The sequence below is a fragment of the Salmonella sp. 5800 genome, from assembly GCF_046558195.1.
Lineage (GTDB): Bacteria > Pseudomonadota > Gammaproteobacteria > Enterobacterales > Enterobacteriaceae > Salmonella > Salmonella enterica.
Genome location: NZ_JBGDOX010000008.1, coordinates 57672 through 223929, shown reverse-complemented (window position 1 = coordinate 223929; position 166258 = coordinate 57672). Strand labels below are relative to the sequence as shown.

Here is a 166258-nt window from a genome sequence, read left to right as displayed (position 1 = left end):
TTCTCCATCTGGCTCTGCACCGACGGCAGCGCCAGCGCTAATGCCTCTTTAATGGCGTGCACGTCCGGCGCGCAGTTGAGCTTCGCGGCAATCACCGCCAGCTGCCCGGCGTCGTGGTGCGCCAGCAGGCTTTCCAGCGCGGTCAGCGCCATGCCCGCTTCCGGGATGTTGGAGAGCAGCCCGCCGAAGCCAATCGGCAGCAGCAGCAGCGGCTCGAACTTCTTCGCGATGGCCAGCCACAGCAGCAGCAGGCTCACCAGCAGCATGATGGCCTGGCCGGCGCCGAGGTGCATCAGGCCCATCCCCTGAATCAGGGCGTTCAGACTTTCCATTTCCGCTCCTCGTCCTTACGCCAGCGTCATCAGGGTGTCGCCCACGGAAACCGCGTCGCCGGACTTCACCGCAATACCGCGTACCGTCCCGGCCTGCGCGGCGCGGATTTCGGTTTCCATCTTCATGGCTTCCAGAATCAGCAGCACGTCGCCTTCCGCCACCGTCTGGCCCTCGGCGGCAATCACCTTCCAGATGTTGCCCGCCAGCGGGGCGGTGACCGGGGTGCCGGCGCCTGCCGGGGCGGCAGCCTGAACCGGTGCGGAAGACGGGGTGGCAGCAGTGAGCTGGCTGATATCGCCGCCGTCGCTGACCTTCACCACAAAGGCCTTGCCTTCCACTTCCACGGTGTAGATACCGGAGGCGGCAGGTTTTGCCGGGGCTGCGGCAGGCTGCGCGGCTTCCGCCTGCGGCAGTGGCTCAAACGCCGCCGGGTTGTGGCGGTTCTCAAGGAATTTGAGGCCGATTTGCGGGAACAGCGCCACGGTGAGCACGTCGTCGATGGCGTTTCCCGCCAGAGTAATGCCCTTCTCCTGCGCCTGGCGCCTGACGTCCGCTTCCAGTTCAGCCAGCTCCGGCTTCAGCAGGTCCGCCGGGCGGCAGGTCACCGGAGCGCCCCCTTCCAGCACGCGGGCCTGTAGCGCGGCGTTGACCGGCACCGGAGTGTGGCCGTATTCGCCTTTCAGAATGCCGGCGGTCTCTTTGGCGATGGTTTTGTAGCGTTCGCCGGTCAGGACGTTGAGCACCGCCTGGGTGCCGACAATCTGCGAGGTCGGGGTCACCAGCGGGATAAAGCCGAGGTCCTCGCGCACGCGGGGGATTTCCGCCAGCACCTGGTCGAGTTTGTCCGCCGCGTTCTGCTGCTTCAGCTGGCTTTCGAGGTTAGTGAGCATTCCGCCCGGCACCTGCGCCACCAGAATGCGGCTGTCGTAGCCTTTCAGCTGGCCTTCAAAGGCGTGGTATTTTTTGCGCACCTCGCGGAAGTACGCCGCGATGCTTTCCAGCTTCAGGATATCCAGCCCGGTGTCATATTTTGTGCCGGCAAGCGTGGCGACCAGCGCCTCGGTGGCCGGGTGGCCGTAGGTGGCGCTCATGGAGGAAATCGCCGTGTCCACGCCGTCAACGCCCGCCTCGATAGCCTTCAGCAGGGCCATCTCCGCCATCCCGGTGGTGGCGTGACAGTGCAGGTGCAGGCGCACCTCAAAACGTTTTTTGATTTCACTGACCAGCTCAAAGGCGGCCATCGGCGTGAGAATGCCGGACATATCCTTGATGGCAATCGAGTCAACACCGGTTTCCAGCAGTTGTTCGGTTAAGTCCAGCCAGGTCTGCAGCGTGTGTGCCGGGCTGGTGGTGTACGAGAGCGTGCCCTGGGCGTGGGCGCCGTGGCTGCGCACCGCCTGCAGGGCGGCTTTCATATTGCGCGGGTCGTTCATGGCATCGAAGACGCGGAACACGTCCATGCCGTTTTTCACCGCGCGTTCGACGAAGCGCTCCACCACGTCATCGGCGTAGTGGCGGTAGCCGAGCAGGTTCTGGCCGCGCAGCAACATCTGCAGGGGGGTTTTGGGCATGGCTTTTTTGAGTTCGCGCAGGCGCAGCCAAGGGTCTTCGCCGAGAAAGCGGATACAGGCGTCAAAGGTGGCGCCGCCCCAGCACTCCAGCGACCCGTAGCCCACGTCGTCGAGCTGAGCGGCAATCGGCAGCATATCGTCAAGGCGCAGGCGGGTGGCGAACAGAGACTGGTGGGCGTCACGCAGGACGACGTCGGTAATGGCAATAGTCATGGATCCCTCCGGGAATTAAGCGTTAAGTCGGTGATGGTGAATGGCGGCGGCAATCACCGGCTTTAAGCGGGTGAAGTCGTCCACGACGGGAACGGCGCGCGGTGCGGGCGCGGCGACGGGTTCCGGGAAGAAGCGAGTAATCACGGCAGACATGCCGCGAATGGCAAAGATGAGCAGGAACAGAAAGCTCAGTACGAACCCCATCCCTAAAAACATCAGGGTGAAACCTTCACCCAGTAGTACAGCTTCATTCATGAATCATTTTCCATAATGAGAGGCACGACGGTGGCCTTGACGACAACCTTCCTGGTGAATCCGGCTAAGGAGTAGAGTGGATTTCCCTTGGCCACCTCTGGCTTTGGCCTCTACTTTTCTCCAGGTCATTTGCGGCAAAGACACCGCCGTGCGTTTTTTTACACCATCATGCTGAACACGATGCTGGCGATAACCAGCACAATACCGCCGCCCAGACGAGAGGAAATTTGTGCATATGAAATGAGATTCATACGGTTACAGGCGGAGAGCACTTCCAGATCGCCGGAGCCGCCGCGGTTGGCCATACAAAGACCCGCAGTAATGGATGATTCAATCGGGTAGAAGCCAATCAACCAGCCCCCGATAGCTGCGCCAACGACTGCGCCGACCACGATGATCGCGGCGATAACGACGTTCGCGAACGTCAGGGCATCGATGATCTCTTGCAGATCGGTGTAGCAAACACCTACACCTACCATCAGCACCCACAGCAGTTGTTTGGAGAAGAAGTCAGAAAGACGTTTCGCCCCGGCTTTAATCTCCGGTGAGCAAAGACCTGATGCGTTCAGCGCAGCAACAATCAGAACCATCCAGGCGAAGTAGTGAATAGAGACGCCGCCGATGCTTGGCAGAATTTTCTTGGCAACAACATAGGCCAGCAGGAAGCAAGTGGTGGATAACACCATGCCAACCGCCGTTTCACGATGGGTAATCTGACCGGCCTTTTCATCATCTTCGGTTTTGAAGGAAGCCTTACGAACCAACTCACCTTCACCGCTAAGCCAGGTGTATTTTTTGCCTATCATATCGAGGAGGGCGGCGAAAATAATGGCGAAGATGTTTGCGATGGTCAGAATGGCGATAGCCGTTGAGTAGTACTCTTCGCGAGAACGTCCGGTAACCGAGTGATAAATTTCAGACAGAGGCACGGCGCCCGCGCCGTTACCACCGCCCATAATCGGCAGAACGTACAGCATCATGATACGGTCGACCGGGATACCGAAGCACAGACCAATGACGATACCGAAAAGGGACGCGCCGACAATCCCGGCGAGGATGGTTGGGATATAGCCCAGCAGTGATTTTAATAGCAGCTTACGGTTTACCGACAGGATAGCGCCTGTGATCAACACCGCGATAAACAGGTTAAGGAAGTTGCTTTTATCCATTACGTTGCTGATCGCATCAATTTCTTTCTGCGTAAATATGCCAGCATAGACAAAATAAGCTGCAACCAGAAATATCATAACCGGTGCGCCGCCAATATATTTATTGAAGATCGGTAAACGTTTGCCGATTTCACCAAAAATGGCCCCCATCACAAACATAAGGGCAAAACCACCGACTAAGTCAGTAGGTATAGCATTATAAAAATGAGAAAGTAATAAAGTAATTAATGCAAAAGCATAAAGCGGTAGCGGCATACCAAAGATTTTGAATCTGAGTAAATCGCTAGCCCCCTTTCTCTCCGTAGCCGAAGCCTGGGTCATGTTGGTCATAAACATTTTCCTGTGTATTGATGGGTAACAAGACCTGCGCATACTAATAAATTCAATGAACCGTGAGATGTGACTATCTTCACTGAATGGTTGTGTTTTTAATTAATTTAATTGTTTTTATTAACTCTGATTAATTAAGGAAATAAAAACTATAAAGGTCATAAAGGCAGCGGGGAAAGTGTGATGTCTATTCCAGACGAATAATATAAACACTGGCGAAATATGCGACGTTATTTGCTGACGGATGCAGAATAGAGTGAATCTAATATTTAAACGCATTTATTTGCAAAAGGATGTATTGCGTCGCGAGTCGGTCGCCATGTTTCTGGAGGGCGTGGGACTCGCCCTGGAAGATGATTGTGAAATCGCGGTATGCGCATATTGGCAGGGTGAGATAGTTGGATGCGGCTCGCTGGCCGGAAACGTACTGAAATGCATCGCCGTTTCCCCGGTTTTACAAGGGGAAGGGCTCAGCCTCAAACTGCTGACTGAGCTGCTTACATTGGCCTACGAGTTAAACCGCAGCGAGCTTTTCCTGTTCACTAAGCCGCAAAATCGGTTGCTGTTTTCTGGCGCGGGGTTTTGGCCCATTGCGCAGGCAGGTGAGCTGGCGGTGTTAATGGAGAACAGCAGTGAACGGTTAGCGCGCTTTTGTCGCCAACTGGCGCTTTATCGTCAACCGGGAAAAACGATCGGCGCCATCGTCATGAACGCCAATCCGTTTACATTGGGCCACCGTTATCTGGTGGAGCAAGCGGCTGCGGCCTGTGACTGGTTGCATCTGTTTGTAGTCAAAGAAGATGCTTCATTTTTTTCCTATACCGACCGTTGGGCGCTGATCGAACAAGGAATCGCGGGCATTGACAACGTCACGTTGCATTCCGGCTCCGCTTATATGATCTCGCGTGCGACGTTTCCCGGCTATTTCCTCAAAGAAAAAGGGGTTGTGGACGACTGCCATTGCCAGATCGATCTGCAACTCTTCCGTGAACATCTGGCTCCAGCGCTGGGGATTACCCATCGTTTTGTCGGCAGTGAGCCGTTTTGTCCTCTGACCTGTGCCTATAACCAGCGGATGCACGACATTTTACACGATCCGAAGCGCAGCGGCCCGGTTATTGAGGTCGTCGAGCTGGCGCGGGTGGAGAAAAACGGCACGGCTATTTCCGCCTCTCGCGTCAGAAAACTGTATAGCGAACGTAATTGGCCGGCAATAAGCGCGCTGGTGCCTGCTGGCACCCTGGCATATCTGCAGCGGCATGCCGCCAGACACACTGAAACCATATGACGTAACACCGTTAACAAGGAACATAACTAATGAAAATCATTAAAGATGCCCTGGCAGGCACGCTGGAATCCAGCGATGTGATGATCAGGATTGGTCCATCCAGCGAGCCAGGAATTCGGCTGGAGCTAGAGAGTCTGGTGAAGCAGCAGTTTGGCGCGGCGATTGAGCAGGTGGTTCGGGAAACGCTGGCGAAGCTGGGCGTTGAACGCGCGCTGGTTAGCGTCGATGACAAAGGCGCGCTGGAGTGTATTTTACGCGCCCGAGTGCAGGCGGCGGCGTTACGCGCTGCAGAACAAACGGAAATTCAATGGAGTGCGTTATGAGACCTCGTCGCAGTATGTTGTTTATTCCCGGCGCAAATGCGGCCATGTTGAGCACCTCGTTTGTCTACGGTGCGGACGCGGTGATGTTCGACTTAGAAGACGCCGTAGCATTACGTGAGAAAGATACCGCCCGTCTTTTAGTCCATCACGCGCTTCAACATCCGTTCTATCAGGATGTTGAAAAAGTGGTGCGCATTAATCCACTGAACACGCCGTTCGGTCTGGCCGATCTTGAGGCCGTCGTGCGTGGTGGCGCGGATATCGTGCGTCTGCCGAAAACCGACAGCAAAAACGATGTGCTGGAGCTGGAAGCGCAGGTCGAACGGATCGAACGTGAATGTGGACGTGAGGTCGGCAGTACCAGGCTGATGGCGGCGATCGAATCAGCGAAAGGCGTGGTCAATGCCGTCGATATCGCCACCTCCAGCCCGCGCATGGTGGCAATTGCGCTGGCGGCATTTGATTACGTGATGGATATGGGCACCAGCCGGGGCGATGGCACCGAGCTGTTCTACGCCCGCTGCGCAGTGCTGCATGCGGCGCGCGTTGCGGGTATTGCCGCCTATGATGTCGTTTGGTCGGATATCAATAATGAAGAAGGCTTCCTGAAGGAAGTGCAGTTGGCGAAAGGGCTTGGTTTTAACGGTAAGTCCTTAGTGAACCCACGTCAGATTGAGCTGTTACATCAGGCTTATTCTCCGACACGTAAAGAAGTTGAGCATGCGTATGAGGTGATTGCCGCCGCTGAAGAGGCTGAGTCTCGCGGTCTGGGCGTCGTTTCACTCAACGGCAAAATGATTGACGGCCCGATTATCGACCACGCGCGCAAAGTGGTGGCGCTGTCGGCTTCCGGTATTCGTGATTAAGGAAGGAACCATGAAAGAGACTGTAACCATGCTCAACCAGCAATATGTCGTACCGGAAGGATTACAGCCCTACCAGGGGGTAACAGCGAACAGCCCGTGGCTTGCCAGTGAAACGGAAAAGCGTCGGCGTAAAATTTGTGACTCGCTTGAAGAGGCTATCCGTCGTTCCGGGCTTAAAAATGGCATGACGATATCCTTCCACCATGCGTTTCGTGGTGGCGACAAAGTTGTCAATATGGTGATGGCGAAGCTGGCGGAAATGGGATTCCGCGATCTGACGCTTGCCTCCAGCTCATTAATTGATGCCCACTGGCCGCTTATCGAACACATTAAAAATGGCGTGGTGCGGCAGATTTATACCTCCGGGCTGCGCGGCAAGTTAGGGGAAGAGATCTCCGCTGGCCTGATGGAAAACCCGGTACAGATCCACTCTCACGGCGGCCGCGTAAAACTGATTCAGAGCGGTGAGCTGAATATTGATGTCGCTTTCCTCGGCGTGCCGTGCTGCGACGAATTTGGTAATGCGAACGGCTTTAGCGGCAAGTCACGCTGCGGCTCTTTGGGGTATGCGCAGGTTGATGCGCAGTACGCTAAATGCGTGGTGCTCCTGACTGAAGAGTGGGTCGAATTCCCCAATTATCCGGCCAGTATCGCGCAGGATCAGGTTGATTTGATCGTACAGGTGGACGAAGTTGGGGATCCGGAAAAAATCACCGCGGGCGCGATTCGTCTGTCCAGCAACCCGCGTGAACTGTTGATCGCCCGGCAGGCGGCCAATGTGATCGAACACTCAGGTTATTTTTGTGACGGTTTCTCGCTGCAAACCGGCACCGGTGGCGCTTCTCTGGCGGTCACCCGTTTCCTGGAAGACAAAATGCGTCGCCACAACATTACGGCGAGTTTTGGCCTGGGCGGGATCACCGGCACCATGGTGGATCTGCATGAGAAAGGGTTGATCAAAGCGCTGCTGGATACGCAATCATTCGATGGCGATGCAGCCCGTTCGCTGGCGCAGAATCCACATCATATTGAAATCTCAACCAATCAATACGCGAACCCCGCCTCTAAAGGCGCGGCATGCGAACGCCTGAATGTGGTGATGCTGAGCGCACTGGAAATTGACGTGAATTTCAACGTTAACGTGATGACCGGTTCAAACGGCGTACTGCGTGGCGCATCGGGCGGCCATAGCGATACGGCAGCAGGGGCCGATCTCACCATTATTACCGCACCGCTGGTCCGTGGCCGAATCCCATGCGTGGTGGAAAAAGTGCTGACTACCGTCACGCCTGGGGCAAGTGTTGATGTGCTGGTTACCGACCATGGTATTGCGGTGAACCCTGCGCGTCAGGATCTGCTTGATAACCTGCGTGCTGCAGGTGTGGCGCTGATGACCATCGAACAACTGCAACAGCGCGCCGAGCAACTGACCGGTAAACCGCAGCCGATTGAGTTTACCGATCGGGTGGTGGCTGTGGTGCGTTATCGCGACGGTTCAGTGATTGACGTGATTCGCCAGGTTAAAGGCTGATGAAGGGCACAGACCTGCTGTACCAGGGCCAGGCAGTTACGCTGGAGGAGATGCTACAAGCGCGCGATAAACGTGCCGCCAGGCAGCGTCAGGCGTTGAACTGCTATCGGCTACCGTTGATTTCCCTCACGCTGGTTGCACCGGGCGCCGTTAAAAACTCAGCGGTCTGGCGGCGTGTCGCCGATTACGCAATTGCCGAAATACTGGCGCTTTGCGAACAGAAGGAGTGGGTCAACGTCTGGGAAATGCAGGTAAATGAACGCAGCGGCCCGGAATGGATGGCAGCGGTCTGTGCGCCGGCAATGGCGTTGAAACAGCACATGTCGACACTAGAGATGAGCCATCCGTTAGGGCGGCTTTGGGACATTGACATTATTGATAGCGACGGTAAGTCGCTATCACGCCGTGAACTCGGGCATCCTGCCCGGCCATGTTTGATATGCCAGCAGGATGCTCATCTCTGTGCCCGGGGCAAGCATCACACCCTTGACCTTTTGTTGGATGAAATTGCACGAAGGATTGAATGTTATGAGCGTGAGCGTTGTGACTGAACGGCGTACGCCAGCGTACTCATCGCTGGCGGCTGGCGATCTTAACGGGTTGGTTGCAAGAGCGCTGCTGACGGAAGTCAGGCTGACACCAAAACCCGGTCTGGTCGATATTCGTAATTCGGGAGCGCATAGGGATATGGATCTGGCGGTATTTGAACGTAGCACTACCGCCATTGCTCCGTGGATGGAAAAGTTTTTTATCATGGGCAACAACACGGCGGCGCTGGCGGCAGAAAATGTCCTGGTGATGCTGCGTCCGCTGGGGATGGCCTGTGAGAACGATATGCTACAGGCGACCAATGGTGTGAATACCCATCGCGGGGCGATTTTCGCTTTTGGCCTGCTGAGCGCAGCGATTGGCCGACTTCTCGCGCGGGGAGAACCGTTGGAGCAAAATCGTATCTGCGACCAGGTTGCCCGCCTGAGTCGGAATATTGTTGCCCACGAGCTCTCAGCAAAAAAAGCGGGAAAACTGACAAAGAGTGAAACCCATTTCCAGTGCTATGGCCTGTCGGGCGCGCGGGGAGAAGCGGAAAGCGGTTTTCGAACCGTCAGAACGCAGGCTTTGCCGGTGTTTAACCGGGTCGTGCAGGAGCATGACGATACCCATCTTGCCCTGCTGCAAACATTGTTGCATCTGATGGCGTGGAATGATGATACCAATCTGGTGTCACGGGGAAGCCTGGAAGGGCTTTACTACGTGCAGCAGCAGGCACAAAAATTGTTGTGGCAAGGGGGCGTATTGGTTGAGGGGGGCATTGAAGCGATGCAGTCCCTCGATGATGAACTCATCCTGCGTAACTTAAGCCCTGGCGGTAGCGCGGATTTACTGGCAGTGACCTGGTTTTTAAGTCATTTTCCTGCCGGTTCCCTCTATCCTGAGTAAGTTTCTCTTCTTTCATTCTCTCCAGCAATGATTCATCCTGCGGGATGAATCATGTCTTTTACTGATATCGCTCCCTGTTTATCATTAATTTCTAATTATCGGCGATTTTAGATGGCGGCCTCCGGGCGCGCTGGTTACTCTGAAAACGGTTTACGCAATTTTTACAAAAGAGAATAGCTATGCATGAAGCACAGATCCGCGTTGCGATTGTCGGCGCCGGTGGCCGCATGGGACGGCAGTTAATCCAGGCCGCCATGGCGATGGAAGGTGTTCAGCTGGGTGCCGCGCTGGAGCGCGAAGGCTCTTCATTGCTGGGTAGCGATGCGGGCGAACTGGCAGGCGTGGGGAAAACGGACGTCATCATTCAAAGCGATCTGGCGTCGGTCAAAGATGATTTCGATGTTCTGGTCGATTTTACCCGTCCTGAAGGCACACTGGCGCATCTGGCATTCTGCCGTAAACATGGTAAAGGGATGGTGATTGGTACTACCGGCTTTGACGACGCCGGTAAACAGGCCATTCGCGAGGCGTCGCAAGAGATTGCGATCGTTTTCGCCGCAAACTTTAGCGTCGGCGTTAACGTCATGCTCAAGCTGCTGGAGAAAGCCGCGAAGGTAATGGGCGACTACACCGATATTGAAATTATTGAAGCGCACCACCGCCATAAAGTGGATGCACCGTCGGGTACGGCGCTGGCAATGGGCGAGGCAATCGCCGGGGCGCTGGATAAAGATCTGAAGGACTGCGCGGTCTACTCGCGTGAAGGTTATACCGGCGAGCGCGTACCGGGAACGATTGGCTTTGCAACCGTTCGGGCGGGCGACATCGTCGGCGAACATACCGCGATGTTTGCCGATATTGGCGAGCGCGTAGAGATTACGCATAAAGCTTCCAGCCGCATGACGTTTGCAAATGGCGCGTTGCGATCGGCATTATGGCTAAAAACGAAGAAAAATGGGCTATTTGACATGCGGGATGTGCTGGGACTGGATGTACTATAACGACTAAATACCTTCGTGATGTGGTTGTGGTAATCAAGATTAATTGATTACAAAGGGCAATATATTATTGCCCTTTTGTTTTTTGCCCCCCGGTTATTCGGTCAGATAAATAACGCCTTTCACCATTCATGTTTCGACAGTTTCTTCGCCCACGATATGTTCTGCCGTTGTTTTCGCGTTAAGAATAGTCAGTTTAAAGACATCCGGGCCAACGGCATCCATTTGCGTGACGTAATTGCCATTACGATAAATGCGGTTAATTAGTCCTTCAGGCGCATCGGTACGGGCCATTACGTTCAACGGGAAAAATACTGCCTGAACTGATGTTAGTCATATTCAGCCGCAGTGGCTTACCGTATGCAAAAGGCACCTCGACCAGACTGATAAGACTGATATCCATCGTGGGGTTAGCGCTGTTCCTCGGGGGCGTTTTATCTCTTTTGTTTCAATAGGTTAGCTTTTTTATGCTGTAGTGAGGCTGGTTGTGGTCCAATCGTATGCGCTAGTCTTAAAGAAAAAGAAGCTGGATCTTCATATCGCGATTGTAATTGTTATTACATTGTCTTAATTTGCTGTTTTTGTTGATTTTATAATGCATTTGATTTGTTTTTTTATATTTTTAACATATTGATTTTTAAAATGTTTTTGTTGTTAATTTGCTTAATTTTGAATTTTTATGCATTTAATGGTGTTGATGACTATTAAATGAATTTTTATCGTTGTTTTTTGTTGTTTTAATGTGAAATTTGACCATTTGGTCCACTTTTTATCGTTCCAGTCAGCTTTTTTCGAACTCAAGGAAGCGCAAGCGTTTTCTATCGTCACTTAGTTGATCTTTTTGACTCTTAAACAGAATAACTTCCTTATAATGTGCAAAATAACATAAAAAATACCCTCTTTAAGTTGACTTTTATCCGGCTTAACTTCAGAATGCCGCCGTTTGCCAGAAATCCACGGGTAAGCAAATTTGCATTGCTTCATACTGACTGAATGAATTAATATGCAAATAAAGTGAGTGAATATTCTCTGGAGGGTGTTTTGATTAAGTCAGCGCTATTGGTTCTGGAAGACGGAACCCAGTTTCACGGTCGGGCCATTGGGGCAACGGGTTCGGCGGTTGGGGAAGTCGTTTTCAATACTTCAATGACCGGTTATCAAGAAATCCTCACTGATCCTTCCTATTCCCGCCAAATCGTCACTCTTACTTATCCCCATATTGGTAATGTCGGCACCAATGAAGCCGATGAAGAATCTTCTCAGATTCATGCGCAAGGTTTAGTGATTCGCGATCTGCCGTTGATTGCCAGCAACTTCCGTAACACAGAAGACCTCTCTTCTTACCTCAAACGGCATAACATTGTGGCAATTGCTGATATCGATACCCGCAAGCTGACGCGTCTGCTGCGTGAGAAAGGTGCACAGAACGGCTGTATCATTGCAGGCGATAGCCCGGATGCGAAGCTGGCGCTGGAAAAAGCGAAAGCATTTCCTGGACTGAACGGTATGGATCTGGCGAAAGAAGTGACCACGGCGGAAACCTACCGCTGGACGCAGGGGAGCTGGACGCTGAAAGACGGTTTACCGGAAGCGAAATCTGAGGATGACCTGCCGTTCCACGTGGTGGCCTACGATTTTGGCGCCAAGCGCAACATCCTGCGTATGCTGGTGGATCGCGGCTGCCGCCTGACGGTGGTGCCAGCGCAGACCTCTGCTGAAGAGGTGCTGAAAATGAACCCGGACGGCATCTTCCTGTCGAACGGCCCTGGCGACCCGGCCCCGTGCGACTACGCCATCGAGGCGATTAAGAAATTCCTCCAGACCGACATTCCGCTATTTGGCATCTGCCTCGGCCATCAGCTGCTGGCGCTGGCGAGCGGTGCGAAGACCGTTAAGATGAAGTTCGGCCATCACGGCGGCAACCATCCGGTAAAAGATATGGACCGAAACGTGGTGATGATTACCGCGCAGAATCACGGCTTTGCGGTGGATGAAGACTCGCTGCCAGCCAACCTGCGCGTGACCCACAAGTCGCTGTTCGACGGCACCCTGCAGGGCATTCACCGTACCGATAAACCGGCGTTCAGCTTCCAGGGCCACCCGGAAGCCAGCCCCGGCCCGCACGATGCTGCACCGCTGTTCGACCACTTTATCGAGCTTATTGAGCAATACCGTCAGTCCGCGAAATAATCAGGAGTAATAAGAGCCATGCCAAAACGTACAGATATAAAAAGCATCCTGATTCTGGGCGCGGGCCCGATTGTTATCGGTCAGGCGTGTGAGTTTGACTACTCCGGCGCTCAGGCGTGTAAAGCGCTGCGCGAAGAGGGTTACCGCGTCATTCTGGTGAACTCCAACCCGGCCACCATCATGACCGACCCGGAAATGGCCGATGCCACCTACATCGAGCCGATTCACTGGGAAGTGGTGCGCAAAATCATTGAAAAAGAGCGTCCGGATGCGGTGCTGCCGACCATGGGCGGCCAGACAGCGCTGAACTGCGCGCTGGAGCTGGAGCGGCAGGGCGTGCTCGAAGAGTTCGGCGTCACCATGATTGGCGCCACCGCCGACGCCATTGATAAAGCCGAAGACCGTCGTCGCTTCGATATCGCGATGAAGAAAATTGGTCTCGACACCGCGCGTTCCGGTATCGCGCACACCATGGAAGAAGCGCTGGCGGTTGCCGCTGACGTGGGCTTCCCGTGCATCATCCGGCCTAGCTTTACCATGGGCGGCACCGGCGGCGGTATCGCTTACAACCGTGAAGAGTTCGAAGAAATCTGCGAACGCGGTCTGGACCTCTCGCCAACCAACGAGCTGCTGATTGATGAATCGCTGATCGGCTGGAAAGAGTACGAGATGGAAGTGGTGCGTGATAAAAACGACAACTGCATCATCGTCTGCTCCATCGAAAACTTCGATGCGATGGGCATCCATACCGGCGACTCCATCACCGTGGCCCCGGCACAGACGCTGACCGACAAAGAATATCAAATCATGCGTAACGCCTCGATGGCGGTACTGCGTGAAATCGGCGTCGAAACCGGCGGTTCTAACGTCCAGTTCGCAGTGAACCCGAAAAACGGTCGTCTGATCGTTATCGAAATGAACCCGCGCGTCTCCCGCTCCTCGGCGCTGGCGTCGAAAGCCACCGGTTTCCCGATTGCCAAAGTGGCGGCCAAACTGGCGGTGGGTTATACCCTCGACGAGCTGATGAACGATATCACCGGTGGGCGTACTCCGGCCTCCTTCGAGCCGTCCATCGACTATGTGGTTACTAAAATTCCGCGCTTTAACTTCGAGAAATTCGCCGGTGCTAATGACCGTCTGACCACCCAGATGAAATCGGTCGGGGAAGTGATGGCGATTGGTCGCACCCAGCAGGAATCCCTGCAGAAAGCGCTGCGCGGCCTGGAAGTGGGCGCCACCGGCTTCGACCCGAAAGTCAGCCTCGACGACCCGGAAGCGCTGACCAAAATCCGCCGCGAGCTGAAAGATGCGGGTGCAGATCGTATCTGGTACATCGCCGATGCTTTCCGCGCAGGCTTGTCTGTGGATGGCGTGTTCAACCTGACCAACATTGACCGCTGGTTCCTGGTGCAAATTGAAGAGCTGGTGCGTCTGGAAGAGAAAGTCGCTGAAGTCGGGATTACTGGTCTCAACGCCGACTTCCTGCGTCAGCTCAAGCGTAAAGGTTTTGCCGATGCGCGTCTGGCGAAACTGGCGGGCGTGCGTGAAGCGGAAATCCGCAAGCTGCGTGACCAGTATGACCTGCATCCGGTCTACAAGCGTGTGGATACCTGCGCGGCGGAATTCGCCACCGATACCGCCTACATGTACTCCACTTATGAAGATGAGTGCGAAGCGAACCCGTCCGTTGATCGCGACAAAATCATGGTCCTCGGCGGTGGCCCGAACCGTATCGGCCAGGGTATCGAATTTGACTACTGCTGCGTACATGCCTCGCTGGCGCTGCGCGAAGACGGTTACGAAACCATTATGGTCAACTGTAACCCGGAAACCGTCTCCACCGACTACGACACCTCCGACCGCCTGTACTTCGAGCCGGTGACGCTGGAAGACGTACTGGAAATCGTGCGTATCGAGAAGCCGAAAGGCGTTATCGTGCAGTACGGCGGCCAGACCCCACTGAAGCTGGCGCGCGCGCTGGAAGCGGCAGGCGTGCCGGTTATCGGCACCAGCCCGGACGCCATCGACCGCGCGGAAGACCGCGAGCGCTTCCAGCACGCGGTTGACCGTCTGAAACTGAAGCAACCGGCCAACGCCACCGTCACCGCCATTGAACAAGCGGTTGAGAAGGCGAAAGAGATCGGCTACCCGCTGGTGGTGCGTCCTTCTTACGTGCTGGGCGGCCGGGCGATGGAAATTGTCTATGACGAAGCCGATCTGCGTCGCTACTTCCAGACCGCGGTCAGCGTCTCTAACGATGCGCCGGTGCTGCTGGACCGCTTCCTTGATGACGCGGTTGAAGTGGACGTGGACGCTATCTGCGACGGCGAAATGGTGCTGATTGGCGGCATCATGGAACACATCGAGCAGGCTGGCGTACACTCCGGCGACTCCGCCTGTTCCCTGCCGGCCTACACGCTGAGCCAGGAAATTCAGGACGTGATGCGCCAGCAGGTGCAGAAGCTGGCTTTCGAGTTGCAGGTGCGCGGCCTGATGAACGTACAGTTTGCGGTCAAGGACAACGAAGTCTACCTGATTGAGGTCAACCCGCGCGCGGCGCGTACCGTACCGTTTGTCTCCAAAGCCACCGGCGTACCGCTGGCGAAAGTGGCGGCGCGCGTGATGGCCGGTAAATCGCTGACCGAGCAGGGCGTGACCCAAGAAATTATCCCGCCGTACTACTCGGTGAAAGAAGTGGTGCTGCCGTTCAACAAATTCCCCGGCGTTGACCCGCTGTTAGGGCCAGAAATGCGCTCCACCGGGGAAGTGATGGGCGTGGGCCGTACCTTCGCGGAAGCGTTCGCCAAGGCACAATTGGGCAGTAGCTCCACCATGAAGAAACAGGGCCGTGCGCTGCTCTCCGTTCGCGAAGGCGACAAAGAGCGCGTGGTGGATCTCGCCGCTAAGCTGCTGAAACAGGGCTTTGAGCTGGATGCCACCCACGGTACGGCGATTGTGCTGGGTGAAGCTGGTATCAACCCGCGTCTGGTGAACAAGGTGCACGAAGGTCGTCCGCACATTCAGGACCGCATCAAGAATGGCGAATACACCTATATCATCAATACCACCGCAGGCCGCCGCGCGATTGAAGACTCCAGGGTGATTCGTCGTAGCGCGCTGCAGTATAAAGTGCATTATGACACCACGCTGAACGGCGGTTTTGCCACGACGATGGCGCTCAATGCCGATGCCACTGAGAAGGTAACCTCGGTGCAGGAAATGCACGCGCAGATCAAAAAGTCGTAAACAAAGGGTTCGGTGGATATTGCTCTAACCGGACCTGTAATATAATTCTGAAAGGGTTTCTGTAAAGAAACCCTTTTTTTATCTTGCGTAAGGTCATTCCTGGAGAAGTCCGTTTCCGTAACCACATTTTCTATGTAATAAGCACGATATTGCTCACACTAATCAATATTTAAGTCGCATACTATCTTTCATATCCACAATTTTAATATGGCTTAGTTTTTATTAGTTTGGACAGGCCGTAGCCAGATTTTTAATTTGTGAAATGGTGTGCTTATGTGTGAAAAATATGTTGAAAGACCGCTTTATTTGTTAATTGCTGACTGGATGATGGCAGAGAACCGATGGATCACGGCCAGGGAGATTTCCCGTCAATTTGATATTGAACACTGCAAAGCAATTAATACGCTCTCCTATATTCTGTCAGAAGTGGGGGAAATTGTTTGTGAAGTGAAGATGATCCCTAACCAGATTGCAGGACGAGGCTGCCAGTGCCAGCGTCTGGTGAAAGTCGTGAGTATCGACTCTCATCTCTATCGCCGATTGAATCATAATTTGCAGGAAAGAAAAGTGAGCGTGGCGAAAGCGCCGCGGCTGTCTGCCGTTCCCCCCACAGAGCTAAACCGTGAGCAGAAATGGCAGATGATGCTCTCCAAGAGTATGCGTCGCTAATTGTCTGTTTACCTGCTGGCGGGGTAAACGGTAATTGACGCGTAGGCCGGATAAGCGTGAGCGCATCCGGCATCAATTACTGTGCTGATTTTGGCTTCACGTCCGTCGTGCCTTTCAGGCGCGGTCGGTTTTCTTCGACCTGCGTTAACGGCTTCGTTTCAGATAACCCCGTTCGACAACGGATCGCAAGATCCTGATATTCTTTGGTATTGAGGCGTTTCCAGTGCAGCTCCTGGTCCGTAACCTGGCGTAGTACGCGCACCGGTGAACCCACCAGCAGTTGCCTTGCCTCACCCTGAAATCCGGCTTTGATAAAACTCATGGCGGCGACAATGCTCTCTTCGCCAATCACTGCGCCGTCCATAATGACGCTGTTCATGCCGACCAGGGCGTCCCGTCCCACCACGCAGCCATGTAGAATAGCGCCGTGGCCGATATGGCCGTTTTCATGCACGATGGTATCGGTATCGCAGTAGCCATGCATAATGCAGCCATCCTGCAGATTAGAGCCGGCCTCCAGGATCAGGCGACCATAATCCCCACGCAATGACGCGAGTGGGCCAATATAAACACCGGCGCCCACGATGACATCGCCAATCAGCACGGCGCTGGGATGGACAAACGCGTCCGGATGCACCACCGGGATCAGTCCTTCAAAGGCGTAATAGCTCATAGTTGTACCTTGGTTTTTTTTTGCCGGATGGCGGCGTAAACACCTTATCCGGCCTACGGTTGCGCATGTGCTGTAGGCCGGATAAGCGAAGCGCCATCCGGCATAGTCACATTAACGACCCTTCCACACCGGATCGCGTTTTTCGGCAAATGCCTGCGGTCCTTCGAGCGCATCTTCTGAATGCAGTACCGACGGATAATGCTTCAGTACGCCGCTGCGGATGTAGCGGTAGCCTTCTTCTACCGGCATTTCGCTGGTCGCGCGATAAATCTCTTTCAGCGCCGCGATAGCCAGCGGGGCGCTATTGACCAGTTGTTGCGCCAGTTCGCGCGCGCTATCCATCAGTTCGCTCTGGCTGACAACGCGGTTCACGATCCCCCAACGCAGCGCTTCTTCGGCGCTCATTCGTCTGCCGGTCATTACCATTTCGTTGACGATAGCCGGTGGCAGCAGCTTAGGCAGACGCAATACGCCGCCGCTGTCAGGCACGATGCCGAGCTTTGCTTCCGGCAGCGCGAAGCTGGCGTTTTCGGCGCAGACAATAAAGTCCGCCGCCAGCGCCAGCTCAAAACCGCCGCCAAACGCGTAGCCGTTCACCGCGGCGATAACCGGCTTATCGAGGTCAAATATTTCGGTTAAACCAGCAAAGCCGCCGGGACCAAAATCGGCATCCGGCGCTTCACCTTCCGCTGCCGCTTTTAAGTCCCAGCCAGCAGAAAAGAATTTCTCACCGCCGCCGGTAATGATTGCTACGCGTAATTCCGGATCGTCACGGAAATTAAGAAAAGCTTCACCCATTGCAAAGCTGGTTTTGGCGTCAATGGCATTCGCTTTAGGTCGGTCGAGGGTAATTTCCAGGATCGGGCCGTTACGGGTCAGATGTAATGACTCACTCATAGTTCATCTCCAGATAAATAGTTTCCCGGCGGGAGGGATTCCTGCCGGAAGGTTTATTTCAGATTTTTTTTGATTATTTTTCCTGAACAGTTGCGCGGCAGGTCAGTTCTGATCTCCATAAAAGAGGGAACCTTGAATTTCGCCATATTGTTTTCGCAGAAGCTGAAAAACTCGGCCTCGCTTAATGTTTCACCTTCATTAAGGACGATAAACGCTTTAATGGCTTCATCACGGATCGCATCTTTAATACCGACCACCACAATGTCCTGAATTTTCGGATGTGCAGAAATAATATTTTCCAGCTCGACGCAGGAGACATTTTCCCCGCCGCGTTTAATCATGTTGCAGCGTCTGTCGACAAAATAGAAATAGCCATCCTCATCCTGGTAGCCCGAATCACCGGTATGTAACCAGCCCTCTGGCTCCAGCGCCCTGGCGGTTGCCTCCGGCTGCATGTAATACTCTTTGAAGATAGTCTTGCCGGGGATGCCTTTAATACAGATTTCGCCAATTTCTCCGGCGGGCAGCGGGCGATTTTGATCGTCGCGAATTTCAGCTTCATAGCTAAAACCCACGCGACCAATGGAAGGCCAGCGCCGTTTGTCTCCGGGACGGTCGCCAATAATTCCGACAATGGTTTCAGTCATACCATAAGAGGTCAGCAGCCTGACGCCAAAGCGTTCGGTAAAGGCGTCTTTTTCCTGCGCGGATAGATTGAGATAGAACATCACTTCGCGCAGATGATGCTGCCTGTCCGTTGGCGCGGCGGGCTGGACCATCAGCGTGCGGATCATCATCGGAATGCACTCGGTCACCGTCGCCTGATATTTACGTACCTGATCCCAGAAGGCCCTGGCGCTGTACTTCTCCAGGAGCACAAAGGTGCTGCCGGCGGAAAAGGCTGGCATTGCGGCGGTACACTGGCAGTCGATATGAAAAGCGGGCATCACCGTCATGTACACGTCATCATCGCGCAGGGCGATTTGCCAGGCAGAGTAGTAGCCTGCAAAACGCAGATTATAGTGGGTAATCACCACCCCTTTTGGACGCGAGGTGGTACCGGAGGTAAACAGAATTTCCGCCGTATCGTCAGTGGATAACGCGGGCGTATAGCACAGCGTGGCCGACTGACGTGCTTGCAGTTGGGAAAAGTGGCTCACGCCATCGTCAGCCGGAAGCTGCTCGCCAATCAGACAGATATGATTAAGCGGAGTGCTATTGTCCTGGCGTATTTCACGGTACATAGGATAAAACTGGGCGCTGGTAACCAGCAGACTCACCTGGCTGTTTTGCAGGATCCAGGCGCTTTCTTCGCCCAGTAAGCGGGCATTAATCGGCACCATAATGGCGCCGATTTTTGCCAGTCCAAACCAGCAAAAGATGAATTCCGGACAGTTATCCAGATGCAGCGCGACCCTATCACCCTTGCGGATCCCTAAGGAGTAAAAAAGGTTCGCCGTGCGGTTAATCTCTTCATTGAGCGAAGCATAGCTAAACTGCCGAACGATTCCCTCACAGGATTCGAAAATTAACGCCGTTTTATCTCCATACACCCCGGCCAGGTCGTCCCACATCTGACGTAAGTTTTGTCCGCCAACGATATCCATATTGCTTTATCCACTGAAATCAGGCGTGAGCGCTAACCGGAAAACCGATTAGCGCATCGCGTTTAATCCTCAACTTTGGCCAGGCCTTTGCCGACCAGTTCCTTAATATCTGCTTCGCTATAACCAATGTTTTTCAGAATGGCGGCGGTATCCATGCCGTGTGACGGCATGCCACGCCAGATTTTCCCCGGGTTGTTTTTAAATTTCGGCATGATGTTCGGCCCTTTACAGGTGCGACCGTCCATTGTTTGCCACTGAGTAATCGATTCGCGGGCAACGTACTGCGGATTACCTTCCAGTTCTGGAATGGTTAGCACCTTCGCACAGGCGATATTCAGCTCAGCAAAGCGCGCCTGAACGTCGGCGATAGTGTGTGTTGCCAGCCAGGCGTCCAGTTTCTCTTCGACGAGCGGGCCGTAAGGGCATTCCACGCGATGGATGAGCTGCGTGCCTTCCGGAACTTCCGGCGTACCGAGAATGTGCGCCAGGCCAATATCTTTAAAACACTCGTTGATTTGCGTGATGCCGACCAACTCCATGACGATGTAACCATCGGCGCATTTATACAGGCCGCAACCGGCGTAGTAGGGGTCTTTCCCTTTCGTCATACGTGGACAGATTTCGCCGCCGTTGAAGTAGTCCATCATGAAGTACTGACCCATGCGCAGCATCACTTCGTACATGGCGATATCGATGCTTTCACCTTTACCCGTTTCGCGTACTTTGTGCAGGGCTGCCAGCGCGGCTGTCGTCGCGGTCATCCCGGAGAAGTAATCGGCGGTATACGGGAAGGCTGGCATCGGTTGGTCAACGTCGCCGTTTTGGATCAGATAACCACTGAATGCCTGCGCGATGGTGTTATACGCCGGAAGATTGGTGTACTCCTCGGTACCATACTGGCCGAAGCCGGAAAGGTGGGCAATGACCAGTTTCGGGTTATGTTCCCACAGCACTTCATCAGTAATACCACGGCGGGCAAAGGCCGGGCCTTTACTGGCTTCAATGAAAATATCGGTGGTTTCCATCAGTTTCAGAAACGCTTCCCGACCTTCATCTTTGAAAATATTCAGCGACAGGGCGTGCAGGTTGCGGCGTGAGAGCTGCGGGTAGTTAGGCTGTACGCGAATGGTATCGGCCCATGCGACGTTTTCAATCCAGATAACCTCGGCGCCCCATTCGGCGAACATCTGTCCGGCGAATGGACCGGCGATTTCGATTCCTGAAAAAACAACGCGTACCCCAGCAAGCGGGCCAAAGGTTGGCATTGGTAAATGATTCATCATTTTTCTCCTGGCATTTTTTGCGGTATGTAGGCCGGATAAGCACAGCGCCATCCGGCATGATTGCCTGATGGCGACGCCCCGCGTCTTATCAGGCCTACAAGGGATCGATTAGCGGTATTGCTTAAGTACCGCACGACCCAACGTCAGGATCTGCATTTCGTCAGAACCACCAGAAACACGGTCAACGCGCAGGTCACGCCAGAAACGCGTGATGCGGTGGTTGCCCGCGATACCAACACCTCCCAGTACCTGCATGGCGGTGTCTACCACTTCAAACGCGGCGTTGGCGCAGAAGTATTTGCACATTGCCGCGTCGCCGGAGGTAATGGTGCCGTTATCCGCTTTCCACGCGGCTTCCAGCAGCATATTTTTCATGGAGTTCAGTTTGATCGCCATATGCGCAAACTTCTCCTGAATCAGCTGGAAACGGCCAATAGCTTCACCAAACTGCACGCGCTGATTCGCGTAACGCGCAGCGTCTTCAAAAGCGCACATTGCGGTACCGTAGTTGGTCAGCGCGACGAGGAAGCGTTCATGGTCAAACTCTTCTTTCACGCGGTTGAAGCCGTTACCTTCCCGACCGAACATGTCTTTCTCGTCCAGTTCAACGTCGTCAAAGGTGATTTCACAGCAGCTATCCATGCGCAGACCGAGTTTCTCCAGTTTGTTGACCTTGATACCTGCTTTGCTCATGTCCACAAACCACTCGGTGTAAACCGGTTTATCCGGCGATGCACCGTCTCTCGCCATGACCACGATGTACGGGGTATAGGCGCTACTGGTGATAAAGCACTTACTGCCATTGAGATAAACCTTACCATTTTTGCGCGTATAAGTGGTTTTCAGACTACCAACATCCGATCCCGCTCCTGGTTCGGTGATAGCAGAGTTCCACATCTGCTTACCGGTGCCCCGGAAGGCCATGATTTTATCAATTTGCTCCTGAGTCCCTTCACGCAGGAAAGTGTTAAAACCTCCTGGCAATTGGTACAACACGTAAGTTGGCGCGCCAAGACGTCCCAGCTCCATCCAGACGGCGGCGACGGTAACAAAACCCGCTTCCAGACCGCCGTGTTCCTCCGGGATCAGCAGGCTATCAATACCCATATCCGCCAGCGCTTTTACAAAACGCTCAGGGTAGACGCTGTCACGATCGCACTCGGCAAAATAAGCTTCCCAGTTCTCACTGGCCATCAGTTCGCGAATACCGGCGACAAACAGCTCCTGTTCGTCATTTAAGTTGAAATCCATCTTTCAGCCTCTTGATCAATTGGGTTAATAAGAATTACTTGTCTTTCCAGTGCACTTTGGCGTCTTTAATAAAGGACAGCGTCACCATAATGTTGACGAAGAACAGCGGACATCCTCCGGCGATAATCGCGGTCTGAATCGGCTTCAACCCACCCAGCGCCAGCAGAACGATACCGATGATGCCGACCAGCACTGACCAGCCGATACGCACTAACAGAGGCGGCTCTTCACCATCGCGAACTTCACGACAGGTCGACATCGCCAGGGTGTAAGAGCAGGCGTTAATCAGCGTGACGGTGGCAATAAAGCAGAGGATGAAGAAGCCCCACATGGTGGCGGTGCTGAGCGGCAAGGCGGCCCAGGTTTCGATAATGGCGCGCGCCACGCCGTGTTGTTCAATCAACTGCGGAATGTTGAGGATGTTTTTATCCATCAGCAGCAGCGTGTTGCTGCCCAGCACTGTCCACAGGATCCAGGTAGACGCGGTCAGACCCATCACCATCCCGAAGCACAGTTCACGTACGGTACGACCACGGGAAATACGGGCCAGGAAGATACTCATCTGGATGGCGTAAATAACCCACCACGCCCAGTAGAAAACGGTCCAGCCCTGCGGGAAGCCGCCTTTACCGATGGCGTCGGTATAGAACAGCATCCGTGGCAGGTGCATTAACAGCATCCCGACGGAGTCGGTGAAGTAGTTCATGATGAAGCTGGCGCCGCTGACGATAAACACCCAGCCGAGCATCAGGAAGCTCAGGTAACTACGCACATCGCTGGCGATTCTGACCCCTTTTTGCAGGCCGCAGGCCACGCAAATCGCGTTCAGAATGATCCAGCAGGTAATGATGATGGCATCCAATTGCAGCGTATGCGGAATACCGAACAGCCATTGCATACACTCGGTGACCAGCGGGGTAGCCAGACCGAGGCTGGTGCCCATCGCGAAGATCAGCGCCACCAGGTAGAAGTTATCGACGATGGTACCGAACAACCCTTTCGCATGCTTTTCACCGACGAGCGGTACTAGCGTGGAGCTGGGGCGGATGACATCCATCTTGCGTACAAAGAAGAAGTAGGCGAAGGCCACGGAAAGGAAGCTATAGGTTGCCCACGGTAGCGGCCCCCAGTGGAACAGGCTGTACGCCAGACCTATCTCTTTCGCGCCGGTGGAATTGGGTTCCAGGCCGAACGGCGGGGTGGAGATATAGTAGTAGATCTCAATAGAGCCCCAGAACAGAACCGCAGCGGATGTACAGGAGGCGAACATCATGAAAATCCAGCTGGCGGTGCTAAACTCCGGTTTTTCGTCACCTAATCTCTTTTTGGCATAGGGGCCAAAAACCAGCCAGAACCAGCCGAAGAGCATGACGACCATATACCATTCAAATGCCCAACCCCAGACGTTGGTGACATAACTGAATACCGCATTAATAACGACGTTAGCGGCATCAAGATCTCTGACTGTTAGCCAGCAAAGTATCCCGACAATTATTAATGGCGGAAAAAAAACCTTCGGTTCAATTCCCGATTTTTTCTTTTCATTTTTCATAAGTGAATTCCAGTGTGAAAACGAAATTTATTTAGCGTGCCAGTCCATGAACGTTTGTTTATTTATTATTAATGATTTGTTGATAAGTTTTTAACCTCTGGGACGCCTCAATGAGTAACTCATGATGGGTATTCACTTCGGGTGATTCTGTTATCTTCGTCACACTTTTTTGCGTTGATTATTTTGTGTCTAAATTTTGATTTTTTCTTTATTTATCAATTTGTTGGTTGTGGTTTTTTAACTTTTTTAAGTATCTGGCGTTCAATATTGTTGAGCCAGCAAACAATATTGAAAATTTTCATATTTGGCATATTTCTTTCAATATTGGTGAGGTGCGTAACACTATTGAAAGTTACGAATATCAATGTGTGACATTTTCAATATTGGTGATTAAGGTTTTATTTCCGAATTAAAGAGCGTGATATCTGTATTTAACACCGCCGATATAAATACGTTTCCTTCATGATTTCTGGAGATGCAATGAAGATAATTACTTGCTACAAATGCGTACCTGATGAGCAGGATATTGCGATTAATAATGCTGACGGAACACTCGATTTCAGCAAAGCGGATAGCAAAATCAGCCAATATGATCTGAATGCAATTGAAGCTGCTTGCCAGTTAAAACAGCAGTTGGGAGACGCTCAGGTTGTCGCCATGAGCGTTGGCGGCAAAGCGCTGACTAATGCAAAAGGGCGCAAAGATGTCCTCTCTCGTGGCCCTGATGAACTGATTGTGGTCATTGACGATCAATTTGAGCAGGCGCTGCCGCAACACACCGCTACCGCGCTGGCCGCTGCCGCGCAAAAATCAGGTTTCGATCTACTTATCTGCGGCGACGGTTCTTCCGATCTTTATGCTCAGCAGGTTGGTTTGCTGGTGGGCGAAGCGCTGAACATTCCGGCGATTAACGGCGTGAGTAAAATCCTCTCTCTTACCGACAGCACATTGACGGTAGAACGCGAACTGGAAGATGAAGTTGAAACGCTGAGCATCCCGCTCCCGGCGGTGATCGCGGTTTCCACCGACATTAACACCCCACAAATCCCTTCGATGAAAGCCATTCTTGGCGCGGCGAAAAAACCGGTTCAGGTCTGGTCGCCTGCGGATATCGGGCTGAACAGCGTACCCGCGTATTCCGCACAACAGGTTGCCGCACCGAAGCAGCGCGAGCGTCAGCGTGTGGTGATTGAAGGTGACGGTGAAGAACAAATCGCCGCGTTTGTCGAGAATCTGCGCAAAATCATTTAATTATCAGGGGATGTTATGAACAAATTTTCCAGTGTCTGGGTATTCAGCGATACCCCTTCTCGTCTGCCCGAACTGATGAGTGGCGCGCAGGCTGTAGGTGAAAAAGTTAACGCGTTCGTACTGAACGAAGCGGACAGCGCGACAGCATGTCATTTGGGCGCGGATCATGTCTGGCTGCTCAGCGGCAAACCAGAAGACCGCATGATCGAAGACTACGCTGCTGCGATGGCTGAGACTATTCGTCAGCATAGCGAGGGCGGCGCGGTGCTGCTGCCGAATACGCGTCGGGGCAAGCTGTTGGCGGCAAAGCTGGGCTATCGCTTGTCGGCTGCGGTTTCCAACGATGCCAGCGAAGTCGCCCTGCAGGATGGAAAAGCGGCGGTTAAACATATGGTCTACGGCGGTCTGGCGATAGGGGCAGAAACCATCGCTTCGCCGTTTGCCGTGATCACACTCAGCAGCGGAACGTTTGACGCACAACAACCGGATGCTTCCCGCAGCGGCGAGATGCATACCGTGCAGTGGCAGGCTCCGGCCATTACCGTGACCCGCACCGCAACTCAGACGCGTCAGAGCAACAGCGTTGACCTCGACAAAGCGCGTCTGGTGGTCAGCGTGGGACGCGGCATCGGCAGCAAAGAGAATATCTCGCTGGCCGAAGCGCTGTGCCAGACGATTGGCGCCGAGCTGGCCTGTTCCCGCCCGGTGGCGGAAAACGAGAAGTGGATGGAGCACGAGCGCTACGTCGGTATCTCCAACCTGATGCTTAAACCTGAACTGTATCTGGCGGTGGGGATCTCCGGGCAGATCCAACATATGGTCGGCGCCAACGGCGCGCAGACGATTTTCGCCATCAACAAAGATAAAAACGCGCCAATCTTCCAGTATGCGGATTTTGGCATCGTTGGCGATGCGCTGAAGATCCTGCCTGCGCTGACGGCTGCCTTAGCGCGATAAACCATTTCGGGCAGGATACGAAGGTATCCTGCCGCTGACAGGAGTACGTATGTCCGAAGATATCTTTGATGCCATCATCGTGGGTGCAGGTCTGGCCGGTTCGGTTGCGGCGCTGGTGCTTGCTCGCGAAGGTGCACAGGTGCTGGTTATCGAGCGCGGCAATTCTGCTGGCGCGAAGAATGTCACCGGTGGACGTTTGTATGCACATAGCCTGGAACGCATCATTCCCGGCTTTGCGGATCAGGCCCCCATTGAACGCATGATCACCCACGAAAAACTCGCCTTTATGACCGACAACGGGGCGATGACTATCGACTACTGCAATGGTGAAGATGCTTCAGCGTCGCAGGTTTCCTATTCCGTCTTACGCAGTAAATTTGACGCCTGGCTGATGGAGCAGGCCGAAGAGGCGGGGGCGCAACTGATCACCGGTATTCGCGTGGATAACGTCGTTCAGCGTGATGGCAAAGTCGTGGGCGTGGAAGCCGATGGCGATATTCTGGAAGCCAAAGTCGTAATCCTCGCCGATGGGGTGAATTCTCTGCTGGCTGAAAAGCTGGGCATGGCAAAGCGTGTTGAGGCATCGCATGTTGCTGTCGGCGTGAAGGAACTGATCGAATTGCCGAAGTCGGTCATTGAAGATCGTTTCCAGTTACAGGGCAACGAAGGTGCCGCCTGTCTGTTTGCCGGGGCGCCAACCGATGGTCTGATGGGCGGTGGCTTCCTGTATACGAATGAAACAACCCTTTCCCTGGGGCTGGTCTGCGGTCTTCATCATCTGAAAGACGCGAAAAAATCGGTCCCGCAAATGCTGGAAGATTTCAAACAGCATCCGGCCGTTGCGCCGCTGATCGCCGGTGGCAAGCTGGTGGAATATGCCGCGCACGTTGTACCCGAGGCGGGAATGAATATGCAGCCTGAACTGGTGGGCGATGGCGTACTGATTGCCGGGGATGCTGCCGGCATGTGTATGAACCTCGGCTTTACCATCCGGGGTATGGATCTCGCCATATCCGCAGGCGAAGCGGCGGCGAAGACGGTGCTTTCGGCGATGAAGCGTGACGATTTTAGCAAGCAGTCGTTGGGTGAATACCGTCAGCATCTGGACGAAGGTCCGATGCGCGATATGCGCATGTATCAGAAACTGCCGGCTTTTCTTGATAATCCCCGCATGTTTACCGCTTATCCCGAAATGGCGGTCAATATCGCGCGCGACCTGTTCACCGTGGATGGCTCCGCTCCGGTGCCAATGCATAAAAAAATCCTGCGCCATGCGAAGAAAGTGGGCTTCATCAACCTGATGAAAGATGGCCTGAAAGGAGTGACCGTATTATGACATCTCCCGTTAATGTGGACGTCAAACTGGGCGTCAATAAGTTCAATGTGGATGAAGACAGTCCGCACATCATTCTCAAAACCGATCCTGATAAACAGGCGCTGGAGGTGCTGATTAAGGCCTGTCCGGCGGGACTGTATAAAAAGCAGGACGACGGCAGTGTTCGTTTTGATTACGCCGGGTGCCTGGAGTGCGGAACGTGCCGGATCCTCGGCCTTGATACGGCGCTGGAAAAATGGGAATACCCGCGCGGGACGTTTGGCGTGGAGTTCCGCTACGGCTAATAAGTACGAAGTTGTGCCCCCGTAGGCCGGATAAGATGCGGTAGCGTCGCCATCCGGCAATCATGTGGCGCCAATGCCGGATGGCGGCGGAAACGCCTTATCCGGCCTACAGATGCGCTTTGCCCGTGTTGAAACAGGACATCACCATGCAGCAGCCCAGGAACTTTGATGACCTTAAATTCTCCTCCATTCATCGCAGAATTATGCTGTGGGGAAGCGGCGGCCCGTTCCTTGATGGCTACGTGCTGGTGATCATTGGCGTGGCGCTGGAACAACTGACGCCGCTATTGCACCTTGATGCTGAATGGATTGGCGCGCTCGGCGCGGCTACGCTTGCCGGACTGTTTATCGGCACCTCGTTGTTTGGCTATATTTGCGATAAAGTCGGGCGGCGTAAAATGTTCCTGCTTGATATTATCGCTATCGGCGTTATCTCCGTGGCGACCATGTTTGTTTCCACGCCGCTTGAATTACTGGTGATGCGCGTTTTAATTGGCATTGTTATCGGCGCGGATTACCCTATCGCTACTTCCATGATTACGGAGTTTTCCAACACCCGCCAGCGCGCGTTCTCCATCGGTTTTATCGCCGCGATGTGGTACGTCGGCGCGACCTGCGCCAACCTGGTGGGCTACTGGCTGTATGACATGGAAGGCGGCTGGCGTTGGATGCTTGGCAGCGCCTTTATCCCGTGCTTAATCATTTTGATTGGCCGCTTTGACCTGCCGGAATCGCCACGCTGGCTATTGCGAAAAGGACGGGTAAAAGAGTGCGAACAAATGATGATCAAACTGTTCGGCGAACCGGTCTGCTTTGACGATGAGCCGCCGCAGGAGACCCGCTTCCTGCAACTGTTTAATCGCCGTCATTTCCCGTTTGTACTGTTCGTTGCGGCTATCTGGACCTGTCAGGTAATCCCGATGTTCGCTATCTATACCTTTGGGCCGCAGATCGTCGGGTTACTCGGCTGGGAGCAGGGGCGCAACGCGGCGCTCGGCAATGTGGTGATTAGCCTCTTTTTTATGCTGGGCTGTATACCGGCGATGTTCTGGCTAAACAGTATTGGCCGTCGCCCTCTGCTTATTGGCAGCTTCGCCATGATGACTATCGCGCTGGCGCTGCTGGGGCTGGTGTCAAATCTGGGCATCATACTGGTCGTGGTGGCGTTTGCGGTATACGCCTTCTTTTCCGGCGGGCCGGGCATACTGCAATGGCTTTATCCTAATGAACTCTTCCCGACGGATATTCGCGCTTCGGCCGTGGGGGTCATCATGTCATTAAGCCGCATCGGAACCATTGTTTCCACCTGGGCATTACCGATTTTCATTACTCGTTACGGTATTAATAACGTCATGCTGATTGGCGCGTTGATTTCGTTAGTCGGGCTTGGCGTATCGGTGATGTTTGCCCCGGAAACCCGCGGCTTGACGCTAACACAGACCGGAAACATGACTTTGCGCGGAACGCCATCGGATAACCCTCGTTAAGAGTGTTCTGCATTTCTCCCTGCTTTTCGCCAATAACGCTACAGTTAACAGTCACATGCTAAAACAACTGAAAAGCAGGGAGAACACCATGCAAAAACGTCTTATGACCGCACTGTTTACCGCAGCAACACTATTCACCGTCGCAGGATGCTCTTCTAACCAGGCGGTTGAAACCACGGATGGCAAAACTATTGTCACCGACGGGAAACCCGAGGTCGATAACGATACCGGTATGGTGTCTTACAAAAACGCCGCCACCGGGAAAACCGAACAGATTAACCGCGATCAGCTGAAAAATATGAGCGAGCTGGATAATTAATTCAATTTTTTCTGGTTAGCCGCTCAATAATATTCTCTCTTTATGCGCATCCATTTATTCCCATGCGAATAAACGGATGCCTGAGCAGGCAGGGACGCCGGAAAACGTCGAAATACGTTCGCCCGTGTTCCCGCTTTCCCCACCGCGCTGTCCGCTTACATGAGGTTACACTCATCGACATTTCTCTGAACAGCGGCTCAACATTTCCCGGAAAAAAACATATCGCAGGGCATTTATCCTTATGATTAGGTATAAATGATGAGGTATAAGGAACAGGAGTCTGTAATGAAACTGAAACTAATACCTTTTTATTTGCTCGCGCTATTTTCTGCCGCCTCCGGGGCTACGGAGATAAACGCCTGCAAAGACCTGATCGGAACATGGAAAACCACGGCAGATAACCCGCCTTATACCATGACAATATTGCCGCCAGTAGAAGGCTGCGGGGAAAAATGTGTGAAACTGAACGTGCAGTATGAACTTGACGTGACTCACCGCAACGCGCTTTATTGCCATGAGGGACAAGAGGGAGTAAAAGGGCAGGGACCCATGGTGATAGCATTTGAAGGGGCGTATGGTGGACACGCTATTGGAACCTATAACCGACAGCTGCAATTACTGTGGGCTGGCGTAATACCGAAAAATAAAAAGGGGAAATGGATAACGAAAATGGAAAGTTACTGGTTCAGGCAGGTAAAAGCGCACTAAACATCATCTTAAAACAGCCCGCAAAACCGTCTTATTCACGAAGGGCTTACTGCCTGCGCGCATACATTCTACCGACTTGCCTGCCCCGGATGAACTGTTGATAAAAAAGAGGGCCAGCATCTGTTTCCAGACGGCCCTGAGTGGATTGTGACGTAACATGGCACCTTGCTGGCGCTCTCTTATTATTTCATGCCGGTGCCCTCGTTATGGCGCAATCAGAGCTTTATTTCGTCGCATCGTTATAAACTTCGGCAACGGCTTCAAAATTCGGACCATGCTCACGTGCAGCGATAATATGATAATATTTTCCGCCTTTCGCATCGGCTAATTCTGACAGTTTTTCGCGTAGATCAGAGGGTGAGGAAATCTGCCCGCCACTCTGGGACACATTTATGGTGCCGACCTTAACCAGTTTGAAGTGGCTGATTTCTTGTTTAGAGACCTGTTCTGCCGCAAGTGTGCTGAATGAAGCAACCGTTGCCAGTAATGCGGCGGCAATAATGCGTTTTTTCATAGTTCTGTTCCTGTTGCATTGATGATAAGGTTTGTGCAATATCAGTAATCCGTAACGAAATTATTTATCCCCTTCATACTTCAGGTTGCTTATGGGTTGGCTACGGATTACTCGGCCCACCCATGGGCCTCGCCCTGACGGGCCGTCGCACGCGACGTTCAAATCTGCTCCCGGCAAATTTGTCGCTCACCTCAGTCACATAATTATCTATGCTCCTGGGGACTCACTCCCTTGCCGCCTTTAAGCAACTCGAATTATTTTGGGTAATAACCTCGGTTGATTATCTGAAAATAGCCTTATTTGGTGTGACCGTCTTATATCTTGTTATAGTCACCTCTTTATGTTGTTGTCAATGTAAAATAATACACTGCCAGCTAAAAAGAAACTTAACCCCCTGTAAATAATAGTTTTTATATTATTTCTTTTAATGGCGTAATTTTTATTGAATCACGCGGCAATACGCTAGTTTTATTCATAAGCAACATAACAGAATTGAGTTATGTTTTAATTTCCCAGAGTGATATTACCGGTTGTATGTCTATGGTTGCGCGGCCTGTTACTGATAGTGTTTCTTTCGGGGCGATTTTATTGTAGCGGCATAGGGTAATCACCGTAGCTGAAGGGAAAAGGCACGAACACAGCACTATAGAGTATGTTTAATAATGTATTTTTTTATGAAGTAATGTCTGCAGTTGTATCTCTAAAATAAAAACAATGAACTTTTCATCTAAATAATTTTTCAGTGAATTATGGTTATTTATTAATATATTTCTAATTTGAAATACAAATCAATTTATAACACATATTCTTACCCGGAAGGCATTGATACATATCCACGCTTCCTCGTACAGTAATAAATGAATATGTGATAAAGTTACTGACTACAGGTATAATAATATGAGTAATAAAAAAAATCTGTCCGCAGAAGAGACGGATCTTACGCGTAGGAAACTGTTAACCAGCGCCGGTATTCTTGCCGCCGGCGGTATGCTATCCGGCGCGGTAAAGGCTGATGAAAAATGCGCCGTCAAGGCGAAACCGGCGTGGGATAAACCGTTTACCGGCGAAATCCCGGAAAAATTGCCAGAAGGATATAATATTCTGTTAGTCGTGACTGACCAGGAGCGTTTTTTTCCTACGTTTCCTTTCCCGGTACCCGGCAGAGAGCGGCTCATGAAAACGGGGGTGACATTCTGTAATCATCAGAATACCAGTAATGTCTGTACGCCTTCCCGCTCCGTATTGTATACCGGCTTACATATGCCCCAGACAAAGATGTTCGATAATCTGGGATTACCCTGGATGCCTTATGACCTTGACCCCGCTCTTGGAACCACAGGCCATATGATGCGGGAACTGGGATACTATACGGCCTATAAAGGTAAGTGGCATCTTACAGAAAAACTGGAGAAGCCTTTGCCTGACGAAAAAGATGAGGATATTGATGTCGGGGATATTCCTGAACCAGAATTACATAAAATTATGGAAAAATATGGTTTTGCTGACTATCACGGCATCGGCGATATTATAGGCCATAGTAAAGGCGGCTATTTTTATGATTCAACCACCACGGCTCAGACTATAAATTGGTTAAGATGCAAGGGGCAGCCCTTGAATGACCAACACAAGCCCTGGTTCTTGGCCGTTAACCTCGTTAATCCTCATGACGTCATGTTTATTGATACCGATAAAGAGGGAGAAAAGGTACAGTGGCGTGGCGAGTTGGATCAGGATGATAATACCCTGGCGCCCACGCAGCCACCGGAAAACGAACTTTATCAGGCAAGCTGGCCGAACTATCCGCTGCCGACAAACAGGCATCAATCATTCAATGAGCAGGGAAGACCGCCGGCGCATCTTGAATACCAGACGGCGCGCGCTGCGCTGGAAGGGCAGTTTCCTGATGAAGATCGTCGTTGGCGTAAACTGCTTGACTACTATTTCAACTGTATCCGCGATTGTGATACTCACCTTGACCGGATATTAAATGAACTTGATGCCCTCAAGTTAACTGATAAAACGATTGTTGTATTTACTGCCGATCATGGCGAATTAGGCGGAAGCCATCAGATGCACGGTAAAGGCGCTTCCGTTTATAAAGAACAGATCCATGTACCGATGATTATTTCCCACCCGGCGTACCCCGGTAATAAGAAATGTCAGGCGTTGACCTGTCATCTTGATATCGCGCCGACATTAGTTGGGCTGACCGGTTTGCCGGAAGAAAAACAGCACCAGGCGTTAGGCAACCGCAAAGGCGTTAATTTTAGCGGATTGCTAAAAAACCCGGAAGGCGTTGCGGTTAATGCGGTGAGAAATGCCAGCTTATATTGCTATGGCATGATCTTGTATACCGATGCCCATTATCTCCACCGCGTTATCGCGCTACAAAGAGATAAACAAAAAACGGTGGCGCAAATCAAGCAGGAAATATCCCATTTGCATCCTGATTTCAGCCATCGTTCAGGGACGCGGATGATTAACGATGGCCGTTATAAGTTTGCACGCTATTTCTCGCTAAGGGAGCATAATACGCCGGAAACCTGGGAGGATCTTATTAAGTACAACGATCTTGAACTTTACGATCTTAAAAATGATCCCGATGAGAACCATAACCTTGCTGCTGATAAACAGAAATATCAGGATCTCATTCTTACGATGAATGAAAAACTGAATAAAATTATCAAGGACGAAATTGGCGTGGATGACGGCAGTTTTATGCCGGATGCGGCCCATGAGCCGTGGGATCTTACTATTGAGCAATTTAACCGCATGGCGAAAGATTAAGTGCCTGACCCATTAGGCTATTTTATTCGCCATTTTGGGACCGGGCAGTGCTCAAAATCCTCACGTACTACGTGTACGCTCCGGTTTCTGCGCGCTGGTCGGCCCCAAACTGGCTTCAACAATTACGCCTACTGGGCCAGGCTCTAAGTGTCTGACCCATTAGGTTAATTTATGCGTCGGCGATCTGGCATCCAGCGTGTCTGGAGGTTCAGATGCTGTAGGCGCTGCGCTTATTGGGCCTGTGTTATCATGTAATGGATTGATATTACAGTCATTACAGGCAAATTTAGCGCAGCGCCGCCCGGTAAGAAGGCCTTAAACCGATTGGTCAGCGATTTAAGGCTACTATCATCACCGACCTTTCCACACCGGATCGCGCTTTTCCGCAAACGCCTGCGGCCCTTCGAGGGCATCTTCGGGGAGCAGGATGGCGTCAACTCCTGGCTGGCGTTAATTCAATTTTTTCTGATTAGCCGCTCAATAATATTCACTATTAGCCTGGCGAATTTGTCACTACACTTTGTAATAAAAAACAGATCATCACAGGCTAATCATGATCCTCATTATTTATGCGCATCCGTATCCGCATCATTCTCATGCGAATAAGCGGATGCTTGAACAGGCAGGGACGCTGGAAAACGTCGAAATACGTTCGCTTTATCACCTCTATCCCGATTTCAATATTGACGTTGCCGCCGAGCAGGAGGCGCTGTCGCGCGCGAGTCTTATCGTCTGGCAGCATCCGATGCAGTGGTACAGCGTCCCTCCTTTACTCAAATTATGGATGGATAAAGTCCTCACCCACGGCTGGGCTTACGGTCATGGCGGTACGGCATTGCATGGTAAACATCTGCTGTGGGCGGTAACGACCGGCGGTGGTGAAAACCACTTTGCTATCGGCTCCCATCCCGGATTTGACGTCCTTTCTCAGCCGCTACAGGCGACGGCGCTCTATTGCGGCCTCAAATGGCTGCCGCCGTTTGCCATGCACTGCACGTTCATTTGCGATGACGACACCTTACAGGCGCAGGCGCGTCAGTATAAACAGCGTTTACTGGCATGGCAGGAGGTGAATCATGGATAGCCATACTCTACTGCAGGCGCTGATCTATCTTGGTTCGGCGGCGTTGATTGTGCCGATTGCGGTACGTTTGGGCTTAGGATCGGTGCTGGGGTATCTGATTGCGGGTTGCATTATCGGCCCCTGGGGGCTACGGCTGGTGACGGACGCCGAATCTATTCTGCATTTTGCGGAAATCGGCGTCGTGCTGATGTTGTTTGTTATTGGGCTTGAGCTGGACCCGCAACGGTTATGGAAGCTGCGTGCCTCGGTATTTGGCGGCGGCGCGTTACAGATGGTGGTCTGCGGCGGACTGATTGGTCTGTTCTGTATGTTTCTTGGCCTGCGTTGGCAGGTGGCGGAACTGATTGGCATGACGCTGGCGCTTTCGTCCACGGCTATCGCCATGCAGGCAATGAATGAGCGTAACCTGACCGTTTCACAAGTAGGACGTAGCGCATTCGCAGTGCTCTTGTTCCAGGATATCGCGGCGATCCCGCTGGTGGCGATGATTCCGCTGCTGGCCGCCAGCGGCGCATCCACCACGCTTGGCGCGTTTGCGCTATCGGCGTTGAAAGTCGCAGGCGCGTTGGCGCTGGTGGTGTTGCTGGGACGCTACGTTACGCGCCCGGCGCTGCGCTTTGTCGCGCGTTCTGGTTTGCGGGAAGTGTTCAGCGCCGTGGCGCTATTTCTGGTGTTTGGTTTCGGCCTGTTGCTGGAAGAGGTTGGGCTGTCAATGGCGATGGGCGCGTTCCTGGCGGGCGTTCTGCTGGCGAGTTCGGAATATCGTCATGCGCTGGAAAGCGATATTGAACCCTTTAAGGGGTTGCTGCTGGGGCTGTTCTTTATTGGCGTCGGCATGTCGATTGATTTCGGCACGCTGGTGGAGAATCCGCTGCGCATTCTGCTGTTGTTGGCCGGTTTTCTGGCAATCAAAATCGTCATGCTGTGGCTGGTCGCGAGGCCGCTGGGCGTACCGGCAAAACAGCGTCGCTGGTTTGCCGTCTTATTAGGCCAGGGAAGTGAGTTTGCGTTTGTGGTTTTTGGCGCGGCGCAAATGGCGGATGTACTTGAGCCGGAATGGGCAAAAGCGCTGACGCTGGCGGTCGCGCTGTCGATGGCGGCTACGCCGATTTTTCTGGTGCTGCTGACTCGCATGGAGAAGACCGCGACGGGTGAAGCGCGCGAGGCGGATGAAATCGACGAAGAGCAGCCGCGGGTTATTGTGGCCGGGTTTGGACGATTTGGGCAGATAGCCGGGCGTCTGCTGCTGTCGAGCGGGGTGAAGATGGTGGTGCTCGATCACGACCCCGATCATATCGAAACGCTGCGTAAATTCGGCATGAAGGTTTTTTATGGCGACGCGACGCGTATGGATTTGCTGGAATCTGCCGGAGCGGCGAAGGCGGAGGTATTGATTAACGCCATTGACGATCCGCAAACCAATTTGCAACTGAGTGAACTGGTGAAGTCGCATTTCCCGCATCTGCAGATTATCGCCCGCGCCCGTGATGTCGATCATTACATTCGCCTGCGCCAGGCTGGTGTGGCGATGCCCGAACGTGAAACCTTCGAAGGCGCGCTCAAAAGCGGGCGACAGGCGCTGGAGGCGCTGGGGCTGGGGCGTTATGAAGCCCGCGAGCGCGCGGATCTGTTCCGCCATTTTAATACCCGGATGGTGGAAGAGATGGCGAAAGGGGAAAACGATCCGTTATCTCGCGCCGCCGCCTATAAACGTACCAGCGCGATGTTGAGCGAAATTATTACCGAGGACCGGGAGCATCTGTCGTTGATTCAGCGCCACGGCTGGCAGGGAACGGCTGAGGGCAAACATTCCGGGGAGGTCGCCGATGAACCCGAGGTCAAACCGTCAATCTAAAGTAAAAAATGTGATGTTCTGCAAACTTTACTGCTAATTGGCTGTTTTTGAACTACTGTAATGCTGGCGCTCCACATCAAATGAGTGGCGTCGCCAGCAGAACGAAAAATTTTCGTGCTCATCCTCTTTTCGTCAGTCGACGAAAGATTGCGCTTTACGTATAGTGGCGGCAATTTTTTTTGTATCAGGAAATAATTAATGATCAGTCTGATTGCGGCGTTAGCGGTGGATCGCGTCATCGGTATGGAAAACGCCATGCCGTGGAACCTGCCTGCCGATCTCGCCTGGTTTAAACGTAACACGTTAAATAAACCTGTCGTCATGGGACGTCACACCTGGGAGTCCATCGGACGCCCCTTACCGGGACGTAAAAATATTGTTATCAGCAGCCAGCCGGGCACCGACGATCGCGTGCAGTGGGTGAAGTCTGTCGATGAGGCGATTGCCGCTTGCGGCGATGCGCCGGAAATTATGGTCATTGGCGGCGGGCGCGTGTACGAGCAGTTCTTGCCAAAGGCGCAGAAGCTTTATCTGACGCATATTGATGCGGAAGTCGAAGGCGATACCCATTTTCCGGATTATGAACCGGATGACTGGGAATCGGTATTCAGTGAGTTTCACGATGCCGACGCGCAGAATTCTCACAGCTATTGTTTCGAGATTCTGGAACGTCGTTAATACTGTAGTGCCGGATGGCGGCGAAACGCCTTATCCGGCCTACTCTTGAGCCGGATGTAGGCCTGATAAGCGTAGCGCCATCAGGCATAAACCTATCAGGCGTTGACCGCTTCGCCTTCGCCCATATCCATCTGGCGGTTTGACGGCTGCACAAAATACTGTTTATCTTCCCAGCGTAAACAGGTCAACTCCCCGCCCCAGCAGCAGCCGGTATCCAGCGCGTAAATACCTTCCGGCGTCCCTTTCCCTTCCAGCGACGCCCAGTGCCCGAACGCAATACTGTAAGCCTCGCTCACCGGCCCCGGAATGGCGAACCACGGCTTCAGCGGCGCAGGGGCATTTTCCGGCGACGCTTTGCTGTACATATCCAGTTGACCGTTAGGAAAGCAGTAACGCATACGGGTAAAGGCATTAGTAATAAAGCGTAGCCGCGCCAGACCGCTTAACTCCGGCGACCAGTTATTCGGCATATCGCCATACATCGCGTCGAGGAAAAAGGGGTACGAGTCGCTCGACAGCACCGCTTCAACATCGCGGGCGCACTCTTTTGCCGTCTGCAAATCCCACTGCGGGGTAATACCCGCATGCGCCATGACCAGCTTTTTCTCTTCATCTACCTGCAACAGTGGCTGACGGCGTAACCAATTCAACAGCTCATCGGCGTCCGGCGCTTCAAGAAGCGGGGTCAGCCGGTCTTTAGGTTTGTTGCGGCTAATCCCGGCGAATACGGCCAACAGGTGTAAATCGTGATTCCCCAGCACCAAACGCACGCTATTGCCAAGTGATTTGACGTAGCGTAACACGTCCAGCGAACCAGGACCGCGGGCGACCAAATCGCCAGTCAGCCACAGAGTGTCTGTGTCTGGCGTAAATTCCACTTGCTGTAATAAGGCGATCAGTTCGTCGTAGCAACCGTGAACGTCGCCGATGAGATAAGTTGCCATTGTTATAATTTTAGTGAATGAGTGTAGGGACGGCGAGTCGAAACACGGGAATGTCGATGGTAAAGGCGTCGCCATTTTCATCGATCATTTCGTAATGACCCTGCATGGTGCCCAGCGGCGTTTCAATTACCGCGCCGCTGGTGTACTGATACTCTTCGCCAGGCGCAATGCGCGGCTGGACGCCAACCACACCTTCGCCCTGAACTTCGGTTTCACGGCCATGACCATTGGTAATCAGCCAGTAGCGGCCCAATAGCTGCACTGGCGCCCGGCCCAGATTGCGGATGGTTACGGTATAGGCAAAAACGTAACGTTCATCGTCAGGTGAGGATTGCGCCTCAATGTAGACGCTTTGCACCTGAATACACACTCTGGGCGAATTGATCATGTTTAACTCTCCTTCAAAGGCGCGTTTTCCGACAGATAATTGGCCATCTGGCAGTACTGCGCGACAGAGATATTTTCCGCGCGCATTGCCGGGTCAATACCCATTTCCGTCAACGTCTCAACGCTAAAAAGGTTGCCGAGACTGTTACGGATCGTTTTACGGCGCTGGTTAAAGGCCTCGGTGGTAATACGGCTCAACACGCGAATATCTTTAACCGGGTAAGGCATTGTTGCGTGTGGAACCAGACGCACCACGGCGGAGTCCACTTTGGGCGGCGGCGTGAAGGCGGATGGCGGCACTTCAAGCACCGGGATCACCTGACAGTAATATTGCGCCATCACGCTTAAACGACCATACGCTTTGCTGTTCGGCCCTGCAACCAGACGATTTACCACTTCTTTTTGCAACATAAAGTGCATGTCGGCAATGGCATCAGTATAGCTAAAGAGATGGAACATCAGCGGGGTGGAGATATTATAGGGCAGATTGCCGAACACACGCAGCGGTTGGCCCAACTGCGCAGACAGTTCGCCAAAGTTCATGGTCATGGCGTCCTGCTGATAAATAGTCAGCTTCGGCCCTAAGAACGGATGGGTTTGCAAACGCGCCGCCAGATCGCGGTCAAGTTCAATGACCGTGAGCTTATCCAGTCGTTCGCCGACCGGCTCCGTCAGCGCCGCCAGACCGGGGCCGATTTCAACCATCGCCTGGCCTTTTTGCGGATTAATAGCAGAAACAATACTGTCGATCACAAACCGATCGTTGAGAAAGTTTTGCCCGAAGCGTTTACGGGCTAAATGGCCCTGATGGACTCGATTATTCATTGGGTATTAACAATCATTTTGATGGCGAGATTAAGCGCCGTAATAAAACTGCCGACATCCGCTTTTCCACGACCTGCCAGTTCAAGCGCGGTGCCGTGGTCAACGGAGGTTCGAATAAAAGGTAGGCCGAGCGTAATATTCACTCCCCGACCGAATCCCTGGTATTTTAGCACGGGCAGGCCCTGATCGTGGTACATCGCCAGCACCGCGTCGGCATTATCGAGATATTTGGGCTGAAACAGCGTATCAGCAGGTAGCGGCCCGTTGAGTTTCATTCCCTGCGCCCGCAGCTCGTCGAGCACCGGAATGATGGTGTCTATCTCTTCCGTGCCCATATGACCGCCTTCGCCCGCGTGCGGATTCAGGCCACAGACAAGAATGCGCGGTTCGGCAATACCAAATTTGGTCCGCAAATCGTGATGCAAAATAGCAATCACTTCGTGCAAAAGCGCAGGGGTGATGGCGTCTGCAATCGCCCGTAGCGGCAGATGCGTGGTCGCCAGCGCCACGCGAAGTTCTTCGGTTGCCAGCATCATCACGACTTTTTTCGCCTGCGAACGCTCTTCGAAAAACTCGGTATGACCGGTAAACGGAATGCCTGCGTCGTTAATAACGCCTTTGTGCACGGGGCCTGTGATCAGCGCGGCAAATTCACCGTTCAGACAGCCATCACACGCTCGCGCCAGCGTCTCTACCACGTAGGGGCCATTTTCTACCGTCAACTGACCGGGGATGGCAGGCGCGCGCAGCGAGACCGGCAATAGGGTCAGCGTTCCCGCGGGCTGCGGCGCAGCGGGGACATCAGGCGAGTAAGGGAGAAGCGAGAGGGGCAGGCCGAGCATGGCGGCCCGCTCCGTCAGGAGCGCGCCGTCCGCACAGACGACCAGTTCAATCGGCCACGCGCGTTGCGCCAGTTGGACGACAAGATCGGGGCCAATCCCGGCGGGTTCGCCGGGAGTGATAACAACGCGTTGCGCACTGCTCATTAGTTACTCAAAATCTTAACGTAAGCGCTGGCGCGCTGTTCTTGCATCCAGGTCGCCGCTTCTTCTGAGAATTTACGGTTCATCAGCATACGATAAGCGCGATCTTTCTGCGCCGCATCGGTTTTGTCTACCTTACGCGTATCCAGCAATTCGATCAGATGCCAGCCGAAAGAGGAGTGTACCGGCGCGCTTATTTGGCCTTTATGCAGCTTCGTCAGCGCGTCGCGGAACGCCGGATCGAAAATATCTGGCGTAGCCCAACCCAAATCACCGCCCTGGTTAGCGGAGCCCGGGTCCTGAGAGTACTCTTTCGCCGCAGCGGCAAATGTGGTTTTACCACTCTTAATGTCAGCCGCGATTTCTTCCAGCTTCAGGCGCGCCTGCTGATCGTTCATGATCGGCGACGGCTTAAGCAGAATGTGACGAGCGTGAACTTCGGTCACGGAGATACTCTGGCTCTGACCGCGCAGGTCGTTTACTTTCAGAATGTGGAAGCCGACGCCGGAGCGAATCGGGCCGACAATGTCGCCTTTCTTCGCGGTGCTCAGCGCCTGGGCGAAAATCCCCGGCAGCTCCTGGATACGGCCCCAGCCCATCTGACCGCCTTTTAGCGCCTGCTGGTCGGCAGAGTAGGTAATCGCCAGTTTGCCGAAATCTGCGCCGTTACGCGCTTCTTCAACAATGCTTTCCGCCTGGCGCTGTGCGTCGTTAACCTGCTCGGAGGTTGGGTTTTCCGGCAGAGCAATCAGGATATGGCTCAGGTTCAGCTCGGTGCTGGCGTCGTTTTGGGTGCCAATCTGTTTTGCCAGCGCGTCAACTTCTTGCGGCAAAACGGTGATACGGCGACGAACCTCGTTGTTGCGCACTTCAGAGATAATCATCTCTTTACGAATCTGGTTACGGTAGGTTGAATAGTTCAGCCCATCGTAAGCCAGACGGCTGCGCATCTGATCCATCGTCATATTGTTTTGTTTGGCGATGTTGGCGATGGCCTGATCCAACTGCTCATCCGTGATCTTCACCCCCATCTTCTGACCCATCTGCAGGATAATTTGATCCATAATCAAACGTTCCAGGATCTGGTGACGCAGCGTGGCGTCGTCCGGAAGCTGCTGACCTGCCTGACCCGCGTTGAGTTTGACTGATTGCATTAAGCCATCAACGTCGCTTTCCAGCACGACGCCATTATTGACGACGGCTGCGACTTTATCGACTACCTGGGGGGCAGCGAAACTGGTATTCGCGATCATGGCGATACCGAGAAGCAGCGTTTTCCAGTTCTTCATACTTTTTCCATTTCAATTAACCGCAATGCGGATTACGTTGTAAATCAATCAGATTACATAGAGCTTTGGTACGGCAGAATGTTCGAACGCAACATTTCTTGCGTGCCGAGGCCGTAGTTAGAGCTCAAACCGCGCAGCTCAATGTTGAAGCCAATCGCGTTATCATAAATCGCGTGTTGTTTATCGTTATCCCAACCGTTCAGCTTACGTTCGTATCCGACGCGGATCGCATAGCAGCAAGAGTTGTACTGCAAGCCGAGCATCTGGTCTGCAGGTTTGCTCGAATTGGTATCGAAGTAGTACGCGCCGACAATCGACCAGCGATCGGCAATCGGCCAACTTGCCACCGCGCCCACCTGGTTGATGCCGTTTTTATACTGCTCTGCCGTGGAATAATACGAAGGCAACGTAGCCTGAATATATTCCGGGCTGGCATAGCGGTAGTTCAACTGTACCAGACGATCCTGATCCCGACGGTATTCGAGGCTGCTGCTGCTGGTAGCGACGCTATCCAGACGGGTATCGTACTGCACTCCGCTACGCAGCCCCCAGCGTTCTGAAATACGCCAGTAAGTGTCGCCTGCCCAAACCAGCGAACCGGTTTTGTCGTCATTCTCCCATTTAATGTTGTCATCGCCGGTGCGAGACTCCGTGAAATAGTAGATTTGACCAACAGAAACGTTAAAACGTTCAACGGCGGCATCATCATAAATGCGTGTTGTGACGCCGGTCGTGACCTGGTTGGCGGAAGCAATACGGTCGAGACCGCCATAAGTGCGGTCGCGGAACAGGCCGTTATAGTCGGATTGCAGCAAAGAAGAATCGTAGTTATAGATGCCGCTCTGGTCGCGGTACGGCACATACAGGTACTGCACGCGTGGTTCCAGCGTCTGGGTATACCCCGGCGCCAGCATCGCCATATCGCGTTCGAAGATGAGCTTACCGTCGACTTTAAACTGCGGCATGACGCGGTTAACCGAATCTTCCAGCTTATTTTTATTGTTTGGATCGCTGTTATAGCTGTCCAGATTCGTTTGCTGATAGTGCGTCGCCATCAGCTTCGCTTCGGTGTTCAGGCTGCCCCAGCGGTTGGAGAGCGGCAAATTAATGGTTGGCTCCAGGTGGACGCGGGTCGCTTCCGGCATGTTGTCTTTGGTGTTAACAAAGTGCACCGCCTGGCCGTAAATCCGGGTATCAAACGGCCCGAGATCGTTATGGTAGTAGTTAACGTCTAACTGCGGCTCCGCAGAGTAGCTGCTGGTGTTTTGATCGTTAAAGACCTGGAATTGTTTGGTCGACACCGTAGCGTCAAAGTTTTGTACGGCGTAGCCGACGCTGAATTTCTGCGTTGCGTAGCCGTCGGTACTGGAACCGTACTTACTGTCGAAATCATTAAAGTAGCTGGAGTCGCTGACTTTGGTGTAATCGACGTTAAAACGCCACACCTGATCCATCACGCCTGAGTGCTGCCAGTAGAATAACCAGCGGTGCTTATCGCCCTCTTTGGGATGATCGTCCTCGTAGACTTTATCAGAAGGCAGATAATCTAATTCCATCAACCCGGCGCCTGCCTGCGTGAGATAACGGAATTCGTTCTCCCACATAATATTGCCGCGGCGGTGCATATAGTGCGGGGTGATGGTGGCGTCCATATTGGGCGCGATGTTCCAGTAATACGGTAAGTAGAACTCGAAATAGTTCTTGGTCGTGTATTTCGCGTTCGGGATCAGGAAACCTGAGCGACGTTTGTCACCGACGGGTAGCTGTAAATAGGGGCTATAAAAGATCGGAACCGGACCTACTTTAAACCGGGCGTTCCAGATCTCCGCAACCTGTTCTTCACGGTCATGGATGACTTCACTCCCCACCACGCTCCAGGTATCGGAGCCAGGCAGACAGGAGGTAAAGCTGCCGTTTTCCAGAATGGTATAACGGTTTTCGCCGCGCTGCTTCATGAGATCGGCTTTACCGCGCCCCTGACGGCCCACCATCTGGTAATCGCCTTCCCAGACGTTCGTGTCTTTGGTGTTCAGGTTCGCCCAGCCCTTCGGCCCTTTAAGGATGACCTGATTGTCATCATAATGCACATTACCCAGCGCATCGACGGTGCGTACAGGTTCCGGCTGACCTTCCGCCTGCTTCTGATGAAGCTGCACTTCATCCGCTTGCAGGCGGCTATTCCCCTGCATAATGTCCACGTTGCCGGTAAAAACGGCATCGTCCGGGTAGTTACCTTTAGCGTTATCGGCATTGATAGTAACCGGCAGATCGTTGGTATCGCCTTTTACCAGAGGACGATCGTAGCTCGGCACGCCCAACATACACTGTGAGGCGAGATCGGCTGCCAGCCCCTGATGACTATAAAGGGCGCTGGCGATCATGGTGGCCAGAAGAGTGGGAATACGTTTTTTCATACGTTGTATTTATTGTTCCATCATCGGTAGCGTTGCGCGTGACAAACGGTCACAGCCTAACTTACTCATCTTCGCTGCGCCAGTGTTAATCCTGCCGTTTAGCGTCTGTGGTGTTAGGCACGGCATTGAATGACAGGTATGATAATGCAAATTATAGGCGATGTCCCACAATTGACCGTAGCCTTCATTCGCAGAAAAGCACCTTATTTTGTGGGAGATAGCCTCACCGATAGCGTAACGTTTTGGGGAGTCTATGCAGTACTGGGGAAAGATAATTGGCGTCGCCGTAGCCCTGATGATGGGCGGCGGCTTTTGGGGCGTGGTCCTGGGTCTGCTGGTGGGCCATATGTTCGACAAAGCCCGCAGCCGAAAAATGGCGTGGTTTGCCAACCAGCGGGAACGGCAGGCGCTGTTTTTTGCCACCACCTTTGAGGTGATGGGCCACTTAACCAAATCAAAAGGACGGGTGACGGAAGCGGATATTCATATCGCCAGTCAGTTGATGGATCGTATGAATTTACACGGCGATTCACGTACTGCCGCGCAGAACGCCTTTCGGGTCGGAAAAGCGGATAATTACCCATTACGTGAAAAGATGCGGCAGTTTCGTAGCGTCTGCTTCGGGCGTTTTGATCTGATCCGGATGTTTCTGGAAATTCAGATCCAGGCGGCGTTTGCCGATGGCTCGCTACATCCTAATGAGCGGGAAGTGCTGTATGTGATTGCGGAAGAGTTAGGTATTTCCCGCGTACAGTTCGATCAGTTTCTGCGCATGATGCAGGGCGGCGCGCAGTTTGGCGGCGGTTATCATCAACAGTCCGGCGGCGGCTGGCAGCAGGCGCAGCGCGGCCCGACGCTGGAAGATGCCTGTAATGTGCTGGGGGTTAAAACCACCGACGATGCAACCACCATTAAACGCGCTTATCGCAAACTGATGAGCGAGCATCATCCGGACAAACTGGTCGCGAAAGGTTTACCGCCGGAAATGATGGAAATGGCGAAGCAAAAAGCGCAGGAAATTCAGAAAGCGTATGAGCTAATCAAAGAACAGAAAGGCTTCAAGTGATTGAATTGCCGGATGCGGCTAGCGCCTTATCCGGCCTACGTTAATGAATGTAGGCCGGATAGGCGAAGCGCCCCGGCATAAATTGGCTCTGAATTTAAAAATCTGCCGGGACTTTAAACGTCATGCTGGTGCCGTAAGCGGGATGGGTAATGGTCAGCATTTCGGCGTGTAACTGCAAACGCGGCGCCAGCGACAACGCTTCCGGCGAAGCGTAAAACCGATCGCCTAAAATCGGGTGGCCTAACGCCAGCATATGCACACGAAGCTGATGCGAACGCCCGGTGATCGGTTTGAGCACCACGCGGGCGGTATTATCCGCCGCAAACTCCACCACGTTATATTCCGTTTGCGCCGGTTTGCCGGTTTCATAACACACTTTCTGCTTTGGCCGGTTCGGCCAGTCGCAGATAAGCGGTAAGTCAACCAGTCCTTCCGCCGGGGAGGGATGCCCCCATACGCGCGCCACATACTGCTTTTTCGGCTCACGTTCGCGGAACTGGCGTTTTAGCTCCCGTTCCGCGGCTTTGGTCAGCGCCACTACAATTACGCCGCTGGTGGCCATATCCAGACGATGCACCGATTCTGCCTGCGGGTAGTCGCGCTGGATACGCGTCATAATGCTGTCTTTGTGCGCTTCCAGACGCCCCGGCACGGACAACAGGCCGCTGGGCTTATTGACCACCATAATGTGCTCATCCTGATACAGGATAACCAGCCAGGGTTCCTGCGGCGGATTGTAGTTTCCCATCCCCATGTACGGCTCCGTTATTGGTGCGTGACGACGATAAGACGCAGCGCGTCCAGACGCCAGCCTGCCTGATTCAGGCTTTCCAGCACCTGCTGACGGTTGCTGTCGATAGCGGCAAGTTCGTCGTCGCGAATGTTCGGGTTGACGGCGCGCAGCGCTTCCAGACGCGACAGTTCCCCGGACAGTTTTTCATCCGCCTCGCGACGCGCGTTATCAATCAGCGCTCTGGCGGACTTTTCAATCTGCGTCTCGCCCAGTTGCAAAATGGCATGGACGTCCTGTTGCACGGCGTTCACCAGTTTGCTGCCGGTGTGGCGATTCACGGCGCTGAGCTGGCGGTTGAAGGTTTCAAACTCGACCTGGGCGGCCAGATTGTTGCCGTTTTTATCTAACAGCATACGTACCGGCGTCGGCGGCAGGAAGCGGTTCAGTTGTAGCTGTTTCGGCGCCTGCGCTTCCACGACGTAAACCAGTTCGACCAGCAGCGTGCCGACGGGCAGCGCTTTATTTTTCAACAGCGAAATGGTGCTGCTGCCGGTGTCGCCGGAGAGGATCAGATCCAGTCCGTTACGGATGAGCGGATGTTCCCAGGTAATAAACTGCGCATCTTCGCGAGACAGGGCTACGTCACGTTCAAACGTGATAGTACAGCCGTCTTCCGGCAGGCCGGGGAAATCCGGCACCAACATGTGGTCGGACGGCGTCAGCACGATCAGGTTGTCGCCGCGATCGTCCTGGTTAATGCCGACGATATCGAACAGGTTCATGGCGAACGCGATCAGGTTGGTGTCGTCGTCCTGTTCTTCAATGCTTTGTGCGAGCTGTTGGGCTTTTTCTCCGCCGTTGGAGTGGATCTCCAGCAGGCGGTCGCGGCCCTGTTCTAACTGGGCTTTTAGCGCTTCATGTTGCTCGCGGCAGGATTTGATCAGATCGTCAAACCCGTCGGTTTCTTCAGGCGCGGCCAGATAGTTAATCAGACTGGCGTAGGCTGAATCATAAATCGCGCGACCGGTCGGGCAGGTGTGCTCAAAGGCGTCCAGCCCTTCGTGATACCAGCGAACCAGCACCGACTGGGCGGTTTTTTCCAGGTACGGGACGTGGATCTGGATATCATGCGCCTGGCCGATACGATCCAGACGACCAATACGCTGTTCCAGCAGATCCGGGTTAAACGGCAAGTCGAACATCACCAGATTGCTGGCAAACTGGAAGTTACGTCCTTCGGAGCCGATTTCGGAACATAACAGCACCTGCGCGCCGGTATCTTCTTCGGCGAACCAGGCGGCGGCGCGGTCGCGTTCGATAATCGACATGCCCTCATGGAACACGGCGGCGCGGATGCCTTCGCGTTCGCGCAGCACCTGCTCCAGCTGTAACGCGGTGGTCGCTTTGGCGCAGATCACCAGCACTTTTTGCGAACGATGGCTGGTCAGATAGCCCATTAGCCACTCAACGCGTGGGTCGAAGTTCCACCAGGTGCCGGTATCGCCTTCGAACTCCTGATAAATTTGTTCCGGATAGAGCATATCGCGGGCGCGATCTTCCGCGCTTTTACGCGCGCCCATAATGCCGGAGACCTTAATGGCGGTCTGATACTGGGTCGGCAGCGGCAGTTTTACCGTATGCAGTTCACGTTTCGGGAACCCCTTGACGCCGTTACGGGTGTTGCGGAACAGAACGCGGCTGGTGCCGTGGCGATCCATCAGCATCGACACCAGCTCATCACGGGCGGCCTGCGCATCGTCGCGATCGCTATTAGCGGCCTGCAACAGCGGTTCAATATCCTGTTCGCCGATCAGATCGCCCAGCCTGTTCAGTTCGTCGTTGCTGAGTTTATTGCCCGCCAGCAGCATGGCCACCGCATCGGCGACAGGGCGGTAGTTTTTCTGTTCTTCGACAAACTGTTCGAAATCGTGGAAACGGTTCGGATCCAGCAGGCGCAGACGGGCGAAATGGCTTTCCATCCCCAGCTGTTCTGGCGTGGCGGTCAGCAGCAGCACGCCCGGTACGCGTTCAGCTAACTGTTCGATGGCCATATATTCACGGCTCGGCGCATCGGTACTCCACACCAGATGATGCGCTTCGTCGACCACCAGCAGATCCCACTCGGCGTCGCACAAATGTTCCAGACGCTGCTTATTACGGCGGGCGAAATCCAGCGAGCAGATCACCAGTTGTTCGGTTTCAAACGGGTTATACGCGTCGTGCTGCGCTTCGGTATAGCGTTCGTCATCGAACAGCGCGAAGCGCAGGTTGAAACGGCGCAGCATTTCTACCAGCCACTGGTGTTGCAGGGTTTCCGGAACGATGATCAATACGCGTTCCGCCGCGCCGGATAATAACTGTTGATGCAGAATCATCCCGGCTTCAATGGTTTTACCTAAGCCCACTTCATCCGCCAGCAGTACGCGCGGCGCGTGGCGGCGACCCACATCATGAGCGATATTAAGCTGATGCGGGATCAGGTTGGTCCGCTGGCCGCGCAGGCCGCTGTATGGCATCCGGTACTGCTCGCTCTGAAATTTACGGGCGCGATAGCGCAGCGCGAACCGATCCATTCGATCGATTTGACCGGCGAACAGACGATCCTGGGGCTTACTGAAAACCAACTTGCTGTCGAGCAGAACCTCGCGCAACGTCACATTGGTCTCTTCGGTATCCAGGCGGGTGCCGACATAAACAAGCAGGCCATTTTCTTCTTTTACTTCATCGATATGTAGCTGCCAGCCTTCATGGCTTGTAATCGTATCGCCAGGGTTGAACATGACGCGGGTCACGGGAGAATCACTGCGCGCATACAGGCGGTTTTCCCCCGTGGACGGGAAAAGTAAGGTGACGGTTCGCGCATCCATCGCAACAACGGTTCCAAGTCCCAGCTCGCTTTCTGTATCGCTGATCCAGCGTTGACCAAGTGTAAAAGGCATATGTGTTCGGCTCTATATCTTTAATTGCAGGCATTACTCGCCATTCCCAGGCGACAGCACTGGATAATTGCGAGTATACGACCCCGCTACCAGGCTAATGTGGTAGTGGCGTTAATTAGGTCCAGGAATGGAAAGGGCGCTATGGTACTGGAAGGCGGCGCTTTCGTCACGCGTCAAAATAGCCCCAGTTGCCCGGTCAGTAGTGTAGCAAAATTATCTTCAACGAAGGGAAGAATTCCTTCCGCCACGGGTTGTAGCTGGCGGGTAAGATAGTGTTCGTAATCCAGCGGCGACTGCTGGTAATCCACGGGCTCGGGGCCGTTAACAGTCCAGACATATTTTATGGCGCCGCGATTCTGATACTGCGCCGGACGACCCTGCTTCAGGTTTTGTTCATCCGCCAGCCGGGCGGCGCGAACGTGCGGCGGGATGTTACGTTGGTACTCATGTAAAGGGCGACGCAGACGCTTACGATAAACCAGCTGCGCGTCCAGTTCGCCCGCCATCAGTTTATCGATAGTCTCACGCACATAGTCTTGATAAGGTTCATTGCGAAAAACACGCAGATACAGCTCCTGTTGAAAGCGCTGCGCCAGCGGCGTCCAGTCGGTCCGCACCGTTTCCAGACCTTTAAATACCATGCGCTGGCTGTCGCCTTCCTGAATCAGGCCCGCGTAGCGTTTTTTACTGCCAGTATCCGCGCCGCGGATGGTCGGCATCAGAAAACGGCAAAAGTGGGTTTCAAACTCCAGTTCCAGCGCGCTGGTCAAATTTTGCTGTTGTAACGTCTGCGCCCACCATTCGTTCACGTGACGCACCAGCCTGTGCCCGATTTCCGCCGCATCGGCTTCTGAATGCGCGCGCCGGAGCCAGACGAAAGTGGAATCGGTATCGCCATAGATCACGTCATAACCCTGCGCCTCAATCAGCGCTTTGGTCTGGCGCATAATCGCATGGCCGCGCATGGTGATTGACGACGCCAGACGGGGATCGAAAAAGCGACAGGCCGTGGTGCCGAGTACGCCATAAAAGGCGTTCATAATGATTTTAAGCGCCTGCGAGAGCGGTTTATTACCCTGACGTTTGGCTTCATCGCGCCCGTGCCAGATTTGGCTAACAATTTCCGGCAGGCAGTGCTTTTCTCGTGAAAACCAGGCGTCAAGGAAACCTTCGGTACTGTGTTCCGGATCCGGCTGCGCCATGCCTTCGACCAGCCCGACGGGATCAATCAAAAACGTGCGGATAATCGACGGGTACAGGCTTTTATAATCCAGCACCAGTACTGAATCGTATAATCCGGGTTGTGAATCCATTACGTAGCCGCCGGGACTTGCCAGCGGCGGCACTTCGCCGAGATTGGGCGCGACATAGCCGGCGCGGTGCATTCGCGGAAAGTAAAGATGCCCGAATGCGGCGACCGAACCGCCGTGGCGATCGACCGGCAGGCCGTTGATCGTCGCGCGTTCCAGCAAAAACGGCATGATCTCGGTTTTATGGAAAATGCGCGTGACCAGCTCGCAGTCTTTCAGGTTGTAGGTGGCGAGGGCGGGTTTATCCTGGGCAAAGCGGCGATCGATCTCATCCATACGATCCCAGGGATTATCAATGGATTTTCCTTCGCCGAGCAGTTCCTGCGAGACGGCTTCCAGCGAAAAAGACGAAAAATTCCAGAACGCGGATTTAAGCGCGTCGATACCATCGATAATGACTCGCCCTCTGGCCTGGGCGAAAAAAACGCCGTTTTTGAAGCCATGTTCGCGCCACTCCAGTTCGCTATTGTCTCGCCCCAGCCGTAAAGGGATACGGTAGCGTTCGGCATGTTTTTGCAGCATACGCAGGTCGAACTGCACCACGTTCCAGCCGATGATGACGTCGGGATCATGTTCGGCAAACCAGGCGTTGAGTTTTTCCAGCAACTGCGGGCGGCTGGCGACATACACAAGCTCGAAGTCCAGTTGGCGGTCATCGCCATTCGCCGGACCCAGCATATAAACGGTACGCTGGCCGCAGCCTTCCAGACCAATGCAATACAGTTCGCCGTGTCGCGTGGTTTCGATATCCAGCGAGACCCATTTTAGCGGCGGTCGATAGTCGGGGTGGGGTTTAAGACGCGCATTGCGGATAACGCCGTTGCGCATCTCGCCGTCTACCCAAACGGGCGACGTAATAAAACGCTCCATCAGGTAACGTTCCGGCGGGCGTACATCCGCTTCATAAACGGTGACGCCGTTTTCGCGTAGCAGTTTCTCCATCCGCATAAGCTGGCGGTGAGTACGGCAATACAGACCGGATACCGGCTGACGATGAAAGTCTCGCAGCTGGAGCGGCGTCAGGCGATAGTCTTTTTCCGCCTGTAGCAGCGAGGCGGCGCGGGAGGTCTGGCTGGTCGGAATAAACGCCACGGATTCCTGCGGTGCCAGCGTCGCCTGCACAGGGCCGTTGTCTGTCGCCAGCCAGAAAGAGACCTCCGTTCCTTGCGGCGTATCCCGCCAGTGCCGGGTTAAAATGAAACCTGCCTGCGCCACGATGATTACCTGTCTAAAAAATTCACGCTAATTATAACCTGTTTTAGGGGGTGATACTGTTATTTTGTACAGGCATATAACGTAAAAGCCGATATCCGCTGTAATAAAAAGTTTCTCGCAGTAAGAAGCGGGTTTGCGCCCACCAGGATTTATAGCGGGTGGATCGCGTGGGTGATGAGCGGCTATCGATACCATTATCCTGAGCGATAGTTTTCAGACGCAGCATATGCAGCGGATCGCTGACAAGTAACGCTGTGCGCCATTGTTGTTGCCGCTGTATCTGTTTTGCGTAACGAATATTTTCGCGCGTCACGGTAGAGCGCTCTTCAATAAAAATCGCCTTAGCCGGAATGCCTTTTTCCAGAACGTATTGACGGGCTATCGCCGCGTCGGAAACCGTTGCGCCAGCGCCGTAGCCGCCGGTTAATACCAACGCGCGGACAATGTGTTGTTGGTAAAGCCAGATGGCATGATCCAGTCTGGCCTGAAAAACGGGAGAAGGCGTTTTTCCGCTAACGCCTGCTCCTGCGACAATCGCGCAGTCAGCTACGCGCGTCTGGTCTTGCTGACTGAACTGATAAATAGCGATAGCGTTATTGATAAACACCGTGGCCATAATGAGAATTATGCCTGCCGCGATTCTGGTGATGTAGCGATATTTCATGAATGAGTTCGTTCCCCGTGACGGGTGTAATGAATATTTTAACGATAAAAGAACTTTTAGCGTCAGATATTTTTGCTGACGTATATTTATCAATATAATGATGCCGGTATATACAGCAGATATAATTATCCTATAACTGCTAATTTTGAATCATGTTTATTTACCATTTTTACCCATGTATTAGCTGTTTTGTGTCAAGTCTGTTTTCATACATTAAGTATTTTTCAGAAAGGCGCTTGTTCGAATCTGTTACTTATTTCTCGGATTAACAAAAAAGCGATATTTTTTGTTTGTTTTACTTAATGAAAAGTGTAACAATTTCATTTGGAACATCCGCACCGTCAGGTAGAAATATAATATTCCAATTGGCCGCTATGGTTAAATAAAAATGGATTACAGTGCGAATTCGTCGGGAACTCTCTGCATAATTTAATTTTTATTTTAGAATATAATTTTATTTTGACTTTCGGGTGCGGGTGTTTTTATCAAAATTTGTGGTATTCGGGAATGATCTTTTATGAATGTGAGTATGCAGGCGCGTCTGGTAGGGAGCGACCGTTATCTTTTCGTCAATACTCAACGCGCTAACCCTTCCATAAAAACCGTGAGTCGATTTTTTGAGTATAAAACATGGACAGAACAAATTTGGCGTACCGAGATTATTGAAAACGGCAATGCTTTTTTTCACTGGCAAGGACACGACAGAAAAAACGGACATCGGGATACCATTATTAACTATCTGTTAAATGGGCAACGCTGGCAGTCAACAATCGAAGATTATATTTTCTTCCATGCGCTGGAAGGAAAAGCGTGGCAGGGACATTATGATAATATTATTGAATATGTGAGTTCTGATCATTACGTCTATCAAAGCGCATTTGCTGAATATATCACCGACCAGACTCATCAACGCGCCCCCCATGGGACGCGTTTTTAGAGGCATTACTGCCCGTAATAGGCTTTTGCGCCGTGTTTGCGTAAATAGTGTTTATCCAGCAGGGATTGCTGCATGTCGGGCAACTGCGGCGCAAGCTGGCGGCAGAAGATCCCCATATAGGCCACTTCTTCCAGCACGATGGCGTTATGCACGGCATCCTCGGCATTTTTACCCCAGGCAAACGGGCCGTGCGAATGGACAAGCACGCCGGGCATTTGAGCAGCGTCAATACCTTGTTTTTCAAAGGTTTCAACAATGACATTGCCCGTTTCCCATTCATACTCGCCATTAATTTCCGCCTCGGTCATTTTGCGAGTGCAGGGAATCGTACCGTAGAAATAGTCGGCATGGGTGGTTCCCGTCGCCGGAATCGGCTGACCCGCCTGCGCCCAGATAGTCGCGTGGCGCGAATGGGTGTGTACGATGCCGCCGATAGTCGGAAATGCCTGGTACAACAGACGGTGGGTTGGCGTATCGGACGACGGTTTCTTATGACCTTCAACGACTTCACCGCTCTCCAGGCTGACCACCACCATATCGTCAGCGGTCATGACGCTATAATCGACGCCGGACGGCTTAATCACCAGTACGCCGCGTTCGCGATCGACGGCGCTAACGTTACCCCAGGTGAGGGTGACCAGGTTGTGTTTTGGCAGCGCCAGATTGGCTTCCAGTACCTGGCGTTTGAGATCTTCTAACATTGTTTTCTCCCTGCCGGATGGCGCTTCGCTTATCCGGCCTACGAGCGACGGTGTGCCGGATGGCGACATAAATGCCTTATTCGGCCTACAGGACCGTAGGCCCGGTAAACGCAGTGCCACCGGGCAATCCGTTTCACCAATTAACGTTTGAACCCGTAATACACCTCGTTCCAGCGCAGCGCGTCCTTAAAGGTCGGCAGACGGGTATCGTTATCAATCACCGCGATTTCGATATCGTGTATTTCTGCGAACTGGCGCATATCGTTCAGATCCAGCGCGTGGCTGAAGACGGTATGGTGCGCGCCGCCAGCCAGAATCCACGCTTCGGAGGCGGTCGGCAGATCCGGCTGCGCCTTCCACAGCGCGTTAGCTACCGGCAGTTTCGGCAGGGAGTGCGGCGTTTTTACGGTGTCAATGCAGTTGACCAGCAGGCGATAACGATCGCCGAGGTCGATCAGGCTGGCGACGATCGCCGGGCCGGTTTGGGTATTGAAAATCAAACGCGCCGGATCTTCCTTGCCGCCAATGCCGAGGTGCTGGACGTCGAGGATCGGTTTCTCTTCCACCGCGATGGACGGACACACTTCCAGCATGTGCGAGCCGAGCACCAGATCGTTGCCTTTCTCGAAGTGGTAGGTGTAATCCTCCATAAATGAGGTGCCGCCCTGCAGACCGGTTGACATCACTTTCATAATGCGAAGCAGAGCGGCGGTTTTCCAGTCGCCTTCGCCCGCAAAGCCGTAGCCCTGTTGCATAAGACGCTGTACGGCCAGACCCGGGAGTTGTTTCAGGCCGTGCAAATCTTCAAATGTCGTCGTAAAGGCGTGGAATCCGCCCTGTTCCAGGAAACGCTTCATACCGAGTTCAATGCGCGCCGCTTCCCGCACGTTCTGGCGTTTATCGCCGTGGATCTGGGTGGCGGGCGTCAGGGTATAGCTGCTTTCATACTCGTCAATCAGAGCGTTGATATCGCCGTCGCCGATAGAATTCACCACCTGCACCAGATCGCCGACCGCCCAGGTATTGACCGAAAAGCCAAATTTGATTTGCGCGGCCACTTTATCACCGTCAGTCACTGCGACTTCACGCATATTGTCGCCGAAGCGGCAGACTTTTAGCTGGCGGGTATCCTGTTTAGAGACCGCCTGGCGCATCCAGGCGCCGATACGCGTATGGGCCTCTTTATCCTGCCAGTGACCAGTGACGACCGCGTGCTGCTGGCGCATCCGCGTGCCGATAAAACCGAACTCGCGGCCGCCGTGCGCAGTCTGGTTCAGGTTCATAAAGTCCATATCGATGCTGTCCCACGGCAGGGCGGCGTTAAATTGGGTATGGAATTGCAGTAGTGGTTTGTTAAGAATACTCAGCCCGTTGATCCACATTTTGGCCGGGGAGAAGGTGTGCAGCCAGACCACCAGCCCCGCGCAGCGATCGTCATAATTGGCGTCACGACAAATGGCGGTAATCTCATCCGGCGAGGTGCCCAGCGGTTTTAATACCAGTTTACATGGCAGTTTGGCTTCGGTATTCAGCGCGTTGACCACATGCTCGGCATGTTGGGTGACCTGACGCAGGGTTTCTGCGCCATACAAATGCTGGCTGCCAATCACAAACCATACTTCATAATTATCAAAAATCGTCATTGTCGTGTCCTTAATGAGTCAGGATTGCCTGATTGGCCGGGGTCGTTGGCGCCGGCGCGGCAGTCGGAAGATAATGTTGTTCTGCGCTTAGCGCCCACTGCTGGTAGCGGCGGTAAAGCTGTTCGAGGCGTTGCGCCTGTTCAGGGCGGGGACGCAGAGTGCGTTCTACCGCGCTTGCCATGCTTTGCTGGGCGGCAGGAATATCGGCATGGACTTTCGCAGCGACGGCGGCAAAGATAGCGGCGCCTAATGCGCAACACTGGTCGGAAGCGACGATCTGCAACGGACGATTCAGTACGTCGCAGCAGACCTGCATAATGACCTGATTTTTACGGGCGATGCCGCCAAGCGCCATCACGTTATTGACCGCGATACCCTGATCGGTAAAACACTCCTGAATGGCGCGCGCGCCGAAGGCGGTCGAAGCGACCAGACCGCCAAACAGCGCTGGCGCGTCGGTGGCGAGATTGAGATCGGTAATGACGCCTTTCAGACGCTGATTAGCGTTTGGCGTGCGGCGACCGTTAAACCAGTCGAGCACCACCGGCAGGTGATCCAGGGACGGATTTTTCGCCCAGGCGTTGGTGAGCGCTGGCAGTAGCTGCTTCTGGCTGGCGTTAATCTGGGTTTTCAGTTCCGGGTGCTGCGCGGCAAGTTGTTCCAGCGGCCAGCTCAACACGCGGCTAAACCAGGCGTAGATATCGCCGAAAGCGGATTGCCCCGCTTCCAGACCGATAAAGTTCGGCACCACGCTGCCGTCAACCTGACCGCAAATGCCTTTCACGGCGCGATCCCCGACGCTCTGTTTATCCGCAATCAGAATGTCGCAGGTAGACGTGCCGATGACTTTTACCAGCGTATTGGGCTGCGCGCCCGCGCCGACCGCGCCCATATGACAGTCGAACGCGCCGCCGGAAATCACTACGCTTTCCGGCAAGCCGAGGCGCTGCGCCCATTCGACGCACAGGGTGCCCACGGGCAGATCGGCGGTGAAGGTTTCGCTAAATAACGGGTAACGCAGATGACGGTTAATGCACGGATCGAGTTCATCAAAGAAGCTCGCGGGCGGCAGACCGCCCCAGCTTTCATGCCACAGCGTTTTGTGCCCGGCGCTGCAGCGGCCACGGCGGATATCCTGCGGGCGAGTGGTGCCGGAAAGCAGCGCCGGCACCCAGTCGCACAGTTCAATCCACGAGACGGCGGCCTGCGCGACGGCGCTATCCTGACGGGTGACGTGCAGAATCTTCGCCCAGAACCATTCGCTGGAGTAAATGCCGCCAATATAGCGGGAGTAGTCGACCTTGCCTGGCTTATGGCACAGACGAGTGATTTCGTCGGCCTCTTCCACGGCGGTGTGATCTTTCCACAGCACAAACATCGCATTCGGGTTCTCGGCGAACTCCGGACGCAGCGCCAGGACGTTACCGTCGGCGTCAATCGGCGCTGGCGTAGAACCGGTGCTGTCAACGCCAATGCCAACGACATTTGCGCGTTGCGCGGCGCTTAATTGTGCCAAAACGGCTTTCAGCGCGGCCTCCATTGACTCCATGTAGTCGCGCGGATGATGACGGAACTGGTTGTTCGGGCCGTCGCAATAACGGCCTTCTTGCCAGCGCGGATACCACTCTACGCTGGTGGCGATCTCGTCGCCGGTGGCGCAGTCCACTGCCAGAGCGCGCACTGAATCACTGCCAAAATCGAGGCCAATTGCAATTGCCATCGTCTTACTCCATCCAGAAAAACAGGTATGGAGAAACAGTAGAGAGTCGCGGCAAAAACCGTCAGGCAGGATCCGCTAATCTTATGGACAAAAATGCTAATGCTTTGCAAAGTGTGACGCTGTGCAAATATTCAATGTGGACATTCCAGCCATAGTTATAGACACTTCTGTTACTTAATTTTATCGCCTGAACTGTACGCTTTTGTTACAAAGCGCTTTTCACAAGCGGGGTTGATACGTGCTTTCATCACGCACAAGGTCTTGCGGAGACGTAAGCTCTGTCGTCCTGGTCAATATGGACAATTTGTTTCTTCTCTGAACATCGGGGGTAGAGAAATCATGGCTGAAACGCAAAATGATCCGCTATTGCCGGGATATTCATTTAATGCCCATCTGGTCGCCGGACTGACGCCAATTGAAGCGAATGGATATCTGGATTTTTTTATCGATCGTCCGTTGGGCATGAAGGGATATATTCTTAACCTGACCATCCGCGGAGAAGGCGTCATTAATAATAATGGCGAGCAGTTTGTCTGTCGGCCTGGCGATATATTATTGTTTCCGCCGGGCGAGATTCATCACTATGGACGGCATCCGGACGCCAGCGAGTGGTATCACCAGTGGGTTTATTTCCGGCCTCGCGCCTACTGGCAGGAGTGGCTGACCTGGCCGACAATCTTTGCCCAGACAGGATTTTTCCGCCCGGACGAGGCGCGCCAGCCGCATTTCAGCGAACTGTTCGGGCAGATCATCAGCGCCGGGCAAGGGGAAGGTCGCTATTCTGAGCTACTGGCGATCAATCTGCTGGAGCAGTTGTTGCTCAGACGTATGGCGGTAATTAATGAGTCGTTGCATCCGCCGATGGATAGCCGTGTGCGCGATGCCTGCCAGTATATCAGCGACCATCTGGCGGACAGTCATTTTGATATCGCCAGCGTCGCCCAGCATGTCTGCCTGTCGCCCTCCCGGTTATCGCATCTGTTCCGCCAGCAGTTAGGCATTAGCGTATTGAGTTGGCGCGAAGATCAGCGTATCAGCCAGGCGAAACTCCTGCTTAGCACCACGCGAATGCCGATAGCGACCGTTGGGCGCAATGTTGGATTTGACGATCAGCTCTATTTTTCGCGGGTATTTAAAAAATGCACCGGGGCAAGTCCTAGCGAGTTCAGGGCCGGATGTGAATAAAAAGTGAATGATGTGTCCACAAAGATGTCATAAGCCGTAACTATTCGGATAATTGACGGCTTGACGAAGGGGGACGGGGTAAGCAGAATCCCTGCTTCATCACGCTGACGGACACACTATGCAAGCACTGCTGGAACACTTTATCACCCAATCCACTCTGTATTCGCTTATCGCCGTGTTGCTGGTCGCCTTCCTGGAATCGCTGGCGCTGGTGGGGTTGATTTTACCCGGTACGGTACTGATGGCGGGGCTGGGCGCGCTTATCGGCAGCGGCGAGCTCAATTTTTGGCATGCCTGGCTGGTGGGTATTATCGGCTGTCTGATGGGCGACTGGATTTCGTTCTGGCTGGGGTGGCGCTTTAAAAAGCCGCTACACCGCTGGTCTTTTATGAAAAAGAACAAGTCGCTGCTGGATAAAACCGAACACGCGCTGCATCAGCACAGTATGTTCACGATCCTGGTCGGACGTTTTGTCGGTCCGACGAGGCCGCTGGTGCCGATGGTGGCAGGGATGCTGGATCTTCCCGTGGCGAAATTTATTGGGCCGAACTTGATTGGCTGTTTGCTGTGGCCGCCGTTTTATTTCCTGCCGGGCATTCTGGCGGGAGCGGCAATCGATATTCCTTCCGATATGCAGAGCGGAGATTTCAAATGGCTGCTGCTGGCGACGGCGTTGCTGCTGTGGGTCGGAGGCTGGCTATGCTGGCGGCTGTGGCGCAGCGGCAAAGCGGCAGTCGATCGTTTAACCGCGTATTTCCCCCGCAGCCGTTTGCTGTATCTGGCGCCGTTGACGCTCGGGATCGGCGTGGTCGCGCTGGTGGTGCTGGTTCGCCACCCGCTGATGCCGGTATATATCGATATTCTGCGCAAAGTTGTGGGTTACTAACGATTCCTTTGCCGGATGGCAGCTTCGCCTTATCCGGCCTACAAAATATGGGATTTGATGCCCAATAGCGCTGAGGCGCTGGCCTGACCGCTTAGTAGCTCGTCTGTTTTGCCTTGCCACGCAATGCGTCCGTCGGCGACGACGATTGACCGGGGCGCAATTCGCGCCGCATCTTCCACGCTGTGCGAGACCATCAACAGCGTGAGCTGTCGCTCGCGGCAGATATCGCTGACCAACGTCAGCATCTCCTGACGCAGCGCGGGATCGAGCGCGGAGAACGGTTCATCCAGCAGCAGTACCGGCTGTTCACGTACCAGGCAGCGCGCCAGCGCTACCCGCTGACGCTGGCCGCCGGACAGCTCGCCCGGCAAACGCGCCATCAGACTCTCAATGCCCATCTGACGTGCGATAGCGTCCCGTTTTTCCCGCTGGCTGGCGTTGAGCGTTAACCCGGGGTTTAGCCCCAGACCGATATTTTGCTGCACATTCAGGTGGCTGAATAAATTATTCTCCTGAAACAGCATTGAGACCGGACGGCGTGAGGGCGGCGTAAGCGTATGATCGTCGCCGGCAATCAGTAGCGTACCGCTGGCAGGCGCAAGAAAGCCGGCAATTAAATTCAACAACGTGCTTTTCCCCGCGCCGCTGGGGCCAAGAATCGCCACCTGCTCGCCGCGTTCTACCGCCAGCGTAAAACGCATCGGCAAATGATGGTAAAGCCAGGTGATATCAATCAGTTTTAGCATGTCGGCCCGGTAGTTTCTCTATGAGGGTAAATAACGTAAAGCAGAGCAGCAATAGTATCAGCGCGGTCACCGCGCCGTCCTGGCTGCGGTAGGAGCCGATCTGCTGATACAGATAAAACGGCAGCGTGCGGAAATTGTCATTGCCGAAAAGCGCGACGACGCCAAAATCACCGATAGAAAGTACGCAGGCAAACGCCAGCGCCTGCGCCAGCGGACGTTTCAGCGCCCGCAGTTCCACGACCTTTAACCGCGACCAGCCTTCAATTCCTAATGACTGGCACAGCATTCCATAACGGGCGGTAATATCGCGCATTGGGTTTTCCAGGACTTTTAGCGCGTAGGGGATTGCCATCAGCGCATTGGTGAAAATCACGATGCCGTCGGCGGATTCCGGTAAGCCAATGCTGTTATTGAGCAGTAAAAAGAAGCCTGTCGCCAGCACGATCCCCGGCATCGCGAGGATCAACATCCCGCTGAGTTCCAGCGTTTGTCCGGCGAATAGTTGCTGGCGTTGGCGTAGCTCGCGGCTACTCCACAGCAGCATCATGGTCAGCACCACACACAGAACGCCCGCCGCCAGCGCAATGCGTAGCGATGTCCAGACAGCCTGCCACAGAATGGGTTGCGCCAGCACCTCCGGCAGGCTGCGGTTGATGCCATCGACCACCACGGCGACCAGCGGCGGAAGCAGCAGCAGCAGCGCCAGCACGATTAATAAGGCGTCCGTCAGACGGCTGTGGAGACGATCGTCAGGATCGCGCCAGCCCTGCGTCAGCGTCATCCCCGGCGCAACCGCTTTGCTCAACCGTTGGCTTAGCAGTACCAGCGCCAGGCAGCAGACCATCTGGATTAATGCCAGCATCGCCGCGCGGGCGGGATCGTAGTCATAACTAAGCGCCTGAAAGATAGCCAGTTCGATAGTGGTGGCCTGCGGGCCGCCGCCGAGCGACAGAACCGTTGCGAAACTGGCGAAGCAGAGCATAAAAATCAGCGCCGCGACGGGCGGAATTTGGCGGCGCAGCCACGGCCATTCGACAAAACGGAAAAAATGCCAGCCGCGCATACCGAGCTGGGCGGCGAGCTGGCGCTGCTCGCCGGGAATGCTTTCCAAAGATTGCAGCAACAAACGGCTCGCCATTGGCAGGTTAAAAAAGACGTGCGCCAGTAAAATGCCCTGCAAGCCGTAGGGGGAGAATGTCCACTGAAGCCCCAGCATCTGCCACAGCGAGGCCAGCCAGCCCTGACGGCCATACACGCTAAGAATACCGAACACGGCAACCAGTACCGGCAGAATCAGCGTCATGGCGCACAGACGCAGCAGCGCCAGACGTCCAGGAAAACGGCGTCGATAAAGCGCGCGGGCGAGAAAAACCGCCGGGACCACAGACAGCACTGCGGACAGAAACGCCTGCCAGAATGAGAAGCGCACCACATGCCACAGGTAGCTATCCCGCCAGATTGTCGACCACGCGCCCGACGGCGCGTTCAGCCAAAGCGCCAGAAAGGCCGCCAGCGAGACGGTTATCATCAGCGCGGCGGCGCACAGCCCCGGAATCAGCCAGCCGGGAATTAACGGCTGACGGCGCGTTGCCATTCGCTAATCCATGCCTGGCGTTGTGCTGCCACTTGTTGCGGCGTGAATTCCAGAGTTGTGGCGGGTTTGGCCAATGATTCAAACCCTGCTGGTAGGGCGACGTCCGCTACCGGGTACATCCAGTTGCCGGTGGGTATGGCGTTCTGAAACGCCGGAGAAACCATAAATTTGAGGAATTTCTCCGCCAGTTCCGGCTGCTTACTGGCGACGGTACGCGCCGCGACCTCTACCTGTAAGTAATGGCCTTCGCTGAAGTTCGCGGCGGCGTAATTGTCCTTCTTCTCTTCAATAATGTGATACGCCGGAGAGGTGGTGTAACTGAGCACCAAATCGCTTTCACCTTTCAGAAATAAACCGTAGGCCTCGCTCCAGCCTTTCGTCACCGTCACCGTTTTGGCCGCCAGTTTTTGCCAGGCCTGCGGCGCGTTATCGCCATAGACTTTGCGCATCCACAGTAACAGCCCCAGCCCTGGCGTACTGGTACGCGGGTCCTGATAAATCACCCGCCATTTTTGATCGCTCTCGACCAGTTCTTTCAGGCTTTTCGGCGGATTTTTCAGCTTGCTTTTATCGTAGACAAAGGCGAAATAGCCGTAATCGAACGGCACAAATGTGTCGTTTTTCCAGCCGCCGGGCACCTTGACCGCCTCATTCGCCACGCCGCTTTTGGCAAAGAGTTTAGTTTGCGTGGCCGCTTCCAGCAGATTGTTGTCCAGCCCCAACACCACATCGGCTTTGCTGTTCTTCCCCTCCATCCGCAGGCGGTTGAGCAGCGAAACGCCATCCTCCAGCGCCACCAGTTTCAGCTCGCAGTTGCAATCGGCTTCAAACGCTTTTTTCACCGCCGGGCCTGGCCCCCAGTCGGCGGCGAACGAGTCGTAGGTATAGACGGTGAGAACGGGTTTGGCGAAAGCAGGCGCCGCGCACAGGAGTAAAAGCGGAAGATATTTTTTTAACACTTTGCACCTCAGTTAAAGAGTGGCAAAGGACTTGAGAGGTAGCCTCAAATCCCTTCGCCGGCATTATCCGGATCAGGTTCGACGGGTATTTTCTCAGCGCGCGCATGAGCGCGGCACCCCGTTGAGTTCGGCGTTAGTGTAGTGATTTTGTTGCCGGGCAGCAATTAAGAGCTGGCTTTTAAGGGTCCGGCGGCGCAAACCACGCCGATTTAAAATCAAACCAGCCGAGGGTATTCATGCGCAGCCCGCGCATACTGCGCTGTCCCTGGATAATCAGCCAGTGGTGGATCAGCGGCACAATCGCTTTGTTGGCCAGCAGTTGCTGGCACCAGTTCGCCAGGTTCATCTTGCCAGCGCGCCACTGCGCGGCGTCGTCCTGCCAGTCGCGCGGAATGCAGTTCTGCAAGAGCGGTACTTCGCACAGGTGCGCGAACAGCGAGAAATCCAGCGGCAGCGTAAAGTTAGCGCTATTGAGCCAGATATCGCTTTCGATCTCGCCGGCGTGCCATTGATCGTAGTCGATCTCCTGAATATGCAAATGCACCTGATGTTCAGCCAGAAGCGCGCTCATGATACGGGCGATAACCCGGTGCTCAATGTGTTCGCGATAGAAGGTCAGCGTGAGGGTTTCCAGACCGGCAGGTTTTTCGCCCGGGCCTGGACGGGCGTGATGCCAGCGCGGTAAAAGCCCATAGGCCGGGAACCAGAGCTGCTGTAGCGGTTCATCGGCATGATAGAGTAAATTGGTGGGGGAGAGGACGTGGCTTACCCATTCTCTGACCTGCGGATGCGCGCCGCGCGGCGTTCTGTCGTCGAATAGCAGGTAATAGCACCCCTCTTCCAGTCGGCTTTCTATCGCTTTTTCACCGCCTTGTATCGGCCCTTCCAGCATCAAGCCGCAGGCCGGTTCTTCACTGATATCCGGCAGTACCCAGACGTTCACTTCGTCTATCAACGCCCGATAGCCGAAGTAGTCATCAAAGGCGAGTATCTTGAGTTGGTTCGGCGTATTACGCCGCACGGCATAAGGCCCGGTGCCGATAGGGTGGCTGGCGAAATTAGCCAGCGTTTCCCACTCCCGCGGCAAAATCATCGCCGGGACCTGGCCCAGCAGCCACGGCAACCAGCGATCCGGCTGGGAAAGATGAATATCCAGCGTCCACGCGGTAGGGGAGTCTATCTTTGTGATGTGCGAGTAAAGCGGAAGCGTATTGATACGCGTCAGCGAGGCGATGACATCTTCCATCTCCAGCTCGCGGCCATGATGAAAATGAATGCCGGGGCGCAGGTAGAAGCGCCACAGTAAAGGGGAAATTTGCTGCCAGTGGTGGGCAATGTCCGCTTCCAGTTCCCCGTTTTCCTCATTTACCCGCGTGAGCGAACTGAAAATTTGCCGGGCAATATGGGTTTCCGAGCGACGTAATGCGGTTCCCGGCAGGAGATTGTGCATCGGACGATAGTAAAGAACCCGCAGAATATGCCGCCCCTGGCGGAAGCTGCGTCCCAGATGGGAAATCAGCATTTGCCTGACAGCGCTTTTATCGCCGACCAGTTGTACCAGTTGATCGATTCGATCTTGTTCCAGCAGGTCTTCCGCCCGCTGCTGTTGCAGCGCCAGTCCGGTATACAGGAACGTCAGACGCGAACGCTTTCCGCGTCCAACCTCGGCTTCCCATGTTAGCCAACCGCGCGCCTGCATCGTATTTAGCAGCGTACGCATATGGCGACGCGAACAGTTCAGCAGATCCGCCAGCTCATTAAGCGTGGTGTCTTGCGTTTTACCGTCACAGCATTGCCAGAGACGGATAAATTGTTGTTGCAGGCGACCTGAGGGCATAAAAGGGGAACTCCGATGAAAAACTCAGCAATTTTATTATCCCTATATTAGGCCAATAATATCTTTCGATGAAGCAAGAGGAAGAGGTCACTATGCACCAGTTCTGGTTGAGATATTTTGCCGCGACGGAAAAAACGTCCTGGCTGGCTTGCCTGAGCGCGCCGCAGCGCTTAAAAATGCTCGCGGAACTGATGCAGTGGGAGGCGACCGATTGAAGCCAATTGCAGACATCATGTGTGACTGAGTATTGGTGTAGGCGATAGCCTAAAATCACCCGCCAGCAGATAATACCTGCTGGCTTTTTTTATTTCGGCTGTTTCTGTGGTCACGCAGGTGGTGACCGGGCGAGTAAAAATCGTATAAAAAATGCCGGAATATCCCCGGCATGAGCGACTGATGAGTAACCCGGAGCTTGATGGCGCTACGCTTATCAGGCCTACAGAATATAATGGCAACCGGGTGATATTGCATAACCTGTAGGCCCGGTAAGGCGTGAAGGGTTACCGCATAAATGCCGGTTGTTTATTTTCGTAGGCGGCAATCGCGTCTTCGTGCTGCAGCGTCAGCCCAATGCTGTCCAGACCGTTCAACATGCAGTGGCGGCGGAAGTCGTCGATTTTAAAGCTGTAGGTCTTATCGCCTGCTTTCACCACCTGTGCTTCCAGATCCACTTCAAATTTAATGCCCGGATTGGCTTTCACCAGGGCAAACAGCTCATCGACCTGTGCGTCGCTCAGGGTTACCGGCAGCAGTTGGTTATTGAAACTGTTGCCGTAGAAGATGTCGGCGAAGCTTGGCGCGATCACTACTTTAAAGCCGTAGTCGGTCAGCGCCCACGGCGCGTGCTCGCGTGACGAGCCGCAGCCAAAGTTTTCCCGCGCCAACAGTATCGACGCGCCTTGATATTCCGGAAAGTTCAACACGAATTCCGGATTTGGTTGTTGGCCCTTTTCGTCCAGGAAGCGCCAGTCGTTAAACAGATGGGCGCCAAAACCGGTGCGCGTAACCTTCTGCAAAAACTGTTTAGGGATAATTGCATCGGTATCGACGTTGGCGGCATCCAGTGGGACAACCAGGCCGGTATGCTGGGTAAATTTCTCTGCCATGGTAGTTTCCTTATTTGATGCTGCGAATGTCGGCGAAGTGGCCGGTAACGGCGGCGGCGGCGGCCATCGCCGGGCTGACTAAATGCGTGCGACCCCCGCGGCCCTGACGGCCTTCAAAGTTACGGTTGCTGGTGGATGCGCAGCGCTCGCCCGGGTTCAGGCGGTCATTATTCATGGCCAGGCACATGGAACAGCCCGGTAAGCGCCATTCAAATCCTGCTTCGATAAAGATCTTGTCCAGACCTTCCGCTTCTGCCTGCGCTTTCACCGGACCTGAACCCGGTACCACCAGCGCCTGCACGCCAGGCGCAACTTTGCGCCCTTTGGCGACTTCCGCCGCCGCGCGCAAATCTTCAATACGCGAATTGGTACAAGAGCCGATAAAGACTTTATCAATAGCAACGTCCGTTAACGGTACGCCCGGCTGTAAGCCCATATAAGCCAGCGCTTTTTCGGCGCTGGCGCGCTCAACCGGATCGCTAAAAGAGGCGGGATCGGGGATGATGTCGGTGACGGAAATCACCTGGCCCGGATTCGTGCCCCAGGTCACCTGCGGCGCGATCTCTTCTGCTCGCAGGGTGACGACAGTATCAAAGGTCGCGCCGTCATCGGTTTTCAGCGTTTTCCAGTACTCGACGGCTTCGTCAAAATCGCGGCCCTTCGGCGCGTGCAAACGCCCTTTTACGTAGTTGAAAGTGGTTTCATCCGGGGCGACCAGACCGGCTTTGGCACCCATCTCAATCGCCATATTGCACAGCGTCATGCGGCCTTCCATACTCAGCGCGCGGATCGCGTCGCCGCAAAATTCAACCACGTGTCCGGTGCCGCCGGCGCTACCGGTTTTACCGATGATCGCCAGCACGATGTCTTTGGCGGTAATGCCCGGCGCGGCGTTGCCCGTGACTTCAATCTTCATGGTTTTAGCGCGCCCCTGTTTCAGGGTTTGCGTCGCCAGTACATGTTCTACCTCAGAAGTGCCGATGCCGAAGGCCAGCGCACCAAACGCGCCGTGGGTGGCGGTGTGGGAGTCGCCGCAGACGATGGTCATGCCCGGCAGGGTGACGCCCTGTTCCGGCCCCATCACATGGACGATGCCCTGATACGGGTGATTCAGGTCATACAGCTCGACGCCGAACTCGTTACAGTTCTTAATCAGCTCCTGCATCTGGATACGCGCCATTTCACCAGAAGCATTAATGTCTTTAGTCTGCGTCGAGACGTTGTGATCCATCGTGGCGAAGGTTTTCCCTGGCTGACGTACCGGACGATGGTGCGCGCGCAGACCGTCAAACGCCTGCGGAGAGGTGACTTCATGCACCAGGTGGCGGTCGATGTACAGCAGCGGCGTTTCGTTTGGCGCCTCAAAGACCACGTGGGCATCAAATAATTTTTCGTATAATGTTTTGGCCATGATTACACCCCTTCTGCGACATAGCGGGCGATAATATCGCCCATCTCATCGGTACTGACTGCGGCAGCGCCCCTGGCTAAATCGCCGGTGCGAACGCCCTCTTCTAATGCGCGATTGATCGCCTGTTCAATGGCCGTTGCCGCATCGTTGGCATCCAGGCTGTAGCGCAGCAGCAGCGCCAGCGACAGGATCTGCGCAATTGGATTGGCGATATTTTTCCCGGCGATATCCGGCGCGGAGCCGCCAGCCGGTTCATACAGGCCAAACCCTTGCTCGTTCAGGCTGGCGGAGGGCAACATCCCCATTGAGCCGGTGATCATGGCGCATTCGTCGGACAGAATGTCGCCGAACAGGTTAGAGCACAGCAGTACGTCAAACTGCGACGGGTCTTTAATCAACTGCATGGTGGCGTTATCGATATACATGTGCGCGAGTTCCACATCGGGATACGTTTTCGCGACATCATTGACGATTTCACGCCACAGGATAGAGCTTTGCAGTACGTTGGCTTTATCAATAGAGGTGACTTTACGGCGGCGTTTACGCGCCGATTCAAAGGCGATACGGGCAATGCGCTCGATCTCAAAGCGGTGATAAACTTCGGTATCAAAGGCTTTTTCGTACTGACCGCTGCCTTCACGGCCTTTTGGCTGTCCGAAATAGATCCCGCCGGTCAGCTCGCGCACGCACAGGATATCGAAACCGTTAGCGGCGATATCGGCGCGCAACGGGCAAAATGTTTCCAGTCCCTGATACAGTTTCGCCGGACGCAGATTACTGAATAATTTGAAATGTTTGCGCAGCGGCAGCAGGGCGCCGCGCTCCGGCTGGCTTTCCGGGGGCAAATTTTCCCATTTCGGGCCGCCGACGGAGCCAAACAGAATGGCATCCGCCTGCTCGCACCCTTCAACGGTGGCTTTCGGCAGTGGATGACCATGATTGTCGATAGCAATACCGCCGACGTCATAGTGGCTGGTGGTGATACGCATATCAAAACGGTTGCGTACCGCATCCATAACTTTCAGGGCTTGCGCCATGACTTCCGGGCCGATACCGTCGCCCGGCAGTACGGCAATATGATAGTTCTTCGACATTACACGGTTTCCTTGTTGTTCTCTTTATTTTGAGCTTTGCGTTGCAATTCTTTTTCAACTTCGGCGGCGCGCCAGATATTGTTCAGTACGTGCACCATCGCTTTGGCGGAGGATTCAACGATATCCGTCGCCAGCCCGACGCCGTGGAAGCGGCGACCATGATGGTTCACGACGATATCGACCTGACCCAGCGCGTCTTTGCCCTGGCCTTTGGCGTTCAGGTCGTATTTAACCAACTCAACGTCGTAGCCAGTGATACGGTTAATCGCCTGATAGATGGCGTCGACCGGGCCGTTGCCGTTCGCCGCCTCGGCCTTGATCTCTTCACCACAGGCCAGCTTCACGGAAGCAGTGGCGATATCGCTGGAGCCGGACTGCACGCTGAAGTAATCCAGACGGAAATGCTCTGGTTCTTCTTGCTGTTTATTAATAAACGCCAGCGCTTCCAGGTCATAGTCGAACACCTGGCCTTTTTTGTCTGCTAGCTTCAGGAACGCGTCGTACAGGTGGTCCATGTTGTAGTCTGTGTCTTTGTAACCCATCTCTTCCATGCGATGTTTCACGGCGGCACGGCCAGAGCGGGAGGTCAGGTTCAGCTGTATCTGATTCAGACCGATGGACTCTGGCGTCATGATTTCATAGTTTTCGCGGTTCTTGAGGACGCCATCCTGGTGGATGCCGGAAGAGTGGGCGAAAGCGCCGCTGCCGACAATCGCTTTGTTGGCCGGGATCGGCATGTTACAGATCTGGCTGACGGTCTGGCTGGTGCGCCAGATTTCGTGGTGATTGATGTTGGTGTGTACGTTCATGATGTCTTTGCGCACTTTAATCGCCATGATCACTTCTTCCAGTGCGCAGTTACCGGCACGTTCTCCGATACCGTTCATCGCGCCTTCAACCTGACGCGCGCCCGCATGTACTGCCGCCAGCGAGTTGCCTACTGCTATCCCTAAATCGTCGTGGGTATGAACGGAAATGATAGCTTTGTCGATATTGGGGACACGTTCATACAGGCCGGAAATGATTCCCGCGAACTCAAACGGCATGGTATAGCCCACGGTATCGGGAATATTAATGGTTCTCGCGCCGGCGTTTATAGCGGCTTCCACCACGCGCGCCAGCTCGTCAACAGGCGTCCGGCCAGCATCTTCGCAGGAGAATTCCACGTCATCAGTGTAATTACGCGCCCGCTTAACCATGTATACCGCGCGTTCGATGACCTCATCCAGCGTGCTGCGCAGCTTGGTGGCGATGTGCATTGGCGAGGTGGCGATAAAAGTATGGATGCGAAACGCGTCGGCGACCTTCAGCGCCTGTGCCGCGACGTCGATGTCTTTTTCTACACAACGCGCCAGGGCGCAAACGCGGCTGTTTTTGATGGTGCGGGCGATGGTTTGGACAGATTCAAAATCACCCGGAGAAGAGACCGGGAAGCCTACTTCCATGACATCAACCCCCATGCGCTCAAGGGCCAGGGCAATCTGCAGCTTCTCTTTCGCGCTCAGGCTGGCCTGTAACGCTTGTTCGCCGTCGCGTAAGGTCGTATCAAAAATAATGACTTGCTGGCTCATGATGTGGTCCTTGTCTCCAGGGGCGCCTTGCGTCAGGCATAAAAAAACCCGCGCAACGGCGCGGGTTTTGTTTGACTTCGAGCTGACTTAATGTTGAATGCCGCCCACCGGTCTACCGCGCACAATAAATGCGTTGAGTAGTAGTAGCCCAGTGAAACGAACGATATGTGACATTAATTCAGCTCCAGCGAATGCGTTATGCTTTTAGTGGTACTGGATATGCCGTTTAATGTCAACTCTATTTTCTGTCGCCATTGCATTTTGTTGACTATATCCGGATACGTACTTTAGCTAATTGTGCTGGGCTACGCGTCCAATAAAGGATAAAAGAACGAGTGGACATTCATACTTTTCATTGTTTGAAATATTTAGGCATTTTTGTTTGCAAATTGGTTAGGGGAATGGCCTGTTAAAGGTATGCTAAAGTTTTGGTTTATCTTTTTGATTTATTTTATATTTTAACAAATAACCTTGTTTACTTAATGGATAAGGATAAAGTTATTGATAAATTAATGTTAACTTTTTAGCTATTAATAATATAAACATTTAATTGAAACTTAAATGATCATTCACTTGGTGTATGATTGTGTATTCGCCATAGTTATGGTTATATTGCTTGCGTAATTTAAACATTATGAATCGCAATGGTGTGACTCAGGACACATTACGCTTGCGCTGGCATTCTATTTGTCTCTGTCAGCGTCTTTATGTTTTCCGAATTTTAACGCTTTCCCTTTTTCTTATTTTATATGCATGGTAAATCATATTTTCAGGAATTATTTCTGCCTTCAGCCAGAAAAAGGGAGTTAAGCGTGACAGTGGAGTTAAATATGCCAGAGGTCAAAACCGAAAAGCCGCATCTTTTAGATATGGGCAAACCACAGCTTCGCATGGTTGATTTGAACCTATTGACCGTGTTCGATGCGGTAATGCAAGAGCAGAATATTACGCGCGCCGCCCACACGCTGGGAATGTCGCAGCCTGCGGTTAGTAACGCCGTAGCGCGTCTGAAGGTTATGTTTAATGACGAACTTTTTGTTCGATATGGACGAGGAATTCAGCCGACTGCCCGTGCATTTCAGTTATTTGGTTCAGTCCGTCAGGCGTTGCAATTGGTGCAAAATGAATTGCCGGGATCGGGGTTTGAGCCGACCAGCAGCGAACGTGTATTCAATCTTTGCGTGTGCAGTCCGCTGGATAATATCCTGACGTCACAGATTTATAATCGTGTAGAACAAATTGCGCCAAATATTCATGTCGTTTTTAAAGCGTCGTTGAATCAGAATACTGAGCATCAGCTACGCTATCAGGAAACCGAGTTCGTTATTAGTTATGAAGAATTCCGTCGTCCTGAGTTTACCAGCGTACCGCTATTTAAAGATGAAATGGTTTTAGTGGCCAGCCGAAAACACCCACGTATTAGCGGCCCGCTACTGGAAGGCGATGTTTATAATGAACAACATGCGGTTGTTTCTCTCGATCGTTATGCGTCATTTAGCCAGCCGTGGTATGACACGTCGGATAAACAGTCAAGCGTGGCTTATCAGGGCATGGCGCTTATCAGCGTTCTGAATGTGGTCTCGCAGACGCATTTGGTCGCTATTGCCCCGCGCTGGCTGGTGGAAGAGTTTGCGGAGTCGCTGGAGCTGCAAATATTGCCGTTGCCTTTAAAACTGAATAGTCGGACATGCTACCTTTCCTGGCATGAAGCGGCTGGGCGTGATAAAGGGCACCAATGGATGGAAGATTTATTAGTTTCTGTTTGTAAGCGATAAAACCGGGCAGAATAAATCAGAAACAAATTCTGGTTTATTCTGCTTTTTAGCGTATATCAAAAATTTTATGCTGATTTAACGGTGAGCGATTCTTTTCGTCGCTGTGAAAAATAGATGAATTGCTGTAAGTCTGCATTTATAAGCGATTATTTATTACCTGGTGTGATTCAGACGGAGTATTTCTCCATTTCTTCTCTTCTTGCCTCCTGATTATTCTAACCTTCCCCATCTTTACGTCATTCCACCCAATTGCCAGGCGTGATAGCGAGCGGTTAAGGTGTCCGTCAAACCGTGATGACAGGTATAAAGTGGAGGCAAGCCGTGGAGATGTTGTCTGGAGCCGAGATGGTCGTCCGATCGCTTATCGATCAAGGCGTAAAGCAGGTGTTCGGCTATCCTGGAGGCGCAGTGCTTGATATTTATGATGCGCTACATACCGTTGGAGGGATCGATCATGTGCTGGTGCGTCATGAGCAGGCCGCGGTGCATATGGCGGATGGCCTGGCGCGAGCCACTGGCGACGTTGGCGTGGTGCTGGTGACTTCCGGACCGGGAGCGACCAATGCGATTACCGGGATTGCTACGGCCTATATGGATTCCATTCCGCTGGTGATTCTTTCCGGCCAGGTCGCCACCTCATTGATTGGCTATGATGCCTTTCAGGAGTGCGACATGGTGGGGATTTCCCGACCGGTGGTCAAACATAGCTTCCTGGTCAAACAGACGGAAGATATTCCCCAGGTGCTTAAAAAGGCCTTCTGGCTGGCGGCAAGCGGACGTCCTGGGCCGGTGGTCGTGGATTTACCGAAAGATATTTTGAATCCGGCGAAAAAAATGCCGTATGTCTGGCCGGAAACGGTCAGTATGCGCTCTTACAATCCCACAACATCAGGACATAAAGGACAAATTAAGCGTGCTTTGCAAACGCTGGCGTCGGCAAAAAAGCCGGTGGTCTACGTTGGGGGAGGGGCGATAAGCGCGGCCTGCTATGCGCCGCTGCGCCACATCATTGAAACCTTTAACCTGCCGGTGGTCTCTTCATTAATGGGACTGGGCGCGTTTCCTGCTACTCATCGCCAGTCGTTAGGAATGCTGGGAATGCATGGCACTTATGAAGCCAATATGACCATGCATAACGCCGATGTGATTTTCGCTGTTGGCGTACGATTTGACGACCGCACGACGAATAATCTCGCTAAATATTGTCCGAACGCGACGGTATTACACATCGATATTGATCCGACGTCCATATCCAAAACGGTTAACGCTGATATCCCGGTGGTGGGCGATGCCCGCCTGGTACTGGAACAAATGCTGGAGCTACTGGCGCAGGATGCGCCGTCTCAGCCGCAGGATGATATTCGCGACTGGTGGCAGCAGATAGAGATCTGGCGCGCCCGTCAGTGCCTGAAATATGACGCGGAAAGCGAAAGCATTAAACCCCAGGCGGTGATTGAAACCCTCTGGCGTCTGACGAAGGGCGACGCTTACGTGACGTCCGATGTAGGACAACATCAGATGTTTGCCGCTCTCTATTACCCGTTCGATAAACCACGTCGCTGGATTAATTCCGGCGGGCTCGGCACGATGGGTTTTGGCCTACCGGCTGCGCTGGGCGTTAAAATGGCCCTGCCGAAAGAAATGGTGGTCTGCGTGACCGGCGATGGCAGTATACAGATGAACATTCAGGAGCTGTCGACAGCCTTACAGTATGAACTGCCGGTACTGGTTCTGAACCTGAACAACCGTTATCTGGGGATGGTGAAACAGTGGCAGGATATGATCTATTCCGGTCGCCATTCTCAGTCTTATATGCAGTCGTTACCGGATTTTGTGCGCCTGGCGGAAGCATATGGCCATGTCGGGCTGCAGATTAACCGTCCGGATGAGCTGGAAAGTAAACTCAGCGAAGCCCTTGAGCATGTGCGTAATAACCGACTGGTGTTCGTCGATGTCACCGTTGATGGCAGCGAGCATGTCTATCCAATGCAGATTCGCGGGGGCGGGATGGACGAAATGTGGTTAAGCAAAACGGAGAGGACCTGATGATGCGCCGGATTTTATCGGTATTACTGGAAAACGAATCTGGGGCGTTATCGCGGGTTATCGGCCTCTTTTCGCAACGCGGATATAATATTGAAAGCCTGACCGTTGCGCCGACAGACGATCCGACGTTGTCGCGCATGACTATCCAGACGGTAGGCGATGAAAAAGTGCTTGAGCAAATTGAAAAGCAACTGCACAAGCTGGTTGATGTGCTGCGCGTCAGCGAGCTGGGACAAGGAGCGCACGTTGAGCGGGAAATCATGCTGGTGAAAATCCAGGCCAGCGGCTACGGACGGGAAGAGGTGAAGCGTAATACGGAAATTTTCCGTGGTCAGATTATTGACGTTACGCCAACGCTGTATACCGTTCAACTGGCGGGCACCAGCGATAAACTGGATGCTTTTCTGGCCTCGCTGCGCGACGTGGCGAAAATTGTTGAAGTGGCGCGTTCAGGCGTCGTCGGGCTTTCGCGCGGTGATAAGATTATGCGCTGAGCAGATTCGCCGGATGACGACGTGGTTGCGTTTTATCCGGCCTGCAGGTTGATATCTGGCCCAGGTCCGATAAGCGTAGCGCCATCAGGCAGGTTTGCCGGATATCAGCCAACAGGAATTATCGCCCAACCCAATATCACCGGTTGGGCTTTTTTTTGCGAAATCCGTGGTAACCCGGAATAAAAGCGGTTGCCGGAGTGATCAAACTGCGCTTAGATGTTAACGATTTTAACCCATGCCGACATAAAGGTTATGGTTTGTACAATTTACACAAGGGGCAATTGTGAAACTGGATGAAATCGCTCGGCTGGCCGGTGTCTCGCGCACAACTGCAAGCTACGTTATAAACGGTAAAGCAAAGCAATACCGCGTGAGCGACAAAACCGTAGAAAAAGTCATGGCGGTAGTGCGTGAGCACAATTACCATCCTAACGCTGTGGCTGCCGGGCTGCGTGCTGGACGCACACGTTCCATTGGTCTGGTGATCCCGGACCTTGAAAACACGAGCTACACCCGTATCGCAAACTATCTTGAGCGCCAGGCACGCCAGCGTGGCTACCAACTGCTGATCGCCTGTTCTGAAGATCAGCCGGATAACGAAATGCGCTGCATTGAGCACCTTTTGCAACGCCAGGTGGATGCAATCATTGTTTCAACTTCGTTACCGCCGGAACATCCCTTCTATCAGCGCTGGGCCAACGATCCGTTCCCCATCGTCGCGCTCGACCGCGCGCTGGATCGCGAACATTTCACCAGCGTGGTCGGCGCCGATCAGGATGATGCCGAGATGCTGGCGGAAGAGCTGCGTAAATTCCCGGCGGAAACGGTGCTTTATTTGGGCGCGCTGCCGGAGTTGTCCGTCAGTTTCCTGCGCGAGCAGGGGTTCCGCACCGCATGGAAAGACGATCCGCGGGAGGTGAGTTTCTTATATGCCAACAGCTATGAGCGCGAAGCCGCCGCGCAGTTGTTTGAGAAATGGCTAGAAACGCATCCTATGCCGCAGGCGCTCTTTACGACATCGTTCGCGCTATTACAGGGCGTGATGGACGTTACGCTGCGGCGCGATGGAAAACTGCCCTCGGATTTAGCGATTGCGACCTTCGGCGATCATGAGCTGCTGGATTTTCTGCAATGCCCGGTACTGGCGGTGGCGCAGCGTCATCGTGATGTCGCGGAACGCGTGCTGGAGATTGTGCTGGCAAGTCTTGATGAACCGCGTAAACCGAAACCCGGCTTAACGCGTATTCGGCGAAACCTGTATCGTCGCGGCATTCTGAGCCGTAGCTAAAGGACCGGCGGTAAAAGACTCTCTCTTCTGCCGCCGTCAAACAAATGCGTATCAGTAAAAATATCCCTCAAATAATTAAGATTATTCCTTAAAATTATCCGAAAATTCTTTTTTATTACCTTTCTTTTGTCCGAAATCGTCCATATTCCACTAATTAAGACGTAACGAGTCTTTTCTTTTGTCTTGTTTTGTTACAAGCAGGCAAGAAATCGTCGAATTAACAGCCACTTTTTGTCTTTGGCGCGACAGTCGCTCGTAGGCGCTGGTATAGCAGGCGCTGCACACGTTAAACAGGCACTGTTAACACGGTGCAATATGTCCTAAAATGCCGCTCGCGTCGCAAACTGACACTTTATATTTTTCTCGGATTATATTGAGTCCGTTTTAAACGGCGGTGGGTCTTTGGTTTTTTTCTTACAAATATTCATAACGTTAATTTGACTTGCACGCTGGGTGGAAATTAATCAACGCAGATATTCGCCGTAAACATTGGCTTTTTTACTTAGGTAAGCGTTGTGACTTGCTTGACAAGCTTTTCCTCCGCTCCGTAAACTCCTTCGAGTGGGAATTTGTGGGATAAAGTGGTAAGAAGGGGTGAGACTGGCATGTTCCGGGGGGCAACGTTAGTCAATCTCGACAGTAAAGGGCGCCTGACCGTGCCGACCCGTTATCGGGAGCAACTGATCGAGAGCGCTACCGGTCAAATGGTATGTACCATTGACATCCATCACCCATGCCTGCTGCTTTACCCCCTGCCTGAATGGGAAATTATTGAGCAAAAGTTATCTCGTCTGTCGAGCATGAACCCGGTAGAACGTCGCGTACAGCGTTTACTGTTGGGCCATGCCAGCGAATGTCAGATGGATGGTGCAGGTCGATTACTGATCGCGCCAGTTCTGCGGCAACATGCCGGACTGACGAAAGAAGTGATGCTGGTTGGACAGTTCAACAAATTTGAGCTGTGGGATGAAACGACCTGGTATCAACAGGTCAAGGAAGATATCGACGCTGAACAGTCAGCTACCGAAACGTTATCGGAGCGGCTGCAGGACTTGTCTCTATAAGATGATGGAAAATTTTAAACACACTACGGTACTGTTGGATGAAGCCGTTAATGGGCTGAATATTCGTCCGGATGGTATCTATATTGATGGCACATTTGGTCGCGGCGGCCACTCGCGCCTGATCCTCTCGCAACTGGGCGAAGAGGGGCGCTTGCTGGCGATCGATCGCGATCCGCAGGCGATCGCCGTTGCGCAGACCATTAATGATCCTCGCTTCTCCATCATTCATGGACCTTTTTCGGCGTTGGCTGATTATGTAGCCGAGCGCGAGCTTACCGGCAAGATTGACGGGATCCTTCTCGATCTTGGCGTCTCTTCTCCGCAGCTTGACGATGCGGAGCGCGGTTTTTCATTTATGCGCGACGGTCCGCTGGATATGCGAATGGACCCGACGCGCGGCCAGTCTGCCGCCGAGTGGTTACAAACGGCGGAGGAGGCGGATATCGCCTGGGTGCTGAAAACATTCGGCGAGGAGCGTTTTGCCAAACGTATTGCTCGCGCCATTGTTGAGCGCAATCGCGAACAGCCGATGACCCGCACCAAAGAGCTGGCGGAAGTGGTTGCGGCGGCGACCCCGGTAAAAGACAAATTCAAACATCCCGCGACCCGTACCTTCCAGGCGGTGCGCATCTGGGTAAACAGTGAACTGGAGGAGATAGAGCAGGCGCTAAAAAGCTCGCTCAGCGTACTGGCCCCAGGCGGGCGGCTTTCAATCATCAGTTTCCACTCGCTGGAAGACCGTATTGTGAAACGCTTTATGCGTGAGCAAAGCCGCGGTCCGCAGATACCGGCGGGATTACCGATGACGGAAGCGCAGCTCAAAAAACTGGGCGGTCGTGAGTTACGAGCGTTAGGCAAGTTGATGCCGGGTGAAAAAGAGGTAGCTGAAAATCCTCGGGCCCGTAGTTCAGTTCTGCGTATCGCAGAGAGGACGAACGCATGATCAGCAGAGTGACAGAAGCCCTAAGCAAAGTGAAGGGATCGATAGGAAGCAACGAGCGCCATGCCTTGCCTGGCGTGATCGGTGACGATCTTTTGCGGTTCGGGAAGCTGCCACTCTGCTTGTTCATTTGCATCATTTTAACGGCGGTGACGGTGGTCACGACGGCGCACCATACTCGTTTACTCACCGCGCAGCGTGAACAACTGGTTCTGGAGCGCGATGCATTGGACATTGAATGGCGCAACCTGATCCTTGAAGAAAATGCGCTCGGCGATCACAGCCGGGTGGAGCGGATCGCAACGGAAAAGCTGCAAATGCAGCATGTTGATCCGTCCCAAGAAAATATCGTAGTGCAAAAATAAGGATAAACGCGACGCATGAAAGCAGCGGCAAAAACGCAAAAATCGAAACGCCAGGAAGAACAGACCAACTTCATCAGTTGGCGTTTTGCGTTGCTATGCGGCTGTATTTTACTGGCGCTGGTTTTTTTACTTGGACGCGCGGCGTGGCTACAGATTATCGCCCCGGATATGCTGGTGCGTCAGGGCGATATGCGTTCGCTGCGTGTTCAGGAAGTCTCCACCTCACGCGGTATGATTACCGACCGTTCCGGGCGTCCACTGGCGGTCAGCGTACCGGTTAAGGCGATCTGGGCCGACCCGAAAGAAGTTCATGACGCCGGCGGCATCAGCGTCGGCGATCGCTGGAAAGCGCTTTCTACTGCGCTAAATATCCCGCTCGATCAGCTCTCCGCCCGTATCAACGCCAACCCGAAAGGGCGTTTTATTTATCTGGCGCGCCAGGTAAATCCTGACATGGCGGACTACATCAAAAAACTCAAACTGCCGGGCATTCATTTGCGTGAAGAATCACGCCGCTACTACCCGTCAGGAGAAGTAACCGCTCACCTCATCGGTTTTACCAACGTCGACAGTCAGGGGATTGAAGGCGTTGAAAAGAGCTTTGATAAGTGGCTTACCGGTCAGCCTGGCGAGCGAATCGTGCGTAAAGACCGCTATGGTCGCGTGATTGAGGATATCTCCTCCACTGACAGTCAGGCAGCGCACAACCTGGCGTTAAGCATTGATGAACGCTTACAGGCGCTGGTTTACCGCGAACTGAACAACGCGGTGGCGTTTAACAAGGCGGAATCCGGTAGCGCGGTGCTGGTCGATGTCAATACCGGTGAAGTACTGGCGATGGCGAATAGCCCTTCCTATAACCCCAACAACCTTGCCGGTACGCCGAAAGACGCGATGCGTAACCGTACCATCACCGACGTGTTTGAACCGGGTTCTACGGTTAAGCCGATGGTGGTGATGACCGCGCTTCAGCGCGGTATCGTCAACGAAAATACGGTGTTGAATACCGTTCCATACCGAATTAACGGCCACGAAATTAAAGACGTGGCGCGCTACAGCGAATTAACCCTGACCGGGGTTCTGCAGAAGTCGAGTAACGTCGGCGTATCCAAACTGGCGTTAGCGATGCCGTCCTCAGCGTTAGTAGATACTTACTCACGTTTTGGGCTAGGAAAGGCGACCAATTTGGGGTTGGTCGGAGAACGCAGTGGCTTATATCCTCAAAAACAACGGTGGTCCGACATAGAGAGGGCCACCTTCTCTTTCGGCTACGGGCTAATGGTAACGCCGTTACAATTAGCGCGAGTCTATGCAACGATCGGCAGCTATGGCATTTATCGCCCGCTGTCGATTACCAAAGTTGATCCGCCTGTACCCGGCGAACGCATCTTCCCTGAATCCACCGTACGCACCGTGGTGCATATGATGGAAAGCGTGGCGCTGCCGGGCGGCGGCGGCGTGAAGGCGGCAATTAAAGGCTACCGTATCGCGATTAAAACCGGTACGGCGAAAAAAGTGGGGCCGGACGGTCGCTACATCAACAAATACATTGCTTACACCGCAGGCGTCGCGCCTGCGAGTCAGCCGCGCTTCGCTCTGGTGGTTGTCATCAACGATCCGCAGGCGGGTAAATACTACGGCGGCGCCGTTTCCGCGCCGGTATTTGGTGCCATCATGGGCGGCGTTCTGCGCACCATGAACATCGAACCGGACGCGCTGGCAACGGGCGAAAAAAATGAATTCGTAATTAATCAAGGCGAGGGAACAGGTGGCAGATCGTAATTTGCGCGACCTTCTTGCTCCGTGGGTGGCTGGACTACCCGCGCGAGAACTGCGAGAGATGACGCTCGACAGCCGTGTGGCTGCGGCGGGCGATCTCTTTGTGGCAGTAGTGGGTCATCAGGCGGACGGGCGTCGATATATCCCGCAGGCGATAGCGCAAGGCGTAGCTGCCATTATTGCAGAGGCGAAAGACGAGGCGGCCGACGGTGAGATTCGCGAAATGCACGGCGTACCGGTCGTCTATCTCAGCCAGCTCAATGAGCGTTTATCTGCGCTGGCGGGCCGCTTTTACCATGAGCCATCTGAAAACATGCGTCTGGTGGCGGTGACCGGCACCAATGGCAAGACCACCACTACTCAACTACTGGCGCAGTGGAGCCAGTTGCTCGGCGAAACCAGCGCAGTGATGGGAACGGTAGGCAACGGACTGTTGGGTAAAGTGATCCCGACGGAGAACACAACCGGTTCCGCTGTGGATGTTCAGCATGTGCTGGCCAGTCTGGTTGCGCAGGGCGCGACCTTCGGCGCGATGGAAGTCTCTTCTCACGGCCTGGTGCAGCATCGCGTGGCGGCGCTGAAATTTGCCGCCTCCGTGTTTACTAATTTGAGCCGCGACCATCTCGACTATCATGGCGATATGGCGCATTACGAGGCGGCAAAATGGATGCTTTATTCCACCCACCATCACGGTCAGGCAATCGTCAACGCCGATGATGAAGTTGGACGCCGCTGGCTGGCGTCGCTACCCGATGCGGTCGCGGTATCAATGGAAGGGCATATCAACCCTAACTGTCACGGTCGTTGGCTGAAAGCGGAGGCGGTGGACTACCACGACCGCGGAGCGACGATTCGTTTTGCTTCAAGCTGGGGTGAAGGCGAAATCGAAAGCCGCCTGATGGGCGCGTTTAACGTCAGCAACTTACTGCTGGCATTGGCGACGCTACTGGCGCTGGGCTATCCGTTAACGGATTTGCTGAAAACCGCCGCGCGTTTGCAGCCGGTTTGCGGACGTATGGAAGTGTTCACTGCGCCAGGCAAACCGACGGTGGTGGTGGATTACGCGCACACGCCGGATGCGCTGGAAAAAGCGTTGCAGGCGGCGCGTCTGCACTGCGCCGGAAAATTGTGGTGCGTCTTTGGCTGTGGCGGGGATCGTGACAAAGGTAAGCGCCCACTCATGGGGGCCATTGCCGAAGAATTCGCTGATATCGTCGTGGTGACTGACGATAACCCGCGTACCGAGGAGCCGCGCGCCATTATCAACGATATTCTGGCCGGAATGCTGGACGCCGGGCAGGTCAGGGTAATGGAAGGCCGCGCTGAGGCGGTAACCAATGCCATTATGCAGGCAAAAGACAATGACGTTGTGCTGATTGCAGGTAAAGGGCACGAGGATTACCAGATTGTCGGCACGCAGCGTCTTGATTATTCAGACCGCGTGACCGCAGCGCGTTTGCTGGGGGTGATCGCATGATTAGCGTAACGCTCAGCAAAATTGCCGATGTCCTTGGCGCCGAACACCGCGGGGCGGATCTCACGCTCGATACGGTCATTACCGACACACGGAAAGTGACGCCGGGATGCCTGTTCGTGGCGCTGAAAGGGGAACGCTTTGATGCGCATGATTTTGCTGATAAAGCAAAAGCGAACGGCGCTGGCGCCCTGTTGGTCAGTCGTCCTCTGGATATCGATCTTCCGCAGGTGATTGTAAAAGACACGCGTCAGGCATTTGGCCAACTGGCCGCCTGGGTACGTATGCAGGTACCGGCGCGGGTGGTGGCGTTAACCGGTTCGTCCGGCAAAACTTCGGTCAAAGAGATGACCGCCGCGATTCTTAGCCAGTGCGGAAACACTCTGTATACCGCAGGCAATTTTAACAACGACATCGGCGTGCCGATAACGCTGCTGCGCTTAAACCATGATTATGACTATGCGGTAATCGAGTTAGGCGCTAACCACCAGGGAGAAATCGCCTGGACCGTTAGCCTGACACGCCCGGAAGCGGCGCTGGTCAATAACCTGGCGGCGGCGCATCTGGAAGGCTTCGGCTCGTTGGCTGGCGTGGCGAAAGCGAAAGGCGAAATCTATACCGGTTTGCCTGAGAACGGTATCGCGATTATGAATGCCGATAATAATGACTGGCTGAACTGGCAAAGCATTATTGGCGATCGTCAGGTGTGGCGTTTTTCGCCGAATGCGGCAAACAGCGACTTTACCGCTGCGAATATCCACGTGACGTCACACGGTACCGAATTTACTCTGCAAACGCCGATGGGCAGCATTGATGTGCTGCTGCCGTTGCCAGGGCGGCACAATATTGCCAACGCGCTGGCGGCCGCTGCTTTATCAATGGCGGTGGGGGCGACGCTGATGGCGGTTAAAGCAGGGTTGGCGGCGTTAAAAGCTGTACCCGGGCGTCTGTTCCCGATTCAGCTAAGTGAAAACCAACTGGTACTCGATGATGCTTATAACGCCAACGTCGGTTCGATGACCGCCGCAGTGCAGGTCCTTTCTGAAATGCCCGGCTACCGCGTGCTGGTGGTAGGCGATATGGCCGAGCTGGGCGCAGAAAGCGAAGCGTGCCACCTCCAGGTTGGCGAGGCCGCAAAAGCGGCGGGTATTGATCGCGTGTTAAGCACCGGAAAACTCAGTCAGGCTATCAGCCACGCCAGCGGCGTCGGCGAACATTTTGCCGATAAAGCCGCGCTCATTGCGCGTTTACACGCTCTGCTTCAGGAGCAACCAATGATGACTATTTTAGTGAAAGGATCACGCAGCGCCGCGATGGAAGATGTGGTTCATGCGTTACAGGAGAAAGGTTCATGTTAGTTTGGCTGGCCGAGCATTTGGTCAAATATTATTCCGGCTTTAACGTCTTTTCTTATCTGACGTTTCGCGCCATCGTCAGCCTGTTGACCGCGCTGTTCATCTCTTTATGGATGGGCCCGCGTATGATCGCTCGTCTGCAAAAACTCTCTTTTGGCCAGGTGGTACGTAACGATGGCCCGGAATCGCACTTCAGTAAACGCGGTACGCCGACGATGGGCGGCATCATGATCCTGACGGCGATTGTGATTTCCGTTCTGTTATGGGCTTACCCGTCTAACCCGTACGTCTGGTGCGTGCTGGTGGTATTGATCGGCTACGGCATTATCGGTTTTGTCGATGACTACCGCAAAGTGGTGCGGAAAGATACCAAAGGGCTGATTGCGCGCTGGAAATATTTCTGGATGTCGGTTATCGCGCTCGGCGTGGCCTTTGCGCTTTATCTCGTCGGGAAAGACACGCCCGCGACCCAACTGGTGGTGCCGTTCTTTAAAGATGTTATGCCGCAATTGGGGCTGTTTTACATTTTGCTGTCCTACTTTGTCATCGTCGGTACGGGTAACGCCGTAAACCTGACCGACGGGCTTGATGGTCTGGCGATTATGCCGACTGTTTTCGTTGCCGCCGGCTTTGCGCTGGTGGCCTGGGCGACCGGGAACATGAACTTCGCCAATTACCTGCATATTCCGTATTTACGCCATGCGGGGGAGCTGGTGATTGTCTGTACGGCGATTGTCGGCGCGGGATTAGGATTCTTGTGGTTTAACACCTATCCGGCGCAGGTTTTTATGGGCGATGTCGGATCGCTGGCGTTGGGCGGCGCGTTGGGCATTATCGCCGTGCTGCTGCGTCAGGAGTTCCTGCTGGTGATTATGGGCGGCGTCTTTGTGGTGGAAACTCTGTCGGTCATCCTGCAGGTGGGTTCCTTTAAACTACGCGGACAGCGTATTTTCCGTATGGCGCCTATCCATCACCACTATGAACTAAAAGGCTGGCCGGAACCGCGCGTGATTGTGCGCTTCTGGATTATTTCGCTGATGCTGGTCCTGATTGGCCTGGCAACGCTGAAGGTACGTTAATCATGGCTGATTACCAGGACAAAAACGTCGTCATTATTGGTCTGGGCTTAACCGGACTCTCTTGCGTGGACTTTTTCCTTGCCCGCGGCGTCACGCCGCGGGTGATGGATACTCGCGTGACGCCGCCGGGTCTGGATAAGCTGCCGCAAGAGGTTGAGCGTCACGTTGGCGGCCTGAACGACGAGTGGCTCTTAGCGGCGGATTTAATCGTCGCCAGCCCTGGCATCGCCCTGGCGCATCCCTCTCTTAGCGCTGCCGCCAGCGCTGGAGTGGAAATTGTCGGCGATATCGAACTGTTTTGCCGCGAAGCGCAAGCGCCGATTGTGGCCATCACCGGCTCGAACGGAAAAAGCACCGTGACCACCTTAGTGGGCGAGATGGCGAAAGCGGCGGGCGTCAATGTCGGCGTTGGCGGCAATATCGGTCTTCCGGCGCTGATGCTGCTGGATGCCGATCGCGAATTGTACGTGCTGGAATTATCCAGTTTCCAACTGGAAACCACGTCAAGTTTGCAAGCGGCGGCGGCAACGGTGCTCAACGTCACTGAAGATCATATGGACCGGTATCCGTTTGGTTTGCAACAGTACCGGGCGGCGAAACTGCGCGTCTACGAGAAGGCGAAAGTGTGCGTAGTGAATGCCGATGACGCGTTGACGATGCCGGTTCGCGGGGCCGATGAGCGCTGCGTCAGCTTTGGCGTCAATATGGGTGATTATCACCTTAATCGTCAGCAGGGCGAAACCTGGCTGCGAGTCAAAGGCGAGAAGGTGCTGAACGTGAAAGAGATGAAGCTTTCCGGGCAGCATAACTATACCAATGCGTTAGCGGCGCTGGCGCTGGCGGATGCCGTAGGTCTGCCGCGCGCCAGCAGTTTGAAAGCGTTGACGACATTTACCGGTCTGGCGCATCGCTTCCAGCTGGCGTTGGAGCATAACGGCGTACGTTGGATCAATGACTCGAAAGCGACCAACGTCGGCAGTACCGAAGCGGCGCTAAACGGTTTGCATGTGGACGGTACGCTACATCTGCTGCTGGGCGGCGACGGTAAGTCGGCAGACTTTTCTCCGCTGGCGCGCTATCTGACCGGCGATCGTATCCGCCTGTATTGCTTTGGGCGCGATGGCGCGCAGCTTGCCGCACTGCGTCCGGAAATCGCCCAACAGACTGAGACGATGGAAGAGGCGATGCGTTTGCTGGCGCCGCGCGTTCAGCCGGGTGATATGGTGCTGTTGTCGCCCGCCTGCGCCAGCCTCGATCAGTTTAAAAATTTTGAGCAACGGGGCGATGTCTTTACCCGTCTGGCGAAGGAGTTAGGTTGATGCGTTTATCTCTCCCCCGTCTGAGAATGCCGCGCGTACCAGGCTTTGGCCTCCTGGCCTGGCTGTTTGCGGCGCTTAAAGGCTGGGTGATGGCTTCGCGCGATAAAGACGCCGACAGTCTGATCATGTATGACCGCACGCTGCTATGGCTGACCTTCGGGCTGGCGGCGATTGGTTTTGTCATGGTGACGTCGGCCTCCATGCCAGTCGGGCAGCGCCTGGCGAACGATCCGTTTTTGTTTGCCAAACGTGATGCGCTCTATATCTTCCTGGCATTTTGTCTGGCGATGGTCACGCTACGTTTGCCCATGACCTTCTGGCAAAAATACAGCACGACGATGCTGATTGCGTCGATCATTATGCTGCTTATCGTGCTGGTCGTCGGGAGCTCGGTTAACGGGGCGTCGCGCTGGATTGCGCTGGGGCCGCTGCGTATTCAGCCTGCGGAGTTTACCAAGCTGTCGCTGTTCTGCTACCTCGCGAACTATCTGGTGCGTAAGGTTGATGAAGTGCGCAACAATCTGCGCGGCTTTTTAAAACCAATGGGCGTGATTCTGGTGCTGGCGGTGTTACTGCTGGCGCAGCCTGACCTCGGGACGGTGGTCGTACTGTTTGTCACCACGCTGGCGATGCTGTTTCTCGCCGGGGCGAAATTATGGCAGTTCATCGCCATTATCGGGATGGGCATCTCGGCGGTGATTCTGTTAATCCTCGCCGAACCGTATCGTATTCGCCGCGTTACCTCGTTCTGGAACCCCTGGGAAGATCCGTTCGGCAGCGGTTATCAGCTGACGCAGTCGCTGATGGCTTTTGGGCGCGGTGAGATATGGGGGCAAGGGCTGGGGAATTCGGTGCAGAAACTGGAGTATTTGCCGGAGGCGCACACCGATTTCATCTTCGCCATTATTGGGGAAGAACTGGGTTATATCGGTGTGGTATTGGCGCTTTTAATGGTATTCTTCGTCGCTTTTCGCGCGATGTCGATTGGCCGTAAGGCATTGGAGATTGACCACCGTTTTTCCGGATTTTTAGCGTGTTCTATCGGTATCTGGTTTAGTTTCCAGGCGCTGGTAAACGTTGGCGCGGCCGCGGGGATGCTGCCGACCAAAGGCCTTACGCTGCCGCTGATCAGTTATGGCGGGTCGAGTCTGTTGATTATGTCGACGGCCATTATGTTTTTATTACGTATTGATTATGAAACGCGTCTGGAAAAAGCGCAGGCGTTTACACGAGGTTCTCGATGAGTGGTCAACCGAAGCGGTTAATGGTGATGGCGGGCGGTACCGGCGGGCACGTGTTCCCCGGACTGGCCGTTGCGCATCATTTAATGGCCCAGGGCTGGCAGGTTCGCTGGCTGGGTACCGCCGATCGTATGGAAGCGGATTTAGTGCCGAAGCATGGCATCGACATTGACTTTATTCGGATCTCCGGTCTACGCGGTAAAGGCGTAAAAGCGCTTCTGGCGGCGCCGCTGCGGATTTTTAACGCCTGGCGGCAGGCGCGGGCGATCATGAAGCGGTTTAAGCCGGATGTCGTGCTGGGAATGGGCGGTTATGTTTCCGGCCCCGGCGGTCTTGCCGCATGGTCATTGGGTATTCCGGTCGTCTTGCATGAGCAAAACGGTATCGCCGGGCTAACCAATCAGTGGCTGGCCAAAATCGCGACCACAGTGATGCAGGCGTTTCCCGGTGCGTTTCCGAACGCGGAAGTGGTGGGTAACCCGGTGCGTACCGACGTACTGGCGTTGCCGTTGCCGCAGGTGCGTCTGGCCGGTCGTGACGGCCCGATTCGCGTGTTGGTGGTCGGCGGTTCTCAGGGGGCGCGAGTCCTGAACCAGACGATGCCGCAGGTTGCCGCCAGACTGGGCGATACGGTTACAATCTGGCATCAAAGCGGAAAAGGCGCGCAGCTCACGGTAGAGCAGGCATATGCCGGGGCGGGACAACCGCAACATAAGGTAACGGAATTTATCGATGACATGGCCGCCGCCTATGCGTGGGCGGATGTGGTGGTATGTCGTTCCGGCGCTTTAACGGTGAGCGAGATCGCCGCCGCCGGGTTACCGGCGATATTCGTGCCGTTTCAGCATAAAGACAGGCAGCAGTACTGGAATGCGCTGCCGTTAGAAAACGCCGGCGCAGCTAAGATTTTTGAGCAGCCGCAGTTTAGTGTAGAGGCTGTCGCCGACACCCTGGCGGGGTGGTCGCGCGAGGCGTTGTTAACCATGGCGGAGCGTGCCCGCGCGGTATCCATTCCGGATGCTACCGAACGCGTCGCCAGTGAAGTCAGCCGGGTTGCCCGGACATAATTTGTGGCGGTGCCTTTTGCATCGCAGGGTTTTTCTACCCTCAATAATTTGGGTTGCAGGCAAGCCAACGCATCTGCAATTTGAAGTATGGCGGGTATTGGAGTTAATGGCGTAAAGAATGAATACACAACAACTGGCAAAACTGCGTTCCATCGTGCCCGAAATGCGTCGCGTTCGGCACATTCACTTTGTCGGCATCGGTGGTGCTGGTATGGGCGGTATTGCCGAAGTTCTGGCCAATGAAGGGTATCAGATCAGTGGTTCCGATTTAGCGCCGAATCCGGTGACCCAGCAGTTGACGAGCCTGGGGGCGACGATTTTCTTTAACCATCGTCCGGAAAATGTGCGTGATGCCAGCGTGGTCGTCGTTTCCAGCGCAATTTCCGCGGATAACCCGGAAATTGTCGCGGCGCATGAAGCGCGTATTCCGGTTATTCGCCGTGCGGAAATGCTGGCGGAACTGATGCGCTTTCGCCACGGCATCGCCATTGCCGGGACGCACGGAAAAACCACAACGACCGCGATGGTGTCCAGTATTTATGCCGAAGCGGGGCTGGACCCGACTTTCGTGAATGGCGGACTGGTGAAAGCCGCAGGCGTTCATGCGCGTCTGGGCCATAGTCGTTATCTGATTGCCGAGGCCGATGAGAGCGACGCGTCCTTCCTGCATTTGCAGCCGATGGTCGCGATCGTCACCAACATCGAAGCCGACCATATGGATACCTATCATGGCGACTTTGAAAATTTAAAGCAGACGTTTATTAACTTCCTGCATAACCTGCCGTTCTACGGTCGCGCGGTAATGTGCGTCGACGATCCGGTCATCCGCGAGCTGCTGCCGCGGGTGGGGCGTCAGACCACGACGTATGGCTTTAGCGAGGATGCTGACGTCCGCGTAGAAGATTATCAGCAGATAGGGCCGCAGGGGCACTTTACGCTGTTGCGCCAGGGAATGCCGGATCTGCATGTCACGTTGAATGCGCCGGGTCGCCACAATGCCCTGAATGCCGCCGCGGCAGTGGCGGTAGCGACCGAAGAAGGCATCGCCGATGACGCTATCCTGCGCGCGCTGGAAAGCTTCCAGGGGACCGGGCGTCGTTTTGACTTCCTCGGCGAGTTTCCGCTTGAGCCGGTGAATGGTAAAGCCGGGACGGCGATGCTGGTGGATGATTATGGCCATCATCCGACTGAAGTAGACGCCACCATTAAAGCTGCGCGAGCAGGGTGGCCGGATAAAAACCTGGTGATGCTGTTTCAGCCGCACCGTTACACGCGCACGCGCGATCTGTATGACGATTTCGCCAATGTGCTGACCCAGGTTGATGCGCTGCTGATGCTGGACGTTTACCCGGCGGGCGAAGCGCCGATTCCGGGCGCGGATAGCCGTTCTTTATGTCGTACGATTCGTAATCGGGGAAAAATTGACCCGATTCTGGTTTCCGATCCGGCTCAGGTTGCGACAATGTTAGCGCCGGTGCTGACGGGTAACGACTTGATATTAGTGCAAGGCGCAGGAAATGTTGGCAAAATTGCGCGTTACTTATCTGAAATCAAGCTGAAGCCGCAAATCCAGGAGGAAGAGCAACATGGCTGATAAAATCGCGGTCCTGTTGGGCGGAACCTCTGCGGAGCGGGACGTTTCGTTAAATTCCGGCGCGGCAGTGTTGGCCGGGTTACGTGAAGGCGGCATTGATGCGCATCCCGTCGATCCGCAAGAGGTCGATGTCGCGCAGCTTAAAGCAATGGGCTTTCAGAAGGTCTTTATTGCGTTGCATGGCCGTGGCGGTGAAGATGGCACCTTACAGGGAATGCTTGAACTGCTCGGCCTGCCTTATACCGGCAGCGGCGTGATGGCCTCGGCGCTTTCCATGGATAAACTGCGCAGTAAATTGCTGTGGCAGGGCGCAGGCTTACCGGTTGCGCCGTGGGTCGCGCTGACGCGCGCTGAGTTTGAAAAAGGCCTTAGCGAAGAACAAAAAGCGCGAATTTCGGCGCTGGGTTTACCGCTGATCGTCAAACCCAGCCGTGAAGGCTCCAGCGTCGGTATGACGAAAGTAGTAGAAGAAAATGCTTTACAGGGTGCGTTATCATTGGCTTTTCAGCATGATGACGAAATACTGATTGAGAAATGGCTGTGCGGTCCGGAATTTACGGTGGCGATAGTTGGCGAAGAAATTTTACCGTCAATTCGTATCCAACCGGCAGGAACCTTCTATGATTATGAGGCGAAGTATCTCTCTGATGAGACTCAGTATTTCTGCCCTGCCGGTTTAGATGCGTCCCAGGAAGCCGCGCTACAGTCTCTCGTCCTGCAGGCATGGAAAGCTTTAGGCTGCACGGGATGGGGGCGTATTGACGTCATGCTGGACAGCGATGGTCAGTTTTATCTGCTGGAAGCCAATACTTCTCCGGGGATGACCAGCCATAGTCTGGTGCCGATGGCGGCGCGTCAGGCGGGAATGAGCTTCTCGCAGTTAGTGGTACGAATTCTGGAGTTGGCGGACTGATATGTCGCAGGCTGCGCTGAACACGCGAAACAGTGATGAAGAGACGCCTTCTTCACGCCGCAATAATGGAACGCGTCTTGCAGGAATTTTATTCCTGCTGACGGTACTGTGCACCGTGTTTGTTAGCGGGTGGGTCGTGTTAGGGTGGATGGAAGATGCGCAGCGTTTACCGTTATCAAAGCTGGTATTAACCGGCGAGCGTCACTACACGCGTAACGATGATATCCGTCAGGCGATACTGGCTCTGGGCGCGCCGGGAACCTTCATGACGCAGGATGTGAACATTATCCAGAGCCAGATTGAGCGTTTGCCGTGGATTAAACAGGCCAGCGTCAGAAAACAGTGGCCTGATGAATTGAAGATTCATCTGGTTGAATATGTGCCGATTGCGCGTTGGAATGATCAACATATGGTCGATGCTGAAGGGAACACCTTCAGCGTGCCGTCAGACCGCATCGGCAAACAGGTTTTACCCATGTTGTATGGCCCGGAAGGCAGCGCGAGTGAAGTGTTGCAGGGATACCGCGAGATGGGGCAGGTGCTGGCTAAGGATAAATTCACTCTAAAGGAAGCGGCGATGACCGCACGTCGCTCCTGGCAATTGACGCTTAATAACGGCATTAAGCTCAATCTCGGCAGGGGCGATACGATGAAAAGGTTGGCTCGCTTTGTAGAACTCTATCCGGTTTTACAGCAGCAGGCGCAAACCGATGGCAAACGGATTAGCTACGTTGATTTGCGTTATGACTCAGGTGCGGCAGTTGGCTGGGCGCCGCTCCCCCCTGAGGAATCTAATCAGCAACAGAATCAGGCACAGGCAGAACAACAATGATCAAGGCGACGGACAGAAAACTGGTAGTAGGACTGGAGATTGGCACCGCGAAGGTTGCCGCTTTAGTAGGGGAAGTTCTGCCCGACGGTATGGTCAATATCATTGGCGTGGGCAGTTGCCCATCGCGGGGTATGGATAAAGGCGGGGTGAATGACCTTGAGTCAGTGGTGAAATGCGTTCAGCGCGCCATTGACCAGGCGGAATTGATGGCCGATTGCCAGATCTCCTCGGTATATCTGGCGCTTTCCGGCAAACATATTAGCTGTCAGAATGAAATTGGTATGGTGCCCATTTCCGAAGAGGAAGTGACGCAGGAAGATGTGGAAAACGTCGTGCATACTGCGAAGTCAGTGCGCGTGCGCGATGAACATCGCGTGCTGCATGTGATTCCTCAGGAGTACGCCATTGACTACCAGGAAGGCATTAAAAATCCGGTCGGTCTTTCCGGCGTGCGTATGCAGGCGAAAGTACATTTGATTACCTGCCACAACGATATGGCAAAAAACATTGTCAAAGCTGTTGAACGTTGTGGTCTGAAAGTTGACCAACTGATATTTGCCGGACTGGCGGCCAGTTATTCCGTGTTAACGGAAGATGAACGTGAACTGGGCGTCTGTGTCGTGGATATCGGCGGTGGTACAATGGATATCGCCGTTTATACTGGCGGCGCGCTGCGTCATACCAAAGTGATCCCTTACGCGGGGAACGTGGTGACCAGCGATATCGCTTATGCCTTTGGTACGCCGCCGAGCGATGCTGAAGCCATTAAAGTCCGCCACGGTTGCGCGCTGGGTTCCATCGTCGGTAAAGACGAAAGCGTTGAAGTACCGAGCGTAGGCGGGCGTCCGCCGCGCAGCCTGCAACGTCAGACGCTGGCGGAAGTGATTGAGCCGCGTTACACCGAGCTGCTCAATCTGGTCAACGAAGAGATATTGCAATTACAGGAACAGCTTCGCCAACAAGGGGTAAAACATCACCTGGCGGCGGGGATTGTGTTAACCGGCGGCGCGGCGCAAATCGAAGGGCTTGCTGCTTGCGCTCAGCGCGTGTTTCATACGCAGGTGCGTATCGGCGCGCCGCTGAATATCACCGGTCTGACGGATTATGCCCAGGAGCCGTATTACTCAACGGCGGTGGGATTGCTTCACTACGGGAAAGAGTCCCACTTAAACGGTGAAGCAGAAGTGGAAAAACGTGTTACGGCATCAGTTGGCTCGTGGATCAAGCGACTTAATAGCTGGCTGCGAAAAGAGTTTTAATTTTTATGAGGCCGCCAGATATTACGGCCTCAGGCGACAGGCACATGACGGAGAGAGATTATGTTTGAACCTATGGAACTAACCAACGACGCGGTGATTAAAGTCATCGGCGTCGGTGGTGGCGGCGGTAACGCTGTTGAACACATGGTGCGCGAGCGCATCGAAGGTGTTGAATTCTTCGCGGTGAATACCGACGCTCAGGCGTTGCGTAAAACGGCGGTTGGCCAGACCATTCAAATTGGTAGCGGCATTACCAAAGGTCTGGGCGCCGGCGCTAACCCGGAAGTCGGTCGTAACGCGGCGGACGAAGACCGTGAAGCGCTGCGTGCGGCGCTTGAAGGCGCAGACATGGTATTTATCGCGGCAGGCATGGGCGGCGGTACCGGAACCGGCGCGGCGCCAGTGGTTGCTGAAGTGGCAAAAGATTTAGGTATTCTGACCGTTGCCGTGGTGACTAAGCCTTTCAATTTTGAAGGCAAAAAGCGCATGGCATTTGCGGAGCAGGGTATCACCGAGCTGTCCAAGCATGTGGACTCGTTGATCACCATCCCGAACGACAAGCTGCTGAAAGTGCTGGGCCGTGGCATCTCCCTGCTCGACGCGTTCGGCGCGGCTAACGACGTGCTGAAAGGCGCGGTTCAGGGTATCGCAGAGCTGATCACCCGCCCGGGCCTGATGAACGTTGACTTTGCTGACGTGCGTACCGTGATGTCTGAAATGGGCTACGCAATGATGGGCTCCGGCGTGGCGAGCGGTGAAGACCGTGCGGAAGAAGCGGCTGAAATGGCTATTTCTTCTCCGCTGCTGGAAGATATCGACCTGTCCGGCGCGCGCGGCGTGTTGGTCAACATTACGGCGGGCTTCGACCTGCGTCTGGATGAGTTCGAAACCGTCGGCAACACCATCCGTGCCTTTGCATCGGATAACGCCACCGTGGTTATCGGTACCTCTCTGGACCCGGATATGAACGACGAACTGCGCGTGACCGTTGTTGCCACTGGAATTGGTATGGACAAGCGTCCTGAAATCACTCTGGTGACCAATAAACAGGTGCAGCAGCCGGTGTTGGATCGTTATCAGCAGCACGGTATGGCACCGCTGACGCAGGAGCAAAAAACGGTCGCGAAAGTGGTTAACGACAATACACCACAGGCGGCGAAAGAGCCGGATTATCTGGATATCCCCGCATTCCTGCGTAAGCAAGCTGATTAAGAATTAGCTGGAATTTGGGATTCTGGGCTCTTTGTGCTAAACTGGCCCGCCGAATGTATAGTACACTTCGGTTGGATAGGTAATTTGGCGAGATTATACGATGATCAAACAAAGGACACTTAAACGTATCGTTCAGGCGACTGGCGTCGGTTTACACACCGGCAAAAAAGTCACCCTGACATTACGCCCTGCGCCGGCCAATACCGGGGTCATCTATCGTCGCACCGACTTGAATCCACCGGTAGATTTCCCGGCCGATGCCAAATCTGTGCGTGATACCATGCTCTGTACGTGTCTGGTGAATGAGCATGATGTACGGATTTCAACCGTTGAGCACCTGAACGCTGCTCTGGCGGGCTTAGGTATCGATAACATCGTTATTGAGGTTAATGCCCCGGAAATCCCGATCATGGATGGCAGTGCCGCTCCGTTTGTCTACCTGCTGCTTGATGCCGGTATTGATGAACTGAACTGCGCCAAAAAATTCGTACGCATCAAAGAGACTGTTCGGGTTGAAGATGGCGATAAATGGGCTGAATTCAGACCGTACAATGGTTTTACGTTGGATTTCACCATCGACTTTAACCATCCGGCGATCGATTCCAGCAGCCAGCGCTACGCGATGAACTTCTCTGCGGATGCGTTCATGCGCCAGATCAGCCGTGCGCGTACCTTCGGTTTTATGCGTGATATCGAATATCTGCAGTCCCGCGGCCTGTGCCTGGGCGGCAGCTTCGATTGTGCCATCGTTGTTGACGATTATCGCGTATTGAACGAAGACGGCCTGCGTTTTGAAGATGAATTCGTTCGTCACAAAATGCTCGACGCGATCGGTGACTTGTTCATGTGTGGTCACAATATTATTGGTGCGTTTACCGCGTATAAATCCGGTCACGCATTGAATAACAAATTGTTACAGGCAGTCCTGGCAAAACAGGAGGCCTGGGAATTTGTGACCTTCCAGGACGACGCAGAACTGCCGTTGGCTTTCAAAGCGCCTTCGACGGTACTGGCATAACGACATACGCTGTCGTATAAAATTCGACTGGTTAACCTGGCACTCTCTCCGGCCAGGCGAGCCAGTCGTTTTTTTTACTATCCTTTATCTGCGCTTTCCTTAATCAGCCATTTTGACAGGGTTAAATGGAAACACGGCGCGTTCGCTGTTTTCTTAGCCGATTTTCACCTTAGCTTCTCGTCATTACTGCTGTAGCGCGTACGCTTTAATGATAAGATTTGTGCGCAAATTGTTTTGATTCCGTAAGCCCATGAGGGGCATATCAGGTGGCAATGACGTGAGTGGAATACTGACGCGCTGGCGACAGTTAGGCAGACGATACTTCTGGCCGCATCTCTTATTAGGGATGGTCGCGGCGAGTTTTGGTTTGCCCGCGCTCAGTAACGCCGCTGAAACCAATACGCCTGCAAGGACGACCGCCAGCACCGCGTCTAAAGTTAACTTTAGCCATTTTGCGCTGTTAGAAGCCTCTAACCGTCGTCCCAATTTCACCGTAGATTACTGGCATCAGCACGCTATTCGCACGGTGATTCGCCACCTTTCTTTTGCAATGGCGCCGCAAACGCTGCCCGTTGCCGACGCGCCGTCGCCATTACAGGCGCATCATATCGCCTTACTGAATACGCTCAGCGCGATGCTCACGCAGGAGGGCACGCCGCCGGCGATTGTTCGCCGCCTCTCCCTGACGTATTTTGCGCCACAAACCGCATTTAGCATCCCGGCCTGGATAAGTCAGGCGCAGGGTATCCGCGCCGGTCCGCAACGTCTCAGCTAACGAAAAAAGACCCTTTTACTTTATTTGTAGCTCCGCGGCGCGGGGCATTTGAGACTTTATTATGCTAATCAAATTATTAACCAAAGTATTCGGTAGCCGTAACGATCGTACGCTGCGTCGTATGCGTAAGGCCGTCAGCCTTATTAATGCGATGGAACCGGAGATGGAAAAACTCTCCGATGACGAACTGAAAGCGAAAACCAACGAATTTCGCGCCCGTATTGAAAAAGGCGAAAGCGTAGAGAGCCTGATTCCGGAAGCGTTCGCGGTGGTGCGTGAAGCCAGTAAACGCGTCTTTGGGATGCGTCACTTCGACGTTCAGCTATTGGGTGGTATGGTGCTCAACGATCGCTGTATCGCCGAAATGCGTACTGGTGAAGGTAAAACGCTGACCGCAACGCTGCCAGCCTACCTGAACGCGCTGTCCGGCAAAGGCGTTCATGTGGTAACCGTGAACGACTATCTGGCGCAGCGTGACGCCGAAAACAACCGTCCGCTATTCGAATTCCTCGGTATGTCCGTTGGTATCAACCTGCCAGGTATGCCTGCGCCCGCCAAACGTGAAGCTTACGCTGCCGACATCACTTACGGCACTAACAACGAATACGGTTTTGACTACCTGCGCGACAACATGGCGTTCAGCCCGGAAGAGCGCGTGCAGCGTAAACTGCATTATGCGCTGGTGGATGAGGTTGACTCCATCCTGATCGATGAAGCGCGTACGCCGCTGATTATTTCCGGCCCGGCGGAAGATAGCTCGGAAATGTACAAAAAAGTGAACAAAATCATTCCGCACCTGATTCGTCAGGAGAAAGAAGATTCTGACACTTTCCAGGGCGAAGGCCACTTCTCCGTTGATGAGAAAGCGCGCCAGGTTAACCTGACCGAACGCGGTCTGGTGCTGATTGAAGAGCTACTGGTGCAAGAAGGCATTATGGATGAAGGCGAGTCGCTCTACTCGCCTGGCAATATTATGCTGATGCATCACGTCACCGCCGCGCTGCGCGCGCACGCGCTGTTTACCCGTGACGTGGATTACATTGTGAAAGACGGCGAAGTCATCATTGTTGATGAACATACCGGTCGTACCATGCAGGGGCGTCGCTGGTCTGACGGTCTGCACCAGGCGGTAGAAGCGAAAGAAGGCGTTGAAATTCAGAATGAAAACCAGACGCTGGCGTCTATCACCTTCCAGAACTACTTCCGTCTGTATGAAAAGCTGGCCGGTATGACCGGTACGGCGGATACTGAAGCCTTCGAATTTAGCTCTATCTATAAGCTGGACACCGTCGTTGTTCCGACCAACCGTCCGATGATCCGTAAAGATTTGCCGGATCTGGTCTACATGACCGAAGCGGAAAAAATCCAGGCCATTATCGAAGATATTAAAGAGCGTACCGCGAACGGTCAGCCAGTGCTGGTCGGGACGATTTCTATCGAGAAATCTGAAGTGGTCTCCAGAGAGCTGACCAAAGCGGGCATCAAACATAACGTCCTGAACGCAAAATTCCACGCCAACGAAGCAGGCATCGTTGCGCAGGCTGGTTATCCAGCGGCGGTCACTATCGCTACTAACATGGCGGGTCGTGGTACCGATATTATGCTGGGCGGTAGCTGGCAGGCGGAAGTCGCCGCGCTGGAAGCGCCGACGGAAGAACAGATTGCGCAGATTAAAGCGGACTGGCAGGTACGCCATGACGCGGTTCTGGCTGCCGGCGGTCTGCATATCATTGGCACCGAGCGCCATGAATCCCGCCGTATCGACAACCAGCTGCGTGGCCGTTCCGGTCGCCAGGGCGATCCGGGTTCTTCCCGTTTCTACCTGTCGATGGAAGATGCGCTGATGCGTATTTTCGCCTCCGATCGTGTCTCCGGTATGATGCGTAAACTGGGGATGAAGCCGGGCGAAGCGATTGAGCACCCGTGGGTGACGAAAGCTATCGCTAACGCGCAGCGTAAAGTAGAAAGCCGTAACTTCGATATTCGTAAGCAACTGCTGGAATATGATGATGTGGCGAACGATCAGCGCCGTGCAATTTATACCCAGCGTAACGAACTGCTGGATGTGTCTGACGTGAGCGACACCATTAACAGCATTCGCGAAGATGTCTTTAAGGCGACTATCGACGCCTACATTCCGCCGCAGTCGCTGGAAGAGATGTGGGATATCCCGGGTTTGCAGGAACGCCTGAAAAACGACTTCGACCTGGAGATGCCGATTGCCGAATGGCTGGATAAAGAGCCGGAGCTGCATGAGGAGACGCTGCGTGAGCGCATCCTGGCGCAGTCCATCGAGGTGTATCAGCGTAAAGAAGAGGTGGTTGGCGCTGAAATGATGCGTCATTTCGAAAAAGGCGTGATGCTGCAAACGCTCGATTCCCTGTGGAAAGAGCACCTGGCGGCGATGGATTACCTGCGTCAGGGTATTCATCTGCGCGGCTATGCGCAAAAAGATCCGAAGCAGGAATACAAGCGCGAATCCTTCGCTATGTTCGCCGCGATGCTGGAATCGCTGAAATATGAAGTGATCAGTACCCTGAGCAAAGTCCAGGTACGTATGCCTGAAGAGGTCGAAGCGATGGAAATGCAGCGTCGCGAAGAGGCGGAGCGCCTGGCGCAGATGCAGCAGCTAAGCCATCAGGATGACGATGCCGCCGTGGCTGCCGATCTGGCCGCCCAAACCGGCGAACGTAAGATTGGACGTAACGATCCTTGCCCTTGCGGTTCCGGTAAGAAATACAAACAGTGTCACGGTCGCCTGAGCTAATGCGATAAACTTACTGGCCTGATAAGACATAATGTGTTGCCATCAGGTCGGTCGGTGCTGGCATTATTGCCGAAGGGCGCTACGCTTATTCGGCCTGGCATTGAACACAGATAAAAAGGCGCAGGCGACTGCGCCTTTTTTATGGATGCACCAAGATGAAAAAACTGCAAATCGCGGTTGGGATTATCCGCAACCCGAACGACGAAATTTTTATTACCCAACGCGCCGCTGATGCGCATATGGCGAACAAGCTGGAATTTCCCGGCGGAAAAATTGAAGCCGGCGAAACACCAGAGCAGGCGTTGATCCGGGAGCTACAGGAAGAGGTGGGGATTACGCCAACACAGGTGACATTATTCGACACTCTGGAATATCAATTCCCGGATAGACACATTACGCTGTGGTTTTGGCTGGTTGAACGCTGGGAGGGCGAACCGTGGGGGAAAGAAGGACAGCCGGGACGGTGGATCGCGCAAAACGCGTTGAATACGGACGATTTTCCGCCGGCCAATGAACCGATTATTCGTAAATTACGCCAATTTGCGCCTTAGTGGGGGATCGCAACACGATCCCCATCGATCTTATTAGCGATTTAATGTCGACATAATTTCCGGCCAGTAGCGGGGGCCGGCCGCGGCGTCGTGAGGAAAAACCGCCTCAATTGCCGCCAGCTCCTGCGGGCTGAGGGTCAGTGATAACGCGCCGAGGTTTTCTGGCGCAGTGGCGGCTACGTTTCTGTTATAGCCTAATCTCGCCGATTTTATTTGTATTATCCCGGCCGCGCGCATATGGCGCCAAAACTACGCGTATTTATTGATTATTTTTGTCATAAGGCGATATTGCCGTCTCAACAGAGCCCTCTCCGTTAGCGCTCTTCGCTCCAGTCGTCGCTATCAGACTGGTCGCCGCTGCTGGCGATTCGTTTCTCTTCGGCGGCCCATTCGCCCAAATCAATTAACTGACAGCGTTTAGAACAAAATGGGCGGAAGGGGCTAATTTCCCCCCAGACGACCGGTTTACCGCAGGTCGGACAGTTTACGACGGTCACGTCAGACATTTTTACTCCTTAGCAACAGGCCAGTTCAAAATCAAGACGCTCCGGCACCAGACCATTTTCACTATCCAGCGGCATAAAGCGAATGGCAAAACGGCTCTTATGGCCGGAAATTTGCGGATAAAGTTGTGAATCGAGCGTCAGCATAAGACGCAGCAAATCGGCGTCGTCCCCGTTATCCTGATAAAAACCGTTCAGGCTGGTTTGCTTACGGAAAGGTGCTGAATTACGGATCAGATCAAGCACCAGCGTCAGCGCCTGGGTGAGGGGATTCAGGCTGGCAAGCCAGCTTTCAATCTGGGCGTCGCGCTGCGCCTGTTGTAGGTGCAACCAGATATGTAGAGTGGGTAAATCGAAACTGCAACAGCCGCCAGGAATACTTAGGCGTTGACGCACAAGGGCAATCAAGCGATCTTCGCGTAGCTGCTGGCCAATCCTCGGGGCGGAGATCAGCACGCTGCCCGCGGATTTTAACTGCTGGCGCAGGGCTTCAATACGGTCTTGATCGACGCCGGGAACCTCAACCCAGGCCTGTAATTTACGCTGCTGGCGCTCCAGTTCTTTCAGCAGTTCGGTACGGACTTCGCCCCGTTCGAACACATCCAGTAGATCGCTGATGTTACGGAAAAAATGCAGTGCGCCAGCATGGTCTGCAATTGGCAGGTTGATGGAGAGCTGTTGGATCAAAAACTCTATGCGCAGCCACGTACGCATCTTCTCATTGAGAGGGTGTTCAAATAGGACCTGGGTGTGCATTACGGTTTTTCCTGTGAGACAAACTGCGACGCGAGCTTAAGATAACTGGCGTGCAGGCGGGCCACATCTGATGCGATAGCATCCGGTGCGCCGTTATTATCAATAACATCGTCCGCCACGGCAAGGCGCGCTTCACGCGTCGCCTGCGCAGCGAGAATGTGTTCAACATGCTCGCGCGTAACATCATCACGCTGCATTGTGCGCATAAGCTGCGTTTCGGGCGTCACGTCAACCACCAGTACGCGGTTGGCTTTTTGATACAGCCTGTTTTCAACCAGCAGAGGCACAACCCATAACACATAGGGCGACGTAGCCTGTTGAAACTGTCGTTGGGTTTCCTGCTGAATTAAGGGGTGAAGCAGGGCGTTAAGCCAGGCTTTTTCTTCCGGATGCGAAAAAATACGCTCACGCAGCGCCCGGCGACGTAACGTGCCGTCGGCGGCGATAAGTTCAGAACCAAAATGTTCCGCTATTGCGTTCAGGGCGGGCTGCCCTGGCTCAACCATCTGGCGCGCGATAATATCCGCGTCGATGACGGTTATTCCGAGGTCAGCGAAGGCATCAGCGACGGTACTTTTACCGCTGCCAATACCGCCGGTTAAGGCTACGGTATACCTCATATCTCCAGCTTCCGGAATTTTAGTTTGACAATCAAAAGGTTAAATTTTAAGCATACAAAGACGATACGCTCTGAGCATTAACCTACTATTCGCCAGGTAAATTTATGGGATTGTAACGTAAAAAAAGAGAATTTCGCAGTCTTGTACGGCCATGATTAGTGCGTATGATAGCGTCACTGGAGTTGTGAGTTTCGATTTTTCGCCATTAACCCCAGGAATCCGTACATGCGTATTGAAGAAGATCTGAAGTTAGGTTTCAAAGACGTTCTTATCCGTCCTAAGCGTTCTACCCTCAAAAGCCGTTCCGATGTCGAACTGGAACGTCAATTCACCTTTAAACACTCAGGTCAGACCTGGTCTGGCGTACCGATTATTGCGGCCAATATGGATACCGTCGGGACGTTTGAAATGGCGCAAGCATTGGCCGGGTTTGATATTCTGACTGCTGTACATAAACATTATACCGTTGAAGAGTGGGCAGCTTTTATCAACACGGCTTCGGCTGATGTTCTCAAGCATGTGATGGTTTCCACCGGGACCTCTGATGCTGATTTCGAAAAAACCGTGCAGATTCTGGCGCTGAATCCTGCGCTGAACTTTGTCTGTATTGATGTGGCCAATGGCTATTCAGAACATTTTGTGCAGTTCGTCGCGAAAGCACGTGAAGCATGGCCGACAAAAACAATCTGCGCAGGCAATGTGGTAACGGGCGAGATGTGCGAAGAGCTTATCCTCTCCGGCGCCGATATCGTGAAAGTGGGAATTGGTCCCGGCTCCGTATGCACGACGCGTGTAAAAACCGGCGTTGGTTATCCGCAACTGTCGGCGGTTATCGAATGCGCTGACGCGGCGCATGGCCTGGGCGGCATGATCGTCAGCGATGGCGGCTGCACCATGCCAGGCGACGTAGCAAAAGCCTTTGGCGGCGGCGCGGATTTCGTTATGTTGGGCGGCATGCTGGCGGGGCACGAAGAGAGCGGCGGCAGCGTGGTAGAAGAGAACGGCGAGAAATTTATGCTGTTCTACGGCATGAGTTCGGAATCTGCGATGAACCGTCATGTCGGCGGCGTTGCGAAATACCGCGCGGCAGAAGGTAAAACGGTTAAATTGCCGCTGCGTGGGCCGGTGGGCAATACTGCCCGCGATATCCTGGGCGGTCTACGCTCAGCCTGCACTTATGTCGGCGCGTCTCGCCTGAAAGAGTTGACCAAACGCACCACCTTTATTCGGGTGCAGGAACAAGAAAACCGCATTTTCAATAGCCTCTAATATTCTGGCTGGCGTAAATGTGCGCCAGCCTTATCCCATCCCGCTCATCGCGTCTCCCAGATGAAAAATCGGCAAATACATCGCCACCACCAGCGTACCGATAATTAAGCCGGTGATGATCAATAACGCCGGTTCCAACAGCGACGCCAGATTATCGGCCAGCGCCAGCGTAGTTTCACTGTGGTGACGGGCAAGGTTATGCAGCATGATATCGAGTGAGCCGGACGCTTCGCCCGTTCTGACCAGTTGCAGGCATAGCGGACTAAATTCCTGGGTATTTTTTAGCGCCAACCAGACCGGATTGCCCGCGGCGATCTCCTGATGTACCTGCGTTAAACGCTGTGACCAGTAAGGGCAGCCGAGACTATCGATAGCGCTTTCCAGTCCCTGAAGAAAAGGAATGCCTGCGCTTTGGGTTAATGCCAGTACGGTGAATATTTGCGCTAGTTTCTGGCCTCTTATCAGGCGACCTATAACGGGAAGCCGTAGCAGAAGACGCTGCCGCTGCGCTTGCCAGGACGGCTTTTGTTTTACCCTGCGGTGAGCGATAGCAACGAGCATCGTCAGGAACAAGATGAGCCAACCCCATGCCGACCCCCATTGCGCTATCGCGATAATACCGCGCGTCAGAAGAGGGAGCGGGGTATTGAAGCTACGGTAAATGGCGGCAAATTCCGGCAGGACAAAGTGCAGCATGGCGAAAACGACCAGGGCGGCCATTGTCAGAATAATGGCGGGATAGCGCAGCGCCTTTTTCACGCTAACCGTAATCTGCCGTTGCGCTTTTTGCTGACGGGCCAGTTCAAAGCAGCATTCGGCCAGTTTGCCGGTCAGTTCTCCGGTGCGGATCATCGTCTGGTAGAGCGGCGGAAATACCTGCGGCCAGGAGACTAATGCGCTGGAAAAAGGGACGCCCTGTTCAAGCTCGTGAGCCAGCGTGCGCAACAGCGCTTGCCATTGTCGGTGTGGATGCTGTTGCGCAAGGAGTTCCAGCCCTTCAGAAAGCGTCAGTCCGGCATGAATGAGCGTGGCCAACTGATGAATAATTTCAGCGCTTTGCTCTTCTTTCCACAGTGCGGCGTTAACGCCCATGCGCTTGATGCGAAGCGGCATAATGCGCTGATGTTGCAGGGTGATGATCAGCGCCAGACGATTGTCCGCCCATACAACGTCTTGTTCCAGTTGACCTTTATCGTTAACGCCTTGCCAGCGCCAGAGCTGTTTAACGCTCATGGGGCATTCCCAGAACGCGCAGTATCTCTTCAAAGGACGTCATGCCTTGCTCAACGGCGCGACAGCCATTTTCAAAAAGCGTCCCTGTACCGGTCTGTTGGAGGTGGGCTTCCAGTGCTTGCGCCGATGCGCCGCTCGCAATTAACTGACGTAATGCCGGGGTAACGGTTAACACTTCGAATAACGCGGTTCGGCCATAAAAGCCGTGGTAGCAATGCTGACAGCCGCTTGCCTGCCAGCGCGGTAGCGCGCTGGGCCAAAGATTGGGCGATAGCACCACGGGATCGCTCAGACGCTGTTTGCAGTGCGGGCAAAGCTTCCTTACCAGGCGTTGCGCTACCACCAGCGTAAGCGCCGATGAGATCATCCAGCGTGCTACGCCCATTTGCTGCAAACGTATCAGGGTTTCGCTGGTGGAGTTCGTATGGAGCGTTGAAAGTACCAGATGGCCCGTTTGTGCCGCCTTAATGGCGATTTCTGCGGTGTCGCCGTCACGAATTTCACCTACCATGATGATGTCAGGGTCCTGGCGTAAAAGCGCGCGCAGCACATTTTGAAAGGTGAGCCCGGCGCGGGGATGGATCTGCGTCTGGTTAATCCCATCCAGTGGAATTTCTATCGGATCCTCAACGCTACAGAGGTTGATACCCGGCATATTCCGGGTTTGTAGCGCGCTGTATAGCGTGACTGTTTTTCCGCTACCGGTGGGGCCAGTCACCAGTACCAGCCCCTGAGGTTGCTGTAGGGCTTGTCTAAAAGCGGTAAGTTGTGCCCCGTACATGCCCAGCGTGTCCAGATCCAGCGTTTGTTCAACCTGATGCAACAACCGTAAGACGACTTTTTCGCCTTCTTTACAGGGAAGCGTGGCGATACGAAAAGAGATGCTGTCGCCCGCCAGGTCAACGGTAAATTGCCCGTCCTGCGGCAGCCGATGTTCAGCGATGTCCAAATTTCCCAGGACTTTCAATCTGGCCGTCAGCGCAAGCCCCGTCTCTTTGGCGATGTCCTGCAGAATATGAAGAACGCCGTCGATGCGGAGTCTTATTCGGTAGCGGCTGGCGCCGGGTTCGAGATGGATATCAGAGGCGCGTTTCGCCATCGCCGAGCGTAATGTCTGATTGAGAAGCTGGGCCGCGGTTTCTCCGCCTTTCGCGGCGTTTGCCGAGGGAGCCTGATCCGGCTTATGCCGATGATTTTCCATTTGCTGGCGAGTCCAGCACACAATATCAATCTGTTTTTGCGTGGCGAAATGCAGAGCGTCCAGTAACGCATGAGAGGGCGCGTCGACCACCGCAACAGTGATACTGTTGCTGGCGCTATTGATCAGTACAGCCTGATGACGTTGGCACAATGTGTTGAGCTGAGCGTCTTTCATCTTGTCTCCTTAGTTGGCGTCAAAACGGAAGACATCTTCACAAGCCTGTTGTAACGCGCTGTCGCTTTGAATATTGCAGTTACGCGTCCAGCCGGTAATGCCGTTAGCATTGTCCCAGGCGGGCGTCATGATGACGTTAAGCCCGCTCAGACTCTCCTGGTCGGTAAGCGTGATGACGCCTTTTTCCACGCTCATGCCCGAAACATAACGGGTGATGACGGGCGAGGGGATACCGTTGACGCCCGCATCGCATGTGCTCGTCCCACCATGTTCCAGAGCGCAGAGTTCGACGGCGGTACGGTAGGGGACAAACGTTTGCAACATATCCGTCAGCGCCGCTTTACGCAGATAGTTCTGGTAAGCCGGAATGCCGATGGCGCTTAAAATGGCGATGATGCCAATAACGACCATCAGTTCGATAAGCGTGAAACCGCGTTGTTTTTCCATTGTTCGCTCCTTGAGTTAGCTGGCGCTACTGTGGCAAACGCGGGAAGAGCGGGCGAGCGGCAAAAGGTAAAACGGGAAGGCGGATTCTGAAGATTTTCGCTGCGTTACATGACACGGCAACGTTATTGCGAGGCGCTACGAATATTTTACCGAATAATGACGCGGATCTACGGACAGGTGATTTATAGACCCGACGGCGCAGCGCCATCGGGTGGAGAGGATCAGCAAAAACGCATGGAGAGATCGAGCGCGCGCACGTGCTTGGTCAGCGCGCCAACGGAGATGAAATCCACCCCGGTTTCAGCAAATTCGCGTAAGGTTTCCGCGGTGACGTTGCCGGATACTTCCAGCCGCGCCTGGCCGTTGACGCGTTTCACCGCCTCGCGCATCTGGTCGGTGTTGAAATTATCCAGCATGATAATATCCGCGCCTGCTTTCAGCGCATCGTCCAGTTCATCCAGATTTTCGACCTCGACTTCTACCGGCACGTCCGGATGTAGCCAGAACGCTTTTTCCACCGCCTGACGAACAGAACCGGAGGCGATGATATGGTTTTCTTTAATCAGGAACGCGTCAGTGAGGCCCAGACGATGATTGGCGCCGCCGCCACATAAAACCGCATATTTGAGCGCGGTGCGCAGACCCGGCAGCGTTTTACGCGTGTCGAGCAACTGGGTTTGGGTGCCAGCCAGCAGTCCAACGTAGCGGCGTACTTCACTGGCGACGCCGGAAAGGGTCTGGACAAAGTTTAGCGCCGTGCGCTCGCCGGTCAGCAATACGCGAGCCGGGCCGTTCAGTTCAAACACTGTTTGGTTGGCGTGAATGGCGTCGCCGTCATCGACATGCCAGGTGAGGCGCACATCATCGCCCGCCAGTTGGATGAAGACCTCTTCAACCCAGCGCTTGCCGCAGAAAACGCCGTCTTCACGAGTGATCACCGTGGCATGGGCTTGCGTATCTGCCGGCAAAAGTTGCGCGGTGATATCGTTGCCAGCATCGACTTCTCCACCTAAATCTTCACGCAGCGCCTGAGCAACGGCGGCAGGGATATCGAGATTAATGCGTTCCAGTAGCGCGTCACGTCGGTCGTCTGGGTTATAACGGCGAGGCGGCATGATAAAACTCCAAATTGCTAACGAATCATAAGGTAGAAACATGCTACTCTGAAGCAGCTATAAGCACCACTCAAAAGGAGACTCTGCATGTTGCCAGATAAGGGTTGGTTGGTAGAGGCGCGACGCGTCCCTTCTCCGCATTATGATTGCCGTCCGGATGACGAAAAACCGTCCTTGCTGGTGGTGCATAATATTAGCCTGCCCCCCGGCGAGTTTGGCGGTCCGTGGATCGATGCATTATTCACCGGAACGATAGATCCAGACGCCCATCCTTTTTTTGCAGAAATCGCTCATCTTCGTGTTTCGGCCCATTGTCTGATTCGTCGCGACGGTGAAATCGTCCAGTATGTGCCTTTTGATAAGCGTGCGTGGCATGCGGGCGTATCAAACTATCAGGGGCGGGAACGTTGTAATGATTTCTCCATTGGTATTGAGCTGGAGGGGACGGATACGCTGGCTTATACCGATGCGCAGTATCAGCAGCTAGCCGCCGTGACGCGCACGCTTATCGCTTGCTATCCGGCGATCGCCGACAATATGACCGGACATTGCAACATTGCGCCTGACCGCAAAACGGACCCTGGCCCTGCCTTTGACTGGCCGCGTTTTCGCGCTTTGGTAGCCCTCTCGTCGCACAAGGAGATGACATGACGCTGTTTACGACATTACTGGTGCTGATTGTCGAGCGCCTGTTTAAGCTGGGCGAGCACTGGCAGCTCGATCATCGGCTGGAGGCGCTATTCCGTCGGATTACGCATTTTTCGATGTTGCGCACGATGGGAATGACGGCGATCGCGATGGTGGTGACTTTTCTACTGCTCCAGGCGTTAAAAGGGCTGCTATTTAACGTGCCGACGCTGGTGGTGTGGATTCTCCTGGGCGTGCTGTGTATCGGCGCGGGCAAAGTGCGAGTACATTATCACGCCTGGCTGAAAGCGGCGTCCCGTAACGATCCGCATCCTTGCGAGGCGATGGCCAGCGAGCTTACGCTGATTCACGGCGTGCCGCCGGATTGTAATGAGCGTGAATTTTTGCGTGAGCTGCAAAATGCGTTGTTATGGATAAATTTCCGTTTTTACCTCGCACCGCTATTTTGGTTTATCGTTGGCGGTCCATGGGGGCCGGTAACGCTGGTGGGCTATGCGTTTTTACGGGCCTGGCAGACCTGGCTGGCGCGCTATCAAACGCCGCACCAACGTTTGCAATCCGGCATTGACGCTATTCTTCATGTGCTGGACTGGATTCCGGTACGTCTGGCGGGCGTAGTGTATGCATTACTGGGGCATGGCGAGAAAGCGTTGCCGGCCTGGTTTGCCTCGCTGGCGGATCTGCATACTTCGCAATATCAGGTGCTCACACGTCTGGCGCAGTTCTCACTGGCGCGCGAACCGCATACTGACAAGGTAGAAACCCCCAAAGCGGCGGTGTCGATGGCGAAGAAGGCCTCGTTTGTGGTGGTGGTGATTATTGCGTTGCTCACCATTTATGGGGCATTAGTGTAGCGTTGTGCCGATGGCGCTAACGCTTATGCGGCCTACAATGGAAAAATCTGTAGGCCCGGTAAGCGTTAGCGCCACCGGGCAGTGCAACGGCTTAGATCGTATCGGCTGGCGGCACGCCAAAATCAGGCATCCCGTTTTCGTCCCAGCGCACCCGTTTCAGACGCGTATGGCGGTTGGGATCGTACAACGGATCGCCTTCAATTTCGGTGTAATTTCTCGCGTGGTACACCAGTACATCTTCACCTTCCGGCGTTTGCGTAAAGCTGTTGTGTCCCGGCCCATACTGGCGATTCTCATAGCTGGTGGTAAAGACCGGGCGCGGTGATTTATGCCAGTTGGCCGGATCGCGCGGATCGTCGTTTACGTTAATCCACAGTAACCCCATACAGTAGTTTTCATCGGTGGCGCTGGCCGAATAGCTGATAAACAGCTTGTCGCCATGCACCACGACGGCCGGACCTTCGTTAACCCAAAAACCCCGACACTCCCAGTCGTACTCTGGCTTACTGAGCCTTACCGGCTCGCCTTTAATCGTCCACGGATTTTCCAGTTCAGCCAGATAAATATTTGAGTTACCGGCAATATCCGGCGCTTTTTGCGCCCACAGATACCACTGCTTTCCCTGATGATAAAAAGTGGTGGCATCGAGGGCGAAGGTATCAAACGGCGTTTTAATTTGACCTTTCTCCGTCCACTTGCCGGTGAGTGGGTCGGCATCGGCGCACTCCAGGGCAAACATGCGGTGCTGGAACATTCCCTGCTTATCAAGCGCTTGAGTATGGGTAGCGGCAAAATAGATGTACCACTTGCCCGCCAGATGATGAAGTTCCGGTGCCCAGATGAGCTGGCTCATCGGGCCGCTTTCCGGTTTACGCCAGACGACAACGGGGTCGGCGGCGCGCAACCCTTCCAGCGAATTAGCCTGGCGGATTTCCAGCCTGTCATATTCCGGTACGGAGGCAATAAAGTAGTAATCGCTGCCGTCGCGTAAAATAAACGGATCGGCACGTTGTTCAATAAACGGGTTTGGCCAGTTTGCCATCAGGCTTTCCTTACGCTTTCAGCGGCTTTGAGCTCCTGCAACTCATTCAATTCGCGGTAATTAGTGCGACGTTTTTCCAAATCGTCCTGGATTTTTTTCATCAGTTCACGGTCAACTTTCAGCAGACGTACCACGCCTGCGGTAATCAGATAGCCAACGCCGGGGATAACGGTAAACAACAGCATAATACCGTTCATCGCCGAGGCGCTTTGCGCTTTGGCGCTGGCGTCATAACCGTACCAGGAGAGCAAAAAGCCGACCATCGCCCCGGCAATCGCCAGGCCCAGTTTCAGGAAGAACAGATTACCGGAGAAGCTAATACCGGTAATGCGTTTGCCGGTTTTCCATTCGCCGTAATCATCGACGTCCGCCATCAGCGACCAGTGCAGCGGGGAAGGGATCTGATGCAGAATATTGAGCAGGAAGTAGAGCGCCACTATCATCACGGTAGCTTTCGGATCAAAGAAATAGAACGCGCAGGAGAAAATCGCCAGCGCGATATTGGTCCAGAAAAATACCTTCAATTTACACCAGCGATCGGTTAAGACTTTTGCCAGCATACTGCCGATCATCATACCGACCACGCCAAGACTAATAAAAAGCGTAGCGAAATGGGTGCTTTGTCCCATCACCCAGGTGACGTAATACATGGTCGCCGCCATACGGATAAACCCCGGGCAGACGTTACATAAGGTCAATAGCAGAATGCGTACCCACTGATCGTTTTTCCACACGTCTTTGAAATCATTCTTCATATCATCGTGCGTCGGAACGGCAGGGCGAACGCGTTCGCGGACGCTGGCAAAGCAGAACAGAAACATACCCATGCCGATAATCGCCAGCACGGTCATCGCCAACTGATAGCCTTTGGCTTTGTCGCCGCCGCCAAACCAGTCCACCATCGGCAATAGCGTTAACGATAGCAACAGCGTCGCGATGCCGACTAACACGAAGCGATAAGCCTGACAGGCCACGCGCTCTTTTGGATCGTTGGTGATCACGCCGCCCAGTGAGCAATAGGGAATATTGATGGCGGTGTAGGTCACAGAAAGCAGAAAATAGGTGACGAAAGCATAGACAACTTTGCTGTTATAGCCCCAGTCCGGCGTCGTAAACATCAGAACGCTGAACAGCGCGTAGGGAAATGCAATCCACAGTAGCCAGGGGCGGAAACGACCATATTTACTTTGGGTACGATCGGCAAGCGCGCCCATCACCGGATCGGTAACGGCATCGATAACGCGTACTGAAAGGAGTAAAACACCGACTAACGCCGGGGCAAGACCAAAAATATCCGTATAAAAATAATTCACAAACAGCATGATAGCGCCAAAAATAATGTTACATCCGGCGTCGCCCATGCCATACCCGATTTTCTCTCTTACCGAAAGTCTGCCCTTATCCATTGAGACTTCTCCCCATCAGATGATGGCGGTAATTATTCGCCTGCGAGCTTTTATTTGCGTAGCAGGATCACGCCGCTGATATGGATAAAATGGTTATACGTGGGAAACTGTGAGGCAGATAACACCCTCCCCGGACGGGGAGGGCGGAAAAGTAACGCCACGATCAGTGGGCTTTCACCGTTTTTGCCGTTTTTTCTTTACACAGGTAGCCGACGCCCAGGATGAGCAGCCATACCGGAATCAGCCACACGGAGATCGCCATACCTGGCGTCATCAGCATAATGATCAATACCGCCGCCATAAACAGCAGACAGAGAACGTTGCCGAACGGATAAAACAGGGCCGGGAAGCGGGTGTTCACGCCCTGCTGCTGTTTCGCGCGACGGAACATCATATGGGCAAGGCTAATCATCGCCCAGTTAATGACCAGCGCGGAGACCACCAGCGCCATCAGCAGTCCGAATGCGGACTCTGGGGCCAGGTAGTTGAGCAGCACGCACAACGCCGTCACGACGGCGGAAACCAAAATGGAGCTCACCGGCACGCCGCGTTTGTCGACGTTCAGCAGCGCTTTCGGCGCATTTCCCTGCTGGGCCAGACCGAACAGCATACGGCTGTTGCAGTAAACGCAGCTGTTATAAACCGATAGCGCGGCGGTGAGAACCACGATATTCAGCGCATTGGCGACAAACGTATCGCCCAGCTCATGGAAGATAAGGACAAACGGGCTGGTATCGGCGGTGACGCGCGTCCATGGCAGCAGCGAAAGCAGAACCGCCAGCGAGCCGATATAAAAAATCAGGATGCGATAGATAACCTGATTGGTGGCTTTGGGGATGCTCTGTTCCGGGTTATCGGCTTCAGCGGCGGTGATCCCTACCAGCTCCAGTCCGCCGAACGAAAACATAATAATGGCCATCATCATCACCAGCCCGGTCCAGCCATGCGGCAGAAAGCCGCCCTGTTCCCACAGGTTGCGCACGGTGGCTTGCGGACCAGCGGTATCGCTGAAGAGTAACCACGCGCCGAACAGAATCATAGCGATGACGGCGATCACTTTAATAATGGCGAACCAAAACTCCATCTCACCGAACACTTTAACGTTGGTCAGGTTGATGGCGTTAATAATCACAAAGAAGGCTGCCGCAGAAGCCCAGGTGGGGATCTCCGGATACCAGAACTGGATATATTTACCCACTGCGGTCAGTTCCGCCATGGCAACTAATACGTACAGCACCCAGTAGTTCCAGCCGGAAGCGAATCCGGCAAAGCCGCCCCAGTATTTATAGGCGAAGTGGCTAAAAGAGCCGGCGACCGGTTCTTCAACCACCATCTCCCCCAGCTGGCGCATAATCAGAAAGGCAATAAAGCCTGCAACCGCATAGCCCAGGATAATTCCTGGCCCCGCCGACTGAATAACGGAGGCGCTTCCCAGGAACAAGCCTGTCCCTATCGCGCCGCCCAATGCGATAAGCTGAATATGGCGGTTTTTCAGGCCGCGCTTGAGCTGCTCGCCGTGCTGCTGACTGTCCATCATAAAACCTCGTGTATCGGGCGCGGTTTATTCATAACGCGCTTATTTTGAACGATGCAGTAGTGCGTGTGTAAGTTTGCAATTCCGCTTTTTGTATTAATTTATTTACAGATTCGTTTTTTTAAATGTCACTTCAACTCTTTCGTCTTGATCAGAATAATGGTATGTGGCCGCGAATGCACCTGCTTTGTGCAGGGGTGATGACGAGTTGCGTAAAAAGAAAGCACTTGTAAATACCTCCTTTTATTTTCCCTTGCAGAGGTTAATTTGTTTTTATTCATTATTTATGCATAAAAACGCATTTAATCTGCTGTTGAATCGGTTCAGATGAGATTTTTTATCGTTTCAAATACGTTAAATCTACCTCCTGGTGGGTAAATTTAACATTTGTGCACAGTTACAGTTTTGAAACATGATTTCTGTAAAATTGTTAAAATGTGCCTCCTTTACTGATTTCAATCAAAACCTGTATGGACAGAAGGTGAATACTTTGTTACTTTAGCGTCACAGACATGAAATTGGTAAGACCAATTGACTCCGGGCAAATGGCTTAAGACAGGAAATCATGGCCTACAGCAAAATCCGCCAACCAAAACTCTCCGATGTGATCGAGCAGCAGCTGGAGTTTTTAATCCTTGAGGGAACATTGCGTCCCGGAGAAAAACTCCCACCGGAACGTGAACTGGCAAAACAGTTCGACGTCTCCCGTCCCTCCTTGCGCGAGGCGATTCAACGTCTCGAAGCGAAGGGATTGTTGCTTCGTCGCCAGGGCGGCGGAACCTTCGTGCAGAGCAGCCTGTGGCAGAGCTTTAGCGACCCGCTGGTGGAACTGCTCTCCGATCACCCTGAATCCCAGTTTGACCTGCTCGAAACGCGCCATGCGCTGGAAGGCATTGCGGCTTATTACGCGGCGCTGCGCAGCACCGACGAAGATAAAGACCGTATTCGCGAGCTGCACCATGCCATTGAGCTGGCGCAAGAGTCCGGCGATCTGGATGCCGAGTCCGAAGCCGTGCTCCAGTATCAAATCGCCGTCACCGAAGCGGCGCACAACGTGGTATTGCTTCATCTGCTAAGGTGTATGGAGCCGATGCTGGCGCAAAACGTGCGGCAGAACTTCGAATTGCTGTATGCGCGTCGGGAGATGCTGCCGCTGGTGAGTACGCATCGCACCCGTATATTTGAAGCCATTATGGCCGGAAAACCAGAAGAAGCGCGTGAAGCGTCACACCGCCATCTGGCGTTTATCGAAGAGATTATGCTGGACAGAAGCCGTGAGGAGAGCCGTCGTGAACGCGCTTTACGCCGTCTGGAACAGCGCAAGAATTAGTTTTTTCTGGCAGAACGTTAACCAGAAGATGTTGTGAATAACGCGCAAAAATGTGCGCGGCAACTAAACGCAGAACCTGTCTTATTAAGCTTTCTGACGAAAGTTTAATGGGACAGGTTCCAGATAACTCAACGTATTAGATAGATAAGGAATACCCCCATGTCAGAACGTTTCCCAAATGACGTGGATCCGATCGAAACTCGCGACTGGCTACAGGCGATCGAATCGGTCATCCGTGAAGAAGGTGTTGAGCGCGCTCAGTATCTGATTGACCAACTGCTTTCTGAAGCTCGTAAAGGCGGCGTGAAAGTCGCGGCAGGCGCAGGGGCCAGTAATTACATCAACACTATTGCCGTTGAAGACGAACCGGAATACCCGGGCAATCTGGAGCTGGAACGTCGCATTCGTTCTGCTATCCGCTGGAACGCCATCATGACCGTGCTGCGCGCGTCTAAAAAAGACCTTGAGTTGGGCGGCCACATGGCGTCCTTCCAGTCTTCCGCCACGATCTATGATGTCTGTTTCAACCATTTCTTCCGTGCGCGCAACGAACAGGATGGCGGCGATCTGGTGTACTTCCAGGGCCACATCTCTCCGGGCATCTACGCTCGCGCGTTCCTGGAAGGTCGTCTGACCCAGGAACAGATGGATAACTTCCGTCAGGAAGTTCACGGTAATGGCCTCTCTTCCTATCCGCACCCGAAACTGATGCCGGAATTCTGGCAGTTCCCGACCGTCTCTATGGGGCTGGGCCCAATCGGTGCTATCTACCAGGCGAAATTCCTGAAATATCTGGAACACCGCGGCCTGAAAGATACCTCTAAACAGACCGTTTACGCCTTCCTCGGCGACGGCGAGATGGACGAGCCGGAATCCAAAGGCGCGATCACCATCGCCACCCGTGAAAAACTGGACAACCTGGTCTTTGTTATCAACTGTAACCTGCAGCGTCTTGACGGCCCGGTCACCGGTAACGGCAAGATTGTTAACGAACTGGAAGGCATCTTTGCAGGTGCTGGCTGGAACGTTATTAAAGTCATGTGGGGCGGTCGTTGGGATGAACTGCTGCGTAAAGACACCAGCGGTAAACTGATCCAGCTGATGAACGAAACCGTTGACGGCGACTACCAGACCTTCAAATCCAAAGACGGCGCTTACGTGCGTGAGCACTTCTTCGGTAAATATCCGGAAACCGCAGCCCTGGTGGCCGACTGGACTGACGAGCAGATTTGGGCGCTGAACCGTGGTGGTCACGATCCGAAGAAAGTCTACGCGGCACTGAAAAAAGCGCAGGAAACCAAAGGCAAAGCGACCGTAATCCTGGCCCATACCATTAAAGGTTACGGCATGGGTGACACCGCGGAAGGTAAAAACATCGCTCACCAGGTTAAGAAAATGAACATGGACGGCGTGCGTTACGTCCGCGATCGTTTCAACGTGCCGGTTGCCGATGCTGATCTCGAAAAACTGCCGTACATTACCTTCCCGGAAGGTTCTGAAGAACACAAATACCTGCATGAACGCCGTCAGGCGCTGCACGGCTACCTGCCAAGCCGTCAGCCGAACTTCACCGAGAAGTTAGAGCTGCCTCAACTTTCAGATTTCGGCGCGCTGCTGGAAGAGCAAAGTAAAGAGATTTCCACTACGATCGCTTTCGTGCGTGCCCTGAACGTGATGCTGAAGAACAAGTCGATCAAAGATCGTCTGGTTCCGATCATTGCCGACGAAGCGCGTACTTTCGGTATGGAAGGTCTGTTCCGTCAGATTGGTATCTACAGCCCGAACGGCCAGCAGTACACCCCGCAGGACCGTGAGCAGGTTGCTTACTACAAAGAAGACGAGAAAGGCCAGATTCTGCAGGAAGGTATCAACGAGCTGGGCGCAGGCGCATCCTGGCTGGCTGCGGCGACCTCTTACAGCACCAACGATCTGCCGATGATCCCGTTCTACATCTACTACTCTATGTTCGGGTTCCAGCGTATCGGCGACCTGTGCTGGCAGGCTGGCGACCAGCAGGCTCGCGGCTTCCTGATCGGCGGGACTTCCGGTCGTACTACGCTGAACGGCGAAGGTCTGCAGCACGAAGATGGTCACAGCCACATTCAGTCGCTGACTATCCCGAACTGTATCTCTTACGACCCGGCTTACGCTTACGAAGTGGCTGTCATCATGCATGATGGTCTGGAGCGTATGTACGGTGAGAAACAAGAGAACGTTTACTACTACATCACCACCCTGAACGAAAACTACCACATGCCGGCCATGCCAGCAGGTGCCGAGGAAGGTATCCGTAAAGGTATCTACAAACTCGAAACCCTTGAAGGTAGCAAAGGTAAAGTTCAGCTGCTGGGCTCCGGTTCTATCCTGCGTCATGTGCGTGAAGCAGCACAGATCCTGGCGAAAGACTACGGCGTAGGTTCTGACGTGTACAGCGTAACCTCCTTCACCGAACTGGCGCGTGATGGTCAGGATTGTGAACGCTGGAACATGCTGCACCCGCTGGAAACCCCGCGCGTACCGTACATCGCTCAGGTGATGAACGACGCTCCGGCAGTGGCATCTACTGACTATATGAAACTGTTCGCCGAGCAGGTTCGTACTTACGTACCGGCTGACGACTATCGCGTACTGGGTACGGATGGCTTCGGTCGTTCCGACAGCCGTGAGAACCTGCGTCACCACTTCGAAGTTGATGCTTCTTATGTGGTTGTTGCAGCGCTGGGCGAACTGGCTAAACGTGGCGAAATCGACAAGAAAGTGGTAGCGGATGCGATTACCAAATTCAACATCGATGCAGATAAAGTTAACCCGCGTCTGGCGTAAGAGGTAAAAGAATAATGGCTATCGAAATCAAAGTACCGGACATCGGGACAGATGAAGTTGAAATCACCGAGATTCTGGTCAAAGTGGGCGACAAAGTGGAAGCTGAACAGTCGCTGATCACCGTAGAAGGCGACAAAGCCTCTATGGAAGTCCCGTCTCCGCAGGCTGGCGTCGTGAAAGAGATCAAAGTCTCTGTCGGCGACAAAACCGAGACCGGTGCACTTATCATGATTTTCGATTCCGCCGACGGTGCAGCCGACGCTGCGCCTGCTAAGGCAGAAGAGAAGAAAGAAGCGGCGCCGGCAGCAGCACCTGCTGCGGCAGCGGCGAAAGACGTTCACGTTCCGGATATCGGCAGTGACGAAGTTGAAGTGACTGAAGTGATGGTGAAAGTGGGCGACACCGTTGAAGCTGAACAGTCGCTGATCACCGTCGAAGGCGACAAGGCCTCTATGGAAGTGCCGGCGCCGTTCGCGGGCACCGTGAAAGAGATCAAAGTGAACACCGGTGATAAAGTGTCTACCGGCTCTCTGATTATGGTCTTCGAAGTGGCGGGCGCAGCGCCTGCCGCAGCACCAGCGAAAGCGGAAGCCGCTCCGGCTGCGGCTGCTCCAGCAGCAGCGACGGGCGTGAAAGACGTTAACGTACCGGATATCGGCGGCGACGAAGTTGAAGTCACCGAAGTGATGGTCAAAGTCGGCGATAAAGTTGCCGCTGAACAGTCGCTGATCACCGTGGAAGGCGACAAAGCCTCCATGGAAGTGCCTGCGCCGTTCGCGGGCACCGTGAAAGAAATCAAAATCAGCACCGGCGACAAAGTGAAAACCGGTTCTCTGATTATGGTCTTTGAAGTAGAAGGCGCAGCGCCTGCGGCCGCTCCGGCTAAACAGGAAGCGGCGGCACCGGCTCCGGCGGCGAAAGCTGAGAAGCCTGCTGCCCCGGCTGCCAAAGCGGAAGGCAAGTCTGAGTTCGCTGAAAACGACGCTTACGTTCACGCTACTCCGCTGATTCGCCGCCTGGCGCGTGAGTTTGGCGTCAACCTGGCGAAAGTGAAAGGGACTGGTCGTAAAGGCCGTATTCTGCGCGAAGACGTTCAGGCTTACGTGAAAGATGCTATCAAACGCGCGGAAGCTGCGCCGGCTGCTGCGGGCGGCGGTATCCCGGGTATGCTGCCGTGGCCGAAAGTGGACTTCAGCAAGTTTGGTGAAGTTGAAGAAGTGGAACTGGGCCGTATCCAGAAAATCTCTGGCGCGAACCTGAGCCGTAACTGGGTGATGATCCCGCACGTTACGCACTTCGACAAAACCGATATCACCGATCTGGAAGCGTTCCGTAAACAGCAGAACGCCGAAGCTGAGAAGCGCAAACTGGATGTGAAATACACGCCAGTGGTCTTCATCATGAAAGCGGTTGCCGCTGCTCTGGAACAGATGCCGCGCTTCAACAGCTCTCTGTCCGAAGACGGTCAGCGTCTGACCCTGAAGAAATACATCAACATCGGCGTGGCGGTTGATACCCCGAATGGCCTGGTGGTTCCGGTCTTTAAAGACGTGAATAAGAAGAGCGTGACCGAGCTGTCTCGTGAACTGACCACCATCTCCAAAAAAGCGCGTGATGGTAAGCTGACCGCTGGCGAAATGCAGGGTGGTTGCTTCACTATCTCCAGCATCGGCGGTCTGGGAACTACCCACTTCGCGCCGATTGTTAACGCGCCGGAAGTGGCTATCCTCGGCGTTTCTAAGTCGGCGATGGAACCGGTGTGGAATGGGAAAGAGTTTGTGCCGCGTCTGATGATGCCTATCTCTCTTTCCTTCGACCACCGTGTGATCGATGGTGCTGATGGTGCGCGTTTCATTACCATTATCAACAATATGTTGTCTGACATTCGCCGTCTGGTGATGTAAGCGAAAAAGCCGGCCCGACGGCCGGCTTTTTTTTGATAATCTCATGGAGTTTGTGAGGTTATTAGCGAAAGCGATAATTCGTGATCCGTTTGTTGTTTCAAAATTGTTAACAATTTTGTAAGATACGGGCGGATAGAACGACCCGGTGGATGATGGGCGATCAAGTACCCCAGACCGCCGGATACAAATAAAGAGGTCATGATGAGTACTGAAATCAAAACTCAGGTCGTGGTACTTGGGGCGGGCCCGGCAGGCTATTCTGCCGCTTTCCGTTGCGCTGATTTAGGTCTGGAAACCGTAATTGTAGAACGCTACAGCACCCTCGGTGGTGTTTGTCTGAACGTCGGCTGTATCCCTTCTAAAGCGCTGCTGCACGTAGCAAAAGTTATCGAAGAAGCCAAAGCGCTGGCTGAACACGGTATCGTCTTCGGTGAGCCGAAAACCGATATCGACAAGATTCGTACCTGGAAAGAAAAAGTTATCACTCAACTGACCGGCGGTCTGGCGGGTATGGCCAAAGGCCGTAAGGTGAAAGTGGTCAACGGTCTGGGTAAATTCACCGGGGCGAACACCCTGGAAGTTGAAGGCGAAAACGGCAAAACCGTGATCAACTTCGACAACGCGATCATCGCGGCAGGTTCTCGTCCGATCCAATTACCGTTTATTCCGCATGAAGACCCGCGCGTATGGGATTCTACCGACGCTCTGGAACTGAAAGAAGTGCCGAAGCGTATGCTGGTCATGGGCGGCGGTATCATCGGTCTGGAAATGGGTACCGTATACCACGCGCTGGGTTCAGAGATTGACGTGGTTGAAATGTTCGATCAGGTTATCCCGGCGGCTGATAAAGACATCGTTAAAGTCTTCACCAAGCGCATCAGCAAGAAATTCAACCTGATGCTGGAAACCAAAGTGACTGCCGTTGAAGCGAAAGAAGACGGTATCTACGTTTCGATGGAAGGCAAAAAAGCCCCGGCTGAAGCGCAGCGTTATGATGCGGTTCTGGTGGCGATCGGTCGTGTACCGAACGGCAAAAACCTCGATGCGGGCAAAGCTGGCGTGGAAGTTGACGACCGTGGCTTCATCCGCGTTGACAAACAGCTGCGCACCAACGTGCCGCACATCTTCGCTATCGGCGATATCGTCGGTCAGCCGATGCTGGCGCACAAAGGTGTTCACGAAGGTCACGTTGCCGCTGAAGTTATCGCCGGGAAGAAACACTACTTCGATCCGAAGGTTATCCCGTCTATCGCGTACACCGAGCCAGAAGTGGCATGGGTTGGCCTGACCGAGAAAGAAGCGAAAGAAAAAGGCATCAGCTATGAAACCGCCACCTTCCCGTGGGCAGCTTCTGGCCGTGCTATCGCTTCTGACTGCGCAGACGGTATGACCAAACTGATTTTCGACAAAGAATCTCACCGCGTGATCGGCGGGGCGATTGTCGGCACCAACGGCGGCGAGCTGCTGGGTGAAATCGGTCTGGCGATCGAAATGGGCTGTGACGCGGAAGACATCGCGCTGACCATTCATGCGCACCCGACTCTGCATGAGTCCGTGGGCCTGGCGGCGGAAATCTTCGAAGGTAGCATTACTGACCTGCCGAACCCGAAAGCGAAGAAGAAATAATCTTCTGTAGGTGGCAATGCGCCATCCGACACAGAAAAGCGGCTTTACAGCCGCTTTTTTTATGCATGGCAAATCAGATGTGTCAAATGATGGCGAAGGATAACGAAAGCGCAAAATTTATCTTTTCCGCAGCAGTACGCTTTTCAAAGCTTATGCCGTCGGTAGTGCCTTTGTCTGTCATTTGCGACCAACTAATTGTTTCATAAGAAATACCTCTCCTTACTTTGTCATCACCCTGAAATTAGTAACGCTATAAAATAATAGCGAGCTAATTATGAGGTTTGATATATGAAACTTTTTCTGACAACAGCAGCGCTAACTGCGACGTTGATTTCCGGCATGGCATTTGCCAGCGATCCCGTCATCCCTTGGGCGACTAACAGCGGCGGTACGGAAAGTACGCATATTGCGGCAATGGGCGAGGATTTAAATGCGCAGCATCAGCAGATCACCCACACGCATGAAGGCGTATGGGCGGCCAATTCCGGCAGCATTCAGGCTGATGAAGCCGCGCTGACCAGCAACAAGCCGCCGGTACAAGGCCACCCGGAATTAATGCCGCATCAGGGCTAATGATCATGGCCTGGCGATAACGCCAGGCGCTTACGGGTTATTCGGCGACCTGCCACTGCGCGTCTGGCGCAAAACGCGTGATAGCCTGAACTTTACTCTCCGTCTCCTTGCCTAAATCCGCCTGATAAATACGATCGTCCTGGTTGACCATAAAACTCATCACCCCGGTTTCGCCGTAATGCATCGGCCAGGCCAGAAGCGCCGCGCCGTGACCGTCGTTATCGCTGATAATACGGAAATGGTAGCCGTGGTAACCCTCGTCTGGCGCTGCGGGGCTAAAGTTTGGGCCTAACGGACTGGGGACGTCGCCTGCTTTGGTTGGCCAGTACAGGCCATCTTTTTGGCCTTCGCTACTGATTATCCTGTGCGCCCAGCGATGGTTTTGTAAGTAATAATCCTGCTGCGCATCAACGTAAGCATGCATGGCCTGTAAGGTAGAAAGTTCATTTCGCCCAATAGTACGGGTGAGGATCTCATTCCCGGCTGCCGCCATATCAAAGCGCCAGCCGCCAGTCTCTTTCACCATGGGCACCGGGAGCTGCCAGTCTTCTCGTCCGACATTCAGGTGCGCCGTATTGTCTTTCTGTACAATGCGATGGCCTTCGCGCCAGTCACGATTGAAGCGGGCCACGGCCTCGGGATCGGCACCTTCCGGCGGCAGAAATTGCCGCCAGTCATCGCCCAGTAGCGCGGTAAGCTGCGTTTCGTTTTTTCCGGCTACCGCCGCGGCGAAGGCGCTGGCGGCCGCTTCCGGGGAGGGGAACCGTTCCTGCGCGTAGCCCAGCAAGGGTAACGACAGTAACAGAGCGCTTAACATAACCTTTTTCATTATCTGCTCCGGTTAACGGCGATGAAATTCATGATGTTCAGAAAAATGTTCCCGCGCGGCGGCGCGTTGCTCGGTGTTTAAGTGACTGCCGCGACGGCTTTCCAGGCCGCGTAGCTGTTGCGATTGCCATGACGGCGATCGACTGTCGTTCCCGCTAAACACATTGGCGTGCATATTCTGGCGAAATGCCTGACGCTGCTGCGGCGTAGAGGATTCAATACGCTGGCGGGCGGTGTCTCTCTGCTGTTGTGAAACAGGGTGCTGCTGGGCTTTAGCCTTCAGCTCGGAACGATGCTGCTGCGTGGTGGATTTATTCAGTGTCTGCTGCGCCGCCTCGCGACGACTGCTGTTTTGTGTTCCGTCATAGCCACGGTAATTATTACGCTGGGCAATTTGATTTAACTGCTGCGATGCCGCTTTGCGCTGTCTATCGCGGGATGTCTCGCCTGACAGGTTAGCGGGTGATGTATGGCTGCGCTGTTGGAATTGCGTCATGGCCGCCTGGCGCTGACTGTCGCGAGACACTGGCGCTTGCTGCGTTGCGCTTAACCCGCCGCTAACATTGGTGGGATGGAACCGTTGCGCAACGGTATTATTCGGATAGGGGACGCCATTGCGCCAGGCGGGATTATGCTGCCAGCCCATCGTTTGGCCCGGCAGGTTTTGCCCGGATATCCGGTTGAAATTATTGACATTGATGTTGATATTATCGCCATTATGTTGATAACCGCTACCACCATGATGGTAATCATCATCATGATGGTCGTCGTCATGGTGGTGATGATCGTCGTCATCCCAGTCTATGCTGCTGAACAACGCATAGGTGGTGGCGACGCCCAGACTATAACCAAAACCTTTAACAAAACTATCGGCAAACTGCTGCCCCGGAGGGGGCGGTAAATACACCGGCGGATAAGCGGTATTGGGCCAGGCGCCATACACCGTCGCGGGGTTATAGTTCGGCACGTACACCACCTGCGGATTCGCGGGTTCAATTTTGATGACGGTCGACGGTGTCGCTGGCGTACTGGCGGATGTGGTGGTGGTTGTTGTCGTCGTGACGGCGGTAGAAGCGCTGGACTTCGGCACGCTGGTGACGGTTTGCTGCGGCGTTGATTTTAGCGAACCGGTTTGTTGAGCGAGCAGACGCAACCTTTGCACCGCATCCATCACATCCTGTGGCTGGGCTAAGAACGCATCGCCCAGGTTTTGCACCCATTGCGGATTCTCGCCCATAAGCGCCATCAACTGGGGAAAGGCGACCAGCGATTTGACGCTGGGGTCCCACGGTTGGCTGGCCACCGCCTGAATAGCGGCATCGCCCTGCAGCGTGGGGTTATCTCGCGACCACTGGACGGCCTGAACCACGTTCGCCGGGTAGGTGGAGGCCATGAGCACCTGCGACAGCAGGGCATCGGGGTAGAGCGCGACAGGCGCGACCCATTGATCAATTTGCGCAGTGGTAAAGGTCGTTTTCGCGACAGGCGCGGGCACAGCGGCTTGCGTTTGCTCAGGGGCGGGAGCTGCCGCCTGCGCGGGCGCTTCGGGAGCGCGGCTTTTAACATACAGTACGCCCGAAGCGGCAAATAACCCGGCACTGCACACAAGGGCAATGAGATGGGGTTTAAAGGGCAACGTCATTTTATCTCTCCCGATTCCAGAGAATCGCTATGGTCATTATGCCTGCCGCCGACGGGGTGCAGTTTCGCGTGAGTATAAAGGGACGATAGTTTAATTTTTAGCTAATGTTGGGATCGATAACGTTACGTGACGATCAAAGCACGAAATGAGGTAAGCATTTATGGCTGTAGCTCCCGTCTCAGTAGAGCATTAGACCATCCTTAACGATTCAGCCACTTTTTTATGTTGCTTTTTTGTAAACAGATTAACACTTAAAGAAAATCCTGTTATTGTGCCGTATGCGGTACCGGGCATTTACCCTACTAACTACTGTCTCACAGGAGCGTGAAGAGAATCGCCCATCAACAAAAGCGCCGCATTATGACAATGAGAGCGAGGAGATATCGTCGTGCTAGAAGAATACCGTAAGCACGTAGCTGAGCGTGCTGTCCAGGGGATTGTGCCGAAACCTTTAGACGCAACCCAAATGGCTGCGCTTGTCGAGCTGCTGAAGACCCCGCCTGTGGGCGAAGAAGAATTCCTGTTAGACCTGTTGATCAACCGCGTTCCTCCTGGCGTAGATGAAGCCGCTTATGTTAAAGCCGGTTTTCTCGCTGCTGTCGCGAAAGGCGACACCACCTCCCCGCTGGTCTCCCCAGAAAAAGCCATTGAACTGCTGGGCACCATGCAGGGTGGTTACAACATTCATCCGCTGATTGATGCGCTGGACGATGCGAAACTGGCGCCGATTGCTGCCAAAGCGCTGTCTCACACCCTGCTGATGTTCGATAACTTCTACGACGTAGAAGAGAAAGCCAAAGCGGGCAATGAATACGCCAAACAGGTGATGCAATCCTGGGCCGACGCCGAATGGTTCCTGAGCCGTCCGCCGCTGGCGGAAAAAATCACTGTCACCGTTTTCAAAGTGACCGGCGAAACGAATACCGACGATCTTTCTCCGGCGCCGGATGCGTGGTCGAGACCGGATATCCCGTTACATGCGCAGGCGATGCTGAAAAACGCCCGTGAAGGCATTGAGCCGGATCAGCCAGGCGTTGTCGGCCCGATCAAACAAATCGAAGCATTGCAGAAAAAAGGCTACCCGCTGGCTTACGTGGGTGACGTGGTGGGCACCGGTTCTTCCCGTAAATCCGCGACCAACTCCGTGCTGTGGTTCATGGGCGATGACATCCCGAACGTGCCGAATAAGCGCGGCGGCGGCCTGTGCCTCGGCGGCAAAATTGCGCCTATCTTCTTTAACACTATGGAAGATGCGGGCGCGCTGCCGATTGAAGTTGACGTTTCTAACCTGAATATGGGCGATGTGATTGACGTCTACCCGTACAAAGGCGAAGTGCGTAATCATGAAACCGATGAGCTGCTGGCAACCTTCGAACTGAAAACCGACGTGCTGATCGACGAAGTGCGTGCCGGTGGTCGTATCCCGCTGATTATCGGCCGTGGCCTGACCACCAAAGCGCGTGAAGCGCTGGGTCTGCCGCACTCTGATGTTTTCCGTCAGGCGAAAGACGTGGCGGAAAGCAGCCGTGGCTTCTCTCTGGCGCAGAAAATGGTCGGTCGCGCCTGCGGCGTGAAAGGCATTCGTCCGGGCGCGTACTGCGAACCGAAAATGACCTCCGTCGGTTCTCAGGATACTACTGGCCCGATGACCCGCGATGAGCTGAAAGACCTGGCCTGTCTGGGATTCTCCGCCGATCTGGTCATGCAGTCGTTCTGTCACACCGCAGCCTATCCGAAGCCGGTTGACGTCACCACGCACCACACGCTGCCAGACTTCATTATGAACCGCGGCGGTGTCTCCCTGCGTCCGGGCGACGGCGTGATCCACTCCTGGCTGAACCGTATGCTGCTGCCAGATACCGTGGGTACCGGCGGTGACTCCCATACCCGTTTCCCGATTGGTATCTCTTTCCCGGCGGGCTCTGGTCTGGTGGCGTTTGCCGCCGCGACCGGCGTGATGCCGCTGGATATGCCGGAATCCGTGCTGGTGCGCTTCAAAGGCAAAATGCAGCCGGGCATCACCCTGCGCGATCTGGTACACGCCATCCCGCTGTACGCCATCAAACAGGGCCTGCTGACCGTTGAGAAGAAAGGGAAGAAAAATATCTTCTCTGGCCGCATCCTGGAAATCGAAGGTCTGCCGGATCTGAAAGTGGAGCAGGCGTTTGAGCTGACCGATGCGTCCGCTGAGCGTTCCGCTGCGGGTTGTACCATCAAGCTGAACAAAGAGCCGATCATTGAATACCTGACCTCCAACATCGTCCTGCTGAAGTGGATGATTGCGGAAGGCTACGGCGACCGTCGTACGCTGGAACGCCGTATCCAGGGCATGGAAAAATGGCTGGCGGATCCGCAACTGCTGGAAGCCGATGCTGACGCGGAATACGCAGCGGTGATCGACATCGATCTGGCGGATATCAAAGAGCCAATCCTCTGTGCGCCGAACGATCCGGACGACGCGCGTCTGCTGTCTGACGTGCAGGGCGAGAAGATCGACGAAGTGTTTATCGGTTCCTGCATGACCAACATCGGCCACTTCCGCGCGGCTGGTAAGCTGCTGGATAACCACAAAGGCCAGTTGCCAACCCGCCTGTGGGTAGCGCCGCCAACCCGTATGGACGCCGCGCAGCTCACCGAAGAAGGCTACTACAGCGTGTTTGGTAAGAGCGGGGCGCGTATCGAGATCCCGGGCTGTTCCCTGTGTATGGGTAACCAGGCGCGTGTGGCCGACGGTGCAACGGTGGTTTCCACTTCCACCCGTAACTTCCCGAACCGTTTAGGTACCGGTGCGAACGTCTTCCTGGCTTCTGCGGAGCTGGCGGCGGTTGCAGCGCTTATCGGCAAACTGCCAACGCCGGAAGAGTACCAGACCTTTGTGGCGCAGGTAGATAAGACGGCGGTGGATACCTACCGTTACCTGAACTTCGACCAGCTCTCTCAGTACACTGAGAAAGCGGACGGCGTGATTTTCCAGACTGCGGTGTAATTTGCCTGACGGCGTCAGGCTTACCATGCCTACGCCTCTTATTGCCCGGTGGCGGCTACGCTTACCGGGCCTACAAAACCCATCGCAACTGCGGTGGGTTTTTATTTTCATTCCGCCTGCTGTTCCCGCTTTTTTTCTTCTCCGCTGCTGCGATAATGACTGTAAGGGCTTTGCAGAGGAACACATTATGGATTACGAATTTCTGCGCGACGTTACCGGAGGGGTAAAAGTACGAATGTCGATGGGCCACGAGGTGGTCGGTCACTGGTTTAATGAAGAGGTTAAAGACAACCTATCGCTACTGGATGAAGTAGAACAAGCCGCGCGTACGGTCAAAGGCAGCGAACGCTCCTGGCAACGAGCAGGGCATGAATACACGATCTGGATGGATGGCGAAGAGGTGATGATTCGCGCCAATCAGCTGGATTTTTCCGGCGATGAGATGGAAGAGGGGATGAGTTATTACGATGAAGAGAGTTTATCCCTGTGCGGCATGGAGGATTTTCTACGGGTCGTCGCCGCGTATCGGGAATTCGTCAGTAAAGCCTGACCCTCTCTTCGTTATTGTCCCGTAACGCCAGTCGACGGACAGTTGGGGGCGGTAGTGGAAACGAAATCACCACACATTCCAGCCGGGAGTATCCCGGCTTTTTTATTGCAGAATGATTTTTTGATTTTTATTAATCATTTTAAAACTGTGATCTGACGCGTTTGTGATCTTAATTTGATTGAATATAATCGTTGTGATTTTATTCAATCACAACAAGCAACAGGCGGTAAGACCATGAACATCAAAAAAGCAATAGAGCGCGTACCCGGCGGCATGATGGTCGTACCGCTCGTTATTGGCGCAGTCATTAACACCTTCGCTCCACAGGCGCTTGAGATCGGCGGTTTTACCACCGCCTTATTTAAAAACGGCGCGGCGCCGCTGATTGGCGCTTTTCTGCTGTGTATGGGAGCCGGTATCAGTGTGAAAGCCGCGCCCCAGGCGTTATTGCAGGGCGGGACGATTACGCTCACTAAGTTGCTTGTCGCCATCGGGATTGGCCTGGGCGTGGAGCATCTTTTCGGCGCGGAGGGTATTTTTGGCCTGAGCGGCGTGGCGATTATCGCGGCGATGAGCAATTCGAATGGCGGACTTTATGCTGCGTTGGTAGGCGAATTCGGCAATGAGCGCGACGTCGGCGCTATCTCTATTTTGTCTCTTAATGATGGCCCTTTCTTTACGATGATTGCGCTGGGCGCGGCAGGGATGGCGAACATTCCCATTATGGCGCTGGTGGCGGTGCTGGTTCCGCTGGTTGTCGGCATGATCCTCGGCAATCTTGATCCTCATATGCGCGATTTTTTGACCAAAGGCGGCCCGCTGCTCATTCCTTTCTTTGCTTTTGCGCTGGGGGCGGGCATCAACCTGGAAATGTTACTGCAAGGCGGACTTGCCGGAATTCTGCTCGGCGTGCTGACAACGTTCGTTGGCGGTTTTTTTAATATTCGCGCAGATCGTCTGGTTGGCGGAACTGGCATTGCCGGGGCGGCGGCCTCCAGCACCGCGGGTAATGCCGTTGCGACGCCGCTGGCTATTGCGCAGGCCGACCCTTCGCTCGCCGAGGTGGCCGCTGCTGCCGCTCCGCTGATTGCCGCCTCGGTGATCACCACGGCAATCTTGACGCCAGTGTTGACCTCCTGGGTTGCGAAAAAACAGGCGCGTCAGGCTTCTTTGGAGAAAAATGCATGAAAATGATAGTTATCGCCGACGATTTTACCGGATCGAATGATACCGGCGTCCAGTTGGCGAAGAAGGGGGCGAGAACGGAAGTCATGTTGAGCGCGTCGCAAAAACCGTCCCGCCGCGCCGATGTGTTAGTCATTAACACCGAAAGCCGGGCGATGCCCGCAGATCAGGCGGCATCTGCTGTTTATGCCGCGCTTTCCCCGTGGTGTGAGACATCGCCAGCGCCGCTGGTGTACAAAAAAATCGACTCCACATTTCGCGGCAATATCGGCGCCGAAGTGACGGCGGCCATGCGCGCCAGTCAGCGAAAACTGGCCGTTATCGCCGCCGCGATCCCTGCGGCCGGACGCACGACGCTTGAAGGAAAATGTCTGGTTAATGGCGTCCCGCTACTGGAAACCGAATTTGCCAGCGATCCGAAAACGCCCATTGTCTCTTCCCGCATTGCCGAGATAGTGGCGTTGCAAAGTGAGATCCCTGTGTATGAAGTCTTTTTGCAGGATGTCCGACGCGGTGGGTTAAGCGCCTTACTTACGGCTTATGCGGCTGAGGGCGAAGGGATTATCGTCGTGGATGCGGTGGAAGAGCGGGACCTGACGTTGATTGCGCAAGCGGCGTGCGAACAACCGTCGATGCCGCTGCTCGTCGGCGCAGCTGGTCTGGCGAATGCGTTGCCGGTTGAACTTTTTATGCAAGACCGGCAGCGGCTGCCGGTGCTGGTGGTGGCCGGTTCGATGAGCGAAGCCACGCGACGTCAGGTGGATAATGCGCTGTGCCGGGGACGTGCGGAGGTCGTGGATATTGATGCCGCGCGCATGGTGTCGGATAGCGCGGAACAGGAAATCGCGTCTGTCGTAGAGCAGGCCTGCGCGCTGTTAAGTCAGCATCGACATACGATTTTACGCACCAGCCGTCGCGCAGAAGATCGACAGTTAATCGACGCGCTGTGCGAAAAATCCGCGATGAGCCGTCAGCAATTGGGCGAGCGACTGAGCCAGCGGCTTGGCGTCGTCACGTTAAACATTATCGAGCAGGCGCGGATTGGCGGGCTGTTTCTGACCGGCGGCGATATCGCTACCGCCGTCGCCGGCGCGCTTGGCGCTGAAGGTTATCGCATTCAGAGCGAGGTGGCGCCCTGTATTCCCTGTGGAACGTTTGTAAACAGCGAAATTGACGATCTGCCGGTCATTACCAAAGCGGGCGGATTCGGTTCAGACAGTACGTTGTGTGACGCGCTTTATTATATTGAGGAGATGTATTGTGGAGACTAAAACCGTTGCCATTACCATGGGCGATCCAGCGGGCATTGGGCCGGAAATTATTGTTAAAGCGCTAAGCGAAGACGGTCTCAACGGCGCGCCGCTGGTGGTTATTGGATGCCTCGCAACGTTGAAACGTTTACAGGCGAAGGGCATCACGCCGAACGTCGAGTTACGGGCCATTGAACGGGTCGCCGAAGCGCGTTTTGCGCCCGGAATCATTCATGTGATTGATGAGCCGCTGGCGCAGCCGGAGGCGCTGGAGGCCGGGAAAGTTCAGGCGCAGGCGGGGGATTTAGCGTATCGCTGCGTGAAGCGCGCCACCGAGTTAGCGTTACGGGGCGACGTACAGGCTATCGCTACCGCGCCGCTGAATAAAGAGGCGCTGCACCTGGCGGGGCACAACTATCCGGGCCATACCGAGCTGCTCGCGACCCTGACCCATAGCCGCGATTACGCGATGGTACTTTACACCGATAAACTAAAAGTGATTCACGTTTCAACGCATATCGCGCTGCGTAAATTCCTTGATACGTTAAGTACCACGCGTGTCGAAACGGTGATTGGTATTGCTGATACTTTCCTCAAGCGTGTGGGTTACGTTAAACCGCGTATCGCCGTGGCAGGCGTGAATCCTCATGCGGGCGAGAATGGCCTGTTTGGCGATGAAGAGACGCGTATCCTGACGCCAGCCATTACCGATGCCCGCGCAAAAGGTATGGACGTTTATGGGCCGTGCCCGCCGGATACTGTATTTCTCCAGGCTTATGAGGGACAGTATGATATGGTGGTGGCGATGTATCATGATCAGGGACATATCCCGTTGAAATTGCTTGGCTTTTATGATGGCGTGAATATCACCGCGGGGCTGCCGTTTATTCGGACCTCTGCCGATCATGGCACCGCATTTGATATCGCCTGGACGGGAAAAGCAAAATCTGAGAGCATGGCCGTATCGATCAAACTGGCAATGCAACTGGCATAATTCCCTGTTATGAAAGGACAACACCGTCTGGATCTCATTGTGGCGTATCTGAAAAACCATACGCTGGTTACGGTAGAACAGCTGGTTGAGGCGGTTGACGCATCGCCAGCCACTATCCGTCGCGATTTGATCAAGCTGGATGAGCAGGGCGTGATCAGCCGTAGTCATGGCGGCGTGGCGCTGCGGCGTTTTGAACCCGCCCAGCCCACCACCAATGAAAAACAACTGCGATCGCCCGCTGAAAAACGGGCGATCGCACGCGTTGCCGCATCGCTGGTGAATGCTGGCGATGCCGTCGTGCTGGATGCCGGTACGACAATGATGGAGCTGGCGAAATGCTTAACCCATCTTCCGCTGCGGGTCATCACCGTCGATCTGCATATTGCGCTGTTTTTAGCTGAGTTCCGGCAAATTGAAGTGACGATTGTCGGCGGTCGTATCGATGACAGCAGTCAGTCCTGTATCGGTGAGCATGGGCGTAAGCTGTTGCGCAGCGTGTATCCGAACATCGCGTTTATGAGCTGTAATTCATGGGGGGTAAAAACGGGCGTGACGACCCCAACGGAAGATAAGGCCGGGCTTAAACAGGAGATTATTGCTAATGCGCAGCGCAAAGTGTTACTGGCGGACAGCAGTAAGTATGGCGCGCATTCGCTCTTTAATGTGGTACCGCTTGAGCGCTTTAATGACGTGATTACCGACGTCAATCTGCCGCCGTCAGCGCAGGTTGAACTGAAAGGGCGCGCTTTTGCGCTAACGCTGGTGCAGCCGGAGTGACAGCGCCGTCAGGCGCTGCCAGTGGTGAATCAGACCGCAGAAATATTGCGGCCGTAGTAAATCTCGCGCATCTCTTTCCACAGCGCGGCGGTGATCTCCTGGCGTTCGGTTTCAGTGAGATCTTCCGGTTTGGTGTGAAACATGTAGTGCTTAAGATCGAACTCTTTAAGCAGCATCTTGGTATGGAAAATATTTTCCTGATACACGTTTACATCCACCATGTCATACAGCGACTTCATATCTTCCGACATAAAATTCTGAATAGAATTAATCTCATGATCGATAAAGTGCTTCATACCGTTGACGTCGCGCGTAAAGCCGCGCACGCGGTAATCGATGGTGACAATATCGGACTCTAGCTGGTGGATCAGGTAATTGAGCGCTTTTAGCGGTGAAATCACCCCGCAGGTTGACACTTCGATGTCGGCGCGAAAGGTACAAAGCCCGCCTTCCGGATGGCTTTCCGGATAGGTATGCACGCAGATATGGCTCTTATCGAGGTGCGCCACCACGGTTTCCGGCAGCGGGCCGGGATGTTCGGTTTGATCGATAAGTTTCGGGTCGATCGGCTCTTCGCTCACCAGAATCGTGACGCTGGCGCCCTGGGGTTCATAATCCTGACGGGCGATGTTCAGGATGTTCGCGCCGATAATGGAGCAGGTCTCCGACAGGATCTCGGTCAGTCGGTTGGCGTTATAGAGTTCATCGATATAGGCGATATAGCCATCGCGCTCTTCTGCGGTTTTGGCGTAGCAGATATCGTAAATACAAAAACTCAGGCTTTTCGTCAGATTGTTAAAGCCATGCAGTTTCAGCTTTTTCAATTTTTATCACCTCCTTAACATCACTGTGCGGACAGTGCGTCATGTAGATATTGCGGTAGCGCAAATGCAGCGGCATGAATAGCCGGGTTGTAATAGCGACATTTAAGGCCGGCGGCATGAAAACGCGCCTGAATAATTTCGCTCGACAGGTGACGAAGAGCGCCGTTGTCCGTCGCCCAGGCGAAGGTCATAATGCCGCCGTAATAGGTCGGAATCGCCGCCTGGTAGAAGCCGACATCGCTGAAGTAATGACTCAGCTTGCGGTGGCTGTCGAGCGCTTCATCCTGTTGCAGGAAGCACACGCCGTTCTGGGCGACAAAAATGCCGCCCGGATTCAGGCAACGCTTACAGCCTTCATAAAAGGCGGAGGTAAACAGGCTTTCGCCGGGGCCTATCGGATCGGTACAGTCGGAAATGATCACATCAAAGGTCTGATGGGTCTGATTGACGAAATTCACGCCGTCGTCGATCACCAGCGTAAAGCGCGGATCGTCGTAGCTGCCGGCATTGTGGTTGGGTAAATACTGGCGGCAAAACGAGACTACGCCAGCGTCGATCTCCACCATGGTGATGGTTTCGACGTTTTTATGCCGGGTAACTTCACGTAGCATTGCGCCGTCGCCGCCGCCGATAATCAGAACGTGTTTCGCATGACCGTGCGCCAGCAGCGGGACGTGGGTCATCATTTCATGATAAATAAACTCGTCGCGTTCGGTGGTCTGTACCACGCCGTCCAGCGCCATCACGCGGCCAAAAGCGGCGTTTTCAAAGATGATTAAATCCTGGTGATCGGTTTTTTCATGATACAGAACGTTGTCTACGGCAAAGTATTGACCAAACTGGTCGTGTAGCGTTTCATGCCACATCGTATTTTCGGCCATTGGCTGATACCTCCATTGTTAACACCCGTAAAAAAAGGGCGCAACATCATAGCTAACAATGACCGTGGATGCACGGTCATTATTTCAGCAATAGGATCGCGGAGGATTATTTAACGTAGGCTAACAGGCTCAGAGAATCGCGGGCCAGAGCTTTGCATTTTTTAGCGACCGGAATACCGATGCCGCTAAGATCGCGGTAGCTGTCTTCGCCCAACGATTTCATATCGAAGGTGTCGTAGTTACTCAGGTCCCACTGATTCTGCTGGGCAAAAAAGACCAGCGCACGGCGAATCTGACTGTTGGGTAAATTTTGGTAACCACAGTCATTTTTCAGAAAAACGAAAACCGCCGTTAAATCGGCCATATCTTCAGCTTCGGATTCAGTAAGCGCATAGCTATTTGCGCATAAGGCCATCAGGCTGCCAAACAACACGGGTCTGAAAAACGTCTTCATTGCTTCTACCACGGCATCAGGGAAAGTCAACGTTAGCATACTGAGAACGTAGCGACGACTTTTATTATCAGGATTGGTCGCGGCGTTTTCATTCTTATTGTATTGCTGTCAGGAATGGTAAAGACGTGTTGCTGGCTTGACCTTCCCGTTAGGGCAGGGTCTAAGCTTAGACACCCGCCTGTTCATTATAAGGAAATGATTATGTTACGCCGTGATTTCTTAAAATATTCAGTGGCGCTGGGGGTTGCATCAGCGCTGCCGCTGTGGAGCCGCGCCGCTTTTGCCGCCGAACGTCCCGCGTTGCCTATTCCTGACCTGTTAACGGCAGATGCGAGCAACCGTATGCAGTTAATTGTTAAAGCCGGACAGTCCACATTCGCCGGTAAGAACGCGACAACCTGGGGCTACAACGGTAATTTGCTGGGGCCAGCGGTACAGCTTCACAAAGGAAAAAGCGTGACCGTTGATATCCATAACCAACTGGCCGAAGACACGACGCTTCACTGGCATGGTCTGGAGATTCCGGGCATCGTCGACGGCGGCCCGCAGGGGATTATTCCCGCAGGCGGAACCCGCACGGTGACGTTTACGCCGGAGCAACGCGCCGCGACCTGCTGGATTCATCCGCACAAACACGGCAAAACCGGGCGCCAGGTGGCGATGGGCCTTGCCGGACTGGTGCTGATTGAAGATGACGAGATTCGCAAATTGCGCCTGCCGAAACAGTGGGGCATCGACGATGTGCCGGTGATCATTCAGGACAAACGTTTCTCCGCCGATGGCCAGATTGATTATCAACTGGATATTATGACCGCCGCCGTCGGCTGGTTTGGCGATACGCTGCTGACCAATGGCGCTATCTATCCGCAGCATTCCGCGCCGAAAGGCTGGCTACGTCTGCGCTTGCTAAATGGCTGTAATGCGCGTTCGCTGAATATCGCCGCCAGCGATAATCGCCCGCTTTATGTGATCGCCAGCGACGGCGGCCTGCTGGCGGAGCCGGTGAAAGTCACCGAACTGCCGTTATTAATGGGCGAGCGTTTTGAAGTGCTGGTGGATATCAGCGACGGGAAAGCCTTTGATCTGGTGACCCTGCCGGTCAGCCAGATGGGAATGGCGATCGCTCCGTTTGATAAACCGCATCCGGTGATGCGTATCCAGCCGCTGCGGATTACCGCCTCCGGTACGCTGCCGGATACGTTGACGACGATGCCGGCGCTGCCGTCGCTGGAAGGGCTGACGGTGCGCAACCTGAAACTGTCGATGGACCCGCGCCTTGATATGATGGGGATGCAAATGCTGATGAAGAAATATGGCGCTCAGGCGATGAGCGGCATGGATCATGACAGCATGAACGCGCATATGCAGGGCGGCAATATGGGGCATGGCGAAATGGATCATGGCAATATGGATCACAGCGGGATGAATCATGGCGCGATGGGCAATATGAATCATGGCGGAAAATTCGACTTCCATAACGCTAACTTTATCAACGGCCAGGTCTTCGATATGAACAAACCGATGTTCGCGGCGCAAAAAGGCCGACATGAACGTTGGGTGATTTCCGGCGTGGGCGATATGATGCTGCATCCTTTCCATATTCACGGCACGCAGTTCCGTATTCTGTCAGAGAACGGCAAAGCGCCAGCGGCGCACAGAACGGGCTGGAAGGATACGGTACGCGTTGAGGGCGGTATCAGCGAAGTGCTGGTCAAGTTCGATCACGACGCGCCGAAGGAACATGCCTATATGGCGCACTGTCATCTGTTAGAACATGAAGATACGGGGATGATGTTAGGATTTACGGTCTAATCGCTGTCTGTGACGCAGGCCGGGTAAGGCGAAGCCGTCACCCGGCACAATGCCCGGCATACGCCGGGCATTAATGGTTATTTCGCGTCGTCAGGCAAAGCATAGGCCACGATATAGTCGCCCATCTTCGTACCAAACGAACCGTGGCCTCCGGCAGAAACGACCACGTACTGCTTACCGTTTACCTCATAGGTCATCGGCGTTGCCTGGCCTCCGGCGGGTAAACGTCCCTGCCACAGTTTTTCCCCGTTGCTCATGTTATAAGCGCGCAGGTAGTTGTCGGCGGTCGCGGCGATAAACAGCACGTTACCGGCGGTTGAGATTGGCCCGCCGAGCATGGGCATCCCCATGTTGAACGGCACCGGAACCGGCATCGGGAACGGCATACTGTCGCGCGGCGTCCCTATACGTTTCTTCCACACGATTTCATTGGTCTTCAGATCCAACGCGGAAATATAGCCCCAGGCCGGTTGTTTACACGGCAGGCCAAACGGCGAAAGGAACGGATTCAGCGTGACGCCGAACGGTACGCCGTACTGTGGCTGAATACCCGCTTCTGTTCCGGTACCTTTCGCGTCTTTCGGCGGCTCCATCGGATTACCCGGGCCGCGTGGGATCAGCTTCGAGACAAACGGCAGCGCCATCGGGTTAGCGATAGCGACCTGACGGTCTGGATCGACGGAAATACCGCCCCATTCAAACATTCCCAGGTTGCCAGGGAATACCAATGTCCCCTGCTCGGACGGCGGGGTGAAGATACCTTCATAGCGCAACTGGTGGAACATAACGCGGCACACCAGTTGGTCGAACATGGTCGCGCCCCACATATCCGCGCCGGAGAGATCTTTTTTCGGGCGGAAGGTTAAATCAGAGAACGGCTGAGTTTTGGCGACGTAATCGCCTTTTGCCGCGCCCTGCGGGACCGGTTTTTCCGGAGCGGGCACGACCAGCTCGCCATTACGTCTGTCGAGCACAAAGATATTACCGGTTTTCGCTGGCGCATAGATAACCGGAACGGTGGTACCGTCAACGGTAATATCTGCCAGCGTCGGCTGTGCCGGCAGGTCCATATCCCACAGATCGTGATGGACGGTCTGATAACTCCAGGCCAGTTTCCCGGTGGTGGCATTCAGCGCCAGGATGGAGCTGGCATAACGTTCCTGCTCCGGCGTGCGGTTACCGCCCCAGATATCCGGCGTGGTCACGCCCATCGGCAGATAGACCAGATCCAGTTTCGCATCATAGGCGGCAGGCGCCCAGGAGTTCGGCGAGTTAAAGGTAAAAGCGTGCTCATCGGCTGGAATCGCGTTCGGATCTTTCGCCCCCGGATCGAAGGCCCACAGTAGCTTACCGGTATTAACGTCAAAACCACGGATAACGCCGGACGTTTCGCGGGTAGAGAAGTTATCCGTGACCGAACCGGCAATGACAATCGTTTTATCGGTGATAATCGGCGGCGACGTCGGTTCATACAGTCCCGGCGTGGTGTCCGGCATATTGGTTTGCAGATTCAGGACGCCTTTGTTGGCGAAGGTTTCACACAGCTTGCCGGTTTCGGCATTCACCGCGAAAAGGCGACCGTCATTGACCGGGAGGATAATGCGGCGCGGACAGTCGGCGATGACCTCCGGCGAGGCGGTATCCGCTTTGGCCTCATGATAAGAGACGCCGCGGCAGGTCACATGCTGGAAAGACGAATCGGTCTTCAACTGAGGATCAAAATGCCACTTCTCTTTACCGCTGGCGGCGTCCAGCGCGAACAGACGCTGGTGAGCTGTACACAGATAAAGCGTATCGCCGACTTTAATCGGGGTCACTTCGTTGGTGATTTCGCCCGGATCGTTGGGTTGTTTCAGATCGCCGGTGCGGAAGACCCACGCTTCTTTCAGTTGGTGAACGTTATCCGCAGTGATCTGTTTCAGCGGCGAATAGCGTTGGCCTTCCTGATTACGTCCATAGGCCGGCCAGTCTTCGTCGGCGATCGACGAGCTTGTTGCGACGGGCGTGGCGTCGGCGCGAAGCGTTCCGTTGATCTCCTGCGGGTCGTTGAAGCCAGCCCAGGTCAGAATGCCGCCGCTAATCAGCAGCGCCACGACCAGTGCCGCTACTGCGCCGCTGGAAGGAACCACCAGCCGATGCCAGACAAACGGCAATATTAGCCAGATGCCGAAAAACACCAGGATATCGCTACGTGGCGTGAGCGCCCAGAAGTCGAACCCGACTTCCCACACGCCCCAAATCATTGTCGCCAGCAGCAGGGCGGCATACAGCCACAGCGCGGCACGTTTACTGCGCCATAGCAATCCGGCCACAACCAGCATCACGAGGCCCGCGATGGGGTAGTACCAGGAACCGCCAATAGCAACCAGCCAGACACCTCCGATAAGAAGATACAGCCCACAAAGTGCTGCAAAGAGGGCCGTCAGCGTCACGAGTAATCGTGGCGATCGTGCGTTATTTTCTGCCATAAAAAGACACCATCCCAAATTGTTAATTTTTTAGTAGCAATTAAGTATAGGAATTAACATGTGTGATCGTCATCACAAAATGAGCTTTCTTATCAAATGCCGCGAATGAATACGTTTGCTGTTATACTGCGTGCCTTGCGCGTCAATGCGGCGTTATTAGTCACCGGCATTGAGTGATTTGTTTTTAAATCATATGGTTATAAATATGAAACATACTGTTGAAGTCATGATCCCCGAAGCGGAGATCAAAGCACGTATTGCCGAGCTGGGTCGTCAGATTACCGAACGTTATAAAGACAGCGGCAGTGAAATGGTGCTGGTAGGTCTGTTGCGTGGCTCATTTATGTTTATGGCGGACCTGTGCCGTGAAGTTCAGGTTCCTCATGAAGTCGATTTTATGACCGCCTCCAGCTATGGTAGCGGCATGTCCACCACCCGCGACGTGAAAATCCTCAAAGATCTGGATGAGGATATTCGCGGTAAAGACGTGCTGATTGTTGAAGACATTATTGATTCCGGTAATACGCTGTCGAAGGTCCGTGAAATCCTGGGCCTGCGCGAGCCGAAATCGCTGGCGATTTGTACGCTGCTGGATAAACCGTCTCGCCGCGAAGTGGACGTGCCGGTTGAGTTCGTTGGCTTTTCGATTCCGGACGAATTTGTAGTCGGTTACGGTATCGACTACGCCCAGCGTTATCGCCATCTACCGTATGTTGGTAAAGTGGTGCTGCTGGACGAGTAAGAGCAGAAATGCCGGATGGCGTCGCTAAAGCGACTTATCCGGCCTATAGCTAATGGCTTATTGGTGGGGAATGTATTTCAGACTTAGGGCGGAGATACCCTTATGATAGCCGTTCTCCAGCGTTTTTTTGTTGGTGGCGGTGACGTCAAGATCGCGCAGCAGGCCATCATTGATACTGTACGCCCAGCCGTGAATGGTCACATTCTGCCCGCGTTTCCACGCTGACTGCATAATGGTGGAATGCCCCAGGTTATAGACCTGCTCCATGACGTTCAATTCATAGAGCGCGTCCAGACGTTGCTCTTCGGGCATTTTTCCCAACAGCGAGCTATGTTTAAGCCAGATGTCGCGGATATGCAGCAGCCAGTTATTAATCAAGCCCAGCTCAGGGTTTTCTACCGCAGCCTTGATACCGCCGCAACCGGAGTGGCCGCAAATGATAATATGCTCAACTTCCAGAACATCTACCGCATACTGAACCACGGAGAGACAGTTCAGATCGGTGTGAATAACCAGGTTAGCCACATTACGGTGAACAAACAATTCGCCCGGTTCAAGCCCGGTTAAACGCTCTGCGGGAACGCGGCTGTCGGAACATCCAATCCATAGAAAGCGCGGTTTTTGCGCTTGCGCCAGTTTCTCAAAAAATCCGGGGTCCTCTTCCACCAGCATTTTTGACCATAGTGCATTGTTGCTGATGAGTGTATCTATGTCTTTCATGGAAGTTAACGACCTGTAACCAAATAAGTGCGTTGGGCTAATATAGGGCAACTCCGTAGTTATTTAAACCATATATAAAGTGTAAGAACGTAAAGTAAGTGAGAATTTATGACCATTGCGCTGGAACTTCAACAACTTAAAAAAACCTATCCCGGCGGCGTTCAGGCGCTGCGCGGCATAGATTTGCAGGTCGAAGCGGGGGATTTTTACGCGCTTCTGGGGCCAAATGGAGCAGGGAAATCGACCACCATCGGTATTATCAGCTCATTGGTTAATAAAACGTCCGGGCGCGTTAACGTTTTTGGTTACGACCTGGAAAAAGACGTGGTTAACGCCAAGCGACAGCTTGGACTGGTGCCACAGGAGTTTAACTTTAACCCGTTTGAAACGGTGCAACAGATCGTAGTGAATCAGGCCGGTTATTACGGCGTGGAACATAAAGAGGCGGTTTTACGTAGCGAAAAGTATTTAAAACAGCTCGATCTGTGGGAAAAACGTAGTGAACGCGCGCGGATGCTGTCCGGTGGGATGAAACGCCGCCTGATGATCGCCCGCGCATTGATGCATGAACCTAAACTATTGATTCTCGACGAGCCGACGGCGGGCGTCGATATCGAATTGCGTCGCTCGATGTGGGGATTCCTGAAAGACTTAAACGCCAAAGGCACCACGATTATTCTCACCACCCACTATCTGGAAGAGGCGGAAATGCTGTGCCGCAATATCGGTATTATTCAGCACGGCGAGCTGGTGGAAAATACCTCCATGAAAAATCTGCTTTCAAAGCTGAAATCGGAGACGTTTATTCTGGATTTAGCGCCAAAAAGCCCGCTGCCTAAGCTTGCGGGTTATCAATATCGTCTGGTGGATACCTCGACTCTGGAGGTGGAAGTGTTACGCGAGCAGGGAGTTAACAGCGTTTTTAGCCAACTGAGCGAGCAGGGGGTTCAGGTATTAAGTATGCGTAATAAAGCCAACCGTCTGGAAGAACTGTTTGTGTCTCTGGTGCATGAAAAACAAGGAGATCGCGCATGATGCAGCTTTACTGGGTTGCCCTTAAAAGCATCTGGGCGAAAGAGATCCACCGCTTTATGCGGATCTGGGTGCAAACTCTGGTGCCGCCTGTCATCACGATGACGCTCTATTTTATTATTTTCGGTAACCTGATCGGTTCGCGTATTGGCGAAATGCATGGTTTTAGCTATATGCAATTTATTGTGCCGGGCCTGATTATGATGGCGGTTATTACTAACTCCTACGCGAATGTCGCGTCGTCATTTTTTAGCGCCAAGTTTCAGCGCAATATTGAGGAGCTGCTGGTCGCGCCGGTACCAACGCACGTGATCATCGCCGGATTTGTCGGCGGCGGCGTAGCGCGCGGGCTGTGCGTGGGGATTCTGGTGACGGCGATTTCGCTCTTTTTCGTGCCTTTCCAGGTGCACTCCTGGGTCTTTGTGGCTCTGACATTGATCCTGACGGCGATTCTGTTCTCGCTGGCCGGTTTGCTGAACGCGGTTTTTGCCAAAACTTTTGACGATATCAGCCTGATCCCGACCTTTGTGCTGACGCCGCTAACCTACCTCGGCGGGGTATTTTACTCGCTGACGCTGCTGCCGCCGTTCTGGCAAGGGTTGTCGCACCTGAACCCGATCGTCTACATGATCAGCGGCTTCCGCTACGGCTTCCTGGGTATCCATGATGTGCCGCTGGTGACCACATTTGGTGTACTGGTGATCTTTATCGCCGCTTTCTACCTGCTGTGCTGGTCGCTGATCCAGCGCGGACGCGGTTTGCGCAGTTAAGCGTTGACAGGGGCGTTGGGTTGCACTTCGCTTCACCCTATCTACGGGGCCGTAATATCAATGGGTTACGGGTCTGTAGAGGGAGGCTTGCTGAAACCCAACGCTTCTCTCAGCGAATCTGAATCTCCAGCGTGGCGGTAGCCTGGTATTCTCCGGTGTGGGGAACATGTCCGGTGGTATTGACTGGCGCGGCGGTGAACTCGGTGCTGCCTCTACCGTCGGCGTAATCTTCAATCGGCAATTCGGCGCTGCCGCCGGGAACGATGGTCTTATCGTATTTATCGGAAATCCGTATCCCTAAATTCTCATTGTCGGTTTTCAGGTATTCCGGGTTGTGCGGATCGGTTTCTCCATTCAATGACATTGACAGGTTGGTGCCGTCCGCCACGTTGCTACAGGTAAAGTTTACCTGAGTGGTGACGTGCGAGTTCTGCGGACTGTCGCCGAGGTGACGAATATCTTTGCCCTCAATATCCGGCAGCCTGACCTCGATAACCTGCCCGGCGTTGATGGAACAGGACTGCGGCACGGTAATGGTCCCGGACATGGTGACGTGCGCGATAGGGGGAACGGAGGGGGGAATATTATCTCCACTGCTGCCCGGCGTTTTTGATAAATAGAGATTCATGATCGTTGTTTGCGGGATCGAGATTTCTCCGACCAAAGGATGAGTAATATAAATTCTTACCGTGCCTTTATTGCCCTCCGTCATTGATTTCATTTCTACATCGCCACAGCCGCCTGCGGAACTATCTTCATTGCTGATTGAGGAAAACGGGACAGGAATATTCTGGTTCAACTTCCCGGCTATATACGCTTCGGTGCCAATTTCCAGTTTGCCTGCCACGAGGACATAGTAATCCATATGTCCATAGTATCGCGTTTCGCTGTACGTGCCTTTCTGCGTCAGATCGCCGGTGGTCGCGGTGAAATAGTTGTACCCGCGATAATCACTGTTATCGCAGTCGCATGTAGCCGAATATTCTCCTCCAGCTGACCAGTGCTCTTCAACGGCGACTCCCGTCTGGTTCCCATCCGTATCGGTAATGGTTTGATTAAAACTAAAAGGAAAATTATGCGTGCCGCTGGTGGGTTGACACCAGCCGCTTCCATTACCCATCGTTCCTTCTGCCAGCGCATGGCCTGAAAATAGCGACAGCGCCAGCAGCATCCATAAATTCTTCATTGTGTTCCTCACTGGCAGACGGCGTTCGCCATCACGATGCCGTTCATATTTTTGCTGATATCCAGGCGGTAATCCGCGCGACAAAAGGCGCTTCCCCAGTTCACCAGCAGCAGGCCCTCTTCCGGCAGGCCGCTGAGGAAGACCTGGCCTTTATCGCCGACGATACTGGCCAGGTTCGCATCCTGCCCATCGACGCTTGCCGTCGCGCCAAAGGGCACGGGCTCGCCATTGCTGCGCGTCAGCGTTAACAACACGCGATAACCCTTATGCGTGTCATACGCCGCGCGCACCACCGCATTACGCGTCGGGTAGACGGTCTGGTTGTTGAGCGGAATATCCACGTTGTCGGCAAACGTGCTGCTGTCGAGCGAGATATCGTAGCGATAATACGGCGTGACGTTGGGGATCACCGTATAACCCCGGAAGTCGGTGGCGACGCCGGTCTGGTTTTCAACCGAAACGCCGCTGGCGCCGGGCGCTTTAATTAAAATCGCCGCGCCGGTAATCGGCTGGCTCAGGGTAATACCGTTTTCGTGCGCCAGAATGCCGCCGCTGATGCCGTAGCTGACCTGTTGGCTATCTGGCGACTGATTGTAACCGGCGTTGAGGTTGGCATAAGTGCCTTTGTAGCTGGCGTTTACCCCGCCAGAATCACCGTCTTGTGTGCTGTGGCTCTGCTGTAACGACCAGTTCAGGTTTCTGTCACGCAGCGCGGTGCCGCTAAGGGTGGTACTGTTCACCGTGGCATCATGCTTACGCGTGTTCAGCATATAGCTGGCGTATAGCCTGGAATCGAACACCGTAAACGGAACATGCAGCGACAGCGTGAACAGCCGATCGTTCTGGTTATAACGATCGTCGTCGTTATCATCATCGTCATTGTCCGATCGGTACTGATAGGTGTTTTTGTTATAGCTGTAGCTCAGCGTATAGCTCACCGGACCCCAGCTATTGTTGTAGCTGGCGCTCAGGGATTCCATCTGCTGCGCGCTGTGCCAGTAATCTTCTTTGACCCAACTTAGCGTTAAGGAACCGAGCGTATTGCTAATTTGCTGGTTGACCGAGGCTTCGAAACGATTATGGCGCTTGCCGTAGTTATCATAAAAATCGTCGTCCGGGTTGATCACCTCGCTCAGCGAATTGTAGTTTTCGCTGGCGTAACGATAGCCAGCCAGCGAAAACGTGGTACCCGTACTGACTACGCCCTTGCTGTAGCGGACGCGCCAGGATTGCCCGATTTCTTTGCGGCCATCGTCAAATTTGGCGTGCGACCAGATGCCGTCCAGGGAAATGGCCCCCAGCATCTGCATATTTTGCCCGACGCCGAAGGCGACGGACTGGTATTTATCGCCGGCAATCTGGCTGCCGCCGTATAGGGTGATGCCCCACGGCAGGCCGTACAGCAGGGTCGCCTGGCCGAAGTCGTCCAGCGTGTGGTTGTTATAATCGCGGTATTTACCCACGGTCACGCTGTATTTTGCCCGTCCGGTGCGCTGCAGAATCGGCAGCGAAGAGTAGGGCACGATAAAATGCTGTTCGCTGCCGTCGGCTTCTTTTACCGTTACGTCATAGTCGCCGTTGCTGCCGGTGGGAAACATATCGTTGATTTCAAATTCGCCCGGCGAAACGGCGGTCTGATAGGCGATATAGCCGTTTTGCCGCACGATAACCTGCGCGTTTGAGCGGGCGATGCCGCGAATCGTCGGGGCGTAACCACGCTGGCTGTTGGGCTGCATTTGATCGTCAGAGGTGAGCTGGAGGCCGCGAAAAGGTACGCTGTCGAACACGTCGGATGGCGTATTGCTGTCTCCGGCGGTGAACTGGCTTTTCAGCGCGATAATGTCGCGCTGTAAATAATTATAAACGCTGTTCCAGCTACCGCTGTCGCCGTTATTTGAACTCCAGTTACTGTAGTTGCGAAAACGCCACGGCCCGAGGTTAAAACCCGGCTGGAGAGCGAGATACTTCGATTCCGCATCGTCGGAATCCTCGCTGGAACCGTACTCTTTATAGCCGCTGAAGCTGTAGTTCAGCATCAGCGCGGTAATCCCCTCCTGCCACTTTTCCGGCGGCACGTAGCCGCGCGCGTTGTTGGCGATGTAGAGTTGCGGGATGCTTACTGATAATGCCTGTTGCTGAAAATCAAACCGCTGGCTGGCACCGGGGATAACGCTGAGATCGACGCAGCCTTTTTCACTCTCCAGCGTTGGAAAAAGGTCGGTTTTGACGCTGTTATCTTTTAGTTCCTGAAGCCGTAAACAGCCCTGTAATACCTGTTGACCGTCACTGAGCGTCGTGAGTTGAAAATCAACGTTTCGCGCGCCGATTTCTGTTTTGTTGATATTGATAGTGACGTAATAGGTGCCAGGAAGCTGGCTTTTGTCGTTATCAAATGTCGATAGATCGACGCTTGTGCGACTCGCCTGCCCATGGTTTTCAATAAATGCCGGATTGAAATAGTCGCGCGCCCATGCAACGTGTGTGAACGTGCTGCCCAGCGCGATACACACAGCGCAGCGCGATAAATAAAATACCCGGTGTTGCCTTTTGCGCATCGGCACTCTCATCCCTGTCACTCTTCTCAAGGCGTTTGTTTATGTTCGGGGCCAGTACCGCCAAAATCGTTGATGATAGACCAGACAATCGGGCCGCTGGCGGCGGCAGGCAGCGTGTACTGCGCGTTGCCGAAAGGCGCCACATAGCGCGGGGCTTTCACTTTTTGACTGCCAACGGAAAGGGTGGCGAAGTTCATATAATAGGGCGTGGGGTTCTTCACGGTGAGCGTGCGACCCTGACGCGACCACGTTAACCGATCGGCAACCTCTTCTGGTTTTTGGGTTAACGCTTTTGGCCGGTAAATCAGCTTAAATTCCGCTTTAACGGCCAGCATGAGCGTGTTGTGTTTATTGTCCGGATTGCTGCTGGGAATCGATTTAATATCCAGCCAGTACAGCGACTCGCGATCTTCCGGCAAATTGCCGCCGGTACGGATAATTCGTAGTACGTTCTTTTGCCCGCCATTAAGGCGAAAAAGCGGCGGGGTGACCATAAACGGCGCATCGCCGCTCGCCCCGGTTTCGCTGATCGATTGCGCCCAGGACTGAATTAAATAGGGAACGTTGTCGCTATTGCTTATCGATATGGACGCATCTTTGGCATCGCCGCGAAAAATAACCCGCGTTGTGCCGATGTTTATCCCTGCGGCATGCGCCAGCGAACCGCACAACAGGCAACAAAGCAATCCTGCTTTAGCCAATGAATTCATTGATGACCTCAATAAACAAAGGGGCCAGCCGACGCTGGCCGCCAGGATCAGTTATATTGCAGATAGAATGTTGCGGTCGCATCGACATTTCCCGATTCAACGGGAACCGCGGTGGCGATATAGCGGGCGGTGAAAGGCATTGAGAGTGTCGTCACCCCCTCTTCTGTAGGGAGCGCGACTGAGGCAGACCATGCCTGAAGATCGTTAAAGGTCATAGGGGTGCTAGTTTTATCAAGAATTTGCACGCCAATATTCGTCGCATCAGCGTCATTTTTCAGGATGGTCGCATCGGTTCCGTCGAGCGTGCCTTCAAAGCGCGCCTGTACATTGCTGTAGATGTTTGCGTCGCAGTTTTCGAGATCGATGGTGAAGTCTTTATCCCCTGCCGTCTGCCCTGCAGCAGTAAAAAGAGAGGCAAATTCGTCCTGTAATGTCACGTCTACTGAATCCGTTGTTACCGTACAGGCGTTTAGCTTAATGGCGCCGTAGATATGTACGGTGCCGTCTTTAGCGGTGTCTGCCAGCGCGGCGGGAGAGAGGGTGATGGCAGCCAGTACCACAGTGAGTGTTTGTAAGGTAAGTTTCATTATCTTTGATCCTTTAAAATATTATAAATATTGACATAGTAGCAATATTTATTATGTGGGTATTTATTGTTATTTTTATTTCCGAATGAGTAAATATGATGTCCAATGATTTTTGCGGCGCGAAGAAAAATTCAGAATACATAAATATGAAATATTTATAATGTATATTTAATTAATTGCTTTGGTGGGTGTTTGTTTATTGAATCGCCGTGATTATACTTTAATGGGCCAGCCTTCTATGAAGGCTGCGAACAATTTTAAAAATAATGCAAATTTTTTTGAATAAAAAATGATCATGGTCATAGTGTGTTGTCGGCCAAAAAACCATGCTGACATCATTCAGGATTAGAGCTCAATGGAGGAGAAGTTATGCTGGGATGGGTCATTTCCTGTCATGACGATCGGGCGCAGGAAATGCTCGAAGGTCTTGAAAAGAAGTATGGGCCGTTGGCGCAGTGTCGGGCGGTCAATTTCTGGCGTGGGTTAAGCGTAAATATGCTCAGCCGCATGATGTGTGACGCCCTCCATGCCACCGACTCCGGTGAAGGCGTGATATTTTTAACCGACATTTCCGGCGCGGCGCCTTATCGTGTAGCGTCGCTGATGAGCCATAAACATTCTCAATGTGAAGTTATTTCCGGTGTCAGCTATTCATTGATGGAAGAAATGATTCCCTGGCGAGAGTCAATGAGCAGTTCAGCATTTCGCGACCAGATTGTCGCGCTTGGCGCGCCGGATGTCACCAGTCTCTGGCATCAGCAGCAGAAAAATCCGCCTTTTGTATTGCTGCATGATTCGTATGAGTTTTGATCAATACCATTGACGACGCTTTTGCTACAATAACGGCGTTTTTTCGTCTTGGTTATGATATATGGTTATGCGCGTTGTTCTTATCTTGCTGTTCTTTTTCGCCGGTAATGTGTTGGCTGCCTTGCCCGCTCGTTATATGCAAACGACGAAAGATGCCGCCATCTGGTCGCAGATTGGCGACAAAATGGTGACCGTAGGGAATATCCGCGCCGGACAAATTCTTTCCGTAACGCCTGTTGCGGCTGATTATTATGCCTTTAAATTCGGCTTCGGTGTGGGCTTTATCGATAAAGGCCATCTGGAATCCGTGCAGGGAAAACAAAAAGTGGAAGATGGCCTGGGCGATCTTAACAAGCCGCTCAGCAATCAGAATCTGGTGACCTGGAAGGACACGCCGGTGTATAACGCGCCGGACATCAGTAGCGCCCCGTTTGGCGTATTGGTGGATAATTTGCGTTACCCCATTATTAGCAAGCTGCAAGGCCGGCTACACCAAACCTGGTATCAGATCCGTATTGGCGACAGGCTGGCTTATGTCAGCGCCATGGATGCGCAGGAAGACAACGGCATTCCGATTTTGACCTATCATCACATCTTACGTGATGAAGAGAATACCCGTTTTCGCCATACGTCCACCACGACTTCGGTTCGGGCATTCAGCAACCAAATGACCTGGCTTCGCGATCGCGGCTATGCCACGTTGACGATGTACCAACTGGAGGATTACATCCATAACCGCGCGAATTTCCCGGCGCGCGCGGTGGTTATCACCTTTGACGATGGCCTTAAATCGGTGAGTCGCTATGCGTATCCGGTATTAAAGCAGTACGGTATGAAAGCGACGGCATTTATTATCTCATCGCGTATTAAGCGCCATCCGCAAACATGGAGTCCCAGATCGCTGCAATTTATGAGCGTGTCCGAATTGCGCAAGATAAGCGACGTTTTTGATTTTCAGTCGCATACCCACTTTTTACATCGGGTGGACGGGCATCGTCGCCCGATTTTATATAGCCGCAGCTACCATAATATTCTGTTTGATTTTGAACGCTCGCGGCGGGCACTCGCACAGTTTACTCCGCACGTATTTTATCTTTCTTATCCCTTTGGCGGTTATAACGCCACGGCGGTAAAAGCGGCGGGCGACGCCGGTTTCCATCTGGCGGTAACCACGGTGAGAGGGAAGGTGAAGCCGGGAGATAATCCGATGCTGCTCAAAAGGCTGTATATTCTGCGCACGGATTCGCTGGAAACCATGTCGCGGCTGATCAGCAACCAGCCGCAGGGGTAAGGACTATCAGGCAACCTGGACCGGAATGGCTTTCGCGGTACGCTTCATTTCGTTGTCGCCTTCAAAATAGGCCACTTTCGGCCGCCATGTACGCGCTTCTTCATCAGACATGGTGACGAAGCTGGCGATAATCACAATGTCGCCAACCTCAGCGCAGTGCGCCGCCGCGCCGTTCACCGAGATGATTCTGGAGCCGCGTTCAGCCGCAATCGCATAGGTTGAGAAACGTTTCCCATTGGTCACGTTCCAGATATCAATCGCTTCGTTTTCCAGAATACCGGAGGCATCGAGGAAATCCTGGTCAATGGCACAGGAACCTTCGTAGTGCAGGTCCGCCTGCGTGACTTTTACGCGGTGGAGCTTGCCTTGCAGCATGGTGCGAATCATAACATCTATACCCTGTCGTTTATCTTGACTAAGCAGGCGCTTGTGGCCTGCTTTGGAAATTCTCAGGCAGTATTGCCCGATTTTTAACCCCTGTCTACTGGGCTAATGTAACGCTTTGATTATCGATCAGACGCGCCTGACCCAGCCAGGTGGCGGCCAGAATCACTGCGCGTTTGCTGGTTTCCGTCAGCTCCTGCAGCGTGTCGGCATCACGGATTTGAATGTCGTCGGCACGGAAGCCTTTTTCATTCAATTCCTGTTCGGCAATGGCAATAATCTCTTGCAGCTCACGATTACCCGCAATCAGTTTTTCAGCGATGCTATTCATCACGTTGTGTAGACCTGGCGCAATTTTGCGCTGCTCTGCGGTCAGATAACTGTTACGTGAGCTGAGCGCCAGACCGTCTTTGGCGCGAATAATCGGCACGCCGACGATCTCAATGTCATAACTCATATCCGCCACCATTTTGCGGATCAGCGCCAGTTGCTGGAAATCCTTCTCGCCAAAGCAGGCGATATCCGGCTGGATCAGGTTGAACAGCTTGCTGACGATGGTCGAGACGCCGCGGAAATGACCTGGACGGCTGGCGCCTTCCAGCATGGTGGAGAGGCCGGGAACATCAACGTACGTATGGCCTTCCAGCCCCTGCGGGTAAATTTCCTCAACGGCTGGCGCAAAGACATAATCGACTTTGCGTTTGTTCAGCTTTTCACAGTCTTCCTGCAGCGTGCGCGGATAACGCACCAGATCGTCCGGCCGGTCAAACTGCATCGGATTGACGAAAATGCTGACGATCACCACATCAGCCCGGGCTTTTGCCTCATCGACCAGCTTCATATGGCCGTCGTGCAGGTTGCCCATGGTGGGAACCAGTGCGACGCGTTTACCTTCCTGACGCAGACGACGAATATGCTGGCGCAGCAGCGGCAGGGTTTCAATGATTAGCACAACAAGACTCCTTGAGTTGCTTGATGATCCTGCCCGATGGCGCTGCGCTTATCAGGCCTACATCCATTGAGGATCTGTAGGCTGGATAAGACGCGTCGCGTCGCCATCCGGCACGGTTAGAAAAATTAGTGAAAGCTGTGTTCTTCGCCCGGATAAACGCCGGACTCCACTTCAGCCATATACTGCCGTACGGCGGCGCGCATGTCGCCAGCTTCGGCAAGGAAATTTTTCGCAAATTTCGGGATGTGGCCGCCGGTGATGCCAAACGCATCGTGCATCACCAGGATCTGACCGTCGGTGACGTTGCCCGCGCCGATGCCGATCACCGGAATCGACAGTGCTTCGGTCACGCGCTTCGCCAGTTCAACCGGCACGCACTCCAGCACCAGCAGTTGAGCGCCAGCCGCTTCTAAAGCCAGCGCGTCATCCAGCAGCACTTGCCCTGCATCGCCGCGGCCCTGAATTTTATAGCCGCCGAAGATATTCACCGACTGTGGCGTTAGCCCCAGATGACCACAAACCGGTACGGCGCGTTCGGTGAGCATTTTCACCGTATCAACCAGCCAGGCGCCGCCTTCAATTTTGACCATATTGGCCCCCGCACGCATCACGATAGCCGCGTTTTCACATGCCTGTTCCGGGGTGGCGTAAGCCATAAACGGCAGGTCGGAGAGCAATAGACAGCTGGGCGCGCCACGTCGCACGGCACGAGTGTGGTAAGCGATATCTTCCACGGTGACCGGCAGGGTGGAGTCATGCCCCTGAATCGTCATGCCCAGCGAGTCGCCAACCAGCATCACATTGATACCTTCGTCGGCAAATAACTTAGCGAAGCTGTAGTCGTAGGCGGTAATTGTCGCGAAGCGCTTCTTTTCCTGTTTGCATTTTTGCAGCAGTGAGATAGTGGTGGGTTTGCTCATAACCTCTCCGGCCATAATATTGATGAATAGAATGGCCGCATTGTAGGGGAATGACAGAAGAAAGTGTTAGCGCTTTGTGGGAAAGGAAAAAACCGGCAGAGGAGGTCTGCCGGAATAAACATCAGGGATAAGTAATGGTGAATTTACCCGTAGCTTTGAATTTTCCTGGGGTTATCGTTTTGTTACCATCCTGTTTCAGGGTCGCCTGGAAATTCATTACCTGTTCAGTATTCCCAATTTCGCTATTTTCGTAATCCGGGGAGTTAGTGAAAGAATAAATAGAACTGCTGATGTTTGGCTTAAGTAAGGCCCAGTCAGCAGAGCTGTTTGGATTTTTCTCTCCTTCGATCATAACACCAATGCCACCAGCCGCCTCACTGCCGGTAAGTGTATTACCGAGCAAGGTGTTATCCTGCCCTCCTACCGTTGCAGAACTTAACGTAACATTCAATTCCTTAACGTAAGCGCAATTACTGAGTTTTATGGAAAATTTGCGGTTAATGGTATTCGCCGAAATGTCTTTGGCATTATATTCCCCAAATGGGACCGTTGAATTTGTTACCCCATCGCCTGTGACCGCATTGGCCTGACAAGTAGGATAGTTAATCGTCAACTGATTTGGTGCTATATCGTAATATACATTATATGAGCCTGAGAAGGCTGGTGATGAAGCAAATTGAAAATCATACGATTGTTCTTTTCGTAGCGAAACGGATAACGAGGTTGCCCCGGCAGGATTAAAAGAGTCATCAATATACAAATGATATTTAACCCACAGAACAATACCGCCTAATCCATAATAGGTCCAGTTGGTTGGCCTGTTACAGAGTTCGAAACGACCATCATTTGGTATGATATTTGTTAAATCAAATTTTTTTGAGCCGGACGTTTCTCCGTTGCTCCAGTTTACCCAGAATTGTTCATTCCAGTATTGGCCGCCAAAGTTGATGCTGGTGACTTCGATACCAATGTACATACCAGATGTATTGGTTTCCCATAGTATATTACCGTTGTAGGTTTTACCGGAGTTCTTGTAGCCATGATATAGTGTCAGGACATGGTTACTACCATCTTTGTTACAACTTAGCCCAGTACCGGGGTCGAGTTCTGTCGCATTATACGACACGGAGATTTCACGCAGTCCTGAACCGTTATGAATAGCTATTGGATTAAGCATGTTTTTGGGCGCATAGGATTTTGTAAAATCCTGCATCTTTCCCCATATGTCTCCTCCTTTATTGTTTGTATATTGGCCTACATATAGTGACCAGCCATACGAAGGCGTCACAAAAGAAACGAAAGAAAAAAGTAATAATGATATGATTTTAATGACATTCTTTAGTCTCTGCGTGTTTAATAGCATCAGTCGGTGATCGCATTTTGTTATCATAATAGTTAACTGGTCCTCACGTTATTCATATTCAACATTTACCAGCACGCGGCTGCTGAGTTTGCCGGGGACGACCACGTCGTTACTGAGGACTTTCTGCATCCGGGCATAAAACGTCCATGAGGTATCGCTGTATGTCGTCGCAGCAAAGGTTGCCCGCGAGGAACCATCGGTGTTCAGAACGTTATGTCGGGGGGACCCGGTGGTAAAAATCACTACGCCGACGTTGGCTGCACCGTCTGTGCTGGTCGTTAAATCATTGGCAAACACCTGCTGATTACCGGTAACGAACTGCCCGCTTTGTGGTAGAAAGTTAAACGTGACGTTCGTGATTGCGCCGTCGCTAACCGGGCAGCTTATCAACTTAATCAGAAATTCCTTGCCGCCCCCATAGTCCGTTTCCGCCGTGACGCCATCGGCAAAGTAGCCTGGCCCGACGGTCGCTAAACTGACTGTACCATTACCGTCAATTTCAATCTGGCAGGTATCTTTCTGCACGGTGGCGGTAAAATCCACGTTGGTGTCGGCATACAGAGAGGCGGTAAACAGGGCTGTTGCCAACCCTGTGGTTAACGTCAAGAGAGGGATAATACGAGAGCGCGTCATGCTTCTCACCGTTACGGGTAAGTAATGGTAAAGATAGTTGGGGAGTAAAAATCACCCGCCGTCCGGCTTGCTGCCGACAGACCGCTTTCAGCAACCAGACGTGCGCTAAGCGGATAATCGACAGGCGCCGTTGTGCTGGCTCCCGTCAGATCAATCTCCTGCGGATTTTTAGACCAGCAGTGGAATTTCACCGTGCCTGAGGTTTCCGGAACGGACGTTGGCCATAATTCTACGTTGGTTCCCACCGCTTTATCTGTGGCTGTTGAAGCGTTGGGGAACTGACCGTTAGTGTGATTGGTTCCGGGGCACTGGACGTTGTTAGGCGCTATTACAAGCTTGGCTTTTTTATTGGGTATCCCGGCGCAGTCGCTGAAACGTAATGCAAAGGCTTTTACTTTTGTTGCGGCCGCAACTTCAGAAAGATAGACACTACCAAAAGCAATAGTATTGGTGGCGGTGTCGCCATCCAGCACGGATACGGAACATGTACCGCTCGTAATATTAGCATCAACGGTCAAATCCAGGCTTGATGTTCCCGCCAGAGAGGGTATGGAAATACTCGCGCTGACTGCTGCCAGTACACCAACAATCACACTATGTAATAATTGTTTTTTCATCATAATATCCCTATTACTGATAAGTAAAATTAAACGTCGCTTTGGCACTGAAAGCGCCAATCGTTCCTGCGCCGTCAGTCAGTTCACGCAGCGCTACGGTCATTTCCACCGCGTTGGCCGTCAGTTCGTCTGATGCCCAGTCGAATGAACCTGAGCCTGGCGTTAAATAGGTTTCACCTGTTGTCGCTTTACGCTTAATTCCCATACCAATATTTTCGGCGGCGCTGCTGTCAGTCGATTCATTTTTAATAAAATTACCGCTGGTCGACGTAGAGCTGGCCAAAGAGGTCGTAATCTTAGAGGTTCCCGCACTGCAATCGCTGGCAACGATCTTAAAATTTTTCTGCGACTCTGCCGATTTTTTGACGATCTTATCCAGACCTACGTCGCCAACTGTAAGTTTATAGCCGTTTGTTTCATCGCCAGAGATGGAAGATCCGTCTAATGCGGTAATCGACATGCTGCAGGTCGTTGCCAGCACGGTGGCGGTAAAGTCAACGTTGATATCTTCTGACTGACTGGCCAGCGGGAATAGTGTCGCTAGCGCTAAGGCGACCAAAAGGCATTTATTCCTTTTCATTGTGGGTTCCATTTTAGTTGTGGTTGATAACACGGCAGGTAATGTTGTTTAACAACAACGTCTGGCCGGAGCCGACCGTTTGTTGGTTTGTCGGCAACTGGTAGGGGGCTGAACAATGGGCTGGTTGGTTATTTTCGAACCAGCGCACCGTCAGTTCGCCGCGTTCATTGATGCCGCGAACAAAAGCCTGGCCGCCCTGGCCCATATTGCCGATCTGTGCCTCGCCTTCGTATACTTCTGCCCCAAATGGGAGTGCTTTGCCGTCGCTACGCGTCATGTTGAGAATGGCCGAGCGCCCTTCATCTGTCTCAAAGCTGGCGAACACCACTGCACCGTCGCGCGGAACCAGCATCGTGCTGGTGCTTTTCAGCTCCACGTCGTTTTCCATAGTGTCGATATCCAGACTGACCTGATTTTCCCGGTAGGCGGAAAGGGTGTTGCTGGCACCATAGCCCCAACGGTCAACGGTACTGCCGCCGCCGTTGATGCGAGCGCCTTTCGCGCCGGGAGCTTTAACCAGCACCAGGGCGTCGCTGTTGCTGAAGTTGTCATTAGTAAACGTCAGGCCGCCGCTGTGTAAAATGAAGCCGCCGTTGGTGGTGAGCGAGTACTGACGGTTACTGTCGTTGTTGGCGGAGGCTGACGCCGAAATATCGCCCCATGGCGACTGGTAGCTGGCGTAGCCGCCGACATCGGAGATGCTCTTGCCCTCTTTCTGCGTGGAATAGCCAGCGTTTACGCTATAGTTCAGCATATTGTCTTCGCTATTACCGCTGCTGTTCATGCTCAGGTTATGACCGCCGTCAAAGTCCGTACGCATCTGTGTAGAGAGGGTAGTAAAGCCGGAACGGTGGTTATCCCCGCCGAGCAGGTTGGCCAGCGGAATACTCAGGTTGATATAGAGTGAATCATCTTTCTTGCCGTCTTCATCCCAGGTTCGCTGCAGATTGAGGCTCATGCTTCCCCACGAAAAACCCTTACCGTAGCCCAGCGTATAGTCGCTACGGCTGTTGCCCGTCGCCCAGTAATCGGTCCATGAACCGGACAGGTAAAAGGAGCCGTAATCAATTTCACCATCCTGTAGCGGCTGGCTGATGCTCAGGGTGACCTGGTTTTTCAGGCGAGAGAAGTTACTCATCGTGTTACGCTGCTCTTCATCTCCATATTTAGCATCGTCAATCAGCTGAAGCGCGTCGTTCAGGCCCAGATAGTTCTGGGTTGAATAACGGTAGGCCGCCACGTTAAACGAGGTCTCTGTGGCTTCAATCAGTTTGTTCCACGTTAAGCGGTAGCTCTGTCCCTGATAGGTTTTATCGTCAGGGATCTCCGTGCGGGAGTGGGTGACGTCCAGCGCGATGGCGCCAAACGGCGTGTTAAGGCCCATGCCGAACAACCCTGCCAGGTAGTGATTATCGGTAGCCTGAACGCCAGTATAGGCGGTCAGATAGTTGTTCAAACCGTAATAGTAGGTACCCTGCGCGACGTACGGATTATCGTGAAGATCGTCGTCTTTCACTTCTCCCGCGCTGATATCCCAGCGTCCAACGCCGGGTTTTTGCATCTGCATTACCGAGGAGAAGGGCTGACTGAAGGTACGCTTGCTGCCGTCGGCCTCTTCGATGGTGACGATGAGGTCACTACCGTAGCCGGAAGGACTGAGATCGTTAATTTCGAACGGGCCCGGCGGTACTGTAGATTCGTAAATCTTGTAGCCGCCCTGGGTAATGGTGACTTTGGCGTTGGTATTGGCGACGCCGCGGATCACGGGAGCATAGTTGGCAAGCTGCGAGGGCAGCATACGAGAATCGCTGAACAGGCGCACCCCGCGAATGCTGACCGAGTCGAAGGTCTCGCCGGTGGTGTATGTCTCGCCTATCATCAGCTGCGAGCGTAGTGCAGTGAGATCGCGCTGGACGTAGCGGTTCTGAAAATCGAAATTACTGCCGCCATTATTGTTCCAGTTATAGTTACCGTTGGCGCGAAAACGCCAGGCTCCGAGGTTAATGCCGGTATTGAGGGCTGCGTACATACTGTCGTTATCGGTACCGTGATTGGTATTGTGGTAGCCGTTAACGTTGTAGGAGAGCAACGCCGCCGGGATGCCGCTTTCCCACAGCGACGGTTCCACATAGCCGTCATAACTCTTATTGATCCAGACCTGCGGTACGGTAATATCCAGGCGCTGGTCGCCCATATCAAACATGACGCTGGACTGTTCGATCAGCGTCGCCAGATTTAAGCAATCGCCGCTCTCGTCGTCACCTTTCTTCAGGATCGCTTTTTCGCCGACGATCTCCGGCTGTTTGATGTGCAACTGCGCCAGATTTTTTGTCGTCAGACAGGCTTCGGCGCTCTTTTTGCCGATGTCGATAAACGGAATGGTCTGGCTGGCAACGGCTTTCTCATTCACAAACACTTTTACGGTATACGTTCCCACCGGCGTGGGGTTACCATCAGAATAACGGCTGACGTCAATAGACGTAGCGCCATCGCCCATTAAAAATGAGCTATCGTATTCAACGACGTCCGCAGCCAGACCAGGCTGGCTGTAAAGCAGCGCGCAGCACACCGCGAGCAGCGTCTTTTTTGGCATGGTCGTGGAAACGTTTTGCACCGTCTTTTTCATCCTGCTTTGTGATAACTTCATTACAGCGAAGCTGAGCCAGCGATAATGCCGCCGTAGTCATTAATGGATTGGAACTCTAGTTTGCCTGCGCTGGTGCTTTGCAGCCCTTTCACCGTGAATGTGGCTTTGCTAAAGGGGGCGACCATTGTCGCGTCGACGTCATAGCGTTTTCCGCCGCTGGTATAGGTGGCAGCGTTAAAGGAGACGTAATATGGGGTCGGGTTATCGGCACGAAGGACGGCATGGCCCTGTTCGTTGGCGACCTGCCATTTCAGCTGTTTTGGTGCTTCTGCCGGGGCACCCGGTAAACCTGTCGGGCGATAAAACAGCTTGATGCGGGTGCGGAACGCCAACTGAAGCAGATTCTTATTTTCTGCTTTGCTGGTATCCGCTTTCGGCGGAACTTCCAGCACGTTGAACCAGAAGACGCTTTCGCGATCTTTCGGTAGTGACTCGGTGCCGGAATACATAATTTTTATCGACTGCCCGCGCTTAGGGTCAATACGTGATACCGGCGGCGTGGCAGTAAAGGGGGCTTTAATAGTGCCCGGCTCAGCATTATCGTTGCCGAGATCTATCCAGTTCTGTACCAGTAACGGACTGTTTCCTTTATTTTCCAGACGCACACTAACGTCTTTTTTATTAGCATCATAAACAATACGCGTGCCGGAAATAATAATATCGGCATGGCTGGCAGCGCTAAATAACGCCCCGGTCAGAGCGATAGCAGACAAAGTAAATTTTATAGAGTGAGACATAAGCCGTCCTTGCTGTATTGTATGCCCGGAACAGGGAAGTAGCGCAGAAACTCGCTATTTCCCTGTATAGATAGGCATCGCCTGCAATACTGTCTGTTAAAGACAGGAGTGACTATTACTCGTAAGTAAAGGTATAAATCGCATTGGTGGAGACCAGACCGGTTGTCACGCTGGCACCTGCATCAGACGATTTCACGTAAGACGCTTTAAAGTTGTAGGTTGCGATACCGTTGGTAAAGACTTCTTCCATCGTGTTAGAAGGATCGTTGATTTTCACCAGCGAGAGGGCGCTGGCATTGTCAACATGGTGAACCGCGATATCAACCGCTTTCGCCGCCTCGATACCGCTGCGGGTCAGCGTTTCGTCGTTATCCAGGGTGCCCTTCGTATTGCTAAAAGAGGAGGACATCGTCAGATATGATTTCATCAGGCTTGCGCCTGCATCGGAGCAGTCGATAATGATGGAGAAATCTTCTGCGTTTACGCCTGCGGCGGTGTTTTGAACTTCTGCGGTGACATCGCTAACGTGTGCGGTTTTCAGGGTAACTGTACCGTCGATATCGCTATTACCAACAGCGGAGCTGACGACTTTTTTACAGGTTTCAGCGCTGACCAGGCCTTCAAAATTAATACGACCACCTTCAACTGCCATAGCGGAAGAAGAGCCTAAAGCCATAAACACAGCTGCCGCCAGGAGAACTTTTTTCATGCTTGTATCCTTACAAAATGAGATAAAAAATACCCTCAATAAGATTAAAGAGGGGTGGCATATCTTATGCATAGATTTCATTTTGTAAAATAATGAGAAATTATGTTTTTAATATTAACAATTTTTTTGTGAATGATTTAAAAAAAAGGGGGCGGATTTAACGAGATTGTATATATGTTTAAGTTATGTTTAAAAGCGGGAATATGCAACGAAATCGATAAAATGGGCGATTTAAGAAGGGGGAAGTCGTAAATGAATTCACGGTGTAGATTATAAAAAAATTACACATGAGTAATTTTCATTATTACTAAATGAGCTTTTAAGAAAAAATAATGGATAATCTCTTCTGTTATTTAGTGGTAGATGCAAAAATACAGGTTTGTCATAAATTAATATTAATTAAAAATTACCAGTATGCTGGAGCGGGAACGTGCTGATAGACAAGCTGTGTCAGCGCGACGCCATCGTCAGGAAAGGTCAATTCCGGGGCGATTTCAAACAGCGGCCACAGCATAAAGCCGCGGTTTTTCATATCGTAGTGCGGAACCGTCAGGCGCTCGGTGTTAATGACTTCATCGCCAAACAGCATAATGTCGAGATCCAGCGTTCGCGGCCCCCAGCGTTCAGCTTTACGCACACGGCCCTGCTGCAGCTCAATGCGCTGGGTATGGTTAAGCAATTCTTCGGGGGCGAGAGTGGTATCCAGCGCCACCGCGGCGTTCAGGTAATCGGGTTGATCCTGTGGGCCTAATGGCGGTGTGCGGTAAAACGAGGAAACGGCCACGATTCGGCTGTCAGGGATTTCACCGATCGCTTTCACGGCAGCATTAACCTGCTCCAAAGGGGAGGCGAGGTTGCTGCCAATGGCGATATAAACGACAGTCACGCACTTCCCTCGCGGCGCGGCGCGCGTTTGCGCGGACGTGAACGGCGGCGGCGTGGAGCAGGATCGTCGTCCAGCTCGTTGAGCATCCCTTTTTGTTCCGGCGGCGCGGAAGCCTGAAACTCGGCCCACCACTGCGCCAGACGTTGCAGCTCAGTATTATTTTCCACCTGAGCGCGCAGCTCCAGCAAATCAAACGCGGCGCGGAATTTGGGATGTTCCATCAGCTTCCAGGCGCGTTTGCCCTGGCGTCGCGACATCCGTAACTGAAGCTGCCAAATATCACGGGTAAGCGTGGTCAGACGTTTCGGGATCGCCAGTGAACGGCAGGCTTCATCCAGCACGTCATTCATGGCCAGCGCGAAAGCGTCGTAATAGGCCAGACCGCTCTCCTGAGCGATTTTTTGCGCCATCTCCAGCAGCGGATACCAGAACATGGCGGCAAACAAAAATGCCGGATTAACGCGCATCTCGTTACGGATGCGGTTATCCGTATTCTTCAACACCTGCGCAATGATGCGTTCCATTGCGCTGTCGCCGTTTTCGGTGAAATAACGCGTAATAGTAGGAAACAACGGCTGGAAGAGGTGGTATTCCCGCAGTTGTTGATAGGTTTCAAAACCGTTCCCCGCCTGCAACAGCTTCAGCGACTCTTCGAACAGGCGCGCGGGAGGAATGTCGTTTAGCAAGGTTGCCAGACGCGGGATTGGCTCAGCCGTTTCAGGGCTGATACGCATATTGAGCTTCGCAGCGAAACGCACGGCGCGCAGCATTCGAACCGGGTCTTCGCGGTAGCGCGTTTCCGGATTGCCGATCAGGCGAATCACGCCTTCTTGCAGATCCTGCATCCCGCCGACGTAATCGCGCACGGTAAAATCCGCTACGCTGTAGTAAAGGCTGTTAATGGTGAAATCGCGGCGCTGGGCATCTTCTTCGATAGAACCGAAGATATTATCGCGCAGCAGCATACCGTTTTGCCCACGCTGGGAGGTCGTACGGTCGCTTTCACTGCCTTCATGATGACCACGAAACGTTGCCACTTCGATAATTTCCGGGCCAAACATCACGTGAGCCAGGCGGAAACGACGCCCCACCAGACGGCAATTGCGGAATAATTTCCGTACCTGATCCGGTGTTGCGTTGGTGGTCACGTCGAAATCCTTCGGCTTTTTGCCGAGCAGGAGATCGCGGACGCCGCCGCCGACCAGGTAGGCTTCATAGCCCGCTTTGTTCAGCCTGTACAGTACCTTGAGGGCATTTTCACTGATATCTTTGCGGGAGATAGCGTGCTGTTCACGCGGGATAATCGTCATATGTGGACGGGCGACGGCTTGTTCTGCCTCGCTCTCCTCGCGGCTTAACACCTTACGGCAAAAATTAGCGACTCGGGTAAAAATAGCGCACCTCGGTAGTGTCATACATTAATAAGATCAACTTACTCTATGTCTTTCGCATTACGGCAGACGGGCGTAAGAGAGCAACGCGACCTGGGCTGTAAGCATCATTAACGCCGCAGCAATGCGAAAGACGATGAGCAAAAATAGCGGCTAATCATAGCTCAGCGAGACGCATTTGAGAATGCCGGATTTACATTAGCCGATGTGGGTACGGCTGCAAGCCTCCAGTGCTCCACCGCAAAGCGCAGCAACTCCTCAACAGACATCTCCTGCCACGCTACGACGTCGCGTTGGCCTAAAAAGCGCAATGCCTGGACCAGTACCGGGCGCGGATCGCCTGTCGCAAGCGCAGGGGCATGATTTTGCTTGGAAAGTTTAGCGCCTTGTTCGTTGAGCGCCAGCGGAAGGTGCACGTAACCTGGCGCACGCCAGCCAAACTGTTTATACAGCGAAAGTTGTCGGACAGTGGGTTCGATTAAATCTGCGCCGCGGACGATCTCCGTCACCCCCTGAAAATGATCGTCGACCACCACGGCCAGATTATAAGCAAACAGTCCGTCGCGGCGGTGGATAATAAAATCTTCGCTCGCCAGCTGTGGGTCAGCCTGGATGTCGCCGCGCAAGGCATCATGGAAACGCATCACCGGATGCTGCTGTTTAATTCTGACGGCGGCATTCTCCGGCCCGTGGTATAACGTCCGGCAATGGCCGTCGTAAATACCGCCCAGACGTTGAATGCGCGAGCGGGGGCAAGTGCAGTAGTAGCTCAGCCCCTGCTCGTGAAGCCAGGCCAGCGCCTCGCGATAAGCCTCATGACGCTGTGATTGCCATAAGACCTCGCCATCCCAGTGCAGGCCGTAATGTTCCAGCTGGCGCAGAATGGTCGCTGCGGCACCGGGAACTTCACGTGGGGGGTCGATATCCTCTATGCGAACGCGCCAAATTCCGCGTTGCGCACGGGCTTGTAGATAGCTGCCGAGGGCGGCGATTAACGAGCCGAAATGCAGTTCGCCGGATGGCGACGGCGCGAAACGGCCAATATAGTGTGAGTCAGTCATGCTGCGGGCAATAAAGAATAAGGCGGGAAAACTCCCGCCTGTCATAAATAGGGTAGAAACGAACGGGATTAACCCGCCATCTGTTTTTCGCGAATTTCAGCCAGCGTTTTGCAGTCGATGCACAGATCGGCTGTTGGACGCGCTTCCAGGCGGCGGATACCAATCTCCACCCCGCAGGACTCGCAATAACCGAAGTCTTCATCTTCCACTTTCTTCAGCGTCTTCTCGATCTTTTTGATCAGTTTGCGCTCACGGTCACGATTACGTAACTCCAGGCTAAACTCCTCTTCCTGCGCGGCGCGATCGACCGGATCGGGGAAGTTGGCGGCTTCGTCCTGCATGTGCGTCACAGTGCGATCGACTTCATCCCGGAGTTGATTACGCCATGCTTCAAGAATACGCTTGAAGTGCGATAGCTGGGCTTCGTTCATATACTCTTCGCCCGGTTTCTCCTGGTACGGCTCCACCCCAGCGATGGCGAGAATACTCAGGGACGATGTTTTACGGTTTTGCCCTTCTTGCATGTTGCTTCTCCTTAACACGCACTATCGATCCCCATGTTCGGGGGAAAATCAGGTCGCTATAAATAGCAGATGCTTTTCCGGATAGCAATTATCTAAACGTAACACTTGACAACCCTGTGAGGAAAAGCGTATTTACGCACGCGGCCAGAATACTTAATAATCAGGCTGTTATTCCACTACAACGTTATGGGTACTGGTTCGTTCAGTTCCATTTTTTGGGCTGAAAGTTCTGCTTTATAAGCTAAAACTTCCACGCCTTTATTCTGAGCCTCGCTCAATAGCTGCGCGTATTTTATATCGATATGACGTGCGGGTGAAAAACGTGTAATGGCGGAGTGCAGCACCGCGAACACCACCACCGCGCGATGACCTGCCGCCGCAACGCCCATCAACTCCCGAAGATGTTTTTGCCCTCGTTCGGTGATGGCGTCGGGAAAATAACCGTTTTCTTTTTCCGCTAACGTGACCGATTTCACTTCAATATAGCAGTCCGGGCGGAAATCTGCCTGTAACATAAAATCTATACGGCTGCGCTCGGCGCCATATTTGACTTCACTTTTCAGAATATTGTACCCCGCCAGCGCCGGCAGGCGATTCTCCTGAATCGCTTCTTTCGTTAGCTGGTTCGCCCGCAGCGTATTCACGCAAATGAATGCGCCGGATTGTGTTTCAGTCAATTCCCAGGTATGCGGATATTTGCGTTTAGTATTTTCTGATGTCGAATACCAGACGGTATCGCCTGGCGTGGCGCAGCCGGTCATTGCGCCGGTATTAGGACAGTGCAGCGTAAGCGTCGTACCGTCAGGGGTGATCACATCGGCTAAAAAACGTTTATAGCGCTGAATCAGCGTAGCGCGTTGTAAAGGGGGGGAGAATAGCATCGACATTCCTTCATTATTATTCGCCCAGCGTCCAGCGCTGCAGCTCGGCATAGCGGGTACGGCCTTGCCCATACGAAGAGGCGTAAAGCGCAAACGATGTGACCGGAAATGACCAGCAAAAGCCCGGCGGCGGGATAGCCACCGCATGGCTGGCGTCGCGCAGCAGCGTAATATGCGGGTGAAAAGGCTGCGGGCTTTGATAACAACCGCTGCGGGCGGCCTGCGCGCGCAGCATATTAGCCAACTGCAACAATCCGCGCGGCGGCTGGCGCATCCCCAGCCACACCACGCGTGAACGTAGCCACTGACCGGCGTCATCCAGATGTAGCGTAAAGCCCGGCTGGCGAATTCGTCCGGCCAGTTGCGCAAGCGCGCGCTGCTTATCGCTACTGACGTCGCCTAAAAAGGCCAGCGTCAGGTGTAGGTTCGCCGCTGCCACGGGGCGTCCGTCTTCAGACGCAAAATGGGTGGCGCGCCAGGCGATAATTTGCGCGCGCGCGTCGTCGGGTAAGTCAATCGCAAAAAACAGCCGTTTTGGCTCAGACATAGGGATACTCGGTTATGGATTAACACGATGCTACAATGCGGCGCAAAGAAAGTTAACCCCGTGGAGCCGTTTGTGACGTCATTGCCCGTTGCCGCCGTATTGCCTGAATTGTTGACAGCCCTAAAAACCGCGCCGCAGGTTTTGTTGTCCGCGCCTACCGGGGCGGGGAAATCCACCTGGCTGCCGTTGCAACTCCTGCAACAGGGGCCGGTTGCTGGAAAAATCCTTCTGCTTGAACCGCGTCGTCTGGCGGCGCGTAATGTCGCGCAGCGTCTGGCGGAAGCGTTGAATGAAAAGCCTGGCGAAACGGTAGGTTACCGGATGCGCGCGCAAAGCTGCGTGGGGCCGCGTACCCGGCTGGAAGTGGTGACCGAAGGCGTATTGACCAGAATGATTCAGCGCGATCCCGAATTACGCGGCGTGGGGCTGGTGATACTGGATGAATTTCATGAGCGCAGTTTACAGGCGGATTTAGCGTTGGCGCTGTTGCTGGATATCCAGCAAGGGCTCCGTGACGATCTCAGGCTGTTAATTATGTCTGCGACGCTGGATAACGACAGGCTTTGTCAGCGACTGCCTGATGCGCCGACGATCGTCTCGGAGGGGCGCGCGTTTGCGGTGGAGCGACGTTATCAGCCGCTCGCGGCGCATTTGCGTTTTGATGAGGCCGTCGCGATGGCGACAGCGGAACTGCTGCGCAATGAAAACGGTTCGCTGCTGCTATTTTTACCCGGCGTAGGCGAAATACAGCGCGTTCATGAACATCTGGCGTCGCGGGTAGGGAGCGATGTCCTGCTTTGTCCGCTGTATGGCGCATTGTCTCTGGAAGCGCAACGCAAAGCGATTGTTCCCGCCCCCGCCGGGATGCGTAAAGTGGTGTTGGCGACTAACATTGCCGAAACCAGTTTGACGATTGAGGGGATTCGTCTGGTCGTCGATAGCGCTCAGGAGCGCGTGGCGCGATTCGACGCGCGAACGGGACTGACGCGGCTGGTTACGCAGCGTATCAGTCAGGCGTCAATGACGCAGCGCGCGGGGCGCGCCGGACGACTGGCGCCGGGTATCTGTTTACATCTGCTGGCCAAAGAACAGGCGGAGCGGGCGGCGGCGCAAAGCGATCCGGAAATCTTACACAGTGACCTTTCCGGTTTGTTGATGGAGGTGTTGCAGTGGGGATGTCACGATCCGGCATCGCTTTTCTGGCTGGACAGGCCGCCGGAGGTGAATCTTCAGGCCGCCCGCCGTTTATTATTGATGTTAGGCGCGCTGGAGGGCGAACGGTTAAGCGCGCGGGGCCGGAAAATGGCGGCAATGGGTAACGATCCGCGCCTGGCGGCGATGTTAGTCAACGCCGACGAGGGCGACAGCGCCGCCACCGCCGCCATGCTCGCGGCCATCCTTGAGGACCCGCCGCGCGGCGGCGGTACGGATTTAAGCGTGCTATTTTCGCGGCGACAGCCGGGCTGGCAGCAGCGTAGCCAGCAGCTTTTAAAACGGCTGCAGGTGCGTAATGGCGAGCCGGATAGCGCGCTTATTATGCCGCTGTTGGCCAGAGCGTTTAGCGACCGCATCGCGCGACGTCGTGGTCAGGAAGGGCGCTATCAGTTAGCCAATGGTATGGGCGCGATGTTAGATGCGGATGACGCGTTGGGACGTCATGAATGGCTGATCGCGCCGCTGTTGCTGCAAGGTAGCGCCTCGCCGGACGCCCGAATATTGTTGGCGCAGCCGCTGGATATCGCCTCGCTGATTCAGGCGTGTCCTGATTTACTGCGCCAGTCTGACACGGTTGAATGGGACGAAGCGCAGGGAACGTTGAAAGCGTGGCGCAGAATGCGTATTGGACAGTTGACGGTTAGCGTTCAGCCACTGGCGAAACCGTCTGAAGAGGAGCTTCATCAGGCGATGCTGAACGGCATCCGCGATAGAGGTCTGTCCGTCCTTAACTGGACGCCGGAAGCGGAGCAGTTCCGTCTGCGTCTACACTGTGCGGCGAAATGGCTGCCGGAATATGACTGGCCTGCCGTGGATGAGGCGTCGCTGCTGGCGACTCTGGAAAACTGGTTGCTGCCGCACATGACAGGCGTACAGTCGTTACGGAGTCTGAAATCTCTGAATGTGACTCAGGCGTTACGGGGACTGCTTGACTATGCCATGCTGCAACGTCTGGATAGTGAACTGCCTGGGCATTACACTGTGCCGACGGGAAGCCGAATAACGATTCGTTATCATGAAGATAACCCGCCCGCACTGGCGGTCAGAATGCAGGAAATGTTTGGCGAAGCGAAGACCCCAACCATCGCTCAGGGCCGCGTGCCGCTGGTGCTGGAACTGCTTTCGCCAGCGCAGCGACCGCTACAGATTACGCGCGATTTAAGCGCTTTCTGGCAGGGGGCGTATCGCGAAGTGCAAAAAGAGATGAAGGGCCGTTACCCCAAACATGTCTGGCCGGACGATCCGGCGAATACGGCCCCAACGCGGCGCACGAAGAAGTATTCGTAATGTAACTGTAGGCCGGATAAGGCGTTATGCCGCATCCGGCGAAAGAGCGGTAATAATTGAGAGATTTCTTCTTCTGTCGTCTGGCGGAAGAATAGAGAATCGGGCCTTTGCGCCTGTATGTTGCGGAGAAAAAGCATGGCGGGGAATGACCGCGAGCCGATTGGACGTAAGGGGAAACCGTCACGTCCTGTGAAACAAAAGGTGAGCCGTCGTCGGCAGCATGACGACGATTATGATGATGACTATGAGGATGAAGAACCGATGCCGCGTAAAGGTAAGGGCAAAGGGCGTAAGCCTCGTGGCAAGCGCGGCTGGCTGTGGCTATTGCTAAAACTGTTTATCGTTTTTGTGGTGCTGTTCGCCATTTACGGCGTCTATCTGGATCAAAAAATCCGCAGCCGTATCGATGGCAAGGTCTGGCAGCTTCCGGCGGCGGTATATGGCCGGATGGTGAACCTTGAGCCAGACATGCCTGTCAGCAAAAACGAGATGGTGAAATTGCTGGAAGCGACGCAGTATCGTCTGGTGACGAAGATGACCCGTCCCGGCGAATTTACCGTGCAGGCCAATAGCATTGAGATGATCCGTCGTCCGTTTGACTTCCCGGACAGCAAAGAAGGGCAGGTGCGCGCGCGGCTGACGTTCAGTGACGGGCGTCTGGAAACCATCGTCAATCTGGATAACAACCGCCAGTTTGGCTTCTTCCGTCTCGATCCGCGGCTTATCACCATGCTTTCTTCGCCAAATGGCGAGCAGCGTTTATTCGTCCCGCGCAGCGGTTTCCCGGATCTGCTGGTCGATACGCTGTTGGCGACGGAAGACCGTCATTTCTATGAGCATGATGGCATTAGTCTTTACTCTATCGGGCGTGCGGTGCTGGCCAACCTGACGGCGGGACGCACGGTGCAGGGGGCCAGTACGCTAACCCAGCAGCTGGTGAAGAACCTGTTCCTCTCCAGCGAAAGATCATACTGGCGTAAAGCGAATGAAGCCTACATGGCGCTGATCATGGATGCCCGTTACAGTAAAGATCGTATTCTTGAGCTGTACATGAACGAGGTCTACCTCGGTCAAAGCGGGGACAATGAAATTCGCGGTTTTCCTCTGGCGAGCCTGTATTACTTTGGTCGTCCGGTAGAGGAACTGAGCCTCGATCAGCAGGCGTTACTGGTGGGGATGGTAAAAGGGGCGTCGATTTATAACCCGTGGCGCAACCCGAAACTGGCGCTGGAGCGTCGTAACCTGGTGCTACGCCTGTTACAGCAGCAGAAAATCATCGATCAGGAACTCTATGACATGCTGAGCGCGCGTCCGCTTGGCGTACAGCCGCGCGGCGGCGTTATTTCACCGCAGCCAGCGTTTATGCAGATGGTTCGTCAGGAACTGCAGGCGAAGCTGGGGGATAAAATTAAAGATCTTTCCGGTGTGAAGATCTTCACCACCTTTGACTCCGTGGCGCAGGATGCCGCAGAAAAAGCCGTTGTCGAAGGCATTCCGGCGTTGAAGAAGCAGCGTAAATTGAGCGATCTGGAAACCGCGATGGTGGTGGTGGATCGCTTTAGCGGCGAGGTGCGCGCGATGGTTGGCGGGGCGGAGCCGCAGTATGCCGGCTATAACCGTGCCATGCAGGCGCGCCGTTCCATCGGGTCGCTGGCGAAACCGGCGACCTATCTGACCGCGTTAAGTCAGCCGAACTTATACCGTCTGAACACCTGGATTGCCGATGCGCCGATTTCTCTGCGCCAGCCGAATGGTCAGGTCTGGTCGCCGCAGAACGACGATCGTCGCTACAGCGAAAGCGGGAAAGTGATGCTGGTGGATGCGTTAACTCGCTCAATGAACGTACCGACGGTCAATCTGGGGATGGCGTTAGGTCTACCGGCGGTAACCGATACCTGGACGAAGCTCGGCGTGCCGAAAGATCAGCTCAATCCGGTTCCGGCTATGCTGTTAGGGGCGCTGAACCTGACGCCGATCGAAGTGGCGCAGGCGTTCCAGACTATCGCCAGCGGTGGAAATCGCGCGCCGTTATCAGCGCTGCGTTCGGTTATTGCGGAAGATGGTAAGGTGCTGTACCAAAGTTATCCGCAAGCTGAACGCGCCGTACCGGCACAGGCGGCTTACCTGACGCTCTGGACAATGCAGCAGGTCGTCCAGCGTGGTACGGGGCGTCAGCTTGGCGCGAAATATCCAGGTCTGCATCTGGCGGGTAAAACCGGGACGACAAACAACAATGTCGATACCTGGTTTGCCGGTATCGACGGCAGCCAGGTGACTATCACTTGGGTAGGCCGTGATAACAACCAGCCGACGAAATTGTACGGCGCCAGCGGCGCGATGGCGATTTACCAGCGCTATCTGGCGAACCAGACGCCGACGCCTTTAGTTCTGACGCCGCCGGAAGATGTGGTGGATATGGGCGTTGATTACGACGGTAATTTTGTCTGTAGCGGCGGTATGCGCACTCTGCCGGTCTGGACGGACGATCCAAATACGCTGTGCCAGCAGGGCGAGATGATGCAGCAGCAACAGCAGCCGTCAGGCAATCCGTTCGATCAGTCGTCTCAGCCGCAGCAGCCTGCGCAGCAACAGCCGCCGAAAGAAGAGAAGAGCGACGGCGTTGCCGGCTGGATTAAGGAGATGTTCGGCGGCAATTAATCACGGTAATAGTGCCGGGTGGCGCTGTGCTTACCCGGTCTACACCGTTACGACTCCATTATGTGCGACGTAGGCCGAATAAGACGCTTACGTCGCCATCCGGCAAATCCCCTATAAATAACATTTCAGTCTAATTTATTAACCCTTCCTTTTCATCTGGTTGTTTCTTAACCCCTTAGTTTTCGTAGGGCCGCGTATCGCTTGCCATTGCGACGATATTTCGCCTATCATGCTGCGGTTATAATAATAATTATCGTTTACGTTATCATTCACTTTCATCAGAGATATACCAATGGCGCGTCTTAAAACTGCTCAGCCAAACTCCTCACTGCGTAAAATCGCAGTTGTAGTAGCCACAGCGGTTAGCGGCATGTCTGTCTATGCACAGGCGGCGGTTCAACCGAAAGAAGAAACCATTACCGTAACCGCAGCGCCTGCCGCGCAGGAAAGTGCCTGGGGACCGGCTCCGACCATCGCCGCGAAGCGTTCCGCCACCACCACCAAAACTGATACACCTATCGAAAAAACGCCACAGTCGGTTTCGGTGGTCACTAACGAAGAGATGCAGATGCATCAATTCCAGTCAGTAAAAGAAGCGTTGGGTTACACGCCGGGTGTAACGGTAAGCAGCCGCGGCGCTTCCAATACCTATGACTTTGTGATTATCCGTGGCTTTTCTTCCGTCGGCCTGAGCCAGAATAACTATCTGGATGGCCTGAAATTGCAGGGTAACTTCTACAACGATGCGGTTATTGATCCCTACATGCTTGAGCGTGTTGAGTTGATGCGTGGCCCAACGTCCGTTCTCTACGGTAAGAGCAACCCGGGCGGTATCATTTCGATGGT

Annotated in this window: 143 protein-coding genes, 4 pseudogenes and 1 riboswitch (1 of these 148 running past the window's edge); of the genes and pseudogenes, 74 read left to right on the top strand and 73 right to left on the bottom strand. The window is 53.8% G+C overall.

Going from position 1 to position 166258, the window contains the following annotated elements; all coding sequences use genetic code 11:
* From ACLJZ5_RS16325 to citS, 4 genes are all read right to left on the bottom strand, one after another.
* The coding region (locus ACLJZ5_RS16325; protein WP_410958980.1) for a sodium ion-translocating decarboxylase subunit beta at nt 1-332 on the bottom strand (332 nt) is incomplete at its 3' end.
* A 15-nt stretch (nt 333-347) separates the two neighbouring features.
* Complete coding sequence (gene oadA / locus ACLJZ5_RS16320) at nt 348-2117, bottom strand: sodium-extruding oxaloacetate decarboxylase subunit alpha (RefSeq protein ID WP_025715180.1); 1770 nt, start codon at nt 2115-2117, stop codon at nt 348-350.
* A 15-nt stretch (nt 2118-2132) separates the two neighbouring features.
* On the bottom strand, nt 2133-2372 hold the full coding sequence (locus ACLJZ5_RS16315; protein WP_001001155.1) for an oxaloacetate decarboxylase subunit gamma: 240 nt from the start codon (nt 2370-2372) through the stop codon (nt 2133-2135).
* A 158-nt stretch (nt 2373-2530) separates the two neighbouring features.
* Nucleotides 2531-3871, bottom strand: coding sequence for a citrate/sodium symporter CitS (gene citS, locus ACLJZ5_RS16310; RefSeq protein WP_024797394.1), 1341 nt, complete (start codon nt 3869-3871; stop codon nt 2531-2533).
* Between the two features lie 244 nt (nt 3872-4115).
* Here citS and citC point away from each other — a divergent pair, with 244 nt between their 5' ends.
* From citC to dapB, 7 genes are all read left to right on the top strand, one after another.
* The gene (gene citC / locus ACLJZ5_RS16305) at nt 4116-5159 is read left to right on the top strand and encodes a [citrate (pro-3S)-lyase] ligase (protein WP_001181444.1); all 1044 of its coding nucleotides are present in this window, start codon (nt 4116-4118) and stop codon (nt 5157-5159) included.
* 29 nt (nt 5160-5188) lie between these two features.
* On the top strand, nt 5189-5482 hold the full coding sequence (gene citD / locus ACLJZ5_RS16300) for a citrate lyase acyl carrier protein (RefSeq protein ID WP_000691461.1): 294 nt from the start codon (nt 5189-5191) through the stop codon (nt 5480-5482).
* A complete protein-coding gene (gene citE / locus ACLJZ5_RS16295) occupies nt 5479-6348 on the top strand; it encodes a citrate (pro-3S)-lyase subunit beta (protein ID WP_001247811.1) in 870 nt (289 codons plus the stop codon). Before citD ends, citE begins: the two co-directional genes overlap by 4 nt.
* A 10-nt stretch (nt 6349-6358) precedes the next feature.
* Entirely contained in the window at nt 6359-7879 is a 1521-nt protein-coding gene (gene citF, locus ACLJZ5_RS16290) for a citrate lyase subunit alpha (protein WP_000665573.1), read from the top strand.
* Nucleotides 7879-8430 (top strand): citrate lyase holo-[acyl-carrier protein] synthase, encoded by a 552-nt coding sequence (gene citX / locus ACLJZ5_RS16285; RefSeq protein WP_000679050.1) that lies wholly within the window; start codon nt 7879-7881, stop codon nt 8428-8430. The genes citF and citX overlap by 1 nt, the downstream gene beginning before the upstream one ends.
* A complete protein-coding gene (citG, locus tag ACLJZ5_RS16280) occupies nt 8408-9316 on the top strand; it encodes a triphosphoribosyl-dephospho-CoA synthase CitG (RefSeq protein ID WP_024797393.1) in 909 nt (302 codons plus the stop codon). The genes citX and citG overlap by 23 nt, the downstream gene beginning before the upstream one ends.
* Before the next feature lie 179 nt (nt 9317-9495).
* Entirely contained in the window at nt 9496-10317 is an 822-nt protein-coding gene (gene dapB / locus ACLJZ5_RS16275; RefSeq protein ID WP_000544044.1) for a 4-hydroxy-tetrahydrodipicolinate reductase, read from the top strand.
* 126 nt (nt 10318-10443) lie between these two features.
* On the opposite strand, the gene ACLJZ5_RS16270 is transcribed toward dapB, so the two are convergent.
* Nucleotides 10444-10608 (bottom strand): hypothetical protein, encoded by a 165-nt coding sequence (locus ACLJZ5_RS16270; RefSeq protein ID WP_001529894.1) that lies wholly within the window; start codon nt 10606-10608, stop codon nt 10444-10446.
* 747 nt (nt 10609-11355) lie between these two features.
* Here ACLJZ5_RS16270 and carA point away from each other — a divergent pair.
* From carA to caiF, 3 genes are all read left to right on the top strand, one after another.
* The gene (gene carA / locus ACLJZ5_RS16265; protein ID WP_024798627.1) at nt 11356-12504 is read left to right on the top strand and encodes a glutamine-hydrolyzing carbamoyl-phosphate synthase small subunit; all 1149 of its coding nucleotides are present in this window, start codon (nt 11356-11358) and stop codon (nt 12502-12504) included.
* An 18-nt stretch (nt 12505-12522) separates the two neighbouring features.
* On the top strand, nt 12523-15750 hold the full coding sequence (gene carB / locus ACLJZ5_RS16260; RefSeq protein ID WP_024797391.1) for a carbamoyl-phosphate synthase large subunit: 3228 nt from the start codon (nt 12523-12525) through the stop codon (nt 15748-15750).
* A 273-nt stretch (nt 15751-16023) separates the two neighbouring features.
* On the top strand, nt 16024-16419 hold the full coding sequence (gene caiF / locus ACLJZ5_RS16255; RefSeq protein ID WP_024797390.1) for a carnitine metabolism transcriptional regulator CaiF: 396 nt from the start codon (nt 16024-16026) through the stop codon (nt 16417-16419).
* 76 nt (nt 16420-16495) lie between these two features.
* Here the strand turns inward: caiF and caiE are convergent, their stop codons facing one another.
* The 6 genes from caiE to caiT all read right to left on the bottom strand — a co-directional run bounded on the left by caiE (nt 16496) and on the right by caiT (nt 23682).
* Nucleotides 16496-17092: a carnitine operon protein CaiE gene (caiE, locus tag ACLJZ5_RS16250; RefSeq protein ID WP_024797389.1), complete on the bottom strand. Its 597-nt coding sequence runs from the start codon at nt 17090-17092 to the stop codon at nt 16496-16498.
* Nucleotides 17093-17203: 111 nt separating this feature from the next.
* Complete coding sequence (caiD, locus tag ACLJZ5_RS16245) at nt 17204-17989, bottom strand: crotonobetainyl-CoA hydratase (protein ID WP_000004376.1); 786 nt, start codon at nt 17987-17989, stop codon at nt 17204-17206.
* Nucleotides 17990-18042: 53 nt separating this feature from the next.
* Nucleotides 18043-19596 carry a crotonobetaine/carnitine-CoA ligase gene (gene caiC / locus ACLJZ5_RS16240; RefSeq protein ID WP_000355800.1) on the bottom strand — a complete coding sequence of 518 codons (1554 nt, stop codon included), beginning with the start codon at nt 19594-19596 and terminating at the stop codon, nt 18043-18045.
* A 62-nt stretch (nt 19597-19658) separates the two neighbouring features.
* On the bottom strand, nt 19659-20876 hold the full coding sequence (caiB, locus tag ACLJZ5_RS16235; protein ID WP_001016212.1) for an L-carnitine CoA-transferase: 1218 nt from the start codon (nt 20874-20876) through the stop codon (nt 19659-19661).
* Nucleotides 20877-20987: 111 nt separating this feature from the next.
* A complete protein-coding gene (caiA, locus tag ACLJZ5_RS16230) occupies nt 20988-22130 on the bottom strand; it encodes a crotonobetainyl-CoA dehydrogenase (protein ID WP_000347134.1) in 1143 nt (380 codons plus the stop codon).
* Between the two features lie 34 nt (nt 22131-22164).
* A complete protein-coding gene (caiT, locus tag ACLJZ5_RS16225) occupies nt 22165-23682 on the bottom strand; it encodes an L-carnitine/gamma-butyrobetaine antiporter (RefSeq protein WP_000787073.1) in 1518 nt (505 codons plus the stop codon).
* A 480-nt stretch (nt 23683-24162) separates the two neighbouring features.
* Between caiT and ACLJZ5_RS16220 the strand changes: the two genes are divergently transcribed.
* The 8 genes and pseudogenes from ACLJZ5_RS16220 (at nt 24163) to ACLJZ5_RS16185 (ending at nt 30024) form a co-directional block, all read left to right on the top strand.
* Nucleotides 24163-24933 carry an electron transfer flavoprotein FixA gene (locus ACLJZ5_RS16220; RefSeq protein WP_000692185.1) on the top strand — a complete coding sequence of 257 codons (771 nt, stop codon included), beginning with the start codon at nt 24163-24165 and terminating at the stop codon, nt 24931-24933.
* A gap of 15 nt (nt 24934-24948) precedes the next feature.
* Nucleotides 24949-25890, top strand: coding sequence for an electron transfer flavoprotein subunit alpha/FixB family protein (locus tag ACLJZ5_RS16215; RefSeq protein ID WP_024798626.1), 942 nt, complete (start codon nt 24949-24951; stop codon nt 25888-25890).
* Nucleotides 25891-25939: 49 nt separating this feature from the next.
* On the top strand, nt 25940-27226 hold the full coding sequence (locus ACLJZ5_RS16210) for an FAD-dependent oxidoreductase (protein ID WP_024797387.1): 1287 nt from the start codon (nt 25940-25942) through the stop codon (nt 27224-27226).
* Entirely contained in the window at nt 27223-27510 is a 288-nt protein-coding gene (gene fixX / locus ACLJZ5_RS16205) for a ferredoxin-like protein FixX (protein ID WP_000203736.1), read from the top strand. The genes ACLJZ5_RS16210 and fixX overlap by 4 nt, the downstream gene beginning before the upstream one ends.
* A 146-nt stretch (nt 27511-27656) precedes the next feature.
* Nucleotides 27657-28997: an MFS transporter gene (locus ACLJZ5_RS16200; protein WP_001187057.1), complete on the top strand. Its 1341-nt coding sequence runs from the start codon at nt 27657-27659 to the stop codon at nt 28995-28997.
* An 88-nt stretch (nt 28998-29085) separates the two neighbouring features.
* Nucleotides 29086-29316 (top strand): YgdI/YgdR family lipoprotein, encoded by a 231-nt coding sequence (locus ACLJZ5_RS16195; protein WP_001172089.1) that lies wholly within the window; start codon nt 29086-29088, stop codon nt 29314-29316.
* A 26-nt stretch (nt 29317-29342) separates the two neighbouring features.
* Nucleotides 29343-29437 (top strand): annotated as a pseudogene (locus tag ACLJZ5_RS16190) (glutathione-regulated potassium-efflux system ancillary protein KefF); the annotation flags it as partial.
* A 170-nt stretch (nt 29438-29607) separates the two neighbouring features.
* Nucleotides 29608-30024, top strand: coding sequence for a hypothetical protein (locus ACLJZ5_RS16185; RefSeq protein ID WP_161976238.1), 417 nt, complete (start codon nt 29608-29610; stop codon nt 30022-30024).
* 223 nt (nt 30025-30247) lie between these two features.
* Here the strand turns inward: ACLJZ5_RS16185 and srfN are convergent, their stop codons facing one another.
* Nucleotides 30248-30538 (bottom strand): DUF1471 family virulence protein SrfN, encoded by a 291-nt coding sequence (srfN, locus tag ACLJZ5_RS16180; protein WP_000745961.1) that lies wholly within the window; start codon nt 30536-30538, stop codon nt 30248-30250.
* A gap of 897 nt (nt 30539-31435) precedes the next feature.
* On the opposite strand from srfN, the gene ACLJZ5_RS16175 reads away from it, so the two are divergent.
* Nucleotides 31436-33325, top strand: a complete 1890-nt coding sequence (locus ACLJZ5_RS16175; RefSeq protein WP_023254432.1) for a sulfatase-like hydrolase/transferase — start codon at nt 31436-31438, stop codon at nt 33323-33325.
* Nucleotides 33326-33676: 351 nt separating this feature from the next.
* Here ACLJZ5_RS16175 and ACLJZ5_RS16170 read toward each other — a convergent pair.
* Nucleotides 33677-33757, bottom strand: a pseudogene (locus ACLJZ5_RS16170) (hypothetical protein); the annotation flags it as partial.
* A gap of 121 nt (nt 33758-33878) precedes the next feature.
* Here ACLJZ5_RS16170 and kefF point away from each other — a divergent pair.
* The 3 genes from kefF (at nt 33879) to folA (ending at nt 36942) form a co-directional block, all read left to right on the top strand.
* The gene (gene kefF, locus ACLJZ5_RS16165) at nt 33879-34409 is read left to right on the top strand and encodes a glutathione-regulated potassium-efflux system oxidoreductase KefF (RefSeq protein ID WP_000600706.1); all 531 of its coding nucleotides are present in this window, start codon (nt 33879-33881) and stop codon (nt 34407-34409) included.
* A complete protein-coding gene (gene kefC / locus ACLJZ5_RS16160; protein WP_000377164.1) occupies nt 34402-36264 on the top strand; it encodes a glutathione-regulated potassium-efflux system protein KefC in 1863 nt (620 codons plus the stop codon). The genes kefF and kefC overlap by 8 nt, the downstream gene beginning before the upstream one ends.
* 198 nt (nt 36265-36462) lie before the next feature.
* Entirely contained in the window at nt 36463-36942 is a 480-nt protein-coding gene (gene folA, locus ACLJZ5_RS16155) for a type 3 dihydrofolate reductase (protein WP_000624379.1), read from the top strand.
* Nucleotides 36943-37037: 95 nt separating this feature from the next.
* Here folA and apaH read toward each other — a convergent pair whose 3' ends face one another.
* Genes apaH through lptD form a run of 6 tightly spaced genes read right to left on the bottom strand, consistent with a single transcriptional unit; the run spans nt 37038 to nt 43784 of the window.
* Nucleotides 37038-37886: a bis(5'-nucleosyl)-tetraphosphatase (symmetrical) ApaH gene (gene apaH / locus ACLJZ5_RS16150; RefSeq protein ID WP_000257211.1), complete on the bottom strand. Its 849-nt coding sequence runs from the start codon at nt 37884-37886 to the stop codon at nt 37038-37040.
* Between the two features lie 10 nt (nt 37887-37896).
* Complete coding sequence (gene apaG / locus ACLJZ5_RS16145) at nt 37897-38274, bottom strand: Co2+/Mg2+ efflux protein ApaG (RefSeq protein WP_000610894.1); 378 nt, start codon at nt 38272-38274, stop codon at nt 37897-37899.
* A 2-nt stretch (nt 38275-38276) separates the two neighbouring features.
* Nucleotides 38277-39098 (bottom strand): 16S rRNA (adenine(1518)-N(6)/adenine(1519)-N(6))-dimethyltransferase RsmA, encoded by an 822-nt coding sequence (gene rsmA / locus ACLJZ5_RS16140; RefSeq protein ID WP_001065397.1) that lies wholly within the window; start codon nt 39096-39098, stop codon nt 38277-38279.
* Nucleotides 39095-40084 (bottom strand): 4-hydroxythreonine-4-phosphate dehydrogenase PdxA, encoded by a 990-nt coding sequence (pdxA, locus tag ACLJZ5_RS16135; protein WP_000093001.1) that lies wholly within the window; start codon nt 40082-40084, stop codon nt 39095-39097. Before pdxA ends, rsmA begins: the two co-directional genes overlap by 4 nt.
* Nucleotides 40084-41370: a peptidylprolyl isomerase SurA gene (gene surA / locus ACLJZ5_RS16130; protein WP_000800482.1), complete on the bottom strand. Its 1287-nt coding sequence runs from the start codon at nt 41368-41370 to the stop codon at nt 40084-40086. Before surA ends, pdxA begins: the two co-directional genes overlap by 1 nt.
* A 53-nt stretch (nt 41371-41423) precedes the next feature.
* Nucleotides 41424-43784 carry an LPS assembly protein LptD gene (lptD, locus tag ACLJZ5_RS16125; RefSeq protein WP_000746116.1) on the bottom strand — a complete coding sequence of 787 codons (2361 nt, stop codon included), beginning with the start codon at nt 43782-43784 and terminating at the stop codon, nt 41424-41426.
* Between the two features lie 253 nt (nt 43785-44037).
* Between lptD and djlA the strand changes: the two genes are divergently transcribed.
* Nucleotides 44038-44850, top strand: a complete 813-nt coding sequence (djlA, locus tag ACLJZ5_RS16120) for a co-chaperone DjlA (protein ID WP_001200595.1) — start codon at nt 44038-44040, stop codon at nt 44848-44850.
* Between the two features lie 94 nt (nt 44851-44944).
* Here the strand turns inward: djlA and rluA are convergent, their stop codons facing one another.
* The 4 genes from rluA to ACLJZ5_RS16100 form a co-directional block, all read right to left on the bottom strand.
* A complete protein-coding gene (rluA, locus tag ACLJZ5_RS16115; protein WP_024797386.1) occupies nt 44945-45604 on the bottom strand; it encodes a bifunctional tRNA pseudouridine(32) synthase/23S rRNA pseudouridine(746) synthase RluA in 660 nt (219 codons plus the stop codon).
* Between the two features lie 11 nt (nt 45605-45615).
* Nucleotides 45616-48522 (bottom strand): RNA polymerase-associated protein RapA, encoded by a 2907-nt coding sequence (rapA, locus tag ACLJZ5_RS16110; protein ID WP_001116966.1) that lies wholly within the window; start codon nt 48520-48522, stop codon nt 45616-45618.
* Nucleotides 48523-48695: 173 nt separating this feature from the next.
* Nucleotides 48696-51047 (bottom strand): DNA polymerase II, encoded by a 2352-nt coding sequence (polB, locus tag ACLJZ5_RS16105; RefSeq protein WP_000035714.1) that lies wholly within the window; start codon nt 51045-51047, stop codon nt 48696-48698.
* Nucleotides 51048-51090: 43 nt separating this feature from the next.
* The gene (locus ACLJZ5_RS16100) at nt 51091-51711 is read right to left on the bottom strand and encodes a YdcF family protein (protein ID WP_023229211.1); all 621 of its coding nucleotides are present in this window, start codon (nt 51709-51711) and stop codon (nt 51091-51093) included.
* 517 nt (nt 51712-52228) lie between these two features.
* On the opposite strand from ACLJZ5_RS16100, the gene ACLJZ5_RS16095 reads away from it, so the two are divergent.
* On the top strand, nt 52229-52648 hold the full coding sequence (locus ACLJZ5_RS16095) for a DUF4751 family protein (protein ID WP_001103156.1): 420 nt from the start codon (nt 52229-52231) through the stop codon (nt 52646-52648).
* A gap of 5 nt (nt 52649-52653) precedes the next feature.
* Here ACLJZ5_RS16095 and araD read toward each other — a convergent pair whose 3' ends face one another.
* From araD to araB, 3 genes are all read right to left on the bottom strand, one after another.
* Nucleotides 52654-53349 (bottom strand): L-ribulose-5-phosphate 4-epimerase, encoded by a 696-nt coding sequence (gene araD / locus ACLJZ5_RS16090; protein ID WP_000888683.1) that lies wholly within the window; start codon nt 53347-53349, stop codon nt 52654-52656.
* 140 nt (nt 53350-53489) lie between these two features.
* Nucleotides 53490-54992: an L-arabinose isomerase gene (gene araA, locus ACLJZ5_RS16085; RefSeq protein ID WP_024797385.1), complete on the bottom strand. Its 1503-nt coding sequence runs from the start codon at nt 54990-54992 to the stop codon at nt 53490-53492.
* 10 nt (nt 54993-55002) lie between these two features.
* On the bottom strand, nt 55003-56712 hold the full coding sequence (gene araB, locus ACLJZ5_RS16080) for a ribulokinase (RefSeq protein ID WP_024797384.1): 1710 nt from the start codon (nt 56710-56712) through the stop codon (nt 55003-55005).
* A gap of 339 nt (nt 56713-57051) precedes the next feature.
* Between araB and araC the strand changes: the two genes are divergently transcribed.
* A complete protein-coding gene (gene araC, locus ACLJZ5_RS16075) occupies nt 57052-57897 on the top strand; it encodes an arabinose operon transcriptional regulator AraC (RefSeq protein ID WP_000852387.1) in 846 nt (281 codons plus the stop codon).
* 118 nt (nt 57898-58015) lie between these two features.
* Nucleotides 58016-58783: a DedA family protein gene (locus ACLJZ5_RS16070; protein WP_001148369.1), complete on the top strand. Its 768-nt coding sequence runs from the start codon at nt 58016-58018 to the stop codon at nt 58781-58783.
* Between the two features lie 38 nt (nt 58784-58821).
* Here the strand turns inward: ACLJZ5_RS16070 and thiQ are convergent, their stop codons facing one another.
* The 4 genes from thiQ to sgrR all read right to left on the bottom strand — a co-directional run bounded on the left by thiQ (nt 58822) and on the right by sgrR (nt 63919).
* The gene (gene thiQ / locus ACLJZ5_RS16065; protein ID WP_023220757.1) at nt 58822-59529 is read right to left on the bottom strand and encodes a thiamine ABC transporter ATP-binding protein ThiQ; all 708 of its coding nucleotides are present in this window, start codon (nt 59527-59529) and stop codon (nt 58822-58824) included.
* A complete protein-coding gene (thiP, locus tag ACLJZ5_RS16060) occupies nt 59513-61123 on the bottom strand; it encodes a thiamine/thiamine pyrophosphate ABC transporter permease ThiP (protein ID WP_024797383.1) in 1611 nt (536 codons plus the stop codon). The genes thiQ and thiP overlap by 17 nt, the downstream gene beginning before the upstream one ends.
* Nucleotides 61099-62082, bottom strand: coding sequence for a thiamine ABC transporter substrate binding subunit (gene thiB, locus ACLJZ5_RS16055; protein WP_000915326.1), 984 nt, complete (start codon nt 62080-62082; stop codon nt 61099-61101). Before thiB ends, thiP begins: the two co-directional genes overlap by 25 nt.
* Nucleotides 62083-62113: 31 nt before the next feature.
* A riboswitch (TPP riboswitch) is annotated at nt 62114-62213 on the bottom strand.
* 47 nt (nt 62214-62260) lie between these two features.
* Nucleotides 62261-63919 carry an HTH-type transcriptional regulator SgrR gene (gene sgrR / locus ACLJZ5_RS16050; RefSeq protein ID WP_024797382.1) on the bottom strand — a complete coding sequence of 553 codons (1659 nt, stop codon included), beginning with the start codon at nt 63917-63919 and terminating at the stop codon, nt 62261-62263.
* A gap of 92 nt (nt 63920-64011) precedes the next feature.
* Between sgrR and sgrT the strand changes: the two genes are divergently transcribed.
* Nucleotides 64012-64134, top strand: a complete 123-nt coding sequence (sgrT, locus tag ACLJZ5_RS16045; RefSeq protein ID WP_000553886.1) for a glucose uptake inhibitor SgrT — start codon at nt 64012-64014, stop codon at nt 64132-64134.
* Between the two features lie 285 nt (nt 64135-64419).
* On the opposite strand, the gene leuD is transcribed toward sgrT, so the two are convergent.
* From leuD to leuL, 5 genes are all read right to left on the bottom strand, one after another.
* The gene (leuD, locus tag ACLJZ5_RS16040; RefSeq protein ID WP_000818267.1) at nt 64420-65025 is read right to left on the bottom strand and encodes a 3-isopropylmalate dehydratase small subunit; all 606 of its coding nucleotides are present in this window, start codon (nt 65023-65025) and stop codon (nt 64420-64422) included.
* A 10-nt stretch (nt 65026-65035) separates the two neighbouring features.
* A complete protein-coding gene (gene leuC, locus ACLJZ5_RS16035; RefSeq protein ID WP_001140632.1) occupies nt 65036-66436 on the bottom strand; it encodes a 3-isopropylmalate dehydratase large subunit in 1401 nt (466 codons plus the stop codon).
* A 2-nt stretch (nt 66437-66438) separates the two neighbouring features.
* On the bottom strand, nt 66439-67530 hold the full coding sequence (gene leuB / locus ACLJZ5_RS16030) for a 3-isopropylmalate dehydrogenase (RefSeq protein WP_024797381.1): 1092 nt from the start codon (nt 67528-67530) through the stop codon (nt 66439-66441).
* Nucleotides 67530-69101 (bottom strand): 2-isopropylmalate synthase, encoded by a 1572-nt coding sequence (gene leuA, locus ACLJZ5_RS16025; protein WP_024797380.1) that lies wholly within the window; start codon nt 69099-69101, stop codon nt 67530-67532. Before leuA ends, leuB begins: the two co-directional genes overlap by 1 nt.
* A gap of 87 nt (nt 69102-69188) precedes the next feature.
* Complete coding sequence (gene leuL / locus ACLJZ5_RS16020) at nt 69189-69275, bottom strand: leu operon leader peptide (protein WP_001575587.1); 87 nt, start codon at nt 69273-69275, stop codon at nt 69189-69191.
* A 656-nt stretch (nt 69276-69931) separates the two neighbouring features.
* On the opposite strand from leuL, the gene leuO reads away from it, so the two are divergent.
* The 23 genes from leuO to mutT all read left to right on the top strand — a co-directional run bounded on the left by leuO (nt 69932) and on the right by mutT (nt 97308).
* A complete protein-coding gene (leuO, locus tag ACLJZ5_RS16015; RefSeq protein WP_024797379.1) occupies nt 69932-70876 on the top strand; it encodes a transcriptional regulator LeuO in 945 nt (314 codons plus the stop codon).
* Nucleotides 70877-71197: 321 nt separating this feature from the next.
* The gene (gene ilvI / locus ACLJZ5_RS16010) at nt 71198-72922 is read left to right on the top strand and encodes an acetolactate synthase 3 large subunit (protein ID WP_023193147.1); all 1725 of its coding nucleotides are present in this window, start codon (nt 71198-71200) and stop codon (nt 72920-72922) included.
* Between the two features lie 2 nt (nt 72923-72924).
* Complete coding sequence (ilvN, locus tag ACLJZ5_RS16005) at nt 72925-73416, top strand: acetolactate synthase small subunit (RefSeq protein ID WP_001563086.1); 492 nt, start codon at nt 72925-72927, stop codon at nt 73414-73416.
* 283 nt (nt 73417-73699) lie between these two features.
* Nucleotides 73700-74704, top strand: a complete 1005-nt coding sequence (cra, locus tag ACLJZ5_RS16000) for a catabolite repressor/activator (RefSeq protein ID WP_000762407.1) — start codon at nt 73700-73702, stop codon at nt 74702-74704.
* 605 nt (nt 74705-75309) lie between these two features.
* The gene (gene mraZ / locus ACLJZ5_RS15995) at nt 75310-75768 is read left to right on the top strand and encodes a division/cell wall cluster transcriptional repressor MraZ (protein ID WP_000488294.1); all 459 of its coding nucleotides are present in this window, start codon (nt 75310-75312) and stop codon (nt 75766-75768) included.
* A 1-nt stretch (nt 75769) separates the two neighbouring features.
* Nucleotides 75770-76711 (top strand): 16S rRNA (cytosine(1402)-N(4))-methyltransferase RsmH, encoded by a 942-nt coding sequence (gene rsmH / locus ACLJZ5_RS15990; RefSeq protein ID WP_000970443.1) that lies wholly within the window; start codon nt 75770-75772, stop codon nt 76709-76711.
* A complete protein-coding gene (gene ftsL / locus ACLJZ5_RS15985; protein ID WP_000625651.1) occupies nt 76708-77073 on the top strand; it encodes a cell division protein FtsL in 366 nt (121 codons plus the stop codon). Before rsmH ends, ftsL begins: the two co-directional genes overlap by 4 nt.
* 15 nt (nt 77074-77088) lie before the next feature.
* Nucleotides 77089-78855, top strand: coding sequence for a peptidoglycan glycosyltransferase FtsI (ftsI, locus tag ACLJZ5_RS15980; RefSeq protein ID WP_000642235.1), 1767 nt, complete (start codon nt 77089-77091; stop codon nt 78853-78855).
* A complete protein-coding gene (gene murE, locus ACLJZ5_RS15975) occupies nt 78842-80329 on the top strand; it encodes a UDP-N-acetylmuramoyl-L-alanyl-D-glutamate--2,6-diaminopimelate ligase (RefSeq protein WP_024797378.1) in 1488 nt (495 codons plus the stop codon). The genes ftsI and murE overlap by 14 nt, the downstream gene beginning before the upstream one ends.
* Nucleotides 80326-81684 carry a UDP-N-acetylmuramoyl-tripeptide--D-alanyl-D-alanine ligase gene (murF, locus tag ACLJZ5_RS15970; RefSeq protein ID WP_024797377.1) on the top strand — a complete coding sequence of 453 codons (1359 nt, stop codon included), beginning with the start codon at nt 80326-80328 and terminating at the stop codon, nt 81682-81684. The genes murE and murF overlap by 4 nt, the downstream gene beginning before the upstream one ends.
* Complete coding sequence (gene mraY, locus ACLJZ5_RS15965) at nt 81678-82760, top strand: phospho-N-acetylmuramoyl-pentapeptide-transferase (RefSeq protein ID WP_000964138.1); 1083 nt, start codon at nt 81678-81680, stop codon at nt 82758-82760. The genes murF and mraY overlap by 7 nt, the downstream gene beginning before the upstream one ends.
* Before the next feature lie 2 nt (nt 82761-82762).
* Nucleotides 82763-84079: a UDP-N-acetylmuramoyl-L-alanine--D-glutamate ligase gene (gene murD, locus ACLJZ5_RS15960; protein WP_000796443.1), complete on the top strand. Its 1317-nt coding sequence runs from the start codon at nt 82763-82765 to the stop codon at nt 84077-84079.
* Nucleotides 84079-85323, top strand: a complete 1245-nt coding sequence (gene ftsW / locus ACLJZ5_RS15955; RefSeq protein WP_001239803.1) for a cell division protein FtsW — start codon at nt 84079-84081, stop codon at nt 85321-85323. The genes murD and ftsW overlap by 1 nt, the downstream gene beginning before the upstream one ends.
* Complete coding sequence (murG, locus tag ACLJZ5_RS15950) at nt 85320-86387, top strand: undecaprenyldiphospho-muramoylpentapeptide beta-N-acetylglucosaminyltransferase (RefSeq protein WP_024797376.1); 1068 nt, start codon at nt 85320-85322, stop codon at nt 86385-86387. Before ftsW ends, murG begins: the two co-directional genes overlap by 4 nt.
* A gap of 118 nt (nt 86388-86505) precedes the next feature.
* Nucleotides 86506-87981, top strand: coding sequence for a UDP-N-acetylmuramate--L-alanine ligase (gene murC, locus ACLJZ5_RS15945; protein ID WP_001096070.1), 1476 nt, complete (start codon nt 86506-86508; stop codon nt 87979-87981).
* Nucleotides 87974-88894, top strand: coding sequence for a D-alanine--D-alanine ligase (locus ACLJZ5_RS15940; RefSeq protein WP_000763894.1), 921 nt, complete (start codon nt 87974-87976; stop codon nt 88892-88894). The genes murC and ACLJZ5_RS15940 overlap by 8 nt, the downstream gene beginning before the upstream one ends.
* A gap of 1 nt (nt 88895) precedes the next feature.
* Nucleotides 88896-89726, top strand: a complete 831-nt coding sequence (ftsQ, locus tag ACLJZ5_RS15935; protein WP_000075728.1) for a cell division protein FtsQ — start codon at nt 88896-88898, stop codon at nt 89724-89726.
* A complete protein-coding gene (gene ftsA, locus ACLJZ5_RS15930) occupies nt 89723-90985 on the top strand; it encodes a cell division protein FtsA (RefSeq protein WP_000588463.1) in 1263 nt (420 codons plus the stop codon). The genes ftsQ and ftsA overlap by 4 nt, the downstream gene beginning before the upstream one ends.
* Nucleotides 90986-91045: 60 nt before the next feature.
* Nucleotides 91046-92197, top strand: a complete 1152-nt coding sequence (gene ftsZ, locus ACLJZ5_RS15925; RefSeq protein ID WP_000462785.1) for a cell division protein FtsZ — start codon at nt 91046-91048, stop codon at nt 92195-92197.
* A gap of 100 nt (nt 92198-92297) precedes the next feature.
* Nucleotides 92298-93215 (top strand): UDP-3-O-acyl-N-acetylglucosamine deacetylase, encoded by a 918-nt coding sequence (lpxC, locus tag ACLJZ5_RS15920; RefSeq protein ID WP_000595487.1) that lies wholly within the window; start codon nt 92298-92300, stop codon nt 93213-93215.
* A gap of 277 nt (nt 93216-93492) precedes the next feature.
* Nucleotides 93493-93990 (top strand): secA translation cis-regulator SecM, encoded by a 498-nt coding sequence (gene secM, locus ACLJZ5_RS15915; protein ID WP_024798008.1) that lies wholly within the window; start codon nt 93493-93495, stop codon nt 93988-93990.
* A gap of 61 nt (nt 93991-94051) precedes the next feature.
* A complete protein-coding gene (secA, locus tag ACLJZ5_RS15910; protein WP_000905756.1) occupies nt 94052-96757 on the top strand; it encodes a preprotein translocase subunit SecA in 2706 nt (901 codons plus the stop codon).
* Nucleotides 96758-96912: 155 nt separating this feature from the next.
* Nucleotides 96913-97308, top strand: a complete 396-nt coding sequence (gene mutT, locus ACLJZ5_RS15905) for an 8-oxo-dGTP diphosphatase MutT (protein WP_000736055.1) — start codon at nt 96913-96915, stop codon at nt 97306-97308.
* Nucleotides 97309-97341: 33 nt separating this feature from the next.
* On the opposite strand, the pseudogene ACLJZ5_RS15900 reads toward mutT, so the two are convergent.
* Nucleotides 97342-97482, bottom strand: a pseudogene (locus ACLJZ5_RS15900) (aldo/keto reductase); the annotation flags it as partial.
* 30 nt (nt 97483-97512) lie between these two features.
* Here ACLJZ5_RS15900 and ACLJZ5_RS15895 point away from each other — a divergent pair.
* Nucleotides 97513-97626: pseudogene (locus ACLJZ5_RS15895) on the top strand (LysR family transcriptional regulator); the annotation flags it as partial.
* Here ACLJZ5_RS15895 and yacG read toward each other — a convergent pair.
* The 3 genes from yacG to coaE are packed head-to-tail and all read right to left on the bottom strand — an operon-like array spanning nt 97623 to nt 99187.
* Nucleotides 97623-97814 (bottom strand): DNA gyrase inhibitor YacG, encoded by a 192-nt coding sequence (gene yacG, locus ACLJZ5_RS15890; protein WP_001286419.1) that lies wholly within the window; start codon nt 97812-97814, stop codon nt 97623-97625. The pseudogene ACLJZ5_RS15895 and the gene yacG overlap by 4 nt on opposite strands.
* 9 nt (nt 97815-97823) lie before the next feature.
* Nucleotides 97824-98567 carry a cell division protein ZapD gene (zapD, locus tag ACLJZ5_RS15885; RefSeq protein ID WP_000557441.1) on the bottom strand — a complete coding sequence of 248 codons (744 nt, stop codon included), beginning with the start codon at nt 98565-98567 and terminating at the stop codon, nt 97824-97826.
* Nucleotides 98567-99187, bottom strand: a complete 621-nt coding sequence (gene coaE, locus ACLJZ5_RS15880) for a dephospho-CoA kinase (protein WP_001270914.1) — start codon at nt 99185-99187, stop codon at nt 98567-98569. Before coaE ends, zapD begins: the two co-directional genes overlap by 1 nt.
* Before the next feature lie 225 nt (nt 99188-99412).
* Between coaE and ACLJZ5_RS15875 the strand changes: the two genes are divergently transcribed.
* Complete coding sequence (locus ACLJZ5_RS15875) at nt 99413-100456, top strand: GMP reductase (protein ID WP_001217365.1); 1044 nt, start codon at nt 99413-99415, stop codon at nt 100454-100456.
* A 30-nt stretch (nt 100457-100486) separates the two neighbouring features.
* Here the strand turns inward: ACLJZ5_RS15875 and hofC are convergent, their stop codons facing one another.
* The 4 genes from hofC to nadC all read right to left on the bottom strand — a co-directional run bounded on the left by hofC (nt 100487) and on the right by nadC (nt 104626).
* Nucleotides 100487-101689, bottom strand: coding sequence for a protein transport protein HofC (gene hofC / locus ACLJZ5_RS15870; protein ID WP_024798006.1), 1203 nt, complete (start codon nt 101687-101689; stop codon nt 100487-100489).
* A complete protein-coding gene (gspE, locus tag ACLJZ5_RS15865; RefSeq protein WP_024155103.1) occupies nt 101679-103064 on the bottom strand; it encodes a type II secretion system protein GspE in 1386 nt (461 codons plus the stop codon). Before gspE ends, hofC begins: the two co-directional genes overlap by 11 nt.
* 9 nt (nt 103065-103073) lie before the next feature.
* Nucleotides 103074-103511 (bottom strand): prepilin peptidase-dependent pilin, encoded by a 438-nt coding sequence (ppdD, locus tag ACLJZ5_RS15860; RefSeq protein WP_116526411.1) that lies wholly within the window; start codon nt 103509-103511, stop codon nt 103074-103076.
* Nucleotides 103512-103732: 221 nt separating this feature from the next.
* Nucleotides 103733-104626 (bottom strand): carboxylating nicotinate-nucleotide diphosphorylase, encoded by an 894-nt coding sequence (nadC, locus tag ACLJZ5_RS15855; protein WP_001135135.1) that lies wholly within the window; start codon nt 104624-104626, stop codon nt 103733-103735.
* An 87-nt stretch (nt 104627-104713) separates the two neighbouring features.
* On the opposite strand from nadC, the gene ampD reads away from it, so the two are divergent.
* Together ampD and ampE are read left to right on the top strand one after the other, a co-directional pair.
* Nucleotides 104714-105277, top strand: coding sequence for a 1,6-anhydro-N-acetylmuramyl-L-alanine amidase AmpD (gene ampD, locus ACLJZ5_RS15850; protein ID WP_000936326.1), 564 nt, complete (start codon nt 104714-104716; stop codon nt 105275-105277).
* A complete protein-coding gene (ampE, locus tag ACLJZ5_RS15845; RefSeq protein WP_000172039.1) occupies nt 105274-106128 on the top strand; it encodes a beta-lactamase regulator AmpE in 855 nt (284 codons plus the stop codon). Before ampD ends, ampE begins: the two co-directional genes overlap by 4 nt.
* A 91-nt stretch (nt 106129-106219) precedes the next feature.
* Here the strand turns inward: ampE and ACLJZ5_RS15840 are convergent, their stop codons facing one another.
* The 3 genes from ACLJZ5_RS15840 to aroP form a co-directional block, all read right to left on the bottom strand.
* Nucleotides 106220-107170, bottom strand: coding sequence for a family 43 glycosylhydrolase (locus ACLJZ5_RS15840; RefSeq protein WP_024798005.1), 951 nt, complete (start codon nt 107168-107170; stop codon nt 106220-106222).
* On the bottom strand, nt 107170-108576 hold the full coding sequence (locus ACLJZ5_RS15835; protein WP_024798004.1) for a glycoside-pentoside-hexuronide (GPH):cation symporter: 1407 nt from the start codon (nt 108574-108576) through the stop codon (nt 107170-107172). The genes ACLJZ5_RS15840 and ACLJZ5_RS15835 overlap by 1 nt, the downstream gene beginning before the upstream one ends.
* Before the next feature lie 163 nt (nt 108577-108739).
* Entirely contained in the window at nt 108740-110113 is a 1374-nt protein-coding gene (gene aroP, locus ACLJZ5_RS15830; protein ID WP_115400776.1) for an aromatic amino acid transporter AroP, read from the bottom strand.
* A gap of 562 nt (nt 110114-110675) precedes the next feature.
* Between aroP and pdhR the strand changes: the two genes are divergently transcribed.
* The 5 genes from pdhR to ACLJZ5_RS15805 all read left to right on the top strand — a co-directional run bounded on the left by pdhR (nt 110676) and on the right by ACLJZ5_RS15805 (nt 118366).
* Complete coding sequence (gene pdhR / locus ACLJZ5_RS15825) at nt 110676-111440, top strand: pyruvate dehydrogenase complex transcriptional repressor PdhR (protein ID WP_000331771.1); 765 nt, start codon at nt 110676-110678, stop codon at nt 111438-111440.
* Between the two features lie 159 nt (nt 111441-111599).
* Nucleotides 111600-114263: a pyruvate dehydrogenase (acetyl-transferring), homodimeric type gene (gene aceE / locus ACLJZ5_RS15820; RefSeq protein ID WP_000003840.1), complete on the top strand. Its 2664-nt coding sequence runs from the start codon at nt 111600-111602 to the stop codon at nt 114261-114263.
* 14 nt (nt 114264-114277) lie between these two features.
* On the top strand, nt 114278-116167 hold the full coding sequence (gene aceF, locus ACLJZ5_RS15815) for a pyruvate dehydrogenase complex dihydrolipoyllysine-residue acetyltransferase (RefSeq protein ID WP_017441555.1): 1890 nt from the start codon (nt 114278-114280) through the stop codon (nt 116165-116167).
* A gap of 201 nt (nt 116168-116368) precedes the next feature.
* Nucleotides 116369-117793 carry a dihydrolipoyl dehydrogenase gene (lpdA, locus tag ACLJZ5_RS15810; protein WP_001529952.1) on the top strand — a complete coding sequence of 475 codons (1425 nt, stop codon included), beginning with the start codon at nt 116369-116371 and terminating at the stop codon, nt 117791-117793.
* A 288-nt stretch (nt 117794-118081) separates the two neighbouring features.
* On the top strand, nt 118082-118366 hold the full coding sequence (locus ACLJZ5_RS15805; RefSeq protein WP_000765363.1) for an outer membrane protein: 285 nt from the start codon (nt 118082-118084) through the stop codon (nt 118364-118366).
* Between the two features lie 37 nt (nt 118367-118403).
* Here the strand turns inward: ACLJZ5_RS15805 and ACLJZ5_RS15800 are convergent, their stop codons facing one another.
* Entirely contained in the window at nt 118404-119195 is a 792-nt protein-coding gene (locus ACLJZ5_RS15800) for a DUF2950 family protein (RefSeq protein ID WP_000757452.1), read from the bottom strand.
* Nucleotides 119196-119207: 12 nt separating this feature from the next.
* Nucleotides 119208-120836, bottom strand: coding sequence for a DUF3300 domain-containing protein (locus ACLJZ5_RS15795; protein ID WP_024798002.1), 1629 nt, complete (start codon nt 120834-120836; stop codon nt 119208-119210).
* Nucleotides 120837-121224: 388 nt separating this feature from the next.
* On the opposite strand from ACLJZ5_RS15795, the gene acnB reads away from it, so the two are divergent.
* From acnB to ACLJZ5_RS15765, 6 genes are all read left to right on the top strand, one after another.
* Entirely contained in the window at nt 121225-123822 is a 2598-nt protein-coding gene (gene acnB / locus ACLJZ5_RS15790) for a bifunctional aconitate hydratase 2/2-methylisocitrate dehydratase (RefSeq protein WP_031617795.1), read from the top strand.
* 187 nt (nt 123823-124009) lie between these two features.
* On the top strand, nt 124010-124372 hold the full coding sequence (gene yacL, locus ACLJZ5_RS15785; protein ID WP_000384308.1) for a protein YacL: 363 nt from the start codon (nt 124010-124012) through the stop codon (nt 124370-124372).
* 234 nt (nt 124373-124606) lie between these two features.
* Nucleotides 124607-125560, top strand: a complete 954-nt coding sequence (locus ACLJZ5_RS15780; RefSeq protein ID WP_001022089.1) for a 2-keto-3-deoxygluconate permease 1 — start codon at nt 124607-124609, stop codon at nt 125558-125560.
* Nucleotides 125557-126828, top strand: coding sequence for a D-threonate kinase (gene dtnK, locus ACLJZ5_RS15775; protein ID WP_000782192.1), 1272 nt, complete (start codon nt 125557-125559; stop codon nt 126826-126828). Before ACLJZ5_RS15780 ends, dtnK begins: the two co-directional genes overlap by 4 nt.
* Nucleotides 126818-127801, top strand: coding sequence for a D-threonate 4-phosphate dehydrogenase (locus ACLJZ5_RS15770; RefSeq protein ID WP_000448749.1), 984 nt, complete (start codon nt 126818-126820; stop codon nt 127799-127801). The genes dtnK and ACLJZ5_RS15770 overlap by 11 nt, the downstream gene beginning before the upstream one ends.
* Before the next feature lie 9 nt (nt 127802-127810).
* Nucleotides 127811-128578 carry a DeoR/GlpR family DNA-binding transcription regulator gene (locus tag ACLJZ5_RS15765; RefSeq protein WP_000678254.1) on the top strand — a complete coding sequence of 256 codons (768 nt, stop codon included), beginning with the start codon at nt 127811-127813 and terminating at the stop codon, nt 128576-128578.
* A 29-nt stretch (nt 128579-128607) separates the two neighbouring features.
* On the opposite strand, the gene speD is transcribed toward ACLJZ5_RS15765, so the two are convergent.
* From speD to ACLJZ5_RS15750, 3 genes are all read right to left on the bottom strand, one after another.
* Nucleotides 128608-129402 carry an adenosylmethionine decarboxylase gene (gene speD / locus ACLJZ5_RS15760; RefSeq protein ID WP_000734276.1) on the bottom strand — a complete coding sequence of 265 codons (795 nt, stop codon included), beginning with the start codon at nt 129400-129402 and terminating at the stop codon, nt 128608-128610.
* A gap of 20 nt (nt 129403-129422) precedes the next feature.
* Nucleotides 129423-130283: a polyamine aminopropyltransferase gene (speE, locus tag ACLJZ5_RS15755; protein WP_000829973.1), complete on the bottom strand. Its 861-nt coding sequence runs from the start codon at nt 130281-130283 to the stop codon at nt 129423-129425.
* Nucleotides 130284-130389: 106 nt separating this feature from the next.
* Nucleotides 130390-130737, bottom strand: a complete 348-nt coding sequence (locus tag ACLJZ5_RS15750; protein ID WP_000846613.1) for a YacC family pilotin-like protein — start codon at nt 130735-130737, stop codon at nt 130390-130392.
* A gap of 201 nt (nt 130738-130938) precedes the next feature.
* On the opposite strand from ACLJZ5_RS15750, the gene cueO reads away from it, so the two are divergent.
* Nucleotides 130939-132549, top strand: coding sequence for a multicopper oxidase CueO (cueO, locus tag ACLJZ5_RS15745; protein ID WP_000946047.1), 1611 nt, complete (start codon nt 130939-130941; stop codon nt 132547-132549).
* Nucleotides 132550-132626: 77 nt separating this feature from the next.
* Here cueO and ACLJZ5_RS15740 read toward each other — a convergent pair whose 3' ends face one another.
* The gene (locus ACLJZ5_RS15740) at nt 132627-135017 is read right to left on the bottom strand and encodes a glucose/quinate/shikimate family membrane-bound PQQ-dependent dehydrogenase (protein ID WP_024157436.1); all 2391 of its coding nucleotides are present in this window, start codon (nt 135015-135017) and stop codon (nt 132627-132629) included.
* 205 nt (nt 135018-135222) lie between these two features.
* On the opposite strand from ACLJZ5_RS15740, the gene hpt reads away from it, so the two are divergent.
* Nucleotides 135223-135759 carry a hypoxanthine phosphoribosyltransferase gene (gene hpt, locus ACLJZ5_RS15735; RefSeq protein WP_000683342.1) on the top strand — a complete coding sequence of 179 codons (537 nt, stop codon included), beginning with the start codon at nt 135223-135225 and terminating at the stop codon, nt 135757-135759.
* 57 nt (nt 135760-135816) lie between these two features.
* Here hpt and can read toward each other — a convergent pair whose 3' ends face one another.
* Complete coding sequence (gene can / locus ACLJZ5_RS15730) at nt 135817-136479, bottom strand: carbonate dehydratase (protein WP_000651590.1); 663 nt, start codon at nt 136477-136479, stop codon at nt 135817-135819.
* Between the two features lie 108 nt (nt 136480-136587).
* Here can and ACLJZ5_RS15725 point away from each other — a divergent pair, with 108 nt between their 5' ends.
* On the top strand, nt 136588-137514 hold the full coding sequence (locus ACLJZ5_RS15725; protein WP_001523220.1) for an ABC transporter ATP-binding protein: 927 nt from the start codon (nt 136588-136590) through the stop codon (nt 137512-137514).
* Nucleotides 137511-138281 carry an ABC transporter permease gene (locus ACLJZ5_RS15720; protein WP_000983418.1) on the top strand — a complete coding sequence of 257 codons (771 nt, stop codon included), beginning with the start codon at nt 137511-137513 and terminating at the stop codon, nt 138279-138281. Before ACLJZ5_RS15725 ends, ACLJZ5_RS15720 begins: the two co-directional genes overlap by 4 nt.
* Before the next feature lie 109 nt (nt 138282-138390).
* Here the strand turns inward: ACLJZ5_RS15720 and ACLJZ5_RS15715 are convergent, their stop codons facing one another.
* The 4 genes from ACLJZ5_RS15715 to ACLJZ5_RS15700 are packed head-to-tail and all read right to left on the bottom strand — an operon-like array spanning nt 138391 to nt 143319.
* Nucleotides 138391-139467, bottom strand: coding sequence for a fimbrial protein (locus ACLJZ5_RS15715; protein ID WP_024798364.1), 1077 nt, complete (start codon nt 139465-139467; stop codon nt 138391-138393).
* A gap of 8 nt (nt 139468-139475) precedes the next feature.
* Nucleotides 139476-142022 (bottom strand): fimbrial outer membrane usher protein, encoded by a 2547-nt coding sequence (locus tag ACLJZ5_RS15710; RefSeq protein ID WP_024798363.1) that lies wholly within the window; start codon nt 142020-142022, stop codon nt 139476-139478.
* Between the two features lie 26 nt (nt 142023-142048).
* Complete coding sequence (gene stiB / locus ACLJZ5_RS15705; protein WP_024798362.1) at nt 142049-142732, bottom strand: fimbrial biogenesis chaperone StiB; 684 nt, start codon at nt 142730-142732, stop codon at nt 142049-142051.
* Nucleotides 142733-142779: 47 nt separating this feature from the next.
* Entirely contained in the window at nt 142780-143319 is a 540-nt protein-coding gene (locus tag ACLJZ5_RS15700) for a fimbrial protein (RefSeq protein ID WP_024798361.1), read from the bottom strand.
* A 369-nt stretch (nt 143320-143688) separates the two neighbouring features.
* Between ACLJZ5_RS15700 and ACLJZ5_RS15695 the strand changes: the two genes are divergently transcribed.
* Complete coding sequence (locus ACLJZ5_RS15695) at nt 143689-144129, top strand: PTS sugar transporter subunit IIA (RefSeq protein WP_000901958.1); 441 nt, start codon at nt 143689-143691, stop codon at nt 144127-144129.
* A 61-nt stretch (nt 144130-144190) separates the two neighbouring features.
* Nucleotides 144191-145420 carry a polysaccharide deacetylase family protein gene (locus tag ACLJZ5_RS15690; RefSeq protein WP_024798565.1) on the top strand — a complete coding sequence of 410 codons (1230 nt, stop codon included), beginning with the start codon at nt 144191-144193 and terminating at the stop codon, nt 145418-145420.
* 6 nt (nt 145421-145426) lie between these two features.
* Here the strand turns inward: ACLJZ5_RS15690 and panD are convergent, their stop codons facing one another.
* The 16 genes from panD to thpR form a co-directional block, all read right to left on the bottom strand.
* Nucleotides 145427-145807, bottom strand: coding sequence for an aspartate 1-decarboxylase (gene panD / locus ACLJZ5_RS15685; protein WP_000621526.1), 381 nt, complete (start codon nt 145805-145807; stop codon nt 145427-145429).
* A gap of 94 nt (nt 145808-145901) precedes the next feature.
* The gene (gene panC, locus ACLJZ5_RS15680; protein ID WP_116526410.1) at nt 145902-146756 is read right to left on the bottom strand and encodes a pantoate--beta-alanine ligase; all 855 of its coding nucleotides are present in this window, start codon (nt 146754-146756) and stop codon (nt 145902-145904) included.
* A 125-nt stretch (nt 146757-146881) separates the two neighbouring features.
* The gene (gene panB / locus ACLJZ5_RS15675) at nt 146882-147676 is read right to left on the bottom strand and encodes a 3-methyl-2-oxobutanoate hydroxymethyltransferase (protein WP_024797610.1); all 795 of its coding nucleotides are present in this window, start codon (nt 147674-147676) and stop codon (nt 146882-146884) included.
* Nucleotides 147677-147797: 121 nt separating this feature from the next.
* On the bottom strand, nt 147798-149066 hold the full coding sequence (locus ACLJZ5_RS15670; protein ID WP_071991580.1) for a fimbrial-like adhesin: 1269 nt from the start codon (nt 149064-149066) through the stop codon (nt 147798-147800).
* 21 nt (nt 149067-149087) lie between these two features.
* Nucleotides 149088-149672: a fimbrial-like protein gene (locus ACLJZ5_RS15665; RefSeq protein ID WP_024797608.1), complete on the bottom strand. Its 585-nt coding sequence runs from the start codon at nt 149670-149672 to the stop codon at nt 149088-149090.
* A gap of 11 nt (nt 149673-149683) precedes the next feature.
* On the bottom strand, nt 149684-150292 hold the full coding sequence (locus ACLJZ5_RS15660; protein ID WP_024147412.1) for a fimbrial protein: 609 nt from the start codon (nt 150290-150292) through the stop codon (nt 149684-149686).
* Between the two features lie 10 nt (nt 150293-150302).
* The gene (locus ACLJZ5_RS15655; protein ID WP_024797607.1) at nt 150303-150869 is read right to left on the bottom strand and encodes a fimbrial protein; all 567 of its coding nucleotides are present in this window, start codon (nt 150867-150869) and stop codon (nt 150303-150305) included.
* Between the two features lie 13 nt (nt 150870-150882).
* The gene (locus tag ACLJZ5_RS15650; RefSeq protein WP_024797606.1) at nt 150883-153462 is read right to left on the bottom strand and encodes an outer membrane usher protein; all 2580 of its coding nucleotides are present in this window, start codon (nt 153460-153462) and stop codon (nt 150883-150885) included.
* A 53-nt stretch (nt 153463-153515) separates the two neighbouring features.
* On the bottom strand, nt 153516-154253 hold the full coding sequence (locus tag ACLJZ5_RS15645) for a fimbrial chaperone (RefSeq protein ID WP_024797605.1): 738 nt from the start codon (nt 154251-154253) through the stop codon (nt 153516-153518).
* A 115-nt stretch (nt 154254-154368) separates the two neighbouring features.
* Entirely contained in the window at nt 154369-154962 is a 594-nt protein-coding gene (locus tag ACLJZ5_RS15640; protein WP_024797604.1) for a fimbrial protein, read from the bottom strand.
* A 406-nt stretch (nt 154963-155368) separates the two neighbouring features.
* Nucleotides 155369-155848 carry a 2-amino-4-hydroxy-6-hydroxymethyldihydropteridine diphosphokinase gene (folK, locus tag ACLJZ5_RS15635; protein WP_024797603.1) on the bottom strand — a complete coding sequence of 160 codons (480 nt, stop codon included), beginning with the start codon at nt 155846-155848 and terminating at the stop codon, nt 155369-155371.
* Nucleotides 155845-157242, bottom strand: a complete 1398-nt coding sequence (pcnB, locus tag ACLJZ5_RS15630) for a polynucleotide adenylyltransferase PcnB (RefSeq protein WP_205041962.1) — start codon at nt 157240-157242, stop codon at nt 155845-155847. The genes folK and pcnB overlap by 4 nt, the downstream gene beginning before the upstream one ends.
* 161 nt (nt 157243-157403) lie before the next feature.
* Entirely contained in the window at nt 157404-158300 is an 897-nt protein-coding gene (gluQRS, locus tag ACLJZ5_RS15625) for a tRNA glutamyl-Q(34) synthetase GluQRS (RefSeq protein ID WP_001549989.1), read from the bottom strand.
* A gap of 68 nt (nt 158301-158368) precedes the next feature.
* Nucleotides 158369-158824, bottom strand: coding sequence for an RNA polymerase-binding protein DksA (gene dksA, locus ACLJZ5_RS15620; protein WP_001155232.1), 456 nt, complete (start codon nt 158822-158824; stop codon nt 158369-158371).
* A gap of 176 nt (nt 158825-159000) precedes the next feature.
* Entirely contained in the window at nt 159001-159705 is a 705-nt protein-coding gene (sfsA, locus tag ACLJZ5_RS15615) for a DNA/RNA nuclease SfsA (RefSeq protein WP_000899412.1), read from the bottom strand.
* A gap of 16 nt (nt 159706-159721) precedes the next feature.
* The gene (thpR, locus tag ACLJZ5_RS15610; RefSeq protein ID WP_024797601.1) at nt 159722-160252 is read right to left on the bottom strand and encodes an RNA 2',3'-cyclic phosphodiesterase; all 531 of its coding nucleotides are present in this window, start codon (nt 160250-160252) and stop codon (nt 159722-159724) included.
* Between the two features lie 72 nt (nt 160253-160324).
* Here thpR and hrpB point away from each other — a divergent pair, with 72 nt between their 5' ends.
* The 3 genes from hrpB to fhuA all read left to right on the top strand — a co-directional run.
* Nucleotides 160325-162754: an ATP-dependent helicase HrpB gene (hrpB, locus tag ACLJZ5_RS15605; protein WP_024798564.1), complete on the top strand. Its 2430-nt coding sequence runs from the start codon at nt 160325-160327 to the stop codon at nt 162752-162754.
* Nucleotides 162755-162889: 135 nt separating this feature from the next.
* Entirely contained in the window at nt 162890-165412 is a 2523-nt protein-coding gene (mrcB, locus tag ACLJZ5_RS15600; protein WP_000918127.1) for a bifunctional glycosyl transferase/transpeptidase, read from the top strand.
* Between the two features lie 292 nt (nt 165413-165704).
* Nucleotides 165705-166258 carry the beginning of a ferrichrome porin FhuA gene (gene fhuA / locus ACLJZ5_RS15595; protein ID WP_000113219.1) on the top strand. Its footprint extends 1636 nt past the window's final position, so the window shows 554 of its 2190 coding nt (coding positions 1-554); it begins with the start codon at nt 165705-165707; its stop codon lies beyond the right edge, outside the window.

Bases quoted from the DNA above. Each gene is read 5' to 3' on its own strand.
- murF (WP_024797377.1), top strand. From the start codon at position 80,326: ATGATTAGCGTAACGCTCAGCAAAATTGCCGATGTCCTTGGCGCCGAA.
- araA (WP_024797385.1), bottom strand. From the start codon at position 54,992: ATGACGATTTTTGATAATTATGAAGTATGGTTTGTGATTGGCAGCCAG.
- kefF (WP_000600706.1), top strand. From the start codon at position 33,879: ATGATCCTCATTATTTATGCGCATCCGTATCCGCATCATTCTCATGCG.
- ACLJZ5_RS15740 (WP_024157436.1), bottom strand. From the start codon at position 135,017: ATGGCAGAAAATAACGCACGATCGCCACGATTACTCGTGACGCTGACG.
- fixX (WP_000203736.1), top strand. From the start codon at position 27,223: ATGACATCTCCCGTTAATGTGGACGTCAAACTGGGCGTCAATAAGTTC.
- ftsI (WP_000642235.1), top strand. From the start codon at position 77,089: ATGAAAGCAGCGGCAAAAACGCAAAAATCGAAACGCCAGGAAGAACAG.
- ACLJZ5_RS16210 (WP_024797387.1), top strand. From the start codon at position 25,940: ATGTCCGAAGATATCTTTGATGCCATCATCGTGGGTGCAGGTCTGGCC.
- stiB (WP_024798362.1), bottom strand. From the start codon at position 142,732: ATGAATTCATTGGCTAAAGCAGGATTGCTTTGTTGCCTGTTGTGCGGT.
- cueO (WP_000946047.1), top strand. From the start codon at position 130,939: ATGTTACGCCGTGATTTCTTAAAATATTCAGTGGCGCTGGGGGTTGCA.
- mraY (WP_000964138.1), top strand. From the start codon at position 81,678: ATGTTAGTTTGGCTGGCCGAGCATTTGGTCAAATATTATTCCGGCTTT.
- gluQRS (WP_001549989.1), bottom strand. From the start codon at position 158,300: ATGACTGACTCACACTATATTGGCCGTTTCGCGCCGTCGCCATCCGGC.
- citS (WP_024797394.1), bottom strand. From the start codon at position 3,871: ATGACCAACATGACCCAGGCTTCGGCTACGGAGAGAAAGGGGGCTAGC.
- ACLJZ5_RS15695 (WP_000901958.1), top strand. From the start codon at position 143,689: ATGCTGGGATGGGTCATTTCCTGTCATGACGATCGGGCGCAGGAAATG.
- ACLJZ5_RS16195 (WP_001172089.1), top strand. From the start codon at position 29,086: ATGCAAAAACGTCTTATGACCGCACTGTTTACCGCAGCAACACTATTC.
- ACLJZ5_RS16200 (WP_001187057.1), top strand. From the start codon at position 27,657: ATGCAGCAGCCCAGGAACTTTGATGACCTTAAATTCTCCTCCATTCAT.
- lpdA (WP_001529952.1), top strand. From the start codon at position 116,369: ATGAGTACTGAAATCAAAACTCAGGTCGTGGTACTTGGGGCGGGCCCG.
- ACLJZ5_RS15750 (WP_000846613.1), bottom strand. From the start codon at position 130,737: ATGAAGACGTTTTTCAGACCCGTGTTGTTTGGCAGCCTGATGGCCTTA.
- sgrT (WP_000553886.1), top strand. From the start codon at position 64,012: ATGCACCAGTTCTGGTTGAGATATTTTGCCGCGACGGAAAAAACGTCC.
- apaG (WP_000610894.1), bottom strand. From the start codon at position 38,274: ATGATCAATTCGCCCAGAGTGTGTATTCAGGTGCAAAGCGTCTACATT.
- ACLJZ5_RS15840 (WP_024798005.1), bottom strand. From the start codon at position 107,170: ATGGCAAACTGGCCAAACCCGTTTATTGAACAACGTGCCGATCCGTTT.
- ACLJZ5_RS16315 (WP_001001155.1), bottom strand. From the start codon at position 2,372: ATGAATGAAGCTGTACTACTGGGTGAAGGTTTCACCCTGATGTTTTTA.
- ACLJZ5_RS15875 (WP_001217365.1), top strand. From the start codon at position 99,413: ATGCGTATTGAAGAAGATCTGAAGTTAGGTTTCAAAGACGTTCTTATC.
- araB (WP_024797384.1), bottom strand. From the start codon at position 56,712: ATGGCAATTGCAATTGGCCTCGATTTTGGCAGTGATTCAGTGCGCGCT.
- oadA (WP_025715180.1), bottom strand. From the start codon at position 2,117: ATGACTATTGCCATTACCGACGTCGTCCTGCGTGACGCCCACCAGTCT.
- yacG (WP_001286419.1), bottom strand. From the start codon at position 97,814: ATGTCTGACGTGACCGTCGTAAACTGTCCGACCTGCGGTAAACCGGTC.
- pdhR (WP_000331771.1), top strand. From the start codon at position 110,676: ATGGCCTACAGCAAAATCCGCCAACCAAAACTCTCCGATGTGATCGAG.
- caiA (WP_000347134.1), bottom strand. From the start codon at position 22,130: ATGGATTTCAACTTAAATGACGAACAGGAGCTGTTTGTCGCCGGTATT.
- rluA (WP_024797386.1), bottom strand. From the start codon at position 45,604: ATGGGGATGGGAAACTACAATCCGCCGCAGGAACCCTGGCTGGTTATC.
- caiB (WP_001016212.1), bottom strand. From the start codon at position 20,876: ATGAATCATTTACCAATGCCAACCTTTGGCCCGCTTGCTGGGGTACGC.
- ACLJZ5_RS15780 (WP_001022089.1), top strand. From the start codon at position 124,607: ATGAACATCAAAAAAGCAATAGAGCGCGTACCCGGCGGCATGATGGTC.
- ACLJZ5_RS16100 (WP_023229211.1), bottom strand. From the start codon at position 51,711: ATGAAATATCGCTACATCACCAGAATCGCGGCAGGCATAATTCTCATT.
- caiT (WP_000787073.1), bottom strand. From the start codon at position 23,682: ATGAAAAATGAAAAGAAAAAATCGGGAATTGAACCGAAGGTTTTTTTT.
- panD (WP_000621526.1), bottom strand. From the start codon at position 145,807: ATGATTCGCACCATGCTGCAAGGCAAGCTCCACCGCGTAAAAGTCACG.
- djlA (WP_001200595.1), top strand. From the start codon at position 44,038: ATGCAGTACTGGGGAAAGATAATTGGCGTCGCCGTAGCCCTGATGATG.
- ACLJZ5_RS15805 (WP_000765363.1), top strand. From the start codon at position 118,082: ATGAAACTTTTTCTGACAACAGCAGCGCTAACTGCGACGTTGATTTCC.
- zapD (WP_000557441.1), bottom strand. From the start codon at position 98,567: ATGCACACCCAGGTCCTATTTGAACACCCTCTCAATGAGAAGATGCGT.
- ppdD (WP_116526411.1), bottom strand. From the start codon at position 103,511: ATGGAAAAACAACGCGGTTTCACGCTTATCGAACTGATGGTCGTTATT.
- ACLJZ5_RS16070 (WP_001148369.1), top strand. From the start codon at position 58,016: ATGCAAGCACTGCTGGAACACTTTATCACCCAATCCACTCTGTATTCG.
- kefC (WP_000377164.1), top strand. From the start codon at position 34,402: ATGGATAGCCATACTCTACTGCAGGCGCTGATCTATCTTGGTTCGGCG.
- ftsW (WP_001239803.1), top strand. From the start codon at position 84,079: ATGCGTTTATCTCTCCCCCGTCTGAGAATGCCGCGCGTACCAGGCTTT.
- ACLJZ5_RS15795 (WP_024798002.1), bottom strand. From the start codon at position 120,836: ATGACGTTGCCCTTTAAACCCCATCTCATTGCCCTTGTGTGCAGTGCC.
- mraZ (WP_000488294.1), top strand. From the start codon at position 75,310: ATGTTCCGGGGGGCAACGTTAGTCAATCTCGACAGTAAAGGGCGCCTG.
- ftsL (WP_000625651.1), top strand. From the start codon at position 76,708: ATGATCAGCAGAGTGACAGAAGCCCTAAGCAAAGTGAAGGGATCGATA.
- dapB (WP_000544044.1), top strand. From the start codon at position 9,496: ATGCATGAAGCACAGATCCGCGTTGCGATTGTCGGCGCCGGTGGCCGC.
- araD (WP_000888683.1), bottom strand. From the start codon at position 53,349: ATGTTAGAAGATCTCAAACGCCAGGTACTGGAAGCCAATCTGGCGCTG.
- surA (WP_000800482.1), bottom strand. From the start codon at position 41,370: ATGAAGAACTGGAAAACGCTGCTTCTCGGTATCGCCATGATCGCGAAT.
- rsmA (WP_001065397.1), bottom strand. From the start codon at position 39,098: ATGAATAATCGAGTCCATCAGGGCCATTTAGCCCGTAAACGCTTCGGG.
- murD (WP_000796443.1), top strand. From the start codon at position 82,763: ATGGCTGATTACCAGGACAAAAACGTCGTCATTATTGGTCTGGGCTTA.
- ACLJZ5_RS16220 (WP_000692185.1), top strand. From the start codon at position 24,163: ATGAAGATAATTACTTGCTACAAATGCGTACCTGATGAGCAGGATATT.
- ACLJZ5_RS15940 (WP_000763894.1), top strand. From the start codon at position 87,974: ATGGCTGATAAAATCGCGGTCCTGTTGGGCGGAACCTCTGCGGAGCGG.
- lpxC (WP_000595487.1), top strand. From the start codon at position 92,298: ATGATCAAACAAAGGACACTTAAACGTATCGTTCAGGCGACTGGCGTC.
- mrcB (WP_000918127.1), top strand. From the start codon at position 162,890: ATGGCGGGGAATGACCGCGAGCCGATTGGACGTAAGGGGAAACCGTCA.
- pdxA (WP_000093001.1), bottom strand. From the start codon at position 40,084: ATGAGCAGTGCGCAACGCGTTGTTATCACTCCCGGCGAACCCGCCGGG.
- thiP (WP_024797383.1), bottom strand. From the start codon at position 61,123: ATGGCAACGCGCCGTCAGCCGTTAATTCCCGGCTGGCTGATTCCGGGG.
- leuO (WP_024797379.1), top strand. From the start codon at position 69,932: ATGCCAGAGGTCAAAACCGAAAAGCCGCATCTTTTAGATATGGGCAAA.
- rsmH (WP_000970443.1), top strand. From the start codon at position 75,770: ATGATGGAAAATTTTAAACACACTACGGTACTGTTGGATGAAGCCGTT.
- aceE (WP_000003840.1), top strand. From the start codon at position 111,600: ATGTCAGAACGTTTCCCAAATGACGTGGATCCGATCGAAACTCGCGAC.
- rapA (WP_001116966.1), bottom strand. From the start codon at position 48,522: ATGCCTTTTACACTTGGTCAACGCTGGATCAGCGATACAGAAAGCGAG.
- ampE (WP_000172039.1), top strand. From the start codon at position 105,274: ATGACGCTGTTTACGACATTACTGGTGCTGATTGTCGAGCGCCTGTTT.
- ACLJZ5_RS15690 (WP_024798565.1), top strand. From the start codon at position 144,191: ATGGTTATGCGCGTTGTTCTTATCTTGCTGTTCTTTTTCGCCGGTAAT.
- speE (WP_000829973.1), bottom strand. From the start codon at position 130,283: ATGGCCGAAAATACGATGTGGCATGAAACGCTACACGACCAGTTTGGT.
- ACLJZ5_RS15710 (WP_024798363.1), bottom strand. From the start codon at position 142,022: ATGCGCAAAAGGCAACACCGGGTATTTTATTTATCGCGCTGCGCTGTG.
- thiQ (WP_023220757.1), bottom strand. From the start codon at position 59,529: ATGCTAAAACTGATTGATATCACCTGGCTTTACCATCATTTGCCGATG.
- ACLJZ5_RS16095 (WP_001103156.1), top strand. From the start codon at position 52,229: ATGAATGTGAGTATGCAGGCGCGTCTGGTAGGGAGCGACCGTTATCTT.
- sgrR (WP_024797382.1), bottom strand. From the start codon at position 63,919: ATGCCCTCAGGTCGCCTGCAACAACAATTTATCCGTCTCTGGCAATGC.
- ftsZ (WP_000462785.1), top strand. From the start codon at position 91,046: ATGTTTGAACCTATGGAACTAACCAACGACGCGGTGATTAAAGTCATC.
- leuB (WP_024797381.1), bottom strand. From the start codon at position 67,530: ATGTCGAAGAACTATCATATTGCCGTACTGCCGGGCGACGGTATCGGC.
- aceF (WP_017441555.1), top strand. From the start codon at position 114,278: ATGGCTATCGAAATCAAAGTACCGGACATCGGGACAGATGAAGTTGAA.
- ACLJZ5_RS16270 (WP_001529894.1), bottom strand. From the start codon at position 10,608: ATGGCCCGTACCGATGCGCCTGAAGGACTAATTAACCGCATTTATCGT.
- caiD (WP_000004376.1), bottom strand. From the start codon at position 17,989: ATGAGTGAGTCATTACATCTGACCCGTAACGGCCCGATCCTGGAAATT.
- ACLJZ5_RS15725 (WP_001523220.1), top strand. From the start codon at position 136,588: ATGACCATTGCGCTGGAACTTCAACAACTTAAAAAAACCTATCCCGGC.
- ACLJZ5_RS16215 (WP_024798626.1), top strand. From the start codon at position 24,949: ATGAACAAATTTTCCAGTGTCTGGGTATTCAGCGATACCCCTTCTCGT.
- nadC (WP_001135135.1), bottom strand. From the start codon at position 104,626: ATGCCGCCTCGCCGTTATAACCCAGACGACCGACGTGACGCGCTACTG.
- leuD (WP_000818267.1), bottom strand. From the start codon at position 65,025: ATGGCAGAGAAATTTACCCAGCATACCGGCCTGGTTGTCCCACTGGAT.
- lptD (WP_000746116.1), bottom strand. From the start codon at position 43,784: ATGAAAAAACGTATTCCCACTCTTCTGGCCACCATGATCGCCAGCGCC.
- can (WP_000651590.1), bottom strand. From the start codon at position 136,479: ATGAAAGACATAGATACACTCATCAGCAACAATGCACTATGGTCAAAA.
- ACLJZ5_RS15670 (WP_071991580.1), bottom strand. From the start codon at position 149,066: ATGATAACAAAATGCGATCACCGACTGATGCTATTAAACACGCAGAGA.
- dtnK (WP_000782192.1), top strand. From the start codon at position 125,557: ATGAAAATGATAGTTATCGCCGACGATTTTACCGGATCGAATGATACC.
- mutT (WP_000736055.1), top strand. From the start codon at position 96,913: ATGAAAAAACTGCAAATCGCGGTTGGGATTATCCGCAACCCGAACGAC.
- thpR (WP_024797601.1), bottom strand. From the start codon at position 160,252: ATGTCTGAGCCAAAACGGCTGTTTTTTGCGATTGACTTACCCGACGAC.
- hofC (WP_024798006.1), bottom strand. From the start codon at position 101,689: ATGAGCGTTAAACAGCTCTGGCGCTGGCAAGGCGTTAACGATAAAGGT.
- ACLJZ5_RS16175 (WP_023254432.1), top strand. From the start codon at position 31,436: ATGAGTAATAAAAAAAATCTGTCCGCAGAAGAGACGGATCTTACGCGT.
- ACLJZ5_RS15800 (WP_000757452.1), bottom strand. From the start codon at position 119,195: ATGAAAAAGGTTATGTTAAGCGCTCTGTTACTGTCGTTACCCTTGCTG.
- citF (WP_000665573.1), top strand. From the start codon at position 6,359: ATGAAAGAGACTGTAACCATGCTCAACCAGCAATATGTCGTACCGGAA.
- ftsA (WP_000588463.1), top strand. From the start codon at position 89,723: ATGATCAAGGCGACGGACAGAAAACTGGTAGTAGGACTGGAGATTGGC.
- ACLJZ5_RS15720 (WP_000983418.1), top strand. From the start codon at position 137,511: ATGATGCAGCTTTACTGGGTTGCCCTTAAAAGCATCTGGGCGAAAGAG.
- caiF (WP_024797390.1), top strand. From the start codon at position 16,024: ATGTGTGAAAAATATGTTGAAAGACCGCTTTATTTGTTAATTGCTGAC.
- ilvN (WP_001563086.1), top strand. From the start codon at position 72,925: ATGCGCCGGATTTTATCGGTATTACTGGAAAACGAATCTGGGGCGTTA.
- ACLJZ5_RS15645 (WP_024797605.1), bottom strand. From the start codon at position 154,253: ATGTCTCACTCTATAAAATTTACTTTGTCTGCTATCGCTCTGACCGGG.
- dksA (WP_001155232.1), bottom strand. From the start codon at position 158,824: ATGCAAGAAGGGCAAAACCGTAAAACATCGTCCCTGAGTATTCTCGCC.
- leuA (WP_024797380.1), bottom strand. From the start codon at position 69,101: ATGAGCCAGCAAGTCATTATTTTTGATACGACCTTACGCGACGGCGAA.
- panB (WP_024797610.1), bottom strand. From the start codon at position 147,676: ATGAGCAAACCCACCACTATCTCACTGCTGCAAAAATGCAAACAGGAA.
- caiC (WP_000355800.1), bottom strand. From the start codon at position 19,596: ATGGATATCGTTGGCGGACAAAACTTACGTCAGATGTGGGACGACCTG.
- leuC (WP_001140632.1), bottom strand. From the start codon at position 66,436: ATGGCCAAAACATTATACGAAAAATTATTTGATGCCCACGTGGTCTTT.
- aroP (WP_115400776.1), bottom strand. From the start codon at position 110,113: ATGATGGACAGTCAGCAGCACGGCGAGCAGCTCAAGCGCGGCCTGAAA.
- citD (WP_000691461.1), top strand. From the start codon at position 5,189: ATGAAAATCATTAAAGATGCCCTGGCAGGCACGCTGGAATCCAGCGAT.
- carB (WP_024797391.1), top strand. From the start codon at position 12,523: ATGCCAAAACGTACAGATATAAAAAGCATCCTGATTCTGGGCGCGGGC.
- gspE (WP_024155103.1), bottom strand. From the start codon at position 103,064: ATGAAAGACGCTCAGCTCAACACATTGTGCCAACGTCATCAGGCTGTA.
- srfN (WP_000745961.1), bottom strand. From the start codon at position 30,538: ATGAAAAAACGCATTATTGCCGCCGCATTACTGGCAACGGTTGCTTCA.
- yacL (WP_000384308.1), top strand. From the start codon at position 124,010: ATGGATTACGAATTTCTGCGCGACGTTACCGGAGGGGTAAAAGTACGA.
- ACLJZ5_RS15700 (WP_024798361.1), bottom strand. From the start codon at position 143,319: ATGAAACTTACCTTACAAACACTCACTGTGGTACTGGCTGCCATCACC.
- coaE (WP_001270914.1), bottom strand. From the start codon at position 99,187: ATGAGGTATACCGTAGCCTTAACCGGCGGTATTGGCAGCGGTAAAAGT.
- ACLJZ5_RS15835 (WP_024798004.1), bottom strand. From the start codon at position 108,576: ATGGATAAGGGCAGACTTTCGGTAAGAGAGAAAATCGGGTATGGCATG.
- ACLJZ5_RS15640 (WP_024797604.1), bottom strand. From the start codon at position 154,962: ATGAAAAAAGTTCTCCTGGCGGCAGCTGTGTTTATGGCTTTAGGCTCT.
- caiE (WP_024797389.1), bottom strand. From the start codon at position 17,092: ATGAGCTATTACGCCTTTGAAGGACTGATCCCGGTGGTGCATCCGGAC.
- ACLJZ5_RS15660 (WP_024147412.1), bottom strand. From the start codon at position 150,292: ATGATGAAAAAACAATTATTACATAGTGTGATTGTTGGTGTACTGGCA.
- secA (WP_000905756.1), top strand. From the start codon at position 94,052: ATGCTAATCAAATTATTAACCAAAGTATTCGGTAGCCGTAACGATCGT.
- citC (WP_001181444.1), top strand. From the start codon at position 4,116: ATGCAGAATAGAGTGAATCTAATATTTAAACGCATTTATTTGCAAAAG.
- sfsA (WP_000899412.1), bottom strand. From the start codon at position 159,705: ATGCTATTCTCCCCCCCTTTACAACGCGCTACGCTGATTCAGCGCTAT.
- folA (WP_000624379.1), top strand. From the start codon at position 36,463: ATGATCAGTCTGATTGCGGCGTTAGCGGTGGATCGCGTCATCGGTATG.
- ACLJZ5_RS15650 (WP_024797606.1), bottom strand. From the start codon at position 153,462: ATGCCAAAAAAGACGCTGCTCGCGGTGTGCTGCGCGCTGCTTTACAGC.
- ACLJZ5_RS15655 (WP_024797607.1), bottom strand. From the start codon at position 150,869: ATGAAAAGGAATAAATGCCTTTTGGTCGCCTTAGCGCTAGCGACACTA.
- citX (WP_000679050.1), top strand. From the start codon at position 7,879: ATGAAGGGCACAGACCTGCTGTACCAGGGCCAGGCAGTTACGCTGGAG.
- ACLJZ5_RS15765 (WP_000678254.1), top strand. From the start codon at position 127,811: ATGAAAGGACAACACCGTCTGGATCTCATTGTGGCGTATCTGAAAAAC.
- citE (WP_001247811.1), top strand. From the start codon at position 5,479: ATGAGACCTCGTCGCAGTATGTTGTTTATTCCCGGCGCAAATGCGGCC.
- ACLJZ5_RS15665 (WP_024797608.1), bottom strand. From the start codon at position 149,672: ATGACGCGCTCTCGTATTATCCCTCTCTTGACGTTAACCACAGGGTTG.
- apaH (WP_000257211.1), bottom strand. From the start codon at position 37,886: ATGGCAACTTATCTCATCGGCGACGTTCACGGTTGCTACGACGAACTG.
- ftsQ (WP_000075728.1), top strand. From the start codon at position 88,896: ATGTCGCAGGCTGCGCTGAACACGCGAAACAGTGATGAAGAGACGCCT.
- murG (WP_024797376.1), top strand. From the start codon at position 85,320: ATGAGTGGTCAACCGAAGCGGTTAATGGTGATGGCGGGCGGTACCGGC.
- araC (WP_000852387.1), top strand. From the start codon at position 57,052: ATGGCTGAAACGCAAAATGATCCGCTATTGCCGGGATATTCATTTAAT.
- hpt (WP_000683342.1), top strand. From the start codon at position 135,223: ATGAAACATACTGTTGAAGTCATGATCCCCGAAGCGGAGATCAAAGCA.
- murC (WP_001096070.1), top strand. From the start codon at position 86,506: ATGAATACACAACAACTGGCAAAACTGCGTTCCATCGTGCCCGAAATG.
- ACLJZ5_RS15715 (WP_024798364.1), bottom strand. From the start codon at position 139,467: ATGAAGAATTTATGGATGCTGCTGGCGCTGTCGCTATTTTCAGGCCAT.
- leuL (WP_001575587.1), bottom strand. From the start codon at position 69,275: ATGTCACATATCGTTCGTTTCACTGGGCTACTACTACTCAACGCATTT.
- citG (WP_024797393.1), top strand. From the start codon at position 8,408: ATGAGCGTGAGCGTTGTGACTGAACGGCGTACGCCAGCGTACTCATCG.
- ampD (WP_000936326.1), top strand. From the start codon at position 104,714: ATGTTGCCAGATAAGGGTTGGTTGGTAGAGGCGCGACGCGTCCCTTCT.